This window comes from Pseudomonas sp. NEEL19 (assembly GCF_028751975.1).
Taxonomy (GTDB): domain Bacteria; phylum Pseudomonadota; class Gammaproteobacteria; order Pseudomonadales; family Pseudomonadaceae; genus Aquipseudomonas; species Aquipseudomonas juntendi.
In genome coordinates, this window is record NZ_CP081491.1 from 2,415,755 (window position 1) to 2,646,440 (window position 230,686).

The following is a 230,686-nucleotide window of genomic DNA, read 5'->3' on the forward strand; positions in this document are numbered from 1 at the left end:
TGTTGGAGCCGCCCGTGGCGCCATCGGCGGCGTCGGTGCTGCTGCCGGTGTCGCTGCTGTCATTGCTTTTGCCGCTGCCAGGGGTGTTGACGCTGCTGCCCTCACCGGCAGTCTTGCCGCCAGATTGGTCGGTTTGTGGGTGGCTGTCGGTGTTGGTGGCCGTGGCGGCGAAGCTGGTGCCAGCGAGTGGGGTCAGCGCCAGTGCCAGGCACAGGGAGAGCGGGCGAATGCGGATCATGGGATATCTCCATCGTGGGGATGATCTGTCATTCGTTTGGCCTGGTGAGCCGGGCTGGGTGCCGCTCGGGCGACGAGCGGTAGGCGCAACAAGCCATGGGGCCGCTGCGCCGGGCCGGCGATCAGCGAGGTTGCGCGTGTTCCTGCAGCAGCTCGGGGCTGTTGAAGTTGCTCAAGCGGCGATCGTCTGCGCTGCACTCAAGCGCTTGCACCTTGGCGCGCAACAGGGCCTTCTGCAAGCTCCGCTCACCCTCGGCCCAGGCTTGCTCCAGCACCGGCAACAACTGGCGCGGCAGCACGCTGAACATCGGCTGCCAGTAGCCGCCCTGGTGCGCCATCGCGGCACTGTCATTGGCCGCAGCAACCCGCAGCAGGTCTTCGATCAGTGCGCGGTCGACCAGCGGCGCATCGCAGGCCAGCACCACCACCCATGCATGCCGCGCCACCTTGAGCCCGGCAATCACCCCCGCCAGCGGCCCGGGGAAGTCGTTGTCGGCATCGCCCACCAACTGGTCGGCATACACCCGGTAGGCCTGCTGGTTGCGGTTGCAGGAAATCACCAGGTCGTCAGTCAGGGGGCGCAGCACGCGATGGATTGCGGCCACCAGTGGCTCGCCCTGCCAGCTGATCAAGCCCTTGTCCCGGCCGCCCATACGTTGCCCGCGGCCCCCCGCGAGGATCAGGGCAGAGCAGGTGAGCAATTGTTCAGTCATTGGCTAAAGTCCGAGGCAGGCACGAAGGCAACCCTCACACGCACGACAGCGGTTGTCCAGTGGACGTGAACGCGGGGCCAGGGCACTGACATTTTTGCCAGTTGTGCCCGCCGCTGCTTCTCCCTTGAATAGGGCTGCAGCCTTGCCCACGCAATGAGGGCAAGCCAGATTCCCAGGAGAAGGCAATTGAACAAAGCGCAACTTATTGAACAGGTAGCAGCGCGCGCCGAACTCAGCCAGGCGATGGCCCAAAAGGCAGTCGATGCCTTCATCGATGGGGTCAAGGCGTCGCTGAGCACACACACGCCTGTCGCTTTGGTGGGTTTCGGCAGGTTCGAGACTGCCCGAAGGCCAGCGCGGGTCGGCAGGGACCCGCGGTCTGGCAAACCGTTGAAGATTCCGGCGGCGATGACGGTCAAGTTTCGAGCTGGCAAGGATCTGAAGGATGCCGTCAGATTCCGCGGGGAGTCCGAGGCCAAGACCAAACCCCGCAAGTGAACGCAGAGGGTCCCTGGGGACCCTGATTCAGGGGCTGTCGTGCAGCGCCTCGCCGGCCGTTGCGGTTTTGCGCGTGCCAGCCAGCCGCATCACGCTGACGAAGAACACCGGCACGAATACCACCGCCAGGGTAGCGCTCAGCATGCCGCCGATAACCCCGGTGCCGATCGCCTGTTGGCTGGCCGAGCTGGCACCGCTGGCGATCGCCAAGGGCACCACGCCGAGGATGAACGCCAGCGATGTCATCACGATCGGCCGCAGGCGCAGGCGGGCGGCCTGTACGGCGGCATCGGCGGCGTCCACGCCCTGGTCTACCAGGTGCTTGGCGAACTCGATGATCAGAATGGCGTTCTTCGCCGACAGGCCGATCAAGGTGATCAGGCCGACCTTGAAGAACACGTCGTTGGGCATGCCCCGCAGGGTTACCGCCAGGACCGCACCCAGCACGCCGAGCGGCACCACCAGCAGCACTGCGGTGGGTATCGACCAGCTCTCGTACAGCGCAGCCAGGCACAGGAACACCACCAGCAGCGACAGCGCCATCAACATCGGCGCCTGGCTGCCGGACAGGCGTTCTTGCAGTGACAGGCCGGTCCATTCCAGGCCGGCACCGGCGGGCAGTTGCGCCACCAGGCGCTCGATTTCGGCCATGGCTTCGCCAGAGCTGTAGCCGGGGGCCGGTTCGCCGGAAATCGACACCGCCGGGTAGCCGTTATAACGCGTCAGTTGCACCGGGCCGCTGACCCATTTGGCCTGGACGAACGCGGCCAACGGCACCATCTTGCCGCTGCTGTTGCGCACATGCATGTTCAGCAGGTCTTGCACCTGGCTGCGCTGGTCGCCTTCGGCCTGCACCACCACGCGCTGCATGCGGCCCTGGTTCGGGAAGTCGTTGACGTAGCTGGAGCCCACTGCCACGTCGAGTACCGAGCCGATATCGGCAAACGTCACGCCCAGGGCATTGGCCTGGCGGCGGTCGATCTCCAGCTGCACCTGCGGGCTTTCCGCCAGCGAGGCTTCGCGCACGTTGCTCAGTACCTTGCTCTTGCCGGCCTGCTCGAGCAGCTGGTCACGCGCCGCCATCAGCGCGCGGTGGCCCATGCCACCCCGGTCCTGCAGGCGGAACTCGAAGCCGGTCGACTCGCCAAGCCCGTCGATGGGCGGCGGCAGCACGGCGTAGGCCACCGCATCCTTGAGTTGCGTGAAGGCCTTGTTGGCGCGCTCGGCAATCGACTGGGCAGTGTGTTCGGCACTTCGCTCGGACCAGTCCTTGAGGGTAGTGAAGGCCAGCGCAGCGTTCTGCCCGCTGCCCGAGAAGCTGAAACCCAGGATCAGTGTGGTGTTGCCGACCCCCGGTTCTTCACTGTTGTGCGCCTCGATCTGGGCGGCCACCTGTTCGGTGCGCATGCGGCTGGCGCCAGGCGGCAGCTGGATGTCCGTAATGGTGTAGCCCTGGTCTTCGGTGGGCAGGAACGCCGTGGGCAGCTGGCTCAAGCCATAGCCCAAAACCCCCAGCAGCAGCGCATACAGCAACAGGTAGCGCCCGCTGCGTTGCAGCGCTTGCATGACCCAGCGCTGGTAGCCATCGCTCATGCCCTCGAAACGGCGGTTGAACCAGCCGAAGAAACCCTTGCGTGCATGCTGTTCGCCCTTGGCCACAGGCTTGAGCAGCGTGGCGCACAGTGCCGGGGTCAGGCTGAGGGCGAGGAATGCCGAGAACAGGATCGATACCGCCATGGCGACCGAAAACTGTTGGTAGATCACACCCACTGACCCTTGCATGAAGGCCATGGGCAGGAATACCGCCACCAGTACCAGGGTGATGCCGATGATCGCGCCGCTGATCTGGCTCATGGCCTTGCGCGTGGCTTGCCGGGGCGGCAGGCCTTCTTCGGCCATGATGCGTTCGACGTTTTCCACCACCACGATGGCGTCATCGACCAGGATGCCGATGGCCAGCACCATGCCGAACAGGGTCAGCACGTTGATCGAGAAACCCAGCGCCAGCATCACGGCGAAGGTGCCCATCAGTGCCACCGGTACCACCAGGGTCGGGATCAGCGTGTAGCGCAGGTTCTGCAGGAACAGGAACATCACCGCAAACACCAGCAGCATGGCTTCGAACAGGGTACTGATGACCTGCTCGATCGACACCTTGACGAACGGCGAGGTGTCGTAGGGGATGTCGTACCTGACCCCCTCGGGGAAGTAGCGCGCCAGGTCCTGCAGTTTCGCCCGTACCAGGGTGGCGGTCTGCATGGCATTGGCGCCCGGTGCCAGCTGCACGCTGAAGGCCGTGGCCGGCTTGCCGTTCAAGCGGGTGCCGTACTGGTATTCCTGTGCGCCGACTTCCACCCTGGCGACATCGCCAAGGGTGACCACGGAGCCGTCGGGGTTGGCGCGCAGCACAATGGCGGCGAACGCATCCGGCGTGCTCAGCTGGCCTTTGACCACCACGTTGGCGGTGATTTCCTGAGTGCTGCGGCTGGGCAGGTCGCCAATGCTGCCAGGGGCTACCTGGGCGTTCTGGCCGGCGATGGCGTCGGCCACGTCGTTGGGCGTGAGGTTGAAACCGACCAGTTTGCGCGGGTCGATCCAGATGCGCATGGCCCGTTCCGAGCCATACAGCTGGGCCTTGCCGACGCCTTTGAGGCGGCGTATTTCATCCATCACGTTACGCGCCAGAATGTCCGACAGGGCGGTTTCGTCGAGTTTGCCGTCTGTGGAGGTGAGGGTGGCCAGCAGCAGAAAGCCGGTGGACACCTTCTCGACCTGCAGGCCCTGCTGGGTGACCGGCCGCGGCAGGCGGGACTCGACCACCTTCAGGCGGTTCTGCACGTCGACCTGGGCCAGGTCCGGGTGGGTGCCCGGGGCGAAGGTGGCGGTAATGGTGGCGCTGCCCAGGCTGCTCTGGGATTCGAAGTACAGCAGGTTGTCGGCGCCGTTGAGCTCCTGTTCGATCAGGCTGACCACGCTTTCGTCCATGGTGGCTGCCGAGGCGCCGGGGTATACGGCGTAGATCTCGACCTGCGGCGGTGCCACGTTGGGGTATTGGGCCACCGGCAGTTGCGGGATGGCCAGCGCGCCGGCCAGCAGGATGAACAGCGCGACCACCCAGGCGAATACCGGGCGGTCTATGAAGAATTGCGGCATGGGTCAGGCCCTCACTGGCCGTTGTGCTGTGCGATGGGCGGCGTTTGTGGGCTGGGGTCGACCTGCACCTGGTCGCCGGCCTTGACGTGCTGCAGGCCCTCGATGACCACGCGCTCACCAGCGGCCAGGCCGGCGCTGACGATCCAGCGGTCGCCCTGGGTATTGCCCAGCACCACCTCGCGCTCGCTCACCCGCGCCTGCGGGTCGACCACCAGTACCTTGGGCACCCCGGCGCTGTCACGCAGGATGGCGCGCTGCGGCACACTCAGGCCATGGGGTTGCACGGCCTGCTCGAGGCGCACGCGCACGTAGCTGCCGGGCAACAGGTCCAGGTCCGGGTTGGGGAACTCGCTGCGCAGGGTGATCTGGTTGGTGCTGGGGTCGACGCTGATGTCGGAGAACAGCAATTTGCCCGGCAGTGGGTAGGCGCTGCCGTCGTCCTGGATCAGCGTCGCCCGGGCCTGACCGTCGCCCACCTGCTGCAGCTCGCCCGCGCGCAAGGCGCGGCGCAGGGCATTGAGCTCGCGGGTGGATTGGGTGACATCGGCGTGGATCGGGTCCAGTTGCTGAATGGTCGCCAGCGGGGTGCTCTCGTTTTGCCCGACCAGCGCGCCTTCTGTGACCTGGGCACGGCCAATGCGCCCGGAGATGGGCGCGGTGACCGTGGCATAGCCGAGATTGAGGCGGGCGCGCGCCAGTGCCGCCTTGGCTTCGGCTACGGCGGCATCCGCCTGCAGCAGGCTGGCCTTGGCATTGTCGTATTCCTGGCGGCTGACCGCCTTGTCGTCAACCAGCTGGCGGTAGCGCTGCTCTTGCAGGCGGGCCTGGTAGCGAGTGGCTTCGGCCTTGGCCAAGGTTGCGCGGGCACTGTCGTGGTCGGCTTTGAACGGCGCCGGGTCGATCAGGAACAGCACATCGCCTTGCTTGACGTCACTGCCTTCGCGGTACACCCGCTTGAGCACAACGCCGGCGACCCGCGCGCGCACTTCTGCGGTACGCGGGGCCAGGATGCGGCCACTGAGTTCGCTGCTGATGGCCAAGGGCTGCAGTTGCAGGGTTTCCACCCGTACTTGCGGGGTGGGCGCCTGTTCGTCTTGCTCGGCGCTGTTGCCGCAGCCGGCCAGGGACAGGCTCAGAAACGCCAGAAGCGCCACTGGGCGCAGGCGAAGGGAGAGGGTAGTAGGCATGCGGATCTTCCGATGATGACCGGGTATATGCTACGGCAGGCATTGCTGGGCGGCTGTTAATACCTGTAGGGCGAGTGTGAAAAAATGTAAAGAACAAGCCTGTGGTGTTGCAGTGTTCTATATCCTGAGTATTCCTGTGCCGGCCTCTTCGCGGGCAAGCCCGCGAAGAGGCCGGCAAGGTCCAACACAACCTAGATTCCCAAGCACCTATGCCGAATATTCTCCTGGTCGAAGACGACAGCGCCCTGTCCGAGCTGATTGCCAGCTACCTGCAACGCAACGACTTCCATGTCCAGGTGATCGCCCGCGGCGATCATGTGCTGGACGATTACCGCCGGCAAAAGCCCGATCTGGTCATTCTCGACCTGATGCTGCCGGGCCTCGATGGCCTGCAGGTCTGCCGCCTGTTGCGCCAGGAATCGCAAGGCTTGCCGATCCTGATGCTGACCGCCCGTGACGACAGCCACGACCAGGTACTCGGCCTGGAAATGGGCGCCGACGACTATGTGAGCAAACCCTGCGAGCCCCGTGTGCTGCTGGCGCGGGTGCGTACCTTGCTGCGCCGCAGCAGTGTCAACGAGCCACGGCTGGACCACGACCTGATCGTGATCGGCGGCCTGCGCATCGACCTGGCCGAGCGCACGGTCAGCTGGCGCGGCGACGAAGTGGAGTTGTCCAGCGGCGAGTACAACCTGTTGGTGGTGCTGGCGCGCAACGCCGGCGAAGTGCTGAACCGCGACCGCATCCTGCAGCAACTGCGGGGCATCGAATTCAATGGTACCGACCGCTCGGTGGACGTGGCCATTTCCAAGCTGCGGCGCAAGTTCGACGACAACGCCGGTGAAGCGCGCAAGATCAAGACCGTATGGGGCAAGGGCTATCTGTTCAGCCGCGTCGAGTGGGAGTGCTGACCGGCCATGCTCAAGATCCTGGTGCGGCTGTACCTGGTGATCATCATTGCCTATGCCGGTGCGCTGCTGCTTATCCCCGACAGTATCGTCGGTCTGTTCCATGAACGGTTCATGGCCTACAACCTGGCCCAGGCCAAGGGTGTGCAGTCGATGGTCGTGCGCCAGTTCCGCCAGGCGCCGCGCGAGCAGTGGCCAGCGGTAGCGCAGGAGCTGGCCGGTGATTTCGCACCGCTGCAACTGCGGCTGTTGCCCATGGACCAGGCGGGCCTGAGCGACCAGGAGCAGGCGCGCCTGGCGCAGGGGCTGCACGCGGTACGCATTGGCGAGTGGGGCTATTACGAAACCGTGCTGGCCCCCCTGGACAAACAGTGGCTGGTAGAGCTGCATTCGCCGCCCGACCCGTTCGACATCAACGTATTGTCCTGGGGGGTGACCGTCTTGATCGGTGCCGCCATGCTCGGCTGCCTGCTGCTGTGGGTGTGGCCGCACTGGCGGGACCTGGAGCGCCTGAAGGAAACCGCACGGCGCCTGGGCCAGGGGCACATGGCCGAGCGTACGCACATTTCGCCGCACTCCAACATCGGTGAGCTGGCCGGGGTGTTCGACACCATGGCCAGCGACCTTGAGCGGCACGTCAACCAGCAACGCGAGCTGCTCAATGCGGTGTCGCACGAGCTGCGTACGCCGTTGACCCGGCTCGACTTCGGCCTGGTGCTGTTGTTCGACGAAGTGCCGCCAGCCAGCCGCAAGCGCTTGCTGGAACTGGTCGGCCATGTGCGCGAGCTGGATGAGCTGGTGCTGGAGTTGTTGTCGTACAGCCGGCTGTACAACGCCGATCAGGCCCGCGAGCGGGTCGAGGTGTCGTTGCTGGAACTGGTCGACAGCGTGCTGGGCGGCTTCGCCGAGGAGCTCGATGGCCGTGGCATCCAGTGGGAAGTTCGCGCCGAAGCCGAGCTACCCCGCTTTGTGCTCGACCCGCGGCTCACCGCCCGGGCCGTGCAGAATCTGGTGCGCAATGCCATGCGTTACTGTGACCAAAGCCTGTTGCTGCGCTTGTGCCTGGACCAGGACGGCGCGTGCCTGCTGACGGTGGAAGACGACGGTATCGGCATTCCGGCAGCGGAGCGGGAGCGGATCTTCCAGCCGTTCTACCGGCTGGACCGCAGCCGTGACCGGAACACCGGTGGTTTTGGCCTGGGCTTGGCGATCAGCCGGCGTGCGATCGAGGGCCAGGGCGGTACGTTGACTGTCGCACAGTCGGCGCTGGGCGGGGCGCAGTTCCGCATCCGCTTGCCTGCCCGTTAGCAGGCGGCAGGGGCGTACAGGCTTTTTCTTCTCGGCCAGTTCTTGTAGGTTTACAGTTCTTCAAGCCAGGGAGCTGAACATGCAAGGCAAGGCACGCAAGATCGTCCAGGCCATTCTTTACGAGGCCATCGCCGTCGCCTGCGTGGCCCCGGCACTGGCGTTGGCGTTCGGCGCCGGCATGGCGCAATCCACGGTGCTGTCGGTGCTGATGTCAGGCATCGCCATGAGCTGGAACATGGGTTACAACTGGGTGTTCGAGCGCTGGGAGGCGCGCCAGCAGCGGCGTGAACGTACGTTCACCCGGCGCCTGCTGCACGCCTTGGGCTTCGAGGGTGGGTTGGTGCTGATCCTGCTGCCGCTGGTGGCCTACTGGCTGAACGTCAGTCTGTGGGCGGCGCTGCTCACCAACCTGGCATTGTTCGTGTTCTTCTTCGTCTACGCCTTCGTGTTCCAGTGGGGCTTCGACAAAGTGTTCGATGTGCCGCTGTCGGCGCAGCAAGCCAAGTGTTGACGTGGGCCTGCGCGGCAGGCTAAGTTCCTGGCCTATGAACACCTACCTGCACGTGAACGCCATCATTATTACCGCCATTATCAGCTTGGCGGGCTAGCGCGTACGTGCACCGAACCCGCCCTGGAGGCGGGTTTTTTCTCTCTGACTCCTGGGCAACGTAAAAAAGCCAAGGAGTCATCGATGACCAGCTTCAGCACCCCCCGTACCCCAGCAACCCCCCAGCAACTGCTGTCGGAGCATGTGCGGCGCATTCTTGCCGCGCCGGTGTACGACCTGGCTATCGAAACGCCGCTGCAAGCTGCCCCGGCCTTGTCTGCCCGCCTGGGTAACCAGGTGTTGCTCAAGCGTGAAGACCTGCAGCCGACTTTCTCGTTCAAGATCCGCGGTGCCTACACCCGCCTGTCGCGGCTTGGCACCGCGCAACGCGAGCGCGGGGTCATCACGGCGTCGGCGGGCAACCATGCCCAGGGCGTGGCCCTGGCAGCTGCGCACCTGGGCATGAAGGCCACCATCGTCATGCCCACCACCACACCGTCGTTGAAGGTGGAGGGGGTGCGCTCACGCGGTGGCCATGTGGTGTTGCACGGCGAGAGCTTCCCGCATGCCCTGGCCCATGCCTTGAAACTGGCCGACCAGGCCGGCGCCACCTTCGTGCCGCCGTTCGATGACCCCGATGTCATCGCTGGCCAGGGTACGGTGGCCATGGAAATACTGCGCCAGCACCCGGGTGCGCTGGACGCCATCTTCGTGCCGGTGGGCGGCGGTGGCCTGATCGCGGGTATCGCCGCCTACGTGAAGTACCTGCGCCCCGAGGTAAAAGTGATCGGCGTCGAGCCGGACGACTCCAATTGCCTGCAAGCGGCCATGGCAGCGGGGGAGCGGGTGGTCCTGCCGCAGGTGGGCAGCTTTGCCGATGGGGTGGCGGTGGCGCAGGTCGGCGCGCATTGTTTCGAGCTGTGCCGGCACTTCGTCGACGAGGTGCTGACGGTGAGCAGTGACGAGCTGTGCGCGGCGATCAAGGATATCTACGATGACACCCGTTCCATCACCGAGCCTTCCGGCGCATTGGCGGTGGCCGGGATCAAGCAGTATGTGGCGCAGCACGGTGCACAAGGGCAGACCCTGGTGGCGATCGATTCTGGCGCCAACGTCAACTTCGACCGTTTGCGCCATGTGGCCGAGCGGGCCGAACTGGGCGAGCAGCGCGAGGCAATCATTGCAGTGACCATCCCGGAGCAACCCGGCAGCTTCCGTGCGTTCTGCCAGGCACTGGGCAAACGCCAGATCACCGAGTTCAACTACCGCTACTACCCCGGCCAGCAGGCGCGCCTGTTCGTCGGGGTGCAGACCCACCCGGTGCACGACCCGCGCAAGCAACTGCTGGCCAGCCTGGCTGGGCAGGGTTACGCCGTACAGGACTTGACCGACAACGAGTTGGCCAAGTTGCATGTGCGCCATACCGTGGGCGGTCATGCCGCCCCGGGGGCTACTGAGCGGGTGCTGCGCTTCGAGTTCCCGGAACGGCCAGGGGCGTTGCTGGGTTTTCTGGAGCGCTTGGGCAAGCACTGGAACATCAGCCTGTTCCATTACCGCAACCATGGCGCGGCCCAGGCCCGGGTGCTCGCCGCCCTGGAAGTGCCGGCGCAAGAGCTGGCGGGCTTGCCGACGGCGCTGGATGCCATGGGCTACCAGTACTGGGATGAGACCGACAACCCGGCCTACACACTGTTCCTGGGCTGTGCCGGGTCGGCGGGTACGCGGTCAAGCGGACCCGCCGGGCCGTTCAGCGTGCACCGCGCCCGTAGGCCTGGCTGATGCGGTCGATGACCATGGCCAGGGCGACGATCGCCAGCCCGGCTTCCACACCCTGGCCGACGTTCAAGGTCTGGATACCGGCCAGCACATCCTCACCCAAGCCGCGCGCGCCGATCATCGACGCCACCACCACCATCGACAAGGCCATCATCACCGACTGGTTCAGCCCGGCCATGATGCTGGGCAGCGCCAGCGGCAGGGCTATACGCCGCAACCGCTGCCAGCGGCTGGCGCCCAGCCCATGGGCGGCCTTCAGCAACGACGGGTCGATCTGGCTCAGGCCCAGCTGGGTCAGGCGCACCAAGGGTGGCAGGGCGTAGATCAGGGTGGCGAATACTGCCGGCACCTTGCCCAGCCCAAACAGCATCAGCACCGGGATCAGGTACACGAACGCCGGCAGTGTCTGCATCACATCCAGAACCGGCAGCAACAACCGCCTGGCCAGTGGCCGGGCGGCCAGCAGGATGCCCAGCGGTACGCCAACCAGTACGCACAAACCCGTACTCACCAGCACCAAGGCCAGGGTCTGCAGCAGTTTGTCCCACAGCCCGAGCATGCCGATCAGCGCCAGCAGGGCTACCAGCACCACGCTGCGCAACAGGCTGCGGCTGGCGTGCCAGGCCAGCAGGCCGACCATCGCCAGCAGCAGCCACCAAGGCACCAGGCGCAGCAGGTTCTCCAGCCCGACCAGCACCTGCAGCAACTGGTCCGACACGTTGCGCAAGTGGTCGCCGTAGTGCAACACCAACCAGTCGACCACGCGGTTGACGCTGTCAGCGATGGAAAACTGCAAGGCTTGAGGGAAACCGCCGCTCACAGGCTAGCCTCGACCTTGGCCGCGATATCGGCGGGCAGCCAGGCCATCCATACCTCGCGGTTATCGCGCAGGAAGGCCAGCGCGGCCTCGCGCGGTGGTGTGCGCTTTTCACTCATGTTCGCCAGCGCCTGGTTCAGGCGCTGGATTGGCAAGTCGACCTGCTCGAAGACGCGCACAAGGTCCGGGTAGCCATCGCGAAACGCCTTGGACACCCCGATCGACAATTTCGCCGGAAGTGACTGGCTGCCTTGGGGGTTGGGGTTGCTTGCATCGGTTAGGGTGGCCCAGGCGTTGGCATCGAACGGGGGTTCTTGCAGGCGTACGAGCTTGTAACGGCCCATGAGTGGGGTAGGGTTCCAGTAGTAGAACAGCACGGGCTGTCTACGGCGGATGGCCGAGGTGATTTCAGCATCCATGGCGGCACCTGAGCCACTGCGGAAGTTGGTGTACAGCTCATTCAAACCGTAGGCCTTGAGCTTCTGGCTGTTCACGGTTTCGGAGGTCCAGCCGCTGGGGCTGTTGAGGAACCGGCCTTTGCCGGGCGACTCGGGGTCGCTAAACACCTGCGGGTAGCGCTTGAGGTCCTGGACTTGGCGCAGCTCGGGGGCACTGGGCTTGATGCCACGGGCAGGATCACCCTCGATCACATAGGCCGGCACCCACCAGCCCTCTTCGGCATTTTTTACCGTGTCGCCCAGGGCGAATACCTGGCCGGCCTGCTCGGCCTTGACCCAGGCGGGGCTGCGCCCGGCCCACTCCTCGGCGATGACCTGAAGGTCGTTACGTGCCAGCGCCACCTCCATGCTGACCGTGCTGCCGGGCAGGGTTTCGGTGGGGTAGCCGTAGCCGCGCTCGACAATCAGCCGCAATATCTCGGTGGTGAGTGCGCCGCTTTCCCAGCCGATGGCGCCGAAATGAATGGGGGCGGGCTGGTCGGCCGCTGCTGCGCTATCGGTGCTGGCCAGGCCAACCGTCAGCAGCAGCCCGGCCAGGAGCGCGGGGATTGTTTTCATGTGCACCTCGTCGTCGACAGTGCGGCAAGTGTAGACGACGAGGTTGGGCTGCCCTGGGGGCCACTGGCGCCCCCAATGCTTCAGACGCGGAACTGGTCCATCAGCGCCTGCTGCTGGTTGGCCAGGCTGTTCAGCGACTGGCTGACCCGGGCCGACTCATTGGCCTGGCCGGACAGTGATTCGGTCACGTCACGAATGGTGGCCACGTTGCTGTTGATTTCCTCGGCCACCGCGCTTTGTTCCTCGGCGGCCGAGGCAATCTGCAGGTTCATGTCGGTGATCACCGTTACCGCCTGGCCGATGCGCTGCAGCGCGGTCACCGCCTGGCCGACCTGCTCGACACCGCCCTGCGCCTGGCGGTGGCTCTGGTCCATGGCGCCGACCACTTCGCGGGTGCCGTTCTGCAGCGCCTCGATCACCTGGCGGGTTTCTTCCACCGACGCCTGGGTGCGTTGGGCCAGGTTGCGCACCTCGTCCGCGACCACGGCAAAGCCCCGGCCGGCCTCGCCGGCGCGCGCTGCCTCGATGGCGGCGTTGAGCGCCAGCAGGTTGGTCTGTTCGGCAATCGAGCGGATCACTTCCAGCACCGAACCGATCTTCTCGCTGTTCTGTGCCAGGCCCTCGACCTCGGCCATGGCATCGCTCATGTTGGCGGCCAGGGCGTCGATGCTGCTGGTGGTCCGATCGATCACCGCCAGGCCTTCACGGGTGGCCTGGTCGGCATCGCGTGCCGCCTGGGCCGCCTGGGCAGCGCTGCGTGCCACATCCTGGGCGGTGGCGCTCATTTCGTGCGAAGCGGTGGCTACCTGGTCGACCTGGCGGTACTGCTGCTCCATGCCGGCGCTGGTTTCAGTCGCGATCGCCGAAGACTGGTCGGCGGTACCCCGGGCGGCCTGCACCGAGCGTTTCACCTCGGCGATGGTCGGTTGCAGCTTGTCGAGAAAACGGTTGAACCAGCCGGCCAGTTCACCGAGTTCGTCCTGCTTCTGGTAAGCCAGGCGCCTGGTGAGGTCACCTTCACCGCTGGCGATATCCTTGAGCATGGCGGCCACGCCAAGAATCGGCCGGGTGACCCCGCGCGCCATCAGCCATACCAGCAGCAGGCCGGCGATCGCGGCAGCCAGGCCCAGGCCGAGTTCCAGCAAGGTTCCGCTGGTGTTCAGTGTGTCCAGTTCCTGCTTCAGTGCTTCAGCGGGGCCGGTCAGGGCATTTTCCGGCACATCCAGCAACACGCCCCAGGGCTGGGCATGAGGGATTGGCCGGAACGCGGCCAGCACTTTCAGGCGCTGCTGGTCATGCAGAATGCTCAGCTTGCCAGCGGCCAGCCTGCGCACCAGTTCGGCGCCATGGGCGGGGTCGACCTGGTCGACGCGCTGGGCCAGCTTGCTGGCGTCGGCGCTGTAGCCGGCCAGCAGGCCGACCGGGCTGAGAATGCCGACCCGGGTGCGGCCCTCGTACAGGTTGCGGCTGGCCTCTTCGCTGAGTGCCTGCAGGCTGTTGAGGTTGATGTCGATGGACAGCGTGGCGATGATCTTGCCATTGACCGTCAGCGGGAAAACGATACTGGTCATCAGCACTTGCTGGCCGTCGATGGCATAGAAGTACGGCTCCACCACACACACCTTGCCGGTAGTGCGCGGGCATACCCACCAGGTGTTGGCCGGCTGGCCACTGGGGCCGATCTCGGTGTTGGCCATGTCATGTTCAGGCAGTGCCATGGCCGTCAGCTGGCCGGCACGCGGCTGCGACCAGTACAAGGCGAAGCGCCCGGTCTCGTTGCTGCCCAGTTCCGGTTTGTCGGCGAACAGGTTGTCCTTGTTGTCCAGTGCATTGGGCTCGAACACCAGCGACAGGCCAAGCAGGTCGGGGTTGGCCTGCAAGGCGGCGCGTACCTGGCGCGTCATGTCCTCGCGCAGGTCGAAGGCATCGAGAAAGCGCTTTTCGGCCTGTTCGCGCAGGAACAGCACCTGGCGGGCGAAACCGGCACCGTACTGGTACGCGTCCATGAACTGGCGGCGGATGTTCAACGCCTGTACTTCACCTTGCGACTCGATGCGCGACTGCGCCGCCTCGGTCAACATCTGCATGCTGCTGGCCTTGACCAGGTCCGAGCTGTGGTCCATGCGGTACAGCGACAGGCCGACGAGCAGGGTGACGATGCTGGCCAGGCAAAGGCCGGCGAGCAGAGTGATCTTCCACTGGATGGAGAGTTGTCGCAAAGGCATGGGGCGGTTCCCTTTTTTAATGCAGTAAGGGTTATGGCTTTGGGCAGGGTGGGCAGGTCGTGGGGCAGGCAAGTGGCCCCAACATCATCGTATCGGCGCTGTAGGATTTTTCTTTATTCAAACATTCAATTTAAATTTGTCGCCTGTGAAATCCGCCGCAACCTGGCAATTTTGACATCTGCCGCCCACTGCTTCAGAGTTCGCGCTTTTTTCTGTCGTAAAGAGGTAAGCCCACCATGAATGCAGTGATCGCCGCGGTCGGCATCATGCTGATACTCAGCCTGTCCCGCGTGCACGTGGTCATCGCCCTGATCATTGGCGCCCTCGTCGGCGGCCTGACCGGTGGCCTGGGAATGGAAGGCACACTCAAGGCCTTCAACGGCGGCCTCGGTGGTGGGGCCACGGTGGCCTTGTCCTATGCATTGCTGGGCGCCTTTGCCGTGGCGATCGCCAAGTCCGGCCTGGCCCATGCCCTGGCCGACCGCGCCCTGGCCATGATCGACCGCCAGGGCCATGCCAATGCTGGCAAGCTCAAGTGGCTGATGATCGGCCTGATGCTGGCGGTGGCGGTGTCGTCGCAGAACATCCTGCCCATTCACATCGCCTTCATCCCGCTGCTGGTGCCGCCGCTGCTGTATGTGCTGACCCGCCTGCGCATCGACCGGCGGCTCATCGCCTGCGTGATCACCTTCGGCCTGATTACCCCCTACATGTTCCTGCCGGTGGGCTTTGGCAACATTTTCCTCAACGAAATCCTGTTGGCCAACGTGGCCCGCGCCGGTGTCGACGTGAGCGGCGTCAATGTCACCCACGCCATGGCGATCCCGGCTGCCGGCATGCTTGTCGGCCTGTTGTTGGCCGTGTTCGTCAGCTACCGCAAGAAACGCGACTACAACCTGGCACGCATTGCCCAGGTGGAGCAGGTGAGCGTGCAGTACAACCCGGTGACGCTGCTGGTGGCCGGGCTGGCGATTGCGGCGGCGTTCATCGTGCAACTGCTGCTCGATTCGATGATCATCGGCGCCATGGTCGGCTTTCTGATCTTCTCGTTGTCGGGCATCGTCAAGTGGCGCGACACCGACGACCTGTTCACCGAGGGCATGAAGATGATGGCCATGATCGGCTTCATCATGATCGCCGCCTCGGGCTTTGCCGAGGTGATGAAGGCCACGGGCGAGGTGAACAGCCTGGTGCAGGCTTCGGCGCAGTGGATCGACCGCAGCAAGGGCGTAGGTGCCTTGCTGATGCTGCTGGTGGGGCTGCTGGTGACCATGGGCATCGGTTCGTCGTTTTCCACCGTGCCGATCCTGGCTGCGATCTTCGTACCACTGTGCGTCCAACTGGGCTTCGACCCGCTGGCCACGGTATGCATCGTCGGCACTGCCGGTGCCCTGGGTGATGCTGGCTCGCCGGCGTCGGACTCCACCCTGGGCCCGACCTCCGGGCTCAACGTGGATGGCCAGCACCACCACATCTGGGACACCGTGATCCCTACCTTCATCCATTACAACCTGCCGTTGCTGGCGTTCGGCTGGCTGGCGGCCATGACCTTGTAGGCGGGGCGGGCGTCAGCCTTTGCCAGGCGGCGGCGAAATGCGGTTGAGCACGGTGCTGCCGTCCTTGCTGCGGGTCAGGTAGACCGGCAGCACCTTGGGCAGGTTGTTGACCAGGCGCTCCACCTCGCGGGTATTGTAGACACCGCTGATGCGGATGCGCCCGGTGCTGGCATCGGCCAGCCGCAACGGCGCGTCGAGGTAGCGGTTGATCACCGGTAGTGCCTGTTCCAGGCTGAGGTTGTCGAGCACCAGCTTGCCGCTGCGCCAGGCCAGGCTATTGCCGACGTCGCCGCTCTGTTCCAGTTGCGGTTCGAAGTCGCCCTTGTGGTAGCTGGCCTGCATGCCAGGGCCAAGGCGATAGCCGCCGGCGCTGCCGTCGCTGGAGACCAGCACCGAACCTTCCAGCAACGTGACCTTGACCTGATCACGATACTTCCACACGTTGAACTGGGTGCCGGTCACGCGCGTCTGCCCGCGGCCGGCGCGCACAATGAACGGGTGGCTGCTGTCGTGCCAGACCTTGAAGAACGCTTCGCCACGCTTGAGTGTGACCTGGCGCTGGTCCTTGTAATTGAGGAAGGTCAGCTCGCTGTGCAGGTTGAGTTGCACCTGGCTGCCGTCGCTCAGGACCACGCTCTGCATGTGGTCAGTCGCTTCGAAGTGCTGGTAGCGATTGGGCAACCAACCCTGTTCCCAGCCGAACCAGCCCGCCAGTGGCAGCACGGCCAGGGCGATGGCGGCGGCAGAAGCCAGGGGCCGCCAGTTACGCCGGCGCCTGATGGCGATGGCCGCTGGGTTGACGTCCATGATCGTGGCGGTGCGCGGCAGCAGGTCGGCGGTTTGCCAGATTTCCAGCATGGCCTGGTATTCATCGGCATGCCTGGGGTCGGCCGTCTGCCAACGCAGGAATGCCTCGCGCTCGGCCGCCGTGCAATCGTCTGCATGCAAGCGCATGCACCAATGCGCGGCGGCGTCGGTGATCGCATCGTCAGGGGTGGGCTTGAGGCGGTCTTGGTTCATTGCGGCTCCGGGTTTTGCGCATTCTACCCTTGCGCATGGGCCCCGGAGAACCTGGGTAATGGCGAATGACTATCAGTTGTGCCGGTTTTCCGCTGGAATTGCAACGGTTTTGAGCGTTTGAGAACCTTTCGCGCCCGCCGTCAGAACTGCGCTGCTGCCAGCCCGTACAGGCTGGCACTGCCTGCACGAATGCTGGCCTCCAGTGCCAACTCGCGCGGCAACACGCGCTGGAAGAAAAAGTCTGCACAGGCCAGCTTGGCGCCGTAAAACCCGCTGTCTTCATGCTGTTTGGCCAACGCCACCGCCGCCATGCGTGCCCACATATAGGCATACGCGGTGAGCCCGAACAGCTGCAGGTACTCCACCGCCACCGCACTGACCAGGTTCGCGTCTTCAGTGGCGCGTGCCTGCAACCACGCGCTGGTGGCCTCCAGCCGTGTCAGGCTTGCCTGCAAGGCTGCCCGGTGCAGTGGGGCTTCCAGGCTGAACGCCCGTACCTCGGCGGCGAAGCTGGCCAGTGCCTGGCCGCCGTCAGCCAGCACCTTGCGCCCCAGCAAGTCGAGTGCCTGGATGCCGTTGGTGCCTTCGTAGATCTGCGCGATGCGCACATCCCGTACCCGTTGCTCCTGGCCCCATTCGCGAATGTAGCCGTGGCCACCGTACACCTGCTGGCCGAGCACGCAGCTTTCCAGGCCGTTGTCGGTGAAGAACGCCTTGGCCACCGGGGTCAACAGCGCCACCATGCGCTGGGCCTGCTCGCGCTCACTGCCAGCTTCGGCATAGCGCGCCAGGTCGAGCTGCTGGCCCACATAGGTGGCAAACGCCCGGCCCCCTTCGGTGAGGGTGCGCATGGTCAGCAGCATGCGCCGCACATCGCCGTGGTGGATGATCGGGTCGGCGGCCTTGTCCCGCAGCTGCGGGCCCATGGCGGCGCGGCTCTGCAGGCGCTCGTTGGCGTAGCGGGCAGCCGCCTGGTACGACGCTTCGGCACAGCCGATGCCCTGGATGCCGATCGACAGGCGTTCATAGTTCATCATGGTGAACATGGCCGCTAGGCCCTTGTTCGGGGCGCCCACCAGATAACCCGTGGCTGCGTCGAAATTCATCACGCAGGTGGCCGAGGCCTTGATGCCCATCTTGTGTTCGATCGAGCCGCAGTGGGCAGCATTGCGCTCGCCCAGCCGGCCATTGGCGTCAACCAGGTACTTGGGCACCAGGAACAACGAGATGCCCTTGGCACCGGCGGGCGCATCGGGCAGCTTGGCCAGCACCAGGTGGATGATGTTTTCGGTCAGGTCCTGCTCGCCGCCGGTGATGAAAATCTTGCTGCCGGTGATGCGGTAGCTGCCGTCGGCCTGGGCTTCGGCGCGGCTGCGGATCAACCCCAGGTCGGTGCCGGCATGCGGCTCGGTCAGGCACATGGTGCCGGCCCAGCGCCCTTGGTAGAGGGGCGGCAGGTAAGTGGCCTTGAGCGCCTCGCTGGCGTGCGCATCGATCGCCAGGCAACTGCCAGCGCTCAGCGCCGAATACAAGCTGAAGCTGCAGTCGGCAGCGTAGAGCATCTCTTCGAACAGCACCCCCAGCATCTTCGGCATGCCCATGCCGCCATAGGCCGGGTTGCCGCCCAGGCCGACCCAGCCGCCCTCGCGGTAGGTGTTCCACGCCTCGCGGAAGCCATCGGGCGTCGTGACGCTGCCGGCGTCGAAACGCACGCCTTGCTCGTCACCCGGGCGGCTGAGCGGGGCGATCAGCTGGCTGCTGACCTTGGCCGCTTCTTCCAGAACGGCGTCGGCAGTGTCGGCGTCTATGTGCTCGGCCAGGGCCGGCAGGCGCGCCCACAGGGCCGGGGCGTTGAATACATCGTGCAGTACGAAGCGCATGTCGCGCAGGGGGGCAGTGTAGGTGGTCATTGGCGGCTCTTGAAAAATGGTACATCAGGGTTGGCCCTTCGCGGCTGATCCCGCTTGCGCAACAGCGGGCGCAGGTGGGTCAAGCCGCAACAGGCCCCATGGGTCAGAGGGTTCTGGCGCGGTCGCGCAGCAAGTACTTCTGGATCTTGCCGGTGGAGGTCTTGGGCAGCTCGCCGAACACCACCGTCTTCGGCACCTTGAACCCGGCCAGGTGCTCGCGGCACCAGCTGCTGATGTCGGCTTCGCGCGTGTCTTCGCGGCCGGGCTTGAGGGCGACGAAGGCGCACGGGGTTTCGCCCCATTTTTCGTCCGGGCGGGCCACCACGGCGGCCTCCAGCACTGCCGGGTGCTTGTACAGTGCGTCCTCGACTTCGATGGTGGAGATGTTCTCGCCGCCGGAAATGATGATGTCCTTGAGCCGGTCCTTGATCTCCACATAGCCATCGGCGTGCCACACGGCCAGGTCGCCGGTATGGAACCAGCCCCCACGGAAGGCTTCAGCGGTAGCTTCCGGGTTTTTCAGGTAGCCCTTCATCACGGTATTACCGCGCATGAAGATCTCGCCCAGGGTGTTGCCATCGCGCGGCACGGGTTCGAGGCTTTGCGGGTCCGCGACCATCAGCCCGTCGAGGGTGGGGTAGCGTACCCCCTGGCGGGCCTTGATTTGCGCACGCTCTTCCAGCGTCAGCGCATCCCATTCCTCGTGCCAGGCGCACACGGTCACCGGGCCGTAGACCTCGGTCAGGCCATAGGTGTGGGTCACCTTGATGCCCATTTGCTCGACGGCACCAATGACCTTGGCCGGGGGCGCTGCGCCGGCAACCATCGCCTGCACCGGGTGCTCGATGGCAGCCTTGGCTGCCTCGGGCATGTTGACCAGGGCATTGAGTACGATCGGCGCACCGCACAGGTGGCTGACCCGGTGTTCGCGGATCAGGTTCAGGACCTTTTGCGGGTCGACCCGGCGCAGGAACACGTGGGTGCCGGCCAGGGCTGTGATGGTCCAGGGGTAGCACCAGCCGTTGCAGTGGAACATCGGCAAGGTCCACAGGTACACCGGGCGATGGCCCATGGCCCAGGTCATCTGGTTGCCAATGGCGTTCAGGTACGCGCCACGGTGGTGATAGACCACGCCCTTGGGGTTGCCGGTAGTGCCGGAGGTGTAATTCAGCGAAATGGCCTGCCACTCGTCATCCGGCCAGTCCCAGGCAAACGCCGGGTCGCCCTCGGCAAGCAGGGCTTCATAGTCCAACGTGCTGACTGCGCGGCCCTCACCGTATTCCGGGTCATCCACATCCACCACCAGTGGCGGGTGCTCGAGCAGGGCCAGGGCGGCTGCGATGACCGTGTGGAATTCGCGGTCGGTGATCAGCACCTTGGCTTCGCCATGCTGCAGCATGAAGGCAATGGCCTCGGCGTCCAGGCGCACATTCAGGGTATTGAGTACGGCACCGGTCATCGGCACGCCGAAATGCGCTTCGAGCATGGCCGGGATATTCGGCAGCATGACCGCTACCGTGTCGCCACGGCCAATGCCGCGGCCGACCAGGGCGCTGGCCAGGCGTCGGCAGCGTTGGTAGGTTTCCTGCCAGTTACGGCGGATGGCACCGTGAATGACCGCGGGATAGTCGCCGTACACGGCGGCGGTGCGCTCGATGAAACTCAGCGGGGTGAGGGCGACATGGTTGACGGCAGCGGGCTGCAGGCCCTGGGCATAGATCGACATGCGGTAGTCCTGTAAGGGAGGCAGGCGCAGCGGCTGCTGCCTGGCCCCCGGTGGCTGATTGTTAGCTCTGTTCAGGGTGCACAGGGAGGCGCACGGTGGGGCGCTCCCTCTGTCGCATTTTTACGCGAATGGCTATGGTAATAGGAATATCGACTATAGCAATATAGTAGAAATACTAGATAGGAGCCCTTCAACGTGGATCAACCTGCCGCCTGCCTGCTGGCCATGGACCCACAACCGAGCCTGCTGCTGGCCGCCGATGCCAGCGTGGTGGCGCTGAACCCGGCCTTGCAGGCCTGGGTTGCCGAGGGGCCTACGTTGCGTGCTTGGCTACCGGCCAACTGTGCGGCGCTGGTCCGCGCCTGCCTGCGCCAGCACCGCGCAATCAGCGACGTGGAGGTACAGGTCGGTGCGCGCACCGTGCTCTGGACCTTCATGCCGGACGACCAGGGCCAGCAGGTGCTGGGCCGCTGCCGTGACGCCAGCGAGGAGCGCCAGGGGGCACGCGAAGCCAGCCGTGCCAGGCGCCTGTACCGGTTGATCATCGAGAACACCACCGACCTGATTTCGCGGCACAGCCCCGATGGCCGTTTTCTCGATGCCTCACCGGCCGCCCACCGTCTGTTGGGCCTTTGGCCTGAGCAACTGCGTGGCAGGCTGGTGCATGGCCTGCTGCACCCGCGGGAGCGCCGCCAGGTGCTGCGCCAGGCCGCCGCTGCACTGGACCAGGACGGCTACCACACCATGACTTGCCGGGTGCGCCAGGCCAGCGGGGGCTACCGTTGGTTCGAGATCGCCAGCCGGGCGATCCGCGAAACCTACACGGGCGCGGTGGTGGAGGTGGTCAGCGTGTCTCGCGACATCACCTTGCGAATCGAAGCCCAGGAGAGCCTGGCGCACAGCGCGCGGCTGGCCACCCTGGGTGAACTGGCTTCGGGCATTGCCCATGAGCTCAACCAGCCGCTGGCTGCCGTGGTCAACTATGCCAACGCCAGTCAGCGCTACCTGCACAGCCTGGGGCGTGACCCACAGGCCCTGGAGCGGGTGGGGCAGGGCCTGCAGCGTATCAGCGAGCAGGCTACCCATGCCGCCGAAGTGATCCGCCGCCTGCGCGCGTTCCTGCGCAAGGGGCCGCGGCGCCTGCAGGCGCTGGACGTGGCTGAAGTGGCTGGCGAAGCCATGCGCCTGTGCGCCTGGGAGGCCGCCCGTGACCAGGTGCAGATCGAGCTACGCGTCAGCGCGCAACTGCCTTCGGTGTACGCCGACCGGGTGCTGTTGGAGCAGGTGCTGCTCAACTTGCTGCGCAATGCCATAGAGGCCAACCGTGAACACCACGGCGAGCGGCCATCGCATATCCTGCTTGGCGCAACGCGGGATGGCGACGGCGTGCTGGTCGAAGTCGCCGACCAGGGCACAGGGGTCGCGCCTGAACGCCTGGACGCGATTTTTACGCCGTTCACCACCAGCAAGGCGGATGGCCTGGGCCTGGGGTTGAGCATGAGCCGCAGCCTGATCGAAGGCTTCGGCGGCAGCCTGTGGGCGCGGGTGGGAGACAACGGTGGTCTGGTATTGTGCTGCCGGCTGGTGGTCAGCAGGCGCTAAGGGGAGCTGCGGTGCAAGCAAAAGTCTATGTGGTCGATGACGACCAGGGGATGCGTGATTCGACCGTCTGGTTGCTGCAGTCGGTAGGCCTGCAGGCGTTGCCATTTGCCACCGGGCAGGCGTTTCTGGAGGCGTGCGTCGACGACGGGCCTGCCTGCGTGCTCCTGGATGTGCGCATGCCGGGGCTCGGTGGCCTTGCCGTGCAGCAGGCCATGCACGCGCGTGGGCTGGCCCTGCCGGTGGTGTTCGTCAGCGGGCATGCCGATGTGCCCATCGTGGTACGGGCGTTCAAGGCGGGCGCCTGTGACTTCATCGAAAAGCCCTACAACGATCAGTTGCTGCTCGACAGTGTGCAGGCCGCACTGGAGCGCGCGGGGCGGGTACGCCAGGGCGATCAGGCGCTGGCGCAGGTGCAGGCGCGTATCGACAGCCTCACACCGCGAGAGCGTGACGTGTTTGTGCCGTTGGCCCAAGGGCTGAGCAACCGTGAAATCGCCGAACGCCTGGGCATCAGTGTGAAAACCGTCGACCTTTACCGCGGCCGGGTAATGAAGCGGCTCCAGGCGGCCAGCCTGGCAGAGCTGGTGGGCATGGCCATAGCCTGCGGGGCGGTCGAAGCGTTGGGGCTGCGGGCTCGGCAGTAGCAACGCGGGTGGCGCCCTGGCCAAGGGCGGAGCATGCGCAGGCCATGACCGTGGGTACCGAACGGACTGAATGATGAAATTTTGCATAGCAAGCTAATCAAGGCTTTGACATTCACTGCCTAGGCAGTAATATTTTCACACAACTCCCCGAGCGGTTATCGATGGCCCATTTTTCCCCCGAAAACTTCCAGAGCTGCGCCATTGGCATGCTGCTGGGGCGCGCGGCGATCCTCAAGGACCGCATCCTCGACTGGCACCTGGAGTCGGAGGGCGTGACCGCCGCCCAGTTCAAGGTGTTGATCATCGTCACCCAGTACCAGGTGGATACGCCGGCCGAACTGTGTCGCTACCTCGGGCTGGACAGCGGTTCGATGACCCGCATGCTCGACCGCCTCGAGCAGAAGGAGCTGATCGTGCGTAACCGCTGCGCCGACGACCGGCGCCAGGTGCGCCTGGCGCTGACGGCCGATGGCCAGCGCCTGGCCGACCGCCTGCCGGAAATCGGCGCTGCCGCCATGAACGAACTGTGCGGCGTGCTGGCCCCAGAAGAGTTGCAGACCCTTGAAGGCCTGTTGGCCAAGGTCCTGCTCAATGCCGGCGACCCCTTGACGGTGCGCCGCTTCGGCGACCGTTGAACCCTGTCACGAATTTTCAAGGTATTGTCATGGCCACTTCCACAGACACCCCGACACCCTCCGCAGCGCCCGAGCCGTCGCGCAAGCGCAAGGCCTGGCTGCTTGGCCTGCTGTTGCTGCTGGTGCTTGCCGGCATCGGCACCTGGGCCTGGTACAGCCTGGTCGGCCGCTGGTATGAAAGCACCGACGACGCCTACGTCAATGGCAACGTGGTGGAGATCACCCCCTTGATCACCGGCACTGTGACCAGCATTGGCGCCGATGACGGCGACCTGGTGCATGCCGGCCAGGTGCTGCTGCAGTTCGACCCGGCCGACAGCCAGGTGGCCCTGCAGTCGGCCGAAGCCAACCTGGCGCGCACCGTGCGCCAGGTGCGCGGGCTGTACAGCAATGTCGACTCGCTCAAGGCCCAGCTGGCGACCCGCCAGGCCGAACTGCGCAAGGCGCAGCAGGACTTCAACCGGCGCAAGGTGCTGGCCGACATCGGTGCCATCGCTGCCGAGGAGCTGTCCCACGCCCGCGATGACCTGAGCGTGGCCCAGGCCGCGGTCAACAGCGCCCGCCAGCAACTGAGCACCAGCAGTGCCCTGGTCGACGACACCGTGGTGTCTTCGCACCCTGAGGTCATGGCGGCTGCAGCCGACCTGCGCCAGGCTTACCTCGACCACGCGCGCACTACCTTGGTGGCGCCGGTCACCGGGTATGTTGCCAAGCGGACCGTGCAGTTGGGCCAGCGCCTGCAGCCGGGCACCGCGACCATGGCGGTGATCCCGCTGGACCAGGTATGGATCGACGCCAACTTCAAGGAAACCCAGTTGCGCGACATGCGGATTGGCCAGCCGGTAGAGATCAGTGCTGACCTTTACGGCAGCGCAGTGACGTACAGCGGTACGGTCGACAGCCTCGGCGCAGGCACCGGCAGCGCCTTCGCCCTGCTACCGGCGCAGAACGCCACGGGCAACTGGATCAAGATCGTGCAGCGGGTGCCCGTGCGTATTCACCTGAACCCCGAGCAACTCAAGGACCACCCGCTGCGTATCGGCCTGTCCACCGTGGTCGAGGTCAACCTGCACGACCAGAGCGGCCCGACCCTTGCCCAGCAACCGCCGCAGAAGGCCAGCTATACCACTGAGGTTTATGACCGCCAGCTGGGCGAAGCCGATACCCTGATTGCCAAGCTGATCCACGAAAACAGCGCCCCTGGCAAGACGGCGCAGCGATGAGCGATAACGCCGCAGCGCAGTTCACCCCGCCGAGCCTGCTGCTGACCACCATCGGCCTGTCGCTGGCCACGTTCATGCAGGTGCTCGACACCACCATTGCCAACGTGGCCTTGCCGACCATTTCCGGCAACCTGGGCGTCAGCTACGAGCAGGGCACCTGGGTCATCACGTCATTCGCGGTGAGCAATGCCATTGCCTTGCCGCTCACCGGCTGGCTGAGCCGGCGTTTTGGTGAGGTGAAGCTGTTCATCTGGGCCACGTTGCTGTTCGTGCTGGCCTCGTTCCTGTGTGGTATCGCCCAGTCCATGCCGGAGCTGGTCGGCTTTCGCGTGCTGCAGGGGGTGGTGGCCGGGCCGCTGTATCCCATGACCCAGACCCTGCTGATTGCCGTCTACCCGCCGGCGAAACGGGGGATGGCCCTGGCGCTGCTGGCGATGGTCACGGTGGTGGCGCCGATTGCCGGGCCGATTTTGGGTGGCTGGATCACCGACAGCTACAGCTGGCCATGGATCTTCTTCATCAACGTGCCGATCGGCCTGTTCGCTGCTGCGGTGGTGCGCCAGCAAATGCGCACCCGGCCGGTGGTGACCAGCCGCCAGCCGATGGACTACATCGGCCTGCTGACACTGATTATCGGCGTGGGTGCGTTGCAGGTGGTGCTGGACAAGGGTAACGACCTGGACTGGTTCGAGTCGTCGTTCATCATCGCCGGTAGCCTGATATCGGTGGTGTTCCTGGCGGTGTTCGTGATCTGGGAGCTGACCGACCGCCACCCGGTGGTGAACCTGCGGCTGTTCGTGCACCGCAATTTTCGCGTAGGCACCCTGGTGCTGGTCGGGGGGTATGCCGGGTTCTTCGGTATCAACCTGATCCTGCCGCAGTGGTTGCAGACGCAAATGGGCTACACCGCCACTTGGGCTGGCCTGGCGGTGGCGCCGATCGGCTTGCTGCCGGTGATCATGTCACCGTTCGTGGGCAAGTACGCGCACCGCTTCGACCTGCGCGTGCTGGCGGGGCTGGCGTTCCTGGCAATCGGGGGCAGCTGCTACATGCGCGCTGGGTTCACCAGCGAGGTGGATTTCCAGCATGTGGCACTGGTGCAGTTGTTCATGGGGATCGGGGTCGCGTTGTTCTTCATGCCGACCTTGAGCATCCTGCTGTCCGACCTGCCCCCGCAGCAGATCGCCGACGGCTCGGGGCTGGCCACCTTCCTGCGGACCTTGGGCGGCAGCTTTGCGGCGTCGTTGACCACCTGGATCTGGATTCGCCGGGCGGACCAGCATCATGCTTACCTGAGCGAGAACATCAGCCAGTTCGACCCGACCACGCGGCATACCCTCGAACAGCTGGGCGGGGCCAATCCGCAGAGTTATGCGCAGCTTGAGCAGATACTCAACGGGCAGGCCTACATGATGTCCACGGTGGACTACTTCACCCTGATGACCTGGGTGTTCGCCGGGTTGATCCTGTTGGTGTGGTTCGCCAAGCCACCGTTCACCGCCAAGGCGGGGCCGGCGTCGGCGGGGCATTGACGCCGTTCTGCAGGTTGGCACGCGGTGGCGGCTGACACTTGCGCCTCCCTCTTATGCCACCGGCAGGTTCATCGACCTGGGCGGCGGGCGCTGAGCCGTGCCGCTCAGCGTGACAACGGCGTGCCGGCCAGCATCCGCGTGACCAGGTCGCTGAGCTGTGCCAGCTCGAAGGGCTTGTGCAGGACCGCGAAACGGTGTGCTGTGGGCAGCTCCGGTTGCTCGCTGGTATAGCCGGTGATGAACACCACCGGCGTGGTTTCCGGCAGGCTGTTGCCCAGTGGCTGACCATCCAGCCCCCCAGGCAGGCCGATATCGGTGATCAACAAGTCCGGCTGCAGGCCGCCCTGCAGTGCGGCCACGGCGTGTTGACCATCGACGAATGCATGCACGTCGTGGCCTTGCTCCTGCAGAATTTCGCTGATGACCAGGCGCATGGTTTGCTGGTTCTCCACCAGCATGATCAGGTTGGCCGTTCTGGCAGGCAGGGGCGGCGGGGGGTGTTGCAACGCGCGCGGCGCTGCCACCTGGGCGTCGTCCTTGGGCAGGTAGATATCGATGCAGGTTCCTTTACCCGGCACACTGTCGATTTGCAACTGGCCCCTGGATTGCCGGATGAAGCCGTAGACAATTGACAGCCCCAGCCCAGAACCCTGGCCAAGCGGCTTGGTGGTGAAGAACGGTTCCGATGCCCGCTGCATCACGTTGGCAGGCATGCCGATGCCCGAGTCGCTGACGCTGATCCGTACATAGTCGCCACACGGCAGGTCCAGGCTGAGGGCCTGCTCGTGGGTCAATGTCTGGTTGGCACTGCCAATGCACAGCGTGCCGCCTGAGGGCATGGCATCGCGGGCATTGATGCACAGGTTGAGCAGGGAGCTCTCCAGTTGCGACAGGTCGACGCGTACCGGCCACGCACCCGGCTGGGTCTGGTCGTTGAAATGAATGCCCCCATGCAGCGAGTTGATGATCAGTTCGCGCATGCCGGCCAGCAGCTGATGCACATCCACCGTTTGGGGCGTCAGCACCTGTTGGCGGGCAAATGCCAATAGTCGCTGTACCACCGCCGCGGCCCGTTGGGCGTCCTGGCGGGCCGCGCCAAGCAACCGCGCAGCTTCGGGGTAGCGCTGTTCATCCTGGCGTTGAATGGCGCTTTCCAGGGCAGCCAGGATGCTGCCCAGGAAATTGTTGAAGTCGTGGGCAATACCGCCGGTCAACTGACCGACCGCTTCCATCTTCTGCGACTGGACCAGGGCAGTTTCAATCTTGCGCAGGCGCTGCTGTTCGTTGATGCGCTCGGTGATGTCGTAGGCGAACAAGTAGCCACCCTGAATCATCAAGCGGTTATCACGCAACGGGTTGTAGCGGATTTCGTAGTGCCGCAGTGCTTCAGACGGCCCCACGGCAATGTTATCGACGAAGGCCTCGCCCGCCAGAATGCGCGGCCAGACCGGTGCCAGCTGGCTCATGATATCGGGCTGGCGCGCCAGCAACTGCGGAATGTGGTCGCCAACCTGGGGGACAAACCCGCGCAGGCGCAGGAACGTTTCCTGCGCTGTGCGATTGATGGCCAGCAGCCTGAGGTTGCAGTCGGCAGCAAATACATTGGCCAGGCTGTGGTCGACCAATTCCCCCAGCAGCTTGTTGTTTGCGTCTGCCTGGTCGACACGTTCGGTCAGTTGCTGATTGATTGCCTGCAGCCGGTGCACGCTGACTTGCGCGGCTGGCATGCCGGTAAAGATCACGGCCACCCGTTTCTCGCTGGCAGGCTCCAGCCGGTGCACCGACAGGCTCAACCAGCGATCGGTCGCGGCCAGCCGTTCCTCGAACTGCAACGCACGGCCGCTGCGCGCCACTTCGGCGAAGCGGGGCAGCCAGGTATCGACTTCGTTCGGGATCAGTTCACGGGCGGTCTGGCCCATCTGCTTGGCATGGGCAGTGTGACGAAGGCAGGCCTCATTGCTGAGGATGTAGCGGTAGTCATGGACCTGCCCGTTATCGTCCTCCAGCAGCTCCAGTACACAAAACCCCTCTTCCATGTGCTGGAGCAAGACGTCCTGGCAGGCCGCTTTCAGGCGCAGCTCAGCAACCTGGGCCTCCAGTTCGAGCACCTTGTCGTGAAGTGCCTGTGTGCGAGAAGCGGCATCGTCCTGAACCACGCTGAGCTCCCTCGGTAATGGATCGCACTACTATAGTTACCCTGATTGCCATTTGCCTTCAAAATGACCGAATGATCCGCCCCAGGGTTTCCATGGCTTGTTCGGCGGCGGCGTTCCAGGGGCTGCCGTAGTTCAGGCGAATGCAGTTGCCGAAGCGTCGGGTGGGTGAAAAGATCGGCCCGGGGGCGATGCTGATGCCTTGAGCCAGGGCCATGTGGAACAGTTTGAGGGCGTCCATTTGCTCGGGCAGCTCCAGCCACAGAAAGTAACCCCCGGAGGGCTGGCTGACCCGCGTCTGGGCCGGGAAGTACCGGGCGATAGCGGCGAGCATGTTGGCCTGTTGGCCTTCCAGTGCGTAGCGCAGTTTGCGCAGGTGGCGATCGTAGCCGCCGTGCTGCAGGTAGTCGGCGATGGCGGCCTGGGCAGGCATCGAGGCACACAGGGACGTCATCAACTTCAGCCGCTCGATTTTCTGCGCGTAACGCCCGGCCGCGACCCAGCCAATGCGGTAGCCAGGGGCCAGGCTCTTGGCGAACGAGCCGCAGTGCATCACCAGCCCCTGGGTGTCGAACGCCTTGGCCGGCTTGGGTGCCTGCTGCGCGTAGTACAGCTCGGCGTAAACGTCGTCCTCGATCAGGGGCACCTGGTGCCGTGCCAGCAGTTGTACCAGTGCCTGCTTGTTCGCCTCTGGCATGCTGGCGCCGACCGGGTTCTGGAAGTTGGTCATGCACCACACGGCTTTGACCGGGTGCTTGTCCAGGGTTTGCGCGAGCACGTCCAGGTCCATGCCCTGGCGCGGGTGCACCGGGATTTCCACTGCCTTGAGCTTGAGCCGCTCCAGCACCTGCAGGCAGGCATAGAACGCGGGCGCTTCGATGGCGACCAGGTCGCCCGGCTGGGTGACCGCCTGCAGGCACAGGTTCAACGCCTCCAGGGCGCCGTTGGTGATCAGCAGTTCCTCCATGGGCAGCATCAGCCCGCCAACCATGTAGCGCAGCGCGATCTGGCGGCGCAGTTGCGGGTTGCCGGGTGACAGGTCGGTCACCACCATGCGCGGGTCCATGCTGCGGCTGGCGCTGGCCAGCGAGCGCGACAGGCGTTGCAGCGGGAACAGCTCGGGGCTGGGGAAGGCGGAGCCGAACGCCACGGTGTTGGGGTCCTTGATCGAGTCGAGGATGGAGAACACCAGCGCACTGACGTCGACATCGGTGGACTCGCTGGCCGGCTGTAGCGGCTGCGGCTCGCAGAACTGGCGTGGCGCGTGGGCGTTGACGAAGTACCCCGAGCGTGGCCTGGCGCGAATCAGCCCGCGCCGTTCCAGCAGGTAATAGGCCTGGAACACCGTGGACGGGCTAACCCCGTGCGTCTGGCTGGCGTAGCGCACCGAGGGCACCCGCTGGCCGGGGCCGAGCACCCCGGAGCGGATCAGTTCGGCAATATCGTCGGCGAAGCGTTCGTAGCGTTTCATTCTGGCCTTCTGTCGAAGCCTGGCAGGCAAGGTGGTTGCAGTGTAAGGGATCAGCGGTTCATGGGGGCGACGAAGCGGCTGTGGGCCACGCTGCGTATGGCGGGGTCGTCACGTTCGCTGATGACAAAACTGAGTGTCTGCGAACTGCTGGTCGGCCGCTCGGCGAGCATTGCCACCGACACCGGCAGTTCGCTCATTTCGCCTGCGGCGATGACCAGTGCGGTGTCGCCCTGCAAGGTGAAGCCATCGGCATCCTGCAGGCGCAGCAGGTAGTGTTGGGTGCGCTCGGTCTTGTTGATGACCTTGAGCAGGTAGATGTTCTCGATCTGGCCCTGGGCGTTTTCGCGGAACAGGCCGCGGTCCTTGATCACATCCAGCGACACCATCGGGCGCAGCTGCAAGGCCAGCACCAGCGCTGCCAGCATGACCACCAGCGCAGTGGCATAGCCCAGCAGGCGTGGCCGCAGCCAGTGGGTGGAGCCGCCTTGCAGGCTGTGTTCGGACTTGTAGCCAATCAGCCCGCGGGCATAGCCCATTTTGTCCATGACCCCGTCGCAGGCATCGATGCACGCCGCGCAACCGATGCAGGCCATCTGCAAACCGTCGCGGATGTCGATGCCGGTGGGGCAGACCTGCACACACAGGGTACAGTCGATGCAGTCGCCCAAACCTTGGGCGCGAGCATCGCTGCCTTTTCTGCGCGGGCCACGGGCCTCGCCACGGCGTGGGTCATAGGCAACTGCCAGGGTGTCCTTGTCGAACATCACGCTCTGGAACCGCGCATACGGGCACATGTGCAGGCACACTGCCTCGCGCAGCAGGCCTGCATTGATGTAGGTGGCCGCGGTGAAGAACAGTACCCAGAACAACGCTACGCCGCCCAATTGCAAGGTCAGCAGTTCTGCAGCCAGCGGGCGGATCGGGGTGAAATAGCCCACGAAGGTCAGCCCTGTGGCCACGCCAATGGCCAGCCACAGGCAGTGCTTGGCCGTGCGCCGGGCCAGTTTGTTAAGGCCCCAAGGGGCGGCGGCCAGCCTGATGCGCTTATTGCGGTCGCCCTCGGTCACTTTCTCGCACCACATGAACAGCCACGTCCAGGTACTTTGTGGGCAGCTGTAGCCGCACCACACCCGGCCGGCGTAAACGGTCGCGGCGAACAGGCCGAAGGCACAGATGATCAGCAGCGCCGACAGCAGAATGAAATCCTGGGGCCAGAAGGTCGAGCCGAAGATGTGGAACTTGCTGTTGGCCAGGTCCCACAGCACGGCCTGGCGGCCGTTCCAGTCGAGCCAGGCGGTGCCGAAGAACAGCAAGAAAAGCGCGCCAGCGAAACCCATGCGCAGGTTGCGGTACAGCCCGGTGAAGCTGCGGGTGTGAATGCCGCTGTCCGTGCGGCGCGGTTTGACGCTGGCAGGGGCGGTGTCGATCTCTGTGCAAAGGATTCTGTCATTCATGGGTGGGTGCTCATCAGGCCTCGATCAGGCATGAGCACTATGGCGCCGAAACTGTTAGCAGCACAGGTTCAGATTTAGCGCCAAAAACCATAGCAGATAGTGCGCAGGAGTCGCCGGCCCCTAGATTACCGAGCCTGGAGTGCTGGCCTTCAGGTGCCTGCGGCTATCCACCGCACCTGCTACGGTCAAGGCGTCGGCCTCGGCTTCGGTGATGGGCACGCGTTGACCGCCGTGCAGCGCCACCGACATGCGCAACTGTTCGTCGGTAATGATTTCGATATCCGGGCCAGCACACTCGATACGCAGGTTTTCACCCGTCAAGGTGCAACGGCGGGTGGCTTCATCGATTTCAACGGGCATGGTCAGGCCTCCTGGGCGGGTTACAGGGTGGACCGCGAGGGGGGCGGGGTCGTTGCATCGGCGGGCTGAGTGGCACTTTGCACGGCGGCTGGCGGTCAGTGTCTATACACAGCAAGCCCGGCTGCTTGCAGGCACACCCCGCGCACTGCCGGGCAGGTAGCACAATGCTCAGCATGGGAACCAGGCAATGGAGCTGATCTGGCAGGTAATACAGGCAGAATTCGCCGATGTGACCGACGCGAGTGAGGTCACGCGCATTCTTTTACGGCTGTTGATGGCAGCGGTGCTTGGTGCAGTACTGGGGTTCGAGCGCGAACACAGGGGCAAGTCGGCGGGCGTACGCACGCACATGCTGGTGTCGCTGGGGGCCGCGCTGTTCGTGCTGGCACCGAGCATGGCCGGGGCCGATGCACAAGCCCTGAGCCGGGTGATACAGGGTATCGTCGCCGGTATCGGCTTTCTGGGTGCGGGCACCATCCTCAAAGGCAACGGCAAGGACACCAGCCATGTGAAGGGGCTGACCACGGCCGCAGGTCTGTGGATGACCGCTGCCATTGGTACGGCCGCTGGCATGGGCCGCGAAGCCACAGCGCTGATCAGCACGGTGCTGGCCCTGCTGGTGCTGGCCACAATGCCGGTGCTGGTGGACAAGTTCGAGGGGGAAAACGAGGATAAACAGAAGGAGGAAGAGGGCAGGAAGCACTGAGGGGAGCCGAAGCTCCCCTCAAAGCGTTGTTGCCTGCTCTTTTTTTATTATTGGGACTGGCCTGTTGTTGTTTTTGTCGGCGTGTCCTGGTGTTGCGGGCGACCCCCATGCGGGGTCAAGAGCAAACGTATTTTTTTGAGCGCTGACCTGCTTTCATCATTGCTGATCCGAACCTGGCTGCTGCTACCTCGAGGTAGTTTTGTTGTTCTGTGCCAGACCGCGGGGCGGGCCCCTGAAAAGACTGCCTACTCCAAAAAAATCTGCTTGCTGCGCCTCTGCCGTGTTGTTCTTGTTATGTCAGAGCCGTTATCTGTTGTTTTTATTGGGTGTCGCATTTTTTTTGTTGTTGTACGAAAGATATAGCAGGCAGCGTGCCAACTTTTGAATATTCTTTAGAATCAAGCAGTTAGCGGATTTTGAAAAAAATGCAGGGCCCGAATTTTTGTCGATTTGTTTCCCTGTTACCCGATTTTTCGCTGTGGAATGGGGGGCGGTAACACTCACCCACACCTCTGTGACACCTTCATGACCTACTGCGCCATGCGCGCCCGCGCCACCCGTGAACCGTTGCTGCGGCCCAGTACCTGGCTGATGCGCTGCCCAGCGGCAATCAGCCGGTCCAGGTCGATGCCGGTTTCGATGCCCAGCCCCTGCAACAGGTAAAGCACATCCTCGCTGGCGATATTGCCGGTGGCGCCCTTGGCATACGGGCAACCGCCCAGGCCGGCGACCGAGCTGTCGAACACATTGATGCCTTCGAGCAGGCTGGCGTAGACATTGGCCAGGGCCTGGCCATACGTGTCATGGAAGTGCCCGGCCAGTTGCTCGCGTGGCACCTGCGCCGACACCACCTCGAACAGGCGCCGGGTGTCGCCGGCGGTGCCAGTGCCGATGGTGTCGCCCAGCGATACCTCGTAGCAGCCCATGTCGCGCAGCTCGCGGGCAATCGGTGCCACCTGCTCGGCGCTGACCTTGCCCTCGTAGGGGCAGCCCAGCACGCACGACACATAGCCACGCACCCGCACACCGTGGCTGCGGGCAGCTGCCATGATCGGTTCGAAGCGCTTGAGGCTGTCGCTGACCGAGCAGTTGATGTTGCGCTGCGAGAACGCTTCGGTGGCCGCGGCGAACACTGCCACTTCCTTTACCCCTGCGGCCAGTGCGTCTTCAAAACCGCGCAGGTTCGGTGCCAGCGCTGCATAGGTAACGCCTGGGCGCTGCTGGATGCCGGCAAACACTTCGGCCGAGCCGGCCATTTGCGGGACCCACTTGGGCGACACGAAACTGCCCACTTCAATGTAGGCCAGGCCCGCTTCGGTGAGGTCGTCTACCAGGCGCACCTTGGCGCTGACGCTGATGGGTTGGGCTTCGTTCTGCAGGCCGTCGCGGGGGCCGACTTCGACCAGGCGCACGTGGTTGGGCAGGGACATGGTGGTTTTCCTGTGGCGTTCAGCGGTTGTCGGTGTTGTTGAGGGTGGCGGCCAGTGCTTGCTCGCAGCGTTCTTGGGCCGTGTCCAGCTCCAGTTGCATCTGGTGAATGTCGAGCAGTTGCTGTTCCAGCTGGGCGCGGCGTTCGGCGATTTTCGCCAGCATGCTGTTGAGCTGTTTGAGGTTGCCGCTGGTGGGGTCGTACAGCTCAATCAGCTCGCGGCACTCGGCCAGGGAAAAGCCGATACGCTTGCCACGCAGGATGAGCTTCAGGCTGACCTTGTCGCGCGCCGAATAGATACGTTCCAGGCCCCGGCGCTCTGGGCTCAACAGGCCCTGTTCCTCGTAGAAGCGGATGGCGCGGGTGGTGATGTCCAGTTCGCGGGACAGGTCGGAGATGCTGTAGGTCTGCGTGCTCATGCTGGGGCTCGGGCGGAAGTATCCGGGTATCCTGAGGCCAGCTTGACGTAAACGTCAAGCAAGCGCGAGCGTGGGCATGGCCTGCGGACCTGGGGCCAGGCAGGCCGGTCATTCAGGCTGCACTGCCCGCCGATACGCATTGGGCGTTTGCCCACTCAGGCGCTTGAACCAGCGGGCAAAGTAGGTGGGGTCGCTGAACCCCAGGCTATCGGACAACTGGCCGATGCTCATGCGTGTATAAACCAGGCTGCGCCGCGCCTCGAGCAACAGGCGCTGGTGCACCACCTGCAACGCCGTCTGCCCGCTCAGCGCCCGGCACAGCTGGTTCAACTGCAGGCTCTGCACATTCAGCCGTGCGGCGAATGCCTCTATCGACAAGTGCTCGCGGTAGTGCGCTTCGACCAGGCGCAAATACTGCCCCAGCAACTGGCGGTCGCGTTCATCGCGCGTGCGCGGGGCCTGCCCAAGCTGCTGACGGCGGCTGATCCACACCATCAGGGCGGTCACCAACGCCTCCAGCATGGCGGCCCGCGATGGGGCGTTGCTCTGGTATTCCTGCTGCAAGGTCTCGATCAGGCTGCGCAGGTGCGCGCGATCCCGGCCCAGCGGGTAGCTTACCGGCTTGGACAACACCGCCAGCGGTGCGCCCAGGCGCTGCTCAAGGTTGGCCACCAGCGCGGCGCCAAAAGTGAGCACGTGGCCCTGGATGTCGGCACTGAAGCGAAAGCCATGCACGGTCAGGGGGGGCACCACCTGGATCGCGGCTTCGCTTATGGCAGTGCGGTTGCCCTCGATTTCCACCTGGGCCTGCCCGCGTTGCACGTACAGCAATTGAAACAGCTCGGCATGTTGGTGGGGCTTGATCTCCCAGTGGTGCAGGCGGCTGCGTGCGGGGATCGGCTCACAGTGCAGCAGGTCGGTACCAGGCCAGGCCTGGTTTTCCCCATACAACTTGAACAGCGGAACGCCGGGGAGGGTGGATTTCATCAGCTTTGGCCTGTCCGTTAATCGAACGTTTTTTGTAAAAGTGCAGGTTTTGCATGGAATAGCACAGCTCAGTTGCGGGTTTTGCCCGTAAAAATGCAAAGGCAAACCCTAACAGCAGATGCCGCGCCACCGCCAGTGCAGGGCCGGTATCGTTCCAACAGAGACAACAACAATGAAAACTCAGGTTGCAATCATTGGCGCGGGCCCGTCGGGCCTGCTGCTGGGTCAACTGCTGCATAACGCCGGTATCGACACGGTGATCGTCGAGCGCCAGACCGCCGAGTACGTGCTGGGCCGCATCCGCGCCGGGGTGCTGGAGCAGGGCACGGTCGACCTGCTGCGCGAGGCCGGTGTGGCCGAACGTATGGACCGCGAAGGCCTGGTGCACGAAGGTGTCGAGCTGCTGGTTGGCGGGCGCCGCCAGCGCCTGGATCTCAAGGCCCTGACCGGCGGCAAGACGGTGATGGTCTATGGCCAGACCGAAGTTACCCGTGACCTGATGCTGGCCCGTGAAGCCAGCGGGGCCCCCATCTTCTATTCGGCCAGCAATGTTCAGCCGCATGAGCTCAAGGGCGAGAAGCCCTACCTGACCTTTGATAAAGACGGTCAGGTCCAGCGCCTGGATTGCGATTACATTGCTGGGTGTGACGGCTTCCATGGGGTTTCCCGGCAGAGCATTCCCGAGGGTGTGCTCAAACAATACGAACGGGTATACCCCTTCGGCTGGCTGGGCCTGCTGGCGGATACACCGCCGGTCAACCATGAACTGATCTATGCCCACCACGCCCGCGGTTTCGCGCTGTGCAGCCAACGTTCGCAAACCCGCAGTCGCTACTACCTGCAAGTGCCGCTGCAAGACCGTGTCGAGGAGTGGCCCGACGAGCGCTTCTGGGCCGAACTGAAAGCGCGTTTGCCTGCCGAGGTGGCAGCGGACCTGGTCACAGGCCCGGCCCTGGAGAAGAGCATCGCGCCGCTGCGCAGCCTGGTGGTGGAACCGATGCAGTATGGCCACCTGTTCCTGGTCGGTGATGCCGCGCATATCGTGCCGCCAACCGGGGCCAAGGGGTTGAACCTGGCAGCCTCGGACGTCAACTACCTGTACCGGATTTTGCTCAAGGTGTACCGCGAGGGGCGTACCGAGCTGTTGCAGCAGTATTCGCCCCTGGCCCTGCGCCGGGTATGGAAGGGCGAGCGTTTCAGCTGGTTCATGACCCAACTGCTGCACGACTTCGGCAGCCACAAGGACGCCTGGGACCAGAAGATGCAAGAGGCTGATCGCGAGTACTTCCTGACCTCGCCGGCAGGTTTGCTGAACATTGCCGAAAACTATGTGGGCCTGCCGTTCGAAGAGGTGGTTTGAGGCTGCCGCCTCCCGCTGACGAGGCCGGGAGCCAGGAAAATCGCGCAAAAGCTTGAACTCGGGTTTGGCCATGACCCACAGTGGCGGGCTGAATGGGTGAAGCAGGAAGCACGCGATGACATTTTCCAAGCCACTGCTCGTGGCCCTGTGGCTGCTGGCTGCCAGCGGGGCGGCGAAGGCCGAGCAGGTGCTGCCAGTTGCACCGGAACTGGCTTCCGGGTACCGCACCGGCCTGCAGCCGGTGCACGCCAGCCGGCACATGGTGGCCGCTGCCAACCCGCTGGCCAGCGAAGCGGGGCGGGCGATACTGCGGGCCGGTGGCAGCGCCATCGACGCTGCCATCGCCATGCAAATGGTGCTGACCCTGGTCGAGCCGCAGTCCAGTGGCATTGGCGGCGGGGCTTTCATCCTGTATTGGGATGGCGAGCGCGTGCAGGCATTCGACGGCCGCGAGGCAGCCCCGGCGGGGGTCACGGAACAACTGTTCCTGCAGGCCGATGGTAAGCCGATGCCGTTCCGGCAGGCGCAGATCGGTGGCCGCTCGGTGGGGGTGCCGGGTGTGCTGCGGGCGTTGCAGGTGGCCCACCAGCGCTATGGCAAGCTGCCCTGGCGCGACCTGTTTGCGCCGGCCATCGCGTTGGCCCGCAGCGGCTTTGCGGTTTCCCCGCGCTTGCACACGTTGATAGCCGGTGACCCGTTCATTGCCCAGTCACCGGCCATGGCGCGTTATTTTCTGGATGAACAGGGCAGGCCCTTGCCAGTGGGGGCTACCCTGCGCAACCCGGCGCTTGCCCAAACCCTGGAGCTGATCGCTGCGCACGGCGCCGATGTGTTCTATAGCGGTGAGATTGCCCAGGCCATCGTGACCCAGGTGCGCAGCCATGCCAATCCCGGTTACCTGTCGCTGCAGGACTTGCAGCTGTACCAGGCCAGGGAGCGCGAGCCGGTATGCGGCCCGTACAAGGCCTGGCAAATTTGCGGCGTGCCGCCGCCGTCTTCCGGCGGGGTAACGGTGTTGCAGACCCTGGGCATCCTTGAAGCCGCTCAACGGGCCGTGCCTGCGCATGACCTGGCTGGGTTGCGGCCGCAGCCCACTTCATCCCCAGCGGGTATTGAAGCAGCGCCAATGGCCGTGCACCTGGTCGCCGAGGCCGAGCGCCTGGCCTATGCCGACCGCGCCCAGTACCTGGCAGACAGCGATTATGTGCCCGTGCCGGCCAAGGCCCTCACCCACCCGGCCTACCTGGCCAGCCGCGCCGCCTTGATCGGGGCACACAGCATGAGGCGTGCGCGCCCAGGCCAGCCGCCTGGTGTCGACCTGGCCCTGGCACCAGACCGCTCGCCCCTGCGCATTTCTACCTCGCACCTGAGCGCAGTGGATGACAGCGGTCATGCCCTGGCCATGACCACCTCGGTCGAGGCCGCGTTCGGCGCGCACGTGATGGTCAGAGGCTTCCTGCTCAACAACACCCTGACCGACTTTTCGTTCATCGCGCAGGAGCGTGGCCGGCCTGTGGCCAACCGGGTACAACCTGGCAAGCGGCCGCTGTCGGCCATGGCGCCGACCCTGGTATTTTCCCGCGCTAGCGGGGAGCTGGTGGCCAGCCTGGGTTCGCCGGGGGGCTCACAGATCATCGGTTACGTGAACAAGGCACTGCTCGGCCTGCTGGATTGGCAACTGGACCCGCAGCAGGCTGCCGGCCTGCCCAATTTCGGCAGCCGCAATGCCGGCACGGAAGTGGAGGCAGGGCTGGCCAGCCCGGCACTGGTCCGCCAGTTGGCGGCCTGGGGCCACGAGGTCACGCCAATGACCATGACCAGCGGCATGCAGATCATCCAGCGCACCGCTGACGGCTGGGCTGGAGGGGCCGATCCGCGGCGCGAAGGGGTCGCCCTCGGCGACTGAGCAGGGCGTTGCAGGGCCTGGGATAGCGTGATAGAAGTCTGTCTTGTCATTCATTAGTTGAATACCAAGATGTCCAATAGCGCGAAATCGAATAGGGCCCTGTTCGACCTTGACCTGTTGCGCGCCACGGTGGTGGTGGCCGACTGCGGCAGTTTCACCACCGCGGCCGCGCGCCTGCATTCCACCCAGTCGACCATCAGCCAGAAGGTTCGCCGCCTGGAGGACATGGTTGGCCACCGGTTACTGGTACGCGGCAACCGCGACGTGCTGCCAACCGACGCCGGGCAGACCCTGCTGGGCTATGCCCGGCATATGCTGGCGCTGAACGACCAGATGCTCGAAGCCTTGGCCGGGGCCATGGTCGGCACCACCGTGCGCCTGGGTGTGCCGGAAGACTTCGTCGGCGGGCGGACCACCAATGCGCTGGCGGCGTTCAGCCGCCTGCACCCGCAGGTAAAGCTGGAGGTGACCAGCGGCCTGTGCCGCGACCTCAGCCAGGCCTACGACAACGGTGAGCTCGACCTGGTGCTGCTCAAGCAGCGGCGCAACACCCGCGAGGGCGTGGCATGCTGGCCAGAGCGCCTGCAGTGGATCGACAGTGCCCGCGCGCCGGCGTTCGAGCTGGACCCGATTCCGCTGGTGACCTTTCCGCCACGCGGCCTGTACCGCGAAGACATGATCAATGCCATCGAGGGCATGGGCCGGCGCTGGCGTATCAGCTTCACCAGTTCCAGCCTCAGTGGCATCCAGGCGGCCGTGGCCGATGGCATGGGCGTCAGTTTGCTCCCGCCGCGCGCGGCGACAGGCGAGCACCGGGTGCTGGGCGAGGGGCAGGGGCTGCCGGAGATCGATAGCTATGAAATCGTCATTGTTCACCGGCCGACCGCTGACATCATGGTCAAGGCCTTGGCCGAGGTGATGACTCAATTGCTGGCCGGGGGCGGCATCTAGCCCAACGAGAAAAGTGTTTCAGGCTGTGGCGGGGCGGAATGACTGGCAGGGCCGTGCAGTCCCACCGTTAACGTGGGCAGTACGCCCAGCAACCCAAGCCATGGAGACGCACTATGAAAACAGCTGCATTTGTCGCTTTACTGGCCAGCGCCGGGTTGGCCCAGGCGGCCGAAACGGTCGAACTCAAGCTGGCCGGCCCCGACGGCCCTGGCAAGTCCATTGGCACTATCAGCATCGAGCAGAACAAATATGGCACGTTGCTCACCCCCGACCTGAAGGACCTGCCGCCAGGCGTGCACGGCTTCCACCTCCACCAGAACGCCTCGTGCGCACCGGCGCAAGAAGGCGGCAAGCCTGTGCCAGCGGGCGCTGCGGGCGGGCACTGGGACCCGGATTCCAGCAACGCCCACAAAGGCCCCTATGATGACAGCGGTCATCGCGGCGACTTGCCGGCGCTGTATGTGGGGGCTGATGGCAAGGCCACCTATCCGGTCCTCGCGCCGCGGCTGAAGGCCACCGATTTCAAAGGCCATGCACTGATGGTGCATGCTGGTGGTGACAACCACAGCGACCACCCCGAGAAGCTGGGTGGCGGTGGAGCCCGGGTGGCCTGCGGGGTCGTGCAGTAAACGCTTGCCCGTGCGCCTGAAACAAGGCCGCCCCTGCAGGTTCACGCAAACCTGCGGGGGCGGCCTTGTGTCGGGAGCAGGGCGCCATGCGCCCCGGTGCCTCAGCGCTTGGGGTTCAGCGTCAGGTGCACGTGACGGTTCACATCCTTGTACAGCAGGTAGCTGAACTTGCCTGGGCCACCTGCGTAGCAGGCTTGCGGGCAGAAGGCGCGCAGCCACATGAAGTCGCCGGCTTCCACTTCGACCCAGTCCTGGTTCAGGCGGTACACCGCCTTGCCTTCCAGCACGTACAGGCCATGCTCCATCACATGGGTTTCCGCGAACGGGATCACGCCGCCGGGCTGGAAGGTGACGATGTTCACATGCATGTCGTGACGCATGTCGGCCATGTCGACGAAGCGGGTAGTGACCCAGCGGCCTTCGGTGCCCGGCATTTCAATGACGGTGGCGTTGTCACGGTGGGTCACGAACGACTCAGGTGCGTCCAGGCCCTCGACTTTCTGGTAGTGCTTGCGCAGCCAGTGGAAGGTGACATTGGCTTTGCTGTTGTTGCGCAGGCTCCACTCGGCGCCTGGCGCCAGGAACGCGTAGCCGCCTGGCACCAGGGTGTGGTGCTTGCCTTCGACGGTGATGTCCAGTTCGCCTTCGACGATGAACACCACCGCCTCGGCATCAGGGTCCAGCTCAGGGCGTTCGCTGCCGCCCTCCGGGGCCACTTCGACGATGTACTGCGAGAAAGTCTCGGCAAAACCGGTCAGTGGGCGGGCGATGACCCACATGCGCATCTTGTCCCAGAATGGCAAGTGGCTGGTGACGATGTCACGCATTACGCCTTTGGGGATGACGGCGTAGGCTTCGGTGAACATGGCACGGTCAGTCAGCAGCTCGGTTTGAGCCGGGTGCCCACCGTGGGGGGCGAAGTACGAATGGTTCGACATGGACAATCTCGACTTGTTGTTCTCTCCCCGTGCCGTGAACCGCACCGGCCGGTGCGGCGCAGGGGATGTGGCGACAGAATAGGGTCGAGCGCGCGCCATGCACAAATTAAATGTTGGAATACCCAGGATTCGATCGCTGAATGCGCGTTCGCACGCAGGGGCTACCGATCAGATGATTCCGACATATTTTTCACATTCCCTTGTTAGGATCCCCCGGCATTTCCAAGGAGCCCCCCTATGCCGTCTATCCTGCGCAAGCGCAGCACCCGAATCGTCTTCACCGCCACCACTGGCCTGCTCGTGGCCACATTGGGCTTTTTCGCCTGGCAAAGCTTCTATCCGGTGCAGGCCGCGGCAGGTTGGAAAGTCGGTGTGCTGCACGGTGACGTGACCAAGGCTGCGTCACTGCTGCCGCAAGCCGATGGCAGCCTGCTGGTCAGCCGCGAGCTGGACGACGGCCGCGGCAGCATCCTCAAGATCGCCGCCGACGGCGCCCGGGTGGTAGTCATCGATAACCTGTCCAAACCCGACGGCATGGTCGCGGCCCAGGGCGGTTGGGTATTCAGCCAGGAGGGCGGTGCCGCGCCCGTCAGCCTGGCCCGCGATGGCAAGGTCACGCCGTTGTTCGATGGCGACAGCGTGCAAGGGCTGTGGAACGACGGCAAGCACCTGTATGCCATCGAAGACCGCAAAGGTAACGGCCGCCTCATGCGCTACGACTGGCAGAGCGGGCAACTGGACGTACTGCGTTCCGGCCTGACAGAAACCGAAGGCCTGACACGCTGTAGGGGCGACCTGTTGTACACCGAAAAAGCCAAGGGCACCGTGCGCGCCCTGGCCGCCGATGGCAGCGACCCGGTGGTGGTCGACGGTTTGCGCAACCCAACGTTCCTGTACTGCGACCAGCGTGGCCTGTGGATCAGCGAGGACAACACGCACCGCGCCCGGCTGCTGCGCATCGCTGCCGACGGCAGCCAGCACACGGTGCTGACGTTTCTCAAGGCGCCCCAGGCTATCATCGCCGACGGCAAGGGCGGTTACCTGCTGGCCGAGGGCGGACGCGACCGTGTCTTGCACCTGACGCCGCCAGCAGAGCCGGTCACGGCCCAGCGCTAGCCGCAACAGCGTGCTTCCCTGCACGGCCGTGCTCACGGATAATCCCCCACATTCCAATAAACAGCCTGTGAGTGGGTATGAGTGATTCCGTAGTCGGCCTTGGCCAGCCTGAAACCGAAGGGGGGCGCAGAACGCGCAAGAACAACCCCGAGAAAACCCGCGAGGATATCCTCCAGGCCGCCATCCACGAATTCGTTCAGCAAGGGCTGGCCGGGGCTCGCGTGGACGCCATCGCTGAACGCACGGCTACGTCCAAGCGCATGATCTACTACTACTTCGGCAGCAAGGAGCAGTTGTATTGCGAATGCCTGGTCAAGCTATACGGCGATATCCGCAAGACCGAGCAAAGCCTGGACCTGGAGTCGCTGCCGGCCGACCAGGCGATCCGCAGGCTGGTGGAGTTCACCTTCGACCACCACGACCGCAATGTCGACTTCGTGCGGATCATCTGCACCGAAAACATCCACTACGGCGAATACGTCAAGCAGTCCCCGGCTATTCGCGAAATGAGCAGCCTGGTGCTCGAAGCCTTGGGCAACACGCTGCGCCGCGGGGTAGAAGAAGGGGTGTTCCGTAGCGGTATCGAGGTGATCGACCTGCACATGCTGATGAGCTCGTTCTGTTTTTACCGGGTGTCCAACCGGCATACCTTTGGCGAGATCTTCCAGATAGACCTGTCGGATGACCAGGTCAAGCTGCGGCACAAGGCGATGATCTGTGATGCGGTGCTGCGCTACATCCAGGTTGGGCAGCGCCCCTGACGCTGCGCCAACCTGCTCAGTCGCCCAACCGCTGCTCACGCGAGGGCGGGTAGCCAAAATACGCCGCATAGCATTTGCTGAAATGTGACACCGAAACAAAGCCGCAAGCCACCGCCACTTCCATCACCGACAGGTCGGAATACTGCAGCAGCCTGCGGCTTTTGGTAATGCGCAGCTCCATGTAGTAACGCCGCGGCGATGTGCCCAGCTGGGCCTGGAACAACCGGTCGATCTGGCGCCGTGAACGCCCGCTGTAGGAGGCCAGCTGGTCGAGGCTGAGGGTTTCCTCGAGGTTGTTCTCCATCAGTTCGACAATGGTACGCAGGTGCAGGCTCATGGACTTCTTGGCCCCCGGCCCGACCTGGCGGTAACGGGCGCCTGAGAACGACAGAATTTCTTCCACGCCTTCGGCCAGGCCGTCACCATACAAGCGCCGCACCAGCCCCAGCATCAGTTCCATGGCGCCGTTCGGGCTGGCGGCACTGAGCCGGTCGCGGTCGAGGGTGAAGCTGGCCGGGGTAATGCGGGTTTGCGGGCTGCGCTCGGACAAACTGGCACGCTGCTCGGGGTGAACGCTGCAGCCATAGTCATCCAGCACCCCGGCGCGCCCCAGGAACCAGGCGCCGTTCCACAAGCCACCCAAGGCCATGCCATGGGCCGCGCAATCACTCAGCAAGCGGTCGAGTACCGGGTATTTCAGCGGCGTACGCAAGCCCCCGCAGATGACCAGCAGGTCCGGTGACTTCAACGCCTTGGGGGACAATTCGGTGGCCACCAGTTCCAGCCCAAGGTCGCTGAGCACGCGGTCGCCGTCCAGCGACAGCGGGGTGAAACTGAAGCTGTCGGCACGCAGCAGGTTGGCCGTGACCAGCACGTCCATGGCCACGGTGAAACTGGCCATGGAGAAGTGTTCGAGCAGCACGAAATCGACTTGATAAGGGGCCTGGGCATCGGCGCTGCTGGCCTTGAGCCGCAGCATGTTGCTGGTACTGGTCTTCTTGCTGAACTGGCGTGGCGTGGGCACTCTGAACTCCGCTTGCTGGCTGGCTCGCAGAGTGTGGCCGGTGGCTGGAGGAAAGACAATCTCCCCGGTGGCGGTGTCGTATTACAGGTCGTGTTCAGGCAACCTGTATGGCTGCAGACTTTCCCACTATGCTTTGCCATAGGCGCTTGCATGAAACGCCTGGCCCTTGAGGAACCTATCGATGAAATACGCCGCTGCCTTGTTGCTCAGCTTGTTGCCATTGCTGGCCACGGCCGTGGAGCCGGGCGAACCGCTCGCGCCCTTTACGTTGCTCGACCAGCATGACCAGGCCTACACCCTGAGCGCGGACACCCGGGTATTACTGGTGGCGCGCGACATGGACGGCGCCAAGTTGGTCAAGGCGGCACTGGCCGACGCGCCCAAAGGTTACCTGGAAGCACGCAAGGCCGTGTTCGTCGCCGACATCCAGCGCATGCCTGCGTTGGTCAGCAAGCTGTTCGCCATCCCGGCCATGCGCGGTTACAGCTATAGGGTGCTGCTCGACCGGGAAGGGCGGGTAGCCAGCCGGTACCCCGGGCAGCAAGGGCAGGTACAGTGGTTGCAGTTGCAAGAAGGCAGATTGGTGAGCCAGCAGGCGTTCACCGATGCCGCGGCATTGAAGGCGGCGCTGGAGCGTGCGCCGCAGCAGTGAGGTGCGTTACCTGCAGGAGTGGTCAAAACAATCTGAACCCTCAGCGTCAATAACAACCCAAGCCATTACACGGCAAAGAGAGAGCGCTTATGGAAGTCGGAACGATCTGGATCATTGTCGCAGCCTTGGTCATCCTCATGGAAATCTGGGCCATCTGGAACATCATCGGCAGTGAGCGGCGCGCCGAACGCAAGATGTTGTGGGTGGTGTTCGTCGTCTACGCGCCAATCCCCGGCTTGTTGTTCTGGGCCTGGCGCGGCCCGCGCGCCGTAAAAGGCCGGTCCGTACTCGAAGAAAAATGACAGGTACAGGTATCAGGCGCTCGCGCGCCTGATGCCGTCAGCGGTCACTTTCCAGCGGTCACTTTGCAGCGGTCACTTTGCAGCGGTCACTTGGGCAGCACGTTGAAGCGAATGGCGGGGCCGAGGCCGTTCACCATCAGGCAGCCATAGAACTTCACGGTGGACAGCACGCCCAGCGTCTTCAACGCATCGTGTATGAATGCGTGGAATACGCGCTCGGCATCCTTCTGGCGGTCGGCAAGCGTCGCGGCCTCGAGCGTGACCACCCCAAGCAAGGTGGTCTCGATGTGCTGGACGGTTTCCAGGCCGGTTTTCTCGCGAAGGTACGTACGTGCCTTCGCCGCATCTGCCTCATCCCCTTCGACGGTGTAAGCCAACTGAAAATCGAATTTGCTCATGGTTTTGTCCTTGGTTGCGATAAAGCGTCCGTGCCGTGCCGTGCACCTTACCGGCATGCGCAAGTTGTGAAAACGAACGAGGTGTTCAACAATCTCATCTGTTTGTAGGAAACGACCTACTTGACCTCGAGTACCACACCATGAGGACTGGCACCAGCTCGCTTGCCGGGCATAAGGCTCGTGCCTGGCTCTGGCCAGCGCTGTTCAGCCTGGTGGCATTTGCCGCCAACTCGGTGTTCTGCCGCCTGGCCCTCAAGAACGGGGCGATCGACCCGGCCTCGTTCACTGTGGTGCGCCTGGCCAGTGGTGCAGTGTTCCTGTTGTTGCTGATTCGCTTGCGCAGACCGGCGCAGCGCATGGGTGGCACCTGGCGAGCAGGCCTGGCCTTGTGCCTGTATGCCTTCCTGTTTTCAGCGGCCTACCTGCAACTGAGCGCGGGGGCGGGCGCTTTGCTGCTCTTCGGTGCCGTGCAGATCACGATGTTCGGTTTTGCCTGGTGCAAGGGCGAACGCATCAGCGCACGGGGCCTGCTGGGTATGCTGATCGCCTTCGCCGGCTTGCTGGTGCTTTTGTTGCCAGGCGCTTCGGCGCCACCGTTCAGCAGTGCCTTGCTGATGGTTATTTCTGGCATCGCCTGGGGGGCGTACACCTTGCTCGGCAGAGGGTCGCCCAGGCCGCTGGCCGACACGGCCGGCAACTTTGCCCGCAGCCTGCCCTGGCTGGTGGTGCTGGCACCGCTGCTGTTGCTGGGAGCCGGGCCACACCTTAGTGCCGGTGGCTTGCTGTTCGCCCTGGGCTCCGGTGTGCTGGCTTCCGGAGCCGGTTATGCCGTGTGGTATGGCGTGTTGCGGCAGGTCAGTGCGCAACAGGCGGCGACCCTGCAGCTGAGTGTGCCGGTGCTGGCGGGGTTGGGCGGGGTTGCGCTGATCGGCGAGCCGTTATCGCTGCGTTTGTTGCTCGCCAGTGTGGTAGTGCTGGGCGGTATTGCGCTGGCGCTGGTGCCGCGCCGCCAGGCCCTGTAGGAAAAGCCTAGAAAAAGCTGCGCTGGGCCTTGAGGGTGACCACGCTGTCGCAATAGGTGTTCATGCCTGAGTAGGCGTCACAGCTGGTGCCACTGAGGCTCGAGTTGCTGTAGATCAGGTTCAGGTCGATGCCTAGCCAAGGGCGCGACAGTTCCAGCGACCAGTCGGAAAAGGCATTCACCTGGCTGCCATCGCCGATGGTGAAGGGTGTGCCCAGGCGGTGATGGGCGAGTTTGACGGTGAGGTCGACATCGAACAAGGGCAGTTGGCCAAAATCGGCGAACAGCGTACCGGTGCGGTTGTCGGGGTTGTCGCGCAGTGCGCCGCCGAACCGGCTGCCAAGTACCGAAACTCCCCCATACAGGGCTACGCTCTCGGCGCCGGCGATGTTTGGCTGGCTGTAGTGGATCAACCCCACCTCATAGCCCAGGGTGCTGTCGAAGTGGTGCTTGTAGCCCATGTAGCTGTCCAGGCGCAGGGTCGAGTTGGCCGTCACACCCATGCTTGGGGCGTATTGGCCGACGTACAGCCCACTGGGGTGGCTGAAATCCATGCCGCCATGAAACGCGCCGACCGCTGTGGGTGAAATCAACCCTTGGGCCATGCTGCGGGAAGGGGTGGTGCCGAGTGTAAAGTCGAAATCGCCCAGTTGGCGCTTCATCTGCTGGGCCAGCAGAGGGGGGCTGAACAGCAGGGCAATGCTCAGCAACAGCAGGGGCCTGAACATGGTCACCGTCCTGGAGGGCTTACGGTAGAGCGTTCAAGGATACCTGCCCGAGCGGCCGCTGAAAACCTTGTAGCGGCGGGTTCAGCCTTTGGTCGAACGGTCGGCATCGGCGGCCTCGGTCACCACCGGCAGGTTGCCGGCACGCTGGATCACCCGGCGTTGCTGCTCATAGTCGTCCAGCGACAGACCGCGGCGCTGCAAGGCCTCCAGCTGTAACTGGCGCGTTTCGTCGGCGCTGTACGGGCGCAGTTCAGGGTGGCTGGCACAGCCGCTGCTGATGGCGAGGGTAAGCAGGGCAAACGTGGCAGTCAGCAAGCGGGCCAGGGTGTTCATCAGGTAGCTCCAGGGGCCAAGGGTGTAGGTGGCGAGGCGATGGAGCTAGGTTATGTGGTTGTCGCGCCTGGTAGAAATTGCCCCTCTCGATAGTGACTATTGATGCACGTCGCCCTGGCCGTTGACGCGCAGACGCTCAAACCTTTAAGGCGCTGCCTGATGGCTTGGCCCATAAAAAGACGGGGCATGCCAGCGATGGCATGCCCCGTCTTTACAACGCAAAAGCGCTTCAGGCGACTTTGACGATCCAGCCAGCCGGTGCTTCCACATCACCGCTCTGGATGCCGGTCAGCTGGTTGTAGAGCTTCTGCGTGACCGGGCCGACCTTCTCCAGGTCGTGGAACACGTGCAGCTTGCCGTTGTACTCGATGCCACCAATCGGGGTGATCACCGCAGCAGTACCGCAGGCGCCGGCTTCGACGAAGCGGTCCAGCTTGCTGATTTCCACGTCACCTTCGACCACGGTCAGGCCCAGGCGCGATTGTGCCAGCTCCATCAGCGACAGGCGGGTGATGCCTGGCAGCACCGAGGCCGATTTAGGCGTGACGAACTCATTGTTGGCGGTAATGCCGAAGAAGTTGGCCGAGCCGACTTCTTCAATCTTGGTGTGGGTCAACGGGTCGAGGTAGATGGCGTCGGCGAAGTTGGCTTTCTTCGCTTCGGCACCTGGCTGCAGGCTGGCAGCGTAGTTGCCGCCGACCTTGGCGGCACCGGTGCCCTGCGGTGCTGCACGGTCGAAGCTGGAGATCTGGAAGTTGTGCGGCTTCATGCCGCCCTTGAAGTACGAGCCAACCGGAATGGCGAAAACCGAGAAGATGAACTCGGGGGCGGTGCGCACGCCAATGTTGTCGCCGGTTCCGATCACGAACGGGCGTAGGTACAAGGCGCCTTTACCGTGCGGTGGCACGAACTTTTCGTTGGCCTTGACCACTTGCTTGCACGCCTCGATGAACACATCGGTCGGCACCTGCGGCATCAGCAGGCGGGCGCAGCTGCGCTGCATGCGGGCGGCGTTCTGGTCCGGGCGGAACAGGTTGATGGAGCCATCCTTGCAGCGGTAGGCCTTCAGGCCCTCGAAACATTGCTGGCCATAGTGCAGCGCGGTGGAGCCTTCACTGATGTGCAGCACGTTGTCTTCGGTCAGGGTGCCCTTGTCCCACTCGCCATTGCGCCATACGGACAGGTAGCGTTTGTCGGTCTTGATGTAGTCGAAACCCAGCTTGTCCCAATTAATGCTTTCGTTGCTCATGACACCCTCATTGTCTTGCTAGTGCCCGATCGCTCGGGCTGCTGTTATATGCGCACCATGCCACCTTAATACATCCGTGGCGGATCGGGAACGGCCGGTCGCAGGTTTCGTCGAGCAGCCCGCCAGCGTTCAGCGCCCCGACAAGCGTTTGGCCCAGTCGCCGCCGTGGCGTTGCTGGCAGGCCTGCTCACTGTCGAAGCGCACATGCCAGGCGGGGTGGTCCAGCGCTATGCCTGCTTGCTCGAGCGCCAGGCGGGTCAATGCCAGCATGCGCCCCTTCGCGTCACCCGCCAGGGCCGCCAACTTGTCCGCCTCCTGCTCGAACACCCAGGTTATCCGCAGGCTGGCGGGAAACTCATGCGGGTCAAGACGGTGGGTTAGCCAACTGAACCCGACAATTTCCGCCTTGGCGGCTTCGCAGGCTTCGGTCAGGCCCGCCACCAGTTCGCGCTCCAGGCGGGCCAGTTCACGTTTGCTCAACGTTTTCACGGGTTGGCCTCGTCATTGGCTTGCATTGGCAGGGGGTGTCCACCGGTACGCTGCACAGGGCTGGGCGGATAGGGGGCGAGAGACATGAGGCGGCCTAGATCGTGGGGCGGGCTGCCACTTTAACCCATTTGCACTGCCCACCGCTGCCCGGCCAACCCGCAACGGTTGACCACCCGCCAACCACTGCGTAGCCTTGCCACTTCGAGGTTCTTCGGCCAGGCCGAAGCTAAGACGGGAACGCGGTACAAGCCGCGGCTGCCCCCGCAACTGTAAGCACCGACAACGGATCGACACAGCCACTGCGCCAACGCGCGGGAAGGCGTCATCCCGCCAGACTGCTGCCGCGGCAGGCAACTGGAACGGTGCAAGCCAGGAGACCTGCCTCGTCACGTTTTCGACTTTCAACCGGGCGGGGTGATCCGGTGGCGAACAAGCCCGGCCGGCCTGGCCGGTGGCTGTCGTCCTGCATGCCCGCGCCATACTGCCAAGGGCACTGCGACATGAAAACACTGGCCAAGCTCCCCGTTACCATCGTTACCGGCTTTCTCGGCTCGGGCAAGACCACGTTGCTGCGCCACATGCTCGACAACGCCCAGGGCCGCCGCATCGCGGTCATCGTCAACGAGTTCGGCGAACTGGGCATCGATGGCGAAATCCTCAAGCAATGCAGCATCGGTTGCACTGAAGAAGAGGCCACCGGCCGCGTTTACGAGCTGGCCAACGGCTGCTTGTGCTGCACCGTGCAGGAAGAATTCTTCCCGGTGATGCGCGAGCTGGTGGCACGCCGTGGCGACCTGGACCACATCCTGATCGAGACCAGCGGCCTGGCCCTGCCCAAACCGTTGGTGCAGGCCTTCCAGTGGCCGGAGATCCGCAACGCCTGCACCGTCGACGCCGTGATCACCGTGGTCGACAGCCCGGCGGTGGCTGCCGGCACCTTTGCCGCCTACCCGGACCAGGTCGATGCGCAGCGCAAGCTGGACCCCAACCTGGACCACGAGTCGCCCCTGCACGAGCTGTTCGCCGACCAGCTCGCCAGCGCTGACCTGGTGGTATTGAACAAGGCTGACTTGATCGACGCCGAAGGCCTGGCCAAGGTGCGTGCCGAAGTCGCCGAAGAACTGCCGCCGGCGGTGAAAGTGGTCGAAGCCAGCAGCGGCAAGCTGCCACTGGAAGTGCTGCTGGGCGTGGGCGCCGAGTCCGAGGCGCACATCGATGGCCGCCGTACCCACCACGACTCGCACCACGACGGCGACGACCATGACGATCATGACCACGACGCCTTCGACTCCATCTCCATCGACCTGCCGGAAGCCGACGAAAGCCTGCTGCTCGACGCCCTGAGCCAGCTGGTGGTGGAGTTCGGCATCCTGCGTGCCAAAGGCTTCGCTGCCATCCCGGGCAAGCCGATGCGCCTGCTGGTGCAAGGCGTGGGTACCCGTTTCGACAAGCACTTCGACCGTGCCTGGCGTGCCGACGAGCCGCGCATCACCCGCCTGGTGCTGATCGGCCAGGACCTTGATGCGGCCCAGCTGGAAGCGCGCCTGCGCCAGGCCCTGGGCGCCTGACCCATGCACCTGCTGCGGACCCAGCCCGGCGGCTTCGTGCCGGATGACAGCATTGCCGACCTCGGCCAGACACCCGCCGAACTGGTGATTCTCTGCAGCGGCGATTCCCACCTGGCATTGCTCGCCGACACCGCCGAGCAACTGCCCGAAGACTTCCCCAGCCTGCGCCTGGCCAACCCGATGCAGGTGCAGAACCATGCCTCGGTCGACCTGTACGTTGACGAGGTGCTGCGCCACGCCAAGGTCATTCTGGTGTCGCTGCACGGTGGCGTCGGTTATTGGCGCTATGGCGTAGAACAACTGGTCGAACTGGCGGCCCGTGGCGTGCAGCTGATCCTGGTGCCGGGCGACGACCGCCCGGACCCGGAACTGACCAGCCTGGGCAACGTCACCGGCGCGCAGGCCGAACGCCTGTGGCACTACCTGCGCCAAGGCGGCAAGGCCAACGCCATCAACCTGTTCAACTGCCTGGCCAGCCAGTGGCTGGGCCGCGACTATGCCTGGGACGAGCCACAGCCGTTGCCGCGCACGGCGGTGTACCACCCACAAAAGGGCAGCGCGGCGCTGGAAGACTGGTACCCGCAGTGGCACCCCGAACACCCGGTAGCGCCGCTGCTGTTCTACCGCTCGCACCTGCAAGCCGCCAACACCGCGTTCATCGACGTGTTCTGCCAGCGCCTGCAGGCGGCCGGTCTGAATCCATTGCCGATCGCCGTGGCCAGCCTGAAGGAAAGCGCCTGCCTGGAGCAGGTCGAAGCCTGGCTGGACGAGGTCGGCGCCGAGGTGCTGGTCAACACTACCGGTTTTGCCCTGTCCAGCCCCGAACGCCCCAACCTGCGCCCGTTCCGCCGTGATATCCCGGTGTTGCAGGCCATTTGCGCGCAGGACAACCAGCCCGGCTGGGAAGCCAGCGAACAGGGCCTGGGTGCGCGCGACCTGGCCATGCACATTGCCTTGCCCGAACTGGACGGGCGCATCATCACCCGGCCGGTCAGTTTCAAGGACATGGCCTGGCGCAGCGAGCGCAGCCAGTCGGACGTGGTGTGCTACCGCGCCCACCCCGAACGCATGGACTTCGTCGCCGAGCTGGCGCGCCGTTGGGTCGAGCTGGCGCGCCTGCCCAATGGGCAGAAGCGCGTGGCCCTGGTGCTGGCCAACTACCCGACCCGGGATGGCCGTATTGGCAACGGTGTTGGCCTGGATACGCCCGCTGCGGCCCTGAACATCCTCGAGGCATTGCAGGCCGAAGGCTACCCGGTGGCCGACCTGCCGGGCAGTGGCACGCAGCTGATCCAGCAGTTGCTCGGTGGCGTGACCAACGACCTTGACCACCTCGACCAGCGCCCTTGCGCCCAGAGCTTGAGCCTGGCCGACTACCAGGCTGCGTTCGCGCGCCTGCCCGAAGCCAACCGCCAGGCGGTGCTGGAACGGTGGGGGCCACCCCAGCAGGACCCGATGTTCCGCAGTGGCCGGCTGATGGTCGCCGGCCTGCGGTTTGGCCTGACCTTTGTCGGCATCCAGCCGGCACGTGGCTACCAGGTGGACCCCAGCGCGGTCTACCACGACCCCGACCTGGTGCCGCCACATGGTTACCTGGCGTTTCACTTCTGGCTGCGCCATGCCTTCGCTGCCGACGCGGTGATACACGTTGGCAAGCACGGCAACCTCGAATGGCTACCAGGCAAGGGCGTAGGGCTGTCGGCGCAGTGCTGGCCGGACGCCTTACTTGGCCCGCTGCCGAACATCTACCCATTCATCGTCAACGACCCCGGTGAGGGCGCCCAGGCCAAGCGCCGTACCCAGGCGGTGATCATCGACCACCTCATGCCACCGCTGACCCGTGCCGAGACTTACGGGCCGTTGCGCCACCTGGAGCAACTGGCCGACGAGTTCTATGAGGCGCAACTGCTCGACCCTCGGCGGGCGCGCGAGTTGCAGCGCGACATCCTCGAACTGGTCAAGGCCAACCATATCGACCGCGAGCTGCAGCTGGAGGGGCAGTTGGACGATGCTGCCGTATGGCTGCCGCGCCTGGACACTTACCTGTGCGACCTCAAGGAGTCGCAGATCCGCGACGGCCTGCATGTGTTTGGCCAATCGCCTGCCGGGCGCCTGCGGCTGGATACGCTGCTGGCGTTGCTCAGGGTCGAGCGTGGCGATGGCCGAGGCGGCAATGCCAGCTTGCTACGCACCTTGGCCAAGGCGCTGGTGCCCGGCTTCGACCCGCTGGATTGCGAACTCGGCCAGCCGTGGCAGGGCGACCGCCCCGAGCCGTTGCAAGCGGTAAGCAGCGAGGCATGGCGCACCTGTGGCGATACGCGGGAGCGCCTGGAACTGTTGGCGCTACACCTGATCGAGCAGGCGCTGGCTGGTACTGTAGAGCTACCTGACAGCGCCGCATGGCACCCCGTGCATGCGGTGCTGCAAGCCCTGTGCATGGAGGTGGCGCCGGGCCTGGATGCCTGCGGCAGCGCAGAAATGCAGGGCTTGCTGGCGGCGCTGGCCGGGCGCTTCGTGCCGGCCGGGCCCAGTGGTGCGCCCAGCCGTGGCCGCCTCGATGTGCTGCCCACCGGCCGTAACTTCTATACCGTGGACGTGCGCAACCTGCCTACCACCACGGCCTGGCGCCTGGGCTTCGCCTCGGCCAACCTGATTCTTGAACGCCACCTGCAGGACCATGGCGACCACCTGCGCCAGTTGGGCCTTTCAGTGTGGGGTACCGCTACCATGCGTACCGGCGGCGACGACATCGCCCAGGCCATGGCGCTGATGGGCGTGCGGCCGGTGTGGGCCAGCGGTAGCCAACGGGTCGATGACTTCGAGATCTTGCCGCTGAGCTTGCTCGACCGCCCTCGGGTGGACGTGACCTTGCGCGTTTCCGGGTTCTTCCGCGATGCCTTCGGCAACCTGATCCGCCTGTTCGATGCCGCGGTGCAGGCGGTGGCGGCGCTGGACGAGCCCGACGACCTCAACCCCTTGGCTGCCCGTGTACGCTCCGAGCGCGCTGCGCTGCAGGCCCAGGGTGCAAGCGCCGAACAGGCCGCTCGGCAGGCTGGCTGGCGGGTGTTCGGGGCCAAACCCGGCGCCTACGGTGCCGGGGTGCAGAATGCCATCGACGGCCGCCTGTGGCACAGCCGCGAAGACCTGGCCGAGGTCTACCTCAACCATGGCGGCTATGCCTACGGCGGCAGCGATGACGGCACCCCGGCCCGCGCCCAGTTCGCCCAGCGCCTGGCCAAGGTCCAGGCGGTGTTGCAAAACCAGGACAACCACGAGCACGACCTGCTCGATTCCAACGACTACTACCAGTTCCAGGGCGGCATGCTGGCGGCTTCGGAAACCCTGGGCGGGGCCGGCGTGGCCAGTTACCACGGTGACCACAGCCAGGTGGACCGGCCGCGCATCCGCACCTTGAAAGAAGAGCTGAACCGGGTGATCCGCGCCCGTGCGCTGAACCCCAAGTGGATCGATGGGGTCAAGCGACATGGCTACAAAGGCGCCTTCGAGATGGCGGCGACGGTGGACAACCTGTTCGCCTTCGACGCCACCACGCACCTGATCGACGACCATCATTACCAGGGGCTGGCCGACGCCTATGTGCTTGACCCGGCCACCCGCGACTTCATGCGCGAGCACAACCCCGAGGCCTTGCGTGACCTTACCGAGCGCCTGCTGGAGGCCCAGCAACGTGGCCTGTGGCAAGCGCCTGGTGACTACCGCGAAGCGCTTGAGGAGCAACTGCTCGACGGCGAGGAACAGGCTTGACATGAGTGAACCCGTACAATTTCCGCTGGCGGCCGTGGTGGGTGCCGAGGACCTGAAGCTGGCCCTGTGCCTGACGGCCATCGACCCGAAAATCGGCGGCGTGCTGATCGAAGGCCCGCGCGGCATGGCCAAGAGCACCTTGGCCCGTGGCCTGGCCGACCTGCTGGGTGAGGGCCCGTTCGTGACCCTGCCGCTGGGTGCCAGTGAGGAACGGTTGGTCGGTACCCTGGACCTCGACGCCGCGCTTGGCCAGGGCAAGGCTCAGTTCTCCCCAGGGGTGCTGGCCCAGGCCGATGGCGGCGTGCTGTATGTGGATGAAGTCAACCTGCTGCCAGATACCTTGGTCGACCTGTTGCTTGACGTGGCCGCCAGCGGTACCAACCGCGTCGAGCGCGACGGCATCTCGCACCGCCACAGCGCCCGCTTCGTGCTGATCGGCACCATGAACCCGGAAGAAGGCGAACTGCGCCCGCAGTTGCTCGACCGGTTCGGCCTTAATGTGGCCCTGGAAGGTTTGCCCGAACCTGCGGCCCGGCAGCAGATCATCCGTCGGCGCCTGGCCTTCGACCATGACCCGCAGGCTTTTTGCGCGCAATGGGCGCAGGCGCAGGCGCAGTTGCGCGAGCGCTGCCAGGCGGCGCGCCATGTGCTGGCGGGCATTGCGCTGGACGACCAGGCACTGGCCTGGATCACCGAGCGCTGTTTTGCTGCTGGCGTGGATGGCTTGCGCGCCGACCTGGTCTGGCTGCGCGCGGCGCGCGCCCACTGTGCCTGGCGCGGTGGTGCAGCCATTGAAGAAACCGACGTGGAGGCCGTAGCCGAATTCGCCTTGCGCCATCGCCGCCGGGTGGCGCCACAGGCCAATCCGCCAGCCCCCCCGCAACAGGCGGAACAGCCGGCCGGCAGCAACCCTGGTGAACAAGGCGGGCAGGGCGATTGGGGTGCATTGCCCGCGCAGCCGGTGGCCAGTGGCGCCCGTCGCGAGGTGCCAAACTGGGCAAAAAAGCCCTGAGCCCCCCCCAGCCACACGCCATAGGGGGGGATGCCAAGGCGGGTGCAGGCAAGCAGCACGGTGCCAGCCGGGGGCGCGCACGCGACGCGGTGGCAGGTAGGGTCGCCTGGCTGCCGACCTTGCTCAAGGGGCGCCCACGCCAGCGCCAGGACCTGTGCTGGCAGCAACGCCTGGCCAGGCCTGCCGAACTGTGGCTGGTGATCGTCGATGCGTCGGCTTCAACCCGCCGCCACCAGGCCTTGGCGCAGACCAAGGGGGTGTTGGCAGCACTGTTCGATCAGGCTTATCGCCAGCGTGCTCGCCTGGCGCTGCTCACGGCCAGCGGGCGCACGCCGCAGTGGCAGCGCCATGGCCTCAAGGCGTCGGCGGCCTTGCAGCCATGGCTACAGGCGTTGGGGGCTGGCGGGGGCACGCCACTGTTCGCAGCCCTGGAGCAGGCCCGGCATTGGCTGCAGGCACGCCAGCGGGCACACCCGCAAGAAGTGCTGCGCTGCCTGGTGTTTACCGATGGGCGCGTGCAGCACAGCAACACGGTCCAACCCATGCCTTGTGCCACGCTGTTGGTGGACATGGAACTGGCGCCGGTACGGCTAGGGCGTGCCCAGCGCCTGGCCGAGCAATTGCAGGCGGATTATCAGCACTTGCACCACTTCAAGCTCGCGTATTGAACAGGGGCACTGCGGCACAATGTCGCAAGTGACAAAGTTGTCAGGCCTGCACGATGAAAGTTGCACAAGTGCGTGGCGCTGCACGCACTTGTTATAAACGCCGGTATTATTTCGGCATCGACCAAGGTTGCAGGTCGTAACCTTTTTCGCACAATTCGGCGCGCACTTCCTCGATCAGGCTGGCCCACTGCGCGGGGTCGGAGTAGATGCGCGAAGACACCTGCTTGGCGCCAATGCGGGTGTTGGTCCGGTCGATCACTGCCAGGCTGAGTTCACCAGTGCCATTGGGGGCATCCCAGGCTACGCACTGGAAGGGTTCGAAGGCGTGGTCGGCAATCAGCAGTGCTTCGTTGACACGGAGCGGGGCATTCATGGTTCGGTCTCTCTGTGGTCCCAAACAGCGAAGTAAGTCCGCGTTGCTTAAAAGTCGCCTCAGGTGCGCGAAGTGCAGCGCGGGGTTATGTGTACTGATGCTCGCTGTGCGGTAGCAAGTCACACATTGCGAATAAATTTTTTGCCAGGGCAATCTCCGTTATTCCCTGCGCCGCCATGTGATGTCGTTAAAGTGCGAAAATTCCCGTGGGCGTTTGTAAAAAAATGCGTCGGCAGACGGACGGTACTGGGCAGTGTCAACTTCGTTGCTACTGTTAAACGGGCGCCACAACTTGCTGTTTTACTTTAAAAAAATCAAACAATGGCGCCAAGGATCGGTCATGCAACAGCCTGCCGCGCAACGCCGTTTGCTGATCGTCGACCCCTGCGACGATTGCCACCGCCTATTGCCGGGCCTGCGCAACGCCGGCTGGGATGTCGACAGCTGCATGCTCGCCGCCGCACTGGACCACCCCTGCGATGTGGGCCTGCTGCGCTTGCAGGCCGCGCACCTGCGGCACCCGGACGCGGTCAAGGACATGATCAAGCGCAGCAACACCGAGTGGATCGCCGTGCTGAGCGCCGACCAACTGCGCATGCCAGCCTTCGGTGACTTTGTCTGTGAGTGGTTTTTCGACTTCCACACCTTGCCGTTCGACGTCTCGCGGGTGCAGGTCACCCTGGGCCGGGCGTTCGGCATGGCGCGCCTGCGCGGCAAGGGTGCGGTCAAGGTCGATGACGCGAACGACGAATTGCTCGGTGACAGCCGGCCGATTCGCGAACTGCGCAAGCTGCTGGGCAAACTGGCGCCTACCGAATCACCTGTGCTCATCCGCGGTGAAAGCGGCACTGGCAAGGAGCTGGTGGCGCGCACGCTGCACCGCCAGTCGCAGCGCAGTGATCAGCCGTTCATCGCCATCAACTGTGGCGCCATCCCTGAGCATTTGATCCAGTCCGAATTGTTCGGCCACGAGAAAGGCGCTTTTACCGGGGCGCACCAGCGCAAGGTCGGCCGTATCGAAGCGGCCCACGGCGGCACCTTGTTCCTGGACGAAATTGGCGACTTGCCGCTGGAACTGCAGGCCAACCTGCTGCGCTTTTTGCAGGAGAAGCACATCGAGCGCGTAGGCGGCAGCCAGCCAATACCGGTGGATGTGCGGGTGTTGGCGGCGACCCACGTGGACCTGGAACGGGCCATTGAGCAGGGGCGTTTTCGCGAAGACCTGTATTACCGCCTGAACGTATTGCAGGTGGTGACAGCACCGCTGCGCGACCGGCACGGCGATTTGTCCATGCTGGCCAACCATTTTGCCCATTTCTACAGCCTGGAAACCGGGCGCCGGCCGCGCTCCTTCAGTGAACACGCCTTGGCAGCCATGGGCCACCATGACTGGCCGGGGAACGTTCGCGAGCTGGCCAACCGCGTACGCCGCGGGCTGGTGCTGGCCGAAGGGCGGCAGATCGAGGCGCAGGACCTGGGCTTGCAGTTGCACGACCAGGAACAGCAGCCGTTAGGCACCCTGGAAGAATACAAGCACCGCGCCGAGCGCCAGGCCTTGTGCGATGTGCTCAACCGGCACAGTGACAACCTGAGCATGGCTGCCAAGGTGCTGGGTGTTTCGCGGCCGACGTTCTACCGCTTGTTGCACAAGCACCAGATACGCTGAGCGTTACACCACGGCACCTGGGCGAACATCACCCAGGGCCGAACCCCTCAATGCGGCCCGCGCGGGATGGTCTTGAGCAGGTCTTCGGGGCTGATGTGCCCAACCACTTGTGCGACCGCGCTGCCCGGTGTCGGCAGGTCGATGATATGGCTCTTCATCTTGCCGATCACATGCATCTCGCACGGCTTGCAGTCGAATTTCAGCGTCAGTACCTCGTCGCCCTGAATCAGCTGCATGGGCGCGACCTTGGTGCGTACGCCGGTGACACCCTTGGCCTGCTTGGGGCACAGGTTGAAGCTGAAACGCAGGCAGTGCTTGGTGATCATCACCGGCACCTCGCCGTGCTCTTCATGGGCCTCGTAGGCGGCGTCGATCAGTTGCACGCCATGGCGGTGGTAGAAGTCGCGAGCCTTCTGGTTGTACACGTTGGCCAGGAACGACAGGTGCGACTCGGGGTACACCGGCGGCGGCGTGGTCTCGGCCTTGCGCGCGCCGCGTGGGTGGGCCTGTACCCGCGCGGCGGTCAGTGCCTCGATGGCCTCGCGGCGCAGGGCCTTGAGCTGCGAGTTGGGGATGAAGTACGCCTGCGGGGCGTCCAGCTCGATACGGTCGGCGTGGTACATAGTGGTACCCAGCTGGCCGAGCAGGTCGTGCAGTTGCTCCAGTGCCTGCTGGGGCTTGTTGGCGACGCCGAACGGGCCCTCCAGGGCTACCTGCACACTGACCCCTTCCTCGCTGCTCAGGGTCAGCAGCAGGCGTTGCTCGCGCAGCACCGCGTGCCACTCCACGCCCACCCGGCGTTCGGAGGACGTGCGCTGCAGGGCCTGTTGCCAGTTGTGGTCCAGGTTGCGCGATAACGGGTGGTTGGGGCGCAGCTTGTGCAGCCCTTCGGGCATTTCATTGGGCTCGACGCGGTAGCGGTAGCGTGTTTGGCCGTCTTCTTCAAACTCGCCACGGGGCTCGGCGATGTTGGCGCGAAAACCCAGCACTTCGCGTTTGACCAGCACATTCAGGCCGTCGCCGTTGGTCAATGGCACGTCGGTCACCACGTGCAGGTCGCGCTTGCCGACCTTTTCCACCACGCCCACCGGCAGGCCGGTGAAGGTTGGCGAGTCGAACGCGCCGATATCGACCTTGCGGTCGGTGACGAAGTAGTCGGTGCTGCCGCGGTGGAAGGTCTTGTCCGGGTCGGGCAGGAAGAAGTGCTCGGTGCGCCCGCTGGAAGCGCGGGCATAGTGCGGGCGGCCTTCCAGGATGGCGTCCAGTTCCTTGCGGTAGTGGGCCGTGATGTTCTTCACATAGCCCATGTCCTTGTAACGCCCTTCGATCTTGAACGAGCGCACGCCGGCATCGACCAGGTCGGCCAGGTTGGCGGTCTGGTTGTTGTCTTTCATCGACAGCAGGTGTTTCTCGAACGCGACCACGCGGCCCTGGTCATCCTTCAGGGTGTAGGGCAGGCGGCAGGCCTGCGAGCAGTCGCCACGGTTGGCGCTGCGCCCGGTTTGTGCGTGGGAGATGTTGCACTGGCCGGAAAATGCCACGCACAGTGCACCATGGATGAAGAACTCGATGGCCGCGTCGGTTTCGGCGGCGATGCTGCGGATTTGCTGCAAATTCAGCTCGCGGGCCAGCACCAGTTGCGAGAAACCGGCCTGGTCGAGGAATTTCGCCCGCTCCAGGGTGCGAATGTCGGTCTGGGTGCTGGCGTGCAGCTCGATTGGCGGGATGTCCAGCTCCATCACCCCCAGGTCCTGCACGATCAGTGCATCGACACCGGCGTCATGCAACTGGTGGATCAGCTTGCGCGCCGGCTCCAGCTCGTTGTCGTGGAGGATGGTGTTGATGGTGGTGAACACGCGCGCATGGTACCGATGGGCGAACTCGACCAGTTCGGCAATGTCGCTGACTTCGTTGCAGGCATTGTGGCGCGCGCCGAAGCTTGGGCCGCCGATGTAGATGGCATCAGCGCCGTGCAGGATCGCCTCACGGGCGATGGCCACGTCACGCGCAGGGCTGAGCAGTTCCAGCTGGTTCTTTGGAAGGGACATGTCGTTGTATTTTCGGGCTGTCACGGGTTAGGCGCGCATTGTAGCGGCGAAACGGGCTGGCGGCACCCTTGGGCTGCCCGAAGGTGTGCAGCCAAGGTGCGAGGGGGACGGCAACGACGGTCGGTCAGCGCTTGGCGGCCATCGCCGTCACTTCGACGCGCATGCCGTCGAACGCCAAGGCGGCCACCCCAACGGCGGCACGCACCGGCCAGGGCTTGCTGAAGAAGCGCTGGTACACCTCGTTGAATGCCGCGCGGTCGGCCATGTCGGTCAGGTAGATGGTCAGGTGCAGCACGCGGTCCATGCCGCTGCCGGCTTTTTCCAGCGCCACTTTCAAGGCCTGCAGGGTGCACTCGCTTTGCGCGACGATGTCACCCAGCTCCAGGCTGCCGTCGGCACGGGTCGGGATCTGGGTAGTGACCAGCACGCCGTTGTACTCGGCGACGTCGGAAGAAATCGAGTCGGCGTCCGGGTCGGGGGTATAGATGATGTCTGCTTGAGCCATTGTGGTTCGCCTTGCAACGGAAGGAAAACGGCAAGCCTACGCGAGCGCAACGCACCGGTCGAGCGCACCCCGGCGTTTGTAAAGCGCGGCGTTCACCGGCAGAATCGCGGCCGATTGCCAGACCAGAGGTTTACGTTGAACGAACAGACTTTGTCCCGGCGCCTGGAGCGCGTGGCTGCCTATGTGCCGCAGGGCGCGCGCCTGGCCGACATTGGCTCGGACCATGGCTTCCTGCCGGTGGCGTTGATGTTGCGCGGGGTGATCGAGGCCGGGGTGGCCGGTGAAGTGGCGCAGGTGCCGTTCGCCTCGGCCCAACGCACGGTGAGCCGCAACGGCCTGGAGGCCTCTGTGGCCGTGCGCCTGGCCGATGGCTTGGCGGCCATCGAGCCACAGGACCGTATCACGGTGATCAGCCTGTGCGGCATGGGCGGCGACACCATGTGCGCCATCCTGCAGGCAGGCCCGCAGCGCCTGGCCGGCGTCACCCGCCTGGTAATGCAGCCCAACGGCGGTGAGCGCGAACTACGCCAGTGGCTGGCCGGCAATGGCTACCGGATCGTCCACGAGGAACTGCTGCGGGAAAACCGCTTCGACTACGAGATCATCGTCGCCGAGCCGGGCAGGGCGGTGTACACCGCTCAACAGCTGTACTTCGGGCCGTTGCTGATGCAGGAAAAAAGCGCGGCGTTCCTGGGTAAATGGCAGCGCATGCTGCGCCAGAAGCAGCACACCCTGGCCAATTTCCAGCGGGCCCGGTGCGCTGTGCCGCAGGCGAAGATAGACGACTTCAACCAGCAGGTAGGCTGGATAAAGCAGCTGCTGGCCTGAGTCACTGTTGCGGGCAGTTGCTCATCTCGCGGTAACTGATTTCGTGCTTCTGGTCATGGTGGTCGAGGTACACCATGTGAGCGGTGCCGATCTGGCAGTCGCCGACGTTGCTGGGCGGGGTGATGGAAATCACTTTGGCCACATCCAGGTGCATGCCGTATGCATAGTTGCTACTGGCTGGCTGATCGTTGCCCGTGGCGGCGAGGGCTGCGCACGAAGCCAAGGCAGCGGAAATGGCGATTATAGCGAGGGAGGGTTTCATGGCTGGCTCCTTTTACAATGTATGACTAATGATGTATTCAAAGGCCTTACACAATAAATGGGCTAAGTCGTGATAGATTCCTGCCTTTAACGTAACAATAACACTTAGTAAGGAGCTCACTTTCATGGACATGCTCCATGCCATGCGTACCTTCGCCCGTGTGGTGGAATGCGGCAGCTTCGCGGCGGCCGCCAACGCCCTGGACATCTCTGCGGCACAGGTTTCGCGCATCGTGGCGGAGCTGGAAAACCAGTTGCAGACCCGCCTGTTGCACCGCACCACCCGGCGCTTGCGCATGAGCGAGGCCGGCGAGCGGTTTCTCGAGCGGGCGCGGCAGATCATGCTGCTGACCGAAGAAGCGGTGGGCGAGGCCCGTGGTGCGCACCTGACGCCGCGTGGGCGGTTACGCCTGCACTGTCCCCATGGCCTGGGGCTGTTGCTGATGCCGCTGGTGGCCGGCTACAACGCGTTGTGCCCGGAGGTGGTGATCGAGCTGACCCTGTCACAGCGCAACCCCGACCCGCTGGCCGAAGGGCATGATGTGGTGATTACCGTGGACGGCGCGTTGCCCGATTCGCAGCTGATCGCCGTGCCGCTGGGCAATATCTTCAGTATCCCCTGCGCGGCCCCGGCCTACCTGGAAGCCAATGGCGTACCGGAAAGCCCCGAAGACTTGCACGGCCATCGTTGCCTGCGCATGTCGTACCCCATGTACGAAGGTGACTGGGTGTTCCCGCAGGGGGTCGACCAGTGTGTGATCGTACCGAAGGACGGTTTCTCCACCAATGTTGCCGATGCCATGCTGGTGGCCAGCGAGTTGGGCATGGGCATAGGCCTGTTGCCGTTCTACACCGCCAGCCAGGCGATCGGGCAGGGGCGGCTGTGCCGCCTGTTGGCGCCGTATCGGCTGCGCGAGAGTGCGCTGTATGCAATTTACCCGTCACGGCACTACCTGGATGCCAAGGTGCGTACCTGGATCGACTACCTCAAGGAGCAGTTGCCAGCGCTGTTCGAAAGGCACGCCGAGCTGGTGGACGACGCCCGCTACTGGCGCTAGGTGGGCAGAGCCTGGCGCCAGGGCTCGGTCGTCGACCTACTAAAGCGTGTAGTGCTTCAGCTCCCGCGCAATCAGCATGCGCTGGATTTCGCTCGAGCCTTCGTAGATCTGGGTGATCCGGGCATCGCGGTAGTAACGCTCTACCGGGTAGTCTTCCAGGTAGCCGTAGCCGCCATGTACCTGGATCGCCATCGAGCACACCCGTTCGGCCATTTCCGAGGCGAACAGCTTGGCCTGCGATGCTTCTGACAGGCACGGCCTGCCGGCGCTGCGCAGGCGCGCAGCATGCAAAATCAGCAGCCGCGCAGCGTTTACTTGCACCTGCATGTCGGCCAACAGGTTGGCGATGCTCTGGTGCTCGTTGATCGGCTTGCCGAATTGCACACGGTCCCGTGAATAACCCAGCGCTGCTTCGAATGCCGCACGGGCGATGCCCAGCGCTTGCGCGGCGATACCGATCCGGCCACCTTCGAGGTTGGACAAGGCGATGGCCAGGCCCTTGCCGCGCTCGCCCAGCAGGTTGGCGGCCGGTACACGGCAGTTGTCGAACGTGACCGCGCAGGTGTCAGAGGCGCGGATGCCCATCTTGTGTTCGCTGCGGTCGACTTTGAAGCCCGGGTTGTCGGTGGGCACCAGAAAGGCCGACAGGCCCTTCTTGCCCAGTTCCGGGTCGGTTACCGCAAACACGATCGCCAGGCCGGCACGCCGGGCATTGCTGACGAACTGCTTGGCGCCATTGATCACCCATTGGCCGTCTATCAACTCTGCGCGGGTTCGCAGGTTATGCGCCTCGGAGCCGGCTTGCGGCTCGGTCAGGCAGAAGCAGCCGATCACTTCACCCGTGGCCAGGCGTGGCAGCCATTGCTGCTGTTGGTCGGCCGTGCCATATGCCAGCAGCGGGCCGCAACCTACCGAGTTATGAATGCTCATCATCGCCCCGGTGGCGCCACAACCGGCGGAAATTTCCTCTACCGCCAGGGCATAGGCGACGTAGTCGGTGTAGCTGCCGCCAAAATCTTCGGGCACGACCATGCCCAGCAGGCCCAGTTCGCCCATCTTGCGTACCACGTCGTCATCGATCCAGCCGGCCTTTTCCCACGCCTGGGCGTGCGGTGCGATTTCGCCACGGGCAAAATCGCGCGCCATGTCGCGGATCATGATCTGTTCTTCGCTCAGTTCCAGGTCTTGCATCGGTGTACTCCCGGGCTCACAGGCCTTCGAAGAATTGGTCGACCCGCTGGCGTTGCAGTGCAGCCAGGGTGGGTGGGTTCCAGCGCGGTTGCTTGTCCTTGTCGATGATCAGGGCGCGTACGCCTTCGATGATATCGCCATGCTGGAACCACTGGCGGTCCAGGTGCAGCTCCATGGCAAAGCACGCCTCCAGGTCCCGTTGGCGGCCCCGGCGCAGCATCTCCAGCGTAACGGCCATGGCCAGCGGCGAGCGGCTTTCCAGCTGATCGGCAGTGGCCGTGGCCCAGGCGTGGCTGTCGCCAATGCTGACCGTGCGCAATTGCTCGACGATGGCCGGCAGGTCGGGCAGGGCGAAGAAGTGGTCGATGACCGGGCGCAGCTTTTCCAGCGGGGCATCCTCCAGCACCTGGCTACCGAGCCTGGCCAGCAGGCCCTGCAGGTCCTTGAGCGGGTGGTCGCCGAAACTCAGCTGGTCCAGGCCTTGATCCAGGGCGGCGAGTTGGTCGCTGGCCAGGTGCCAGTCGGCCAGGCCGCAATACAGCGCATCGGCGGCCTGCACCTGTGCGCCGCTTACACCCAGGTAGATGCCCAGCTCGCCAGGGAGGCGCGACAGAAAATAACTGCCGCCCACGTCGGGAAAATAGCCAATGCCGACTTCAGGCATACCCAGGCGGCTGCGCTCGGTCACCACGCGCAGGTCACAGCCCTGAGCCAGGCCCATGCCACCGCCGAGGGTGAAGCCGTCCATCAGCACCAGCACCGGTTTGCGGTAACGGTGGATGGCCAGGTCGAGGGCATACTCCTCGACGAAAAAGGTCTCATGCAGCGTATCGCCGGCCTTGAAGCTGTCGTGCAGCGAACGGATGTCGCCACCGGCGCAAAAACCCTTGGGGCCTGCACCGCGCAGCACCACCGCCCGTACGTGCGGGTCCCGGGCCCACTGTTCCAGGTGGTGGCGCAGGCTACGGACCATGTCCAGGGTAAGGGCATTGAGGCCGGCGGGGCGGTTCAGTGTCAGGTGGCCGACCTGGTTGCGGACCTCGGCCAGTACATGGTCGGTGGCCGAGGTGTAAGCGTGCGCAGTCATTGCCTTCTCCCTGCTTTGTTATTGATTTTCCAAGTGAAGTCTGGATTTCGCTGGAGGATCTGGGGATCCTTGCATGCGAATTTGCCTTGTACAATCGACAAATCTGCAGGGGGAATCTGCATTTTTGCGTGCCTGGCAGTGTTGCCACTCTAGCAAGGTTTGAGGTTTACCGGGCTGGCTCGGTGGGCGGGCGCCGATGTTCTTGGTGTTTTGGTCCACCAGAACCCCGATCATTAACCTTAGCGTAACGATCCAGCGCCGAGCTTGATTGATGCCCGGCTGGCCCCCGCCCTAAGGTGACCCCACGACAGCGAACCCGTGGAGTCACCATGACAACAACACAGAATCCACCGCCGCAATGGTCGCGACGGCGTGCCGAAAAGCAACGCCGCCTCGATCAGGTCCGCCACCTTGCCGACGGTGCGGTGCTGCCCAGCGAGCGTATCGTCGAAGCACTGGAGCTGTTGCTGGCCCCCGGCGACCGGGTGGTGCTGGAAGGCAACAACCAGAAGCAGGCCGACTTCCTCTCGCGTTCGCTGGCCAAGGTCGACCCTGAGCGCCTGCACGACCTGCACATGATCATGCCCAGCGTCAGCCGTGCAGAACACCTGGACTTGTTCGAGCGGGGCATCGCCCGCAAGCTGGATTTCTCCTTCGCCGGGCCACAAAGCCTGCGCATTGGCCAGTTGCTTGAAGACGGCTTGCTCGAAGTCGGCGCGATCCACACCTATATCGAGCTGTACTCGCGGCTGCTGGTCGACCTGATCCCCAACGTGACCTTGGTGGCAGGCTTCATTGCCGACCGTGAGGGCAACCTGTACACCGGGCCCAGCACCGAAGACACCCCAGCGCTGGTAGAGCCGGCCGCGTTCAGCGACGGTATCGTCATCGCCCAGGTCAACCAGCTGGTCGACCGTGTGGACGACCTTCCGCGCGTCGATATCCCGGCGTCATGGGTCGATTTCGTGGTGGTTGCCGACCAGCCTTTCTACATCGAACCGCTATTCACCCGCGACCCGCGTCATATCAAGCCGGTGCATGTGCTGATGGCGATGATGGCCATTCGCGGCATCTACGAAAAACACCAGGTGCAGTCGTTGAACCATGGCATCGGCTTCAATACCGCTGCCATCGAGCTGATCCTGCCCACCTACGGCGAGTCGCTGGGGCTCAAGGGCAAGATCTGCCGCAACTGGACCCTCAACCCTCACCCTACGCTGATCCCGGCTATCGAAAGCGGCTGGGTGCAAAGCGTGCATTGCTTTGGCACCGAGTTGGGCATGGAGGACTACATCGCCCAGCGGCCCGATGTGTTCTTCACCGGCCGTGACGGTTCGCTGCGCTCCAACCGCATGATGTGCCAGCTGGCCGGGCAGTACGCCGTGGACCTGTTCATTGGCGCGACCCTGCAGGTAGACGGTGATGGCCATTCGTCGACAGTCACCCGCGGCCGCCTGGCCGGCTTTGGCGGGGCGCCGAACATGGGCCACGACCCCCGGGGCCGGCGCCATGCAACGCCGGCCTGGCTCGACATGACCGTGCCGCAAACCCTGCTGGAGCGCGGCCGCAAGCTGGTGGTGCAGATGGTCGAAACCTACCAGGAAGGCGGCAAACCGACCTTCGTGGAAACCCTGGATGCGGTGGCCGTGGCGAAAAAGGCCGGCATGCCGCTGGCCCCGGTGATGATCTACGGTGACGACGTTACCCACCTGTTGACCGAAGAGGGCATTGCCTACCTGTACAAGGCCCGCAGCCTGGAAGAGCGCCAGCAGATGATTGCCGCTGTGGCCGGGGTTACCGCCATCGGCCTGCGGCATGACCCGAAAGACACTGCGCGCCTGCGCCAGCAAGGCCTGGTGGCATTGCCCGAAGACCTGGGCATCCGCCGCACTGACGCCAGCCGCGAGCTGCTGGCAGCGCGCAGCGTTGCCGACCTGGTTGAATGGTCCGGCGGCCTGTACAACCCGCCGGCACGGTTCAGGAGCTGGTGATGAAAGCACGCGACTTGCGCCTTGAACCTGTTACGGTCCCTGTGGGCGCGGGTTTACCCGCGAAGAGGCCAGCCCACACAACCCGGATTCAACTGCCAGACCACCTGGCCGACCTGGCCGTGGAAGCCCTGATCGACGAAGCCGAGCTGTCCCCCAAACCCGGCCTGGTCGACCGCCGCAGCAACGGCGCTCACACCGACATGACCCTGGCCCTGATGCACGCCTCGGCCCTGGCCCTGTGGCCCTGCCTGCGCAACATGGCCGCAGCCGCGCAAACCATTGGCACCATCGGCCAACCCCTGCGCGCCAGCTTGGGCCAGCTCGGCCGTGAAGGCGAAGCCGCGATGCTGGCCGCGACCCATGGGGTCAACACCCACCGCGGCGCTATCTGGGCCCTGGGCCTGCTGGTCGCCGCCAAGGCCCTCGACCCCGATGCCAGCGCCAACACGGTGGCCGCGCGGGCCGGGCGCATCGCCCTGTTCGACGACCCGGCCATGCCGCAGCAGCACAGCCACGGCCTGCAGGTGCGCCAGCGCTATGGCCGCAGCGGTGCCCGCGAACAGGCGCAACAAGGCTTCCCTGCGGTTATCGGCCACGGCTTGCCACACCTGCAACGCAGCCGTGCCAGCGGTGCCAGTGAGGCCAACGCCCGGCTCGATGCCTTGCTCGCCATCATGGCCGTGCTCAGCGATACCTGTGTGCTGTGGCGCAGCGGGCCTGCCGGGCTGGCCGCCGTGCAGCAGGGCGCCCGCGCGGTACTGGGTGCCGGGGGCAGTGCCACCCTGGCCGGGCGCCGTCACCTGCGTGCGCTGGACCAGCAACTGCTGCAACTGAACGCCTCACCGGGCGGCGCCGCCGATCTACTGGCCGCCTGCCTGTTCCTCGACAAAGCCGGGAGCCTGTGACATGGAAACCCTGACCTTCGATTTCCCCGCCGCCGAACCGGGGCGTGGCCGCACGCTGGTGGGCTGTGTCAGCTCCGGCGACCTTGAAGTACTGATCGAGCCCGGCACCGCCGGCCATCTGCAGATCCAGGTGGTGACTTCGGTCGATGGCAGCGCCGCGCGCTGGGCGCAACTGTTCCAGCGCCTGTTCGAGGGCCGCGCCTGGCCGGCCGTGAACATCGACATTCATGACTTCGGCGCCACCCCGGGGGTGGTCCGCCTGCGCCTGGAACAAGGCTTCGAGGAGATCGCCCATGACTGACACCGCACGCCTGCTGCGCAGCCGCAGCTTCGTAGAACTGGGTGCCCGGCAGCGCGCCCGCGCCGTGCTCGACCCGGGCAGTTTCCGCGAGCTGCTCGGCCCCTTCGACCGGCTGATGTCGCCTTGGCTGCCCTTGCAGGGCATCGTGCCGCAGGCTGACGACGGCGTGGTCATCGCCAAAGGCACGCTGAACGGGCGCAATGCGCTGGTCGCCGCTATCGAGGGCGGCTTCCAGGGCGGCAGCATGGGCGAGGTGGGCGGCGCCAAGATTGCCGGGGCGTTGGAGCTGGCCATCGAAGACAACCGCAATGGCATCCCCACGTGTGCAGTGCTGCTGCTGGAAACCGGCGGTGTGCGCTTGCAGGAAGCCAACCTTGGCCTGGCAGCGATTGCCGAAATCCAGGCGGCGATCGTCGAACTGCGGGCCTGGCAGCCGGTAATCGGGCTGATTGCAGGTCCCGTCGGGTGCTTCGGCGGCATGTCAATCGCCGCTGGCTTGTGCAGCCATCTACTGGTCACCCGCGAGGCCCGCCTGGGCCTCAACGGGCCTCAGGTCATCGAACAGGAAGCCGGCATTGCCGAGTATGACGCCAAGGACCGGCCGTTCATCTGGAGCCTGAGCGGCGGCGAACAGCGCCATGCCAGCGGGCTGGTCGATGGCTATGTGGCCGATGACATCCAGGCGCTGCGCGACTGCCTGCTGCAATTGCTCGACTCGCCTGGCGCTGACCGCGCCCGGCAACACGCCTGGTACCTCGAGCGCATGGCCCGGCTGGGCGCCGAGTGCCCGCAACTGGACGCTACCGCTGTGCGTGCCCTTTACCAAGGAGAAGCCCAATGAACCGTGCCATGAACTGGCTGCCGGGCCTGGCGGGCGGCCAGCCCTTGCCGGGCTACCCGGCGTCGTTGCAGGTCATCGATGGCGAACTGGACAACCGCCTGGCGCGCTTTATCGCCGTGGTCCCGGACCCCGCCAATCCGTTCCCCCGGGCCCGCGGCGGCGAAGTCGGCCTGCTGGAGGGTTGGGGCCTGGCCAAGGCCGTGAGCGACGCGGTCGACGCTGACAGCCAGGGGCACAAGCGCGCAATTGTCGCGGTGATCGATGTGCCCAGCCAGGCCTACGGTCGCCGTGAGGAGGCCTTGGGTATCCATCAGGCCTTGGCTGGCGCTGTGCAGGCTTACGCCCAGGCCCGGCTGGCCGGTCACCCGGTAATCGGGCTGCTGGTCGGCAAGGCCATGTCTGGCGCTTTTCTTGCCCACGGCTACCAGGCCCAGCGCCTGATCGCCCTGGACGATGCCGGGGTAATGGTGCATGCCATGGGCAAGGCGGCAGCCGCGCGGATTACCCTGCGCAGTGTCGAGCAACTGGAAGCGTTGGCCGCCGAGGTGCCGCCCATGGCCTATGACCTGGACAGCTATGCGTCACTGGGCCTGCTGTGGCGTCGGTTGACGGTGGCCAACGCCGAAGCGCCTGGCAGCGCCGACATTGCCCGGGTGCGTGCCTGCCTTGCCGACGCGGTCCGGGATATTGGCAGCTCGACCGACCTGTCGTCGCGGCTGGCGGGCGAACACCGCAGTGCCTCGCGGCAAGTGCGTGAGCAACTGCGCCGCCAATGGCAGGGTGCCTGAGGTGAACGCGCCACGCCCCCATGACCTGCTGTGGGGCATGCCCACTTCGGCCCTGCCGGCCGACGCGCCGCTGTGGGCACGGGAAGTGTTGGCCGGCGGCCAGCCGGTGGTCGTGCGCCGCGCGGTGTGTGACGCCGGATGGGTCGCCGTGGGCGTACGTGGCCAAGGGCGGGCGCAGCGCCTGGCAGCGTTGATGCGGGTTGGCGACATTCAACGCCAACAGGCCCCCGAAGCCTTGCAGCGGCCAACACAGCGCGCCTGGCCAGCATTGCAGGCCCTGGCCTGGGTAGCGCCAATGCTCGATGCCTGCGGCCTGGCCTGGGGGCCGACAGGTGGCGTGGGTTACCAGATTGCAACGGGTATCGACGTGCTGCACGCCGACAGCGACCTGGACATACTGGTACGCACGCCGCAACCGCTGGCGCGTATACAGGCCCGCACGCTGTTGGCGATGCTGGACGGCGCGCCATGCCGTATCGATGCGCAGCTGGAAACCCCGGGCGGGGCTGTGGCGTTGCGCGAGTGGGCCGGTTTCGCCCACCGTGTGTTGCTCAAGTCGTCCGTGGGGCCATGCCTGTGCGAAGACCCGTGGGCTGTACGGGAGCGTGCCGCATGAGCACTCTGTTCGCGTTCCCGGGCCAGGGTGCCCAGCAGGTCGGCATGTTGCAGCGCCTGCCCGAAGGCAGCGCGCCGGTGCTGGAAGAGGCCAGCGATGCCCTTGGCCAGAACGCACTGGCGTTGGACAGCGAGCACGCCCTGCAGTCGACCCGCGCCGTGCAGTTGTGCCTGCTGCTCAGTGGCGTGGCCTGGGCGCGCTGGTTGATGCAGCGCAGCCCAGGGCCGGATTGTGTGGCGGGCTTGTCGGTCGGCGCCTACCCGGCGGCAGTGGTGGCCGGTGCTTTGGGCTTTGCCGACGCTGTGCGCCTGGTTGCCCTGCGCGGCGAACTGATGCAACGGGCCTATCCGCGCGGTTATGGCATGACTGCGCTCAGTGGCCTGGAGCTGGCCAGTGTCGAGCGCTTGCTGGGCGAGGTGGGCGGCGAGGTGTATGTCGCCAACCTCAACAGCGAGCAGCAGATCGTCATTGCCGGCAGCGAAACGGCGATGGCGGCGGTGGCGGCCCGCGCGCGCAGCCTGGGCAGGGGCATCGCGCGCCGGCTGGCAGTCAGCGTGCCATCGCATTGCCCGTTGCTGGCTGGCCCGGCAGCAGAGCTGGCTGCGGCCTTCGCTGCGGTCGAACTGCAGCGGCCACGTATCACTTACCTCAGTGGCAGCAGCGCACGGGTGATAGTCGACCCGCAGCGCCTGCGCGACGATCTGGCCGGCAACATGGCGCGCCGGGTGGACTGGCGGGCAGCGTTGCGCAATGCCTATGAACGCGGCGTGCGCCTGCACCTGGAAATGCCGCCTGGCAGCACGCTCAGCGGCCTGGCCAGGCCGGTGTTCGAACAGGGCAGGGTGCTGGCGGTGGAAGGCACCCGATGGGACAGCCTGGATGCGCTGCTGCGCCAGGAGGTGGCGGACCGGCGATGATGGCGGGCAGCGCGCCGGCTGGCACGGGCTACGCCCGTTAATGAAGCCAGTGCGGCGCTTGCGGGTTTACCGATGGCGAAGAACAACAACAAGCAACTTCGACACTACCTGAGGACAACAACAATGATCATCTATGGTGTGGCACTGCTGGCGGTCTGTACGCTGGCTGGGGTTATCGTCGGCGACTTCCTGGGCGTACTGCTGGGCGTCAAATCCAATGTAGGCGGGGTCGGCATCGCCATGATCCTGCTGATCTGCGCACGCCTTTACATGCACCGTCACGGTGGCATGAGCAAGGAGTGCGAGTTCGGTGTGGGCTTCTGGGGGGCCATGTACATTCCGGTTGTGGTGGCCATGGCGGCGCAACAGAACGTGGTCACTGCCCTGCACGGCGGGCCGGTGGCGCTGCTGGCTGCGATAGGTGCGGTGCTGGTGTGCGGTGCGACCATTGCACTGATCAGCCGCAGCCACCGCGGCGAACCGCTCCCCGCGGTCGAGGCGCCACTCCAGGCCAATGGGCATGCTGCCCCTGCAGGAGGGCGCTGAACATGTGGCCGATCATTGATAATGCCCTGGAACATAACGGCCTGATCACTGCCTTCGCGGTGGTGGGCGGCATCATGTGGCTGTCGGTGTTGTTGTCCAGGTACCTGACCTTCGGCCGCGTGCACGGCTCGGCCATCGCCATTGTCATCGGGCTGGTGTTGGCCTGGGTGGGCGGCACCCTCACAGGCGGCCAGAAAGGCCTGGCCGACATGGCGCTGTTTTCCGGCATCGGCCTGATGGGCGGGGCCATGCTGCGCGACTTCGCCATCGTTGCCACGGCGTTCGAGGTGCAGGCCACCGAGGCTCGCCGTGCCGGGATGATCGGCGCGGTGGCGCTGCTGCTCGGCACGGTCTTGCCATTCATTGTCGGGGCGGGCGTGGCGTACGCCTTTGGTTACCGCGACGCGGTGAGCATGACCACTATTGGTGCCGGCGCCGTGACGTACATCGTCGGCCCGGTGACCGGCGCGGCGCTGGGTGCCAGTTCGGACGTGATGGCCCTGTCGATCGCCACCGGTTTGATCAAGGCGATTCTGGTGATGGTGTTCACCCCGGTATCGGCCCGTTTGCTGGCGCTGGACAACCCACGCTCGGCAATGGTGTTCGGCGGTTTGGCGGGGACTGTGTCGGGTGTGACCGCCGGGTTGGCGGCGACGGACCGGCGGCTGGTGCCTTATGGGGCACTGACCGCCACGTTCCATACCGGCTTGGGGTGCCTGATGGGGCCGTCGATCCTGTACTTCTGTGTGCGAGGGTTGGTGGGGTAGACAACCGGGCTGCATGGCAGCCCGTTGGCTCAGTGGGCCTGGCTCTGGGCAGCCGGTGCAGGGTCGGCGGGCTCCAGCGGCGGATGCTCTTGCGCGGCATGCATCAGGTCTTCGGTTACCCGCAGTTCGGCACCGGTGGGCGAGAACGTGGTCGAGGCGGCGAAGGGCGCCGGGTGTTCTGCCGCCGGGCGCTTGCCACGGCGCCACATGAAGAAGCACAGCATCGCCAGGTTGACCACGGCAAACGCCCAGAACAGTCCGGCCTCGCCAAACTCGGTCATCATCGGCGAAATGGCCACCGGTGCCATGGCCGAGCCCAGTGAGTTGATCAGCAGCAAACCCTGGATCATCGGCACCAGCGCATCGGACGGTGCGCGGTCGGCGGCATGGCTGACCGCGACCGGGTACAGGGTGAACACGCCTCCGCCCAACAGGAACAGCATGGCCGGCAGCAGGAACGAGTCCGAGGGCAGGAAGACCGTGACCAGTGACAGCACAACGCACAAGGCGGCCAGCGCCAGCAGTACGTCCAGGCGGTCTTTGCGGTCCGACCAGCGCCCGACCGGGTACTGCAACAGCATGGCGCCAAGGATGACCCAGGCCATCATGTTGCCGACTTCGCCCACCTCCAGGCCGATGCGTTGCAGGTACAGCGGCAGCAGGGCATAGATGCCGGCGATGGCGACGCCCGAGCCGAAACAACCCACCAGGCCCGAAGGGGCCACGCCCAGCAACTGCCGGGGCTTGAGGGGTTCGACCTGCTCTAGCAAGGGCGATACCCGCGGCAGGATCACGATGGGCAGCACCGACAGCGCGGCGAGCACGCCGGCCAGCATGAACGGCGCGGTATCGCCCAACTGGGTGATCTCCCCCAGGCCGGCCTGGGCGATGACCCCGGCGCCATAGAAGGCGATCATGTACAGCGCCAGCAGGCGGCCGCGGATTTTCGCGTCGCCGGCCAGCAGCAGCCAGCTTTCGATCACCAGAAACACGCCCACGGCGGCCCAGCCGTTGATCAGGCGCAGCACCGACCACCAGGTCACGTCGTAGAACAAGCCCTGCAGCAAGATGGTCACGGCAATCAGCGAGGCGAAGCTGGTATAGGCGCGAATGTGGCCGATGCGCAGGATCAGCCGGTCGTTGAAGATGGCGCCCAGTGTGAGGCCGATGAAGTAGGTCGACGAAACGATGCCAATGGTGGTGGCAGACTCACCGGCAGCGCCCAGGCGCAGGGTGGTGAGGGAAGACATGAAGCCGTTGCCCAGGGCGATGATGAACAGCCCGAGCAGGGGCGCCAGCGCCATGGCCAGCAAACGCGGAGACATAGGTACCTCTGGTTGGATGAGCGGAATGAGCGCCTTTTCGGACGCGCACACCGGCTCGACCCCGCAAGGGGCGAGTAGCTGCACGGATGCGACCTGGGCAAGACTCAACCGCTGGGCCGTAGGGGATGGGGCCGGGCGGGGAGGGTTGAGCCTATTTCACATGGTGGGCATGTGTTCAGGCACGGACTCTGTCATTGCTGCTGGTTGCCACCGTTGACGGCGACGGGCGAAAAGGAAGCGCGATTCTACGGGGTTGCGAGGGTTTGCCCAAGGGGCCTGGCCCTGCGACGAGACGCCGCAGGTAGCCAGGCAACTGCGCCCGGCAGCTAAGGCTGCACCCGGGTATCGATACTGACCACCACCGACATCCCCGGCCGCAGCTGCCGGGCGGGTGGCTGGTCGGCATCCACGGTGATCCGTACGGGTATCCGCTGGGCGATCTTGACGAAGTTGCCGGTGGCATTGTCGGCCTGCAGCAAGGCGAACTCCGAACCGGTGGCCGGCGAAATCTGCTGCACGTGCCCGTACAGCTTCAGGTGGTTCAGCGCGTCCACGGTAAAGCTCACGGGTTGGCCGATGCGCACATTGGCCATCTGGGTTTCCTTCATGTTGGCGATGACCCACAGGGTGTCGGGCACCAGCGCCATCAACTGTGCACCTGAATTGACATAAGCACCCAGGCGCGTGCCGATCTGCCCCAGTTGGCCGTCACGCGGGGCGGTAACCCGGGTGTTGTCGAGGTCGATGCGCGCCAGCTCCACGGCGGCCTTGGCGTTTTCCACGGCCGCTTCGAGCGCAGCCCGGTTGACCACCACGGTCTCCCGGTCCTGCCGGGCGATATCCAGCGCGGCCTTGGCCTGGGCCAGGCTGGCGACGGCAGCTGCCTCGTTGGCGCGGGTCACGTCCAGTTCACTGCGGGAAACCGAGCCGTCGCTGACCAGCGCCTGATTGCGGCGCAGGTCGGCCTTGGCTTTGGTCGCCTGGGCCTGGGCATCGCCAATGGCGGCCTGGCGCTGGGCAATGGTGGCTTCGGCGCTCTTGCGCTGTTGCAGGTTATTGGCCAGGGCTGCCTGTTGCTGCTGCAACTGGGCGAGGGCCTGGGCCAGGCGCTGCTTGTAGATACGGTCGTCCAGTTGCACCAGCAGGTCGCCGGCCTTGACGAACTGGAAGTCGTGCACGGGCACGTCGACGATGTAACCACTGAGCTGGGGGCCGATCAGGGTGACCTGCCCGCGCACCAGGGCGTTTTCGGTGCTTTCGATGGCACTGCTGAAGGGCGGCAGGCGCCAGGCATAGAGCACCAGCAGAACACCTGCCAGGGCCACGGCGGCAAAGCAGATCGAGGACAGCAACCGCACCCGCCGCGTGCGTACCGGGCTACCCGGCTCGCTGGGCGGCGTTGCGCCTTCCGGGGTTTCGGCGATGGCGGTGGTGGTCGTGGTACGGGTGTCGTCGGTCATCGGGTGGGCACACCAGGGGTGGAGTCGGTGGTGGTGGCCTGGCGTGTCGAGTACCAGAGCCAGGTGCTACGGATGCAGATCCAGATCATGGTCAGTATGGCGATGCTGCCGATCAGTACGAACACATCGTTGTAGGCCATGACATTGGCTTCGCGGCTGGCGGCCGTGGCCAGCAGGCGCATGCCGGCTTCAGTGCGCAGGGCCGGGTCGGCGAGGATGCCACTGTAGGCTGCTGCACCGCTTTGTACGCGGGCATTGACCAGTGGTTCCAAATAACTCAGGTGGTCCATCAGGTGGCTGGAGTGGAACTTCTCCCGCCAGGTCTGGAAGGTGCCGAGCAGTGCCGCGCCAACCAGGCCGCCAACGTTGTTGCAGATGCCGAACAGCACCGAAAAGCTGACCAGGTTACGGGGGTTGGCGCGCACATGGCTGATACCCAGGGCCATCGACGGCCCCAGGAAGAAGGTACTGCCAAAGGCCAGCAGAAACTGGCTGAAGTACATTTGTGCCGGGCGCGTGAGGTTGCTGGAACCGCTGTCGATGAATGCACCGACGGCCATGGCCAGCAAGGACACGAACAGCGGGATGATCAGGTGGTTGGGGTTTATGGTCAGGGCACTGCTGGCCAGGCCCGCCACGGCACCCAGCAGCATGATCCAGTACAGGCTGCGCATCTGCTCGCTGCTCATGTTCAAGGCCTGCAGGAAGCCTACCGCCCCTGTGGATTGCTCCGAGGTGACCATGCGGATCAGCACCACGCACAGGGCCAGACGGATGATGGCGCCACTGCCAAGCCAGCGGGTCATCAGCAACGGGTTGCGGCGGTTGTGTTCGATGGCCAGGCCGCTGAGCATCAGCGCAATCGATGCCGCCAGCGCCACGCCGAGCCACGGGGCCTCCAGCCACCAGTCGATGCGCCCCAGCGACAGCACGGCACAAAGCAGGGCGGTACCGCTGGCCATCAGGGTGAAGGTCAGGAAGTCCAGTGGCTCGAAGGTTTTGAAGCGGTCACCGGGCGGCAGCTTGAGCAGCAGGACACAGCCCAGTGCCGCCAGGGCCAGCCCGAGCTCGAACAGGTACAGCCCGCGCCATTCGGCTATCTGCAGCAAGTCTTCGGAAAAGATCCGCGCCAGGGGTAATGCCAGCTGCGAAGCGCCCAGGCCCAGTACCATGGCCTTCAACCGCCATTGGGCGGGGAAGGCCTGAATCATGTAGTACAGCCCCAGCGAGCTGAGCGCCGCCCCTACCATGCCGTGGGCCGCGCGTACGGCGATGGCCGAGTTGAGGTCGTTGACCAGCAGGTGGGCGAAGGTGACCAGGACGTATAGGACCAGGAACACCTCGGTGAAGGCGCGCAAGCCGAATTGTTGGCGGAATTTCACCAACAGCAGGTTCATGGACACGTTGGTCATCACGTAGGCCGCTGGCAGCCACGCCATTTCCGCCGTGGTTGCACCTAGCGCGCCTTGCAGGAACATCAGGTTGGCGGTGACCAGCGCGTTGCCCAAGCCACCGGTAATGGCTACCAGCAGGCCGACCACGCCATACGCCAGGCGTTTTGCTGGCGAATGCAAAGGCGTGGAGGGGGAGCCTGGCAGGGTGGGCTTTTCGTGGGGTAGCCACGCGTGTGGGGCGTATTTGTTCATGGGGCAGACTGTACTTGAGCGGCGCTTGGTGCTGCTAGGTGTAGGCTTTGGTTTTGAGCGTATTGTGCGTTGCCGGTAGCACCGTATTCGCGGGTGGCACAGAACCCGCCGCGGTGGCTGGCACCGGCTGCGCCGGTGTTCGCGGGAACGCCCGCTCCCACAAGGGAGCGGGTTTACCCGCTAAAGGGCCGGGGCTGCTGGCCGACGGGGGCGTCAGAAGTCTACGCTGGCGGACAAGCGCAGCACCCGTGGTGTGCCTTGGGTCAGGTAGTTGTTGGTGGTCGAGGCCGACGCCCAATAGGCCTTGTTGGCGACGTTCTCCAGGTTGGCCCGCAAGGTCACCCACTGCTCATCCACCTTGAAACGGTAACGTGCGCCGAGGTCGACCCGGGTCCAGGCCGGGATGTTCAGGCTGTTGCTGGCATTGACGTACTGGCCGCCGGTACGCAACACCCGCGCATTCAATGCCGCGCCGGCGATGCCTGGAACGTCCCAGTCCGCGCCCAGGTTGTACTGGAAGCGCGGCACGCCCGGCGCACGGTTGCCGTCGTTGGCGCCATTGGCAGTGTTCTTGAGCTCGGTGTGCATGAACACTGCACCGGTCAGCAGGCGCAAGCCGTGCACCGGCTCGCCGAACACATTCAATTCCACCCCTTTGTTGACCTGCTCGCCGTCCATGCTGAAGGTGTCGCGCTCGGCACCGGCGCTGCGGAACGTGGTGCTGTTGGGCTGCTCGATGCGGTACAGGCCAAGCGTTGCACCAAAGCTGTCCCAGTCCAGCTTGACCCCGGCCTCGACCTGCTTGCTGCGCATGGGCGGGAACACTTCATTGGCATTGGTCACGCTCGACGGGGCAGTGGGGCCTTGTGCCAGGCCCTCGATGCGGTTGGCGTAGAACGACACATGCTCCCACGGCTTGAGCACCAGGCCATAGACCGGCGTGGTCACCGACTCGTCATAGTTGGCGTTGCGCTCACCGCTAGCGGTAGACCAGCCGTCGACACCGATCGATTGCCGGCGCACGCCCAGGGTCAGCAGCACACGGTCATCCACAAAGCCAAGGGTGTCGGACATCGCCACGCTCTTGACCCGGTTCTTGCCCACGATACGCGGGTCGTGCAGGTCACTGCCCGTATACGTATTGGTCGGGCGCGGCACCTTGACCGGGTGGTACAGGTCGGTGGCATAGCGGTTGGCAGCGGCAACTGCGGCGTAAGCCGAACGTTGTTCGCCCCACATGCCCGAAAGCCCGACGTTGAGCCGATGGCTGACCGGCCCCGTGGCGAACTGGCCATTGATACCGGTCATGGCGCTCTTGTTGTCCTCATCGTGTGGTGAATAGAGGTAGCCACCCCGCGCAGTGCCGTTGGCGTCGCTGACGTACAACGAGGAGTATTCGCCGTTTTCGCGAGTGTGCTTGGCCCCGGCACCGGCATAAAGCACCCAGTTGTCGTTGAGGTCGTATTCGGCGTTGAGCATGCCGTAGGTGTCTTCCAGCTGTGACCAGGTCCACGGTTGGGCGTAATTGTCGCGCGCCGAGGGGGCATGGGGCACTTTGCTGCCGGTTGGGTAGATCACCGCCCGGCCCTGGTTGATGCGTTCTTTCTGGTAACCCAGGTCGGTGGAGAGGCGCAGGCGTTCGCCCCGGTAGTCCAGGGCTACAGCTACCAAGGTGGCGTGTTGCGCTTCGTCGTGCACACCCGTGCCGCCGTCATGCTGGGCCAGGTTGATACGGGCGCCGAAGCGGTTGTCTTCACCAAAACGTTGGCCCAGGTCCAGGTGGCCGCCGACATTGGCGCCGGTGGCATAATCGAGGCTGACGTGGCGGGTTGGCGTGTCTGCGGCACGCTTGGGAACCAGGTTGACCGCACCGCCAATACCGCTGCCCTGGGGGGCGACGCCGTTCAGAAAGGCGTTCGGGCCCTTGAACACCTCGACGCGCTCGAGTGCTTCGGTGGTGATGATCTGCCGCGGTAGCACGCCGTACAGGCCGTTGTAGCTGATGTCGTCAGTGCTCAGTGGCAGCCCGCGGATGGTGAACACCTGCGAGAAATTGCCAAAGCCTGCCGACTGGCGCACTGCCGCGTCATTGAGCAACACATCACCCAGGGTACGCGCCTGTTGATCGGCAATGGTCTTGGCGGTGTAGCTGGTGACGCTGAACGGTACATCACTGGTCGGCTGTTCCCCAAGCACACCCAGGCGTGCGCTACGCGCCACCTGGCCGCCTTGCCAGGTATCGCCGCTGGCGGCCAGGTTGCTGTTGATGGTGGTGGCGCCCAGCTCCAGGGCACTGCCCAGGTCCACTGCCGGCGCCAGTGTGTAGCCCCCGCTGCCGGTGCTGATCAGGCTGTAGCCACTGCCGGCCAGCAGGCGAGCAAAACCCTCCGGCACACTGAAACTGCCCTGCAGGCCCTGGCTTTGCTTGCCCTGAAGCAGCGCCGGGTCGAATGACAAGGGCACCCCGGCATTGGCGGCGAAGCGTGCCAGCACATCGGCCAGCGGGCCAGCGGCCAGGTGATAGTCGCGGGTGGTGGCGTCGGCAGCGATCGCCGCTGGTGCCAGGGCGGCCATGGCGATGGCAAGGCTCAGTGCCTTGAAAGGCAAATGGGGCATTGGGCGAGGGTCCTGTAGGTGCAGAAAAGGGAGGTTCTGCACTGATCACCGGACGACGCCGGAAAAGGTATCAAAATGCCTGTCGTTGATTCCCGTGGCGCTGAGCCCGGGTCAGCTCAGGGGCTCGACCGTCACCCAATAGCGAGTCAGGCCCTGGACAGTTACCGGCAAGGTGTCGGCCAGCAGCCGCAGGCTGGCATCGGTATCGGTCACCGGAAAGGCGCCAGACACTTTCAGGCCGCGCACTGCCGGGTGGCAGCGCAGCACGCCCGGGCGGTAGCGGCCCAGCTCCTGCAACAGGTCGGCCAGGCGCATGTCGCGCGCCAGCAGCATGCCGTGTTCCCAGGCCAGGTCGCCGTTTTCCAGCGGGGTGGCGGGCAGTACACGGTCGGCATCGAACGCGGAGCGCTCGCCCGCCTTGAGCTGCACGCTGGCGGCGGCGTGCAGCGGGCGGTTGGCGACGGTGCCCTGCAACACCGCTACCCGGGTCAGTGCGCCGTCGATACGTACGCTGAAGCGCGAGCCCAGCGCCCGCGCATGGCCCTGCGGGGTGGTCACCACCAGCGGGCGCGGCGGGGTTGCCGGGTCGTTGGCGCTGGTCACGAGCACTTCACCTGCCAGCAAGGCGATACGGCGTTGCCGGGCATCGAAGCGGATATCGATGGCGGTGTGGGTGTTCAACAGTACGTGGCTGCCGTCGGCCAGTGTCAGTGAGCGTTGTTCGCCAACCGCCGTGCGGGCATCGGCGGCCCATTGCTGCCAGGGTGCCTCGCGCCAGGCCATCCAGGCTGCTGGTGCCGCCAGCAGCCACATCCCCAGACGCTGCAGGGCCTGGCGGCGGCTGACCGCACCCTGGCGGCTGAGCCGGCGCAAGGTTTCCCCGGTAACCGGCGCTGGCAGGCGGCGAAACTCACCGAGGATGGCCTCGGCGCGCTGCCAGGCCAGGGCATGCTGGCTACTGCGCTGGCACCAGGCCTGGACGGCGCGATGGTCATCGTCGGTGGCTGCGCCCGACTGCAGTTGCACCAGCCAGTCGGCGGCCTCGCCGAGGATCAGGGGGTCGATAGGTGGCCTCATTCGTCCATGCTCAGGCAGGCGAGGAAGGCGGTGCGCATGTCGCGCTTGATGGTCACCAGCGAAACCTGCAGTTGTTCGGCGATTTGCGCGTAGGTCAGCCCGTCCAGTTGCGACAGCAGGAACACGTGGCGAACCCGCGCCGGCAACTCGCGCAGCATGGCATCGATGCGGTACAGCGTTTCGAGGATCATCCAGCGGGTTTCGGCCGACGGCACTTCTGGTTCGGGCAGATGCGCGATGGCCTGCAGATACGCCCGTTCGACATCCTGGCGACGCCAGCGGTCTATCACCAGGCCCTTGGCAATGTGCGTCAGCAATGCCCGAGGCTCACCGCCGAAATAGCTGTTGCCCTGACGGCTGAGCAGGCGCAGGAAGGTGTCATGGGCCAGATCAGCCGCATCGCAGGCATTACCCAGCCTGCGCCCCAGCCAGCCCTGCAGCCAGCCGTGGTGCTCGGTGTACAGCGTCTGAACGTGCAGGTTGAGGGTGGGGTCGGCGGGCGGCATGGGGCGCGGGTTTCCGGGAAATAGGTGCAATTAGGAATTGATCGCATTCTATGCCCCGGGTTGCAGAACTGGCAATGTACAAAAGTGCGGGTACAGGCCCTTACAATGCCTTGGCCAGAAACGCCGCCGTGCGGCTTTCCTTGCAGTTGGCCACCACTTGCGGCGTTCCGCTGACCACCACCTTGCCCCCGGCAGCCCCGGCACCTGGCCCAATATCGATCACCCAGTCACTCTGCGCCACCACCCGCATGTCATGTTCCACCACCACCACGCTGTGCCCAGCCTCGACCAAGCGGTTCAGTTGCAGCAGCAGCCGGTCGATGTCTTGCGGGTGCAGACCATTGGTCGGCTCATCCAGCACGTACAGGGTCGCGCCCCGGGCCATGCGTTGCAGTTCGGTCGCCAGCTTTATGCGTTGCGCCTCACCCCCGGACAGCTCGGTGGCCGGCTGGCCCAGGCGCAGGTAACCCAGGCCGATATCTTGCAGCACCTGCAGGCACCGCCGGGCCGGAGGCTGTTCGGCAAACACCTGCAGGGCCTGGTCGACGGTCAGTTGCAGCACTTGCGCAATGTTCATGCCTTGCCAACTGACCGCCAGGGTTTCGGGGTTGTAGCGCGCACCGTGGCAGGTCGGGCAGGGTGCGTACACGCTGGGCATGAACAGCAACTCGACGCTGACGAAACCCTCGCCTTCGCAATTGGCGCAGCGGCCCTTGGCCACGTTGAAGGAAAAGCGCCCGGCGTCAAAGCCCTGCGCCTTGGCTTGTTCGGTGGCGGCAAACAGCTTGCGTACATGGTCGAACAACCCGGTGTAGGTCGCCAGGTTGGAGCGCGGCGTGCGCCCGATCGGCTTCTGGTCTACCTGCACCAGGCGCTTGATAGCCTCGAGGCCGGCGCTGACATGGCCGCTGCTGGCCTGTTGCGGTTCGTCTTCCAGGCTCTGCTCCTCAGGCTCGTCGCCTTGTCCGGCATGGCCCAGGTGCGCGCCCACCAGCTCCAGCAGGGCCTGGCTGACCAGGCTCGACTTGCCCGAACCGGAAATACCCGTTACCGCCGTGAAGCAGCCCAGCGCAAATGCCGCGCTGAGGTTGTCGAGGTTGTTGCGGCTGATGCCTTCCAGCTTCAGCCAGCCACGGGGCTGGCGTGGCGCACGCGGGGCCTGGGCCTGGGCGCCGAACAGGTAGGCGCGGGTGCAGGACTGTTCGACCTTGGCCAGCCCCGCCGGGGGCCCGCTGTACAGGATGCTACCCCCGTGCTCGCCGGCGGCGGGGCCTACATCCACCAGCCAGTCGGCCCGGCGCATGGTGTCCAGGTCGTGCTCCACCACATACACCGAGTTGCCCGCCTGCTTCAGCCGTTGCAGTGCCTGGAACAGCGCTTCACTGTCGGCCGGGTGCAGGCCGGCCGAGGGTTCGTCGAGTACGTAGATTACGCCGAAAAGCTGCGAATTCAGCTGGGTGGCCAGGCGCAGGCGTTGCAGTTCGCCCGATGACAAGGTGGGCGTGCTGCGCTCCAGGGCCAGGTAGCCCAGGCCCAGTTCGAGCAGGGTGTCGATGCGCTCCAGCAGCTCATGGGCGATGCGCTGCGCGGCCAGGCGCTTTTCCAGGGTCAGCTGGCTTTGCTGTGGCTCCAGGTAGCCCGCTGCCGCGACCTTGCGCAGCACCTCGGCAAGCGCTTGCAGCGGCAACTGCGACAGCTCGGCGATGTCCAGCCCGGCAAAGGTCACGCCCAGCGCTTCACGCTTCAGGCGTTTGCCGTGGCACAGCGGGCAGGCGCTGGGGCGCATGTACCGGGCGACGCGCTTGCGCATCTGTGCACTTTGCGAATGCATGAAGGTATGCATGACATAGCGCCGGGCACCCGTGAAAGTGCCCTGGTAGCTGGGCTCCAGCTTGCGCTTGAGGGCCTGGCGGGTTTGCGCCGGGGTCAGGCCGGCATAGACCGGTGCGGTGGGCGTTTCTTCAGTGAACAGGATCCAGTCGCGCTGGGCCTGGGGCAGGTCGCGCCAGGGTATGTCCACGTCATACCCCAACGTGACCAGGATGTCGCGCAGGTTCTGCCCTTGCCAGGCCATTGGCCAGGCCGCGATCGCGCGTTCGCGGATGGTCAGTGACGGGTCGGGCACCATGGTCGCCTCGCTCACCTCATAGACGCGGCCCAGGCCGTGGCACTGCGGGCAGGCACCCTGCGGGGTGTTCGGCGAAAAGTCCTCGGCGTACAGCATGGCCTGGCCTGCCGGGTACTGCCCCGCGCGTGAATAGAGCATGCGGATGGAGCTGGACAATGTGGTCACGCTGCCTACCGAAGAACGGGCGCTTGGCGTGCCCCGTTGTTGCTGCAAGGCAACTGCCGGGGGCAAGCCTTCGATGGCATCCACATCCGGCACACCCACCTGGTCGATCAGGCGCCGCGCGTAGGGTGCCACCGATTCGAAATAGCGGCGCTGGGCTTCGGCGTACAGGGTGGAGAACGCCAGTGAGGATTTCCCCGAGCCGGACACCCCGGTGAACACCACCAGCGCATCGCGCGGAATATCCACGTCGATGTTTTTCAGGTTGTGCTCGCGGGCACCACGGACACGAACGAAACCGGTGGGGGGAGTGGAACGTGGCGGCATGGCGCTTTCCTTGGCGGTACGGGAAGCTCACGGTAGCAGCATAGTCGCTGACGTGGGTCAGGGTTTCGGTTCGCGGGTGCCAAGTACGTCGCGAATGTTGTCCACCACATTGCTGTCTTTGATCACATCGCTCAGCCAGCCTTCCAGCGGCATGTTGCCCCACTTGATGGCATGTTCTATCAGATACGGCACCGGGCTTTGCGGTTCAGTCTGTTTGAAAAACTGGGCGATGCCGGCCAGCATGCTGAAGGCTTCGTCCCGGGCGATCGAGTGGGCCGCCGGTTTGCACCCTCATCCAGGATCGGCTGCTGGGGTCACGACATAGGAAATCAGTTGCTATCTCATTGGGGTTTCTCGCCCATACTCGCTTTGAGCCGGGCCAACGTAGCTGACTCTCCACCTGTCAACTCAATGCGAAACTCTGCAAACGCATGCTCGAGATCAGCATACTGCTGCAAGCCTTCTTCAGTGAACAGGTAGTGACCCGGGATGTCGCGCCATTCCATGGCGCAGTGGATCAGCTGTTGCTCTGCCGCATGCAGCAGTGGCTCTAGCTCGACGCTCAATTTCATGGCGGCGGGGTCCTGTGCCTTCAGGCTGTCGATCAGCAGGCGAAGCTTGACCGACTTCTGTCTGAGTTTTTCGGTGTTCATGTTCAGCCCTAGTTGGAAAGGGTGCCTATCAATTTTGGAGTGCCCCATTCGCTACGATTAGGTGTGAGGTATTGCATTGCCGCACCGATGGGTGAAATTGTGCCATTGAGCTCTGTGGTAGGAGCAACTTCACTCACAAAAACTTCGGTTTGCTGCAAGGCCGATCTGTCCAAAGGCGAACGCCCCGGCACGCCCGCCGCTCACCACCCCGCCACGCCGCCGTCGCCAGCCAGTACCTGACCCTGGGCGCGCAGCGCCTCGACCAGGAAAAAGGTCGCGCAGGGCGTTTCCACCAGGCCGGTACGCTGCGCATCAAGGCGATAGCGGTGGCCGATGAAGCAGCCATGCCGCACCGACGTTGTCAGCAGCCCGGCTATCTGCCGGCAGGCCAGCTCGCACCAGGCATTACGCCCCGGCAGGCATTGCCATAGGCGCAGCAAGGCCACCGAGGCGATGGCGATGGCGCAGGGGTCGGCCTCGTCGGCGCGTGGGCGGCCGCTGGCGGCGGCAGCGCCCCAGCGCTGGGTCCAGTACTCGCAGGCCCGGCCTGCGGCCTCGGCGTATTCACCACCATAGCGACCTACGGCCTCGGCCAGCCCCAGCATCGCCCAGGCCTGCCCCCGTGCCCATTGGCCTGGCGCGGTACGCTGCCAGTTACCGCCTGGCAGCAACAGGGCCTGGTTGGCCCAGGCGCCCGAGGGCTCGGACAAGCTGTTCAGGCAACGCTGCAGGTGTTGCCGTGCCAAGGCCCAATGGTCGGCGTCCGGGCTGGCATGCAACAGGGCGAGGGTCGGGGCCAGTGCGTCGATGTCCAAGGTCCTGGCGCCAGCCTCGCCAGCCCCCAGCCCTGTGCCCAGCCACCAACCGCCCAACTGCGGATCGAAGTCCGCGGCCAGTGCCGCGGCCGCCTGGGTGGCCAGGCCATGGGCCTGCTCGTCGCACGACTGGCGGGCGGCAAGGCCGGCGCCGTACCAGAACACGAAGCTGCGGTTGACACTCGGTTCGCCAAGCTGTGCGGCCAGCCGGGCGCTCCAGGTCCGTGCTTCGGCCACATCCACCGCGTCGCCACTGGCCTGGGCGCGCCGCCACCAAAGCGCGGCCCAGAAGCCGCCCAGCCAGGAGCCGCGGCGCGACAGTTTCCAGGGCGAGTCCCGATCGACGCGGTACAACGGGAAATGGCCATCGCACTGCTGCGAGATGCGCGGCAGGGGCGCCAGCAGGGCTTCGATGATCGCCTCGCGTTTACGCTGTTCCGGCATCGGCGCAGCCCTCCGACACCTGCCGCGCCCGGTACAGGCTGCGGCATAGCCCGGCGCCCAGGCACAAGGCGATCATCAGCAGTGTCCAGCCCGCGGTGAAGCCGCCGGGCTGGCGCAGCAGCACGGCGAACAGCGGTGGGCCCAGTGCGATACCGCCAAAGAACCCCAGCGACAGCAGCCCGGCGCTACCGGCAACCCCGCCGAAGCGCGGTTCGCGCAGCAGCATGCTCATGGCCACCGCGTTGCTGGCTACCAGGCTCAGGCCTATTCCGACCACCGCCGCCCACAGGGGCCAGTGGCGCGCGGGCGTGGCCAGTTGCATCAACACGATCGTCGCCAGGGCGAACAGGAACAGGCCGCCCAGCAACACGGTTTCATCCCTGAAAGCCGCGCCCAACGGCGTGAGCAGCAGCCGTGAAAGCACACCGGTGACGCCGAACGCACTGATCATCAAGCCGATGCTCGCGGGCGTCACACCGAGGCTGCTGGCATGCACGCCAAAAAAGGTGATGAAGGCCGACAGGCACAGCCCGGCGCAGCCCTGGATGGCCATTAGCCGCAGCAGCCAGCCGTTGGGCCGCTGTACGCGTACGGGCGGTCGATGCGCCTGGGGCGCCGGGGCGATCTGCCGAGCGACCAGCAGCGCCAGCAGCAGCGCCAATGGCGCCCAGCAGCCCAGCGCCATGCGCCAGCCCAGGGCCTGGCTGAGCACCGGCAGGGCCAGGCCGGCGAGCAGCGCCGAGGCCTGCACCCCGGCCTGCTTGATGCCTACCAGGCTGGCGCGCGGTGCGTCCACCGCCTGGGCGATGGCCTGGTTGGTAGCCGGGTTGGCCAGCGCCTGGGCCACGCCGCAGAAGGCCAGGGCGATCACCAGCCCGACGAAGCCCGGCAGCACCAGCACCAGGCTGAAGGACAGTGCCACCAGCATGAACAGCGCCTGCAAGCCACGGCGCGAGCCAATGCGCTGTACCAGCGCCCCGGCCCATGGTGACAGCAGCGCCGCCAGGCCGAATGCGCTGGTGGTCAGCCAGCCCAGTTGCTCGCGGTCCAGCCCCAGCGCCTGAATCAGTTGCGGGCCGAGTACACCCAGCGCATAGAACACCATCATCGGCAGGCCCATGGCGCAGGTGAGCAGGGCGGCCAGCGGAACATGCCGCTTCATGGGGCCTCCTTGGCAGGCGAAGGAACGGAAGGGGTCAGCACGTCGAAGGCGCGGCCGGGGCGCGTGGCCTGGAGCAGGTCGCGCCCCAGGGTGCTGATAAGCGCGTCGTCGGTGCCGTCGAGAATGTGCGTGGTGCGGGCGCCGCGGTAGATGCCCGACAGCGGCGACAGCTCGCTCAGGCCCTCGGCGCCCATTATCTGGATCGCCGAATCCACGGCCAGCGACAGCGCATCGGAGGCCGCCAGCTTGGCCAGGTTGACTTCGATGGCGCTGGCCTGGCCGCGATCGAAGGTGGCCGCTGCCTCGCGCAGCAGGCCCCGGGCCGCCGCAATCTCGCGGTAACAGCGGTATACCCGGGCACGTACCAGTTGCTTGTCGGCGAGCCGTGCCTGCGCGCCGCGGGCCGAGTGCACCCGCGCGCACAGATCGTCGAAGCAGCGCCGGGCCAGGCCCAGCCAGTGGGCGGCGCGCAACAGGCGGCCCAGGCCCAGGCGTTGCTGCATCAGCATCAGGCCCTGGCCTGGCGCGCCCAGCACCTGGTCAGGCTCCACCCGCACTGCCTCCAGGTGCAGCTCGCCCTGGCCCTGCTGACGGCCTAGCAGCGCCAGAGGCCGCACAAAACGAAAGCCTGGGCTGTTGCAGGGCACCACCAGCATCGACAGGCCGGTCTGCAACGGGCCCTCGTCGGTGCGGGCGATGACGGTGGCGAAATCTGCCCGCTCGGCACGGCAGATGAACCACTTGCGCGCCGTCAGCCGCCAGTGGTCGCCTTGCCATTGGGCGCGGCTGTTCAGGGTGGCCGGGATCGAGCCGATGCTGTCGGGCTCGGACATGGCATAGCAGGGCACTTGCTCGCCGCGCACCAGCGGCAGGTACACGCGCTCGCGCAGGCTGGGGTTGGCGTGGCGTGCCAGCATGTGGCAGTCCAGCGTGGCGTCGCAGCCGAGAATCGCCGGCGCGAACTCGCTGCGGCCTTCTTCGGCGGCCACCTCCAGGTAATCGCTCAGGCGCGCGAGGCGACCGCCGTCGGCCACGGGGTAGAAATTACCGAATACCCCGGCGGCCTTGGCCTGCGCCTGCAGTTCGGCGCTCAGCCGCGCCGCCGCCGCGTCGCAGCGGCCCAGCTCGGCCTCACGGGGCAAAATCTGCTGCTCGACGAAGTGGCGTACCCGTTGCGCCAGTTCAATGACGTGCTCGTTGGCCATGGCTCAGCCCACCTGCCGCACGGGCTCGCCCAGCCCGGCTGCGTCGGCGGCCAAGGCACGCTTGTCGACCTTGCCGGCCGGTGTCAGTGGCAGGTGGCGATAAAAGCGCAGGTATTCCGGCAGCTTGTTCACTTCCAGCCCCTGTTCGCGCAGGAACCCGGTGATGTCCTGCAGCGCGAAGCGCGGGGCGCCGTCGCGCAGGGTCACGCACAGGCATACGCGCTGGCCCAGGTCCGGGTCGGGCACCGGCACGCAGGCCACGCTTACCACGTCCGGGTGGGCCATGGCCAGGCCTTCGATCTGCACCGGGCTGATGTTGGCGCCGCCGCGGATGATGATGTCCTTCTTGCGCCCGGCGAGCTTGAGGTAGCCGGCCGCGTCGATGAACCCCAGATCGCCGGTGCGCACCCAACCCTCGGCGTCGCGATAGCGCTCGTCCAGTTCAGGCGCATTGACGTACTGCATCGGGCTCAGCGGCCCGCGTGCCGTGATTTCACCCACGCTGCCCTGGGGCACTTCGCGGCCCAGGTCGTCGACGATACGTATTTCGCAGACCGCCGGGTTGGGCTTGCCCACGCTGCCCAGCACCGCTTCCAGCGGGTCGTCCAGGGTGTTGTGGCAGTTCACCCCGTCGGCCGAGCCATACAGGCTGATGAAACCGCAGCCGAACGCTTCGCTGCAGCGCAGCACGGTGGCCTGGTCGATCACCGAACCGCCGCAGATCAGCCCGCGCAGGCTGGAGGTGTCGATCTGCGCCAGGGCCGGGTCGGCGGCGATGCGTTGCAGCATGGTCGGCACGCCAAGGATGAAGGTTGGGCGTAGGCGCGCGATGGCCTTTATCGCCTCGCCCACCTCGAAGCGCGGCAGTACCACCAGCGAGCCGCCCAGCCAGCTGAGCACGCCGAAGGTGGCGGTAGAGCCGAACGAGGACCCCAGCGGGACCAGGTACAGGCCGCGGAATTCGGCGCCGTCATCGCTGATGCGCTGCAGGAAGCGCCCCCGTCCACCGATCAGTGCGTTGTGCGAATACGCCACCAGCTTGGGCTCGGACTCGGTACCGGAAGACACCAGTAGGCGTACTGGCGAGTCCGGGCACACGCGCGGCAGGCTGGTGCTGTCGATCGGCGCATGCTCGAACAGGGCGTCGAGGGTCGACCAGCCTGCACGCGGTGCGCCGTCTACGATCAGCACGCGCAACGAGAGCAGGGTTGGGCGTAGCGATTCGATGACCTCGCACAGGTCGATGTCGGCATACGTGGCTGGTACGATGACCGCGCGGGCATCGCAGCGGCGCACCAGCGCCTGGATGTCGAGCTTGCCGCGCCCCGGCGGGAAGGGTGCGACGATGGCGCCCAGGGCCGCCACCGCCAGGTCGATGGCGCAGCAGCGCCAGCTGTTGCTCAGTTGGTAGGCCACCACGTCGCCGGCAACGATGCCCGACTGGCGCAGGCTGCCGGCCAGGCGCAGGGCTGCGCCCAGCAGCTCGGCATAGCTGACGTCGCCCTCGGGGGACAGCACCGCCGGCTTGGCCGGCGTTTCCCGGGCGCGTTCGCGGAACAGGTCGAACACGTCGCGATTAGGGTAGCTGCCGTCTTCGCGCCAGCGGCGACGGGCAGCCTGGGGTACCAGGTCGATGATGCCGGCAGTGTTCATGTGAAACTCCAGGGTGATTGAACGGATCGGTAGGCACGCTGACCGAAGCAGTCGGCCAGGCGCGGGTCGTTGGCCAGGCGCGCCAGGTCCTGATGCACCTGGCTGGCGGCAATGCCAGCCTGCTGGCAGCGCGTCTGCCAGTGCCGGGCGTCGGCGCTGGCCAGGCGCCGGGGCAGCTCTGCGGGGGTGCAGGTGCCGCCCAGCAGTTGCCCCAGCGCTTGCCACTGCTGGCGTGTCTGGCAGTCCAGTGCGAGCAGGCCGTCGCCGGTCTCGAACACCCCTTGCAGCAGGCTGGGCGGGGTGCTGTTGCAGGGGGTGGCCAGCAACAGGTCGGCGGCGCCCAGCAGCGAGCTGTGTACCTGGTTGCCGCGCCCGTGCAGGCTGCGGTCGAGCAGCGCGGCGCAGATGCCTTGCGCGCTGATCACACCACCCAGGACGTCGAGCGCGGTGAACAGCGTGCCGCCACGTGTGCCACTGGCGCGGGCGATGCGCTCGGCGACGCCGGACCACGCCTGCACGGTGAAGTCGGTGCCGGGCGCCGATACCAAGGCATCGCCCCAGCCCCCGGCGTAGGCATGCACCAGGCTCGGCTGAGCAAGCTGCAGGTCGGCGGCATCCAGACCCAGCTCGGCAGCCTTGCCGGGGGCCCAGTTGTGCAGGAACACGTCGGCGTCGGCGCACAGGGCGTGGATCTCGGCGCGACCTGCAGCGGACTTGATATCCACTTCGCGTACCGTCTTCAGGTGATTGAGCGCGTCGAAGCGCACCGAGCAGCCATCGGCGCAGGGCGGCATGTGTCGCAGGGGGTCGCCGCCTGGCGGCTCCAGGCGGATCACCTCGGCACCGAGCAGGGCCAGCAGGTGCCCGGCCAGCGGCCCCTGGATACGGCGGCATGACTCCAGCACGCGCAGGCCTTGCAGCGGTAGCGCGGCTGGGCGCGGGGCTGGCCGCAGCGCTGCCTGCGGGCCGGGTGTCAGCCGCCAGGGAGTGTGCAGGCTGGCCGGGTAGTCGGCATCGGCCTGGCGCTGCGCCGGGCTGCGCAGTACCACCAGCGCTACCCCGCTGGCCCGCGCCTGCTGCCGGATCTGCGCCAGCGGCAGGCGCGCCAGTGCGTCCAGGCATTCGGCCGGCATCGGCGCCACGGCCTTGGCATAGCGCAGCAGAAAGTGCTGCCAGGCTTTGCCGGCCAGGCTGTCGGGCAAGCCGAGGGCGTGCCAGAAGTGGCGCCAGGGCTGGCTGTCGAGGGTTTCCAGTTCGAAGGCCGTGCCTTCCAGGGAAACGAACGGCGGGCGGGCAAGCGCGTCGTCCTGCCCCGGCAGCAGCCGTTCGGCGTCTTCCGGTGCGGTTGCGCCAGCCAGGTACTGGCCGATACTCAGCAGGCCGCCGCGCAGCGGGTCCAGGCTTACCTGGGTGAACTGCCCGCCGCGCAGTTGGCCGACGGCAGCAGCCAGGCTGGCCTGCCAGGCGAGGGCGGCGTTGAGGGCGGCCAGGTAATCCACGCCCAGTGCTTGCGGGCGCCCGCTGGCACGGCCGTGCACCGACATCAGGCCGCAGGCCGCTTGCTGTATGAACTCGCTGGTGCTCTCCAGGGGCAGACCTGGCGGTGCAACGAACCGCATGTGAACGGGGTGCAGATCAGGGTGGGCCAACTGCAGCGCGGCCCCTTCGGCCAGGCCGTCGAGGGCACGCAGGCCAAGGCACTGGCCGTGGTGTTGCAGGGCGCGGCTCAGGCCCTGCCAGCCGGGCAGGGAGGGGCCGCTGCGCCAGCCGAGGCTGGCGTCATCTAGCATACGGGACATGGCGGATCTCGCGGACAGGTTACGGGCGAGCAGGCTTCGCGGGCGGGCCCGCGAAGCGGTGAACGGTGGGTCAGCCGCCGGCCACGGCGGGCAGTACGGTCAGCTGGTCACCGGGGCGGATAGGCGTGGCCAGGCCGTCGGCGAAGCGGATGTCGTCGTCGTTGACGTAGATGTTGACGAAACGGTGCACCTGGTCGTCTTTCACCAAGCGGGCCTTGATGCCGGGGTAGCGGCTGTCCAGGTGCTCGATGATGTGGCGCACGGTATCGCCCTGGGCCTGGACCTGCTTCTGGCCGTCGGTGAGTGGGCGCAGCAGGGTGGGGACGATCACGGAAACCGACATGCTTTTCTCCTTGTGGTACACGTTGTGCCGGGGGGGCCGGCAAGGGTCAGGGCTGGACGCACAGGGGCTCTTCGAACACCCGTCCGTCGATGATGCGAAAGCTGCGCGCGGCGTGCCGCGCCTCGCCCCAGGTCGAGACGATCAGGTAATGCACGTTGGGGTCGCTGGCCAGGGCGATATCCTCGCGGCTTGGCCAGGCTTCGCTGGCGGTGTGCGAGTGGTAGATCACCCGGCAGTCTTCGTCGCGCTGATCCAGCTCACGCCAGACCTGCAACTGCTCGCGCGGATCGAAGCTGAACCAGGTGGGGCTGGCGGCCTGGTTGCGCATCGGCACCACCCTGTGTGCAAGCGGCTCGCCGCTGGCGGCGGCAATCAGCCCACAGGCCTCGATGGGATGCGCGGCCTGGGCCAGGTGCCTTACCTGTTCCAGGGCCTGAGCGGTGATGCGCAGAACCATGCGGGCGCCCTCAATAGCTCGGCAGGGCCGGTTCCACTTCGCGCACCCACGCCAGCACGCCGCCTTGCAGGTCACGCACCCTGCCGTGGCCGAGCCGTTGCAGGTCGCCGGCCACGGCTCTGGAGCGCATGCCCGACTTGCAGGTGATCACCAGGTCGGTGTCGTGGCCGTAGCGCTCGACGATCTGCGTCGCCACCTGCGCAGACTTGGGCATGAGCACCGCGCCGTCGATGCGCACGATGTCCCATTCGGTCGGCTCGCGCACGTCGATGATCACCGGCGCGCGTCCGGCATCCTGCAGCGACTTGAGCTGCACCGCGCTGATCTGCGGCACGGGCGCTGCATCACTGGCAGCGGGTCGGTCCAGCCCGCACAACGCCTGGTAGTCGCCCAGGGCGGTGACCGGCTGGCGCTGCGGCAAACGGCGCAAGGGCAGCTCGCGGTAGCTCATCTGCAATGCGTCGTAGACCATCAGGCGGCCCAGCAGTGGCTCGCCGATGCCGGTCAGCAGCTTGATCGCTTCGGTAGCCATGATCGAGGCGATGGCCGCGCACAGCACGCCGAGCACGCCACCTTCGGCGCAGGAAGGCGCCAGCTCCGGCGGCGGTGGCTCCGGGTAGAGGTCGCGGTAGTTCAGGCCGCGATCGCCCGGGGCATTCTCCCAGAACACCGACGCCTGGCCTTCGAAGCGGAAGATCGAGCCCCATACGTAGGGCTTGTCGGCCAGGATGCAGGCGTCGTTGACCAGGTAGCGGGTGGCGAAGTTGTCGGTGCCGTCGAGGATCAGGTCGTAGCCGCTGAACAGCTCCACGGCCATGTCCGCCTCCAGGCGTTCGGTATGGGTGTGCACCTTGACCAGGGGGTTGAGGCGGGCAATGGCCTGGCGAGCGCTCTCGGCCTTGAGTTCGCCGAGGGTGTCGACGCTGTGAATCACCTGGCGTTGCAGGTTGGACTCGTCGACCCGGTCGAAGTCGATCACGCCCAGGGTGCCGATGCCGGCTGCGGCAAGGTAGAGCAGGGTCGGCGAGCCCAGCCCGCCGGCGCCGATCACCAGCACCCTGGCGTTCTTCAGGCGGCGCTGGCCGAGTACGCCGATGTCGGGAATCAACAGGTGACGGCTGTAGCGGTTCACTTCTTCGCGGCTGAGCTCGGCTGCGGGCTCGACCAGAGGCGGTAAGGTCATATCGCTTTCTTCCATTCAGTAGATACGAACTGGAACCATTTTCAATTGTGCGGGCCACCGGTTCAATCCGCCGAGCGGCCCGATTCGTATGGCAAAGCGCGGTAAAACTATGGGTTTTGTCGGCGGGGCGGTGGCAGCGCGGAAAGGGGCTGCTTGGCAGCCCCCGGGGCTCAGGACTGGAACGTGGCCAAGTCCTCGCAGACGCTGGCGAAGGCGCTCAGAAAGCGTTCGGCTTCGTCGCGCGTGAGCACCAGCGGCGGCTGGATACGCATCACCCGGTTGTTGTTGGCGGTAACGAAGGTGAGCACGCCATGTTCCTCGGACAGCTTGGTCATGAAGCGCAGCACGAACATGTCTTCCAGGTTCTGCTCCAATGCCTGGGCGGCGGCCTCCAGGTGCGCGCGGGCAGCGCCCGACAGCATGCGGTAGGTGGCCATGGCCTGGCCCGGTATGCGCCCCGCCAGTTCCTTGACCAACGCCTGCACGCCGCCGCGCATGTCCTGGTGAAACTCGATCGCCAGCATCAGCCCGCGGCCGCGCACCGCCACCAGGAATGGGTAGCGGTCCACCAGGCGCTGCAAGCCGGCCTGCAGAAACGCCCCCACTTCGGCGGCATTGGCACACAGGCCGTCCTGCTCCAGCACATCCAGCGCCGCCAGGGCCGCGGCGGCAGCGAAGTTACCGCCACCGAAGGTCGAGGTGTGCAGGGCGAAGCTGTCGATATCGCCATAGGCACGTTCCCACACGGCGTCGCGGGACAACGTGGCACCGATTGGCACCAGGCCGCCGGACAGCGACTTGGAAAGCACCATGATGTCGGGCGCGGTATTGTCCCACTCACAGGCGAACAGCTTGCCCGTGCGGCCCAGGCCGGTCTGGATCTCGTCCAGTATCCACAGGCAGTCGAACTCATCGCACAGCGCACGAACCCCAGCCAGGTAGCCAGGCGGTGGCAGGATCACGCCGCCTTCGCCCTGGATCGGCTCGACGATGAAGGCAGCCACGTCGCCTTGCTCCAGGCGCCTGCGCAACGCGTGCAGGTCGCCGAAGGGCAGGCTGTCGCAGCGCGGCAGCAGGGGCTCGAAGGGGGTGCGGTGCTTGGCCCGGCCCGTCACCGACAGTGCGCCCAGGGTCTTGCCGTGGTAGCCGTTGTCGCAGTAGACCACGCTGCGCCTGTCGCTGGCGGCCAAGGCCAGTTTCAGTGCCGCCTCTACCGCCTCGGTTCCGGAGTTGCTGAAGAACACCCGGTTCAGCCCACCGGGTGCCAGTGCCGCCAGGCGCTGGGCCAGGAGGCTGGCGTGCAATGGCGCCGAGAGGTACTGGATGAAGGTGGGAAATTGCGCTTGCAGGTAGCCTTGCAAGGCCTGGCTGATGGCTGGGTGATTGTGGCCGGTGTTGAGGCAGCCGTAGCCGCCGACGAAGTCGAGAAAGCGCCGGCCGTCCAGGTCGGTGAGCCAGCAGCCCTGGCCCTGGCTGAACACCCGCTCGATGTGGTTGAACCGGTAGAACTCGCGCAGCACCGGGTTGATGTGCTCGGCAAAGCTGTTGAGCACTTCGCGGCGCAAGGCCAGGGGCTCGTCGGTGGCGTCGCTGGCGCGTAGCGCACGGCGCGGGTGGTGGTGGCGGTGCAGGCGGTCGAAGGCCTCGCTGGCGAGCACTTCGCCGTCATGGGTCATGGGCGAAGGGCTGAAGCCGTGACGCTCGGCGATGCGGCCGATCTCCAGCACCTTGTGCACCGGCAACTCACGGCCCAGGGAGAATGGCTCGGCGCGGCCCTCCAGCGCCAGGATCATGGTTTCGGCCAGGCAGCCATTGAGGCTGCGCTTGGGCTCCAGGCCCAGGCTGCGCAGCCCCAGGTGCACGGCGGGGCTGGCGGAGACCAGGCCGGCGTCCACCAGCAGGATGTCGCGGCGCTGGTGGGGCACGTCCATCACGTCCTTGGGCAAGGCGGCATCCAGCACCACCGAGCCTGGCAGCAGCCGGCGTGGGTCGATCAGGCCGCCGCTGGACGTCGCGGCTACATAGAAGCGCACCTGGGCGTAACAGTCTTCAAGGTTGTGATGCAGGGTGACCTGGGCGTGGTACTGGCTGGGCAGGTAGTCCAGGTGCGCCTGGGCCTGCTGGGCGTTGCCCCGGTGCACCAGGCGCAGCCGGCAGCCCTGTTCGGCCAGCAACCGCGCCACGGCCAGGGCGATCGACCCGGGGTAGCCGAGTACCGCCACCTCGGCGTCCGCTGCGGCGATGCCCAGCAGGCGCAGGCTGTCCATCAGGTTGGCGTAGGCGGCGAAGGCGGTCAGCGAGTTGCCGGTGGTAACGGCCACCTCAGCCTGCTGCATGGTCGCCACGCCGCGGTTGCCGACGATCGCGGTAAAGCCGCCCAGGCCCACCAGTTCGGCGCCTTCGGCCTTGAGCGCGGCCACGCCCTGCAGCACCCGTTCGGCAACCGCGCGCGGCTGGCGCAGCATCTGCTCGGCGGTCAGCGGCATGAACTGCAGCATTCCCGAGCACTCGGCGCCACAGGCGCTGACGATGCGCCCGAAATCGATGAACGGCACCAGGTTGCGCTGCTGCCAGCGCTCGGCCTGGTAACCCCAGGCCTGTTCTTCCAGGGTGCGGTCGAGCATGTCCACCAGCTTGACCTGATGCAGCAGGCCAGTGGAGGTGGGGTGGGCAATGAATCCGAATTTCATCAGCAGTTTTCCATGTTCAGGCGGCTCCAGGCGGTTTCCGAGACCAGGCTCAAGCCATCGCCCTCGGAGTTGTGGCCCAGCCATACGTCGAAGAAGTTCAGGCGCCCCGGCGCAGTCAGCGCCTGGCGCAGGGTGTCGGGGCAGAACTGCAGCAGGCGGGCGCGGCAGACACGCAGCGGGCCGAACGCGCGCTCTTCCCACAGCGGCCCCTCGGCCAGCGGCACGTTGACCTGGCTGGCGCCGTGGCAGGCATAGCGTTTGTCCAGGTAGGTCTGGATCATCGACAGCACGCCGTTGGCCAGGTACATCACCGTGACGTTGCGCTGGCCGGCATCGGCGCTGCTGGCCAGGCTCATCGCCAGGCGCTGCTCGATGTCCGGCACCAGGGCGCGGGCACCGTCGCCAATGAACGCCAGCACATGGCGTTCGTCGTTCAGGGCTATGTAGGGCAGCGACATCAGCGCATCGCCCATCAGCGCCCGGCCGTACCAACCGGAGAAGCCGGCGTCGGTACGGGGCAGGTTACGCAGGGCCGACAGGCTGCAACGGCCCACGTCGTAGACACCGGTGTAGCGGTAGCCGTGACACTCGATCAGCTCGCCAAGCAACTGGCCGAGGCGATGAAAGAAGTAGTTCGGCGTCATCGGCAGGGTTTCGATCTGGTCGCTGGGCAGCACCTCGCGGGTGCGCTGCAACCTTTGCAGCCGCTCGCGGCGGGTGCGCAGCAGCGCGGCCGGTACGGCCAGGCGCGGCTCCAGGTAGTCGAGCACCCTGTTCAGGGCCAGCGGCACTGGCAGCTCGCAAAACGGCGCGATATGGCCGGGCTGGTGGTTGACCTGGGCAATGTGGAACAGCCTGGGCAGGCGACCTTCCGAGTAGGGCGTGGCGGACTGGTCGATCTTGCTTTTGACGAACATCAGCCAGGGTTTGCCCGGCTCGTTGTCGGTGCCTTCGAGAAACGCGTGCACGCGGCGGCTGAATCCGTACATCGACAGCGGCCCGAGGTAATTGGGCACCGGCTCCTGGTCCTGATAGGCGCATACGCTACCGGGCGCGACAATGCTGTCGGCCAGCGCGATGCCAGCGCGGCGCGCCAGTTCGACCACCCGCTGGCGCTCGTCGGCAGCCAGCCGCCCGCATTGCCAGAGCAGGCGCGAAGGCGTGTGGTTGATCACCTCCAGCAACTGCTCCAGCGCCGCCAACTCCGGTGCCGTAAGCGCCTGCTGCATGGCTGTGGCGGGCATGGGCGGGGGCGGGCCTTCCAACTGCGCGCGGGATTCGAGCACCGCCTGGGTGGCGAACAGGAAAGTCGGCGCCGGGCGTTGGTCAAGGGCAGCGAAGGCCTGTTCGACACAGGCCGCGGCTTCATCCGGGCGGCGCACGAAGCGCTGCCACAGGCCGCGGGCGGCGATGACCTGATGGCCATCGTTGTCGGCGTCCAGGGTGCCCTGGAAGGCGAACCAGACCGACTCCGGGGAGTCGGCGCAGACCACCAGGCCCGGCGCACCGGCGCGCTTGAGGTTGGCCAGGGTGCCGCGCATCTCGTCAAGCATGCCCGAGGTCATCACGATCACGTAGGCCCGTTGGTACAGCTGCCAGCCGGCCAGGGCGCTGACCGCCAGGGCGTGCTCGTTGCAGGCGCTGTGGAAACCGCAGGCGGTTGGCCGCAGCAGCTCGCCCAGCGAGTCGAGCAGGCCGGCGACCATGGAGCCGGTAAAGAAATGGCAATCCCAGGCCTGGCCCCAGCGTTGGGTCATGCGCTGCTGGATGTCGCGGGCCAGGCTCACCGGCTCAGCCGATTGCAGGGTGGTGCGTGCCAGCAAGCGGTTGCAGTAGGCGTGCTCAAGGTGGTCGACGAACAGGCGCAGCAGGTCGGCGCGGCGCAGCGCGCGGTCTTCGTGGGGCACGCGCAGCAGGCGGTTGCCGCCCAGGCGGGTCAGCCAGTGCTGCAGGTGCTGCGCATGGCACAGCAGCACGGCGCTGCTGGGCGAGCGGCGGGCTTCGGGCTGGGTGTCGAGCAGGGCGCCCAAGGGGTCGTGCTCGGGTTGCGCTTGCAGGTCACGGGTGTCCAGCAGCACGTGATCGCAGGGGCAGGCGGTAGCCAGCGCCGCCTGGGCCTGGGCAAGGTCGTCGAAGGCCAGCAGTTGCAGGGCCAGCGCCCCTGGCTTGGCCTGTTGGCGCAGGTAGGCTTCGGCCTGGCCGGCGACCTGACGGTACAGGCTCTGCAACTGGGCGTCGGGCCAGTGCTGGCTGGCGTGCGGGGTCTCATGCCCCAGCCAGTGGTTGAGCCGGTCGAGCACGGCGCTGACGTCGGCCCGTAGCGCCGGATCGCGGCTGATCAGGCAGATGCCGTAGCGGTGTGGCTTCATGGTTTGCCCTCAAGGGTGATGGAAGCGGTGCCTGGGGCGGCGTCGCCGGAGGTGCGCAACAGGGCGTCGGTGCTGCGGGCGATGCTGTGGCGCACCCGCCACGCCAGTACCAGCGCCAGCGCCAGGCCAGCGCCCAGGCTGGCCAACAAGCCGCCATAGCCCAGGCGGTCGAGCAGCAGGCCGGCGAGCACCGGTGCAGCCAGACGGGTGACCACGAACAGGCTCGACTGCAGGCCATAGTCGCTGGCGCTGCGTTGCTGGCGGCTGAAGAACAGGGTCAGGCCGAACATCAGCGCCGACACCGCCCCCATGGCCAAGGCCAGCAGTAATGCACCGGCGATCAGCCAGGGCTGGCCCAGCCGCAGCCACACCGCCAGGCCCAGCACCCCCAAGGCCAGCAGCGCCGCCAGCAGGTACAGGACAATCGCCCGTGCCGTGCCCAGCAGCGGAATCAGGCGCCCGCCCACCAGGCTGGCAAATGCGCCCAGCGTGCCCCCGGCAATGCCCACCAGCCAGGCCACCTGCTCCAGGGCCATGCCCTGGTCGAGCAGCAGGGGTTTAAGGTACAGCCAGGCCGCCCCGATGAACGGGAAGGCGCTGAGCAGCAACCAGGTCCACTGGCGTGCCGCCGGCTGGCCGAAAAAGCCGGCCCAATCGGCCACCAGGCCCGGTGCCATGGCTGCCGGTGTGGGCACGCTCGGCAGGCGCCTGGCTACGAGCAGCAGCGCCAGTACCCCCAGTGCCAATGCCGCGCCCATGATCACGAACGGCGCCTGCCAGCCCAGGCGCGACTGCACCAGCAACATCGCGCCGCCGCCCACGATCGCACCCACGAACAAGGCCGCGGCGCGGATGCTGCCGGCACGCACCTGTTCGTGGCGCGGCAGCCATTGCACCGCCAGGGCATTGAGTGGGATGTCCATCCAGGTGGCGACGATGCTGATGGCGAAGGTCATGGCGAACAGTGCCAGGCGCTGTTCGATGAGGTTGTCGCGGGCGATCAGCGCGTACAGCACGATCAGCACGCCACCGAGCAACGCCAGCCAGCGCGGCAACGGCGAGCGCCCCAGGCGCACCCGTTGCACCGGCACGGCCATGAGGAACTTGAACACCGCCGGCAGCCCGGCCAGCTGGAACAGACCGATCTCGGTCCCGCTCCAGCCGTATTGGCGCATGACCAGCGGCAGGCCGAACATCAGGTAGATGCTCGGCACCGCCAAGGCCAGGTTGAGCCAGCCGAACAGCAGTTGCAGGGCGATGACAGGGGGGCGGGTCATGGTGTCACTCCTTGGCCTTGCGGGCGATGACTGCCGTTACCGGCGTTAGTGGGTAGCGCACGCCATCGACCTGCTCTACACCACGCCAGCCGCTGTCGCGCAGCAGCTGCGCCAGCTCGCCCTCGGCCAGTACGTGGCGGCCTTGCAGGCGCATGTGCAGGTAGTAGGGCAGCACCTGGGCCGCGACCTGACGGGCCTGGGGCACTTCAGCCTGGCAGCACACCAGCAGGCCACCGGGCGCGAGCGCCGCGTGCAGGCGCTGCAAGGTGGCCGGCAGGTCGTCGACGAAGTGCAGCACCGACGAGCACCAGATCAGGTCGTAGCCGCTGCCTATGTCGTCGCTGTTCAGGTCTGCGCCGCGCGCGCTCAGCCGGGCGCCCAGGCCGGCGGCGGCGATATTGTCGGCGGCCACCTGTGCCGTCTCGGGGTATTCGAGGACCACGCCGCTGAGCGCCGTCAGTTGCCGGGCCAGGGCGATGGCCACCAGGCCCGGCCCGCCGCCGAGGTCGAGCAGGCGTTGCAGGCGTGGGTACTCCGGCAGGCTGGCCAGCAAGGCACAGGCGCTGTCGCAGGTGACCGCTCGTTGTTCCTGGGCGATCTGCAAGCGCGCGGCATTGGCCCACCCCTGGTCGAGCTGGGCGGTACTCGGCGCCTGGCGCGGCATGCCCGTGCGCAGGTAGCCGTCCAGTTGTGCGCCGGTTTCCCGCAGCACGCGGTGGCGGAACATCAAGGCATCGCCGCAGTACTGGACCGCGTCGCTGCGCAGGTGGCGGTCGGCCAGCGGGCTATTGCGGTAGCGCGCCGGGCGCTGAGCATGGCGTTCGAGCAGGTCCAGGCTCCACAGCAGTTCGAGGAAGTAGTCGGCGCTCTCGGCATGCCAGTTCAGGGCCTGCGCCACCTGGGCGGGGGCGAGGTATTGCTGCAGGTGATCGAACAGGCCGTGTGCCAGCGCCAGCTGCAAGGCGTCGGCCGCCAGCCCTCCCAGTTGCAGGTCCCAACAGGCTTGCAAGGGGTGGGTGGCGGTGGGGTGCAGGTCGCGGGGGCGGGGTGCAAGTCGGGTCACGGTAACTTCCTGTAGTTGTCGCGTGTGTGGCCGTTGCGGGCCCACGGATAAGGAACGAAACGGGGCATGGCCGAATCAGCTCAAAGGGTGGTATATATTAAATAAGAATCATTCACATAAAATATGCGAGCCGGAGCCGTTTTTATGCGGTACGACGGCCGCAGATCCTCAGGGATGTCTTCATGAACACGAGCAACGCCACCTGCCGCCTGGGCCTGGACCAGCCCCGGCACCGTTCGCTGAGCGCCGACGGGCGCCTGCGCCTGCAATTGGACGAAGCCTACGGGCAGTGCCACACCGACCTGCTGCAACTGGAGCAAGGCCTGTCGCTGGGGCGCCTGCATTACCACCCCACACGCCCGCTGGTGGAGGAGACCTGCGGGCCGCATGACGGCCACGTGATGGTGGTGACGGTGGGGCTGCAGGGAAAATCCGGCTTCATCGGCCAGGACGGCAGCACCCTGGCGTTCGAGGCGGGGCACACCACCATCACCGCCTTCCGTGCCACGCCTGGCGAGCGCCGGTACCAGGCCAACGAAACCGCTTCGCAACTGCGCGTGGTGATCGACCACGCGACGCTGTGCAAGTACGTGGGCGAGGCACGGGCCACTGAAGTGCTGGGCAGTGGCCGGTTGCACCGCCTGGATTTCCGGCCCAGCTCCCAGGCCGCCCAAGCCCATGCCGCCGCGCTGGTGCGCTACCTGCAACCGGGCGGTCTGGACCCGGCCCACCGGCTGGACCTGCATATCCACACCCTCAGCCTGCTGGCCGAGCAGTTCAACCTGCTGGCGCCGCCGCCCAGCACCGCCGCGGCCTTGAGTACCTGCGACGTGCAGCGTATCGAGCGGGCGCGCAACCTGTTGTGCGAGCAACTGGACAAGCCGTTGACCGTGGATTACCTGGCCACGGCGGTGGGCATGAACGAACACAAGCTCAAGGAGGGGTTCCGTTACCTGTTCGACACCACACCGGCACGCATGCTGCTGGAATTGCGCATGCGCAAGGCCATGACCTTGCTGGAGGCCGGGCAACAGGTGGCGCAGGCGGCGTGGCAGGTGGGGTACAAATACCCGAACAACTTCACCGTGGCGTTCACCCGCTATTTCGGGCGGTCACCAAAGTCGATCTTCGGGCGCAAGCGCTGAGCCCGGTCAGGGCGCCGCTGCGGGCCATGGCGTGGGTCGCAGCGGCGCGCCCCCCCTACAGCTCGAAGCTGACCCTCATCCCCACCTCGCGTGGCGGGCTGTACACGGTCACAGCGCCATTGAGCAATCCCTGGGCGTCGTAGCGCTTGTCCAGCAGGTTGTCGACATAGGTGCTGACGGTGTACTGCCCGAAGCGGTAGCCAGCGCTCAGGTCCACCAGGCCGTAGCCGGGGCGCCGATAGGTATTGGCAGCGTCCAGATACACCTTGCCCACCGCACTCAGCGCGCCCTGTACGTACCAGCCGGCATCGGCGTCGTAACGCAGGCCCAGGTGGCCGGTGAAGTCCGGGGCGAACGGGTTGCGGTTATCCTCGTAGTCGTTGCTCCCCTCGCGGAACCGCTCGAAGCGGGTGCGGTTCAGCCCCAGCGCTGCAGTGAGGGTCCAGCGTTCGCCCAGCAGGTATTCCAGGTCCAGGTCCAGGCCGGTGGAGGTCGCCGCCGCCGCATTGGTGATGTACACCAGCCCCTGCTGCACCAGTTGCTGTACCTGCATGTCACGCACCTGCATGCGGTACAGCGCCGCCGAGTAGCGCAGGCGCTGGTCCGCGGTCAGGCCCTTCAGGCCCACCTCAAGGCTGCGCACCTGCTCCGGGTCGTACGCCGGGTTGCCGGCGCTGCTGGCGAAGGCATTGAAGCCGCCCGCACGCATGCCCTGGCTGTAGCTGACGTAGGCCTGGGCATCGTCGCTCAGCGCATACTGCAATGCCACCTTGGGGGTGAAGTGCTGCCAGCTGTCGGACTGGTTGCGGTTGCCTGCCGGGTCGATCCAGGCACGTGCGTACTCATAGCGGCCACCCAAGGTCAACGACCAGGCCCCGGACAGCGGCTGCAGCCATTGGCCGAACAGCGCGGCGGTATTGCCCCCCAGGCCGGCCTGGGTGCGGCTGAGCCCCATCGGCAGTTTCTGCTGGTAATCCAGGTCGTGGTCTTCACGGTCGGCATACGCGCCCAGCAGCCAGCGGCCTTGCCCGTGGCTGCCACTCAAGCGCAGTTCCTGGCTCAGGGTTTCGAAATGGTAGTCGCGGGCCAGGTGCATGAGGTCGCTTGGCTGGAAGTCGGTGTCCTGGCGTAGACGGTCGTCGAACACGCTGCGTGCGGTGATCGAGCGCAGTTCCAGGTCGCCGCCCAGTTGCCGGCGCAGGTCCAGCGACCAGGTGTCGCCGCTGGAGTGGTTACGCCCGGCCAGCCCGGAATTCACTGCCCGGTCGCGGCCCGTGCGGCTGCCCCATTGCGCGGCCTGGTCGCGGTATTTCAGGGTGCTGTAGCGCAGGGTCGCGTCGGTGAGCGCGTCCGGCGTCCAGCGCAGGGTCAGGCGGCCGCTCTGGCGCTCGCGGTCGTCGGCTTTGCCACCGGCAAAGTCGTCGTCCAGGTAGCCGTCCTGGCTTGTCCATTGACCAGCGGCACCTGCGTACAGGGTGCCTTCTATCAGCGCGGTGCTCAGGTCGGCGCTGACCAGGCGCTTGTCACGGCTGCCCAGCCCGGTTTCCACCCGGGCGTAGTCGGCGTCGCCCGGCTGGCGCGTGAACACGCTGAGCACGCCGGCCTCGGCGTTGCGACCGTACAGTGCAGATTGCGGACCGCGCAGGATCTCCACGCGCTCGACGCCCACCAGGTCATTGTCGAAGCCTTGGCCGCGCAACACCGGCACGCCGTCGACCAGCATCAGCAGCGAGTTGGAGAAGGCCGTGGCATTGGAGGTCAGGCCGCGCACCACCGGCAGTTGCGTGCCCGACTGGCCAAAGGGCTGGAAGGTGAACCCCGGGGTGCGCCGCACCAGTTGTTCCAGCGAGTCCACCGGTGTGCTCTGCAGGGTCCTGGCGTCGATCACCGAGAGGCTGGCAGGCAACTGGTCGCGGGCTTGTTCAAGCTTGTCGCTGGCCACCACCGTGTCTTCCAGCACCAGCCGTTCGCTCGCGCTCGTCGGCGTTATACCCCCTGCGACCACCAGCCCTGTGAAAACCCCCACCAGCGTTGTTCTGGCCATGCCCGTTCCTCGATGTTGGCAACGCGCACCCCGCACGGGCACGCAACGGCCGGCATTGTAGCGCCTGATCGAGAATCATTCGCGTCAGCAGCCTATGCGCCAGCGACGGTTTCCTATGCGTGGCCGCGGATGGAGCACCACCAGCACCAGGCTTTTGTTCCGCAGCATGAAACCAGTTTCGGTTGTGTGCCACGGCAGGCCAGGTTTAGCTGGCAGCCAGCACGACCTGCCTCACCCGTCGTGACCCCAAGGCGAACAACAAGAACGGGAAACCACCCGCACAAGGAGACTGCACATGTCCCGACATCAGCACATCCTGGCCTGGCTGAACGAGGTGGCCAGCGACCTGCACGCAATCCGCCATGATATTCACGCCCACCCGGAACTGGGTTTCGAAGAAAACCGCACCTCAGCGCTGGTCGCCGGCCACCTGGAACAATGGGGCTACGAGGTGCACACCGGCATCGGCAAGACCGGCGTGGTGGGCGTGCTGCGCCATGGCAGCAGCCAGCGCCGCCTGGGCTTGCGTGCCGACATGGACGCGCTGCCCATCCATGAGGCCACCGGTGCCGCCTACAGCAGCCAGCACCAAGGCTGCATGCACGCCTGCGGCCACGATGGGCATACCACCATGCTGCTCGGTGCCGCCCGCTACCTGGCCGCCACCCGGCAGTTCGACGGCACACTGACGCTGATATTCCAGCCGGCAGAAGAGGGGCAGGGTGGTGCCGAGGCGATGCTGGCCGATGGCTTGCTGACGCGTTTTCCCTGCGATGCATTGTTCGGCATGCACAACATGCCAGGGTTGCCCGCGGGGCAGCTGGGCTTACGGGAAGGGCCGATGATGGCTTCGCAAGATCTGCTCACCGTGACCCTGGACGGCGTGGGGGGCCACGGCTCCATGCCGCACCTGACGGTCGACCCGCTGGTCGCCGCCGCCAGTGTGGTGCTGGCATTGCAAACCGTGGTGGCGCGCAATATCGATGCCCAGGAGGCAGCGGTGGTGACGGTGGGGGCCCTGCAGGCCGGCGAAGCGGCCAACGTGATCCCGCAACAGGCACTGCTGCGCCTGAGCCTGCGGGCGCTGGATGCTGAAGTACGGGCGCAGACCCTGCAGCGGGTGCGGGCGATCATCACCCACCAGGCTGAAAGCTTCGGCTGCCGCGCCAGCATCGAGCACCGCCCGGCGTACCCCGTGCTGGTCAACCACCCGGCAGAAAACGCCTTCGCCACCCAGGTAGCCGTGGAGTTGCTGGGCGCCGACGCGGTGGATGCCAACACCCGCAAGCTGATGGGCAGCGAGGATTTTGCCTGGATGCTGCAACGCTGCCCGGGTGCCTACCTGTTCATCGGCAACGGCGTCGCGGGGCCGATGGTGCACAACCCCGGCTACGACTTCAACGACGACATCCTGCTGACCGGCGCTGCCTACTGGGGCGCGCTGGCAGAGCGCTGGCTAGCACCTGCCTGATCCTGCCGTTTTACCGACTGCCGCTGGAACCCGGGTGCGACCGTGCCCGGGCGATCACCCAATCACCGTGTGGAGTGTTCCCTATGCAGACTTCGAGTAATGGCGTGTCGCGCACCCGGCAAGTGGTGGCTGCCGTCATCGGCAACGCCCTGGAGTGGTATGACTTTATCGTGTACGGCTTTCTGGCCAGCATCATTGCCCGGCAATTCTTCCCCTCCGACGATGAATACGCCTCGCTGCTGATGGCCCTGGCCACCTTCGGTGTCGGCTTTTTCATGCGCCCGGTGGGCGGTGTGCTGCTGGGCATGTACGCCGACCGCAAGGGTCGCAAGGCGGCGATGCAACTGATCATCCGCCTGATGACCGTGTCGATCGCCATGATCGCCTTTGCCCCCGATTACCTGGCCATTGGCATGGCCGCGCCGCTGTTGATCGTGGTGGCGCGCATGCTGCAGGGCTTTGCCACGGGCGGTGAGTACGCCAGCGCCACGGCCTTCCTGGTGGAGAGTGCCCCGGCCCACCGCAAGGGCCTGTACGGTTCCTGGCAACTGGTGGGGCAATGCCTGGCGGTGTTCGGCGGTGCGGCGATGGTGGCACTGGTTACCCACCTGTGCTCGCCGGCGGCGCTGGACAGCTGGGGCTGGCGTATCCCGTTTGTGCTGGGGCTGCTGATCGGCCCGGTAGGGCTGTGGATTCGCAAGCACATGGAAGAACCCGAGGCGTTCATCGAGGCCCGCCGCCAGGCCAAGGGCCGCTCGCCCAGCCTGCCGCAGGTGCTGCGTGAACACCGGCGCAGCCTGCTGGTGGCCATGGGCCTGGCTTCTGGCGCCACAGTGTCGTTCTATGTGGTGCTGGTGAACATGCCGACGTTTGCCCACAAAAGCCTGGGCCTGCCGTTGGACCAGGTGCTGCTGGTGCAGATGCTCGCGGTGGGCCTGATGACGGTGGTCATTCCACTGGCCGGGGCGCTGTCGGACCGTTTTGGGCGGCGGCCGGTGCTGATGGCCTTCACCCTGGCATTCTTCGTGATGGTCTACCCGCTGTATGTCTGGGTCGCCGCGGCGCCATCCCTGGAGCGCCTGCTGGTCATGCAATTGCTGCTGTGCACGGCTATCGGCGGTTTCTTCGGCCCGGCGCCGACTGCCCTGGCCGAGCAGTTCCCGGTCGAGGTGCGTTCCACCGGCGTGTCGGTGGCCTATAACGTGGCCGTCATGGTATTCGGTGGCTTTGCCCCGTTGATCGTGACCTGGCTGACCCAGGCGCTGGGAACCCCGGTGGCGCCATCGTTCTATGTACTGTTTGCCTGCCTGCTGACCTTGTTGGCTACCTACTGTCTGAAAGACGCACCCCGGGCGGGCAACCGGGCTGCCTTCAACCTTGGAGTGAAACCGTGAAGCCGCTTGTCATCGACCCCATTGTCGCCCTCGGCGCCGAAGCCTTGTCCCAAGCCATACACGCCCGCCAGCTGTCGTGTCGCGAGGTGATGCAGGCCTACCTGGTGCACATCGAGCGGTGCAACCCACGGGTCAATGCGCTGGTCTCGCTGCGCCCGGCCGCGGCGCTGCTGGCCGAGGCCGACCAACGTGACCGCGAACTGGCCCGCGGCCATTCACGCGGCTGGATGCATGGCATGCCCCAGGCCATCAAGGACCTGGCGGCCACGGCCGGGCTGCGTACCACACTGGGTTCGCCGCTGTTCGCCGACCAGGTTCCCCAGCACGACGCGATCAGTGTGGCGCGGGTGCGGGCAAGTGGCGCCTTGATCGTGGGCAAAAGCAACGTGCCCGAGTTCGGCCTGGGGTCGCAGAGTTACAACACCTTGTTCGGCACCACCACCAATGCCTACGACCCGACACGGGTGGCGGGGGGCAGCAGCGGTGGCGCGGCGGCGGCACTGGCCATGCGCCTGCTGCCGGTGGCCGACGGCAGCGACATGATGGGCTCGTTGCGCAACCCGGCGGCGTTCAACAACGTGTTCGGCCTGCGCCCCTCGCAGGGGCGGGTGCCCCACGGCCCTGCGCCGGAATTGTTCGTGCAGCAGTTGGCCACCGAGGGGCCGATGGGCCGCAGCGTGACCGATGTGGCCCGGCTGTTATCGGTTCAGGCCGGGGCAGATGCGCGGGCACCGCTGGCGCTGAGCGAAGGCCGGCGCGATTTCGCCGCCGGCTTGCAACGTGATCTGCGCGGCGTACGGGTGGGCTGGCTGGGGGACTACAACGGCTACCTGCCGATGGATGACGGGGTGATGAGCCTGTGCGAATCGGCCTTGGCCGATTTCGCCGAGCTGGGCTGCCGGGTCGAGGCCTGCCAACCGGCATTCGACCTGGCTCGCTTGTGGCAGTGCTGGCTCACGCACCGCCACTTCCTGGTGCATGGCAGCCTCAGCGCAGCCTATGCCGACCCGGCCCGGCGCACACTGCTCAAGCCCGAAGCACAGTGGGAGGTGGAAGGCGGCTTGCAGTTGAGTGCTGCAGCGCTGTACCAGGCTTCGCTGGACCGCAGTGACTGGTACCGCGCCATGGCTGAGCTGTTCGAGCACTACGATTTCCTGCTGCTGCCATCGGCCCAGGTGTTCCCTTTCGATGCGTGCCTGCCATGGCCGCAGGTGGTAGGCGGGCGGCCCATGGATACCTACCACCGCTGGATGGAAGTGGTGATCGGGCCGACCCTGGCCGGCTTGCCGAGCATGAGCGTGCCGATCGGTTTCAACCCTGGCGGCTTGCCCATGGGCTTGCAGATCATTGGCCCGGCCCAGGCAGACCATGCCGTGTTGCAGTTGGCCTATGCCCATGAACAACTCACCGGCTGGGTGCAACGTTGCCCGCCGCCCAGCCTGCAGGCGCCATGAGGTGCTGGCCAGGCGCGCTTTTTGCTGGCTATGCTGACCCTCTGGCAACCAGGAGGTCATCCCCATGGGCATCACGGCAGAAGGTGGCGGCGTGCGTTCGGTGGAGCGGGCGCTGGCCATCGTCGACCTGCTGGGCGAGCACCAGGCACTGGGCCTTGAAGAACTGCATTACCTGACCACACTGCCCAAGGCCACGGTGTCGCGCATGCTTGCTACCTTGCAGGTGCAGGGCTGGGTTTATCGCGGCCTCAGCGACCGGCGCTATCGGCTGTGCTCGCGGCGCTTGTACGGTGACCGCCAGTTGCGCTTCAAGCGGCGCCTGGTGGAACGCGCCGCGCCGATGCTGCTGGAGTTGAGCGAACGTACCGGGTTGGTGGTGGACCTGTCGTGTTTCGATGGTCAGCGGCTGGAGGTCATGGAAAGCGCCATTCCGCAGATCCTGCGCAAGCGTTACCCGCATACCTGCCAGATCGTCGGCCATCATGCCAGCTTGTTCCATTCGGCGATGGGCCGCGCCTGCCTGGGTGAGCTGGGGCTGGAGGAGGTGCAACGCCTGGCGGCCGATGCGCGGCTGGGGGACGATGCGTTGCTGCGCGATATCGAGAAAGAGGCACACAAAGGTTTCGGCCAGCGCACCGAGGGCCACTGGGAGTACCCGGTACGCCTGCCGCACCTGATTCGCGCCATTGCCTTGCCCGTGCATGCCGAAGGCCGCGTGGCCGGGAGCATCGCCTTGCACTGGCCATTGGACCAGGCGCCTGTCGAGCGGGTACTGAGCCTGCACCTGAGCAGCCTGGCGAGCACGGTTGGCGAGGTGCAGCGGGCGTTGGCCTGAGGCTGGCGGTCATGCTTTCGCACCCTATGGCCGCTCTTGGTGCCTGATGCTGCTTACTTGAGGGTGATGCCACACTGATTGGGGCTGCTGCGCAGCCCATCGCAGGCAAGCCAGCTCCCACAGGTACAGCGCACACTTCAAGCATTGCACCGTCCTGTGGGAGATTCTATGGTTTCTGGCAAGGGTAGCCGCAGTATCTTCAGCGCCTGTGAGACCGAGCGCCGCCCGCGCGGCGCTTCGCGGGTAAACCCGCTCCTACATTTGTTTCGGGCCAATTATGCCTGTGGGATTTGCGCGCGAACGCCTTGGCGCCCGCCACGATATCGCGTCGTAAAAACAAGGCGGTCGCGCGCGTCCGGCACAGGCAATACTGGCCCGAAACAAATGTAGGAGCGGGTTTACCCGCGAAGCGCCGCGCGGGCGGCGCTCGATCTCACAGGCGCTGCATACCTTCTGACAAACACCTGCCAGCCCTGATGCGATCCCTGTGGGAGCTGGCTTGCCTGCGATGGGTCGCGGAGCGGCCCCAACTGCTCAAGTGGACAGCACTACGCTCCTGGTGCCGCCCTTCATCGGTGCCAGTGCAACAACCTAGCGCTCCAGGCTGTACATCCGGCATTCCGCCAGCAAGGCCAGCAGGTTCGGCTCCCGCTCCCGCGCCTTCAGAAACACCACGCCGATATGCTGCTGCAAACGGTACTGCGGTTGCAGGGCTATCAGCCTGACGCGGTTCTCGTAGACGGCCGCGATGCGCCCCGGCAGCAGGGCAAAGCCCACGCCCGAGCTGACCATGCTCAGCAGGGTGAAGATGTCGTTGACCTGCATGGCGACCTTTGGCTCGAAGCCGGCTTGCTGGAAGACCCGGGCGCCATCGCGGTGTGTGGCAAACCCTTGGGTCAGGGTGATGAAGGTGGAGTTGGCCAGGTCGGCCAGGTCCACCTCGGCCTGCTCGGCGAAGGGGGAATCAGTAGGTACGGCGAGGAAGATGTCGTCGGAAAACAGCGGCAGTTGTTCGCAGGCCGGGTCGCTGACGCTCTCGTCCAGGGAGACGAGAATGGCCTCCAGTTCATGGTTTTTCAGGCGCTGCAGCAGGTCGAGGTTGGAGCCCAGGGTGAGGTCGATGTTCAGTTCGCTGCGCCGCAGCTTAAGCCCCATCACCAGCTTGGGCACGGTTTTTACCGTTAGCGAGTACAGCGCGCCCAGGCGAAAGCGTTCAGCGTAGAAGCCGGCGGCTTCGCGGGTCTGGCGCACCATCTGCTCGGCGTCCTGGATCAGCAGGCGGGCTTTCTTTTCCAGTACGTAGGCGCTTTCCAGCGGAATCAGCTGCCGGCCTTCGTGCTTGAAAAGGGCGCAGCGCAGGGCGCTTTCCAGCGAATGGATGGCACGGTGCACGCTGACCGAACTGGTGCACAGTTCGGCGGCAGCGCGGCTGAGGTTGCCGCTGCGCATGAAGGCGAGGAAGGTTTCCAGCTTTTTCAGGGTGAGTTCTTCGTCGATCAGCATGAGGTGGCCTGGGCAGCGCGGTGGTTGGGATGGCTAGGGCTTCAGTGGCGGTGTCGAGGATCAAGGCGTTGCTCGAGCAATGCCCACAACTGGGCGTCGTTGAAATCAGCGATGACCAGCTGTGCCCCTGCTGCCCGCAACCGCTCAGGCGTTTGCGTGGTGGCTACGCCGACGGTAAAGATACCGGCCGCAGTGGCTGCAGCCACCCCCGGCAAGGAGTCCTCGAAAGCCAGCGCCTGCCCGGCCGCGGCGCCCAGCCGCTGCAGCCCCGTAAGGTAGGGCAGCGGGTCGGGCTTGGGCCGGGCCAGCTCGTCGGCCACGACCACATGCTCGAAGCGCTGGGCCAAGCCCATGGCAGCGAGCATGTGGTCGGCATTGAGCCGCGGCGCGTTGGTGACCACGCACATGCCGATGGCATGGGCCTGGGCATGCTCCAGCAGGCGCAGCAGGCCTGGCATGGGCTGCAACGCCGGCGACATCTCCCGGAACAAGGCTTCCTTGCGGTCGGCCAGCCTCGCGCACTGTTCGGTACTGGCGCCGGGGAACAGTTCGGCGAACAGCTCGCCATTGGCCCTGCCGCTGACCTGGGCCTCGAACTGGGCCTGGCTCAGCTCGCGGCCGTCATGGTCACGCAGCAGTTGGCGAAAGGCCTGCAAGTGCAGGCTGTCGGTGTCGGTAAGGGTTCCGTCGAGGTCGAACAGCAGGGCGGTGAGCATGGGGTATCCCGTACAAAAAACACAAGCCGGGGGATCATAACCAATGCGGACGACGAAGGGGTCTGTTCAGCACGCGGCGAAAGGAGTACAAATGTGCTCCATGAATAACCTTACCCCCAAACGCCGCGCCATTTTCGACTTCATCCGCGAGCGCATCAGCGACCACGGGCAGCCGCCGAGCCTGGCGGACATCGCCACGCGCTTCGGTTTTGCCTCGCGCAGCGTCGCGCGCAAACACATCACCGCCCTGTGTCAGGCGGGTTATATCGATGTCACCCCCAACCAGGCGCGGGGCATTCGCCTGGCCGACCCCCTGCGCCGGCCAGAAATGCTCGAAGTCCCGGTGCTCGGCCAAGTGGCGGCAGGCGCCCCGATCGGCCCGGACCTGGGCATCCACGAGCAGTTGCTGCTCGACCCCAGCCTGTTCCGCCGCACCCCCGACTACCTGCTCAAGGTGCGTGGCGATTCAATGATCGATGACGGCATCTTCGACGGTGACCTGGTCGGCATCCTGCAACAGGCCGATGCCCGTGATGGCCAGATCGTGGTAGTCCGGCTCGACGGCGAAGTCACCATCAAGCGCCTGCAACGCGTGGGCAAGCACTACCGGTTGTTGCCACGTAACCCAGCCTATGCGCCTATCGATGTGCTCCCCACACAGGAGTTCTTCATCGAAGGCGTGTTCTGTGGCTTGCTGAGGCGTGACTGATGGGCGCGGTGGTCGACCTCGACCGGTTGTTGGACCAGCGCCGGGTATGGCGCGGCCGGCAGGCCCAGGCGCGACCGCTGGGGCTGCAGCCAACCGGCCATGCCGCGCTGGACCAACGTTTACCGGAAGGCGGTTGGCCGGCAGCCGCATTGAGCGAACTGCTGTTGGCGAACCCGGGTTGTGGCGAATTGCAGTTGCTGTGGCCAACCCTGGCACGCCTGAGCGCAGAAGCCAGCCGCGTGGTGTTGGTGGCGCCGCCTTTCATTCCCTATGCACCGGCCTGGCAGGCCGCGGGGGTAGACCTGCGCTGGCTGGTGCAGGTAAACGCCGAACCCGCTGACGCCCTGTGGGCCGCCGAGCAGTGCCTGCGCTCGGGCAGTTGCGCGGCAGTGCTGTGCTGGCCCGAGCGTGCCGATGACCGTGCCCTGCGGCGCCTGCAAGTGGCGGCGGAAACCGGCCAGGCGCTGGCCTTTGCCTGCCGGCCGCAGCAGGCCGCCCACAACCCGTCACCGGCAGCATTGCGTATCGCCGTGGATACCCGCCCAGCCCAATGGCGGGTGCTGAAAAGCCGCGGCGGCATGCCGCCGGCCCTGCCCATTGCCAGCCCGTGGCAGGGCTGATGCAACATGCTCTGGGCCTGCATCCTGCTTCCGCAACTGGCGTTGGACACCGTCCTGCGCGAGCGCGAAGACCCAGCCAACCCCCTGGTCATTATTGGCGGGCCCAGCCAGCGGCGGGTATTGCAGGCAGTCAACCCGGCAGCGGCGGCACTCGGCCTGCGGGCCGGGCAAACCCTGACTGCTGCACGTGCGCTGGCCGATGGTTTCACCTGTATCGAAACAGACCCCAGGCGCATCGAGCGCATGCAGCAACTGCTGGCCGCCTGGGCCTACCGTTTCAGTGCCCAGGTCAGCCTGCATTACCCGCGTGCGCTGTTGCTGGAGGTGGGCTCAAGCCTGCAGCTGTTCGGCCCATGGCCGGTGATGGAAGCACGCCTGCGCCAGGAACTGGCTGAACTGGGCTTGCGCCAGCGCATCGTGGTAGCCAGCAACCCGGTGGCAGCGCGCATGCTGGCCAATGCCCACGATGGCCTGGTGGTCGCCGATGCCGAAGCCACCCGTAACGCGTTGCTGAACATGCCCATCCAGCGCATCGGCTTGCCGCCAGAGGCTGCCGAAGCCTTTGCCCGCATGGGCTTGCGGCAACTCGGCCAGGTGCTGGCGTTGCCGCGCGACACCTTGGCCAAACGCTTTCCTGCCCAGGTCCAACTGCACCTGGATCAGTTGCTCGGCCTGCGCACCCTGGGGTTGGACTTCTACCTGCCGCCCGATCGTTTCGAGAGCCGGCTGGAGCTGAACTTCGATGTTGAATCGCACCAGGCGCTGTTGTTTCCGCTGCGGCGCATGCTCAACGACCTGGCCGCATTCCTGGCCGGTCGCGATTGTGGCGTGCAGCGCTTTTGCCTGCACCTGGAGCATGTCGAAGGCCCGGACACGCTGCTGAAGGTCGGCTTGCTGGCCGCCGAGCGCGACGCCGCGATGCTGTTCGAGCTGGCCCGTGGGCGCCTGGAGCCGCTGCGTATTCCGGCCCCGGTGCGCAACCTGCGGTTGGTCGCCGAAGACCTGCCAGCCTTTGTGCCACAGCACCAGGCGTTGTTCGACCCACGGGCGCAACAGGCGCAACCTTGGGAACAATTGCGCGAGCGCTTGCGCGCGCGGCTGGGCGATGAGGCCGTCCAAGGCCTGAGCGCGGCCGCCGATCACCGGCCCGAATGTGCCTGGCAACTGGCAGAGCAGGGGGCGCTCGGGGGCATGCCGGTGGCCCCGGGCAGTCGCCCTGGTTGGTTGCTGCCCGCGCCGCTGGCGCTGGACGAGGCTGGCTACCGCTTGCAGAGCCCTGCCGAGCGCATCGAGTCGGGCTGGTGGGATGGCGGCGATGTACGCCGCGATTACTACCGCATCGAAACCCGCGACGGCCTGCGTGGCTGGGCCTACCGTGACCTGGGCCAGGCTGGCCCGCTTTGGTTGCAGGGCTGGTTCGCATGAACTCCGCCCCGTATGCCGAGCTGCATTGCCTGTCCAATTTCAGTTTCCAGCGCGGCGCTTCGAGCGCCGACGAACTGTTCAGGCGGGCCAAAGAGCAGGGTTACCAGGCCCTGGCGATCACTGACGAATGTACGCTGGCCGGTATCGTGCGCGCCTGGCAGGCGGCCAAGGTGCACCAATTGCCGCTGATCGTCGGCAGCGAAGTAGAGTTGCACGAGGGCCCCAAGCTGGTGCTGCTGGTTGCCGACCTGGCGGGCTACCAGAACCTGTGCGCACTGATTACCCGCGCCCGACGGCGGGCGGAAAAGGGCCAGTACCAGCTTTTTCGGGATGACCTTCAGCAGCACCATCACGGCTTGCTGGCCTTGTGGGTGGCGGGCGACAGGGGCGATACGGCCACCGGCCAGTGGTTGCGCGGGCTTTTTGCCCAGCGCCTGTGGTTGGCCGTGCACCTGCACCGTGGCAGTGACGATGCCCGGCATCTGCAGGGCCAGCAAGCCCTGGCGGCCGAGCTGGGTATCCGCGCAGTGGCCTGTGGCGATGTGCATATGCATGTGCGCGGCCGCCGGGCGTTGCAGGACTGCATGACTGCGATTCGTCAGCATTGCCAGGTGGCCGAAGCCGGGCGTTTTCTGTTTGCCAATGGCGAACGGCACTTGCGCAGCCCGGTACAACTGGCAGAACTCTACCCGCCCGAGATGCTGGCCGAGACCCTGGCCATTGCCCAGCGCTGCAAGTTCGACCTCGGCCAACTGCACTATCAGTATCCACGCGAACTGGTGCCTGAAGCTCATACCCCGGCCACTTGGCTGCGTGCTCTGTGCGAGCAGGGGTTGCCCGTGCGTTGGCCACACGGGCCGAGCGCCAAGGTGCGGCAGGTGCTGGACACGGAGCTGGCGCTGATCGAAGAGCTGGGGTACGAAAGCTACTTTCTGACCGTGCACGACATCGTCGCCTTCGCCCGGCGCCAGCGTATCCTGTGCCAGGGCCGCGGCTCGGCGGCCAATTCGGTGGTGTGCTTCGTGCTGGGCATCACCGAGCTCGACCCCATGCAGCACCGCCTGCTGTTCGAGCGTTTTTTGTCACGCGAGCGCAACGAGCCGCCCGATATCGACGTGGATTTCGAACACGACCGCCGTGAAGAAGTGATCCAGTACGTGTTCCGCCGTTATGGGCGGCACCGTGCTGCGCTGACGGCGGTGGTCAATACCTACCATGCTGCAGGTGCCGTGCGCGATGTCGCGCGTGTGCTGGGTTTGCCCATGGACCAGGTCGATGCCCTGGCCAAATGCTGTGGCCGCTGGAGCGACCGCATACCCGACGAACAACGCCTGGCCGAGGCCGGGTTCGAAGCTGGCAGCCCGTTGTTGCGGCGGGTACTGATACTGGCCGGCGAGTTGATCGGCTTCCCCAGGCACCTGTCGCAGCACCCGGGCGGGTTTGTCATCTCGCAGCAGCCGCTGGACCAGCTGGTGCCGGTGGAAAACGCCGCCATGGCCGAACGTACCGTCATCCAGTGGGACAAGGACGACCTCAACATGGTCGGCCTGCTCAAGGTGGACGTGCTGGCGCTGGGCATGCTCAGTGCCTTGCGCCGTTGCTTCGACCTGCTGCAGCGCCACCGTGGCCGTGAACTGACCCTGGCGACCATCCCCTGCGAAGACCCCGCCACCTACGCCATGATCAGCCGCGCCGAGACCATGGGGGTATTCCAGATCGAGTCGCGCGCGCAAATGGCCATGTTGCCGCGGCTGCGGCCCAACACCTTCTACGACCTTGTGATCGAGGTGGCCATCGTGCGCCCGGGGCCAATCCAGGGCGACATGGTGCACCCCTACCTGCGCAGGCGGCTGAAGCAAGAGCCGGTGACCTACCCGTCGCCAAAACTGAAGGAGGTGTTCGAGCGCACCTTGGGTGTGCCGCTGTTCCAGGAACAGGTGATGGAGCTGGCCATGGTCGCAGCCGACTATTCACCAGGCGAGGCCGATCAGTTACGGCGCAGCATGGCCGCCTGGAAACGCCATGGCGGTCTTGAACCGCACCGCCAGCGCTTGCTGCAGGGCATGTTGCGCAATGGCTACGAGCTGGCATTCGCCGAGCGCATTTTCGAACAGATAAAAGGCTTCGGCAGCTATGGTTTTCCAGAGTCGCATGCCGCCAGCTTTGCCTTGCTGTGCTATGCCAGCAGCTGGCTCAAGTGCCATGAACCGGCCATTTTCACCTGCGCCCTGGTCAACAGTTGGCCCATGGGCTTCTACAGCCCCGACCAACTGCTGCAGGAGGCGCGTCGCCAGGGCATCGAGGTACGGCCGGTGGATGTCTGCCACAGCGAATGGGACTGCACGCTGGAGCCGGATGCCCAGGGCACCTTGGCCTTGCGCATGGGCTTGCGCTTGGTCCGGGGCCTGGCCGAAGCCGACGCCAGGCGCCTGGAGCAGGCCCGGGCGCAGCAGCCATGGCGCGACGTGGAAGACCTGTGCCTGCGTGCCGGGCTGGCCACCCGCGCGCGGGCCTGCCTGGCGGATGCCGGCGCGCTTCGCGCCTTGGCCAGCGACCGGCATCAGGCGCGCTGGCAGGTGGCGGCCGTGCAGGCGCAACTGCCGCTGTTTGCCGATGTGCAGGCCGTGCCGGAGGTGGCGGTGCAATTGCCGGCCCCAACAGTGGCGCAGGACCTGGTGGCCGATTACCAGGCATTGGGTACCACATTGGGGCCGCACCCGTTGACATTGCTGCGTACGCGTCTGCGGGCACTGGGCTGCCGCAGTTCTGCAGAACTGCAAGGCCTGGAGCATGGCGACAACATCGCCGTGACGGGGCTGGTGGTGGGGCGGCAGCGGCCGCAGACCGCCAGCGGGGTGACGTTCGTCACCCTCGAGGACGAACACGGTATGGTCAACGTGGTGGTATGGCGGGCGCTGGCCGAGCGGCAAAGGCGGGCGCTGGTGGGGGCGCAGTTGCTCAAGGTCAGCGGGCGGCTGGAGCAGCAAAATGGCGTGCGCCATCTCATAGCGCGGCGGTTGGAAGATGTGACCGCGCTGTTGCAGGGGTTGGACGTGCGAAGCCGCGACTTTCATTAACTTCGCGGGCTTCCCCGCGGCGGCGCGGCCACGCATTCACGAAAATGCCCTGGCGGACTACACCATCGCCAAGCGCTGCTTGCGGGTGGGCGCCGGGAAGGCCAGGTCGATTGCGCGCAGGTCTTCGTGGGTCAAGGCCAATGCACCCGCTGCTGCATTCAGCCGAACATGCTCGGGCGCCACGGCTTTGGGGATGGCAATGAGGCCATCATCACGGGTAACCCAGGCCAGGCAGACCTGAGCCGGCGTGGCACCATGGCGCTCGGCTATTTCTGCCAGCACCGGGTGCTGCAACAAGCGCCCGGCCTGGGCCAACGGGCAGTAGGCCATGGTCGGTAGCGCGCGTTGTTGGCACCAGGGCAGCAAGTCGAATTCGATGCCCCGCTGGGCCGGGTTGTACAGCACCTGGTTGGTGGCGCAGGCAGGGTTGTTCAATTCGCGCAGGTCGTCGATATCGAAATTGGAAACGCCCCAGCGCTTGATCTTGCCCTGCTCGCGCAAACGCTCGAAGGCGGCGACGGTTTCTTCCAGCGGGTGCTGGCCCCGCCAGTGCAGCAGGTACAGATCGATGCACTCGGTACCCAGGCGTGCCAGGCTGCGCTCGCAGGCGGTTGCCATGCCCTGCCGGCCGGCATTGTGCGGGTAGACCTTGCTGACCAGGAACACCTGGTCGCGGCGCCCGGCAATGGCCTGGCCAACCACGGTCTCCGCACCGCCTTCGGCATACATTTCGGCGGTGTCGATCAGGCTCAGGCCCAGCTCGATACCCTGTTGCAAGGCCGCTACCTCTGCCGCCTTGCGCCCAGGGTCTTCGCCCATGTACCAGGTGCCTTGGCCAATGGCCGGCACGCTCGCGCCTGCCAGTTTCACGTAACGCATGTCACCTCCGGGGGCTGTGTATTGGACAGTAGAACTTCAAGCAACGCCTGCGCTGCGGTGGACAGTTTGTGCTCGCTCAGGGCAATTACCCCAATGCGCCGCTCGACCGTGGGTTCGACCAGAGGCACGCAGCGTGCACCCAGTTCCTGCATCTGGTTGATGCACAGGGCCGGCACCGCGCTAACGCCCAGGCCGCTGGCAACCATGCGGCCGATGGTCGCCAGTTGGTGGCTTTCGAACGCCACGGCCAGTTTGCCGTGCTGGGAGGCAACGTTCTGCTCCATCAGCAGGCGTACCGCAGACGGCCGCTGCAGGGCCACGAAATCTTCGGCCATCAGTTGCGCCCAACTGACCTGGTTCAACAACGCCAAGGGTGAGTCAGCGGGCACCACCGCGACAAAACGGTCCATGTACAGCGGGTGGAAGTGCAGGCCGTCGGTATTGTCCGGCTCGAAACCAATGCCCAGTTCGACTCGGCGGTGGCGCACCAGTTCCTGCACCTGTTCGTTGATCACATCGTGCACGGTGACGTTGACCTTGGGGTAGCGTTGGCGGAAGACCTTGAGCGAATGGGGCAGCAGGTTACCGGCGAACGACGGCATCGCCGCCACCGAGACCCGGCCCAGTTGCAGGGTGAAGCGTTGCCGCAGCATCTCTTCGGTATCGTCCCAGTCGGCCAGCAGCCGCCGCGCCAGCGGCAGCAGCACTTCGCCTTCGGCCGTCAGGCTGACGCTGCGGGTGGTGCGGCTGAGCAGGGCGCCGCCCAGGTTCTCTTCCAGGGCCTTGATGGTCAGGCTCAGGGCCGGTTGCGATACGTGCAGGTGTTCACCGGCCTGGGCGAAGCTCTGGTACTTGGCCACGGCGACAAAAGCGCGCAGTTGCTTGACGTTCATGACGGGCCTATCGTTTATTTTGCGAAATTTATCAATCGATGATGAAAACAAAATTAACAAATCAGTCGCTTGCGGTGAAGATGGCTACACACGCTCACCGACAGCCTCGTCGGTTCAACAACTACAAAAGGCGGATCAGCATGGCCGGACTGGACAAGCGCGTTGCAACCTACGAACAGGCCCTCGACGGGCTGACCGACAACATGACGGTACTGGCCGGTGGTTTTGGCCTGTGCGGCATTCCGGAAAACCTCATCAGCGAAATCAGGCGCCGTGGCGTCAAGGGCCTGACCGTGGTCTCCAACAACTGCGGGGTGGACGGCTTTGGCCTGGGGGTGCTGCTGGAAGACCGGCAGATCCGCAAGATGATCGCCTCCTACGTGGGCGAAAACGCCGAATTCGAGCGCCAGTTGCTCAGCGGTGAATTGGAAGTGGAGCTGACACCCCAAGGCACCCTGGCCGAGAAAATGCGCGCTGGCGGCGCCGGCATCCCGGCGTTCTTCACCGCCACCGGCTACGGCACGCCGGTTGCCGAAGGCAAGGAGGTTCGCGAATTCAAGGGCCGCAAGTACATCCTCGAAGAGTCCATCACCGGTGACTTCGCCATCGTCAAGGGCTGGAAGGCCGACCATTACGGCAACGTGGTGTACCGCAACACCGCGCAGAACTTCAACCCGCTGGCGGCCACTGCCGGCAAGATCACCGTGGTCGAAGTGGAAGAAATCGTCGAACCCGGTGTGCTGCTGCCGAGCGAGATCCACACCCCAGGCATCTATGTTGACCGGGTGATCGTCGGCACCTTCGAAAAGCGTATCGAAAAGCGCACCGTCAAGGCCTGAGCGGCCTCCACCAGAACAACAAAGAGATCCTGACCATGGCACTGACCCGCGAACAGATGGCGCAACGCGTCGCCCGTGAACTGAAGGACGGCTACTACGTCAACCTGGGTATCGGCATTCCTACCCTGGTGGCCAACTATGTCCCCGCCGACATGGATGTGATGCTGCAATCGGAAAACGGCCTGCTCGGCATGGGCGAGTTCCCCACCGAAAGCACCCTCGACCCCGACATGATCAACGCCGGCAAGCAGACCGTCACCGCCCGCCGGGGTGCCTCGATCTTCGACTCGGCGCAGTCGTTCGCCATGATTCGTGGCGGCCATGTCGACCTGACCGTGCTGGGTGCGTTCGAGGTAGACGTGCAGGGCAATATCGCCTCGTGGATGATCCCGGGCAAGCTGGTCAAGGGCATGGGCGGCGCCATGGACCTGGTGGCGGGCGCCGAGAACATCATCGTGACCATGACCCACGCGTCCAAGGACGGCGAGTCCAAGCTGCTGGCGCAGTGCAGCCTGCCGCTGACCGGTGCCGGTTGCATCCGCAAGGTGCTGACCGACCTGGCCTACCTGGAAATTGAAGACGGTGCGTTCATCCTGCGCGAAACCGCACCAGGGGTGAGCATCGAGGAAATCATCGAGAAGACTGCCGGCAAACTGATCGTGCCGGATGATGTGCAGGAAATGACGTTCTAAGGCGTTACGCCACCCAACCCTGTAGGCGCAGGTTGCACCGCTGAGTGTGTCGGTACATTACCGGCATGGTCGCGAGTCAACCTGTACCTACAGGGTTTTTGCGTTGTCTGTTTCACCTCATAAAACCAATAAAAGGAATGCCACTGTGGCCGCTGAAATTCAAGACAGCCGTAGCGCGCGCTTTGCCTTGCGCTGCTCCAACTGGGCCGAACGCTGGTTCCCCGACTCCTGGGTATTCGCCGCCTTGGCGGTGCTGCTGGTGTGCATCGGCGCGCTGGCCATGGGGGCCAAGCCGACCGACACCGCCAAGGCCTTCGGCGATGGTTTCTGGAGCCTGATTCCGTTCACCATGCAGATGGCTTTCGTGGTCATCGGTGGCTATGTGGTCGCCAGTTCGCCACCGGCGGCACGCCTGATCGACCGCCTGGCGCGTATCCCTGGCAATGGCCGCTCGGCCGTGTGCTGGGTGGCCCTGATCTCGATGCTGGCTTCCTTGCTCAACTGGGGCCTGTCGCTGGTGTTCGGTGGTTTGCTGGTGCGCGCCCTGGCGCGGCGCACCGACCTGAAGATGGATTACCGTGCTGCGGGGGCGGCCGCCTACCTGGGCCTGGGCGCTGTGTGGGCACTGGGCCTGTCTTCGTCGGCGGCGCAGCTGCAGGCCAACCCGGCCAGCTTGCCGCCTTCGATCCTGTCAATCACCGGCGTCATCCCGTTCACCGAAACCATCTTTCTGTGGCAATCCGGGGTAATGCTGGCGGCGCTGGTCATCGTCTCGCTGGTCATCGCCTACGCCACGGCACCCGGGCCGAACAGCGCACGCAGCGCCGAAGCGTGTGGCGTCGACCCCAGCTTCACTGCACCGGCGGCACCCCAGCGCACCCGCCCCGGTGAATGGCTGGAGCACAGCCCCATCCTGATTCTGCTGCTGGTCGCCCTGGCTGCCGGCTGGCTGTACCAGGAGTTCGCTACCAAACCGGCGATTACCGCCATCTCCGGGCTCAACACCTACAACCTGTTGTTCATTATGCTCGGTGCCCTGTTGCACTGGCGCCCGCGCAGTTTCCTCGACGCCGTGGCGCGGGCGGTACCGACCACCACCGGGGTGCTGATCCAGTTCCCGCTGTACGGTTCGATCGCGGCCATTCTCACCCAGGTGAAGGGCGTGGACGAACAGACCCTGGCCCACCACATATCGTTGTTCTTCACCCAGATCGCCACCCACGACACCTATGCCTTGCTGATGGGCGTGTATTCGGCGGTGCTGGGCTTCTTCATCCCGTCGGGCGGCGGCAAATGGATCATCGAAGCGCCCTACGTGATGCTGGTGGCCAACGACCTGCAATACCACCTGGGGTGGGCGGTGCAGATCTACAACGCGGCAGAGGCCTTGCCGAACCTGATCAACCCGTTCTACATGCTGCCACTGCTGGGCGTGCTGGGGCTCAAGGCACGCGACCTGATCGGCTTTTCCTTTGTGCAACTGCTGGTGCACGTGCCGCTGGTGCTGGTATTGCTCTGGGCGCTGGGCACCACGCTGCAGTATGTGCCACCGGTGATGCCATGAGCGGCGGCTCCACGTATCATGCCCGGGCTGCCTTGGCCTGGGAAACACGCGTCACATGTCTATCCGATTGAAACTGCTGCGCAAGAAACTGGGAATGACCCTGGAAATGCTGGCCGAAAAGACCAGCATGACCAAAAGCTACCTGTCCAAGGTCGAACGTGGCCTCAACACGCCGTCGATTGCTGCCGCCCTGAAGCTGGCGCGCGCATTGAACGTGAATGTCGAGGAACTGTTTGCCGAAGAGCAGGCCGGCCAGAGCCGCTATAGCCTGGTGCGACACGGCGAGCGCCAGGCGCTGGTGGGTGACGGCCAGGGTCCCGGCTATGCGGCATTGACCAGCCAGGTGGGGCAGCGCAGCCTGGTACCGTTCCTGATCCAGCCGCCTTCGGAATTCAGCGACCCGACCTTCAAGGAGCACCAGGGCGAAGAGTTCCTGTTCGTGCACGCGGGCCAGGTGGAGGTGGACTTCATGAACGAGCGGGTGCTGCTGGAGCAGGGCGATGCCTTGCATTTCAACGCGCAAACCCCGCATCGCCTGCGTTCGGTAGGCGCGCAGCCGGCGCAATTGCTGGTGGTCGTTCACCATGCCGAGGAATGAGCCGGGCAGGGCGCTGTTGCAGGCCTGCCTGAACCTTTCACTTTCTCATCCGTGAAACGCTGGCATCCAGCAGCTGGCTGGGTGCAGCACTTCCTGTCTGTCGTTTTTTTGACGAATCTGCCTGCCGTCCATTGAATTTTATTATGGTGTCGGATCATTGACGTAGTGTCACTGTGCCCATAAGCTCAATTCAACAGCGACACAAACCCCGCACTACCTCGCCAATAACTCATTGATTTTCCTTTTTAAAGGAAGGGCGTATGCGCACGACTCTGATAATCAAATCGATGTTCTTGCTGGTGCTCTTGAGTGGCGCTGCGCGCGCAGCCGATTCGTATATAAGCCAGAACAGTATCATTCCTGTTTCAACGGCTGGCTGGTTCTTTGCGTTCGCCGTTGTCGGTTTTGTGGCGGTGGCCAACCGCCGGAAAATCTGAACACCCTTTGCCGCAAGTCGCGGGGTGGGGCTTCGCCGCTGGCTTGTTAATTCACCAACCGTTGCTATATTCCCTGTAGCCCATGAAGGTCCATGGTTTCAGGCACCGCAGCCCAGGCTGCACAGCGTCAAGGTAAGGGCCTCCAGGAAGGTCGAGGCCGTCGCGGCAGTGGTGGGTCGCGAAGCGGAGCGAGAGTTGGTGCGTTGTTCTCATACAGTGCTCTTTGTCGGGCCATTTGGCCGGAGGGACCCTCATGATGCGTTCATTGTTTGCCGCGTTCTGCTTGTTGACGGTGTGGTCGAGTGCCAGTTGCGCCGATACCGGCAGCTCTGCGTATTTGCTCAGCCCTGGCGATGTGGTGATGGTATCGGTCTGGCAGGAAGACAGCTTGCGCCAGGAAGCGACCGTACTACCCGATGGCAGTATCACTTTCCCACTGGCCGGGCGCATCAATGTTGCCGGGCTCGATGTAACCGCAGTCGAAAAGCAAGTGGCTGCCAAACTTGAAAAATACCTTCCCGACCCGAATGTCAGCGTTGTCGTCAAGAGCATCGCCGGCAACCTGGTCTATGTCCAGGGCAAAGTGATCAAGCCGGGGCCGGTGCAAATGGCCGGGCCGACCGCCGTGTTGCAGGCGCTGAGCATGTCGGGTGGCCTGGACAAGTTTGCCGACGAAAGCGAGATCAAGGTAGTTCGTGGCGCAGGCGCTTCCCAAAAGATCTTGCCCGTGCGATATAAGGACCTGGTGTCTGGGCGCGATATGTCCACCAACATCCAACTTCAGGCTGGCGACACGCTGGTCGTTCCTTGATCTTGCCTTCAATAAGAACATTTAATGCCACTTCTCAGAACAACTAGCATTGCAACGGCAATCTTGGTCTTGCCGTTTACGGAATCGGCCCTGGCGGCAAATTGGCAGTCTACGGTGGTGGTGCCGACATCCGTCGAGTACGACAGCAACCCGTTGTTGCTGACGTCGGGCGAGAAGGGCATCACGCGCACGATCATCGCGCCCGATTACACCCTGATCGGCACCTTCGACCGTGACGAACTGAGACTGGGGCTGGGCATGAATGTGTTGCGCTCGTCCGACACCAACGTAGTCGATAACCGCGAGGACCCCGACATCAGCCTGGGCTGGCAGCGCACCACCGAGCGCGGGCGTTTTGGCCTGGTGGCACGCTACAACGAAAGCTCGACGCTGTCGGGCACTGTGCTGGATACCGGGGTGATCACCACTGATGGCACGCAGAAGCTCTACACCTTGACCGGCAACTGGAGCCAGGCGGTTACCGAGCGCAGTACCTTGAGCAACGAAACCACCTACAGCCGCGCCCGGTATGACGTCAGCACGCTGACGGGTTACAACGAACTGGCCAACGTTTTTACCTGGACCTATGCCTGGAGCGAGCGCGCCGATGTGTATACCCGCTTCGGCGCGCGGCGCTACGAGCCCGAGCAGGACCTGACCGCCACCGCTTCCAACAGTTACACCCCGGCTGTGGGCATCAAGTACCAACTGGCCGATGGCCTGAGTGCCGATGCCCACATTGGTGTCAACCAGGTGTCGGGCGATGAAGGCGGCCGACGCGGGGAGGGTGGGGTGGCGTTGCTCTATACCGGTGTGCGGGCCGATGCCAGCTTCACCGCCGAACGCAGCACGGTGGCCAGTGCCGAAGGCGGCTTCGCCGAGCTGGACCAGGTACGCGGGGTGTGGAGCTATGCCGTTACCGAGCTGACCCGGGTGGGCGCAGACGCTGCCTGGCAAGACAGCAAAGGACAGTCACCGAACACACTGCAAACGTACAGCGTATGGGCCAGCCGAGAGTTCTCGCCGTATTGGGACCTGCGCCTGTCGCTGATGTACAAGGAACGCCAGCAGGACCACGTACCGGATGCAACCGCAACCATCGTGGGTTTGACGTTGACGTACAGGTACCCCGACATCTGAACTTCAGGCAGGTGGCCCCATGAAGTCTGACTACGAGCTATCCCTCAGAGATTACATCGCCATAATCAAGGACCGAGCCCTGGTGCTAGGGGTGAGTGCCGTAGTCATTCTGGCCGCGACCGTGGCGGTGGCCTTGATGGTGCCGCCGATCTACCAGTCGACCGGCACTATCCTGGTGGAGTCACAGCAGATTTCGCCCGAGCTGGTATCAACCAACACCACCAGTTTTGCCGATGAACGCATCGAGGTGATCCGCCAGCGTGTCATGACCCGCGAGAACCTGCTGCGCATCATCGACAAGTACGACCTGTTCGCCGACAAGCGTCTTGGCGAAAGCGACAAAATCGACCAGATGCGCAACGCCATCGTGGTCGAGACCCTTACCACGTTCGTGCGCGGCAGGGGCGAGGCGACTGTGGCCTTCAATGTGTCGTTCGAGCACAAGCAGCCGCAAGTGGCCAAGCAGGTCGCCGATGAGCTGGTATCGCTGTTCCTCAACGAAAACCTCAAGCAGCGTACCGAGCGGGCCAACGAAACCACCGAGTTTCTCACCCAGGAAGCCAACAAGCTGGGCGCTGAGCTGGCCAGCCTGGAAAACCAGCTGGCCGATTTCAAGCAGGCACATGCCAATGCACTGCCCGAGCACCAGACGCTGCGCATGAACATGCTGTCGCGTTCGGAGCTGGAATTCCGTGAGGTCGACCGGGACTACAAGGCGGCGCAGGAAGAGTTGCGTTACCTGGAGCTCGAACTGTCGGCGGCAAATGCCGGCCTGGCGACCAAGGCTGCCGATGGCGCGCGCCCTGCCGCTGCCGACCAGGCCCAGGACCTGCCAAGCCTGAAAGCAGAGTACGCCCGGCTGTTGACCCGTTACAAGGAAGCCCACCCCGATGTGGTGGCGGTCAAACGCAAGATTCAGGCGCTGGAGGCCAGTGGTGGTCGCACCAGCACTGCGTCTTCGGTCAGCCTGGATGTTGCCCGGGTACGCGCCAAAATGAGCGCCGCCCAGGAACGCATCGCTTCGCTGGCCGAGCAAAAGCGCGAGCTGACCCGAAAAATGGAAGGCTATGAAGCCGAGATCCTGGAGGCGCCGCAGGTCGAGCGTGGCTTGGTCACCCTGATGCGTGACCACGACAACGCACGCAAGAAATACGAAGAAATCCGCGCCAAGGAAATGAGCGCGAAAATCACCGAAAGCCTGGAGCAGGAAAACAAAGCCGAGCGCTTTGTGCTGCTGGAGCCGCCCCTGTTGCCCGAGAAGCCGATCAAGCCTAACCGCAAGAAGATCGCCGCGCTGGGGCTGGTTCTGGCGCCGGCCGGTGGCGGCGCGCTGGTCATGTTGCTGGAAATGCTCAACCAGCGGGTACGGGGCGTTGGTGCTCTGGAGAACCTGCTGGGCAAACGGGTGTTGGTGGCACTGCCGTATATCGAGACGCGGGCCGATGTGGCCAGGCGCAAACGCTGGCGTAACCGCTTGATCGTGGCGGCCTTGGCGCTGGCGGCTATCATGATAGTGCTGGTGCACGTGTACTACATGCCACTGGATGTGCTGCTGTACAAAGTCATGTCGCGGTTCGTATAGGGAATGCAGTGATGGACAGGACCAAGCCGGCTGTTGGCAACACTATTCATCAGGTCACACCGGGTACTCCTCAGCCGCTGTCGCCGGCCCCTGGCACGGCGCTGGCGGAGGTGCCGGGGCAGTTCGATTACGTCAACACCAAGGTGGTGCCGCTGCATCCAGACCACCTGGAGCGCAACCGCATTGTGGCGTTCAACAAGAACTCGAACATGAACGGGCCGATCGACCTTTTGCGCACCCAGGTGCTGCGGCTGATGGACGAGAACGGCTGGCGCACCCTGGCCATCACCTCGCCCACGCCGGAGGCAGGCAAAACCGTGTTGGCGGTCAACCTGGCCATGAGTATTGCCCACCACACCACCAAGACCGCCTTGCTGGTGGACTTCGACCTGCGCCGGCCCAAGGTAGGGAGCACATTGGGGCTGCCGATGGAGCATGCACTGAATGAGTTCCTGAACGACAAGTCGCCACTGCAGGACTGCCTGGTCAACCCGACCTTGCCGCGCTTCGTGGTGCTGCCGACCCGGGTGCCGGTGCCGTTGTCGACCGAGGTGTTGTCGTCGCCCAAGGTGAGTAACCTGATTGGCGAGTTGCGCAACCGCTACGAGTCGCGCATCTGCATTTTCGACCTGCCGCCGTTGCTGAGCTCCGACGACGCGATCACCGCCATACCCAAGTTCGATTGTGTATTGCTGGTGGTGGCCAATGGCATGAACAACAAGAAAGAAATCGAGGACTGCCTGCACCACCTGGCAGGGGTCAACCTGATTGGTACGGTGTTGAACAAGGCTGACGAACAGCCGCGTACCTATTACTGAGGCGACGCTAAAGTACCGCGGGTGAACCCGCCCCCACAACGGGCGGTGCCGATCCGCGTTAGGTAGCCATCACCGACCAGTGTAGGAGCGGGTTTACCCGCGAATGCGGTGGCGGCTGCAATGGTGAATGGTCAGGAAATCTTGCCGGCAGGTCCGGCCTCATCGCGGGTGAACCCGCTCCTACGACGGGTGATGCCGATCCGAGATATGTCGCCACCATCGACCCGCAAATGCGGTGGCGGGTGCAACGATGAATGGCTAGGGAATTTTGTCGGCAGGCCCGGCCTCTTCGCGGGTGAACCCGCTCCTACGACGGGCGATGTTGATCCGAGATATTTCGCCACCATCGACCCGCGAATGCGGTGGCGGGTGCAACGGTGAATGGCCAGGGAATTTTGCCGGCAGGTCCGGCCTCTTCGCGGGTGAACCCGCTCCTACGACGGGCGATGTTGATCCGAGATATTTCGCCACCATCGACCCGCAAATGCGGTGGCGGGTGCAACGATGAATGGCCAGGGAATTTTGCCGGCAGGTCCGGCCTCTTCGCGGGTGAACCCGCTCCTACGACGGGCGAGGTTGATCCGAGATATTTCGCCACCACCGACCCGCGAATGCGGTGGCGGGTGCAATGGTGAATGGCCAGGGAATTTTGTCGGCAGGTCCGGCCTCTTCGCGGGTGAACCCGCTCCTACGACGGGCGATGTTGATCCGAGATATTTCGCCACCATCGACCCGCAAATGCGGTGGCGGGTGCAACGATGAATGGCCAGGGAATTTTGCCGGCAGGTCCGGCCTCTTCGCGGGTGAACCCGCTCCTACGACGGGTGATGTTGATCCGAGATATTTCGCCACCACCGACCCGCGAATGCGGTGGCGGGTGCAACGATGAATGGCCAGGGAATTTTGCCAGCAGGTCCGGCCTCTTCGCGGGTGAACCCGCGCCCACAACGGGCCGTGCCGATCCGGGTTAGGTAGCCATCACCGACCAGTGTAGGAGCGGGTTTACCCGCGAATGCGGTGGCGGCTGCGATGGTGAATGGCCAGGAAATCTTGCCGGCAGGTCCGGCCTCTTCGCGGGTGAACCCGCGCCCACAACGGGCCGTGCCGATCCGGGTTAGGTAGCCATCACCGACCAGTGTAGGAGCGGGTTTACCCGCGAATGCGGTGGCGGCTGCAATGGTGTATGGCCAGGAAATCATGCCGGCAGGTCCGGCCTCTTCGCGGGTGAACCCGCTCCTACGACGGGCGGTGTCGCTGTGGCTAACGACGAACGCGGCCCGTGCTGTTCACGGCTGCCGCCCCTGGCGTATGGCCCAGGGGTACTGCAACTCCCACTGCCACGCATGCCGGACGATCTGCTCCAACGCGGCGAACTCCGGCCGCCAGCCCAGCACTTGCAACGCTCTGCTGGCATCGGCCACCAACCGCGGCGGGTCGCCGGCGCGGCGGGGGGCCTCCAGTGTGTCGATCTGTCGCCCGGTTACCTCACGCGCCATATCGATCACCTGCTGCACCGAAAAGCCCAGGCCATTGCCCAGGTTGAACGCAGTACGCTCCCCACCCGCCAGCAGGTAGTCCACCGCCAACGCATGCGCCGTGGCCAGGTCCGACACATGCACATAATCGCGAATACAGGTGCCGTCCGGGGTGTCGTAGTCGCGGCCAAACACCGTGACCGCCTCGCGCCGCCCCGATGCCGCCTGCAGGATCAACGGGATCAGGTGGGTTTCCGGCTCATGCCGCTCACCCAACTGGCCCTCGGGGTCGGCCCCGGCAGCGTTGAAATAGCGCAGGCAAACCGACTTCAAACCATAGGCACGGTCAAAGTCCTCGAGAATCTGCTCGACCATCCATTTGCTCAAGCCATAGGGGTTGATTGGCTGCTTGCCATGCGCTTCGTCAATAGGCACATACAGCGGGTTGCCATACACCGCAGCGCTCGACGAAAACACCAGGTACTTGATGCCGGCGTTGACCATGGCCTGCAGCAGCGCAAGGGTGGCAGCCACATTGTTCTGGTAATACTTGCCGGGTGCGCTGACCGATTCACCCACTTGAATGAACGAGGCAAAGTGAAACACCGCGTCGAAACGCACAACACCGAACAACACATCCAGTGCGGCTTCGTCGGCAATGTCGAGCTTGGCCCATTGAACCCCGGGGCCAGGTGAAACCAGGTCCGCCACCACCACCTCATGACCGGCGCCCTGGAGGTGCTTGACCATGTGTGAGCCAATGTAGCCGGCGCCACCGACAACCAGGCATTTCATGCGCACCCCCTGTGACCTGCTGTTTTAGCGACGCAGTGAATCGAGCGTAGATGGCCATGTGCCCTATTTCAAGAACAGCCAGTTGGACATGTAGCTGCCGTCGAAGGTCAGGGTGTAGTGCCCGTTGTCGTAGGCCACAGGCAGCGCCTTCAACTGCGCCTGTGCATCGCGGGCGTACAGCTTCAGGCCGGCAGGCGCCTGGATGGTCAGGCGGCCTTCCAGCGGCTCGACATTGAACGGTGTCTTGTCATCGGGCTTGGGCATGGCCCGGGTGCCCAGCGACACCAGCAGGTCCCGCGACTGCCCCAGCGGTTTGTCGTCCAGGCTCTGCACCACGACACTGGCATACGGCGTAGTCGCCTGCACCTGCACAGCGCCCAGGCTGATCGAACGCCCCCCCAGCCAGCCGGTGGCAGCCTGGGTGAGCGGCGTGTCGATGGTGTAAAGGCCTTGTTGCCAGTTACGCCTGAGCTCGCCCGTGTCGGTGGTCGATTCGCTGGCATCCGCTGGCAACAGCGATTCATCGGGGTCTTGCAGCACGTGCGCGCCGCTTGGGATGGCAGAAGGTTTCAGCCAGGGCAGTTGCGGCGTTTGCGGCAGGGCGATCTGCAAGCGGCCCTTTTCCATGGCAGTACGCAGCAGTGGTGAATTGCGCGGGGTGATTTCCTGGTTGTACAGGGTGGCTGCCGTCGGGGCGAACACATAGTCGGTAGTGGCCGGCTTCACGTCGCCGCGGCGGTAGAGCAGGGCGGCAGCGGGCAGGGTGGCGAGCATGCCAGGGTCGTTGTAGGCGTGCCAGTTGTCTGCCGTGCGCCAACCCGGGTTGAACGCCTGTTGGCTGTAGGCATATTGCAGCAGGGCGTCCCAGCCTTGGTGGTTGGCGGTAGCGGCCACGTACAGTGGCAGCGAGTGACGGTCTGGCAGCGGGAACGGCTCGGCGTTCCACTCGGTGACGGTCAGTGGCTTGCCGACCACCTGGGCGGCGCCGATCCAGTCGATCATGCCGTCGCTGGTCAGCGGGTTTTTCTCCAGTTGACCCATGTCCCCATAGCTATGGGCGTCGATCACATCGCCAACACTCAGTGCCGGCAGCGCACTCAGGCCGTTGCCGCCCCAGGTGCTGGTGGTGGCGATCGGCACTTTCACGCCCACGCTGCGCAGGTGGGCGATCATGTCGGCATTGAAGCGCTGCTCCAGGTCGTTGAGGAACAGCTTCGATGGCCCATGCTCCCAGGCGCGCCAAGTCAGGTCGGCGGGCAGGTCGTACTGTTTGGCGAAGGCCTTGGCGGCAGCCATGTAGCGTTCGCTGTGGCGCGGCACATCCTTGTTCGGCATCAGGGCATTGCCGTAGTGCTGAGTCAGGTCGTTCTCGTTGGTGATCAACACGGCGGCAATGGCCGGGTCGTCTTTGTAGGCCAGCCCCGTGTATGGGTTGACGTGGGTCAGGTACTGTTCGGCGAAGCGTTTCATTGCCTGCTGGATACTGCGGTTGACGTAGGCGTAGCCCTTCAGGTCGATGCGCGCTTCGCCTTTGGCCAGTTCGTCGAAGTCTTCGATATTGTCGTTGGCAGTGAGCGCCCGCTGCACATGCATGTCCAGCCAGATGTAGATGCCCTCGTCCTTGAGTGCTTTGATCCACAGGTCCAGCTTGCGCAGCGATTCGGCGCTGAGCTGCTGGGTGTCGCGCACCAAGGTACCGTCGCCAAACACATTGGGGCTGACCCAGGGTGAATCGTGATGATGCAGGCGGACCAGGTTGAAACCCAGGGCCGACAAGCGTTTGGCCTGCTGGCGGATCTCCTCGTCGGGGCTTTTGAACAACGCATAGGCCGACAGGTTGGTGCCCCAGAACCGCACGGCGGTGTTGTCGGCAAACACCAGTTGCTCGCCGACCGCCTTGACGAAGCCACGCTTGCCAGCGGGTTTTTCTGCTGCGTTGAGGAACGACAAATCTACCGGCGCGCTGCGCCAGTCCAACTGGTCGTCTGGCCAGCTGGCCGGGTCGGCCAGGCCGAAGCGTTCGGTGGCTGTGGGTGCGAGCTCGATGTCCCCGGTCAGGTTGAGCACGGCCTTGAGCTGTTGCTTGCCGGCAGTGATCGGGTCCTGGTACAGAAACGCGCGCAGCTCAGACGGGTTGCCACGCTCGAAATACACTTTGTCCAAGGGCGGCTCGAAGCGCATTTCGATGCGCCGGCCCTGCTCGGCGTTGCCCCACCACCAGCCGCGGTTGCCTGGCAGCAATTGCGGGGCGCCCATGGCCCCGGTGACCTGCGCAGGGTCGAACTGGAACACCATGCCGCCCCCCATCACCCCGGCCTTGCGGCTGTGTGCATCGAGGTCGAAGGTCCAGCTCAGCGTTTGCGCCTGCTCCTTGCGGATATCCGCGGCCAGGTCGAAGTCCAGTTCCTTGTTCTTGCCCAGCAGGGTGTAGTGGTACGGCCCGTTGACCTTGAGGTCGGTGTAGAAGCCGGTCCAGCTCCAGTTGGCGGCCCAGAAATCGAACTTGGCTTTCATCACCGGGCCGCCACCACGGCTTACGGTGGGCAGGCCAGTGTGCTCGTCGACACTGACCTGCCAGGCAGACGCCCAACCTGGCAATGGCAGCAAGGCCAGGCTGGCGAAGGCCGAAAGGCGGATGAAACCACGCAGGGCGAGCGCATTCATGAACATTACCTGGGTTGGAGGTCGGGTTCGGCCAGTGCCACCGCGGGGCTGGCATGCAGCCGCCGCACCATCTGGGTGTAGGCCACGCCCAGACCGGCGATCGACCAGTACACCACGGGGATGAAGGTGATACTGCTGACGGTGAAGATGATCACCAGAATGCCGATCAGCGTTGCCAGCAACACGCGGCCGAGCTGTCGTCGTTCGTCGTCCTTGTCCGGGAAGCTGCGCATCGCCTTGCGGATACCGTGCAGCACCACGGCAAAGAACGCCACGAACAGGCCAAGCCCGACCAGCCCCACGCGCAGTGCCAGGTTGATGTAGGTGTTGACGATGTCGATGATGCCTTCACCCTGGATCATCGCCTGCATTTCCGGGGTGTTGCGGAAGTCGAACGAGCCGAACAGCGGATTGCGCTGGATGACGATCCACGAGTTGTCCATCAGCCGCTCGCGGTAGGTGATGTTTTCCTTTTCGATATTGCCGATGTAGGGCAGCAGGTCCAGCACCTTGTCACCGCCCGGCACCACCGTCAGCAACGGCAGCGCCAGCATGCCGGCCGCCCCCAGCAGCGCCAGGCGCCTGACCGCACCTTTGCCCAGCGCGATGAACACCACCACGATGACCACTGCGCCAATCCACGGCCCACGGGACAACGGCGCGAACAGGCCGGCCGCCAGCAGCAGGGCGCCCATGGCCCTGTGCAAGGGCCGCTGCACGTAACCCTGCACGAACAGGAACAGGCCGATCGCCACGCTCATCACATAGCCCAGTGCAATCGCCTGACCGGTGGTGACACTTGCCCGCAGGGCGCCGCCACGGCTCAGGTAGCCCGACATGCTCCAAGGCACGCCCATGGCATCGACCAAGGCGCTGTACAGCAACCAGTGGCGCACGTATTCGGCGACCGCGATCAGGGCCATGACGAAGGAGGTGAGCACGAACGCCAGCATCGCGTCCTTGAAGTCGCTGAGCTGGCGCAGGCCACGGCTCGCCACGTAGTACGGCAGGAATACGTCGACATACAGGTACAGGGCCTGGCGCAAGGTATCGGTCAGGGTGGTCTCGCGCAGGTACAGCACGCTCATCAGCACCAGCCCGGCGGCCAGCAGCCGGTCGGCCCAGGTGCGCCCAAAGCGCACGCTGTCGGGGTGCCGGCGCAGCTCCAGCGCAGCCGGCAGCAGCACGCACAGCGTCAGCAGGCGAATGTGGTTCAGGTCGACCAGGTAATTGACAACGCCGAAGCCCGGCACTTGCACCGAGGCCGGCGGGATCAGGAACAACAGCATGTAGAACAGCGCCATGGGGTTGTGCTCGCGGCGCCGTGCCAGCAACAGGATGGCCGCACCCGCGCCCAGGTACAGCCAGAAGCTGTGCGAGACGAACGCCAGCACGGTAAGCAGGAACCACAAATTGCGCCGGCGCTTGTAATCGCTGAGCGGAATCAGGTCGGTGGCTGGCCGCCGCGCCAACAGGAAGACCACGCTCGCCAGAAACAGAATGACGATCAACGCACGAAAATGTTCAGGCATCGGCTATGTGCACCTTTCCTTCGGTGGGCAAACGGCGGCTGCCCTGTCGCGCAACTAAACTGTCTTCGGGCGAGTGGCAACGCCGGCCGGGCTCCCAAGACGCCGCCAGGCAGTGAGGCGCTGAGTTGCGGGCCAGGGCACTAGCATCGTGGCTAATTGAAACTATAGTGACTTTTAGCCAATCAGTCAGAGAATGAATTCATGCCGTCGATTGATGTGTCAGCCTCCGCGAGCCTGCGCAAGCGGGCCATGCGGGCCGGGTCGTGGAACCTGGTCTCGCAGGTGGCTTCACAGGTCATGCGCCTTGGCGGCAACCTCATCATGGCGCGGCTGTTGCTGCCGGAAATGTTCGGCGTCATGGTCATCGCCACCACCGTTTCGGTCCTTCTGCATCTGCTGTCCGATGTTGGCCTGCGCCAGAACATCATCCAGAGCCACCGTGGCGACGACCCGGACTTTCTCAATACGGCGTGGACCGTGCAGATCATCCGCGGCTTCGTGCTGTTCGCCCTGACGCTGCTGCTGGCCCTGGCGGCCTGGGTGGCGCAGTACCAGCAGTTGTGGCCGGCAGACTCCACCTATGCCGCCCCAGTGCTGCCAATGGTGCTGGCGGTTACCGGCCTGTCGGCGCTGATATGGGGCTTCCAATCCACCAAGATCGATGTTGCGGTGCGTACCTTCCAGCAGAAGCGCGTGACGCTGGTCGACCTGGCCTCGCAACTGGCCGGGCTGGTGGTGATGCTGGTACTGGGCGTGCTGACCCACTCGATCTGGGCCCTGGTCATCGCGGGCCTGGTCTCGGCGGTGGCCTGGACTGTGCTGGGTCACACCGCGCTGGAGGGCCCGCGCAACCACTTGCGCTGGGACCGTACGGCACTCACCGAACTGATCGTGTTCGGCCGCTGGATCCTGTTGTCGTCGATGGTCGGCGTACTGGCCATGTACGGTGACCGTATCTGGTTTGGCGCCAGCATGTCGGCGGCGCAATTGGGGGTGTACTCCATCGCCGTGCTCATCCTTGGCGCGGTTCAGACGGCGCTGATGAAGATCGTCGGCGCCGTGGCGCTGCCAGCGTTTAGCGAGGCGGCCAGGGCCGACGACAAAGCGCGGCTGAAGACCCTGTATTACCGCTTCCGTTTGCTTGTCGACCTGCTGGTGCTGTTCATTTGCGGGGGCTTCCTCACAGCCAGCCCGCTGCTGATTGGCTGGATGTACGATGACCGCTACCAGGAAGCTGGCCAAATGCTGGCGATTCTTTCGCTGTCCTTCATCGTATTGCGCTATACCTTGGCTCATCAGGTATGGATTGCGTTGGGCCTCACCAAGTACCAGGCCATGGACAACATCATCCGCCTGGTTTCGCTGTGGGGGCTCCTGCCGCTGTTGCTGGCGCTGGGAGGTGTGCAATGGGCGATCTGGGGGGTGGCCCTGCACACGGTGCCGACGCTGGTACTGGTTGTTCATGTCAATCGCAAGCTGGGCATCTTCAGCCTCAAACGTGAGCTGGTGGTGCTACCGATGCTGCTGGTGGGGGCGCTGTGCGGGGCGTTGCTCACGGCCTTCTTCAACTGGCTGTAGGGCTGCGTGCTGGGTGTAACTTTCATGGGGACAGGTCACAGGATCATGGGGAAGCTCACTTTTTGTACTGCGCAGTTGGGTCGTAGAGGCTTTCTCCAGAGTTGCGTGCTGCTGGGCGTGGGCAGCGCGGCGTTCGGCGCCACGGCGGTGTTTGCTGGCAAACCGGTTGAGAAACCAGGGTTCGTGGTGATCAACGGCTGGGTACTGCCGTCCCGCTATTTTCGGAACCAGCCAGCATGATCCAGGACTATGAGCAGCAGAAGACGCTGCGCGACAACTATGATTTCTGCATCATCGGGGCTGGCCCTGCGGGGATCACCCTTGGCCTGCGCCTGGCGGCAGCCGGCTGGAACGTGTTGCTGGCCGAAGGTGGGGGGCGTGAGTACGCCCCGCATTCGCAAGCCCTGTACGCCTGCCCCTCGACCGGCCTTGAGCTGTATGCCGAGGAAACCCGCCTGCGTTACCTGGGCGGCACGTCCAACCATTGGGCCGGCCGGTGTCGGCCCTTCACGGCTTCCGACTTCGCTGTGGCCCCACCGGGTGAGTTGCCGGGTTGGCCGATTGCCTATGCGGAGATCGAGCCCTACCTGCCGGTGGCCATGGATATCGTCGACCTGCCCCCCGGGGCAGATTTTCGGGCACTGAACACCGCGCTCGAGGGTGGCGACTTCGAAGCTGACCGTTTCCTGCTCAGCACCCCGACCCGCTTTGCCCAGAAATACGCCACGGCGCTGGAGCAGACCAAGGGCCTGGACCTGTTCATCAATTGCAACTGCGTGGACCTGGAATTCGACCAGGCATCCGGCCACCTGGCGGCGGTGGTGCTGTCGGACTACCAGCGCAATCGCCAGCGTTTGGTGGCCCGCAACTTCATCCTGGCCACGGGGGCCATCGAGAATGCCCGACAGTTGCTGAACAGCCAGTCCCTGGTGGCTGCGGGGGTGGTCAACAAGGAAGGCCTGGTTGGCGCGTGCTTCATGGAGCACCTGAACATCGAGATGGGCACCTTCATCCTTAAGTCCGGGCAAGACCCGGAGCCACGCCAGTACTACACCACCGATGCCTTCCTCGCCGAATACCAGGCCGGCAAAGGTAACGTCACCACAGCCTTGTTGGCCGATGTGCAAACCTATGGCCGCACTGCCGAGGTCAAGCATTTTCTCGAGAACCTGGCCTGCGACATGGGGATTTCCAGCAAGATCGAGTTCGTGGCCAAGTTCAGCTGCCCCGGTGACGGCGTGATCAGTACCATGATCGAGCAGTTCCCCAACCTGCACAGCCGCATTTCGCTGCTCGACGAGCACGACGCGCTGGGGGTGCCGAAGGTCAGCGTAAACTGGGTGCTCAGTGCCGATGACCGCCACACCATCAAGTGCATCGGTACCGAGCTGGCCAAGCAGTTCGCTGACACGGGCCTGGGCTTCGTCAAACTCAACGAGTTTGTCTATGACACCTCGATACCGCTGAAAATGGCGCCCCATGCCCACCACATGGGTACCACGCGCATGGCCGCGTCTGCGCAAACGGGCGTCGTGGACGGCAACTGCCGTGTGTTCGGCACGCAAAACCTGTATGTCGCCGGCAGCAGTATTTTTGCCAAGGGCGGCGCCTCCAACCCGACCATGCCGCTGTTGCAGTTCGCCGTGCGGCTGGCCGACCACCTTGACGCGAAGATGAGGACGGAAAGCGGCGCCGCCGCGTGAACCATGTTGTACACAGGTTGAGTGCGTAGTGGTCAGCATCTAGAAGAACGAGACCGCATCGCCTCAGGGCATTCGAGCCGTATTGATCGCGAGGCCAGGAAGGATGATGGGATGGATACGCAAGGCAGTGGCACATTACGCACATGCAACCGGGCGCGGAGGCACGTTCTACCGCCGGTTCTGCAGGCCGTCGGGGCTGGAGTGGGGCGCCTACCTCAAACGCTGGGGCAACTTTCACTCGGTAGGCGACAATTTCTTCGTCAATGCCGGCTGCAAGTTCCTCGACCCGTCACTGGTGCGTATCGGCAACAGCGTGGGGTTGTCCGACTGCACGTTGATCGGCCACGACGGGGTGGTCTTGCTGATCGAACACCGGTTTGGCAAGCACCTTGATTCGGTCGGGTTCATCGACATCAAGGACAACTGCTTCATCGGCCACGGCGCGATCATCATGCCGCGGGTGACCATCGGCCCCGAGTCCATTGTCGCGGCAGGGGCGGTGGTCACCAAGGACGTGCCACCGGGCACTGTCTACGGCGGCAACCCGGCCGTGTTCATCTGCACCACCGAGGCGCTGGTCAAACGGGTCGAGGCACGCTGCGAAGCCTACCCGTGGATCGACCTGATCAAACAGCGCGACGGCGCCTACGACCCCACGGTTGAGCCGCAACTGATGGCGCAGAGGCGCCAGTACTTCTTCGGGGATGGCAATAATGGCTAGCAAACCGGTCGACGTGATGGTGGTCAATTTCAACACCGCCGGGTTGCTGCAGCCAATGTTCGATGCCTTGCGCCGTGCAGGCAGCGAACACCTGGCCAGTTACCTGGTGGTGGACAATGCCTCCGTCGACGACTCGCTGCAGCGCATGGCCGAGGTTTGCCCGGAAGCAGTGTTGCTGAGCAACAAGCACAACGTGGGTTTTGGCCGCGCCAACAACCAGTTGCTGGCCCACCTGCAAGGCAAGTATGCATTGTTGCTGAACACCGATGCGTTCGTGGCTGCCGATTCCCTGCAAAAAACCGTCGACTACATGGATGCTCACCCGGACTGCGGTGTGTTGGGGGTACGCCTCGAAGGCCGTGAGGGTGACCTGCAACCCAGCTGCCGCTATTTTCCCACGCCGCTGAACGTCTTCGTCGGGCGTACTGGCCTAGGGCGCCTGTTCCCTGGGCTGAAAATGGTCGACGACATGGACTGGGACCACGCTTCGGTCCGCGAATGCGACTGGTTGCCCGGGTGCTTCTACCTGGTACGCCGCGAAGTCCTGGACCAGGTAGGCCTGTTCGATCCGCGCTACTTTCTTTATTACGAGGAAGTCGACCACTGCAAGCGGGTCAAGCAGGCCGGCTGGAAAGTGGTGTTCTACCCACATACGACGGTGGTCCACATAGGGGGTGAAAGCTCCAAGTCAGTCACCGAGCTGGAAGCTGCCAGCCGGCAGATTTCCGCTTACCAGATCGAGAGCGAGCTGCTGTATTTCCGCAAGCATCATGGCTTGGCCGGGCTGGCGTTGCATATGCTGCTGGTGACCGTGGGCGACCTGGTGCTGGCACTCAAAGCGCTGTTGAAACGACGCGGCCGGGGCGCGATACAGGCCTGCTGGCGTCATTGCCGGGCGACCTGGTCACTGCTGTTGCAGACCCGTTACGCCAGCCAACCGACAAGGTAGCTACCGTCATGTTCGAGAATATTCGCGCCGACCTGCGGGCCCATGGTGGCGACTGGGGCGCCCAAGGCTTCTGGGTATTGCTGGTGTACCGCTTCGGCCGCTGGCGCTACGGCGTGCGCCCGGCGCTGCTGCGCAAGCTGTGCTCACTGGTGTACAAGGTGCTGTTCAAATTCGTGCAGATCATCACCGGGGTGGAATTGCCTTGCGAGGCGGTGATCGGCCGCAATTTCGTCATCGACCATTTCGGTGGCATCGTGGTCAGCGGCTACGCCCGGTTCGGCGACGACTGTCGCATCCGCAACGGCGTGGTAGTCGGCCTGAAAAATGTCGACGAGCCCATTGCCCCGGTGTTCGGCAACAACGTCGACATCGGTACGGGCGCCAAGATACTGGGCAGCATTCGCATCGGCAACAACGTGATCATTGGTGCCAATGCCGTGGTGCTGGTGGATGTGCCAGATAACTCCCTGGCTGTCGGCGTACCGGCAGTCATCAAGGCCCGGCACCTGGTCGCCCCGGTGGCGGTCGAGTGAGGCCCTTGGCGATGCAGACCGGCGTGGTGGTCATTGGCCGCAACGAGGGCCAGCGGTTGGAGCGCTGCCTGCGCTCGCTGGGCCATGGGGCCGACAAGGTCGTGTATGTAGACTCGGGCTCCAGCGACGGTTCGCAACAACTGGCCGCTGCCTTGGGCGTCGAGGTGCTGGCGTTGGACATGGGCACCCCGTTCACCGCGGCAAGGGCGCGTAACGAAGGCTTTTCCGTGTTGCAGCGGTTGCTGCCCGCCATGCACTGGGTGCAGTTCGTCGATGGCGACTGCGAAGTGGATGCCCGCTGGCTGGCCACCGCCCAGGCGTTTCTGGCCGCACACCCCGCGGTGGCGGTGGTGTGTGGCCGGCGCCGCGAACGCTTCGCGCAGCGCTCGGTGTACAACCTGTTGTGCGACCTGGAATGGGACACCCCGATCGGCGAGGCCAAGGCCTGCGGCGGTGATGCGTTGATGCGGGTAGACGCTTTCACCGCCGTGAGCGGTTTTCGGCCTGACCTGATCGCCGGGGAAGAACCGGAGCTGTGCGTGCGCTTGCGCGCCAAGGGCTGGAAAATCTGGCGCCTGGATGCCGAGATGACCTTGCACGACGCCGACATGACCCGGTTCAGCCAATGGTGGCGGCGCAGCCTGCGTGCCGGGCATGCCTACGCCGAGGGCGCCTATCTGCACGGGCAGCCGCCCGAGCGGCACTGGTTGCGCGAGTCGCGCCGGGCCTGGGTGTGGGGCCTGGGCATTCCGGTGTCGATCGTGCTGGCCTGCCTGCTGGTGGGCGGCTGGGGCTTGGGGTTGTTGTTGATCTACCCGTTGCAGGCCATGCGCCTGGCGCAGCGGGGCAACAGGTCGCCGCGCGAAAACTGGCTGCAGGCCGTGTTTCTGGTACTGGGCAAGTTCCCCGAAATGCTCGGCCAGCTGAAGTTTCTGCGCCACCGCCTGGCGGCTGGCAAAGCGGCTTTGATCGAGTACAAGTGAGAGAGGCCCATGATGCTCGGCACCCTCGTGAAAAGCGTGTTTACCCTGCAACCCGGTTACTCGTTGCGGGCATTGCACAACAAGTACAAGCTGAGCCTGCAGATGGCCAGGCATTGGCCGCAGCTGGACACCTTCATGCAGCGCCTGACCGCGGCACTGGGCCAGCCGGGGGTGCAGCAGTTGGGCGTTGACTGCATCGGTGTCGTGCAATGGCCCTATATCAGCCAGCACTGGGAGGCGCCGCAGCGCCTCGATGCAGTGGCCTCGCACTTCGAGCTGGTGGCCCGGCATTTTCCTGGGCTGTTGCTGTTGGGCCGGGACGACAGCCTTGCCCTGTGTGACCTTGGTCGCTATTCGCCGGGCTGCTGCCTGGTGCTCGACCGGCCGATCTGGTTCAAGCGCGAAGGCGAGCTGGTGGTCAACCTGTTCCAGGGTGACCTGCGTGTGGCGTCCCTGGCGTTCACCCTGTGCCAGGGGCCGGCCGGCATCGGTTTGTACATCGGCGCAGTGCAGGGCATCCATAAAGGCATCGACAGCGACACCTCGCTGGCCATCTACCGCGACCTGACCAAAGACTTCGAGGGGTTGCGACCGCGCAGCTTGCTGCTGGAGGCGTTGAAGTGCCTGGCCAGAACGTTGGGGGTCGCCCGGTTGTATGCCGTGAACGATGCCAGCCGGCATCACCGCCACGCTTATTTTGGCCGTGACAAGGGCCAGGAGCTGGCGGCCAACTACGATGCTATCTGGCAGGAGCATGGTGCCAGCGCTTCGGAGCATGCCGATTTCTACAGCCTGCCATTGGCGCCGGCGCAGCGTGCCGAGGCCGACATTCCGGCAAAGAAACGGGCGATGTATCGCCGTCGCCAGGCATTGCTCGACGATGTATTCACCCGCTTGCAAGCAGCTTTGCCAAGCAATGGTGCCAACCTTGGACTACAAGGAACACAGGGGGATGCATTTGCTGTGAGTGCATCGGCAGTAGGCAGGCCGCCGGTAGTCGACAGCCTGAAGTAAAGGTTGCCTGGGGCGGTTGGTCATCAAGCGGGTTTGGATCTGGGTTCATATGCGCATTGCTTATTTCATCAATCAGTACCCGAAGGTCAGCCACAGTTTTATCCGCCGCGAGATCCTGGCGCTGGAGCGCCAAGGGGTAGAGGTGCAGCGCCTGGCACTGCGTGGTTGGGACGCCGAGGTGCAGGATGCCGAGGACGTGGCCGAGCGGGGCAAGACCCGCTACGTGCTGCAAGGCGGGCTGAAACAGCTGTTGCGGCCCATGTGGCAGGTGTTGCGCGCGCAGCCACGGCGCTTTGGCCGGGCGCTGTGGCTGGCACTGCGGCTTGGCCGCCGGGCGGACCGCGCCTGGCCCTACCACCTGGTGTATCTGGCCGAAGCCTGCCAGGTGCTGCAGTGGCTGCAGGCAGGGCAGGCGCAGCATGTGCACGCGCACTTTGGCACCAACTCTACCGAAGTGGTCATGCTGGCCAACATGCTGGGCGGGCCCGCCTACAGTTTCACCGTGCACGGCCCCGAAGAGTTCGACAAGCCGCAGTTCCTGCACCTGGGGGAAAAGGTCCGGCGCGCCGCTTTTGTCGCGGCGGTCAGCTCGTATGGGCGCAGCCAGCTGCTGCGCTGGGTGGCCCACGAGCACTGGGCCAAGGTCAAGGTGGTGCATTGTGGGCTGGAGCGCGCGTTCCATGCGGTGCCTGCGGTAGAGGCGCCCGCGGCGCCACGCCTGGTGTGCGTTGGGCGCCTGTGTGAGCAGAAAGGCCAGTTGTTGCTGCTGGAGGCCGCGCGCCGGCTGGCGGCCCAGTCGCAGGCTTTTGAGCTGGTGCTGGCCGGTGACGGTGAAATGCGCGAGCAGATCGAGGCCTTGATTGCCCGCCACGGCCTGCAGCAGCACGTACGCATTACTGGCTGGATCAGCAGTGCACAGGTGCGCGACGAGATCCTCGCTGCCCGCGCTCTGGTATTGCCCAGCTTTGCCGAGGGCCTGCCGGTGGTGATCATGGAGGCCATGGCCTTGCGCCGCCCGGTGCTGACCACGTTTGTTGCCGGGATCCCGGAACTGGTCAGGCCCGGCGAGAACGGCTGGCTGTTCCCCGCAGGCGCGGTGGACGAGCTGGCAGCGGCCATGGCCGAGTGCCTGGCGCAACCTGCCGAGGTGTTGCAGCGCATGGGCCAGGCGGCCTACGAACGGGTACTGCAACGGCACGACATCGACACCGAGGCGGCCAGGCTGGCCGGCTACTTCAAGGCATTCGCATGATAAGTGTATTAGCGTGGTTGCTGGGCCTGCTGACGGTCATCGTCCTGGTGCCGGTGTTGGTGTTTTCGCTGCAGGTATTGCTGGCTTGCCTGCCCGCACGCAGGCCGCCACCGTGCACCACGGCGCGGCCAACGCTTGCGGTGCTGGTGCCGGCGCACAACGAGGCCTCGATCATCCAGGCCAGCCTGGCGAGCATCGTGCCGCAACTGCTCGAGGGTGACCGCTTGCTGGTAGTGGCCGACAACTGTTCCGACACCACGGCGCAGCTGGCCCGCGAAGCGGGGGCCGAAGTGGTGGAGCGGTATGACGCCCAGCTGCGCGGCAAAGGCTATGCCCTGGACTTCGGCGTGCGCCATCTGGCGCGCCAGCCCCCTGAGGTGGTGATCGTGGTGGATGCCGATTGCCAGGTCGGCGAGGGCGCCATCGATATCCTGGCTCGGCGTTGCCGTGAAACGGCGCGCCCGGTGCAGGCGCTGTACCTGATGCGGGCACCCGTAGGGGCCGGGCTGAAAGTGCAGGTCGCCGAATTTGCCTGGCGGGTGAAGAACCTGGTTCGCCCGCGTGGCTGGGCGCGGTTGGGCTTGCCTTGCCAGTTGATGGGCGCCGGCATGGCCTTCGGCTGGCACGACCTGCGCCAGGTCAACCTGGCCAACGGCCATCTGGTCGAGGATGTGAAACTCGGGCTGGATCTTTGCCAGCAAGGCAAGCCACCGCTGTTCTGCCCCGAAGCCTTGGTGACCAGCCAGTTCCCGCTCAGCCCGCAAGGCCTCAACAGCCAGCGTACGCGTTGGGAGCACGGCCACTTGGGGTTGATGCTGACCGATGGGCCCAAGCGGGCGCTGGCTGCCATCACCCAGCGCAATGGTGCCCTCGCGGCGATGACCCTGGACCTGGTGGTATCACCCTTGGCGTTGCTGGTGTTGGCGCTGCTGGGGTTCAACCTGCTGACCTGGCTGGTTTACCTGGTAACCGGGCTGGTGGCACCTGCAGGGTTCGCCCTGCTGGGGCTGGGGTTACTCGGCGTGGCGGTGGTGGTGGCCTGGGCGCGCTTCTGTCGGGAGCTGATACCATTCTCGGTGTTGCTGTACGCACCGTTCTACGCAGCCAGGAAAATCCCCCTCTACCTGGGCTTTCTGATCAAGCGCCAGGTCGAATGGGTGCGCTCGAAACGGGATGACGACTGATGAGCCAGCGGCAATGGCAGCAACGCTGGGGGCGCCTGGTCGGGCAGCTGCATGTGGTCGCCGACGAAAGCGCCGTGCAGCGCCTGCTCGAGCACCTTACAACCCCGAGCAAAGCGACTGTGCTGGGGTTCGTCAATGCCCACGCAATGAACCTGGTGGTGCGCGACGGGGGTTATTGCCAGGCACTGTCGGCAGCCGATGTGTTGCTGCGCGATGGCTCCGGCATGGCGATCCTTTACCGCCGCCTGGGCCTGGAGCCTGGCCTGAACATGAACGGTACCGATTTCATTCCCAGGCTGCTGGCGGCCTACCGGGGGCACAAGGTGGCCTTCTGGGGCACGCGGCAACCCTATCTACGCCAGGCGGTGCAGCACTGCGCCGACACCTTCGGCGTGGCGCCGGTGTCGGTTCACGACGGCTTTGCCACTGTCGATACCTACTTGCAACTGGCGCGCGAGCATCAACCCGAACTGATCGTGCTGGGCATGGGCATGCCCAAGCAGGAAGCGGTCGCCGCACAGTTGGCCGGCATCAGCGGCCCCTGCCTGATCGTGTGTGGTGGGGCGATCCTGGACTTTCTCGGCGGCAAGGTCAGCCGCGCCCCCGGCTGGCTGCGGGCGCTTGGCGGCGAGTGGTTGTATCGGCTGTGGCGTGAGCCCAGGCGCCTGTTCATGCGCTACGTGGTGGGCAACCCGCTGTTTCTGCTGCGCACGTTGCTGTATCGGCGGGCGAGCGCTGCGGCCAGGCGCACGCTGTGAATCGGCCAAAAGCTGTGGCAGCACGTATTCCGGGCCCGCCTGTGGCAGCTGGCTGCTACAGTGATATCAATGGTTTGGATGCTGCGCGCTTCGCCGCGTGCGGCGCTGCATGGCTGTGATTCAAGACTGGTTGTTGGCTGTAAGGCACTTGCCACGCTCCAATTGATGAGGTCTGAAATGGTTTTCGAACCCAGAAGCAGTCGTTCCTTACTCCAGCGCCGAAGCAGTGTCAGCAACGCCATCCAGGCCGGCCTCGACGGCATTGCCGTGACGGGTATCGCCTGGTACCTGATCTATGACCAGTTCGGCTACATCACCTCCGATTACGTGATCATGCTGCTGTTGCTGATCGGCGCACTGGCGGTCATTTATGATCATTACGCGATCTACCGTACCAACGTCGGGCTTTCGATCAAGGCCTTTCGCCTGTTCAAGGCCTGGTCGGCCACGTTCTGCTTTCTGGTGGTCATGGCGTTCCTGACCAAACAGAGCGAAACCTACTCCCGGCTGCTGGTTGGCCAACTGTTCGTCATCGGTTACTTCGCCCAGCTGTTCCTGCACTTCGCCGTGCGTGAGCTGCAGAAGCGTTTCACCGCACATGCACGCCTGGACAATGCCCTGATCATTGGCAATGGTGACCTGGCCAACTTCCTTTACCAGAAAATCAGCAGCAACCCGTGGTTTGGCGAGCGGGTGCTGGGGTGTGTACTGGTCGACAAAGTTGAGCCGCAAGCGGGCGAGGGCGCCGAGGGCAAGCAGCGCCTGCCGGTGCTCGGGCATATTGCCGAGCTTGACGAGCTGGTCGCCCGCCACGGCATCCGCACGGTCTACCTGGTGACCCCGCTGGGCGGCTCGGAAGTGATCAACGACGTATACTTCAAGCTGCTCGACAAGTGTATCGCGGTGAACTGGGTACCGGACATCTTCTCGTTGCGCCTGATCAACCACAGCGTGCGGGAAATTGCCGGCATTCCGGTGCTGACCTTGTCGGAAACCCCGCTCACAGGCATGAGCCTGTTCCTGAAAAACCTCGAGGACCGGGTACTGGCCGCGCTGATCCTGCTGTGTGCGTCGCCGGTATTGCTGGCCGTTGCCCTGGCCATCAAGCTCGACAGCCGCGGCCCGGTGTTTTTCCGCCAGGAACGTACCGGCTGGACGGGTGAGGCGTTTCGTATCTGGAAATTCAGAAGCATGCATGTACACCAGCCCGAAGGCGGTGTGGTGCAGCAGGCCCAGAAGAACGACCCGCGGTTGACCCGGGTTGGGGCCTTCATCCGCCGTACCAGCCTCGATGAACTGCCGCAGCTGTTCAATGTGCTGACCGGCGAAATGTCGCTGGTCGGGCCACGGCCGCATGCCTTGCAGCACGACACCTTGTATTCCCAGGACATCGTGGATTACTTCGCTCGCCACAACATCAAGCCTGGCATGACCGGCCTGGCCCAGGTGCGGGGGTTCCGTGGCGAGACCAAGGACATCGAACAAATGATCCAGCGGGTGGACTCCGACATCGAGTACATCAACAACTGGTCGTTGTGGCTGGATTTCGTGATTCTGGTACGCACGTTGAATGCGTTCACCGGTAAACAGGCCTACTGATTGTCATGCCACAGGTGCAGAACAGGCATCATGCTGTGTTCAACGGGTGCAATTCGCGAAACCCCCGTGCTTCTTCCACCAGCCAGTCATGTACCGCCCGCGCGCCCGGCTGGGTCAACCCGCCGGGCGGGTAATGCACCACGTAGCGTTTGTGGTTGGCGATCGGTACGCCAAACGGCACGATCAGCGCGCCGCGCTCCAGTTCATCGTTGAGTAGCGTGCGCCGGGCAATGGCCACACCGATACCGGCAATCGCTGCTTCGATGGTCAGGTGGTTGCGGTTGAAGGTGTGCCCACGGCGTACGTCCAACCCAGTGGCGCCGATCCCGTCCAGGTAGAACTCCCATTCGGCATATTCCGAACTGCCACGCCAGGCGGTGATGTCGTGCAGCAGCGGGTAGTGCACCAGGTCGGCCGGCCCGTGCAGCGGGGGACGCCCACGCAGCAGTGAGGGCGCGCATACAGGAAATATCTGCTCGTCCAGCAGCGGCGTGGAGAGCATGCCCGGGTAGCTGCCGTCGTTGAGGTCGATGGCCAGGTCGAAGTCGCCCGGGGTCAAGGCCTGGGCACTGTCTTCGGCCACCAGGCGCAGTTCGATGTCCGGGTAGCGCTGCTGGAAACGTGGCAAGCGCGGCGTCAGCCACTTGGCCAGGAACGAGGGGATGGAGCGCACCCGCAACGTGCCACGGATCTCGCCGGCATCCAGGCGTAGCAGCTCTGCCTCGATGCTGCCGTAGGCGTCGGTCACGGTCTGCGCCAGGCGCTGGCCTTCGGCGCTCAGTTCCACGCCCCGTGCCCGGCGCAGAAACAGCCGGTAACCCAGGCGCTCTTCCAGCTGGCGCATCTGTTGGCTGACCGCCCCGGGGGTGATGTGCAGTTCCTCTGCACAGCGGGTAAAGGACAGGTGCCTGGCGGCGCAGGCAAAGACGTGCAGCCAAACAAACATCTGGCCGCTGAGTTGGCGTAGCATCGTTTAGTCCTGCTAAAGCCTTGCTTAGAAAGTTTCGTTGGTCATTTCAGTAGCACAGCGTCAGTATCGCGCAAAATCGCAGCAGCGCCCATTTTCTCCAGATAACCGTGCACTGGCTACCTTTCAGCGCATGGTCAGGCATTAGTATGGCTATCAGTGTTTTCGACCTTTTCAAAATCGGCATCGGCCCGTCCAGCTCCCACACCGTCGGCCCGATGCGCGCGGCTGCGACCTTTGCCCAGGCCCTGCGCGAGCAGGGCTTGCTGGGGCGGGTGACGCGCGTTGAAGTACGCCTGTATGGCTCGCTGTCGGCGACCGGCGTTGGTCATGCCACCGACCGTGCCTGCCTGTTGGGCTTGATGGGGCAATGGCCAGACCGTATCGACCCGGCCACCATCGAATCGCGCATCGGTCAGGTGCTGCAGGAACACTGCCTGATGCTGGACGGCAGCCACCCCGTGGCGTTCGGGTATGCGCAAGACATGCTGCTGCTCGACGAAAACCTGCCGTACCACCCCAACGCCATGCGCGTAGAAGCCATGCACGGGCAGGATAGCCTGTTGTGCCAGACCTATTATTCGGTAGGCGGTGGGTTCATCGTCGAACAGGCCGAAGTCGATGCGCCGAAAACTGCAGAGAACGCCGCCGTGCTGCCCTACGAGTTCGGCAGTGGTGCCCAGTTGCTGAAGCTGTGCCAGGCCCACGGCTTGAGTGTGGCGCAACTGATGATGGCCAACGAGTGCGCCTGGCGCCCGGAAGCCGAGGTGCGCGACGGCCTGCTGCGCATTTGGGCCGCGATGCGCGAGTGCGTGGACAACGGCCTGCGCAACGAGGGCATTCTGCCCGGCGGTTTGCACGTCAAACGCCGTGCGGCGCGGCTGCACCGTAGCTTGCAGGAACTGGGCAAGCCTAATGTGATCGGGTCGACGCTCGGCGCCATGGAGTGGGTCAACCTGTACGCCCTGGCGGTCAACGAAGAGAACGCCGCTGGCGGGCGAATGGTCACTGCACCTACCAACGGTGCAGCCGGTATCATCCCGGCGGTACTGCACTACTACATGAAGTTCAACCCTGGTGCCTGCGACGCGGATGTCGTGGACTTCCTGCTTGCCGCGGCTGCGGTTGGCATCCTGTGCAAAAAGAACGCCTCCATTTCCGGCGCCGAGGTCGGCTGCCAGGGGGAGGTCGGGTCTGCCTGCTCGATGGCGGCCGCCGGCCTGGCCCAGGTGCTGGGCGCGACACCGGCGCAACTGGAAAACGCTGCCGAAATTGCCCTGGAACACAACCTTGGGCTGACCTGCGACCCGGTCGGTGGCCTGGTGCAAGTGCCGTGCATCGAACGCAATGCCATCGCTGCCGTGAAAGCGATCAATGCGGTGCAAATGGCACTGCGGGGCGATGGCGAGCATTTCATTTCGCTCGACCGGGTAATCCGCACCTTGCGTGATACCGGGGCGGACATGCATGCCAACTACAAGGAAACTTCGCGCGGGGGCCTGGCGGTTGCATTCGTCGAATGTTGAGCTACTGCGGGGGGTAGGGGGCTGCTTTGCAGTTCATCGCCGTTCAAGCCCAGATCCCGTAGGGATCGTATGAGGGCTGACGCGTGTTTGACACAAGATGTGCAGCGCCTGGGAGATCGAGCGCCGCCCGCGCGGCGCTTCGCGGGTAAACCCGCTCCTACGTTTGTTTCGGGCCAATTATGCCTGGGGGATTTGCGCGCGAACGCCTTGGCGCCCACCACGATATCGCGTCGTACGAACAAGGCGATCGCGCGCGCCTGTCACAGGCAATACTGGCCCGAAACAAACGTAGATACTCTGTTGGCGGTCAAGCTTTTCTGAGGTGTTCAGAGCTGAAAAGCTTGGCCGTATCAAATGGCTCATCTCCGCTCATGCACGCCCAGATGCCTGTCAGGTACTTGCGCATGACAGCGGCGATCGCTTGCATTTTTTTCTTGCCCCTGCTGATCAGCGACTCATAAAAAGCCTTCGCATAAGGATCGCAGCGCACCGCCGTCAGCGCAGGCATGTACATGGCTGCCCGTAAATAGGCATTCCCGCTTTTGCCGAGCCGACCAGGTTTATCAATGCTTGTTCCAGACTGTGTCTGTCGAACATCAAGGCCAGCATGACGAGCGACCTGAGAGGACTTGAGCGTTTCGGGCAGCGTGGTCAGCTCAGCCAGGGCGGCCAGCGCCGAGACCTCTCCAATCCCAGGGCCTGCGAGGAGTTGCTCGTACTGTCGAGTTAGCCTTGGACACTGGGCGATTAACTCGCGCCCTGCCTTACGAAAGCGCTCGATTCGATTACTTAGTGAAGCAATCTCTTCTTCTTGATCCTCGATCAACATCGAGGCAGTCGTGGCGGTCGCCTGCAATGCATGCAGCTCGTTCTTCGCCCTGATACGGTGTCCCACCAAACGATTGATGTGCCGGCCAAGGCCTCTGAGTTCAAGCTGTACAGTGCTTGGAGGTGTCCACAAACGCGGGGTCATACGCTCCCCGTACTCGGACAGCAGCTGAGCATCTATTGCGTCAGTCTTGCTGTTCACCAGCATCAGTTTGGCGAAGTTGTGGAAGCTCTTGGGGTTGATCACGGAAACAGGTAGGTCAGCAGCGTGCAGCTCAATGGCCAAGTCCAGGTAATAGATCCCGGTCGCCTCCATCACGATCGACGTAGGCTTGAGCGCCTGCAGCTTTTTCACCGCAGCCTTGCGACCGGCAGGGGTTTGAGCGATATCCCACTGACCGGCAGTGCGCCCATCTTTACGCACCCCAACGACCGAAGTCCGTGAGCCGATATCGAGGCCAACCCAGACACTCATTCTTCCCTCTCCCAAGCGAATTAGGTAACAATGGCCTCCGGTTCCCCGACCTCGAACTTCATGCCGCTGCAACCTTGTAATGCGAAGTCCGACTTGTCGGCTTCTCGATACTCTTCGTGGTGGGCAATGAGGCGGGGGGCCTCTCTACGTACAAGGTCAGGGGCAAACCCTGCCTTCAGGAGCGATCGGCCTCCCCGGAAGTGCTTCTTCAGCCTGACGAGAATAACTTCTCCCGCCAGGCCAGTCACAACATACAAGGAGCGGGTTTACCCGCGAAGCGCCGCGCGGGCGGCGCTCGATCTCACAGGCGATGCATATCTTTTGGCAAACAACACCCACACGTTGCTAGCCCAACACCTCACGTAACCGGTACCACAACATCCCCAGCGCCAGCAGTGGCGAGCGCAGTGCCTTGCCACCGGGGAACGTCAGATGCGGTACTGCACTGAACACATCCAGGCCGTGGCTGTGGCCCAGGGCGATGCTTTCCGCCAGGAGCTTGGCTGTCCAGTGAGTCACGTTCAGCCCGTGCCCGGAATAGCCCTGGGCGTAATACACGTTGGGGTGTTGGCTCAAGCGCCCGACCTGGGGAAAGCGGTTGGCGGTGATGCCGATCATGCCACCCCACTGGTAGTCGATGCGCACATCGGCCAGTTGCGGGAATACCTTCAGCACCTTCGGCCGCATATACCCGGCGATGTCCTTGGGGTCGCGGCCGGAATAGTGGCAGGCGCCGCCGAACAACAGGCGGCGATCAGCGGTGAGGCGGTAGTAATCCAGGCCGACTTTCTGGTCGCACAGTGCCATGTTCTGCGGGATCAAGCGGCTCGCCAGTGTTTCGGGCAGCGGTTCGGTGGCCACCACGTAACTGCCGGCTGGCAGCACCTTGCCACTCAGCCGCGGTTCCAGGTCGTCCAGGTGGGCGTTGCAGCCCAGCACCAGGCGGCCCGCGCGCACGCTGCCGTGTGCCGTATGCACGGTAACGCTGGGCCCATGCTCGATACGCAGCACCGGGCTTTGCTCGAAAATGCGCACGCCCAGGGTATGGGCGGCGCGGGCCTCGCCCTGAACCAGGTCGAGCGGGTGCAGGTGCCCTGAACCCATGTCCACCAGGCCGCCGGCGTACCGGTCGCTGGCGACGATCTCATGCAGCTGCCCGCTTGCGACCAGCCGTGTTTCGTGGCGGTAACCTAGCGCTGCCAGGTCTTGCAGTTCATCCTTGAAGGCGTCGAACTGCGCGGGCGTGTTGGCCAGTTCGCAAAAGCCCCAGCGCAGGTCACAGGCAATGTCGTAGCGGGCGATGCGCGCGGCGACCAGCGCCACCGAGTCGATGCCGGCCTGCTTGAGGTAGCGCACGCCATCCTGGCCGACATGCCGGGCAAAACCGCTGACATCATGGCCGATGCCGCGAATCAGCTGGCCGCCGTTGCGGCCACTGGCACCCCAGCCGATGCACCGCCCCTCCAGCAGCACCACCGACAAACCACGCTCGGCCAGCTCCAGCGCCGTATTGACCCCGGTCAGCCCACCCCCGACCACACACACATCAGCGCTCAGGTCAGCGTCGAGGCTGGGGTAGGGGGCCGCATCGCGCGCAGTGGCTGCATAGTACGAAGCGGTGTGTTGGGTATTGAATGACATAGAGGGTCTCGGCTCAGCGGTTGGACTTGATCTTGCTCCAGGAGCGGGTCATGACGCGCATGATCTTCGGGCTGGGGGTACTGGAAATGTACAGCTTGTCCAGTACCTCCTGCGGGGGGTAGATCTCGGGGTTGTCCACCAGCGCGGCATCCATGTAGGCCTTGGCGTCCGGGTTGGCGTTGGCATAGCCGACCGTGGCGCTGACCTTGGCGATCACCTTGGGGTCGAGCAGGTAGTTGATGAAGGCCAGCGCCTGCTCCGGGTTGTTCGCATCCTTCGGAATGGCCAGCAGGTCGAACCACAGGTTGCTGCCTTCCTTGGGAATGCTGTAGGCGACCTTCACGCCGTTCTTCGCTTCCACGGCGCGGTTGGCCGCCTGGAACACGTCACCGGAATAACCGAACGCTACGCAGATATTCCCGTTGGCAAGGTCGGAAACATACTTGGACGAGTGGAAATAGGTGATGTACGGGCGCAGCTCAAGCAAGCGCGCCTCGGCCTTGGCGTAGTCGGCAGGCTTTTCGCTACGCGGGTCCATGCCCAGGTAGTTGAGCACGGCGGGGAACAGTTCATCGGGCGAGTCCATGAAGGCCACGCCGCACTGCTTGAGCTTTTTCAGGTTCTCGGGCTCGAACAGCACCGCCCAGGAATCGATGCGGTCTACGCCCAGTGCAGCCTTGACCTTTTCCACGTTATAGCCGATGCCATTGGTGCCCCACAGGTAGGGCACCGCATACTGGTTGCCGGGGTCGTTCTGCTCAAGCTGCTTGAGCAGCTTGGGGTCCAGGTGCTTCCAGTTCGGCAGTTTGCTGCGGTCCAGCGGCAAGAATGCACCGGCCTGGGCCTGGCGGGCCAGAAAATGGTTGGAGGGCACTACCACGTCGTAGCCGGTGCGCCCCGCCAGCAGCTTGCCTTCGAGGGTTTCGTTGGAGTCGAACACGTCATAAACCACCTTGATGCCGCTGCTGGCCTGGAAGTCGGCCAGGGTGGTGTCACCGATGTAGTCGGTCCAGTTGTACACGCTCACAGTGGGCGTGGCGTGGCTGGTGGTGGCGAACAGCAGGGTGAATGCCGCGGGGATCAGGGCTTGCAGATGACGCATGGGAACACCTCGTTGGTTTTGTTCTACGAGTTCAGGTGTGGTGGGGGCTGCACAGCACCCAGGGCGGCTCAGACGCTCAGCATCAGGAACTCGCGCTCCCACGAGCTGATCACGCGCTTGTAGTTCTCGTGCTCGGCCCGTTTGACCGCCACATAACCCTGCACGAACTGCTTGCCCAGGTACTGCTGCACGGTCTCGCAGTCTTCCATGTGCTGCAGCGCATCTTCGATGGTGATGGGCAGGCGCAGGTTGCGCCGCTCGTAGGCGCGGCCCTGCACCGGGGCGCTCGGGTCGATCTGCTCGACCATGCCCAGGTAGCCGCACAGCAGGCTGGCAGCGATCGCCAGGTAAGGGTTGGCATCCGCGCCGGGCAGGCGGTTTTCCACGCGCATCGCTTCCGGGCTGGAGGTGGGGACGCGCAAACCGGCGGTGCGGTTTTCTTCACCCCACTCGACGTTGACCGGTGCCGAGGTGTCCGGCAGGAAGCGGCGGAACGAATTGACGTTGGGGGCGAACATCGGCAGCAGCTTGGGGATGTACTTCTGCAACCCACCGATGTGGTGCAGGAACAACGGGCTCATGCTGCCGTCGTCGTTGGCGAAGATCGGCTTGCCGGTGGCGATGTCGACCACGCTCTGGTGCAGGTGCATGGCACTGCCCGGCTCGTCGGTGATCGGCTTGGCCATGAACGTCGCAGCCACGTTGTGCTTGAGCGCAGCCTCACGCATGGTGCGCTTGAACACGGTGATCTGGTCGGCCAGGTCCAGCGCGTCGCCGTGGCGGAAGTTGATCTCCATCTGCGCCGGGCCGTCTTCGTGGATCAGCGTGTCCAGGTCCAGGCCCTGGATTTCACACCAGTCATACACGTCCTCGAACAGCGGGTCGAATTCGTTGGCGGCATCGATCGAGAACGACTGCCGGCCGCTTTCGGCCCGGCCGGAACGCCCCAGCGGCACTTGCAGTGGCAGGTCCGGGTCTTCGCAGCGCTTGGTCAGGTAGAACTCCATCTCTGGCGCGACAATGGGTTGCCAGCCCTTGTCAGCGTAAAGCTTGAGCACTTTCTTCAACACGTTGCGCGGCGACAGCTCGATGGGGTTGCCTTGCTTGTCGAAGGTATCGTGGATCACGATCGCGGTAGGTTCGATGGCCCACGGGATCTGGTACACAGCGCTCGGGTCGGGGCGGCAGACCATGTCGATGTCAGCCGCATCGAGCAGGTTGTAATAGATATCGTCGTCAACGTAGTCGCCGGTGACCGTTTGCAGCAGCACGCTCTCGGGCAAGCGCATGCCACGTTCGTGAAGGAACTTGGCGGTCGGTGCGATCTTGCCGCGGGCGATGCCGGTCAGGTCGCTGATCACGCATTCTACTTCGGTGATCCGGTGTTCTTTCAGCCAGGTGGAGAGCTGATCGAAGGGGGCGTTCATACAGACCTCTTGGTTGATTTTTTTATGTGGGAGGCGCTGCACCCGCCAAAGCCGTTGCACAGCTTCAAGGGCATCGCGCTTCCCAGGTGACACGCTGGAGGCTATCTTGGGCTCGGCAGCCCATCGCCATCTATCCACTTTCTTCGGCATTCAATGCACCAAAAGAGTGCAATCAGGACAAAGCGTGACAACGCCCAACGCCTTGCAGGTACAAGCTTTCCACACCTCGGATGTGTCCGAGCAGGTTCGCATCACCCCCGGTTGGCAGCAGCAGTACCGGCAGATGTCGCCGGGCCATTTCAGCGGCCAGTTGCGCTGCCTGGGGCTTGACGGCGTGCAGGTCTACGAAGAACGCCTCAACACCCGGGTAGAGCAGTTCTTCCGGGCGCCGAGCGGGTCACTGGCGTTCTGCTTCGACCAGAGCGAGAACAGCCTTTACCTGCTCAATGAACAGAGCCGCAACATCTGGATCACGCCAGAGAATTACCAGGAAGTGGCCGTCGTGTTCGACCAGACGTTTCTCGCCAGCCACGGCCTGGACCCTCGCAGGCTCGACGGTTTGTTCATGGTGCCGCTGGGCAGTGGCCAGAATGCGTTGTTCGGCAGTTGGCTCAGTGCCACCCTGACCCGCTTGGGCGAGGCTGGGTGCCCGTTGCAGGGGCAGGCGTTGGCGGAGCAGTTGCTGGAGGACTGCCTGTTCATCCTCGACAATGCCTGCCAGCGCTTGCAGGGCATGGCCATGGGCCGGCGGGACGAGGAGCGGGCGATCATGCACCGGGTCAGCGAGTGGGCGGCTGACTGCCCGGAAGAAACCTTGAACCTGGTGGAACTGGCGGCGGTGGCGGGCGTGTCGCTGCGCCAGTTGCAGCAGGCCTTCAAGGCCTACACCGGCATGCCGCCCGCGCACTGGTTGCGGTTGCGCCGGCTCAATGGGGCGCGGCGCGATCTGTTGCGGGGCGGTGGCGTGACCGTGGCGGAAGTGGCGATGCGTTGGTCGTTCTGGCATTTGGGAAGGTTTTCAGAGAGTTACCGGCAATTGTTCAAGGAGTTTCCGAGCGAGACACTCAAGCGCGTCAAGCGCTGAACCGCCGGCCCGCAAGTGCAGCAGCCGGCGCCGAAAATTGCTATCGTGCCAGCCTGTTTCGACCCGAGGTGCCGATGTTCTACCTGCCTTTGCCCAGCGACCAGGCTGACAGCCTCGCCAGTGTTCCCCCTACCGACTTCTTCAGCAGCGCCAGCCTGCTCCAGGCCGCTGCGGTGTTGTTCGTGCAAAACCTGCCTCGCCAACCGGCGACTGCCTCGGCCGATGCTCAGGAACGCCGGTTTGCCGAGATCGTGCGGATCGCCAACGACGTTGAACGTGCCGCGCCTGGGCGGTTCCAGGGGCAGGTGGCGCAGCACTTCGACCGTGAAGCCTTCGCCATGGGCCTGGGCATGCTGGGCGAAAACGGCATTGCGCTACTCAGTGGCGAAGTGGCGTACAGCGCAGATGAACTGCAGGACGACGAGGGGCAGTGGAATTTCCAGTTCGCCGACCGCTATCGCCAGCGCGCCACGCCGCTGCACCCCGTGCACCTGCCGGCGCTGGCCAGCGACCTGATGCTCAGCGACCAGCAGAACCGGCTGTTGCGTGAATTTCTGGGGGGTATCGACGAATCGGTCGCCGTGCAGGGCTTTGCCGGTACCGGCAAGACCTTTCTGATCCACCAGTTCGCCCGGTTGCTGGAGCCGCAGCGCACCTTGTTGCTGGCCTTGACCGAGGGCCAGTTGCGTGCGCTGCAGGCGCGGGTCAAGGATGCCGCAGCCTACACCGCGCTGACCTTCGGTCAGTTGGCCGACGAGCTGTTGAACCGCGACCTGACCAGCAACGGCTGGCGCCTGCGCGACCCTTACCGCACCAAGCGCTCGTGGCGCCCGCAAGAGGCGCAGGTGGTGCGCTGGCTGGCCATACCCGACATTGGCCCGCTTGCCGCGCGCGATGTGGTTGCCTTGTGCATCCGCGCGGTGCGGGCGTTTTGCCACAGTGCCGACGCGCAGGTGCAGTTGCACCATGTGCCCTGGGCCGGGCCGGGCACATCGCCACTGGACCAGGAAGTGTTGCTGGAAAAGGCACGGCTGTACTGGCAGGAGCTGACTCGCCCGTCAGCGCGGGAAATCCAGTTGCCGGTACGTGACTACCACCGGGTCAAGCTGCTGGCGCTGACCGGCCTGGTGATTGACAGCGGCTACACCCACGTCATCGTCGACGAGGCGCACGAGTTGTCGGCACCGATGCTTGCCGTACTTGACCGCAGCCCGCAAGCGGTCATCGCCCTCGGTGACGAACTGCAGAACCTGAACGGCCTCAGTGCGCACCATGGCAGCTTCATCCGCCAGCGCTGCATCGACCACTCGCTACGCGCAGGGCCGGCGATGGACAACGTGCTCAACCCGCTGATACAGGCGCACCCGGCATCGATCCAGGCGGCCTTCAGTGGGAGCGCCGAGCACTACACCCGGGTCAGCTTCTTCGATGCGGTCACGGTGCCGGAACAGCCCACCGCTTTGATCGTCGATGACGAGTGGGGGCTGTTTGGCTGGTTCCAGCGCCTGACGCACCAAGGCGTGCCGTTCGTGCTGCTGCAAAGCGCGCGCAAGGACTTCGAACTGTTCGTGGAGGATTGCATCGAGCTGTACCGCCATGGCACCCGGCCTCGTCACCCGATGCTGTTCCGCTATGCCAGCTGGCAGGCGCTGGAGCAGGACAAGGGTGAGGACAAGGCATTCGTCGCGGTGGCCAACCTGCTGCGCAAGGGCTACACCCCGCAGCACTTTGCCCAGGCCAAGAGCCGTTACCGCTGGACCAAGGCGCCAAAGCTGTTCCTCGGGCGGGTAAGGGATGTGAAGAACATGGAGTTTGCCCGGGTGATGGTGTCGCCCGAGCTGATGGTCACGCCGCAGGTGGCCGGTAACCGCAATGAACGGGCGCGCCTGCTGGCAGGCTTGTACACCGCCTGTTCGCGGGCGCGGCATGAGCTGATCGTGCCGGGGGGGATGCTGGACTGGGTCAAGGACCAGGTGCGCGATTGAGGTTGGCAGGGGCTGCAACGCAGCCCCTGCCTGACTGGGCTCAGTTCCGGTCCAGCCACACGGTCTGGGCATTGGTGAACTCCCGCACACCAAAGTGCGACAGCTCGCGCCCGAAGCCGCTTTTCTTCACGCCGCCGAACGCCACGCGGGGGTCGGATGCGCAGTAACCATTGATGAACACGCCACCGGTATCCAACGCGGCAGTCATGCGCTCGGCCAGCGCATAGTCGGCGGTGTAGATGGTCGCCGCCAGGCCGAATTCGCTGTCGTTGGCCAGCTCCACGGCATGCTCGGCGTCACGGGCCGTGATGATCGCCGCCACCGGGCCGAACAGCTCTTGCTTGAATGCTGTCATGTCCGGGGTCACATTGGCGAACACGGTCGGGGCATAGAAGTTGGCAACGCCTTCGACCTTGTGGCCGCCCAGCAGCAGGGTGGCACCCTCGGCCAGCGTCGCCTGTACCTGGCCATCCAGCTCGTCGCGCAGGTCGTAGCGGGCCATGGGGCCGATGTAGGTGTCGTCCTGCAGCGGGTTGCCCATGTTCAGCTGCCGGGTTGCCTCCACGAACTTGCGGGTGAACGCGTCGGCAATGCTTGCTTCCACGATCATGCGCTTGGCCGCTGCGCAGACCTGGCCGGTGTTCTGGTAGCGACCGATGACGGCTGCCTGGACGGCGGCGTCCAGGTCGGCGTCAGCCAGTACGATGAACGGGTCGGAACCGCCGAGTTCGAGCACGCATTTTTTCAGTGCGGCACCGGCCTGGGCACCGATCGCCATGCCGGCACGCACGCTACCGGTCAGGGTCACCGCGGCAATGCGCGGGTCGTTGATGGCGCGGGTGACGCCCTCCGGGGTCACGTTCAGCACTTCGAAAACGCCTTGCGGCAGGCCGGCATCCTTGAACAGTTCGCCCAGCAGGTAGGCGCTGCCCATTACGTTCGGCGCGTGCTTGAGCACGTAGGTATTGCCGGCCAGGATCGCCGGCACGGCGCCGCGCAGTACCTGCCAGACCGGGAAGTTCCAAGGCATCACCGCCAGGATAGGGCCCAGCGGGCGGTATTCGATGCGGGCCTTTTCGACCTGGGTAGGCTCGGCGGCCAGCATCGCGGGGCCGTGCTCGGCATACCAGCGGCACAGGCCAACGCACTTGGCGACTTCGCCGCGGGCCTGGGCGATGGGCTTGCCGATTTCACGGCTGATCATCTGCGCGAAGGCCTCGGCCTTGGCTTCAAGGGTGCTGGCCAAGGCGAGCAGGTACTCGCTGCGCTGACCCAGCGACACTTGGCGCCACTGGCGGTAGCCGGCCTTGGCACGCTGCAGCGCCGCTTCCAGTGCGGCGTCGGTGTCGAACGGGTAGGCGCCGATCTGCTCGCCGGTGTACGGGTCGAGGGAGATGGCGTGGGTCAGGCTGCTGATCGCACTCATGGCAGGGCACTCTCGTCGTTATTGAACAGTGGAGCCAGACTAGTGGGCTATGGCTTTAATGAAAACTGAATAATAATGAGCGAAACATTCACGTTTGGAGAAAGGCTGTGGACCTGGTGCAACTGGAGATCTTCAAGGCCGTGGCAGAGCAGGGCAGCATCAGCGCTGCCGCGCAGCATATCCATCGGGTGCCTTCCAACCTGACCACGCGCATCAAGCAGTTGGAAGAGGACCTGGGTGTGGAACTGTTCATCCGCGAGAAAAGCCGCTTGCGCCTGTCACCCGCGGGTTGGAACTTCCTGGAATACACCCGGCGCATTCTCGACCTGGTGCACGAGGCCCGCCTGACCGTGGCCGGTGAAGACCCGCAGGGCACCTTCGCCCTGGGCTCGCTGGAAAGCACCGCAGCCGTGCGCATCCCGGCCTTGCTGGCGGCCTACAACCAGCGCTACCCCAAGGTGGACCTGGACCTGTCCACCGGCCCTTCAGGGACCATGCTCGAGGGGGTGTTGTCTGGCCGCCTGGTGGCTGCGTTCGTCGATGGCCCGGTGTTGCACCCCACGCTGGAGGGCATCCCGGTGTTCGAGGAAGAGATGATGGTCATCGCACCGCTCAATCATGCCCCGGTGACCCGCGCCCAGGACGTCAACGGTGAAAACATCTACGCGTTCCGGGCCAACTGTTCGTACCGGCATCACTTCGAAAACTGGTTCGTCCAGGACCAGGCGGTTCCCGGCAAGATCCATGAAATGGAGTCGTACCACGGCATGCTCGCCTGCGTCAGCGCCGGGGCCGGCCTCGCCATGCTGCCGCGCAGCATGCTCGACAACATGCCGGGCTGCAGCACGGTCAGTGCCTGGCCCATGTCGGAAGACTTCCGCTACCTGAAAACCTGGCTGGTGTGGCGACGTGGCACGGTATCACGCAGCTTGAGCATGTTCGTGAAACTGCTTGAAGAAAAGAACGCAAACCAATGATTTACAACTACTAATCTACGTCTAGTCCGCACGTCTGTACGGCGCTCGCGGTGTGGTAGCGCCTCACACCGCAACGGTGTATGAGCAATAATGGCAATTTACTTCCAACTTTCGGATTATCTGGACAATAATCAGAAAAGTATTACCTCGTGTGACCGGTCGGGATGAACCGGTCACCGCTTAATCGAGGGGCTATAGCCCCCGCTTGCCGTGTAGACCATCAGGAGAGTCGTAGATGAAAACCCGTCTCGCAGCATCGCTGGCCGTTGCCGTGCTGGCACTTGCCGGCGCTGGCACGGCCCAGGCCGCGCAGGTGTCCGGCGCCGTGGGCGTTACCAGCCAGGGCGACATGACCTACCGCATTGGTATGTCGTTCGACTGGGACAAGAAGTGGCTGCAAAGCGACATCGGCTATGTCAGCGGTTACTGGGACGCCGGCTACACCTACTGGGAGGGCGGCGACGCCAGTGGCGCCCATTCGCTGTCGTTCAGCCCGGTATTCACCTATGAATTCAGCGGTTTCACCTACACCCCGTACATCGAAGCGGGCATCGGCCTGGCCGCGTTCTCCAAGACCGATGTGGGCGACCAGCGCCTAGGTTCGTCGTTCAACTTCGAGGACCGTATCGGCCTTGGCCTGAAACTGCCAGGAGAGCAGAAGGTCGGGCTGCGTGCGATCCATTATTCCAACGCCGGGATCAAGCAGCCCAACGACGGCATCGAGTCGTATTCGCTGTTCTACAGCAAAGGTTTCTGACAGGTAGGGCTGCTTATGCAGCCCCAGCCGTTCAGAAGGTGTACGCGACGCCAGCCTGTACCGTACGCGGCGCACCCGGGTAGGCATACAGGTTGAATGCGCCTTCGTCATACGCCTTGTTGAACAGGTTCTTCACATCCAGGTTCAGGCGTATATGGTCGTTGACCTGGTAGAAGGTCAGCAGATCAACCACCGTGTATTGCTCCATGGTGTACGTGGTGGCCTCGGTCTGGCCGTTGCGGTCATCCACGTATTTCACCCCAAGCCCCAAGCCAAGCCCCTTGGCGACACCGTCCTGGAACTCATAGGTGTTGAGCAGGCTGAAACTGTTGCGCGGGATATTGGCCAGTCGCGTGCCGGTTGGCAGGCGGTTGTCCTTGGTCACTTCGGCATCCACATAGGCGTAGCCGCCAATGACGCGCCACTCGGGGGTGACATTGCCAGCAACGTTGATATCCAGGCCCCGGCTGCGCACTTCGCCGGCCGCCACGCTGTAGTTCGGGTCCACCGGGTCGCGGGTCAACACGTTTTCCTTGACGATGTGGTAGACCGCTGCGTCGACACTCAGCTGGCGGTCGAGCGCTTCCCATTTCACGCCCAGTTCGTAGGACTTGCCCTTTTCCGGGTCGAAGCCCCCGCCGCTGGCCGGGGTTCCCGTGTTGGGTTTGAAAGAGCGCGCGGTGTTGGCGTAGACGGCGACCGTGTCGGTGAGGTCATAGACCAGGCCAATCCGGGGCGTAGCACCGTTTTCGCCTTTGCTGAAATCACCGGCATTGTCCAGCTTGTTGTCGTAGTCATGCTCGAAGCGCTCGAAGCGTACCCCTGCCAAAGCCTTCAATCGCTCGGTCAGGGCCACCTGGTCCTGGATGAAGAAGGCCCAGGTCTGCAGGTTTTCCTTGTCCCAGGTCGTGGTGCGGGTCAGCGCCGGCCGTGGCTGGCCAAGCACCGGGTCGTAGATGTCGATGGGGTAGGTGCCCGCCACCGCAGAGGACCGCTGGATGATCGAGTTGTAGTCGTAGTTCTCGTACTCCACCCCCGTCAGCAAGGTGTGGCTGAAGCCGCCGGTGTCGAAGTAGCCGGTCAGGTTCAGCTGCCAGTCGCGATCGGTCCACTCCAGCTTGCGGTAGTTGAAGTTACGCTCCAGCGTTCGCCCATCCAGCGGCGCGCCGTTGGCTTCGACCGCATTGCCCTTGAGCGAGCCATCGAGGAACTGGAACCCGCCCGCCAGCGTCCAGTTGTCATTGAGCAGGTGCTCGAAACGTACCTGCGCCATATTGTTGTCGTTGTGCAGCAGGTTATCGCTGCCTTTTTCCCAGATATAGGTGTCACGCGAAGCGCTGCCACGCTGGGTGGCGTAGCGGGTCAGGCCGCGGTCCAGCGGGTGGTTGTTGCGCATGAAGTCGCCTTCGAACACGACCTTGGTCGTGTCGTTGACCTGCCAGCTGAGCACTGGCGCCACGTCATAACGCTCGCTTTGCACATCATCACGGAAACTGTCGCCGCCCTCGCCAAGCAGGTTCAGGCGGTAGGCCAGCGAGCCGTCCTGGTTCAGCGGGCCGGCGGCGTCGAGGGTAGCGCGGTGCATGCCCTGGTCGTCGAACTGGCTGCCCAGGGTGACCTTGGGTTCTGATAGCGGCTGCTTGCTGACCACGTTGAAGGTGCCGCCGGGGTCGCCACGGCCGTACAGGCTGCTGGCCGGGCCGCGGATCACCTCCAGCCGCTCGACGGTATTGGCGTCTGGTGCGTTGGGGTAACCACGGTTGATCGGGAAACCGTTACGGTAGAACTCGCCGGTGGTAAAGCCGCGCACGGTGAAGGTGGTAAGGCCCTGGCCACCGAAGTTGTTGGCCCGGCCGACGCCACCGGCATAGTCCAGGCCGTCTTGCAGGCGCGTGGCACCGGTGTCTTGCAGCACCGCCTTGGGCACCACGCTGACCGACTGCGGTGTTTCGTGCAGCGCGGTGTCGGTGCGGGTGGCACTGGCGGAACGGTTGGCCTTGTAGCCGAGCACTGGGCCATCAGCCCGTTCGCTGTCGGCTGTGCCAGTGATGCTCAGGGCCTGAAGTTCGATCTGGGCCGGGTCGCTGAGCGGTTCGGGCTCGGCGAGGGCCATTGGGGAGACAGCATGAAGCACACAAAGCGAAACGAACGTGCGACGCATCGACTGGACGATCCTGAAGTAGGGCGCTGGGAGAAATTTGCGCCGCGAAATTACTACGAATCATTATCAAATGCATTAATTTTAAATCGCACGCGTGTGCCAGATGCGCTGCACGCCTGGGCCGGCGTTCAATCCTGGTCATTCCACCCGCCACCCAGTGCCGCAAACAGGTTCACCTCTGCCAGCAACTGCGCCAGGCGGTCGTTGATCAGCCCTTGCTGGGCACTGAACAACGCGCGCTGCGCGTCCAGGAAGGTGAGGCTGCTGTCCACCCCAATGCGGTAACGGTGCTCGGCCAGGTCGTAATAGCGTTGGCTGGCCGCGACCAGGTCGCGTTGTGCCTGCAGTTGGCGCTGGTAGGTCGCCCGCGCGGCCAGGCCATCGGCAACTTCCTGGAATGCGCGCTGGACGGCTCGCTGGTACTGCGCCACCTGAATATCCTTCTGCAGGCGCGCGTAATCTAGGCTGGCGCGCAGGCTGCCTGCGGTAAAGATCGGCAGGTTGATTTGCGGTTGGAACAGCCAGGTCCCCGAAACTGCATCGAACAGGCCACTGAGCTGGGGGCTGGTGCTGCCGGCATTGGCGGTGAGGCTGATGCTGGGAAAGAACGCCGCCCGCGCAGCACCGATATTGGCGTTGGCGGCGCGCAACTGGTACTCGGCCTGGCGTATGTCGGGGCGTCGCTGCAGCAAGTCAGACGGTAAACCGGCCGGCAGCCTGGCAATCTGCTCGGCCGCCAGGGGCTGTGCGACCCCCTTCGCAGCAACCGGGGCACCCACCAGCAGCGTCAGCTGGTTGAGGTCTTGCGCGACCAGCCGCCGGTAACGCGCCACTGCCGCCCGGGTGCTGTCCACGCGGGTGCGCGCCTGCACCTCATCCAGTGCCGACAGCGTGCCCGCCCGGCGCTGGTTACGGGCCAGGCGCAGGCTGCGCTGGTCAGTGGCCAGGGTTTCGTTGGCCAGGGTCAGCAGCGCCTGGTCGGCCTGCCAGGTCAGGTACACACTGGCAACGCTCGCCACCAGGCTCAGGCGGCTACTGCGCCGTGCCTGGTCACTGGCCAGGTAGTTCAGCAATGCCTGGTCGCTGAGGCTGCGCACCCGGCCGAACAGGTCGATTTCGTAGGCGCTCAGCCCCAGCGTGGCCGCGTAGCTGGAACTGATCATGCCTTTACCGGTACCGGTCATGCCCCTGGGCAGGTACTGACGCTGGCCGTGGCCATCAGCCGCCACCTGGGGTAGCCGTTCGGCGCGCTGCACGCGGTATTGTGCCTGCGCAGCCGCGACGTTGAGTGCGGCGGTGCGCAGGTCGCGGTTGTTGGCCAGGGCGGCCTCGATCAACTGGCGCAGCACCGGGTCGCGGAATACCTGCTGCCCGGCTTCGACCGGCGGTGGCGTATCGGCGGTATAGGCGGGCCCTTGCGGAAACTGCGCGGGTACCGCAGGGGCGGGGCGTTGGTAAGCAGGGGCAAGTGAACAGCCGCACAACAGCGCGGCAAACAAGGTCAACACATGTCGGGGCATTGCAGGTTCTCGCAGTCAGGCACCGGCCATCCATTTCGCCAGGCCGTGGCGGCCGCTGACCCCTAGTTTGGCCGTGGCACGCTTGAGGTAGGTTTCCACCGAGCTGTTCTTCACATTCAACCGCTGGGCCATCTCTGGCACGGTACCGCCAGTAAGCAGCCCCAGGCATACCTCCTGTTCACGGGTCGACAGGCGCACGGCCTCGTGCACCAGCCGTTCACCGAACGCCTGGCGCAGCGAACCTGCTTCAAGCTCGCCCAGGCCGGCCCCTGCAGCGCGCGTGGCGCCCTGTTCAAGCAGTTGACCGTGGTGCTCGACCAAGGGCAGCAGGGTGTCGGACAAGCACTTGAGCTGGGACAATTCACCCAGGGCGAAGGCGCGCTGGCACGGCAGGCGATGAAAGCTGATCACCCAGCGCTTGCGGCCATTGCACGACACCAGGTGGCACTGATGGGCACTCTGGCGCGGGTGCAAGGCGCCAGGCGGGGCCTTGAACTCGATCAGCAGTGGGTCCTTCATCTGCATGATGCGCTGCAGCAGCGGTTGGTGCTGGTTTTCGCCAGCGGCGGCGGGTTGCAGCCCAGCACTGCCCAGCAGCTTGATATGGCTGACATTCGCCCGCTGCGGGTCAAGCGTCCATTCGCTGAGTTCGAGCCGGTGGACAGGCACCTGTGCTGCCACCAGGCCCAACATCTGGTCTGCAAAGCCTGCGGCGCCGGTGCTGGCGATCAATTCCCCCAATTGCAGGTAAAGCTGTGGGTCGGGGCGGTAGTCGCGGCTGTCGGTCAGCATCATTTCCTTGTCGTCCTTGGTTCAGGGTATTGCAGCAGGTGGTTTGGCGGGCCAGTGCTCCAGGGTGAAAGTAGGGTGGGGTAGGGTGGGCGTATTCAAGCCCGCTGGCAGGCTGGCGTCTGTAATGGAAAACCGGGACAGAAAATGCCACCAAATGACTGCCTTGGGTGGCGGCCGCACCACGTGGCGCGTGTGCCAAAGGCTGACTTGCCGGGTATTTGACGCCATAACCACGGCGAATGCGCCCTGATCGCAGCGCATAGACGCTGCCGTAGGCCATCGTGGATGGTCGGCTATGGCCAATGTCCTACACGTTTTTCAGCAGGCCGCCCGCGCGCCCCGATTGTCCGGGTTTGGCAGGCCATACAGCTGTCGGCAGCGGTGCTTGAATGCGCGGATGATCAACCAGAAGGACCTGCCGAATCATGCCTGCCCCAGACACTTTCGCCCTGACCATCGCCCAGCGTGACATCTGGCTGGACCAGATCAGCCATGGCGACTCACCGCTGTACAACATCGGGGCGTACGTCGAGTTGCAAGGGAATGTGGATGCCGGGCTGCTGCAGCAGGCGCTGCAGCACCTGGTGGCTGAGCACGATGGCCTACGAACGGTGCTGGTCACGCAGGGCGGGCTTGCCCGCCAGTACTTCGCCACGCACATGGCGGTCACCCTGGGCCGGCATGACCTGCGCCAGGCCAGCGAGCCTTTCGCAGCTGCATCAGGCTTGCTCGAGGCGCAAATGCGCACCCCTTATCAGCTGGATGCCGCCAGCCCGCTATGGGCGGCCACCTTGATCCGCATTGGCGAACAGCGTTACCTGCTAGCGCTGCAAGCCCACCATCTGATCCTCGATGGCTGGGGTGTGGACCAGTGGTTCAAGCAGCTCGCAGACCATTACCGCCTGTTGCAGCAAGGCCTGCCCCTGCCGCACGGGGCGGCGTCCTACACAGCCTTCATCGAGGACGACGCCCAGTACCAGGCATCCGCGCGGCAAACCCGCGATCGCGACTACTGGCTGGCCAAGTACCAGCAGTTGCCCGATGCCCTGCTGGCCCCGCGCGAACGCGCGAGCGCGGCAACCGCCACGCCCAGTGGCGCGCAGCGCCAGCCGTTCGACCGCCAACTGCTGGCGCGCATGCGCCGCTGCGCTGCCGACCTGCAAGCCTCGCCGCTGCACGTGCTGCTGGCCGCCTTGCACGTCTGCGTGACGCGTACCTGGCAGCGCGACGAGTGGGTGGTCGGGCTGCCGGTGCGCAACCGCGGCAACGCGCGCTTCAAGGCGACCCTGGGGTTGTTCACCCAGGTCAGCGCGCTGCGCCTGGGTTTTGCCCGCGAGTGCTCGTTCGCCACGCTGGTGCAGGGCATCCGCGATGCGCTCAAGCAGGATTTTCGCCATCAGCGCTTCGCCCTCAGTGAGCTCAACCGCAGCCTTGGCACACTGCGCGAAGAACGGCCGCAGCTGTTCGAACTGATGGTCTCGTTCGAGGACGACAGCAACGCACTGCAAATCACCGATGCGCCTGGCCATACGGTGATGATCTGCAACGGCCACGAACCCACGCCACTGAGTGTCCACCTGCGCTGCAACAGCCACAGCGACGCAGCCATGCTGCACGTGGTGCACAACCGCGCCTGGTTTACCGACGATGAAGCCCAGGCCCTGGCGCAGCGCCTGCTACACGTGCTGGAGCAAGGGCTGCAACAGCCGCAGGCGACAGCCGGCGACTTCGACCTGCTTACCGCGCCTGAGCACGCTGCGCTCGAGCGGTGGAATGCCACGCAAATGCCAGTGGCGGCGGCGGGCCTGATTCAGCAGCGCATCGAGGCCCAGGCCAAGGCCCGGCCGGCCGCAGTGGCGGCGCGCTTCCATGACCAGGCGCTGACCTATGGCGAACTGGAGCGGCGCGCCGAACTGCTGGCGCAGCACTTGGCGGGCCTGGGCGTTGGGCCCGAACGCCGGGTTGCGCTGATCGCCCAGCGCGGGCTGGATACCCTGGTAGGGTTGCTGGCCGTGCTCAAGGCCGGCGCTGCCTATGTGCCCATAGACCCTGCGCACCCCCGTGAGCGGCTTGCCTATCTGCTTCAGGACAGCGCCCCGGAGGTGCTGCTGACCCTGTCCCGGCTGGTGGATCGGCTGCCGGCCCACACCCTGGCGCAGATCGAACTGGACCGCTTCGACTGGGCCGCAGCGCCCGCCGGGGCGTTCGAGTTCGCCGCACAAGCGCCCACAGACCTTGCCTATGTCATCTATACCTCCGGCTCTACCGGCTTGCCCAAAGGGGTAATGGTCGAGCAGCGCATGCTGGCCAACTTGGTCGACTGGCACTGCAGCAGCTTCGACCTCGGCCCTGGGCGGCAGCAATCGAGCCTGGCAGGTTTCGGCTTCGATGCCATGGCCTGGGAGATCTGGCCGGCGCTGTGCAGCGGCGCGACCTTGCACCTGGCACCGGTGCGCGACGGGGCCGAAGACATCGACGCCTTGCTCGCCTGGTGGCGCGCGCAGCCGCTGGACGTCAGCTTTCTGCCCACCCCTGTGGCCGAGCATGCCTTTGCCCAGGGCGAGCTGCACCCCACCTTGCACACCCTGCTGGTCGGCGGCGACCGCCTGCGCCGCCTGGCCCGCGAGCAGCGCTACCGCGTGGTCAACAACTACGGCCCCACCGAAACCACGGTGGTGGCCACCTCGGGCGAAGTACTGGCGGGCAGGCCGCTGCATATCGGCGGGCCGGTGGCCAATACCCGGCTCTATGTGCTCGATGCTCAGCGCCAGTTGCTGCCGCCCGGTGCCGCGGGTGAGCTGTATGTGGGCGGCCAGGGGGTAGCCCGTGGCTACCTGAACCGCCCGCAGATGACAGCCGAGCGCTTTGTTGCCGACCCGTTCAGCCGCGAGCCGGGCGCCCGCCTGTACCGCACCGGGGACCTGGTGCGTTGGCTACCCGACGGCACGCTGGAGTACCTCGGGCGCAACGACGACCAGGTCAAGGTCCGTGGGGTGCGGGTTGAATTGGCTGAGATCGAGGCCGCGCTCACCCGCCATGCGGCCGTGCGCGAAAGCGTGGTCATGTTGCGCGATGGCCAACTGCAAGCCTGGTTCATCGCCGACCTGCCGGTGACGCCGCGGGCGTTGCATGAGCACCTGCGTGAACGGCTGCCGGTCGCCTTGTTGCCGGGGGCCTTCGTGCGCCTTGAGCGCTGGCCGCTGACCGCCAATGGCAAGCTCGACCGCCGGGCGTTGCCGCACGCCGACGAAAACAGCCAGGTGCGCCGCGAACATGAAGCGCCGCAAGGCGCAGTCGAACAACAGCTGGCGCAGCTGTGGGGCGAGTTGCTGCAGGTTGAACGGGTAGGGCGCCAGGACCACTTCTTCGAACTCGGTGGCCATTCACTGTTGGCCGTGCAATTGATCGAACGCATGCGCCAGCAGGGCTGGCAGGCGGACGTGCAGGTGCTGTTCGGGCAATCGACCCTGGCCAGCCTGGCTGCCAGCGTGACTCGGGTCGAACAGCCAGTACTGCCGGGCAACCAGGTACCGCCAAGTTGCCAGCGCATTACCCCGGGCATGCTGGCACTCACCGAACTGGACCAGGCTGCCATCGATCGCATCGTGGCCACGGTGCCCGGTGGGGCCGCCAATGTGCAGGAAATCTACCCACTGGCCCCTCTGCAGCAGGGGCTGCTTTACCACCATGTTGCCGACGCCCGCGACCCCTACCAACAGCAAGCGTTGTTCGCCTTCGCCAGCCATGCACAACTGCGAGCCTTTGCCGCTGCCCTGCAGCAGGTGATCGAGCGCCACGATATTCTGCGCACCAGCCTGTGCTGGGAAGGCCTGGAGCACCCGCAGCAGGTGGTCTGGCGCCAGGCGCGCCTGCCGGTCGAGCAGTGGCACGGCCCCGCTGCGCAGTTGCGTAGCCACTTCGACCCGCAACGCCAGCCCCTGGATCTGCGCCGAGCGCCGATGATGGCGCTGGTGTGCAGCGAGGATACCGACCAGGGCCGTTGGCTGGGCTTGTTGCGCTTCCATCACCTGGTCAACGATGCGGTATCGCTGCAGGTGCTGCTGGGTGAGCTGGCAGCCTGCATGGCCGGGCAGGGCGACGGCCTGGCCACGCCCGTGGCTTACCGCGACTATGTCGCCGCCAGCACCCAGGCCGAGCGCCAGGCCGGTCACGCTGCCTTCTTCAGCGCGCAACTGGCCGGTATCGAACCGCAAGCACCGATCCCCGGTTATGGCGGGGCGCCAGTCGATGAGCAGCAGTTGGAGCGCTGCGACCATCGCCTGGCCGGCGAACAGGTTGCCGCGTTACGCCAGCAGGCACGGCACCAGGGCGCCAGCCTGGCCAGCCTGCTGCACCTGGCGTGGGCACAGGTGCTGGGCCACCTCGGCGGGCGTGACGAGGTGGTGCTGGGCACCGTACTGCTGGGGCGCAGCATGGCCGGCCCCGGTGCCGGCAGCGCGATGGGCATGTTCATCAACAGCCTGCCGTTGCGTGTCCCGCTGGCCCAACGTGCACCCGGCCAGGCGCTGCGTGAAACCCATGCCGGGCTGGCCGCCTTGCTGGCGCATGAAGATGCGCCGCTGATCCTGGCCCAGCGTTGCAGCGGCCTGCCCGCAGGCAGCGCACTGTTCGACAGCCTGGTGAATTACCGCCAGGGCAGCCTCCCGTTCGGCCAGGTGCTGCCCGGTGTAGCGCTGGTCGAGGCCAGCGAGGTCGAGAGCCACGGGCTGGTGCTGACCGTGGATGAGCAGGCAGATACGCTGCAACTGGCCGTGCGTGCGCCGCGTGCGATCGGGGCGCAACGGGTCATGGGCTTCGTGCTCAACGCCCTGCAGCAATTGGCCGATGCGCTTGCCCGCGGCAGCACTGAGGGCCTGCAGGCCCTGTGTGCAGTGCCACACAACGAGTTGCAGCGTTTGTTGCAGGGCTTGAACCGCACCGAAGACCCGCACAGCCCAACCTGGCAGACCCTGCCTGCGTTATTCGAGGCCCAGGTTCGGCGCACGCCACAGGCCATCGCCCTGCAGGCGGGCGACGACAGCCTGGACTACCAAACGCTGAATGCCCAGGCCAACCGCCTGGCGCACCAGTTGATTGCCCAAGGGGTCGGCCCGGACAGCCGGGTGGCTGTGTGCGTGGAGCGCGGCATTTCGCTAATGGTGGCCTTGCTTGGCGTGCTCAAGGCCGGCGGTGCCTATGTGCCGCTGGACCCCGGCTACCCGCAGGAACGCCTGCGCTTCATGTTGCAGGACTGCACGCCAACCCTGGTGCTGGTGCACGGCGCTACCCAGGGCCTGTTCGCCGGCCTGGCCTGTCGCTGGCTCGACCTGGACGCGCACAGCTGGCAGGCCAACCCGGCCGATAACCCGCAGGTCGAGGGGCTGGGGCCGTCAAAACTGGCCTATGTGATGTACACCTCGGGGTCCACGGGCACCCCCAAGGGGGTCATGGTGGAGCACCGTGGGCTGTGCAACCTGATGCACTGGGGGTCGCAAATCTGCCCGCCGCGCCCTGGGGATGCGCTGTTGCAACGGGCGCCGTGCACATTCGATGGCTCGGTGTGGGAGCTGTTCTGGCCCTTGACTGCCGGCCTGCGCCTGGTCCTGGCGCGGCCGGACGGCCACCGTGACCCGGCGTACATGGTGCAGCTGATTCAGGCCCGGCAGGTCAGCGTCGTCAAGTTCGTACCGGCCCTGCTGCACCAGTTCCTCGAGCAGCCGGGCGTGGAGCGCTGCACCAGCCTGACCGATATTTTCTGCGGCGGCGGCGAGCTGACCCTGGCGCTGGTGCACAGTGTGCGGCAACGCTTGCCCGGCGTGCGCCTGCACAATGTCTACGGCCCCACCGAGGCGACGGTGGACAGCACCGCGTGGACCTTGCAAGCGCAGCAACCCCTGCCCACGCAGGCGCCGCCGATTGGTCGGCCAATCAGCAACACCCGGCTGTATGTGCTGGACGCGCACGACCGCCCGGTGCCCCTGGGCGCGGTGGGCCAGTTGCACATCGGCGGTGTCGGCGTAGCGCGCGGTTACCTGGGTTTGCCGCATTTGCAGGCCGAGCGTTTCATTGCCAGCCCGTTCGTCGAAGGCGACCGCCTGTACCGTACTGGCGACCTGGTGCGCTACCGCGCCGACGGCGAACTGGACTTCGTGGGGCGCAACGACTTCCAGGTCAAGTTGCGGGGTTTGCGCGTTGAACTGGGGGAAATCGAAGCGTTGCTGGCCGCCTACCCGGCGGTGGGGCAGGCGGTGGTCCTGATGCGAGAAGAGCGCCTGGTGGCGTACTTCACCTGCAACGATGGCCAGCCGGCGCCGGCGCTGGAGGCGCTGCGCAGCCACCTGCTGGCGCGCATGCCCGAATACATGGTGCCGCAGGCCTTCGTGCGCCTGGCGGCGTTGCCACTGAGCCGCAATGGCAAAGTGGACCGCAGCGCGCTGCCGGCGCCGGATGCCGAGGCCGTGATCAGCCGTGAATACCAGGCCCCGCAGGGCGAACTGGAAACAGCGCTGGCCGCGATCTGGACCGAGGTGCTGAAGATCGAACAGGTGGGCCGCGACGACAACTTCTTCGAGTTGGGCGGGCATTCGCTGCTGGCGGTCAGCCTGGTGGCGCGCATGCGCCAGGCCGGGTTGCATGTGGACGCCAGAACCTTGTTCAGCCAGCCGACATTGGCGGGGCTGGCGGCCAGCACCCAGCGCGAGCAGCTTGCCGTGGTGGTGCCACAAACCACCATCCCTGGCCTGGGCAAGCGCCGGCGCCTCTGACCGGCGCTTGCCATGAACGCAGCCTTGCATCGCGCAGGGCTGCTTCACCCTTCCTGCCATCAGCCCAGGGCGGTGCCATGCACCGCGCAGGCTCGAATTGTCCCCACTCTCCATGTCAGACCGCCCGGTCACGATCCATTAGCGTGTCCCCCAACCTTATTTCCAGGCAAAGCAGGATGCTTACCGATGCACTTCAGCGAACTGATGGCAGCTCTTTCCACCCGTGCAATTCGACTCCAGCGTGAAGACCATGACCTGATCGTCCTCGGTGACGACGAAACCCTGGACGATCATTTGTGGGAGGCGCTGTCACGGCACAAGCCGGCCTTGCTGGAGATGCTTGCCGAACAGGATGACGACTGGCTCAGCCCGGCCTTTCGCATCACCCCCGACATGCTGCCACTGGTAACCCTGGACCAGGCCGCCATCGACCGCATTGTCGAGCAGGTGCCGGGCGGTGCTGCCAACGTGCAGGACATCTACCCGCTGGCACCGTTGCAGCAGGGCATGCTTTACCACCACCTGGCCGCCAGCGAGGGCGACCCGTACCTGTCGCAGGTGCAACTGCATTTTGCCAGCAAGGAGCACCTGGAGGCCTTTGCCCAGGCGCTGCAATGGGTCATCCAGCGGCACGACATTCTGCGTACCGCCGTGCACTGGGAGTACCTGGACAACCCGGTACAGGTGGTCTGGCGTGAAGCTGCACTGGTCCGCGAGGCCTTGCCGCTGGCCGGCAGCCACGCACTGGCCAGCCTGTGCCAGCGCTTCGACCCGCGTCACTACCGGCTCGACCTGCGCCAGGCGCCGTTGATGCAACTGGTGCATGCCCAGGGCGAGGGCGAGCAATGGGTCGCGCTGCTGATGTTCCACCACGTGATCATGGACCACACCGCGCTGGACATCGTGCGCCGCGAACTGCAGGCCCACCTTGCCGGCACCTGTGCGCAGCTACCGCCACCCATGCCGTTTCGCAATGTGCTGGCGGCAGCGCGCCAGGCTCTCGACGAACAGGCCCATGAACGTTTCTTCGGTGAAATGCTGGGTGACATCGATGAGCCCACGCTCGCCTTCGGCCAGCAGGACAAGGTCGACCAGCCCCTGCAGCAGGCACGCCTGACCCTGGCGCCGGCGCTCAGCCAGCGCCTGCGTGCCCAGGCCCGGCAGTTGGGGGTGAGCCCGGCCAGCGTACTGCACCTGGGTTTCGCCCGGTTGATCGGCCAGCTCTCGGCACGCCAGGCCGTGGTGTTCGGCAGCGTGTTGCTGGGCCGCATGACCACCGGAGTTGGCGGCGAGCAGGCGCTGGGTATGTTCATCAATACCTTGCCGCTGCGCATCGACCTGGGCCAGCACAGCGTGCGCGACGGGCTGCTGGCCACCCATCGCCGGCTCAGCGCCTTGCTCGGCCATGAGCAGGCATCGTTGGCGCTGGCCCAGCGTTGCAGCGGCGTGGCCGCACCGGCGCCGCTGTTCAACAGCATGCTCAATTACCGCCACAGTGACGCGGGCGACGCGGCCGAGATCATACCGGTTGCCCCCGGCATCGATATTGTCGGCGCCGAAGAACGTACCGATTATCCGCTGACCGTCAGTGTCGATGACCTGGGTGAGGACCTGCGCCTGACGGTGCAGAGCCTGCCCCAATGGCATGCGCCGCGCCTGTGCGCGCAGTTCGAACAGGTGCTGGCCAGCCTGGTGGAGGCTTTGGAACAGGCACCGGGCACGCCGTTGCAAGCGCTGGCCGTGTTGCCGGCCGAGGAGCGCGAGCAGGTGCTGCAACGGTTCAACGACAGCGCCCGGCACTACCCGCAGGGCAGCACCGTACATGCGCTGGTCGAGGCCCAGGCTGCCCATATACCCGACGCGCCGGCGCTGCTGCAGGCCGGCCAGGCGCTGAGCTACGGTGAACTCAATCGCCAGGCCAACCAGCTGGCCCACCAGTTGCGCGCGCGGGGTGTGCAACTGGGTGACCGGGTCGCCTTGTGCCTGCCGCGCAACGCCAGGCGGCTGGTGGGCATGCTTGGCGTGCTCAAGGCCGGTGCGGCCTACGTTCCGATTGACCCGGGTTACCCGGCCGCCCGCATTGCCTACCTGCTCGACGACAGCGCGCCGCTGCTGTTGCTGGCGGAAACCACCGTCAACGGCTTGCCCGGCGCTGTGCCGCGGCTGGACCTGGACCAGGCCGAGGCCTATGCCACCGACGACAGCAACCCCCAGGTGCCGGGGCTGGATGCGCAGCAGCTGGCCTACCTGGTGTACACCTCCGGGTCCACCGGGCAACCCAAAGGGGTGATGGTCGAGCACCATGCCCTGGCCAACCTGGTGCACTGGCATTGCCAGGCGTTTGCCGTGGACAACGCCAGCCAGGCTTCGAGCCTTGCCGGTTTCGGCTTCGATGCCATGGCTTGGGAGGTGTGGCCAAGCCTGAGCGCCGGGGCCACCTTGCACCTGCCACCGGCACACATTGGCAACGAGCATGTCGACGAACTGCTCGACTGGTGGCTGCAGCAGCCGCTGACGGTCAGCTTCCTGCCTACGCCGGTGGCCGAGCAGGCCTTGCGCCGTGAGCATCAGCACCCCACCTTGCGCACCCTGCTGGTCGGTGGTGACCGCCTGCGCCAGTTCGACCGCGACCCAGGCTTTGCCGTGGTCAACAACTACGGCCCGACCGAGACTACCGTCGTGGCCACCTCGGGGCTGCTCAGCCCAGGTAATGCACTGCACATCGGCCGGCCGACTGCCAACACCCGGCTCTATGTGCTCGACCAGGGCCTGCAACCTGTGCCCGTGGGCGTCGCCGGCGAGCTGTACATCGGCGGTGCGCAAGTGGCGCGTGGCTACTTCAACCGCCCAGCATTGACCGAAGAGCGCTTCCTGGCCGACCCGTTCAGCTCCCAGGCCAATGCCCGCATGTACCGCAGCGGCGACCTGGTGCGCTGGAACAGCGATGGCACCCTTGACTACCTCGGGCGCAACGACGACCAGGTGAAGATCCGCGGCGTGCGGGTCGAACTGGGTGAAGTCGAAGCCGCCCTCGCGGCGCAACCGGGCGTAGACGCGGCCGTGGTGCTGGTGCGGGGCGAACGGCTGCTGGCCTGGTACACCGAAACCACCCCGTTGGACCCGCACACCCTGCGCGAGGCGCTGCGCGCCTGCCTGCCTGCACACATGCTGCCGGTGGCGTTCACCCGCCTGGCCGAACTGCCGTTGACCAGCCACGGCAAGCTTGACCGCCGCGCGCTCCCGGAACCGGCCACTGGCGAACTGTTCGGCCAGCAATACGAGGCGCCGCAAGGCGCTACCGAAACGGCCATGGCGCAGGTCTGGGCCGAGGTGCTGGGTGTCGAGCGGGTGGGGCGGCACGACAACTTCTTCGAACTTGGCGGCCATTCGCTGCTGGCCGTTACGCTGGTCGAGCGGTTGCGTGGCGCAGGGATGGTCATTGATGTACGGGTGCTGTTTGCCCAACCGACCGTGCTGGCGTTGGCTGCTGTCGTGGGGGCCGGTGCGGAAATCGCCGTGCCCGCCAATCGCGTCCCGCCGGGCGCCGAGCGCATCACCCCGGGCATGCTCAGCCTGGTCGAGCTGGAGCAGACGGTCATCGACCAAGTGGTTGCCAGCGTGCCGGGCGGCGCCGCCAACGTGCAGGAAATCTACCCCCTGGCACCACTGCAGCAGGGGGTGCTGTACCACCACCTGAGCGCGGAGCAAGGCGACCCCTACCTGCTGCAGACGCGCCTGGCATTCGACAGCGTGGAGCGCTTGCTGGCCTGGGCCGGGGCGTTGCAACAGGTGATCGACCGCCACGACATCCTGCGCACGGCCGTGCTCTGGCAGGGCCTGCCGCAGCCCCTGCAGGTGGTATGGCGCGAGGCACTGCTGGGTGTTCATGAAGTCGATGACCTGCCCGAGCAGCCCGGCGTGGCCCGTATCGACCAGTTGCACGCGCGCTTTGACGCCCGCCACCACCGCATGGACCTGGGCCAGGCCCCGCTGACCCGCTTGTACTACAGCCTCGACCCGGCCAACCAGCAAGTGGTGGCGGTACTGCTGTTCCATCACCTCACCCTCGACCACACCGCCATGGACGTGGTGGCCCGTGAAATGCGGGCGCTGCTGTTCGGCCAGGGCCACAGCCTGCCGCCGCCGGTGCCGTACCGCAACTATGTGGCCCAGGCTTGCCTGGGCGACCAGGGCGGGCATGAAGCGTTCTTCCGTGACATGCTGGCCGACGTCGAGGAGCCGACCTTGCCGTTGGGCCATGCCGACGTGCAGGGCGACGGCCGTGCTGTGCAGAGTGCCACGCAAGCCCTCGACGCTGGGCTGGCCGGGCGTTTGCGCAGCCAGGCCCGGCAGCTGGGGGTCAGCGCCGCAAGCCTGATGCACCTGGCCTGGGCCCGTGTGCTCGGCGTGCTGGCCAACCGCGACGACGTGGTCTTCGGCACCGTGCTGATGGGCCGCCTGCAAGGGGGCGAGGGCGCCGACCGCGCCCTGGGCATGTTCATCAATACCTTGCCGCTACGGGTCGACACGCGGCAGCCAGTCGCCAGCGCCGTGCGCGCCGCCCACCGCAGCCTGGCAGCGCTACTGGCCCATGAGCACGCACCGCTGGCCTTGGCCCAGCGCTGCAGCGGCGTGCCCGCTTCAGCGCCGTTGTTCAGCGCCTTGCTCAATTATCGGCACAGTGCCGACGATGCGCCGCGTGAAGGCGAGGGCATATGGGAGGGAGTGCGGCTGCTGGGTGGCGAGGAGCGCAGCAACTACCCCTTGACCCTCAGCGTCAACGACCTGGGCCAGGGGTTCACGTTCAGCGTTCTGGCTGTGCCTGGCATTGGCGCCGCGCGGGTGGCGGCCTGGATGTGCAACGCCGTCGCCGAACTGGTCCAGGCCCTGGAGCTCAGCCAGGGCACCCCACTGAACGGCCTGTCCATCCTCGACGAAGACGCCCGTCAGCAGTTGCTCGGCCGCTTCAACGCCACCGCGCAAGCCTTCCCCCCGGCGACCACGGTGCATGCGTTGATCGAGGCCCAGGCCGCCCGCACGCCAGACGCCAGCGCAGTAAGCCAGGGTGAGGAAACGCTCAGTTACGGCGATCTGAACCGGCGTGCCAACCAGCTGGCGCACCAGCTGATCGCCATGGGCGTGCAGTGTGGTGACCGCGTTGCACTGTGCCTCGGGCGCCACTGCGAACGCATTGTCGGCCTGTTGGCGGTGCTCAAGGCCGGCGCGGCGTACGTGCCGGTAGACCCGGGGTACCCAGCCGAGCGCATTGCCTACCTGCTGGCCGACAGTGCCCCACGGTTGGTACTGGCCGACACGCAAACCACCGGGCTGGCGACCGCTATTCCTCGGCTCGACCTGGATTCGCCAGCGGCTTACCACAGCCTCAGCGACAACCCACAAGTACCTGGGCTGGGTGCCCAGCAACTGGCCTACCTGGTCTACACCTCGGGCTCCACCGGCCAACCCAAAGGCGTGATGGTCGAGCACCACACCCTGCTCAACCTCGTGCACTGGCACTGCCAGGCATTTGCCGTGCAGCCCGGTACCCGTACCTCGAGCGTGGCCGGCTTCGGTTTTGACGCCATGGCCTGGGAGGTCTGGCCGGCCTTGTGCGCCGGGGCCACCCTGCACCTGCCGCCGGCAGCGGTCGGCAACGAGCACGTGGAGGAACTGCTGGACTGGTGGCAGCAACAGCCCTTGGCGGTGAGCTTCCTGCCCACCCCGGTGGCCGAGCAGGCATTGCGTCGCCCGGTACAGCACCCGACCTTGCGTACCTTGCTGGTGGGTGGCGACCGCCTGCGCCAGTTCGACCGCGACCCTGGCTTTGCCGTGGTCAACAACTACGGCCCCACCGAAACCACCGTGGTCGCGACTTCGGGGGCCTTGCAGCCCGGTGCGGCGCTGCACATCGGCAAACCCGTCGCCAATACCCGGGTGTATGTGCTGGATGAGCGCCGGCAACCGGTGCCTGCCGGTGTGGTTGGCGAGCTGTACATTGGCGGCGCGCAGGTTGCACGGGGTTATTTCAACCGCCCTGAGCTGACCCAACAGCGCTTCCTGGCCGACCCGTTCAGCCGCCTGCCGGGCGCGCGGATGTACCGAAGCGGTGACCTGGTGCGGTGGAATACCGACGGGACGCTGGACTATCTGGGCCGCAATGACGACCAGGTGAAGGTCCGCGGTGTGCGCGTGGAGCTGGGCGAGATCGAGGCCGCGCTGGCTGCCCAGCCGGGCGTGCGTGATGCGGTGGTGCTGGTCCGCGACGAACGCCTGCTGGCCTGGTTCACCGCAAGCGCCGCTGTGACGGTCGACCACCTGCGCCAGGCCTTGCAAGCCTGCCTGCCGGCCTACATGGTGCCGCAGGCGCTGATGCGCCTGGAAACACTGCCGCTCACCCCCCATGGCAAGCTCGACCGCCGCGCGCTGCCCGACCCGGACACTACCGACCTGGTCGGGCACGGCTACGAAGCCCCTGTGGGCGAGACCGAAGTCGCCATGGCGGCCATATGGGCGCATGTGCTGGGTGTCGACCGGGTAGGGCGCCACGATAACTTCTTCGAGCTGGGTGGCCACTCGCTGTTGGCGGTGAGCCTCATCGAGCGCTTGCGCCAACAAGGCCTGCCAACCGATGTGCGGGTGCTGTTTGGCCAGCCCACGGTCGCCTCGCTGGCATCTGCCATAGGCCAGAACCGGCAAGTGGCCGTTCCGGAAAACCGTATTGCGCCTGGCTGCACACAGCTCACCCCGGACATGCTGCCGTTGCTGACCCTGGACCAGGCGTCGCTGGAGCGCATTGTTGCAGCGGTACCTGGCGGCGCCGCCAATGTGCAGGATATCTACCCATTGGCGCCGTTGCAGGAAGGTATTCTCTACCACCACCTGAGTGCGACCGGCGAAGACCCCTACCTGCTGCAATGGCCGATCCGCTTTGACAGCCTGGCCCGCCTGCAAGCCTTTGCCGGCGCCCTGGACAAGGTCATCGCCCGCCACGATGTGCTGCGCACCGCCGTGCTCTGGGACAGCCTGGCACAGCCGGTCCAGGTGGTGCTGCGCACGGTCGCCCCGGTTGCCACAGGCGCGGCCACCCGCACCGCCTTTGACCTGAGCCAGGCCCCGCTGATCCGCCTGCACTATCACGGCGCAGAGGGCCCCATCGAAGCCACTTTGCTGTTCCACCATATCGCGCTCGACCACACCGCCATGAAAGCGGTGCTGGCTGAAATTCGCGACCACCTGCACGGCCTGCAACCCACGCAGGCCCCGGTGCCTTACCGCAACTACGTGGCTCAGGCACGCCTGGCCGTCAGCGAGGCTGACCACGAGGCGTTCTTCCGCGCGCAACTGGCCGATATCGACGAACCTACCTTGCCCTATGGGCTGACCGACTTGCAGCTCCAGGCCAGCCAGTTCGAACAGGCCAGCGTGGCCCTGCAACCGGCTGCGTACCAGCGCCTGCGCAGCCAGGCGCGCCAGCTGGGTGTCAGTGCTGCAAGCCTGTTGCACCTGGCCTGGGCACGGCTGGTGGCGGGCACCAGTGGCAAGTCCAGCGTGGTATTCGGCACCGTCCTGCTGGGCCGCCTGCAGGGTGGGGCCGGTGCCGATCGCGGCCTTGGCATGTTCATCAACACCTTGCCCCTGCGCCTCGACCTGCAGGGCCTGGATGTGCGCGAAGGGGTGCGCCAGGCCCACCAACGGCTGGCGGCACTGCTGGTGCATGAGCACGCGGCGTTGGCGTTGGCCCAGCGTTGCAGCGGCGTGGCCGCGCCCACACCGCTGTTCAGCGCCATGCTCAACTACCGCCATGGCGCCACGGCCAGCGAGCTGCAGGCACATGAGCAAGCGCTGGAAGGCGTGGAGGTATTACCCCCGCGCGGGCATGGCAACTACCCGATCAGCATGAACATCGATGACCTGGGTGACGGCCTGCGCATCAGTGCGCAGGTCACCGCGCAGGTCGGTGCGCAACGCCTGTGCGAACAGATGCAACAGGTGCTGGTCGGCCTGCTGGACGCGCTGGAGCACGCGCCGGGCACGCCGGTGCAACAGTTGTGCGTGCTCAGCGCGGCGGAGCGCGCACAGCTGCTGCAACGCCCTGCGCCACAGCCGCATGACCTTGAGCAGCCGCTGCACCACCTGTTCGAGGCCCAGGTCCGCCGTACCCCCGATGCCGTTGCGCTGGTGGCCGAAGAAGGCGAAATCAGTTACCGCCAGCTCGACGAACAGGCCAACCGCCTGGCCCACCACCTGGTCGGGCTAGGGGCCCAACCCGATGCCAGGGTGGCGATCTGTGTCGAGCGTGGGCTGAACATGGTGGTTGGCCTGCTGGCCATTCTCAAAGCCGGCGCTGCCTATGTGCCGGTCGACCCAGGTTACCCCGCCGAGCGTATTCGCCATATGCTGGCCGACAGCGCACCGCTGGCCGTGCTGGTACACGGTGCCACGCGCGACATCGCTGGCACCCTGGACCTGCCATGGGTCGACCTGGACCAGCCGTGCTGGCAGCAGCAACCGATCAGCAACCCGCGCATCCCCGGACTGGGCGCCCGGCACCTGGCCTATGTGATCTACACCTCGGGCTCCACTGGCGTGCCCAAGGGGGTGATGGTCGAGCACCGCAACGTGGTCAACCTGGTGCACTGGAGCCGCCGCTTGTGCCCACACGTGGGCGAGGGCGGTGTGCTGCACAAGACCCCGGTCAGCTTCGATGCTTCGGTCTGGGAGCTGTTCTGGCCGCTGTGCAGCGGCTTGCGCCTGGTGCTGGCGCGCCCGGATGGCCAGCGCGACCCGGCTTACCTGGTGCAGCGGGTGCAGGCGCAGGCGGTGGCGGTGGTCCAGTTCGTGCCGGCCTTGCTGCAACAGTTCATCGAGCAGCCCGAGAGCCGCCACTGCAACAGCCTGACCGACATCGTGTGTGGCGGCGGTGAGCTGAGCGCAGCGCTGGCGGCCCAAGTGCGCCAGCGCTTGCCGCAGGTGCGCCTGCATAACGTCTACGGCCCTACCGAAACCACGGTGGACTGCAGCGCCTGGACCTTGCAGCCAGATGCCGCGCTCCCTCAAGGCAGCCTGCCCATCGGCCAGGCGATCGACAATACCTGGCTCTGCGTGCTCGACAGCGACGACCAACTGGTGCCGTATGGTGTGGCCGGGCAGCTGCACATTGGCGGCGCCGGGGTAACGCGGGGTTACCTGGGGCTGCCTGAGCAGCAGGCGCAGCGCTTCATCGCCAGCCCGTTCGTCGAAGGTGAGCGCCTGTACCGCAGTGGTGATCTGGTGCGCCTGAACCAGGACGGCAACCTGGTATTCCTTGGCCGTTGCGACGAGCAGATCAAGCTGCGTGGGTTGCGCATCGAGCCGGGCGAGATCGAAGCCTGCCTTGCACAACTCGCCGACGTGCGCGAGGCCGTTGTGCTCGCGGTGGACGACGTGCGCCTGGTCGCCTACTACACGGGTACGGAACAGCCGGTCGATGACCTGCGCCAGGCATTGCTGGCCCGGCTGCCCGAGTACATGGTGCCGGCCCAGTACATCCACCTTGAACAGCTACCCCTGACCCCCAACGGCAAGCTTGACCGCAAGGCACTGCCAGCGGCCGATACGGCCTTGCAAAGGCGACCTTACGAGGCCCCTGTGGGCCACACCGAGGCCTTGCTGGCGCGGTTGTGGCGCGAGCTGCTGGAGGTTGAGCAGGTGGGTAGGCACGACAACTTCTTCGAGCTGGGTGGGCACTCGCTGCTGGCCGTGAGCCTGACCGCGCGCTTGCGCCTGGAAGGTTTGCAGGTCGATGTGCGGACCTTGTTCGGCCAGCCGACCATTGCCGCACTGGCCTCCACGCTCGGTGCCGAGCAAGGTGTGGAAGTGCCGGAAAACCGAATTCCATCCGGTTGCACGCAGATCACCCCGCAGCTGCTCAGCCTGATCGACCTCGACCAGCCTGCCATCGACGCTATTGTCGCCAAGGTGCCAGGCGGCGCCGCCAACGTGCAGGACATCTACCCGTTGGCGCCGTTGCAGGAGGGGATTCTCTATCATCACCTGAGTGCCGAGCACGACCCCTACGTGCTGTTCTCCAAGCTACGCTTCGCCAGCCGTGAACGCTTGCACGCGTTCGCCAGCGCGCTGGACGCGGTCATCGCCCGGCACGATGTGCTGCGCACGGCCATTCTTTGGGAGGGCCTGCCGCAACCGGTGCAAGTGGTCTTGCGGGCCGTCGCACCGGTTGCGCAGTCAGGCGGCGACAACAGCCCATCCAGCACTGAATTCGACCTGAGCCAGGCGCCGCTGTTGCGCCTGCTGTACACCGACGCCGACGGCCCGATCGAGGCCACCTTGCAGTTCCACCACATCGTGCTCGACCACACGGCGCTCGACGTGGTTGGCGAAGAGCTCAGTGCCCACCTGCAGGGCGCTGCGGCCCCGGCCCATGCCCCTGTGCCGTACCGCAACTACGTAGCCCAGGCGCGCCTGGGCATCAGCCAGGCCGGGCACGAGGCGTTCTTCCGTGGGCAGCTCGCTGATATCGACGAGCCAACCCTGCCGTTCGGCCTGAGTGACGTGCAAGGCGATGGCCGCGACATCCACGAGGCCAAGTTGCCCCTTTCTGCCGACCTGGCCGGCCGCTTGCGCCACCAGGCGCGGCAGTTGGGCATCAGCGTGGCCAGCCTGTTCCACCTGGCCTGGGCGCGTTTGCTGGCCGCGGCCAGTGGCAAGCCCAGCGTAGTGTTCGGTACCGTGTTGCTGGGGCGTCTGCAGGGCGGCGAGGGTGCCGAGCGCGCGCTTGGGATGTTCATCAACACCCTGCCACTGCGCATCGACCTCGCCGGCGTCAGCCTGCGCGAGGCGGCCCATGCCACCCACCAGTCGCTCAGTGGCCTGCTGGCCCACGAGCATGCCTCGCTGGCCCTGGCGCAACGTTGCAGTGGCGTCGCCGCGCCGCTGCCGCTGTTCAGCGCCATGCTCAACTACCGCCACGGTGCCCAGCCCGACACGGCGCAGCGCCAGGGCTGGGACGGCATCGAGGTGCTGCAGGGACAGGAGCGTACCAACTACCCATTGAGCTTGAACGTGGATGACCTGGGCGAAGGCTTCCGCCTGGTGGCCATGACCACTGCCGGCGTTGGCGCTGCGCGTATCTGCGGGCAAATGGAGCAAGTGTTGCAGGCCATGGTGCAGGCCCTGGAGCATGAACCGGCACTGGCGTTGCAGCGCTTGCCGGTGCTGCAGGCCGAGGAACGCCAGCGGGTGCTGGCCGGGTTCAATGACACAGCCGTCGCCTACGACCTCGGGCAGACCTTGCACGGCCTGATCGAGGCGCAGGTTCGGCGCACCCCCGAGGCGCTGGCGGTCAGGGCCGAGGAGGGCGAGCTGACCTACGACCAGCTCAACCAGCAGGCCAACTGCCTGGCGCACCACTTGATCGGCTTGGGGGTCAAACCGGACGATCGCGTGGCCATCTGCGTCGAACGCGGCTTGTCGATGGTGGTGGGGCTGCTGGCCATTCTCAAGGCCGGTGGCGCTTATGTGCCGGTGGACCCGGATTACCCGGCCGAGCGCGTGCGGCACATGCTGACCGACAGCGCGCCGGTGGCGGTGCTGGTGCATGCGGCTACCCGGCACGTGCCGGAAGCGGGTCTGCTCATTGATCTGGACCAGCCGAGCTGGGCGGATCAGCCTGTGGTTGACCCGGTTGTAGCAGGGCTGAATGCCCGGCACCTGGCCTACGTGATCTACACCTCCGGTTCGACCGGGCTGCCGAAAGGCGTGATGAACGAGCACGCGGGTGTCGTCAACCGCCTGCTGTGGATGCAGGACGCTTACGGCCTGGATGCGGCCGACGTGGTGCTGCAGAAAACCCCGTTCAGTTTTGACGTGTCGGTGTGGGAATTCCTCTGGCCGTTGCAGACCGGTGCACGGCTGGTCATGGCCCGCCCCGGTGGGCACCGTGACCCCGAATACCTACGCGAGGTGATCACCCGCGAGCACGTCACCACCCTGCATTTCGTACCCTCGATGCTCGACGTGTTCCTGTCCTCGACAGCCCCTGTCGCCGGGGCTGCTACGCAGGCCCCTGTGGGAGCGGCCTCGTGTCGCGAAAGGGCCGCACAGCGGCCCCAGGATTTCCAAGCAGACATCATTACCGCCGGGACAGCCGCGCAGCCCGATCACAACACAATGCCGCGCCTACCCTTGATACGTGTGATCTGCTCCGGTGAGGCGTTGCCGGGGAATCTGGTACGGCGTTTCCACGCTCAGCTGCCAACCGTCGAGCTGCACAACCTCTACGGCCCGACCGAAGCCGCGGTGGATGTCAGCGCCTGGCACTGCACCACCTCCCCGGACAACACCCCGATCGGCAAACCCATCGCCAACACCACCCTGTACATCCTCGACGACCAGCAGCAACCAGTGCCCCAGGGGGTAGCCGGCGAGCTCTACATCGGCGGCGTGCAGGTGGCCCGGGGCTACCTCAACCGTGCCGAACTCACCGCCGAGCGCTTCATCGACGACCCGTTCGTACCCGGCGCACGCCTGTACCGCACCGGTGACCTGGCACGCCACCTGCCCGACGGCAACATCGAATACCTCGGCCGCAACGACGACCAGGTCAAACTGCGTGGCCTGCGCATCGAACTGGGTGAAATCCAGGCCGGCCTCACGGCCATCGAAGGCGTCAAGGAGGCGGTGGTGCTGGCCCACGACCAGCGCCTGGTTGCCTACTACACTGGCGACGCACAACCGGTGGACACCCTGCGCAGCGCATTGCTCACCCATCTGCCCGAATTCATGGTGCCGGCACAGTTCATGCACCTGCAGGCCCTGCCGCTGAGCCCCAACGGCAAGCTCGACCGCAAGGCTCTGCCAGCCCCCGGCCCCCTCCAGGACCGCCCGTTCGAGGCCCCGCAAGGCGACACCGAACACCTGCTGGCGGCCCTGTGGGCCGAGCTGCTGGGCGTAGAGCGGGTAGGGCGGCATGACAACTTCTTCGAACTGGGCGGGCACTCGCTGTTGGCCGTCAGCCTGACCGCGCGCCTGCGTGCCCAAGGCCTGCACGCCGATATCCGCGTGTTGTTCGGCCAACCCACCCTGGCTGCGCTCGCCGCGGCGCTGGGCGCTGACACACGCGTGGCGGTGCCGGCCAACCGTATTGTCCGGGGGACCACGGCGATCACCCCGGCCATGCTGCCGCTGGCCGACCTGTCGCAGGCGGCCATCGACACCCTGGTCGCGCAGGTGCCCGGCGGTATCCAGAACATTCAGGACATCTACGGCCTGGCGCCGTTGCAGCAGGGCATTCTCTACCACCACCTGGCCAGCGACGGCGCCGACCCGTATGTGTTGCAAGCGCGCTTCGCCTTCCCTGGCCAAGCCGAACTGGACGCTTTTGCCGCCGCCCTCGACCAGGTCATTGCCCGCCACGACATCTTGCGCACCAGCATTCACTGGCAAACCCTGGAAGAACCGGTGCAAGTGGTCTGGCATACGGTGCCGTCGCTTGCCGCCAGCATGCACTGCGCACCCGCCTGCACGGGTATCGGCCTTGGCCAGGCCCCGCTGGTGCGGCTGTTGCCCGAGCAGACCGACACGGGCCTGCAAGCCACGTTGCTGATCCACCACATCATCCTTGACCACGCCGCCGTCGAGCAGTTGGTGGCGGAAATCACGGCTGTGCTGCAGGGCCGCCCGCTCGCCGAGGCCAGCGTGCCTTACCGCAATTATGTGGCCCAGGCGCGCCTGGGCGCCGATCCCCAAGCCGATGAAGCATTGTTCCGCGAACTGCTGGGCGACATCGATGAGCCCACCCTGGTCTACGGCCTGCACGATGCGCACGGTGACACCCGTGACGTACACGACAGCCGCCTGACCGTGGATGCCGCACTGTGCGGGCGCTTGCGCGAGCAGGCGCGGCACTTGGGCGTGAGCGTCGCCAGCCTGATGCACCAGGCCTGGGCGCAAGTACTGGCGCAGTTGTCCGGCCGCGAAGAGGTGGTGTTCGGCACGGTGCTGCTGGGCCGCCTGCAGGGCGGCGAAGGTGCCGAACGGGCGCTGGGCATGTTCATCAACACCTTGCCCCTGCGCGTCAGCGTCGGTGCCGCAGGCACTGCCGAGGGCGTGCGCCTTACCCACCAGCGCCTGGCGCGGCTGCTGGCCCACGAACAGGCGTCGCTGGCCCTGGCCCAGCGCTGCAGCGGCGTGCCGGCGACCCAGGCGCTGTTCACCAGCCTGCTGAACTACCGTCACAGCGCCCCCGCCAAGGTCGAACTGCGCCAGGCATGGCAGGGCATCGAGCAGATCGCAGCCCACGAGCGCAGCAACTACCCACTGGTGGTGAACATCGATGACCTGGGCGAAGGCCTGGTGCTCACCGTGCAGGCGGTGTCGCAGGTAGACGGCGGGCAGGTGTGCCGCCTGCTGGCGACCGCCCTGGCGCAACTGGCCGATGCCTTGCAACAGGCCCCGGCCACGCCGTTGCATACGCTCAGCCAATTGGCGCCCGGCGAACGCGAACTGCTGCTGCAAGGCTTCAACGCCACCCGCCGAGACTACCCGCACGAGCATGCGCTGCACCAACTGGTCGGTACCCACGCCGCCCTTACGCCACAGGCGACCGCCGTGGTGCACGGGCAGCGCCAGTGGTCCTACCAGCAACTGGATGAGCATGCCAACCGGCTGGCTCACCACCTGCTCAGCCTGGGCGTAAACCCGGGTGAGCGGGTGGCACTGTTGCTGCCGCGCAGCTTCGACCTGCTCGCCGCGCAATTGGCCGTGAGCAAATGCGCTGCGGTATTCGTGCCGCTGGACAGCAATGCCCCGGTTGAACGCCAGGCGTTCATGATCCAGGACTGCCAGGCCCGCGTGCTGCTGACGCTCGCCAGCCAGGCGCAAACCGGCGGGGCCGTGCGGGTAGAACTGGACCGCTGCGACCTGTCCGCCTGCCCCCACCATGCACCGGCCCTGGCGGTGAACGCGCAAAGCGCGGCCTACGTCATGTACACCTCGGGCTCGACGGGCACGCCGAAAGGTGTGCTGGTTCCTCACCGGGCGATCGTTAGGCTGGCCATCAACAACGGCTTTGCCGAGTTCAACCGTGACGACCGGGTGGCCTTCGCCTCCAACCCGGCATTCGACGCCAGTACCCTGGAGGTATGGGCGCCGCTGCTCAACGGCGCCTGCGTGGTGGTGATCGACCAGCCGCAGGTCCTGTGCCGCGAGGCCTTGCGCGATGTATTGGTAGCCCAGCAGGTGAGCGTGCTGTGGCTGACCGCAGGCTTGTTCCACCAGTTTGCCGATGCCTTGCTGCCAGCCTTCGCCAAGCTGCGCTACCTGATGGTGGGCGGCGACGTGCTGGACCCGGCAGTGGTCGCCCGGGTGCTGCGCGACGGTGCGCCGCAGCACTTGCTCAATGGCTACGGCCCGACTGAGGCCACCACCTTCAGCACCACCCATGAAATAACGGCTGTGGGCCAAGGCAGCATTCCGATCGGCAAGCCCATCGGCAATGGCCGCTGCTACGTGCTCGATGCCCGTCGGCAACCGGTCCCGCTGGGCGCCGTAGGCGAGTTGTATATCGGTGGCGATGGCGTGGCGCTGGGCTACCTCGGCCAGCCCGCGCTGACCGCCGAACGCTTCCTCGATGACCCTTTCAGTGGACAGGCAGAGGCGCGCATGTACCGCAGCGGCGACCTGGTCAGCTGGCAGGCCGACGGCACGCTGCGCTACCTTGGGCGTGCCGACCAGCAGGTCAAGCTGCGCGGGTTCCGTATCGAACTCGGGGAAATCGAAGCGTGTCTTGGCCAGTGCGAAGGCGTGCGTGACAGCGCCGTGGTCCTGCGTGAAGACGCCCCGGGCGACAAACGCCTGGTAGCTTACTTCACCGCGCACGCGGCAGCGCCGCTGGTCGCCGACTTGCACGGCCGCCTGCAAAGCCTGCTGCCGGACTACATGGTGCCGGCTGCCTACGTGTGCCTGGCCGAGCTGCCATTGACTGCCAACGGCAAGCTTGACCGCCGTGCACTGCCGCTTCCGGGCAGCGACGCCCTGGTGAGCCGGGCTTTCGAGGCCCCGCAAGGGGCTGTGGAAGTTGCCCTGGCCGCCATCTGGGCCGAGGTGCTGAAGGTCGAGCAGGTCGGGCGCCATGACCACTTCTTCGAACTGGGTGGCCATTCGCTGCTGGCGGTAACCCTGGTCGAGCGCATGCGCAAGGCTGGCCTGCTTGCCGATGTGCGTGTCCTGTTCGCCCAGCCGACCCTGGCGGCACTGGCCGCTGCCGTGGGCAGCGGGCGCGAGGTGGACGTACCGGCCAACCGGGTACCGGTCGACGCCCAGGCGATCACCCCGGCGATGCTCAGCTTGATCGAACTGGATCAGGCCAGCATCGACCGTATCGTTGCCAGCGTCCCGGGTGGTGCAGCCAACGTGCAGGAAATCTACCCGCTGGCACCGCTGCAGGAAGGCATTCTGTACCACCACCTCAGCGCCGAGCAGGGCGACCCGTACCTGCTGCAGTCACGCCTGGCGTTCGACAGCCTGGCCGACCTGCAGCGCTGGGCTGGCGCGCTGCAGCAGGTGATCGACCGCCACGACATCCTGCGCACCGCTGTGCTCAGCGAAGGCCTTGAGCAGGCGGTACAAGTGGTTTGGCGCAAGGCCCGCATGGCGGTTACCGCTGTCGAGGGGCTGGGCAGCGAAGCGGTGCTCGATGCCTTGCAGGCACGCTACGATGCCCGCCACCAGCGCCTGGACCTGGCCTGCGCACCTTTGCTGCGCCTGGTGTATGCCGCCGACCCGCGCAACCAGCGGGTGGTGGCGATACTGCAGTTCCACCACCTGGCCCTGGACCATACCGCCATGGAGGTCATCGCGGGCGAAATGCAGGCATTGATGGACGGGCAGGGCGCACAACTGCCCGCGCCGGTGCCGTACCGTACGTACGTGGCCCAGGCGCGGTTGGCGGCAGACGATGCCGGCCATGAGGCATTCTTCCGCGAGATGCTGGGTGACCTGGATGAGCCCACCCTGCCGTTCGGCCTGGCCGATGTGCAGGGCGAAGGGCATGCCATCGAAGAGGCCCAACTGCAGCTGGATGCCACCTTGGCCCGCAACCTGCGCGAACAGGCCCGGCGCCTGGGCGTCAGTGTCGCCAGCCTGGCCCACCTGGCCTGGGCGCGGGTACTGGGGGTGCTGGCCAACCGCAGCGACGTGGTCTTCGGCACGGTGCTGATGGGCCGCCTGCAAGGCGGTGCAGGGGCTGACCGGGCACTGGGTGTGTTCATCAACACCTTGCCGCTGCGCATCGACCTGTCGACGCCGGTAGTGCAGGCGGTGCGCCTGACCCACCAGCGGCTGTCTGCGCTGCTGCAACACGAGCATGCCTCGCTGGCCCTGGCCCAGCGTTGCAGCGCCGTGGCGGCGTCTTCGCCGCTGTTCAGCGCTTTGTTCAATTACCGCCATAGCAGTGCCGCTGGCCGTGCTGCCGGCAGCCAAGGCGTGCGCCTGCTGGGGGGTGAGGAACGCAGCAACTACCCGCTGACCCTCAGCGTCGACGACCTGGGCGAAGGTTTTGCCTTGAGCGTATTGGCCCAGCAGGGCGTAGGCGCCGAGCAGGTGGCACGCTGGATGAGCCAGGCACTCGCGCAACTGGCCCAGGCACTGGCGCAGGGCGCAACCGCTGCGGTGAGCACGCTGCCGATTATCGACCAGGCGGCACGCCAGCAGTTGCTGGACACCTTCAATGCAACCCGGCGCGACTACCCGACCGGGCGCACCGTGCATGCCCTGGTCGAAGCCCAGGCCGCACGCACGCCGCAGGCTGCGGCGCTGGTCCAGGGTGGCCGGGTGCTGAGCTATGGCGAGCTGAACCGTAGCGCCAACCGCCTGGCCCATTACCTGATTGCCCAGGGCGTGCAGGTGGGTGACCGGGTTGCCCTGTGCCTGCCGCGCAGCCTGGAGCGCCAGATCGGCTTGCTGGCCGTGCTGAAGGCCGGCGCTGCCTATGTGCCGATCGACCCGACCTACCCGGCCGAGCGGATCGCCTACCTGTTGGCCGACAGCGCGCCTGCGCGGGTGGTGGTCGAGTCTGCGACCCGGGCCCTGGTGGGCGACGCCCCGTGCATCGTGCTGGACAGCGACGCCTGGCAAGGCGCAGCGCAGAGCAACCCGCACGTGGCTGGCCTGGATCACCAGCAACTGGCCTATGTGATTTATACCTCCGGCTCCACTGGCCAGCCCAAGGGGGTGATGGTCGAGCATGCGACGCTGGCCAACCTGGTGCACTGGCACTGCGAGGCCTTTGCCGTGACGGCAGGCAGCCATACCAGCAGCGTGGCTGGGTTCGGCTTCGATGCGCTGGCCTGGGAAATCTGGCCGACGCTGTGCGCAGGGGCGGTGTTGCACCTGCCGCCGCTGCAAGTGGCCAATGAACACGTGGACGAATTGCTCGACTGGTGGTTGGAACAACCGCTGGCCGTCAGCTTCCTGCCAACGCCGGTCGCCGAACAGGCCCTGCGCCGAGAGCGCCAGCACCCGACCTTGCGGACCTTGCTGGTCGGTGGCGACCGCTTGCGGGCGTTCGAACACGACCCAGGCTTCAGCGTGGTGAACAACTATGGCCCGACCGAAACAACGGTGGTGGCCAGCGCTGGCCGGGTGCTGCCTGGCAGCGTACCGCACATCGGCAAGCCCATCGCCAACACCCGTGTCTATGTGCTCGATGAACAGCGCCAGCCAGTGCCGGTGGGCGCGGCTGGTGAGCTGTACATCGGCGGGGCCGGGGTGGCACGCGGTTACTTCAGGCGTGAGGCGCTGAGCGCCGAGCGCTTCCTGGCCGACCCGTTCAGCAGCGAGGCCCATGCGCGCATGTACCGCAGCGGTGACCTGGTGCGCTGGAATGCCGATGGCACCCTGGACTACCTGGGCCGCAACGATGACCAGGTGAAGATCCGTGGTGTGCGGGTCGAGTTGGGCGAAATCGAAAGCGTGCTGGCTGCCCAGCCGGGCGTGATCGATGCCGTGGTGCTGGTGCGCGGTGAGCGCCTGCTGGCTTGGTTCACCGCCAGCGCGCCGGTTGCCCCGGACGCGTTGCGTGAGGCGATGCAGGCGAGCTTGCCGCCACACCTGGTGCCGTTGGCGTTCACCCGCCTGGACCATTTGCCGCTGACCCGGCATGGCAAGCTCGACCGCAAGGCCTTGCCAGACCCCGACCCGGCGCTGCTGGCCAGGCAGGAGTACGTGGCACCGCAAGGCGCAGTCGAAAGCGCACTGGCTGCCGTGTGGGCCGAGATGCTGCAGGTCGAGCGGGTGGGGCGGCACGACAACTTCTTCGAGCTGGGCGGCCATTCCCTGTTGGCGGTGAACCTGACGGCACGTTTGCGCCGCCAGGGCCTGCAGGTCGATGTGCGGACCTTGTTCGGCCAACCGAGCATCGCTGCGCTGGCGGCCACCCTGGGCCAGGCACGCGAGGTGCAGGTGCCGGAGAACCTGATCCCTGCCGGCTGCACCCACATCACCCCGGCCATGCTGCCGCTGCTGGCCCTGGAGCAGGGCGCGATCGAGCGTATCGTCGCCCAGGTGCCGGGCGGTGCGGCCAACGTGCAGGACATCTACCCACTGGCGCCGTTGCAGGAAGGTATCCTCTACCACCACCTGAGTGCTGCGGGCCACGACCCGTATGTGCTGCAATCACGCTTTGCCTTCGCCAGCCGGGAGCACCTGGCACGCTTTGCCCGCGCACTGGACAACGTCATCGCGCGTCACGACGTGCTGCGTACCGCCATCCTCTGGGACGGCTTGCCCCAGCCGGTGCAAGTGGTGCTGCGCGACGTTGCATCGCTTGTGCCACAAACCCTTGGCAGCGGTGCTGCAGCGGGCCGACCGGTCTCTGCGGCTCTGGACTTGCGCCAGGCCCCGCTGCTGCGCCTGCTGTACACCGATGCGGACGGCCCGATCGAAGCGACCCTGCAGTTCCACCATATCGTGCTCGACCATACCGCCATGGAAGTGGTGGCCGAGGAGCTGATCGGCTTCTTGCAGGGCAACGACGAACCTGCACACGCCCCAGTGCCTTACCGCAACTATGTGGCCCAGGCACGCCTTGGCCTCAGCCAGGATGCGCACGAAGCGTTCTTCCGTGAGCAACTGGCGACGATCGACGAGCCGACCCTGCCGTTCGGCCTCAGCGATGTCCAAGGCGATGGCCGCGACATCGAAGAAGCGCAGCTGTGGCTGGATGACAGCCTGGGGCAACGGCTACGGGTGCAGGCGCGGCAACTGGGCATCAGCGTCGCCAGCCTGTTCCACCTGGCCTGGGCGCGCCTGCTGGGCGCCGCCAGCGGGCAACCGCGCGTGGTGTTCGGCACGGTGCTGCTAGGCCGCCTGCAAGGCGGCGAAGGCGCCGAGCGTGCGCTGGGCATGTTCATCAACACCTTGCCGTTGCGCATCGACCTGGCCGGCGTCAGCCTGCGCGAGGCGGCTCATGCTACCCACCAGTCCCTCAGCGCGCTGCTGGCCCACGAGCATGCCCCGCTGGCATTGGCGCAACGCTGCAGCGGCGTGGCGGCGCCGCAGCCATTGTTCAGCGCAATGCTCAACTACCGGCACAGCAGCCAGGCCACCGCCAGCCAGAAGCAGGCGACAGCAGGGATGGAAAGCCTGGAAAGCCAGGAGCGCAGCAACTACCCATTGAGCTTGAACGTTGACGACACCGGGGGTGGTTTCCGCCTGGTGGCCATGACCACTGCCGGCGTTGGCGCTGCGCGCATCTGCGGGCAAATGGAGCAGGTGTTGCAGGCCATGGTGCAGGCCCTGGAGCATGAACCGGCGCTGGCGTTGCAGCGCTTGCCGGTGTTGCAGGCCGAGGAACGCCAGCGGGTGCTGGCCGGGTTCAATGACACGGCCGTCGCCTACGACCTCGGGCGGACCTTGCACGGCCTGATCGAGGCGCAGGTTCGGCGTACCCCCGAGGCGGTGGCGGTCAGGGCCGAGGAGGGCGAGCTGAGCTACGGCCAGCTCAACCAGCAGGCCAACCGCCTGGCGCACCACTTGATCGGCTTGGGGGTCAAACCGGACGATCGCGTGGCCATCTGCGTCGAACGCGGGCTGTCGATGGTGGTGGGGCTGCTGGCGATTCTCAAGGCCGGTGGCGCTTATGTGCCGGTGGACCCGGACTACCCGGCCGAGCGCGTACGGCACATGCTGACCGACAGCGCGCCGGTGGCGGTGCTGGTGCATGCGGCTACCCGGCACGTGCCGGAAGCGGGTCTGCTCATTGATCTGGACCAGCCGAGCTGGGCGGATCAGCCTGTGGTTGACCCGGTTGTAGCAGGGCTGAATGCCCGGCACCTGGCCTACGTGATCTACACCTCCGGTTCGACCGGGCTGCCGAAAGGCGTGATGAACGAGCACGCGGGTGTCGTCAACCGCCTGCTGTGGATGCAGGACGCTTACGGCCTGGATGCGGCCGACGTGGTGCTGCAGAAAACCCCGTTCAGTTTTGACGTGTCGGTGTGGGAATTCCTCTGGCCGTTGCAGACCGGCGCACGGCTGGTGATGGCCCGCCCCGGTGGGCACCGAGACCCCGAATACCTGCGCGAGGTGATCACCCGCGAGCACGTCACCACCCTGCATTTCGTTCCCTCGATGCTCGACGTGTTCCTGTCCTCGACAGCCCCTGTCGCCGGGGCTGCTACGCAGGCCCCTGTGGGAGCGGCCTCGTGTCGCGAAAGGGCCGCACAGCGGCCCCGGGATTTCCAAGTCGACACCATTACCGCCGGGGCTGCCGCGCAGCCCGATCACAACCCAATGCCGCGCCTACCCTTGGTACGTGTGATCTGCTCGGGTGAGGCGTTGCCGGGGAATCTGGTACGGCGCTTCCACGCTCAGCTGCCAACCGTCGAGCTGCACAACCTCTACGGCCCGACCGAAGCCGCGGTGGATGTCAGCGCCTGGCACTGCACCAGCGCTCCGGACAACACCCCGATCGGCAAACCCATCGCCAACACCACCCTGTACATCCTCGACGACCAGCAGCAACCGGTGCCCCAGGGGGTAGCCGGCGAGCTCTACATCGGCGGCGTGCAGGTGGCCCGGGGTTACCTCAACCGTGCCGAACTCACCGCCGAGCGCTTCATCGACGACCCGTTCGTACCCGGCGCACGCCTGTACCGCACCGGTGACCTGGCACGCCACCTGCCCGACGGCAACATCGAATACCTCGGCCGCAACGACGACCAGGTCAAACTGCGTGGCCTGCGCATCGAACTGGGTGAAATCCAGGCCGGCCTCACGGCCATCGAGGGCGTCAAGGAGGCTGTCGTGCTCGCCCATGAACAACGCCTGGTGGCTTACTACACCGGCGCCCCGCACAGCACGGACACACTGCGCACGGCGCTGCTCGCGCAGTTGCCGGAATTCATGGTGCCGGCGCTGTTCATGCACCTCGACGCCCTGCCGCTGAGCCCCAACGGCAAGCTCGACCGCAAGGCCTTGCCTGCACCCGGTGCCATCGAAGACCGCCCTTACGCGGCCCCTGAAGGCGACACCGAAACCCTGCTCGCGGCCCTGTGGTGCGAACTGCTCGGCCTGGAGCAGGTGGGGCGGCATGACAACTTCTTCGAACTGGGCGGCCACTCGCTGCTGGCCGTGACATTGACGTCACGGCTACGCGAGCAAGGCCTGGAGGCCGATGTACGCGCCTTGTTCGACCAACCGACCCTGGCCGGCTATGCAGCCATCACAGACAGCATGGAGATCGTCCTGTGAGCATCAACCAATTACTGGCAACACTGACCGCGCAGAATGTGCAGCTGGCACTCAAGGATGGCCAACTGGTGGTCCAGGGCAACCGCCAGGCGCTGACCGACAGCACCCTGGTGGCGCAACTGCGTGCGCACAAACCCACCCTTGTCGGCATGCTCGAGCGAGGGGAGTACGTGGCGGTCAAGCAGGGCGCGGTACAGGTGCCGGGCAACCTCATTGCGCCAGGCTGCACGCACATCACCCCGCAACTGCTCAACCTGGTCACGCTCGACCAGGCCAGCCTGGACAGCGTGGTCAACGCAATACCGGGGGGCGCGCCCAACGTGCAGGACATCTACCCACTGGCGCCGTTGCAACAAGGCATGCTCTTCCACCACGCCAGTGCCAGCGAGCATGACCCGTACGTGATGCAGGCACGCTTCGTGTTCGCCAGCGAGGCGCGCCTGCAGGCATTCGCCGACGCCTTGAACGGGGTGATCGCCCGCCACGATATCCTGCGCACCTCGGTGCACTGGCAAGGGTTGCAAGCGCCGGTGCAGGTGGTATGGCGCAAGGCCGAACTGACGGTCATGACGCTGCCCGTCGATGCCCCGAAGCGGAACTGGCTCGACCTGACCCAGGCGCCGCTGATGCGCTTGCTGCGTGACGCGCCACAGGCCGACGGGCGGCTGACTGCGACCTTGCAGTTCCACCATATCGCCATGGACCACAGTGCCCTGGAGGTGGTGCGCCACGAGCTGATTGCGTTTCTCAGCGGCGCCGAGGCGCAACTGGGCGCACCGGTGCCGTTTCGCAACTATGTTGCGCAGGCGGTGCTGGGGATCAGCGAAGCCGGGCACGAAGCATTTTTCCGCGACATGCTTGGCAGTGTCGACGAAGCCACCCTGGCGTATGGCTTGCAGGACGTGCAGGGCACTGGCGAGGTGCATGCCGAGCACCAGCTCGACCTGCCATTGGCACTGTGCCAGGGCTTGCGCGCCCAGGCCCGCAGCCTGGGGGTGAGCGTCGCCAGCCTGTTCCACCTGGCCTGGGGCCGGGTACTGGGGGGCCTTACCGGGCGTGAGCAGGTGGTGTTCGGCACAGTGCTGATGGGCCGCCTGCAGGGCGCCGAGGCTACCGACCGGGCGCTGGGGATCTTCATCAATACCTTGCCACTGCGGGTTGACCTGGACAGCGCCGACCTGGGCAGCGCGGTGCGCGCCACCCACCAGCGCCTGAGCGCGCTGATGCGCCATGAACATGCGCCCCTGGCCTTGGCCCAGCGCTGCAGCGGCGTGGCCGCATCGGCGCCGTTGTTCAATGCGTTGCTGAACTACCGCCACAGCGCGCCAGGCAGCAGCGAGCCACGCCGTGCCGCCTTGACCGGCATCGATATCATCGACTCGGCTGAAGCGACCAACTACCCGCTGACGCTGAGCGTGGACGACCTGGGCGAGGCGTTTCGCCTGACCTTGCTGGCCAGCCCGCAAGTGCCGGCCCAGCGCGTGTGTGCGTATGTCCAGCAAACGCTGGAAAGCCTGCTGCAAACCCCACACCTGGCGGTGAACCGGCTGGCCATGGTGCCCCCTGCTGAACGCGAAACGCTGCTGGAAGGCTTCAACGCTTGCGCCACCCACCACGCGCAGCACCTGACCCTGCACCAACGTATCGAGCAAGAGGTTGCCCGTTGCCCAGAGGCCATCGCTGCAACGAGTGGCGGCGCCCAACTGAGCTACGGCGAACTCAACCGCCGCGCCAATGCCTTGGCCCACCACCTGATCAGCCTGGGTGTGCGCCCGGACGACCGGGTGGCCGTGGTGGCCCGGCGCGGGCTGGACACGCTGGTGGGCCTGCTGGCCGTGCTCAAGGCCGGCGCAGGTTACGTGCCGGTAGACCCGGCGCACCCCGACGAGCGCATCGGCTACCTGCTGGCAGACAGCAGCCCCGCGGTGGTACTGACGCAACAGGCGTTGAGCCATCGCCTTGGTCAAATCGGCGTAACGCTGCTGTTACTGGACCAGCCGGACTGGCCTGCCAGCGACGCCAACCCGGTCGTGCCCGGGCTTGCTGCGCAGCATCTGGCCTATGTGATCTACACCTCCGGCTCGACCGGGCAACCCAAGGGCGTGATGGTTGAACACCGCAGCGTAAGCAACCTGGTTGACTGGCACTGCCGTGCTTTCGACCTGTGCCAGGGGCGGCACACCTCCAGCCTGGCCGGCTTTGGCTTCGATGCCATGGCCTGGGAAGTGTGGCCGGCATTGTGCGCCGGGGCCACGCTGCACCTGGCGCCGACCACCGAGGGCCACGATGACCTCGATGCCATGCTCGCCTGGTGGCAGGCGCAGCCGCTGGACGTCAGTTTCCTGCCCACACCGGTGGCTGAATATGCCTTCAACCACCACCTGGAACATCCGACCTTGCGCACCCTGCTGATTGGTGGCGACCGCTTGCGCCAGTTCAATCGCACCCAGCGCTTTGCCGTGGTCAACAACTACGGGCCGACCGAGGCCACGGTGGTGGCCAGTTCCGGGGCGCTGGAGGCGGGCGGTGTGCTGCATATCGGCAAGCCGGTGGACAATGCGCGGCTGTACGTGCTCGATGCGCATATGCAACCGGTCGCCCTGGGCGTGCCGGGCGAGCTGTACATCGGGGGTGTCGGGGTTGCCCGGGGCTACTGGAACCGCCCGCAGTTGACCGCCGAGCGGTTCTGCGACGATCCGTTCGTGGCGGGCGGGCGCGTGTACCGCACCGGCGACCTTGTGCGCTGGCTGCCGGACGGCACGCTCGACTACCTGGGGCGTAACGATGACCAGGTGAAGATCCGCGGCGTACGCATCGAGCTGGGCGAAATCGAAAGCCGCCTGGCAGCCTTGGCCGGTATCGCCGAAGCGGTGGTGATCGCGCGTGAGGATGAACCCGGGCACCCGCAGCTGGTGGCGTATTTCACCGCCAGCCCCGACGTGCAGCCCCTCAACCCGGAGGGGCTGCGCGGGCAGTTGCAGGCACACCTGCCGGCCTACATGGTGCCGGTGGCATTCGTCGAGCTGCCGGTATTGCCACTGACGGCCAATGGCAAGCTCGACCGCCGGGCGTTGCCGCGCCCTGGACGTGCTGCGTTGTTCGAGCAGGCTTACGCGCCGCCGCAGGGTGAGCTGGAGCTGGCACTGGCACAGATCTGGGCGGAACTGCTGCAGGTCGAGCGCGTGGGGCGCGACGACCATTTCTTCAGCCTGGGTGGCCATTCGCTGCTGGCCATGCGCATGGTGTCGCAGGTGCGCGTGCGCCTGGGCGTGGAACTGAGCCTGGCCGAGCTGTTCGCCAACCCGCAGTTGGCCGCGGTAGCCCAGGTGCTGGCCGGGGCCGTTGGCACTGCGCTGCCGGCGATCGTGCCGGTGCCACACGGGCAGACGCTGCCGATGTCGTTTGCCCAGCAGCGGCTGTGGTTCCTGGCGCAGATGGAGGGCGGCAACCAGGCCTACAACGTGCCGTTGGCCTTGGGCTTGCGCGGGCCATTGGATAGCGCTGCGCTGGAGGGTGCGCTGTTGCGCATCATCAAGCGCCACCAGACGTTGCGCAGCCGCTTCGTGGCGCGTGATGACAGCGCCGAGGTGGTGATTGCCGCCACTGCGGGCGACGGCTGGTTCAGCTGTGAAACGCTGGCCGCTGAAGTGTTGCCAGGCCGCTTGCAGGAATTGGCGGCAGCGCCGTTCGACCTGGCCCACGGGCCGTTGCTTCGTGCCCACGTGCTGAGCCTGGGCGCGCAGCACCATGTGCTGGCACTGACCGTGCACCACATCGTAGCCGATGGCTGGTCGCTGGGGGTGCTGACCCATGAACTGAGCGTGCAGTACGCAGCCATGTGCAACGGTCGCGATGACCCGCTGCCGCCGTTGGCCATCCAGTACCCAGACTACGCGGTATGGCAGCGCCGCTGGCTGGCTGGGGAGCAGCTGCAACGCCAGGTGGCCTTCTGGCAACAGAGCCTCGAAGGTGCCCCCGAGCTGCTCAAGCTCCCTGCTGACCGGCCACGGCCGCCGCGCCAGGACTTTGCCGGTGCAACCCTGCCAGTGCGGTTCGAGCCACGCTTGACCGCCGCCCTGCGCGGGCTGGCCCGGCGCCATGGGGTGACGCTGTACATGACCGTGCTCGGTGCCTGGGCGGCCCTGCTCGGCCGCCTGGCAGGCCAGCCCGAAGTGGTGGTGGGGTGCCCGGTGGCAGGGCGCGGCCGGGCCGAGCTGGAGCCGCTGGCCGGGTTGTTCGTCAACACGCTGGCCATGCGCATCGACAGCAGCGCAGCGGGCACCGCGCAGGCGCTGCTGCAGCAGGTGCGCGACCGCGTGTTGCAAGCCCAGGCCCACCAGGACCTGCCGTTCGAGCACGTGGTGGAAATGCTTCGCCCGGCGCGCAGCCTTGCGCACACGCCGCTGTTCCAGGTCAGCCTGAACTGGCAGGCCACCCAAGGCGCAGCCTTGCACCTGCAAGGCCTGCAACTGGAGGCCGTGCCCCAGGCCGCGGCAGTGGCCAAGTTCGACCTCACGCTCAACCTGGGCGAGCAGGGCGATACCTTGGCCGGCAGCCTCGACTACGCAACGGCACTGTTCGACGCCGCCACCGTGCAGCGCTACCTGGGCTACTTCGAGCGCCTGCTGTGGGCCATGGCCGATGATGACCAGCAAGCCCTGGCCCAAGTGGAGCTGATCGACGAGGCGCAGCGCCAGGACCTGCTGCACGCACGCAACGCCACCCATTACGCCTACCCCCGTGACGTTGCCGTGCACCACCTGTTCGAGCAGCGCGTGGCCCTTCACCCGCTGGCTGTGGCGGCGGTGCAGGGCGAGCAGACCCTTTGCTATGGCGCGCTCAACGAGCGCGCCAACCGCCTGGCCCACTACCTGATCGGCAGCGGGGTAGAACCTGGCGCTTGCGTGGCCATCCTGTTGCCGCGGTCGCTGTCACTGCTGGTGGCGCAACTGGCCGTGCTGAAGTGCGGTGCCGTCTACGTGCCGCTCGACCTGCATGCCCCTGCCGAGCGTCAGCTGTTCATGCTCGAGGACTGCCAGGCGGTGTTGCTGCTCACGGCTACCGACATCGCCTCCGACCTGTCGGTGCCACGCCTGGAACTCGACAGCCTGGCGCTCGACCGCCAACCCAGCACCAACCCTGCAGCGGTGCAGGCTGGCGGCAGCACCGCGTATGTGATGTACACCTCCGGCACTACCGGCACACCCAAAGGCGTGTGTGTGCCGCACCGGGGCATCGCGCGCCTGGTATTGAACAACGGCTATGTCGAGCTGCTGGCCAGCGACCGTTTCGCTTTTGTCTCCAACCCGGCATTCGACGCCAGCACCTTCGAGGTCTGGGGCGCGCTACTGAACGGGGGCCAGGTGCGCGTGATCGACCATGCCACGCTCATCGACCCCGCGCGCTTTGCCACGGCGCTGCTGGAGCAGCAAGTCAGCGTGCTGTTCCTGACCACTGCGCTGTTCAACCAGTATGTGCAGTGGGTTCCAGCGGCGCTGGCCCGGCTGCGCGTGTTGCTGTGCGGTGGCGAACGTGCCGAGCCGGTAGCGTTCCGGGCCTTGCTGCAACAGGCCCCCCGCTTGCGGTTGTTCAACGCCTACGGGCCGACCGAAACCACCACCTTTGCGGTGACCTGCGAGGTAAGCGAGTTGGCGGAGGACGCCGCCCAGGTACCCATTGGCCGGCCTATCGGCAATACCCAGGTGTATGTGCTGGATGCCTGGCAACGGCTGGTGCCGGAAGGTGTGGTGGGGGAACTGTACATTGGTGGCGATGGCGTGGCGCTGGGCTACCTGAACCGTGCCGAGCTGACGGCCCAACGTTTCATCGACGACCCTTTCAGCACCCAGGCGGGTGCGCGCTTGTACCGTACCGGCGACCTGGTGCGCTGGCGCGGCGACGGCCAACTGGAGTACCAGGGGCGCAACGACGACCAGGTGAAGATCCGCGGTTTTCGCATCGAGCTGGGCGAGATCGAGCAGCAGTTGGCCCTGGCCCCGGGCATCGGCGAAGTCGTGGTGATGGCCGTTGCCGATGCGTCCGGGCCGTTGCGCCTGGTGGCCTGGTACACCCGCCAGGCCGCCAGCCTGGACGCCCTGCAACTGCGTGGCTACCTGCGCGGCCGGTTGCCGGAGTACATGGTGCCATCGGCGTTCGTTGCCTTGGCACGGCTACCGTTGAACGCTAATGGCAAGGTCGACCGCCGGGCCTTGCCGGCACCGGGGCCGCAGGACTTTGCGGTGGCTGCCTTCGAGGCCCCCGAAGGCGAGCGCGAGCAGGCCTTGGCAGCGCTGTGGTCCGAGTTGCTGGAAGTACAGCCGATCGGCCGCCAGGACCGCTTTTTCGAGCTGGGCGGCCATTCGCTGCTGGCCATGCGCATGCTCGCGCAAGTGCGCCAACGGCTGGGCCGTGAGTTGGCACTGGCCGACCTGTTTGCCGACGACAGCCTGGCAGCGGTGGCCACCTGCCTCACGCGCGAGGGCCAGGCGTTGCCGGCCATCACGCCGGCGCCCCGCACAGGCCGGCTGCCGCTGTCGTTCGCGCAACAGCGCCTGTGGTTCCTGGCACAGTTGCAGGAAGCCAGTGCGGCCTATCACATCCCCATCGCCCTGCGCCTGCAGGGCCCGCTGCAGCGAGCCGCACTGGAACGCACGCTGCACCGGCTGATCGAGCGGCACGAAAGCCTGCGTTGCCATTTTGTCGCTGAGGATGGCGAGCCCCATGTGCGCCTGGCCAGTGACAGCCGCGGTTTCAGCCTGGGTTGGCAGGACTGCCCAGGCCTTGACCCGGTGGCGTTGGCCGCGTTGCTGCGCGAAGACGCCGGCCAGGCCTTTGCCTTGGCCCATGACTTGCCCATCCGCGGGCGGCTGTTGCGCCTGGGCCAGGACCACCATGTGCTGCTGCTGACGCTGCACCACCTGGTCGCCGATGGCTGGTCGCTGGGGGTACTGGTCAGGGAGCTGGGTGCACTGTATCAGGCCTTCAGCACCGGGCAGCCTGACCCACTGCCTGCCTTGCCGGTGCAATACCTGGACTATGCCGTGTGGCAGCGCCAGTGGTTGAGTGGCACAGCCTTGCAACAGCAGGCGGACTATTGGGCCGCCCAGTTGAGCGGCGCACCCGTCCTTGTCAGCCTGCCTTGGGACCGACCCCGCCCGGAGCGGCAGCAGTATGCCGGCGACAGTGTTGAACTGAGCCTGGATCCGCGTTTGAGCAGCGAGCTCAAAGCCCTGTGCCGGCGCCACGCGGTCACGCCATACATGCTGTTCTTGGCGGCTTGGGGGGTGCTGTTGGCGCGCCTGGCCGGCCAGGATGAAGTCGTGATCGGCTCGCCGGTCGCCAACCGCCAGCAAGCGGAGGTGGACGGGCTGATCGGCATGTTCGTCAATACCCTGGCGCTGCGCCTGGATGTGTCGGGCGCGCCGGATGTGGCGACGTTGCTGGCGCGGGTCAAAGCGGTCGTACTGGCCGGCCAGGCGCACCAGGACCTGCCGTTCGAGCAAGTGGTCGAACGGCTGCGGCCGCGCCGTAGCCTGTCGCATACGCCGCTGTACCAGGTGTCGCTGGATTGGGATGGCAACCCAGGCCGCGAGGCGCTGCAGTTGGCAGACCTGGCGGTGACTGCACTGGGCGGCCCGGCCAGCGTTGCCAAGGTCGACCTGAGCTTGAGCCTGGGCGAGCGCGGCGACGGTTTTGCAGGCGGCATCGTGTACGCCACGGCGCTTTTCGAGCGGGCCACCGTTGCGCGGTTCGCGGGCTATTTCGAGCAACTGCTGTGGGCTTTCGTGGCCAGCGACCGGGCCATTGCGGCGCACGCCCCGCTGCTGGATGCGCACGAGCGCAAGCGCTTGCTGTTGGACTTCAACGACACAGCCGTCGCCTACGACCTGGGGCAGACGTTGCACGGCCTGATCGAGGCGCAGGTCCGGCGCACCCCCGAGGCGGTGGCGGTCAGGGCCGAGGAGGGCGAGCTGACCTACGACCAGCTCAACCAGCAGGCCAACTGCCTGGCGCACCACTTGATCGGCTTGGGGGTCAAACCGGACGATCGCGTGGCCATCTGCGTCGAACGCGGCTTGTCGATGGTGGTGGGGCTGCTGGCCATTCTCAAGGCCGGTGGCGCTTATGTGCCGGTGGACCCGGACTACCCGGCCGAGCGCGTGCGGCACATGCTGACCGACAGCGCGCCGGTGGCGGTGCTGGTGCATGCGGCTACCCGGCACGTGCCGGAGGCGGGTCTGCTCATCGATCTGGACCAGCCGAGCTGGGCTTCTTTGCCGGCGACGAACCCTGTGGTGGCAGGGCTGAATGCCCGGCACCTGGCCTACGTGATCTACACCTCCGGTTCGACCGGGCTACCGAAAGGCGTGATGAACGAGCATGCCGGGGTGGTCAACCGCCTGCTGTGGATGCAAGACGCTTACGGCCTGGATGCGGCCGACGTGGTGCTGCAGAAAACCCCATTCAGCTTTGACGTATCGGTGTGGGAGTTCCTCTGGCCGTTGCAGACCGGTGCACGGCTGGTCATGGCCCGCCCCGGTGGGCACCGTGACCCCGAATACCTGCGCGAGGTAATCGCCCGCGAGCACGTCACCACCCTGCATTTCGTACCCTCGATGCTCGACGTGTTCCTGTCCTCGACAGCCCCTGTCGCCGGGGCTGCTGCGCAGGCCCCTGTGGGAGCGGCCTCGTGTCGCGAAAGGGCCGCACAGCGGCCCCAGGATTTCCAAGCCGACATCATTACCGCCGGGGCGGCCGCGCAGCCCGATCACAACCCAATGCCGCGCCTACCCTTGATACGTGTGATCTGCTCCGGTGAGGCGTTGCCGGGGAATCTGGTACGGCGTTTCCACGCTCAGCTGCCAACCGTCGAGCTGCACAACCTCTACGGCCCGACCGAAGCCGCGGTGGATGTCAGCGCCTGGCACTGCACCACCTCCCCGGACAACACCCCGATCGGCAAACCCATCGCCAACACCACCCTGTACATCCTCGACGACCAGCAGCAACCAGTGCCCCAGGGTGTAGCCGGCGAGCTCTACATCGGCGGCGTGCAGGTGGCCCGGGGTTACCTCAACCGCGCCGAACTGACCGCCGAGCGCTTCATCGACGATCCGTTCGTACCCGGCGCACGCCTGTACCGCACCGGCGACCTGGCGCGTCACCTGCCGGACGGCAACATCGAATACCTCGGCCGCAACGACGATCAGGTCAAACTGCATGGCCTGCGCATCGAGCTGGGCGAAATCCAGGCTTGCCTCACCGGTATCGAAGGTATCCAGGAAGCGGTGGTGATCGCACGCGAACAGCAATTACTCGCCTACTACACCGGGCAACACCATACGCTGGAGGTGCTGCGCGCCGCTTTGCTCAGCCGCTTGCCGGCGTTCATGGTCCCGGCGGTACTGATTCACCTGGACACCCTGCCGCTGAGCCCCAACGGCAAGCTCGACCGCAAGGCACTGCCAGCGCCGGGCGCGGTACTGGAGCGCCCGTTCGAAGCCCCGCAAGGCGACACCGAACACTTGCTGGCGGCCCTGTGGGCCGAGCTGCTGGGCGTGGAGCGGGTAGGGCGGCACGACAACTTCTTCGAGCTGGGCGGGCATTCCCTGGCGGCTATCCGTCTGCTCGACAGGCTCAGCAAAGCAGGCTTGAAGACAGCCCTGAACGATGTGTTCCAGCAGCCCAGCGTCGCCTTGCTGGCAGCACGGCTGGACGACAACACCAGGCAAGCGGGTGGGGCCGTCACGGTACGTACCGGTACGGCAGGCACGCCGCTGTTCCTGGTCCACGAGTTCACCGGGCTGGATTTCTACTTCCCCGTGCTGGGCCAGCAACTGGGCGGCGAGTTCGCGATCTACGGCTTGCCCGGCGTACCTGCCGAGCAGCCGCAACCGCGTACCTTGGAGTGCCTGGCCCGGTACCACATCGGGCAGATGCGCCAGGTTCAGCCGCACGGGCCGTACCGCCTGGCTGGCTGGTCGTTCGGCGGCATCGTTGCCTTCGAAATCGCCAACCAGTTGCTGGGGGCTGACGAAAGCGTCGAATTCGTCGGGCTGATCGACACCTACGCGCCGCGCCTGGCCGACCAGGGCAAGGCGCGCTGGGCAGGGCAGTACGCGCTGGAACGGCAGCTATTGCTCAACTGCTCGGCGTTCTGGGGCACGCAAGGGCCGGCGGCTGCCGGTAAGGTTGCGCACTTGCAGCAATTGGAGGCCGTACAGGCGGATTTCGCCACGTTGCTGGCTACCTGCAGAGCGCAGGGCCTGCTCTATGGCCTGTGGGCGAGCATGAGCGATGCGCAACTGCTGCATTATTTCAGCCGTGAACTGGCCCATGGCTATGCCTTGGCGCATTACCGCCCGGCGCCGTTGCACATACCGGTGCACCTGTTCCGCGCCGAGCAGGGCCCGGCCCCTCTGCCGACCCTGGGTTGGGGCGAGGCACTGCCCGGCCAGCGCTTGCAGACCCTGACGGTACCGGGCGACCACCGCAGCCTGATGCAGGCCCCGCACGTCGCTGCCCTTGGGCAGGTGATGAGCGAGGCGCTTGCCGGTTGCCCGAACGCCGTGGCACCGGCCCCGGTCGCGCACGTGGCGATTCAGAGCGGGCACGCCGGGCACGCGCCGCTGTTCTGCGTACCGGGGGCCGGGGATAGCGTCACCAGCTTCATTGGCCTTGCCGAAGCCCTGGGCCCGGACTGGCCATTGCATGGCTTGCAGGCCCGCGGCCTGGACGGTGCCGGCATACCGCACAGTACCGTCGAAGCCGCCGCCGACAGCCATGTGCAGGCGATCGAGGCGGTGTACCCGCACGGGCCGTTGAACCTGGTCGGTCATTCGTTCGGCGGGTGGGTTGCGCATGCCATCGCCGCGAGGTTGCAGGCCAAGGGCCGGCCGGTGCGCTCGTTGACCCTGATCGACAGCGAGGCGCCGGGCGCCGGAGGAACGTGCGGCCAGCCGTACACCTTCGGCGAGGCGTTGCAGCAGCTGGTTGACGCGCTGCAACGGTCTACCGGCAAAACCTTGGCCATCGACCCGGCAGCGTTTGCCCTGGCCACGGCTGATGAGCAGTTGCGACAACTGCATGCCGGCATGGTGCGCAACGGGCTGTTGCCAGCGCGGTCCACGCCAGCGGTGCTGGAGGGCACAGTGCGTACCTTCGCCACGGCCCTGCGCACCGTCTATCGGCCGTCGCTGACGTATACCGGGCCGGTGGGCCTGGTATTGGTCGATGACCCGCAACTCGACGCGCTGGGCAACGCCCGGGAGCACGCCGCCATGCAGGAAGGCTGGCAGCAACTGATGCCGCAACTGAGGCTGTGGCAGGGGCCGGGCGACCACTTCAGCATCTTGAAGGTGCCGGACGTGTTCAGCCTGGCGGCCTGGTGGCACGACGGCCAGGCCGTGCAGCACGGCAAGGTCAGCCCGTGACCACGGCAGCTTGCCCCCTGCCTTCGGCAAGGGGCAAGCGCTGCCAGGGTCGAGTGAATTTCTTGGGAAAGTGAGTGTTCATGAACAAGTCAAGATTGCGCAAGTTCGGCCTCGGCCTGGCAGTGGCCTTGGTTGCAGGCATCAGCCTGTACGCCATTCAGGCCCCGGCCAAGCCGCCGCAATACATCACCGCCACGGTCGAGCGTGGCGATATCGAGAACGCGGTGCTGGCCAGTGGCACGCTCGAAGGCATCAAGCAGGTGGATGTGGGTGCCCAGGTGTCGGGGCAGTTGAAGTCGCTGAAGGTCAAGCTCGGCGACAAGGTGACCCAGGGCCAGTGGCTGGCCGAGATCGACCCGCTGGTATTGCGCAATACCCTGCGCCAGGCTGAAGTCGACAAGGAAAAATTGCAGGCCGAACGGCGTTCGGCCCTGGCCCAGCTCAAGCAGACCCGGCGCGTGTACCAGCGCTACCGCGAACTGCAGGCTGACGAGTCGGTGTCGCGCCAGGACTTCGAGAATGCCGAGTCGGAATACGAAGTGCAGCAGGCTGCGGTGCGCTCGCTGGATGCGCAGCTCCAGAGTGCGCGGGTGGAAATCGACACGGCCAGGGTCAACCTGGGCTACACCCGCATCAATGCGCCCATCACCGGCCATGTGGTGGGCATCGTCACCCAGGAGGGGCAGACCGTGATCGCCAACCAGTTGGCACCGGTGCTGCTCAAACTGGCCAACCTCGACACCATGACGGTCAAGGCCCAGGTGTCGGAAGCCGATGTGATCCACATTGCCCCTGGCCAGGAGGTGTATTTCACCATCCTTGGCGAGGACAAACGCTACTACGCCAAGCTACGCGGCACCGAACCCGCACCGCAGAACTACGCACAAAGCAGCGACAAGCAGGAAGGCAGCAGTGGCAAGCCGACTGGCGCGGTGTTCTACAACGCCTTGTTCGAAGTACCCAACCCCGACCACCGCCTACGCATTTCCATGACTGCGCAGGTGCATATCGTGCTCGACACCGCCCGCGGCGTACTCACCGTGCCCGTGGCCGCACTGGGCGCACGCAACGCTGATGGCAGCTTCCCGGTGCGGGTGCTCGATGCCAAGGGCTTCGCCCAGTTGCGCAACGTGCAGGCGGGCATCAATAACAACGTCAAGGTGCAGATCGAGGACGGCCTGGCCGAAGGTGACCGGGTGGTGATTGGCGAGCCGGTGTCAGGCGAAACGGGGGCGTGAGCATGAACATGAATGTGCAGCCTGGCGCAGGCACGGCGGTGACCTGCAAGCCGGCACAGCCGTTGCTGCGCTTGCAGGGGGTGACGCGCAGTTTTCAGGCAGGCGATCGAACATTCCTGGCGCTGAAGGGTATCGACCTGCAGATTCACAGCGGTGAGCTGCTGGCGATCATCGGCGCCTCAGGCTCGGGCAAATCGACGCTGATGAATATCCTTGGTTGCCTCGACCACGCCAGTAGCGGTAGCTACCAGGTTGCAGGGCAGGAAACCCGGGAGCTGGACGATGATGCCCTGGCGGCGCTGCGCCGTGACCATTTTGGCTTCATCTTCCAGCGCTACCACTTGCTGCCGCACCTGGATGCGCTGCACAACGTGGAGATACCGGCGGTGTACGCCGGCTCGCCGCAGGGCCAGCGCCATGCCCGGGCGTGCGAGCTGCTGACCCGACTGGGCCTGAAGCACCACCTGGAGCACCGCCCCAGCCAATTGTCGGGGGGCCAGCAGCAGCGGGTGAGTATCTGCCGGGCACTGATGAACGGCGGCCAGGTGATTCTGGCCGACGAGCCGACCGGCGCACTGGACACTGCCAGCGGCAAGGAAGTGATGAACATCCTGCTGGAGCTGCACGCGGCCGGGCACACGGTGATCCTGGTGACCCATGACCCCAAGGTGGCGGCGCATGCCGAACGCATCATCGAGGTCAGTGATGGGCAGATTGTCAGCGACCGGCGTACCAGTTCACCCGCCATCACCATCGCTGAACATGAAGCCCAACCGGCACCTGTGGCCCAGGTGGCGGTTGGGCGTCGCCTGTGGGTCAGCCTGGGGCTGTTTCGCGAGGCGTTCAAGATGGCGTGGCTCGCGCTGATCTCGCACCGCATGCGCACCCTGCTGACGATGCTCGGGATCATCATCGGCATCACCTCGGTGGTGTCCATCTCGGCCATTGGCGAGGGTGCCAAGGGCTATGTCCTGAAAGACATCCAGGCCATTGGCAGCAACACCATCGACATCTACTCCGGCAGCAATTTCGGTGACAGCCGGGCCAAGACCATCGAAACCTTGCTACCTGCCGACGCGGCAGCGCTCAACGCGCTGTACTACGTCGACAGCGCCACCCCGGTGATCGGCCAGAGCACCCTGGTGCGCTACCGCAACCTGGACGTGGACGCGCAGCTCAATGGCGTGAGCGAGCATTATTTTCAGGTGCGCAACATACCGTTGGCCGCCGGCATCGTGTTCAGCGCCGACGATGCACGGCGCCAGGCCCAAGTGGTGGTGATCGACCACAACACCCGCAAGCGCCTGTTCGGCCCCCACGTTGACCCGCTGGGGCAGGTGATTTTGGTCGGCAACCTGCCGTGCACGGTGATCGGGGTAACGGCCGAAAACAAGAACCTGTTCGTCGCCAGCAACCAGCTGAACATCTGGGTACCCTACGAAACCGCTGCCGGGCGCATCCTGGGCCAGCGGCACCTGGACAGCATCAGTGTGCGCATCAAGGATGGCGTGCCCAGCAAGCGCGTTGAAGAGGAGGTGACCCGGGTGATGCTGCAGCGCCATGGGACCAAGGACTTCTTCACCAACAACCTCGACAGCATCATGCAGACGGTGCAGAAGACCAGCCGCTCGCTGACCTTGCTGCTGTCACTGATTGCCGTGATCTCGCTGGTGGTGGGCGGCATCGGGGTGATGAACATCATGCTGGTGTCGGTGACCGAACGTACCCGCGAGATCGGCATTCGCATGGCGGTGGGGGCACGCCAGTCGGACATTCGCCAACAGTTCCTGGTGGAGGCGGTGATGGTGTGCCTGTTTGGCGGCTTGGTCGGGATCGGCTTGTCGTATGGCGTGGGGTACCTGTTCGAGCTGTTCGTCAGACAATGGGAAATGGTGTTTTCGCCAGCCTCGATCGTCATGGCGTTTGCCTGCTCGACGCTGATCGGCGTGGTATTCGGGTTTGTACCGGCAAGGAACGCAGCGCGGCTTGATCCGATCGAGGCGTTGGCCCGGGATTGAGGCAGACCTGTGCCGGCCGCTTCGCGGGCAAGCCCGCTCCCACAGGTTTTGCACAGTATTCAGAACCTGTGATGACATGTGGGAGCGGGCTTGCCCGCGAAGAGGCCGGTACAGGAAAACACTAGTCAGCCCTCGGCATACATCCAGCGCATCAGCGAATGCCGCCCACTGATGCCCAGCTTGATCGCCGCCCGACGCAGGTAGCTTTCAACCGTATTCACCTTCAAGGCCAGCCGCTCGGCCTGCTGTGGGGCGGTATGCCCGGCCAGCAACCCCAGGCACACCTGGCGCTCGCGCTCGGAAAGCTTGAGCCCCGACTGCGCCAGGCGGTCGACGAAGCGCTGTTCGAGGTTTTCCCGGGCATGGCGCTCGGGGCCAGGCTGCAAGGCGTCGATGTGCTTCTCCAGCATGGGCAGCAGCAAGGGGGAAATCGCGTCCAGGTGGCGGCGCTCGAAGCTCGAAAAACCGTAGGCGGAGTCGGCACGCAGCACCTGGATCTCCATGCGCGCATTGCCTTCATGGCAGATACGGTGCAGGCGGGCAGGGTCGTTGAAGTCGCTGCCTGGCTGTGCCTGGGAAGAGAATACCGTTTCATCGAACAGCCTCGATTCGCAAGGCAGGCCAGGCAGGTGGCGGATCTGCATGGCGTCGATGGCAAGGTGAGCTTGGATCAGGTCGTGCAGCATGCGCGGAAACTGATGGCTGCCGGTGCTGGCGATGACTTTGCCAATTTGCGGGTAAAGCTGTTTCGAATTCATCGTATCGTCCATGAAGGCCAGTAAGGGTTGTGCCGTTGCGTGGCTGCCAGCCGCATCCTCGGCTGGCGTGGGCACCTGATCGGTATCCTAGTACAACGAATGAGTGACGGTTAAATGAAGGACCGCTAGTGGCATTATAGTGGCACTTTGTGCGTACGGCTGGTGCAATGCAGGTTGTCGGGTATTATGCCGACCTTCATAACTGTCACGAGGCCTGTTCCCAATGTCCCTGAGTGCCCCACAGATTGGTGAGTTGCGTACATTCGCCGAGCAACTGGCCGACGCCGCTGCACAGGCCATCAAGCCGTACTTCCGTGCCAGCCTGGACGTCGAGGACAAGGGGGGGCGCCTGTACGACCCGGTGACGGTGGCCGACAAGGCGGCCGAGGATGCGATGCGCGCGTTGATCCAGGCGCGTTACCCGGACCACGGCATTCTTGGCGAAGAGGCCGGGGTGGCGGTGGGCAGCAGCCCGCTGACCTGGGTACTCGACCCCATCGACGGCACCCGTGCCTTCATCACCGGCCTGCCATTGTGGGGAACGTTGATTGCGCTGAACGACGGTACCCGCCCAATACTGGGGGTGATGAACCAGCCTTTTACCGGCGAGCGTTTCATTGGCACCCCCCAGGGGGCCTGGCGCAACGCTACACCCTTGCGTACCCGCGCTTGCGCCGACCTGGCTACGGCCACGCTGATGTGCACCACCCCCGACATGTTCGACACGGCCGAGCGCAAGGCCGCGTTCGAGGCGGTAGCCGGGCAGGCGCGGCTGATGCGCTACGGCGGCGATTGCTATGCCTACTGCATGCTGGCGTCGGGGTTCGTCGATGTGATCGTGGAGGCCAGCTTGCAACCCTATGACGTACAGGCGCTGATGCCGATCATCGAAGGGGCGGGTGGGGTGATCAGCGCCTGGGATGGCAGTTCGGCGCAGCACGGCGGCTGTGTAGTGGCCTGTGGCGACCCGGCGCTGCACGCGCAGATGGTGGAGAAGTTGCGCCACGCCATGTGAGGGTATGCCGCCGGGCCTGCGGCGGCCTTTACACTGCACTTTTTGCCATTTCCGCGCTCTATGCTTGGCCAGGCCACATCGATCCCCGATGCGGCCGCCGAATATCGACCCGGTGCCGATGGTTGCAAGCTACCCTCATCTGATTCCCCGCGTGCTGCTGGCAGGCGTGCTCGCCTGCCTGTGTGCTTGCACCCAGGAACAGGGCCGCGACATGCTCGACCAGTTTGCCGACGGCAAGCCCAGCGAACTGTTCCAGACCAGTGTCGACCGCCTGGCCACGCTGTCGATGCGCGACAACCTGCAAAGCCTGTACCTGCTGATGAGCAAGCTGTACCTGCGCAACCCCAACCAGTTGAAGATGTCGGGGTACGTCGACGCCGCCACTGCCGAGCGGCAGATCCGCAAGGCCATCGAACACCGCCAGCCGCTGGCGCAGCTGGGCAACCGTCGTGACCTGGCAGCCTTGAGTTACGCGTTGAGCCCGGAGTTTCGCGGTGACCGCGTCGGCGCCTTCATCTATGCCATCGGCAGCATGCTGATCACCGCTCACGGCGGGCGCACCGAGTTCTACATGACCGACACGATCGACCCGCTGTTCATCAACAACGCCGCGCGCAATATCGAAAAGGCCACCTGGATGTTGAGCCAGCGGCAAGATGCCAATGGCGTGTTGCTGCTGTTTTCCAACGAGATTTCCGAAGAGGGCAGCAACCTGAGTTTCGCCGTGGAGTTCGGGAAGATCGTGGCGCGCCTGGATTTGCTGGCAGAGTTGCTGGATGAGCGGTATCGGCGGATCGGGCTGAACTATGCACAGAGCCTGCTGCTGATGAACTTCCTGCCTGTACAGTGACTCTGGCTGTTGCATTGGCCCTGGTAGGAGCGGCCTTGCGTCGCGAAAGGGGCGCGTAGCGCCCCCCGGATCATAGCCATGACGACACATTGCCGCGGCTGCTGCCCAGCCCTGTCGCGACGCAAGGCCGCGCCTACAAAGGGGGCCAGTAACGCTTTCAGAGCAGCGCCTGGATCGCTTGCCGATAACGCGGCCCGGCCAGGCTCATGCTGTTATTGTGGCTAGCCCCCGGTACCAGCAGCAGGGTTTTGGGCTGCCGGGCCGCCTCGTACAGCTGCTGGCTGAAACGCGCTGGCACGAAGCGGTCATCCAGCCCGTGCACCAGCAGCACGGGCAAGCCGATATCCTGGATCTTGCCCAGCGAGTCGAACTTCTGCGACAGCAACCAACGCACCGGCAGTGACGTATTGGCTACCGCAGCGGCGACATCGCCCAACGAGGTGAATGTCGATTCCAGTATCAACCCACGCGCCGGGGCCGCGGCACCGCCCTGGCGTGCTTCGGCTGCCAGCGCGCGGGCCAGTTCCACGGCCACCGCACCGCCCAGCGAATGGCCGAAGATCAGCCGTTTGCCCGCGTCGGGTTGCAACTGAGCGAAGCGCTCCCAGGCGATGCGCGCGTCCTCATAGACCGTGGCCTCGGAGGGCAGCCCGCCGCGGCTCTGGCCAAAGCCGCGGTAGTCCACGGCCAGCACCGAGTAGCCCATGGCATGCAACTGCTCGATGCGGAACAACTGCCCGGTCAGGTTCCAGCGCACCCCATGCAGGTAGAGGATGGCCGGGGCATTGGCGCGCTTGGCCGGCCACCACCAGGCGTGCAGGCTCTGATTGGCAGCGAAACTGCGCGGCCGCAGGTCAAGCTCCTGCACACCGCTGGGCAGGCCACGGAACCAGCTGGCCTGGCCAGGTTCGATGCGGAACACCAGTTCGCGCTCTTTGTGCTGAAGCACCGCGCAACTGCTGGGCAGGCCGATCACAAGCAAGGTGGCACACAACCAGGTCAGCCAGCGGCGGCGTAGGTGGGAGAGGAAAAGGGTGGGCATGTGGGCTTTTTAACAGATGCCGGGGCGTGCGTGTGAGGAAAGTGCCTCAATGGTGGGCTGGACTGGTTGCAAGCTGTTACCGCAGTGAGCGGGTGAGCAGTGCCGGCCGTTGCGCGCCTGTGAAACAGTGGCTCAGCTGCTGCCCAGTGAATCCAGCAACGGCTGGAACTCTTCGAGCAACCAGTCGCGCAAGCGCAGGCAACTGGGCTCATGTTCCTTGTCTTCGTTGAAGGCCAGGAAGTGGAAGGTGTCCTTGAGCACCAACTCCTCTTGCACCGGGCGCACCAGCAGCCCCTGGGCCACCAGTTGTGCCACCAGGTGGTGCCAGCCCAGCGCTACGCCCTGGTTGCCAAGGGCCAGTTGCACCAGCAGGTTGTAGTCGTTGGCGTTGAAGAAGTGCGGTGCGGTGTTGGCGCGGCTTTTCAGGTCAACGTCGTGGAAGGCCAGCCAGACGTTCCAGTCCACATGTTCGGCCACCTGCGAACGCCCATAAGGGCTGAGGTTCAGCAGGGTGCCATCGCGCAAGCCTTGCAGCGTCTGCACCTCGGGGTGCCGGGCCAGGTACTGTGGGGTGCACACCGGGTAGATCACGTCATGGTTGAGCGGGTGCGAGCTGTAGCCAGCCTGCACCTTGCCCAGCTTGGTGATGTAGATGTCAGGCCGCACCCCCGGCTCCATTGACAGGAAGTTCTGCGTGGTGACCAGATTGATGTCGATATCCGGGTTTTCGGCAAAGAACTTCGGCATCCGTGGCCCCATCCACAACGCCGCGAACGCCGGCGAACAGCACAAGGTGACCACGTGCTTGGTATTGGTGTTACTGCGGATACGCTCGGCGGCCTGGGATATGTTGACGAACGACAACTGCACCGCATCGAAGAAGATCGAGCCGGCCACGGTGAGCTCCACTGCACGGCCGACCCGATTGAACAGTTCGGCCCCCAGGTAGGTTTCCAGCTCACGGATCTGCCGGCTGACTGCGGCCTGGGTGACACACAGCGCCTCGGCTGCACGGGTAAAGTTCTGGTACCTGGCGGCGGCCACGAAGACCTTCACGGCGCGCAGGGAGGGCATCTTGATCAGCGTCTGATCGGGTTCGAGGTGTCTGACCATGGGGCGGGCACGTGGTCCTTGGAGGGTGGCCAATCGCTCCACTCTAGCGTGTTCCACGCTGACTGGTAAGTGCGCCCGGGCCTCAGGGCAGCGGCTTAGCGTGATTGATAACTTCAGGTAATGGTTAGCGGCGAACAAATGTCGTTGGACCGCCAGGGGGGCACGCCCTAACGTTGAGCTCACGGCGCGACATTCGAGACATCGATGTCGAATAATTTTTTGAAGCAGGATTTTCTGCGTGCCGGTTCTGACTCACGTTCGCATTTGAACGGACTGCCAAGCGTACTCGCACTGATCTCTACCGCCTTATTGAAAGTGCGATGTTGAAAGATTGGTTATAAGCATAATAAAGAGGGTCGTATGAGCCATGCCGATGAGATTCTTTCGGTAAACAATATCTTCAAGGTGTTCGGGCCCAACCCGAACATGGCCATGGAGATGCTCCGCAGGGGCGCCGACAAGAACGAGATCTTCAGCAAGACCGGCCACGTCGTCGGCGTTTTCGATGCAACCTTTTCCGTCAAGCGTGGCGAGATCTTCGTCATCATGGGCCTGTCTGGCTCGGGTAAATCGACCATGGTGCGGTTGTTCAACCGCCTGATCGAACCCACCTCCGGCAGCATCCACCTCAACGGCAAGGAAATTACCGGGCTCTCTGACAAGGCCCTGCTCGACGTGCGGCGCAAGGAAATGGGCATGGTGTTCCAGTCCTTCGCCCTGATGCCGCACATGAGCGTGCTGGAAAACACCGCCTTCGGCCTGGAGATTGCCGGCGTAGCGCCAAGCGAACGCCACAGCCGTGCCCGCGAGGCCTTGAGCCAGGTTGGCCTGGCCGGGCACGAACACAGCTACCCGCACCAGCTGTCGGGCGGCATGCAGCAGCGTGTGGGCCTGGCCCGGGCGCTGGCCAACGACCCGGCCATCCTGCTGATGGACGAAGCGTTCTCGGCCCTCGACCCGCTGATCCGCAGCGAAATGCAAGGCGAGCTGATCCGTCTGCAGGCCGAGCAGCAGCGCACCATCATTTTCATTTCCCACGACATCGAAGAAGCCATCCGGATCGGCCACCGCATCGCGATCATGGAAGGTGGCCGCGTGGTGCAGATCGGCACCCCGCAGGAGCTGATCAACCAGCCGGCGAACGCTTACGTGCGCACCTTCTTCAAGCATTTCGACAGCTCGCGCGTGCTCAAGGCCGGTGATGTGGCCCGGTTCGATCCGGCAGTGGTGTGCAAGGTCAACGGCAAGGCTCCGACTTTCCAGGCCGGTGTTCCGTTCGGCTACCTGGTCAACGACCGTGGGCAGTTGCTGGGTGTGGTCGACACCGACGCCAAGGGTGCCAGCGCCAGTGACCGCTACAGCCTGCACGAGCAACGCCCGGTCTACACCGATACGCCGCTGCATGAGGTGCTCGGCATTGCGGCCGACCTGCCTTACCCGGTACCGGTACTCGACCGCCAGGGCGCCTTCAAGGGCACCTTGTCGAAGAACGAGCTGCTGCAGACCCTGAGCCGCAACTAAGCCACCAAGAGGTAAGCCCTCATGTCCGAATTCAGCCTTCTCGACCCGTTCCAGGCGGTCACGCTACCCCTGGGTGACTGGGTCACCGCGACACTCAACTTCCTGGTGCACAACTTCCGCGAGGTATTCCGCGCCATTCGCTGGCCGATCGACCAGGTGCTCAACGGCATCGAGTTCACCCTGCAAAGCATTCCGCCCACCCTCGGCATCCTGCTCTCGACGTTGCTGGGCTGGCAACTTGCGGGCAAGCGTATGGCACTGCTGTGCTTCATCACCCTGACCTTGCTCGGCCTGATCGGCGTGTGGTCCGAGTCGATGACCACCCTGGCGCTGGTGCTGACCTCGGTATTCTTCTGCGCGGTGATCGGCGTTCCGCTGGGCATCGCCTGCGCCCGCAGCAACCGCCTGGAGAGCATCGTACGCCCTCTGCTCGATGCCATGCAGACCCTGCCGGCATTCGTGTACCTGGTGCCGGTGGTGATGCTGTTCGGCATCGGCAACGTGCCCGGGGTGCTGGTGACCATCGTGTTCGCCTTGCCGCCGCTGGTGCGCCTGACCAACCTGGGCATCCGCCAGGTACCGGAGGACAAGATCGAGGCCGCTCGCGCCTTTGGCTGCACGCCACGGCAGATGTTGACCCGCGTGCAACTGCCGTTGGCCACTTCGACCATCATGGCGGGCCTCAACCAAACCCTGATGCTGTCGCTGTCGATGGTGGTGATCGCCTCGATGATTTCCGTGGGTGGCCTGGGGCAAATGGTGCTGCGCGGTATCGGCCGGTTGGACATGGGCCTGGCCACGGTTGGTGGTGTAGGGCTGGTGCTGCTGGCGATCTTCCTCGACCGCCTGACCCAGGCCATGGGCACGCGCAGCAATGCCGAGCCTGGCGTGCGCTGGTACCACACTGGCCCCGTAGGCGTGGTGCTGCGCCTGTGTGGTGCTGCACAACCGCAAGGGCGGCGCAAGACTGCCTGAACCGCACAAGACTTTCTGAAACGTTCGACCTGCCGCACTTGAAGAAAAACAGAAAAGGTAAGCGACGATGCACCCATCCAAGTTCTCCCGCAGCATCCTCAAATGCGCGACCGCGCTGACCCTGGCCGCCGCCGCGCTGGCCGCACACGCTTCGGCGGACAAACCTGGCGACGGCGTGAAGGTAACGCCGATCTTCCCCTCCATTGCCGAAGAGCGTTTCCGTGGCGAAGTGGCCATGGAGGGCCTGCGCGAGCTGGGCTACAAGGTCCAGGAGCCGAAGGAGACCGAGTACGGCGTGATGATGGTGGCCTTGGCCAACGGCGATGCCGACTTCACCGTGCACCTGTGGGAAAAACTGCACGACAAGTTCTACCAGCAGGCCGGTGGCGATGACGTAATGGTCAAGACCGGCAATATCCTGCCCGGTGTTGCCCAGGGTTACCTGATCGACAAGAAAACGGCCGACCAATACAACATCAAGTACATCACCGACCTGAAAAAACCCGAAATCGCCAAACTGTTCGACACCGACGGCGACGGCAAGGCTGACATGACGGGTTGCAACCCGGGCTGGGGTTGCGAACTGGTGATCTCCCACCACATGAAGGCCTACGACCTGGACAAGACCGTAACCGTGAACCAGGGCTCGTACTTTGCGTTGATGGCCGACACCATAGCCCGCTTCAAGGAAGGCAAGCCAATCCTGTACTTCACCTGGGTGCCACAGTGGATTGCCAGCGTACTGGTGGAGGGCAAGGACGTCGTCTGGCTGGAAGTACCGAAGACCGACCTGCCGGATGGCAACAACGACGTCGATACCACCTATCACGGCAAGAACCTGGGCTTTGCCATCGACAAGGTGGTGGCGGTGCTGAACAAGGACTTTGCCGAGAAGAACCCGGCGGCGCTGAAGTTTCTGTCGCTGGTGCAGATCAGCACCGACGACGAGAGCAACCAGAACCTGAAGATGCAGCAGGGCGAGAAGAAGCCTGCCGACATTACCCGCCATGCCAAGGAATGGGTTGCCGCCCACCGTCAGCAGTTTGACCAGTGGCTGCAAGCCTCGCGTGATGCTGCGGCCCAGGCCGGTCAGTAACCTGATCCATCAGCGTTGGCTTTTTCGCGGGCTCGCCCGCTCCCACAGGTCCGCCACAGGTTCTGAACACTGTGCAATGCCTGTGGGAGCGGGCAAGCCCGCGAAGCAGCCAATGCGATTCTCGCTGTTGAGTTAATAGCCATGAGCCACTTCGAAAGCATCCTCAAGAACACCAACCTGGCCCATCTGGAGCCCGGCTTTCGCACTTCACTGCCAATGCCCTGCCAGCGGGTGGCCTTCGTTCTGCGTGAACACTTCTCGATGATGGCCTTCACCGCTGCAATGGACAGCCTGGTGACCGCCAACCTGATGAGCGCCACGCCGTTGTTCCAGATCGAGGTGGTGGGCGAGGGGCCGCAGGTGATGAGCGACCTGGGCATTGCCTTGCCGGTCAACACCCAGCTAAGCGATTTGCAGGTGCAAGGCCTGGGTTGCCTGCTGGTGTGCGGCGGTTTACGCGTGCGCCTGCAAGCGGCCCCCCAGTTGCGTGCCAAACTGCGCCAGGCCGACCAGCAGGGCTGCCAGTTGGGCGGCTTGTGGAACGGTGCCTACTTCCTGGCCGAGGCGGGCTTGCTCAATGACCACGACTGCGCCTTTCACCCTGATGGCCGGGCGATGATGAACGAGCTCTACCCCAAGGTGCGGATCAGCCGCCAGGCCCATGTGCTGGACCGCAGGCGCATGAGCTGCGCAGGTGCCTGCAGCGCGCTGGACATGATGCTGGCCATGCTTGAGCAGGCGGGTGGGGTGCCGTTGCGGCGGGCCGTGGAACAGATGCTGGCGTGCGACCGTTCGCGGGTGGCAAATGACACTACGGCCGGCGTGGCGGACATTGACCCTGGCATGCCTCACGGCGTGCGCCTGGCGCTGGAGCTGATGCATGCCAATATCGAAGACCCGATCGGTATCGACGAGATCGCTGAACATGCGGGGCTGTCCCGCCGGCACCTGGAACGCTTGTTCCACCGCCATGTGCAGGCCACGCCGCCACGGTATTACCTGGAGCTGCGCCTGACCCATGCGCGGCAGCTGTTGCAACACACCAACAAGTCGTTGACCGAAGTGGCGGTGGCCAGCGGGTTTGTCAGCTTCCCGCATTTCTACCGGCGCTTTCGTGAGTTGTTCGCCATTGCACCGCGGCAGTACCGGGCACGCAGCCAGGGCTGGGCAGGCCGGCAGGATGTGGCGGTCCACTGAGTCAGAACGCTGCGAAAATTCACCGGCCCTATACCCTAGAATCTCCCACAGGACCACGGGGCCTGAAGGCTAGCGGTATCTCTGTGCAAGCAACTGTCTTGTATTGCCTGGACTGGAGCAAGCCAGTTTCCATAGGTACTGCACAGCGCTTGAGGCCCATGCGGTCGAGGTGGGAGCTGGCTTGCCGGCGATAGGGCCAGACCTGCAAAGTGAGTTCGATTACCGAACACCAACCATACTTGGCGTGTCCGCTATCCGCCCACCCAATCCCAACGCTGCATTGCCCAACCCCCGCCTTTTTGCTTAAGTGTGCTCATCCACCGGCTGTCGCCTGCCCCCGCGACCTGCAACCGGCCCGATAGAATGACCGTGACGACCGCAACCACAGCCCCACAAGGCTGTAGGAAGCGGCGACCAGAACAATAACGATGCCGAGTGCCTTGCCTATGGAAAACCGCCTGCTGAGCGAGCGCAGTAGCGTGTTTCACCACGCCGACCCGTATGCTGTGTCCGATTATGTCAACCAGCATGTCGGCCAGCATTGCATCGGCCTGTCGCGCACTACCCACCCCCAGGCCAGCCTCAGCCACCGCAAGTTCGCCGAACTCGACCTGTGCCGCATCAGCTACGGCGGCAGCGTGCGGGTAACCTCCCCGGCGCTGGAAACCATCTACCACCTGCAAGTACTGCTCAACGGCAACTGCCTGTGGCGCGGACACAAGGGTGAACAGCACCTGGTACCGGGCGAATTGCTGCTGATCAACCCCGATGACCCGGTTGACCTGACCTATTCGCAAGACTGCGAAAAATTCATTCTCAAGGTGCCTGCGCGTCTGCTCGATTCAATCTGCGATGAACAGCGCTGGCACCGCCCCGACGGCGGCGTGCGCTTTTTGCGTAACCATTATCGGCTGGATGAACTGGATGGCTTCGTCAACCTGCTGGCAATGGTTTGCCATGAGGCGGAGGTGAGCGATTCGCTGCCGCGGGTGCAGGGCCATTACAGCCAGATCGTCGCCAGCAAGCTGCTGACCCTGATGAACAACAATATCCGCCGCGAGAGCCTGGGCTCGCCGGGCGCGTGTCTTGAGCGGATTATCGACCACATCGACCGTAACCTGAAAGTTGAACTGACCGCCGAAGCACTGGCAGAGCAGGCGTGCATGAGCGTGCGTTCGTTGTATGCCTTGTTTGAACGGCACTTGCAGACCACGCCGAAGCACTATGTACGCCAGCGCAAGCTGGAGCAGGTGCATGCCTGCCTCAGCGATGTCAGTTGTTCGGTACGCAGTGTGACCGAACTGGCCATGGACTATGGCTTCCTGCACCTGGGGCGGTTCTCCGAGGTGTATCGGCAGCAGTTTGGCGAGTTGCCCTCGGAAACCTTGCGTAATCGGCGCTGAACGACACCGGCCTCTTCGCGGGCGCGCCCGCTCCCACAGGAATTCCTGACCTTTGAGGGATACACAGTACCTGTGGGAGCGGGCGTGCCCGCGAAGAGGCCCTTGAACCTTTCACATCCACCTGCACAAAACGGATAGCACCCCGCACAAACCGGATATTCCCGCCCCATACCAATCCCTAACCTGACCAGGTCTAAACAATAACAAGGGAGACCCTGGCCATGTCCCTGGGATTCGACTACCTCGATGCCATGCTCGAGGACGACCGTGAAAAGGGCATCTATCGCTGCAAGCGCGAGATGTTCACTGACCCTCGCCTGTTCGACCTGGAGATGAAACACATCTTCGAGGGCAACTGGATCTACCTGGCCCACGAAAGCCAGATCCCCGAGAACAACGACTTCCTCACCCTGACCATGGGGCGCCAGCCGATCTTCATCGCGCGCAACAAGGACGGTGAGCTCAACGCCTTCCTCAACGCCTGCAGCCACCGCGGTGCCATGCTCTGCCGGCACAAGCGCGGCAACCGTTCCAGCTACACCTGCCCGTTCCACGGCTGGACCTTCAACAACAGCGGCAAGCTGCTCAAGGTAAAAGACCCGAGCAATGCCGGCTACCCCGACAGCTTCAACTGCGAGGGCTCCCACGACCTGACCAAGGTGGCGCGCTTCGAGTCGTACCGCGGCTTCCTGTTCGGCAGCCTGAATGCCGACGTCAAGCCGCTGGTCGAGCACCTGGGCGAGTCGGCGAAGATCATCGACATGATCGTCGACCAGTCGCCGGAAGGCCTGGAAGTGCTGCGCGGTGCCAGCTCGTACATTTATGAAGGCAACTGGAAGCTCACTGCTGAAAACGGTGCCGACGGCTACCACGTCAGCTCCGTGCACTGGAACTACGCTGCCACCCAGAACCAGCGCAAGCAGCGCGAGGCCGGTGACGCGATCAAGACCATGAGCGCTGGCGCCTGGGCCAAGCAGGGCGGTGGCTTCTATTCCTTCGAGCACGGCCACCTGCTGCTGTGGACCCGCTGGGCCAACCCCGAGGACCGCCCGGCCTACGAGCGCCGTGAGCAGTTGGCGGCCGACTTCGGCCAGGCCCGGGCCGACTGGATGATCGAGAACTCGCGCAACCTGTGCCTGTACCCGAACGTGTACCTGATGGACCAGTTCAGCTCGCAGATCCGCGTTGCCCGGCCGATTTCGGTGAACAAGACCGAAATCACCATCTATTGCATCGCGCCGAAAGGCGAGAGCGCCGAGGCGCGGGCCAAGCGTATCCGCCAGTACGAAGACTTCTTCAACGTCAGCGGCATGGCCACCCCGGACGACCTGGAAGAGTTCCGCTCGTGCCAGACTGGCTATGGCCGCGGTACTGGCTGGAACGACATGTCCCGCGGTGCGGCGCACTGGGTGGAAGGCGCCGATGCGGCGGCCAAAGAGATCGAACTGCAGCCGCTATTGTCTGGCGTGCGCACCGAGGACGAAGGCCTGTTCGTGCTGCAGCACAAGTATTGGCAGGCCACCATGGTCCGCGCCCTCAAGCACGAACAACACTTGATCCACGTGGAGGCCGTGCAATGAGCCTGCATGAAACCGTGCGCGATTTCCTTTACCGCGAGGCGCGCTACCTGGACGATGCCCAGTGGGACCAATGGCTGGAACTGTACGCCAGCGACGTCAGCTTCTGGATGCCGAGCTGGGACGATGACGACAGCCTGACCGAAGACCCACAAAGCGAAATCTCGCTGATCTGGTACGGCAACCGTGGTGGCCTGGAAGACCGCATATTCCGCATCAAGACCGAGCGCTCCAGTGCGACCGTCCCTGATACCCGCACCTCGCACAACATCAGCAACATCGAGATCGTGGAACAGGGCGAGGGCAGCTGCAAGGTGCGCTTCAACTGGCACACGCTGAGCTTCCGCTACAAGACCACCGACAGTTACTTTGGCACCAGTTTCTACACCCTCGACCTGCGCGGTAAGCAGCCGCTGATCAAGGCGAAAAAGGTCGTGCTGAAGAACGACTATGTGCGCCAGGTCATCGACATCTACCACATCTGATACAGGGTTTTGCGAGCACTGCCCGGTGCGTTTTGCGACGCGCCGTGGGTCGGCTCGCCCGCGAGGTGCAACATGAGCTACCAGATCGCACTGAATTTCGAAGACGGGGTCACCCGCTTCATCGAGGCCACCGGCCACGAAACCGTCGCCGATGCGGCTTACCGCCAAGGCATCAACATCCCCTTGGACTGTCGCGACGGCGCCTGCGGCACCTGCAAGTGCAAGGCCGAATCCGGGCGTTACGACCTGGGCGACAACTTTATTGAAGATGCCTTGAGCGAAGACGAAATCGCCGAAGGCTACGTGCTGACCTGCCAGATGCGCGCCGAAAGCGACTGCGTGATACGTATTCCGGCGTCGTCGCAGCTGTGCAAGACCGAACAGGGCAGTTTCGAGGCGGCCATCAGCGATGTGCGCCAATTGTCGGCCAGCACCATTGCCCTGTCGATCAAGGGCGAAGCGCTGAGCCGCCTGGCGTTCCTGCCAGGGCAGTACGTGAACCTGAAGGTGCCAGGCAGCGAGCAGACCCGCGCCTATTCGTTCAGCTCTTTGCAGAAGGACGGCGAAGTCAGCTTCCTGATCCGCAACGTACCGGGCGGCCTGATGAGCAGCTTCCTGACCAACCTGGCCAAGGCCGGCGACAGCATGAGTCTGACCGGGCCGTTGGGCAGCTTCTACCTGCGCCCGATTCTGCGCCCGCTGTTGCTGCTGGCCGGCGGTACCGGCCTGGCGCCATTCACCGCGATGCTGGAAAAGATCGCCGAGCAGGGCAGTGAACACCCGCTGCACCTGATCTATGGCGTGACCAACGACTTCGACCTGGTCGAGCTCGACCGCCTGCAAGCACTGGCTGCACGCATCCCCAACTTCACCTACAGCGCCTGCGTGGCCAACCCGGACAGCCAATACCCGCACAAGGGCTACGTGACCCAGCACATCGAGCCGGGCCACCTCAACGATGGCGATGTGGATGTGTACCTGTGCGGGCCACCGCCGATGGTCGAAGCGGTCAGCCAGTACGTGCGTGAGCAGGGCATTACCCCGGCCAACTTCTACTACGAAAAGTTCGCGGCGGCGGCCTGATTACCTTTACCTCGAGCATGACACCGCCCCCCTGTAGGAGCGGGTTTACCCGCGAAGAGGCCAGCAGGTACAGCAACGTCGCCTGGTCGGACGCATTCGCGGGTAAACCCGCTCCTACGGGGACCGCGGAGAAGCGGAGATTTGAACATGAACAACAGATTCCAAGGCAAGGTCGCCCTGGTCACCGGCGCCGCCCAAGGCATTGGTCGTGGCGTGTGTTGGCGGCTCAAGGCCGAGGGGGCGCAAGTGGTGGCGGTAGACCGCTCCGAACTGGTCCACGAACTGGCCGGCGAGGGGGTGCTGACCCTGACCGCCGACCTTGAACGGCACGCCGACTGCGTCCGGGTCATGGCCAGCACGGTAGCAACGTTCAGCCGCCTCGACATACTGGTCAACAATGTGGGCGGTACCATTTGGGCCAAGCCTTTCGAGCACTACGCGGCCGAAGAGATAGAGGCCGAAGTGCGCCGCTCGCTGTTTCCCACCCTGTGGTGCTGCCACGCCGCACTGCCGTACATGCTTGAATGCGGCAGCGGGGTCATTGTCAACGTTTCGTCGGTCGCCACCCGGGGCGTGAACCGGGTGCCGTATGGTGCGGCCAAGGGTGGGGTCAATGCGCTGACTGCTTGCCTGGCCTTTGAAACCGCTGGCCGTGGTATCCGCGTCAACGCCACCGCGCCGGGTGGCACCGAAGCGCCGCCACGGCGGGTGCCGCGCAACACCGCCGAACAAACCGAGCAGGAGAGGCGCTGGTACCAGCAAATTGTCGACCAGACCCTCGACAGCAGCCTGATGCACCGCTACGGCAGCATCGACGAGCAGGTCGGGGCAATTCTGTTCCTGGCCAGCGATGAAGCGTCATATATCACCGGCGTGACCCTGCCGGTAGGGGGCGGCGACCTCGGCTGAACCGCCCGGTCTTGCGGCGTTGCATCTGGCAACAAGGCGGGGAATTGCCTAGCGGCCCTGGTTGAGGGTAGTTTCCCGTCACCACCTGCCAGGAATGCTCCCTTGGACTCGATTACCCAAGCTGTACTCGGCGCCGCCCTGCAGGGTGCCGTGCTGGGCCGCCTGCAAGGCCGCCGCGCGCTGTTGTATGGCGCGGCGTTGGGCACGCTGCCGGACCTCGACGTGATCATCCGCTACGCCGACCCGGTGTCGCAGATGACTTACCACCGCGGCTTCTCCCACTCGCTGTTCGTGCTCACCGGGCTGGCCTTGCTGCTGGCCTGGCTGGTCAACAAGTGCTGGCCCGACAAAGGCTATACCTTGAACAGGCTGTTCCTCGCGTTCTGGCTGGTGCTGATCACCCACCCATTGCTCGATGCCTTCACGGTCTATGGCACCCAGTTGTTCTGGCCTCTGCCAGTCACACCGCAAAGCTGGGCTGCGGTGTTCATCATCGACCCGGTGTATACCTTGCCCCTGGTGGCCGCCGTTATCTACGCGGCCGTGCGCGGGGTGAGTGCCAGGGCCACGCGGCTGCTGACCCTGGCACTGGTGTTCAGCACGGCGTACCTTGGTTTCGGCCTTGCCGGGCGCATGGCCGCCGAGCAGCGCTTCCAGGCCGCACTGGACCAGCAAGGTGTCGTCACCACTGAACTGCGTGCCGTGCCCATTGCCTTCAACAGCCTGGTCTGGCGAGTGTTGGCGAAAACGCCCGGGGGTGACTATTACGAGGGCATCAGCAGCGCTTTCGACCGGCAGGCGCCAGAAATGCAGCGCTTGCCGCGCAATACGCAGTTGGCGCAGGTGTTGGCCACCGATGAGCTGTACCAACGTCTGCGCTGGTTCACCGATGACTGGTTGCGTTACGACCAGGTCGGCGAGGTGCTGGTGGTCACGGACTTGCGCATGGGTATCCCGGGCAACTACAGCTTCCGTTTCCGCATGGCCCACCGGGACCGCCAGGGGCAGTGGGTGGTCGATGTGCCAGCGGCTTTCCAAACCGGGCCCGGGTCGATGTTCAACAGGCGCGACCTAGTGCTGATCTGGCGGCGTGTCTTGGAGCAGCAACCACCGCTGCCGTTGGCCCTGTGGACCGAGCGCTACCTGGGCCTCAGCCCTGCCGAACGCGAGCGCTGAGGGTTGCGCTCGGCGGGGCTGGACCTGGTCAAATGGACCGCCATGGCGACCATGGTCGCCGATCACCTGCGCTTTCTATGGCCCACAGCCGATGGCCTGTTCGTGGTGGGCAGGCTGGCGTTCCCGTTGTTTTGCCTGGCCATTGCAGTGAATGTGCAGCGGGCCAGGGCAGGGGCTTTCAATACCATTGGCAATGTGCGCTACCTGGGGCTGATGCTGCTGTTCGCGGTGCTGTCGGAACCTGCATATCGCTGGCTGGATGGCGGCTCGCAGACATTGAACGTGATGCCGACGCTGGTATTGGGGTTGCTGGTGGCCTGGGGTGTGCATTACCCGTTGCTGTCGCTGCGTTTGCTGGGTTTGGCGGCCGGGCTGGCAGGTTTTTTGTTCAGTGGGCAGTTGATGTATGGGGTGCCCGGGGTATTGCTGCCAGGCGCCTGCCTGATGGCGCGCCGGCAGGGCGGCGCGGCCTGGGTGTTACCTTGCCTGCTGGCCATGGGCGGCAACCTGACCAATAGCTGGTTGCAGGCGCATTTGCTGGCACCGATCACCCTGCTCACACTGCTGAGCGCGGCCTCGGCGCTTGCGCTTGGCTTAGCGCTGTTGCGCCATGATGATTGGCGGGTGCCGGCAGTGGGGCGCTGGGGCTATCTGTTTTATCCAGTGCATCTGCTGGTAATTAAAGGTGCTGGCCTGAGCCTGTGATCGAAGGGCGGGCCTACCCAAGCCCCTTCAGCCGATCAGCATCAGGGCCTGTTGCAGGGTCAACGGCTGTTTCATACGCTGCGACAGCGCCGCCATGGCGTCGGAATACCCCCTGGCAATCACTGCCTCGACCTGCTCGTTCACACACTGCAGGGCAATGAAGTCACCTGTTTCCGGCCCGCCGACGAACTCGATGCGGTTCCAGTCCTGTGCGTGCCCCAGCACCTCGAAGGTGACCCCGTGCTGGTAGGTCCAGAAGAACGGCACGTCGGCGTAGCGGCGTTGCTCGCCGAGCATGTTGGCCGCTGCGATCACCCCCTGTTGCTGCGCCAGGCGCCAGTGCTCGATGCGCACCGGGCGCCCGGCAAGCGGGAATGTGGCGATGTCCCCTGCCGCCCAAAGGCCGGGGGCAGCACGCATGTCGGCGTCGACCCTCACCGATTTGTCTTCCCCAAGGGGCACCCCGTGCAGAAACGCGGTCGCGGGGCCGACGCCGGTTCCCAGCACGACCAAGGCTGTTTGCAGGCGCTCGCCGTTGGCCAGTACCACGGCCTCGACCTGCCCCTGGCCTTCGATCAGCTTGACCTCGGTGGGGCCGTGAAAAGTCACCCCTTGAGCCTCATGCAGCGTGCGCAGGCAACGGCCAATGCGCTCACCCAGCTGTCGAGCCAAGGGGATCTCGTGGCGGGCCACCACATGCACCCGCGCGCCGTACGCCTGCAGGGCCGAAGCGGCCTCCAGGCCGATGAAGCCGTCGCCCACAATGACCACCGACTGGCCGGGCTCGGCCGCATCGAGCACGCGCTCAGCATCGTCGCGGGAACGCAGGGTGAACACCCCAGGCAGATCGATACCGGCCAGTTGCGGGCGCACGGGCTTACCGCCGGTGGCAAGCAGGCACGCGTCATACGCGATCGACTGGCCGTCAGCCAAAGTGATTTGGCGGTGCTGGCTGTCAACGCTGCGCACCTTGCCGTGCTTGCGCTCCAGTTGGCCTTGGCGCAAGGCATCGGCGTCGAGCAAGGCGGGTACTTCGTCGGGGGGCATCTGCCCGGCGATCACGAATTTGCTCAGCGAGGTCCGGTCATAGGCGGGCTGACGCTCCTGGTCTATCCACACCAGCCGGCCGGCAAAACCTTGCCTGAGCAGGGCGGCCACCGCAGCGCTGCCCGCGGCCCCGGCACCCACCACCACAAAGCAGCGGGCATCGCTGTGCCTGGGCGGCTCGACGGCAGCCAGGGGCTGGTCATCTACCCACACCTGATCGCCCTTGAGCCACACCTGGTAGCGGTGCAGGTCGGCAAGTGCCGGCGGTTCGCAGACTGCGCCGTCGTCGACGGCAAACGCGGCTTTGTGCCACGGGCAGACCAGTAGCCCGGCGCACACCACACCCTCGTCGAGCGGCGCGCCGGCGTGCGGGCAATTGGCCTGATAGGCGCGTACCTGCTGGCCTTGGCGAACGAGGATGATCTCTTCGCTGCCAGCCTGAACGCGCAACGGGCGGTGCTCGTCGAGTTGTGCCAGGCGGGCCACGGCGTACTGGGTCATGAGGGTTCTCCAAAGGGGGCCTTTGGAACCATTTGACGCCTGAGGTGGGAAGGGGATGCGTTGGGCTGACGACCGGTGTTCCGGTGGTAGCGGGCCAGGCCCGCTGCCACCAGAACACCCCGTTGCATCAGTATGCTGGCGTGGTCTGGCAGCGGCCCGCCGCTGGACTCAATTGGCCCGGGCAGCACTCAGTGCACCGGCCCTGGTCACGCGCAGCGCCACCAGGCTACCGAGCACGATCAGTGCCGCCAACGAATACAGGGCGGCATCGGTGGACCCGGTCTGGTCCTTGATGAACCCCACCAGGTACGGGCTGAGGAAGCCGGCCATCTGGCCGACCGAGTTGATGATCGCCAGGCCGGCCACGGCGGCACTGGCGCTGAGCAGCGCCGTGGGCATCGGCCAGAACATCGGCAGACCGGTGAGCGCGCCCATGGTGGCGATGGACAGGCCAAGGATGGCGATGGCCGGGTTGGCGGCGAAGTTGACTGCGATCAGCAAGCCCACGGCGCCCATGAGCATCGGCACCACCAGATGCCAGCGGCGTTCGTTGCGCAAATCGGCCGAGCGCCCGCAGAGAATCATGAACACCCCGGCCAACAAGTACGGAATGGCGCTGAGCCAGCCGATCAGCAGCGGGTTGTCGAAGCCCATGCCCTTGATGATCGACGGCAACCAGAAGTTGATGGCGTAGACACCGCTCTGGATACAGAAATAGACGAAACCAAAGGTCCAGATCAGCGGGTTGGTCAGTACCGCCAGTACACTGTCGCCGGTAGTGGCAGGCTTGCTGACAGCATCGGCCGCCAAGTCTGCGGCGATCAGCTGGCGTTCGCCCGTGCTCAACCAGGCAGCCTTCTGGTAACCGTCACTGAGCAGGAACACTGCCAGAATGCCCAGGGCCACGGTCGGCAAGCCCTGGATCAGGAACATCCATTGCCAGCCGGCCAGGCCATGCTGGCCGGCGGCGAAGTGTTCGAGGATCCAGCCGGAGAACGGCCCGCCTAGCAGGCCCGAGACCGGAATAGCCGACATGAACAGGGCCATGATGCGCCCGCGTCTGGCTGCCGGGAACCAGCGCGAAAGGTACAACACCACGCCCGGGAAGAAGCCGGCTTCGGCCGCCCCGGTGAGCAGGCGCAAGGTATAGAACTCGGTCGGGGTGGTGACGAACAGCAGGCAAGTGGACAAACTGCCCCAGGCGATCATCATCAGCGCGATCCAGCGCCGAGGGCCGAAGCGGTTGAGCGCCAGGTTGCTGGGCAGGCCGCACAACACATAGCCGATGAAGAAGATGCCGGCGCCAAGGCCGTACACGGTTTCGCTGAACTTCAGCGCGTCGAGCATCTGCAGCTTGGCAAAGCCGACGTTGACGCGGTCCAGGTAGTTGAACAGGTAGCAGATGAAAATGAACGGAATCAGCCGCAGGGTGATGCGCCGGTACAGCGCGTTGCGGGTGGTGTCCGTGCCTTGGTCAGGGGCTGGGCTGTGTGCCATGATCGGATTCTCTGTTGTTATGGTTATCGCCGCGTCGCCTGTGCCGGCGCTCGCCCTGACGAGTCTCGGGGACTGCGGCGTGCCTGTCTTTGTGCTTTTGCACAGTGCCGGGCGCGGGCTGCTGTGCCCGAGCCCAAAAGCCTAACACCCTAAGGACCGTGCAATGTTCGAACTCGACCATGACCTGGCACAGGATATCGTTGACCGGGCGATGGCCATTCTGCCGTGCAACGTCAATGTCATGGACAGCCAGGGGTTGATCCTGGGCAGCGGCGAGCCGGAACGCATCAACACCCGCCATGAAGGCGCCCAGTTGGTGCTTGCCAACGGCCGGATCGTCGAATTGGACACTGACGCGGCCAAATGCCTGAAAGGCGTGCAGCCTGGGGTCAACCTGCCGTTGATGCTCGACGGCAGGTTGATGGGCGTGCTGGGCCTGACCGGCGACCCGCAGCACGTGCGAACCTACGGTGAACTGGTGCGCATGACCGCCGAAATGCTGCTGGCCCAGCGCCATTTGCAGGCCGACCAGCAGTGGCGGCGGCAGCGCTGTGACGACCTGCTGGCGTTGCTGCTTGGCGGCAGCGGTGATTCCCCGCGGTTGCTCGACGAAGCCCGGCAACTGGGCCTGAAGCCACAGCTGCCGCGCGTGCCGTGCTTGTTCGAACTGGCCTCGGGGCCGGCCGCCGAGGCACTGGCAGCGTGGTTGATCAGCCGTTACCCCGACAGCTGGTGCGTCAGCCCGGCGCGGCAGTCGTTGCTGTGGTGCCGCCCGGCGGGTGTCGCGCTGGATGAGCCGCGCCTGCTGGAACGCCTGCAACGGCATGGCTGGGAAGTGGAACGGCTAGCCCTGGGCAGCGCCGCGCAGAGCCTGGAGCAGTTGCGCCGGGGTTACCGTCGGGTGCGTGACTTGCTGGCTTATGGCCGTGAGGTATTGCCTGGCGAACGCCTACTCAGCCTGCAGCGCTACCGGCTGCCGGCGCTGCTGTGGCGCCACCGCAATGATGACGCACTGGATGAACTGCTGGAGCCGTTACAGCGCATACGCGTCAAGGACAGCAGCGGCCAGCTGCTGACCACGCTGCGGGCATGGTGTGCCCATGACGGCCAGAGCCAGGCCTGTGCCGACGCCTTGGGCATTCATCGCAACAGCCTGCGCTACCGGCTGGAGCGCATTGCCGAGTTGGGCGAGGTCGACCCGCTGCGGATGGAAGGCATGCTGAGCTTGTACCTGGGGTTGCAGCTGTTGCCTGCAGACTGAAGCATTTCTCTGTTGCGGCCCTATCGCCGGCAAAGGCCAAAGGCATCCGCCCAAACAACCCACCCAGGGTTTTGTGCATTTGACCGAGG

The 230,686-nt window shown here is 65.2% G+C and carries 161 protein-coding genes, 3 pseudogenes and 1 riboswitch (1 of these 165 only partly in view); of the genes and pseudogenes, 90 read left to right on the top strand and 74 right to left on the bottom strand.

The genetic code is table 11. The annotated features are described in order from the left end of the window. Together K4A76_RS10870 and mobA are read right to left on the bottom strand one after the other, a co-directional pair. Positions 1-238 carry the 5' portion of a hypothetical protein gene (locus K4A76_RS10870; RefSeq protein WP_029884859.1) on the bottom strand. It extends 71 nt beyond the left edge of the window, so 238 of the gene's 309 nt are visible here — the first part of the coding sequence; the start codon lies at positions 236-238; its stop codon lies off the left edge, out of view. A 121-nt stretch (positions 239-359) separates the two neighbouring features. Then, complete coding sequence (gene mobA / locus K4A76_RS10875; protein WP_274412149.1) at positions 360-950, bottom strand: molybdenum cofactor guanylyltransferase MobA; 591 nt, start codon at positions 948-950, stop codon at positions 360-362. 186 nt (positions 951-1,136) lie between these two features. On the opposite strand from mobA, the gene K4A76_RS10880 reads away from it, so the two are divergent. Beyond that, positions 1,137-1,448, top strand: coding sequence for an HU family DNA-binding protein (locus K4A76_RS10880; RefSeq protein ID WP_274412150.1), 312 nt, complete (start codon positions 1,137-1,139; stop codon positions 1,446-1,448). Between the two features lie 27 nt (positions 1,449-1,475). Here the strand turns inward: K4A76_RS10880 and K4A76_RS10885 are convergent, their stop codons facing one another. After that, entirely contained in the window at positions 1,476-4,601 is a 3,126-nt protein-coding gene (locus tag K4A76_RS10885; RefSeq protein WP_274412151.1) for an efflux RND transporter permease subunit, read from the bottom strand. Positions 4,602-4,612: 11 nt separating this feature from the next. Further along, positions 4,613-5,788, bottom strand: a complete 1,176-nt coding sequence (locus K4A76_RS10890) for an efflux RND transporter periplasmic adaptor subunit (RefSeq protein ID WP_182388905.1) — start codon at positions 5,786-5,788, stop codon at positions 4,613-4,615. A 209-nt stretch (positions 5,789-5,997) separates the two neighbouring features. Between K4A76_RS10890 and K4A76_RS10895 the strand changes: the two genes are divergently transcribed. From K4A76_RS10895 to ilvA, 4 genes and pseudogenes are all read left to right on the top strand, one after another. Continuing rightward, positions 5,998-6,699 (top strand): response regulator transcription factor, encoded by a 702-nt coding sequence (locus tag K4A76_RS10895; protein ID WP_274412152.1) that lies wholly within the window; start codon positions 5,998-6,000, stop codon positions 6,697-6,699. 6 nt (positions 6,700-6,705) lie between these two features. After that, the gene (locus K4A76_RS10900) at positions 6,706-8,004 is read left to right on the top strand and encodes an ATP-binding protein (RefSeq protein WP_274412153.1); all 1,299 of its coding nucleotides are present in this window, start codon (positions 6,706-6,708) and stop codon (positions 8,002-8,004) included. Between the two features lie 79 nt (positions 8,005-8,083). Then, positions 8,084-8,515: a PACE efflux transporter gene (locus K4A76_RS10905; RefSeq protein WP_009686655.1), complete on the top strand. Its 432-nt coding sequence runs from the start codon at positions 8,084-8,086 to the stop codon at positions 8,513-8,515. Between the two features lie 180 nt (positions 8,516-8,695). Further along, a pseudogene (gene ilvA, locus K4A76_RS10910) lies at positions 8,696-10,252 on the top strand (threonine ammonia-lyase, biosynthetic); the annotation flags it as partial. 46 nt (positions 10,253-10,298) lie between these two features. Here the strand turns inward: ilvA and K4A76_RS10915 are convergent. The 4 genes and pseudogenes from K4A76_RS10915 to K4A76_RS23880 form a co-directional block, all read right to left on the bottom strand. Then, positions 10,299-11,147, bottom strand: a complete 849-nt coding sequence (locus K4A76_RS10915) for an ABC transporter permease (RefSeq protein WP_110679824.1) — start codon at positions 11,145-11,147, stop codon at positions 10,299-10,301. Then, on the bottom strand, positions 11,144-12,160 hold the full coding sequence (locus tag K4A76_RS10920) for an ABC transporter substrate-binding protein (RefSeq protein WP_274412154.1): 1,017 nt from the start codon (positions 12,158-12,160) through the stop codon (positions 11,144-11,146). Before K4A76_RS10920 ends, K4A76_RS10915 begins: the two co-directional genes overlap by 4 nt. A gap of 80 nt (positions 12,161-12,240) precedes the next feature. Continuing rightward, the gene (locus K4A76_RS23875) at positions 12,241-12,996 is read right to left on the bottom strand and encodes a methyl-accepting chemotaxis protein (RefSeq protein ID WP_443218424.1); all 756 of its coding nucleotides are present in this window, start codon (positions 12,994-12,996) and stop codon (positions 12,241-12,243) included. A gap of 150 nt (positions 12,997-13,146) precedes the next feature. Further along, positions 13,147-14,385: pseudogene (locus tag K4A76_RS23880) on the bottom strand (cache domain-containing protein); the annotation flags it as partial. Positions 14,386-14,621: 236 nt separating this feature from the next. Here K4A76_RS23880 and K4A76_RS10930 point away from each other — a divergent pair. After that, a complete protein-coding gene (locus K4A76_RS10930) occupies positions 14,622-15,941 on the top strand; it encodes a Na+/H+ antiporter family protein (protein ID WP_274412156.1) in 1,320 nt (439 codons plus the stop codon). A gap of 12 nt (positions 15,942-15,953) precedes the next feature. Here K4A76_RS10930 and K4A76_RS10935 read toward each other — a convergent pair whose 3' ends face one another. From K4A76_RS10935 to K4A76_RS10945, 3 genes are all read right to left on the bottom strand, one after another. Further along, complete coding sequence (locus K4A76_RS10935) at positions 15,954-16,961, bottom strand: FecR family protein (RefSeq protein ID WP_274412157.1); 1,008 nt, start codon at positions 16,959-16,961, stop codon at positions 15,954-15,956. Between the two features lie 140 nt (positions 16,962-17,101). Further along, the gene (locus K4A76_RS10940) at positions 17,102-18,871 is read right to left on the bottom strand and encodes an acyl-CoA dehydrogenase C-terminal domain-containing protein (protein WP_274412158.1); all 1,770 of its coding nucleotides are present in this window, start codon (positions 18,869-18,871) and stop codon (positions 17,102-17,104) included. Positions 18,872-18,974: 103 nt separating this feature from the next. Then, entirely contained in the window at positions 18,975-20,597 is a 1,623-nt protein-coding gene (locus K4A76_RS10945; protein WP_009686666.1) for an acyl-CoA synthetase, read from the bottom strand. Between the two features lie 225 nt (positions 20,598-20,822). Between K4A76_RS10945 and K4A76_RS10950 the strand changes: the two genes are divergently transcribed. The 5 genes from K4A76_RS10950 (at position 20,823) to K4A76_RS10970 (ending at position 26,233) form a co-directional block, all read left to right on the top strand. Further along, a complete protein-coding gene (locus tag K4A76_RS10950) occupies positions 20,823-22,199 on the top strand; it encodes a sensor histidine kinase (protein ID WP_274412285.1) in 1,377 nt (458 codons plus the stop codon). An 11-nt stretch (positions 22,200-22,210) separates the two neighbouring features. Then, positions 22,211-22,843: a response regulator transcription factor gene (locus tag K4A76_RS10955; RefSeq protein ID WP_009686668.1), complete on the top strand. Its 633-nt coding sequence runs from the start codon at positions 22,211-22,213 to the stop codon at positions 22,841-22,843. A gap of 161 nt (positions 22,844-23,004) precedes the next feature. Continuing rightward, on the top strand, positions 23,005-23,478 hold the full coding sequence (locus K4A76_RS10960; protein ID WP_009686669.1) for a MarR family winged helix-turn-helix transcriptional regulator: 474 nt from the start codon (positions 23,005-23,007) through the stop codon (positions 23,476-23,478). A 29-nt stretch (positions 23,479-23,507) separates the two neighbouring features. Beyond that, entirely contained in the window at positions 23,508-24,701 is a 1,194-nt protein-coding gene (locus tag K4A76_RS10965) for an HlyD family secretion protein (RefSeq protein ID WP_274412159.1), read from the top strand. Then, complete coding sequence (locus tag K4A76_RS10970) at positions 24,698-26,233, top strand: DHA2 family efflux MFS transporter permease subunit (protein ID WP_009686671.1); 1,536 nt, start codon at positions 24,698-24,700, stop codon at positions 26,231-26,233. The genes K4A76_RS10965 and K4A76_RS10970 overlap by 4 nt, the downstream gene beginning before the upstream one ends. Positions 26,234-26,337: 104 nt before the next feature. On the opposite strand, the gene K4A76_RS10975 is transcribed toward K4A76_RS10970, so the two are convergent. The 4 genes from K4A76_RS10975 to K4A76_RS10990 form a co-directional block, all read right to left on the bottom strand. Further along, positions 26,338-27,960 (bottom strand): PAS domain-containing sensor histidine kinase, encoded by a 1,623-nt coding sequence (locus K4A76_RS10975; RefSeq protein WP_274412286.1) that lies wholly within the window; start codon positions 27,958-27,960, stop codon positions 26,338-26,340. 487 nt (positions 27,961-28,447) lie between these two features. Then, a complete protein-coding gene (gene mapR, locus K4A76_RS10980; RefSeq protein WP_110679817.1) occupies positions 28,448-29,857 on the bottom strand; it encodes a GntR family transcriptional regulator MpaR in 1,410 nt (469 codons plus the stop codon). Between the two features lie 50 nt (positions 29,858-29,907). Further along, the gene (ccoG, locus tag K4A76_RS10985; RefSeq protein WP_274412160.1) at positions 29,908-31,311 is read right to left on the bottom strand and encodes a cytochrome c oxidase accessory protein CcoG; all 1,404 of its coding nucleotides are present in this window, start codon (positions 31,309-31,311) and stop codon (positions 29,908-29,910) included. Positions 31,312-31,431: 120 nt separating this feature from the next. Then, positions 31,432-31,671 carry a DUF3203 family protein gene (locus K4A76_RS10990; RefSeq protein WP_029886493.1) on the bottom strand — a complete coding sequence of 80 codons (240 nt, stop codon included), beginning with the start codon at positions 31,669-31,671 and terminating at the stop codon, positions 31,432-31,434. A 187-nt stretch (positions 31,672-31,858) separates the two neighbouring features. Here K4A76_RS10990 and K4A76_RS10995 point away from each other — a divergent pair, with 187 nt between their 5' ends. Continuing rightward, the gene (locus tag K4A76_RS10995; protein WP_009686678.1) at positions 31,859-32,377 is read left to right on the top strand and encodes an MgtC/SapB family protein; all 519 of its coding nucleotides are present in this window, start codon (positions 31,859-31,861) and stop codon (positions 32,375-32,377) included. 530 nt (positions 32,378-32,907) lie between these two features. On the opposite strand, the gene K4A76_RS11000 is transcribed toward K4A76_RS10995, so the two are convergent. From K4A76_RS11000 to K4A76_RS11010, 3 genes are all read right to left on the bottom strand, one after another. Beyond that, positions 32,908-33,807: a hydroxymethylglutaryl-CoA lyase gene (locus K4A76_RS11000; protein ID WP_029886492.1), complete on the bottom strand. Its 900-nt coding sequence runs from the start codon at positions 33,805-33,807 to the stop codon at positions 32,908-32,910. Between the two features lie 19 nt (positions 33,808-33,826). Beyond that, entirely contained in the window at positions 33,827-34,225 is a 399-nt protein-coding gene (locus K4A76_RS11005; RefSeq protein WP_009686680.1) for a MerR family transcriptional regulator, read from the bottom strand. A gap of 108 nt (positions 34,226-34,333) precedes the next feature. Next, entirely contained in the window at positions 34,334-35,212 is an 879-nt protein-coding gene (locus K4A76_RS11010) for a helix-turn-helix domain-containing protein (protein WP_274412161.1), read from the bottom strand. Positions 35,213-35,384: 172 nt separating this feature from the next. On the opposite strand from K4A76_RS11010, the gene pobA reads away from it, so the two are divergent. The 4 genes from pobA (at position 35,385) to sodC (ending at position 40,058) form a co-directional block, all read left to right on the top strand. Beyond that, a complete protein-coding gene (gene pobA / locus K4A76_RS11015) occupies positions 35,385-36,572 on the top strand; it encodes a 4-hydroxybenzoate 3-monooxygenase (protein ID WP_274412162.1) in 1,188 nt (395 codons plus the stop codon). A gap of 115 nt (positions 36,573-36,687) precedes the next feature. Further along, positions 36,688-38,478 (top strand): gamma-glutamyltransferase, encoded by a 1,791-nt coding sequence (gene ggt, locus K4A76_RS11020; RefSeq protein ID WP_274412163.1) that lies wholly within the window; start codon positions 36,688-36,690, stop codon positions 38,476-38,478. A gap of 69 nt (positions 38,479-38,547) precedes the next feature. Beyond that, the gene (locus K4A76_RS11025) at positions 38,548-39,429 is read left to right on the top strand and encodes a LysR substrate-binding domain-containing protein (RefSeq protein ID WP_009686685.1); all 882 of its coding nucleotides are present in this window, start codon (positions 38,548-38,550) and stop codon (positions 39,427-39,429) included. A 113-nt stretch (positions 39,430-39,542) separates the two neighbouring features. Next, positions 39,543-40,058: a superoxide dismutase family protein gene (gene sodC / locus K4A76_RS11030; protein WP_009686686.1), complete on the top strand. Its 516-nt coding sequence runs from the start codon at positions 39,543-39,545 to the stop codon at positions 40,056-40,058. 101 nt (positions 40,059-40,159) lie between these two features. Here sodC and K4A76_RS11035 read toward each other — a convergent pair whose 3' ends face one another. Further along, a complete protein-coding gene (locus tag K4A76_RS11035; RefSeq protein ID WP_029886486.1) occupies positions 40,160-40,996 on the bottom strand; it encodes a bifunctional allantoicase/(S)-ureidoglycine aminohydrolase in 837 nt (278 codons plus the stop codon). A 237-nt stretch (positions 40,997-41,233) separates the two neighbouring features. Here K4A76_RS11035 and K4A76_RS11040 point away from each other — a divergent pair, with 237 nt between their 5' ends. After that, complete coding sequence (locus K4A76_RS11040; RefSeq protein ID WP_274412164.1) at positions 41,234-42,112, top strand: hypothetical protein; 879 nt, start codon at positions 41,234-41,236, stop codon at positions 42,110-42,112. A 77-nt stretch (positions 42,113-42,189) separates the two neighbouring features. Beyond that, positions 42,190-42,873: a TetR/AcrR family transcriptional regulator gene (locus K4A76_RS11045; protein WP_029886484.1), complete on the top strand. Its 684-nt coding sequence runs from the start codon at positions 42,190-42,192 to the stop codon at positions 42,871-42,873. A 16-nt stretch (positions 42,874-42,889) separates the two neighbouring features. Here K4A76_RS11045 and K4A76_RS11050 read toward each other — a convergent pair whose 3' ends face one another. Then, a complete protein-coding gene (locus K4A76_RS11050) occupies positions 42,890-43,897 on the bottom strand; it encodes a GlxA family transcriptional regulator (RefSeq protein WP_274412165.1) in 1,008 nt (335 codons plus the stop codon). 181 nt (positions 43,898-44,078) lie between these two features. Between K4A76_RS11050 and K4A76_RS11055 the strand changes: the two genes are divergently transcribed. Together K4A76_RS11055 and K4A76_RS11060 are read left to right on the top strand one after the other, a co-directional pair. Further along, a complete protein-coding gene (locus K4A76_RS11055; protein ID WP_236184425.1) occupies positions 44,079-44,549 on the top strand; it encodes an FAD/FMN-containing dehydrogenase in 471 nt (156 codons plus the stop codon). An 89-nt stretch (positions 44,550-44,638) separates the two neighbouring features. Continuing rightward, the gene (locus K4A76_RS11060) at positions 44,639-44,851 is read left to right on the top strand and encodes a PLDc N-terminal domain-containing protein (protein ID WP_009686692.1); all 213 of its coding nucleotides are present in this window, start codon (positions 44,639-44,641) and stop codon (positions 44,849-44,851) included. 86 nt (positions 44,852-44,937) lie between these two features. Here K4A76_RS11060 and K4A76_RS11065 read toward each other — a convergent pair whose 3' ends face one another. Beyond that, a complete protein-coding gene (locus tag K4A76_RS11065; protein ID WP_274412166.1) occupies positions 44,938-45,249 on the bottom strand; it encodes a hypothetical protein in 312 nt (103 codons plus the stop codon). A gap of 140 nt (positions 45,250-45,389) precedes the next feature. Between K4A76_RS11065 and K4A76_RS11070 the strand changes: the two genes are divergently transcribed. Continuing rightward, the gene (locus tag K4A76_RS11070; RefSeq protein ID WP_274412167.1) at positions 45,390-46,271 is read left to right on the top strand and encodes a DMT family transporter; all 882 of its coding nucleotides are present in this window, start codon (positions 45,390-45,392) and stop codon (positions 46,269-46,271) included. A 7-nt stretch (positions 46,272-46,278) separates the two neighbouring features. Here the strand turns inward: K4A76_RS11070 and K4A76_RS11075 are convergent, their stop codons facing one another. From K4A76_RS11075 to K4A76_RS11090, 4 genes are all read right to left on the bottom strand, one after another. Continuing rightward, complete coding sequence (locus tag K4A76_RS11075; RefSeq protein WP_009686695.1) at positions 46,279-46,998, bottom strand: TorF family putative porin; 720 nt, start codon at positions 46,996-46,998, stop codon at positions 46,279-46,281. 81 nt (positions 46,999-47,079) lie between these two features. After that, on the bottom strand, positions 47,080-47,331 hold the full coding sequence (locus tag K4A76_RS11080) for a hypothetical protein (RefSeq protein ID WP_009686696.1): 252 nt from the start codon (positions 47,329-47,331) through the stop codon (positions 47,080-47,082). Positions 47,332-47,560: 229 nt separating this feature from the next. Then, positions 47,561-48,580 (bottom strand): branched-chain amino acid aminotransferase, encoded by a 1,020-nt coding sequence (locus tag K4A76_RS11085; RefSeq protein ID WP_274412168.1) that lies wholly within the window; start codon positions 48,578-48,580, stop codon positions 47,561-47,563. Between the two features lie 129 nt (positions 48,581-48,709). Next, a complete protein-coding gene (locus K4A76_RS11090; RefSeq protein ID WP_274412169.1) occupies positions 48,710-49,069 on the bottom strand; it encodes a hypothetical protein in 360 nt (119 codons plus the stop codon). A 187-nt stretch (positions 49,070-49,256) separates the two neighbouring features. Beyond that, a riboswitch (cobalamin riboswitch) is annotated at positions 49,257-49,469 on the top strand. 100 nt (positions 49,470-49,569) lie between these two features. On the opposite strand from K4A76_RS11090, the gene cobW reads away from it, so the two are divergent. The 4 genes from cobW to K4A76_RS11110 all read left to right on the top strand — a co-directional run bounded on the left by cobW (position 49,570) and on the right by K4A76_RS11110 (position 56,082). Next, the gene (gene cobW / locus K4A76_RS11095; protein ID WP_009686698.1) at positions 49,570-50,637 is read left to right on the top strand and encodes a cobalamin biosynthesis protein CobW; all 1,068 of its coding nucleotides are present in this window, start codon (positions 49,570-49,572) and stop codon (positions 50,635-50,637) included. A gap of 3 nt (positions 50,638-50,640) precedes the next feature. Then, positions 50,641-54,402, top strand: coding sequence for a cobaltochelatase subunit CobN (gene cobN, locus K4A76_RS11100; protein WP_274412170.1), 3,762 nt, complete (start codon positions 50,641-50,643; stop codon positions 54,400-54,402). A gap of 1 nt (position 54,403) precedes the next feature. Next, complete coding sequence (locus K4A76_RS11105; protein WP_182388890.1) at positions 54,404-55,414, top strand: ATP-binding protein; 1,011 nt, start codon at positions 54,404-54,406, stop codon at positions 55,412-55,414. 89 nt (positions 55,415-55,503) lie between these two features. Further along, positions 55,504-56,082: a vWA domain-containing protein gene (locus K4A76_RS11110; protein ID WP_125854799.1), complete on the top strand. Its 579-nt coding sequence runs from the start codon at positions 55,504-55,506 to the stop codon at positions 56,080-56,082. Positions 56,083-56,188: 106 nt separating this feature from the next. Here K4A76_RS11110 and K4A76_RS11115 read toward each other — a convergent pair whose 3' ends face one another. Continuing rightward, positions 56,189-56,455 carry a hypothetical protein gene (locus K4A76_RS11115; RefSeq protein ID WP_009686703.1) on the bottom strand — a complete coding sequence of 89 codons (267 nt, stop codon included), beginning with the start codon at positions 56,453-56,455 and terminating at the stop codon, positions 56,189-56,191. 340 nt (positions 56,456-56,795) lie between these two features. Here K4A76_RS11115 and K4A76_RS11120 point away from each other — a divergent pair, with 340 nt between their 5' ends. Next, positions 56,796-58,121: a sigma-54 dependent transcriptional regulator gene (locus K4A76_RS11120; RefSeq protein WP_009686704.1), complete on the top strand. Its 1,326-nt coding sequence runs from the start codon at positions 56,796-56,798 to the stop codon at positions 58,119-58,121. A 47-nt stretch (positions 58,122-58,168) separates the two neighbouring features. Here K4A76_RS11120 and K4A76_RS11125 read toward each other — a convergent pair whose 3' ends face one another. Both K4A76_RS11125 and K4A76_RS11130 read right to left on the bottom strand, forming a co-directional pair. Continuing rightward, a complete protein-coding gene (locus K4A76_RS11125; RefSeq protein WP_029887226.1) occupies positions 58,169-60,169 on the bottom strand; it encodes a peptidase U32 family protein in 2,001 nt (666 codons plus the stop codon). Between the two features lie 124 nt (positions 60,170-60,293). After that, entirely contained in the window at positions 60,294-60,674 is a 381-nt protein-coding gene (locus K4A76_RS11130) for a RidA family protein (RefSeq protein ID WP_115294026.1), read from the bottom strand. Positions 60,675-60,809: 135 nt separating this feature from the next. On the opposite strand from K4A76_RS11130, the gene K4A76_RS11135 reads away from it, so the two are divergent. Then, on the top strand, positions 60,810-61,502 hold the full coding sequence (locus tag K4A76_RS11135; RefSeq protein ID WP_274412171.1) for a tRNA (adenine(22)-N(1))-methyltransferase: 693 nt from the start codon (positions 60,810-60,812) through the stop codon (positions 61,500-61,502). A 1-nt stretch (position 61,503) separates the two neighbouring features. Here K4A76_RS11135 and K4A76_RS11140 read toward each other — a convergent pair whose 3' ends face one another. Next, positions 61,504-61,764, bottom strand: a complete 261-nt coding sequence (locus K4A76_RS11140; protein ID WP_009686708.1) for a DUF2790 domain-containing protein — start codon at positions 61,762-61,764, stop codon at positions 61,504-61,506. A gap of 124 nt (positions 61,765-61,888) precedes the next feature. On the opposite strand from K4A76_RS11140, the gene K4A76_RS11145 reads away from it, so the two are divergent. Beyond that, complete coding sequence (locus K4A76_RS11145) at positions 61,889-62,821, top strand: LysR family transcriptional regulator (RefSeq protein WP_009686710.1); 933 nt, start codon at positions 61,889-61,891, stop codon at positions 62,819-62,821. A gap of 39 nt (positions 62,822-62,860) precedes the next feature. Here the strand turns inward: K4A76_RS11145 and K4A76_RS11150 are convergent, their stop codons facing one another. Together K4A76_RS11150 and K4A76_RS11155 are read right to left on the bottom strand one after the other, a co-directional pair. Further along, complete coding sequence (locus K4A76_RS11150) at positions 62,861-64,012, bottom strand: acyl-CoA dehydrogenase family protein (RefSeq protein WP_274412172.1); 1,152 nt, start codon at positions 64,010-64,012, stop codon at positions 62,861-62,863. A gap of 16 nt (positions 64,013-64,028) precedes the next feature. After that, the gene (locus K4A76_RS11155) at positions 64,029-65,099 is read right to left on the bottom strand and encodes an enoyl-CoA hydratase/isomerase family protein (protein WP_274412173.1); all 1,071 of its coding nucleotides are present in this window, start codon (positions 65,097-65,099) and stop codon (positions 64,029-64,031) included. A 329-nt stretch (positions 65,100-65,428) separates the two neighbouring features. Between K4A76_RS11155 and mdcA the strand changes: the two genes are divergently transcribed. From mdcA to madM, 9 genes are all read left to right on the top strand, one after another. Next, complete coding sequence (gene mdcA, locus K4A76_RS11160) at positions 65,429-67,090, top strand: malonate decarboxylase subunit alpha (RefSeq protein WP_274412174.1); 1,662 nt, start codon at positions 65,429-65,431, stop codon at positions 67,088-67,090. Then, complete coding sequence (locus K4A76_RS11165; RefSeq protein ID WP_274412175.1) at positions 67,090-67,995, top strand: triphosphoribosyl-dephospho-CoA synthase; 906 nt, start codon at positions 67,090-67,092, stop codon at positions 67,993-67,995. The genes mdcA and K4A76_RS11165 overlap by 1 nt, the downstream gene beginning before the upstream one ends. 1 nt (position 67,996) lies before the next feature. Beyond that, positions 67,997-68,296 carry a malonate decarboxylase subunit delta gene (locus tag K4A76_RS11170; RefSeq protein WP_009686716.1) on the top strand — a complete coding sequence of 100 codons (300 nt, stop codon included), beginning with the start codon at positions 67,997-67,999 and terminating at the stop codon, positions 68,294-68,296. Continuing rightward, positions 68,289-69,137, top strand: a complete 849-nt coding sequence (locus K4A76_RS11175; protein ID WP_274412176.1) for a biotin-independent malonate decarboxylase subunit beta — start codon at positions 68,289-68,291, stop codon at positions 69,135-69,137. The genes K4A76_RS11170 and K4A76_RS11175 overlap by 8 nt, the downstream gene beginning before the upstream one ends. Further along, positions 69,134-69,925 (top strand): biotin-independent malonate decarboxylase subunit gamma, encoded by a 792-nt coding sequence (mdcE, locus tag K4A76_RS11180; protein ID WP_274412177.1) that lies wholly within the window; start codon positions 69,134-69,136, stop codon positions 69,923-69,925. The genes K4A76_RS11175 and mdcE overlap by 4 nt, the downstream gene beginning before the upstream one ends. A gap of 1 nt (position 69,926) precedes the next feature. Then, complete coding sequence (locus K4A76_RS11185) at positions 69,927-70,541, top strand: malonate decarboxylase holo-ACP synthase (protein ID WP_274412178.1); 615 nt, start codon at positions 69,927-69,929, stop codon at positions 70,539-70,541. Further along, entirely contained in the window at positions 70,538-71,458 is a 921-nt protein-coding gene (gene mdcH, locus K4A76_RS11190; RefSeq protein WP_029887238.1) for a malonate decarboxylase subunit epsilon, read from the top strand. The genes K4A76_RS11185 and mdcH overlap by 4 nt, the downstream gene beginning before the upstream one ends. Positions 71,459-71,581: 123 nt before the next feature. Continuing rightward, entirely contained in the window at positions 71,582-72,004 is a 423-nt protein-coding gene (madL, locus tag K4A76_RS11195) for a malonate transporter subunit MadL (protein WP_274412179.1), read from the top strand. Between the two features lie 2 nt (positions 72,005-72,006). Then, positions 72,007-72,771, top strand: a complete 765-nt coding sequence (gene madM, locus K4A76_RS11200) for a malonate transporter subunit MadM (protein ID WP_009686722.1) — start codon at positions 72,007-72,009, stop codon at positions 72,769-72,771. A gap of 29 nt (positions 72,772-72,800) precedes the next feature. On the opposite strand, the gene K4A76_RS11205 is transcribed toward madM, so the two are convergent. The 21 genes and pseudogenes from K4A76_RS11205 to K4A76_RS11305 all read right to left on the bottom strand — a co-directional run bounded on the left by K4A76_RS11205 (position 72,801) and on the right by K4A76_RS11305 (position 101,131). Continuing rightward, complete coding sequence (locus K4A76_RS11205; protein ID WP_009686723.1) at positions 72,801-74,096, bottom strand: MFS transporter; 1,296 nt, start codon at positions 74,094-74,096, stop codon at positions 72,801-72,803. Between the two features lie 326 nt (positions 74,097-74,422). Continuing rightward, the gene (locus K4A76_RS11210) at positions 74,423-75,556 is read right to left on the bottom strand and encodes an HlyD family secretion protein (protein WP_274412180.1); all 1,134 of its coding nucleotides are present in this window, start codon (positions 75,554-75,556) and stop codon (positions 74,423-74,425) included. Continuing rightward, positions 75,553-77,202, bottom strand: a complete 1,650-nt coding sequence (locus K4A76_RS11215) for an MFS transporter (RefSeq protein WP_274412181.1) — start codon at positions 77,200-77,202, stop codon at positions 75,553-75,555. The genes K4A76_RS11210 and K4A76_RS11215 overlap by 4 nt, the downstream gene beginning before the upstream one ends. Before the next feature lie 213 nt (positions 77,203-77,415). Then, the gene (locus K4A76_RS11220) at positions 77,416-79,818 is read right to left on the bottom strand and encodes a TonB-dependent receptor (RefSeq protein WP_274412182.1); all 2,403 of its coding nucleotides are present in this window, start codon (positions 79,816-79,818) and stop codon (positions 77,416-77,418) included. A gap of 111 nt (positions 79,819-79,929) precedes the next feature. Continuing rightward, the gene (locus K4A76_RS11225; RefSeq protein ID WP_197879532.1) at positions 79,930-80,895 is read right to left on the bottom strand and encodes a FecR domain-containing protein; all 966 of its coding nucleotides are present in this window, start codon (positions 80,893-80,895) and stop codon (positions 79,930-79,932) included. Further along, the gene (locus K4A76_RS11230) at positions 80,892-81,401 is read right to left on the bottom strand and encodes a sigma-70 family RNA polymerase sigma factor (protein ID WP_029887859.1); all 510 of its coding nucleotides are present in this window, start codon (positions 81,399-81,401) and stop codon (positions 80,892-80,894) included. The genes K4A76_RS11225 and K4A76_RS11230 overlap by 4 nt, the downstream gene beginning before the upstream one ends. A 100-nt stretch (positions 81,402-81,501) precedes the next feature. Beyond that, positions 81,502-84,018: an excinuclease ABC subunit UvrA gene (locus K4A76_RS11235; protein ID WP_054912535.1), complete on the bottom strand. Its 2,517-nt coding sequence runs from the start codon at positions 84,016-84,018 to the stop codon at positions 81,502-81,504. A 57-nt stretch (positions 84,019-84,075) separates the two neighbouring features. Further along, positions 84,076-84,279: pseudogene (locus K4A76_RS11240) on the bottom strand (type VI secretion system protein TssA); the annotation flags it as partial. Between the two features lie 80 nt (positions 84,280-84,359). Continuing rightward, complete coding sequence (locus K4A76_RS11245) at positions 84,360-84,671, bottom strand: hypothetical protein (RefSeq protein ID WP_274412183.1); 312 nt, start codon at positions 84,669-84,671, stop codon at positions 84,360-84,362. A 200-nt stretch (positions 84,672-84,871) separates the two neighbouring features. Further along, entirely contained in the window at positions 84,872-85,930 is a 1,059-nt protein-coding gene (locus tag K4A76_RS11250) for a glucuronyl hydrolase (RefSeq protein WP_274412184.1), read from the bottom strand. Next, a complete protein-coding gene (locus K4A76_RS11255) occupies positions 85,914-87,092 on the bottom strand; it encodes an MFS transporter (RefSeq protein WP_274412185.1) in 1,179 nt (392 codons plus the stop codon). The genes K4A76_RS11250 and K4A76_RS11255 overlap by 17 nt, the downstream gene beginning before the upstream one ends. Then, entirely contained in the window at positions 87,089-88,297 is a 1,209-nt protein-coding gene (locus tag K4A76_RS11260) for an acyl-CoA dehydrogenase family protein (protein WP_274412186.1), read from the bottom strand. Before K4A76_RS11260 ends, K4A76_RS11255 begins: the two co-directional genes overlap by 4 nt. 3 nt (positions 88,298-88,300) lie before the next feature. Continuing rightward, a complete protein-coding gene (locus K4A76_RS11265; RefSeq protein WP_009681730.1) occupies positions 88,301-89,950 on the bottom strand; it encodes a class I adenylate-forming enzyme family protein in 1,650 nt (549 codons plus the stop codon). Further along, positions 89,947-91,749 carry a CoA transferase gene (locus K4A76_RS11270; protein ID WP_274412187.1) on the bottom strand — a complete coding sequence of 601 codons (1,803 nt, stop codon included), beginning with the start codon at positions 91,747-91,749 and terminating at the stop codon, positions 89,947-89,949. Before K4A76_RS11270 ends, K4A76_RS11265 begins: the two co-directional genes overlap by 4 nt. A gap of 70 nt (positions 91,750-91,819) precedes the next feature. After that, a complete protein-coding gene (locus K4A76_RS11275) occupies positions 91,820-92,092 on the bottom strand; it encodes a MoaD/ThiS family protein (RefSeq protein ID WP_009681732.1) in 273 nt (90 codons plus the stop codon). Positions 92,093-92,138: 46 nt separating this feature from the next. After that, positions 92,139-92,549, bottom strand: a complete 411-nt coding sequence (locus K4A76_RS11280) for a M67 family metallopeptidase (protein WP_274412188.1) — start codon at positions 92,547-92,549, stop codon at positions 92,139-92,141. A gap of 10 nt (positions 92,550-92,559) precedes the next feature. Next, positions 92,560-93,732 carry a molybdopterin-synthase adenylyltransferase MoeB gene (gene moeB, locus K4A76_RS11285; RefSeq protein WP_274412189.1) on the bottom strand — a complete coding sequence of 391 codons (1,173 nt, stop codon included), beginning with the start codon at positions 93,730-93,732 and terminating at the stop codon, positions 92,560-92,562. Positions 93,733-93,902: 170 nt separating this feature from the next. Further along, complete coding sequence (locus K4A76_RS11290; RefSeq protein ID WP_274412190.1) at positions 93,903-96,422, bottom strand: aminotransferase class III-fold pyridoxal phosphate-dependent enzyme; 2,520 nt, start codon at positions 96,420-96,422, stop codon at positions 93,903-93,905. Further along, positions 96,422-98,791 (bottom strand): thiamine pyrophosphate-binding protein, encoded by a 2,370-nt coding sequence (locus K4A76_RS11295; protein WP_274412191.1) that lies wholly within the window; start codon positions 98,789-98,791, stop codon positions 96,422-96,424. Before K4A76_RS11295 ends, K4A76_RS11290 begins: the two co-directional genes overlap by 1 nt. Next, a complete protein-coding gene (locus tag K4A76_RS11300; protein ID WP_274412192.1) occupies positions 98,788-100,068 on the bottom strand; it encodes an MFS transporter in 1,281 nt (426 codons plus the stop codon). Before K4A76_RS11300 ends, K4A76_RS11295 begins: the two co-directional genes overlap by 4 nt. Before the next feature lie 4 nt (positions 100,069-100,072). Further along, complete coding sequence (locus K4A76_RS11305; RefSeq protein WP_274412193.1) at positions 100,073-101,131, bottom strand: class I SAM-dependent methyltransferase; 1,059 nt, start codon at positions 101,129-101,131, stop codon at positions 100,073-100,075. Between the two features lie 182 nt (positions 101,132-101,313). On the opposite strand from K4A76_RS11305, the gene K4A76_RS11310 reads away from it, so the two are divergent. Continuing rightward, on the top strand, positions 101,314-102,276 hold the full coding sequence (locus K4A76_RS11310; protein WP_115294057.1) for a helix-turn-helix domain-containing protein: 963 nt from the start codon (positions 101,314-101,316) through the stop codon (positions 102,274-102,276). 55 nt (positions 102,277-102,331) lie between these two features. Here K4A76_RS11310 and K4A76_RS11315 read toward each other — a convergent pair whose 3' ends face one another. Beyond that, positions 102,332-104,320: a TonB-dependent receptor gene (locus K4A76_RS11315; RefSeq protein ID WP_274412194.1), complete on the bottom strand. Its 1,989-nt coding sequence runs from the start codon at positions 104,318-104,320 to the stop codon at positions 102,332-102,334. 295 nt (positions 104,321-104,615) lie between these two features. Here K4A76_RS11315 and K4A76_RS11320 point away from each other — a divergent pair, with 295 nt between their 5' ends. From K4A76_RS11320 to K4A76_RS11335, 4 genes are all read left to right on the top strand, one after another. After that, positions 104,616-105,791, top strand: a complete 1,176-nt coding sequence (locus tag K4A76_RS11320) for a M20 aminoacylase family protein (RefSeq protein WP_054912466.1) — start codon at positions 104,616-104,618, stop codon at positions 105,789-105,791. An 83-nt stretch (positions 105,792-105,874) separates the two neighbouring features. Then, positions 105,875-107,185, top strand: a complete 1,311-nt coding sequence (locus tag K4A76_RS11325) for a citrate-proton symporter (protein WP_009681747.1) — start codon at positions 105,875-105,877, stop codon at positions 107,183-107,185. Next, a complete protein-coding gene (locus tag K4A76_RS11330; RefSeq protein WP_274412195.1) occupies positions 107,182-108,639 on the top strand; it encodes an amidase in 1,458 nt (485 codons plus the stop codon). Before K4A76_RS11325 ends, K4A76_RS11330 begins: the two co-directional genes overlap by 4 nt. A 64-nt stretch (positions 108,640-108,703) precedes the next feature. Then, a complete protein-coding gene (locus K4A76_RS11335; protein ID WP_212624606.1) occupies positions 108,704-109,474 on the top strand; it encodes an IclR family transcriptional regulator in 771 nt (256 codons plus the stop codon). Positions 109,475-110,065: 591 nt separating this feature from the next. On the opposite strand, the gene K4A76_RS11340 is transcribed toward K4A76_RS11335, so the two are convergent. After that, positions 110,066-110,977, bottom strand: a complete 912-nt coding sequence (locus K4A76_RS11340) for a LysR family transcriptional regulator (RefSeq protein ID WP_274412196.1) — start codon at positions 110,975-110,977, stop codon at positions 110,066-110,068. Positions 110,978-111,018: 41 nt separating this feature from the next. Beyond that, positions 111,019-111,693: an HAD family hydrolase gene (locus K4A76_RS11345; RefSeq protein WP_274412197.1), complete on the bottom strand. Its 675-nt coding sequence runs from the start codon at positions 111,691-111,693 to the stop codon at positions 111,019-111,021. A 91-nt stretch (positions 111,694-111,784) separates the two neighbouring features. On the opposite strand from K4A76_RS11345, the gene lexA reads away from it, so the two are divergent. From lexA to K4A76_RS11365, 4 genes are read left to right on the top strand one after another with little or no spacing between them, the layout of a single operon-like run. Beyond that, complete coding sequence (gene lexA, locus K4A76_RS11350) at positions 111,785-112,402, top strand: transcriptional repressor LexA (protein ID WP_274412198.1); 618 nt, start codon at positions 111,785-111,787, stop codon at positions 112,400-112,402. Beyond that, the gene (imuA, locus tag K4A76_RS11355) at positions 112,402-113,022 is read left to right on the top strand and encodes a translesion DNA synthesis-associated protein ImuA (protein WP_115294065.1); all 621 of its coding nucleotides are present in this window, start codon (positions 112,402-112,404) and stop codon (positions 113,020-113,022) included. The genes lexA and imuA overlap by 1 nt, the downstream gene beginning before the upstream one ends. A 6-nt stretch (positions 113,023-113,028) precedes the next feature. Beyond that, positions 113,029-114,447: a Y-family DNA polymerase gene (locus K4A76_RS11360; protein WP_274412199.1), complete on the top strand. Its 1,419-nt coding sequence runs from the start codon at positions 113,029-113,031 to the stop codon at positions 114,445-114,447. Further along, positions 114,444-117,524 (top strand): error-prone DNA polymerase, encoded by a 3,081-nt coding sequence (locus K4A76_RS11365; protein WP_274412200.1) that lies wholly within the window; start codon positions 114,444-114,446, stop codon positions 117,522-117,524. The genes K4A76_RS11360 and K4A76_RS11365 overlap by 4 nt, the downstream gene beginning before the upstream one ends. Positions 117,525-117,581: 57 nt before the next feature. On the opposite strand, the gene K4A76_RS11370 is transcribed toward K4A76_RS11365, so the two are convergent. Continuing rightward, positions 117,582-118,403, bottom strand: a complete 822-nt coding sequence (locus K4A76_RS11370) for an aldo/keto reductase (RefSeq protein ID WP_274412201.1) — start codon at positions 118,401-118,403, stop codon at positions 117,582-117,584. Further along, positions 118,391-119,296, bottom strand: coding sequence for a LysR family transcriptional regulator (locus tag K4A76_RS11375; RefSeq protein ID WP_274412202.1), 906 nt, complete (start codon positions 119,294-119,296; stop codon positions 118,391-118,393). The genes K4A76_RS11370 and K4A76_RS11375 overlap by 13 nt, the downstream gene beginning before the upstream one ends. 140 nt (positions 119,297-119,436) lie before the next feature. Between K4A76_RS11375 and K4A76_RS11380 the strand changes: the two genes are divergently transcribed. The 9 genes from K4A76_RS11380 (at position 119,437) to K4A76_RS11420 (ending at position 127,777) form a co-directional block, all read left to right on the top strand. Continuing rightward, positions 119,437-120,135 carry a CoA transferase subunit A gene (locus K4A76_RS11380; RefSeq protein WP_009682727.1) on the top strand — a complete coding sequence of 233 codons (699 nt, stop codon included), beginning with the start codon at positions 119,437-119,439 and terminating at the stop codon, positions 120,133-120,135. A gap of 35 nt (positions 120,136-120,170) precedes the next feature. Continuing rightward, entirely contained in the window at positions 120,171-120,827 is a 657-nt protein-coding gene (locus K4A76_RS11385; RefSeq protein WP_274412203.1) for a CoA transferase subunit B, read from the top strand. Positions 120,828-120,972: 145 nt separating this feature from the next. Next, positions 120,973-122,391: a short-chain fatty acid transporter gene (locus K4A76_RS11390; RefSeq protein WP_029885422.1), complete on the top strand. Its 1,419-nt coding sequence runs from the start codon at positions 120,973-120,975 to the stop codon at positions 122,389-122,391. A 55-nt stretch (positions 122,392-122,446) separates the two neighbouring features. Then, entirely contained in the window at positions 122,447-122,989 is a 543-nt protein-coding gene (locus tag K4A76_RS11395; RefSeq protein ID WP_029885423.1) for a helix-turn-helix domain-containing protein, read from the top strand. A 260-nt stretch (positions 122,990-123,249) separates the two neighbouring features. Beyond that, entirely contained in the window at positions 123,250-123,426 is a 177-nt protein-coding gene (gene eppA / locus K4A76_RS11400) for an EPS-associated small membrane protein EppA (RefSeq protein WP_009682731.1), read from the top strand. A gap of 253 nt (positions 123,427-123,679) precedes the next feature. Beyond that, the gene (locus K4A76_RS11405) at positions 123,680-124,237 is read left to right on the top strand and encodes a polysaccharide biosynthesis/export family protein (RefSeq protein ID WP_029885424.1); all 558 of its coding nucleotides are present in this window, start codon (positions 123,680-123,682) and stop codon (positions 124,235-124,237) included. Between the two features lie 24 nt (positions 124,238-124,261). Beyond that, positions 124,262-125,377, top strand: coding sequence for a hypothetical protein (locus tag K4A76_RS11410; RefSeq protein ID WP_033690383.1), 1,116 nt, complete (start codon positions 124,262-124,264; stop codon positions 125,375-125,377). A 19-nt stretch (positions 125,378-125,396) separates the two neighbouring features. Next, complete coding sequence (locus K4A76_RS11415; RefSeq protein ID WP_274412204.1) at positions 125,397-126,959, top strand: GumC family protein; 1,563 nt, start codon at positions 125,397-125,399, stop codon at positions 126,957-126,959. Positions 126,960-126,970: 11 nt separating this feature from the next. Beyond that, on the top strand, positions 126,971-127,777 hold the full coding sequence (locus tag K4A76_RS11420; RefSeq protein WP_274412205.1) for a CpsD/CapB family tyrosine-protein kinase: 807 nt from the start codon (positions 126,971-126,973) through the stop codon (positions 127,775-127,777). Between the two features lie 1,286 nt (positions 127,778-129,063). On the opposite strand, the gene galE is transcribed toward K4A76_RS11420, so the two are convergent. The 3 genes from galE to K4A76_RS11435 form a co-directional block, all read right to left on the bottom strand. Beyond that, positions 129,064-130,047, bottom strand: coding sequence for a UDP-glucose 4-epimerase GalE (galE, locus tag K4A76_RS11425; RefSeq protein ID WP_274412206.1), 984 nt, complete (start codon positions 130,045-130,047; stop codon positions 129,064-129,066). A 63-nt stretch (positions 130,048-130,110) separates the two neighbouring features. Next, positions 130,111-132,711 carry a cellulase family glycosylhydrolase gene (locus K4A76_RS11430; RefSeq protein ID WP_274412207.1) on the bottom strand — a complete coding sequence of 867 codons (2,601 nt, stop codon included), beginning with the start codon at positions 132,709-132,711 and terminating at the stop codon, positions 130,111-130,113. Positions 132,712-132,716: 5 nt separating this feature from the next. Beyond that, entirely contained in the window at positions 132,717-134,243 is a 1,527-nt protein-coding gene (locus tag K4A76_RS11435) for an O-antigen ligase family protein (RefSeq protein WP_029885429.1), read from the bottom strand. 201 nt (positions 134,244-134,444) lie between these two features. Here K4A76_RS11435 and K4A76_RS11440 point away from each other — a divergent pair, with 201 nt between their 5' ends. From K4A76_RS11440 to K4A76_RS11490, 11 genes are all read left to right on the top strand, one after another. Then, positions 134,445-135,821: an oligosaccharide flippase family protein gene (locus K4A76_RS11440; RefSeq protein ID WP_274412208.1), complete on the top strand. Its 1,377-nt coding sequence runs from the start codon at positions 134,445-134,447 to the stop codon at positions 135,819-135,821. 236 nt (positions 135,822-136,057) lie between these two features. Then, positions 136,058-137,524 (top strand): GMC oxidoreductase, encoded by a 1,467-nt coding sequence (locus tag K4A76_RS11445; RefSeq protein WP_274412209.1) that lies wholly within the window; start codon positions 136,058-136,060, stop codon positions 137,522-137,524. 103 nt (positions 137,525-137,627) lie between these two features. Beyond that, positions 137,628-138,245, top strand: coding sequence for an acyltransferase (locus K4A76_RS11450; RefSeq protein WP_009682743.1), 618 nt, complete (start codon positions 137,628-137,630; stop codon positions 138,243-138,245). Further along, positions 138,238-139,194 carry a glycosyltransferase family 2 protein gene (locus K4A76_RS11455; protein ID WP_274412210.1) on the top strand — a complete coding sequence of 319 codons (957 nt, stop codon included), beginning with the start codon at positions 138,238-138,240 and terminating at the stop codon, positions 139,192-139,194. The genes K4A76_RS11450 and K4A76_RS11455 overlap by 8 nt, the downstream gene beginning before the upstream one ends. Before the next feature lie 8 nt (positions 139,195-139,202). Next, positions 139,203-139,727, top strand: a complete 525-nt coding sequence (locus K4A76_RS11460; protein ID WP_274412211.1) for a serine O-acetyltransferase — start codon at positions 139,203-139,205, stop codon at positions 139,725-139,727. A 5-nt stretch (positions 139,728-139,732) separates the two neighbouring features. Then, positions 139,733-140,710, top strand: coding sequence for a glycosyltransferase family 2 protein (locus K4A76_RS11465; RefSeq protein WP_274412212.1), 978 nt, complete (start codon positions 139,733-139,735; stop codon positions 140,708-140,710). 9 nt (positions 140,711-140,719) lie between these two features. Next, on the top strand, positions 140,720-141,724 hold the full coding sequence (locus K4A76_RS11470) for a VirK/YbjX family protein (protein WP_274412213.1): 1,005 nt from the start codon (positions 140,720-140,722) through the stop codon (positions 141,722-141,724). A gap of 49 nt (positions 141,725-141,773) precedes the next feature. Beyond that, positions 141,774-142,976 carry a glycosyltransferase family 4 protein gene (locus K4A76_RS11475; RefSeq protein WP_009682748.1) on the top strand — a complete coding sequence of 401 codons (1,203 nt, stop codon included), beginning with the start codon at positions 141,774-141,776 and terminating at the stop codon, positions 142,974-142,976. Next, a complete protein-coding gene (locus tag K4A76_RS11480; RefSeq protein WP_274412214.1) occupies positions 142,973-144,160 on the top strand; it encodes a glycosyltransferase family 2 protein in 1,188 nt (395 codons plus the stop codon). Before K4A76_RS11475 ends, K4A76_RS11480 begins: the two co-directional genes overlap by 4 nt. Beyond that, a complete protein-coding gene (locus tag K4A76_RS11485; protein ID WP_274412215.1) occupies positions 144,160-144,918 on the top strand; it encodes a WecB/TagA/CpsF family glycosyltransferase in 759 nt (252 codons plus the stop codon). The genes K4A76_RS11480 and K4A76_RS11485 overlap by 1 nt, the downstream gene beginning before the upstream one ends. Before the next feature lie 177 nt (positions 144,919-145,095). Next, positions 145,096-146,517 carry an undecaprenyl-phosphate glucose phosphotransferase gene (locus K4A76_RS11490; RefSeq protein ID WP_009682751.1) on the top strand — a complete coding sequence of 474 codons (1,422 nt, stop codon included), beginning with the start codon at positions 145,096-145,098 and terminating at the stop codon, positions 146,515-146,517. 28 nt (positions 146,518-146,545) lie between these two features. Here the strand turns inward: K4A76_RS11490 and K4A76_RS11495 are convergent, their stop codons facing one another. After that, positions 146,546-147,487 carry a LysR substrate-binding domain-containing protein gene (locus tag K4A76_RS11495; protein ID WP_274412216.1) on the bottom strand — a complete coding sequence of 314 codons (942 nt, stop codon included), beginning with the start codon at positions 147,485-147,487 and terminating at the stop codon, positions 146,546-146,548. 146 nt (positions 147,488-147,633) lie between these two features. On the opposite strand from K4A76_RS11495, the gene K4A76_RS11500 reads away from it, so the two are divergent. Beyond that, positions 147,634-149,010, top strand: a complete 1,377-nt coding sequence (locus K4A76_RS11500) for an L-serine ammonia-lyase (RefSeq protein WP_274412217.1) — start codon at positions 147,634-147,636, stop codon at positions 149,008-149,010. A 307-nt stretch (positions 149,011-149,317) separates the two neighbouring features. On the opposite strand, the gene K4A76_RS11505 is transcribed toward K4A76_RS11500, so the two are convergent. The 4 genes from K4A76_RS11505 to K4A76_RS11520 form a co-directional block, all read right to left on the bottom strand. Next, positions 149,318-150,313: an IS110 family transposase gene (locus tag K4A76_RS11505; protein WP_029887815.1), complete on the bottom strand. Its 996-nt coding sequence runs from the start codon at positions 150,311-150,313 to the stop codon at positions 149,318-149,320. A 345-nt stretch (positions 150,314-150,658) separates the two neighbouring features. Further along, on the bottom strand, positions 150,659-151,954 hold the full coding sequence (locus K4A76_RS11510; protein WP_274412218.1) for an NAD(P)/FAD-dependent oxidoreductase: 1,296 nt from the start codon (positions 151,952-151,954) through the stop codon (positions 150,659-150,661). A gap of 13 nt (positions 151,955-151,967) precedes the next feature. Continuing rightward, positions 151,968-153,056, bottom strand: a complete 1,089-nt coding sequence (locus K4A76_RS11515) for a polyamine ABC transporter substrate-binding protein (RefSeq protein ID WP_029885440.1) — start codon at positions 153,054-153,056, stop codon at positions 151,968-151,970. Between the two features lie 68 nt (positions 153,057-153,124). Next, positions 153,125-154,483, bottom strand: a complete 1,359-nt coding sequence (locus K4A76_RS11520) for a glutamine synthetase family protein (protein ID WP_009682756.1) — start codon at positions 154,481-154,483, stop codon at positions 153,125-153,127. 184 nt (positions 154,484-154,667) lie between these two features. On the opposite strand from K4A76_RS11520, the gene K4A76_RS11525 reads away from it, so the two are divergent. Both K4A76_RS11525 and K4A76_RS11530 read left to right on the top strand, forming a co-directional pair. Continuing rightward, entirely contained in the window at positions 154,668-155,567 is a 900-nt protein-coding gene (locus K4A76_RS11525; RefSeq protein WP_161892953.1) for a helix-turn-helix domain-containing protein, read from the top strand. Positions 155,568-155,641: 74 nt separating this feature from the next. Then, on the top strand, positions 155,642-157,552 hold the full coding sequence (locus K4A76_RS11530) for an AAA family ATPase (protein ID WP_274412219.1): 1,911 nt from the start codon (positions 155,642-155,644) through the stop codon (positions 157,550-157,552). Between the two features lie 40 nt (positions 157,553-157,592). Here the strand turns inward: K4A76_RS11530 and K4A76_RS11535 are convergent, their stop codons facing one another. Continuing rightward, positions 157,593-158,978 (bottom strand): aldehyde dehydrogenase family protein, encoded by a 1,386-nt coding sequence (locus K4A76_RS11535; RefSeq protein ID WP_054904725.1) that lies wholly within the window; start codon positions 158,976-158,978, stop codon positions 157,593-157,595. Positions 158,979-159,085: 107 nt separating this feature from the next. Between K4A76_RS11535 and ptrR the strand changes: the two genes are divergently transcribed. After that, on the top strand, positions 159,086-159,955 hold the full coding sequence (ptrR, locus tag K4A76_RS11540) for a putrescine utilization regulator PtrR (RefSeq protein ID WP_029885443.1): 870 nt from the start codon (positions 159,086-159,088) through the stop codon (positions 159,953-159,955). Positions 159,956-160,190: 235 nt separating this feature from the next. Next, a complete protein-coding gene (locus K4A76_RS11545) occupies positions 160,191-160,712 on the top strand; it encodes an acyloxyacyl hydrolase (protein WP_054912899.1) in 522 nt (173 codons plus the stop codon). 31 nt (positions 160,713-160,743) lie between these two features. Here K4A76_RS11545 and K4A76_RS11550 read toward each other — a convergent pair whose 3' ends face one another. The 3 genes from K4A76_RS11550 to K4A76_RS11560 form a co-directional block, all read right to left on the bottom strand. Beyond that, positions 160,744-162,873, bottom strand: coding sequence for a TonB-dependent siderophore receptor (locus tag K4A76_RS11550; protein ID WP_236185345.1), 2,130 nt, complete (start codon positions 162,871-162,873; stop codon positions 160,744-160,746). A gap of 128 nt (positions 162,874-163,001) precedes the next feature. Beyond that, on the bottom strand, positions 163,002-164,393 hold the full coding sequence (locus K4A76_RS11555) for an efflux transporter outer membrane subunit (protein ID WP_274412220.1): 1,392 nt from the start codon (positions 164,391-164,393) through the stop codon (positions 163,002-163,004). Positions 164,394-164,408: 15 nt separating this feature from the next. Continuing rightward, positions 164,409-165,188 carry a helix-turn-helix transcriptional regulator gene (locus tag K4A76_RS11560; protein WP_236185341.1) on the bottom strand — a complete coding sequence of 260 codons (780 nt, stop codon included), beginning with the start codon at positions 165,186-165,188 and terminating at the stop codon, positions 164,409-164,411. A gap of 422 nt (positions 165,189-165,610) precedes the next feature. Between K4A76_RS11560 and K4A76_RS11565 the strand changes: the two genes are divergently transcribed. From K4A76_RS11565 to K4A76_RS11585, 5 genes are all read left to right on the top strand, one after another. After that, positions 165,611-171,949: a non-ribosomal peptide synthetase gene (locus K4A76_RS11565; RefSeq protein WP_274412221.1), complete on the top strand. Its 6,339-nt coding sequence runs from the start codon at positions 165,611-165,613 to the stop codon at positions 171,947-171,949. A gap of 186 nt (positions 171,950-172,135) precedes the next feature. Further along, the gene (locus K4A76_RS11570; RefSeq protein ID WP_274412222.1) at positions 172,136-194,698 is read left to right on the top strand and encodes a non-ribosomal peptide synthase/polyketide synthase; all 22,563 of its coding nucleotides are present in this window, start codon (positions 172,136-172,138) and stop codon (positions 194,696-194,698) included. Then, entirely contained in the window at positions 194,695-206,130 is an 11,436-nt protein-coding gene (locus tag K4A76_RS11575; protein WP_274412223.1) for a non-ribosomal peptide synthetase, read from the top strand. Before K4A76_RS11570 ends, K4A76_RS11575 begins: the two co-directional genes overlap by 4 nt. An 80-nt stretch (positions 206,131-206,210) precedes the next feature. After that, on the top strand, positions 206,211-207,368 hold the full coding sequence (gene macA / locus K4A76_RS11580) for a macrolide transporter subunit MacA (RefSeq protein WP_274412224.1): 1,158 nt from the start codon (positions 206,211-206,213) through the stop codon (positions 207,366-207,368). A gap of 8 nt (positions 207,369-207,376) precedes the next feature. Next, positions 207,377-209,386 (top strand): MacB family efflux pump subunit, encoded by a 2,010-nt coding sequence (locus K4A76_RS11585; protein ID WP_274412287.1) that lies wholly within the window; start codon positions 207,377-207,379, stop codon positions 209,384-209,386. Positions 209,387-209,511: 125 nt separating this feature from the next. Here K4A76_RS11585 and K4A76_RS11590 read toward each other — a convergent pair whose 3' ends face one another. Continuing rightward, positions 209,512-210,144 carry a helix-turn-helix transcriptional regulator gene (locus K4A76_RS11590; RefSeq protein WP_274412225.1) on the bottom strand — a complete coding sequence of 211 codons (633 nt, stop codon included), beginning with the start codon at positions 210,142-210,144 and terminating at the stop codon, positions 209,512-209,514. Between the two features lie 223 nt (positions 210,145-210,367). Between K4A76_RS11590 and hisN the strand changes: the two genes are divergently transcribed. Together hisN and K4A76_RS11600 are read left to right on the top strand one after the other, a co-directional pair. After that, complete coding sequence (hisN, locus tag K4A76_RS11595) at positions 210,368-211,159, top strand: histidinol-phosphatase (protein WP_274412226.1); 792 nt, start codon at positions 210,368-210,370, stop codon at positions 211,157-211,159. 88 nt (positions 211,160-211,247) lie between these two features. After that, a complete protein-coding gene (locus K4A76_RS11600) occupies positions 211,248-212,009 on the top strand; it encodes a hypothetical protein (RefSeq protein ID WP_443218417.1) in 762 nt (253 codons plus the stop codon). Between the two features lie 157 nt (positions 212,010-212,166). Here K4A76_RS11600 and K4A76_RS11605 read toward each other — a convergent pair whose 3' ends face one another. Together K4A76_RS11605 and K4A76_RS11610 are read right to left on the bottom strand one after the other, a co-directional pair. Further along, positions 212,167-213,051, bottom strand: a complete 885-nt coding sequence (locus tag K4A76_RS11605; RefSeq protein WP_212624550.1) for an alpha/beta hydrolase — start codon at positions 213,049-213,051, stop codon at positions 212,167-212,169. Between the two features lie 132 nt (positions 213,052-213,183). Continuing rightward, on the bottom strand, positions 213,184-214,164 hold the full coding sequence (locus tag K4A76_RS11610) for a LysR family transcriptional regulator (RefSeq protein WP_054912987.1): 981 nt from the start codon (positions 214,162-214,164) through the stop codon (positions 213,184-213,186). A 360-nt stretch (positions 214,165-214,524) separates the two neighbouring features. Between K4A76_RS11610 and K4A76_RS11615 the strand changes: the two genes are divergently transcribed. From K4A76_RS11615 to K4A76_RS11665, 11 genes are all read left to right on the top strand, one after another. Next, the gene (locus tag K4A76_RS11615) at positions 214,525-215,685 is read left to right on the top strand and encodes a quaternary amine ABC transporter ATP-binding protein (protein WP_274412227.1); all 1,161 of its coding nucleotides are present in this window, start codon (positions 214,525-214,527) and stop codon (positions 215,683-215,685) included. Between the two features lie 21 nt (positions 215,686-215,706). Beyond that, positions 215,707-216,660 (top strand): glycine betaine/L-proline ABC transporter permease ProW, encoded by a 954-nt coding sequence (proW, locus tag K4A76_RS11620; RefSeq protein WP_054912985.1) that lies wholly within the window; start codon positions 215,707-215,709, stop codon positions 216,658-216,660. Between the two features lie 67 nt (positions 216,661-216,727). Further along, positions 216,728-217,756 carry a glycine betaine/L-proline ABC transporter substrate-binding protein ProX gene (gene proX / locus K4A76_RS11625; protein ID WP_274412228.1) on the top strand — a complete coding sequence of 343 codons (1,029 nt, stop codon included), beginning with the start codon at positions 216,728-216,730 and terminating at the stop codon, positions 217,754-217,756. A gap of 141 nt (positions 217,757-217,897) precedes the next feature. Next, a complete protein-coding gene (locus tag K4A76_RS11630; RefSeq protein ID WP_274412229.1) occupies positions 217,898-218,953 on the top strand; it encodes a GlxA family transcriptional regulator in 1,056 nt (351 codons plus the stop codon). Between the two features lie 446 nt (positions 218,954-219,399). Beyond that, positions 219,400-220,356, top strand: coding sequence for a helix-turn-helix transcriptional regulator (locus tag K4A76_RS11635; RefSeq protein WP_274412289.1), 957 nt, complete (start codon positions 219,400-219,402; stop codon positions 220,354-220,356). A gap of 221 nt (positions 220,357-220,577) precedes the next feature. Further along, a complete protein-coding gene (benA, locus tag K4A76_RS11640) occupies positions 220,578-221,936 on the top strand; it encodes a benzoate 1,2-dioxygenase large subunit (RefSeq protein WP_274412230.1) in 1,359 nt (452 codons plus the stop codon). Then, entirely contained in the window at positions 221,933-222,418 is a 486-nt protein-coding gene (gene benB, locus K4A76_RS11645) for a benzoate 1,2-dioxygenase small subunit (protein WP_274412231.1), read from the top strand. Before benA ends, benB begins: the two co-directional genes overlap by 4 nt. A gap of 72 nt (positions 222,419-222,490) precedes the next feature. After that, entirely contained in the window at positions 222,491-223,501 is a 1,011-nt protein-coding gene (benC, locus tag K4A76_RS11650) for a benzoate 1,2-dioxygenase electron transfer component BenC (RefSeq protein ID WP_274412232.1), read from the top strand. Positions 223,502-223,648: 147 nt separating this feature from the next. After that, positions 223,649-224,410 (top strand): 1,6-dihydroxycyclohexa-2,4-diene-1-carboxylate dehydrogenase, encoded by a 762-nt coding sequence (locus K4A76_RS11655; protein WP_274412233.1) that lies wholly within the window; start codon positions 223,649-223,651, stop codon positions 224,408-224,410. Between the two features lie 102 nt (positions 224,411-224,512). Continuing rightward, positions 224,513-225,586, top strand: a complete 1,074-nt coding sequence (locus K4A76_RS11660) for a metal-dependent hydrolase (protein WP_274412234.1) — start codon at positions 224,513-224,515, stop codon at positions 225,584-225,586. Positions 225,587-225,589: 3 nt separating this feature from the next. Further along, positions 225,590-226,291: a TraX family protein gene (locus tag K4A76_RS11665; RefSeq protein ID WP_274412235.1), complete on the top strand. Its 702-nt coding sequence runs from the start codon at positions 225,590-225,592 to the stop codon at positions 226,289-226,291. Between the two features lie 27 nt (positions 226,292-226,318). On the opposite strand, the gene K4A76_RS11670 is transcribed toward K4A76_RS11665, so the two are convergent. Together K4A76_RS11670 and K4A76_RS11675 are read right to left on the bottom strand one after the other, a co-directional pair. Beyond that, positions 226,319-227,839 (bottom strand): FAD-dependent oxidoreductase, encoded by a 1,521-nt coding sequence (locus K4A76_RS11670; protein WP_274412236.1) that lies wholly within the window; start codon positions 227,837-227,839, stop codon positions 226,319-226,321. A 168-nt stretch (positions 227,840-228,007) separates the two neighbouring features. Next, positions 228,008-229,336 (bottom strand): MFS transporter, encoded by a 1,329-nt coding sequence (locus K4A76_RS11675; protein ID WP_274412237.1) that lies wholly within the window; start codon positions 229,334-229,336, stop codon positions 228,008-228,010. A 163-nt stretch (positions 229,337-229,499) separates the two neighbouring features. On the opposite strand from K4A76_RS11675, the gene K4A76_RS11680 reads away from it, so the two are divergent. Further along, positions 229,500-230,597 carry a sugar diacid recognition domain-containing protein gene (locus tag K4A76_RS11680; RefSeq protein WP_212623935.1) on the top strand — a complete coding sequence of 366 codons (1,098 nt, stop codon included), beginning with the start codon at positions 229,500-229,502 and terminating at the stop codon, positions 230,595-230,597. Positions 230,598-230,686: the final 89 nt, after the last annotated feature.

What these genes read in the sequence shown, in the direction of transcription:
- K4A76_RS11675 (WP_274412237.1), bottom strand. Translation starts at nt 229,336, where the DNA reads ATGGCACACAGCCCAGCCCCTGACCAAGGCACGGACACCACCCGCAAC.
- K4A76_RS10990 (WP_029886493.1), bottom strand. Translation starts at nt 31,671, where the DNA reads ATGCCCGTTGAAATCGATGAAGCCACCCGCCGTTGCACCTTGACGGGT.
- K4A76_RS11655 (WP_274412233.1), top strand. Translation starts at nt 223,649, where the DNA reads ATGAACAACAGATTCCAAGGCAAGGTCGCCCTGGTCACCGGCGCCGCC.
- K4A76_RS11130 (WP_115294026.1), bottom strand. Translation starts at nt 60,674, where the DNA reads ATGGCTCAAGCAGACATCATCTATACCCCCGACCCGGACGCCGACTCG.
- K4A76_RS10900 (WP_274412153.1), top strand. Translation starts at nt 6,706, where the DNA reads ATGCTCAAGATCCTGGTGCGGCTGTACCTGGTGATCATCATTGCCTAT.
- K4A76_RS11280 (WP_274412188.1), bottom strand. Translation starts at nt 92,549, where the DNA reads ATGGTTCTGCGCATCACCGCTCAGGCCCTGGAACAGGTAAGGCACCTG.
- K4A76_RS11365 (WP_274412200.1), top strand. Translation starts at nt 114,444, where the DNA reads ATGAACTCCGCCCCGTATGCCGAGCTGCATTGCCTGTCCAATTTCAGT.
- K4A76_RS11275 (WP_009681732.1), bottom strand. Translation starts at nt 92,092, where the DNA reads ATGTCGGTTTCCGTGATCGTCCCCACCCTGCTGCGCCCACTCACCGAC.
- K4A76_RS11485 (WP_274412215.1), top strand. Translation starts at nt 144,160, where the DNA reads ATGAGCCAGCGGCAATGGCAGCAACGCTGGGGGCGCCTGGTCGGGCAG.
- K4A76_RS11225 (WP_197879532.1), bottom strand. Translation starts at nt 80,895, where the DNA reads ATGAGGCCACCTATCGACCCCCTGATCCTCGGCGAGGCCGCCGACTGG.
- cobW (WP_009686698.1), top strand. Translation starts at nt 49,570, where the DNA reads ATGAAAACACTGGCCAAGCTCCCCGTTACCATCGTTACCGGCTTTCTC.
- K4A76_RS11635 (WP_274412289.1), top strand. Translation starts at nt 219,400, where the DNA reads ATGGAAAACCGCCTGCTGAGCGAGCGCAGTAGCGTGTTTCACCACGCC.
- K4A76_RS11535 (WP_054904725.1), bottom strand. Translation starts at nt 158,978, where the DNA reads ATGAGTGCGATCAGCAGCCTGACCCACGCCATCTCCCTCGACCCGTAC.
- K4A76_RS11295 (WP_274412191.1), bottom strand. Translation starts at nt 98,791, where the DNA reads ATGAAGCCACACCGCTACGGCATCTGCCTGATCAGCCGCGATCCGGCG.
- lexA (WP_274412198.1), top strand. Translation starts at nt 111,785, where the DNA reads ATGTGCTCCATGAATAACCTTACCCCCAAACGCCGCGCCATTTTCGAC.
- K4A76_RS11215 (WP_274412181.1), bottom strand. Translation starts at nt 77,202, where the DNA reads ATGAACAAATACGCCCCACACGCGTGGCTACCCCACGAAAAGCCCACC.
- K4A76_RS11455 (WP_274412210.1), top strand. Translation starts at nt 138,238, where the DNA reads ATGGCTAGCAAACCGGTCGACGTGATGGTGGTCAATTTCAACACCGCC.
- K4A76_RS11005 (WP_009686680.1), bottom strand. Translation starts at nt 34,225, where the DNA reads ATGAGCACGCAGACCTACAGCATCTCCGACCTGTCCCGCGAACTGGAC.
- K4A76_RS11515 (WP_029885440.1), bottom strand. Translation starts at nt 153,056, where the DNA reads ATGCGTCATCTGCAAGCCCTGATCCCCGCGGCATTCACCCTGCTGTTC.
- K4A76_RS10995 (WP_009686678.1), top strand. Translation starts at nt 31,859, where the DNA reads ATGGAGCTGATCTGGCAGGTAATACAGGCAGAATTCGCCGATGTGACC.
- K4A76_RS11335 (WP_212624606.1), top strand. Translation starts at nt 108,704, where the DNA reads ATGGGCATCACGGCAGAAGGTGGCGGCGTGCGTTCGGTGGAGCGGGCG.
- K4A76_RS11315 (WP_274412194.1), bottom strand. Translation starts at nt 104,320, where the DNA reads ATGGCCAGAACAACGCTGGTGGGGGTTTTCACAGGGCTGGTGGTCGCA.
- K4A76_RS11085 (WP_274412168.1), bottom strand. Translation starts at nt 48,580, where the DNA reads ATGAGCAACGAAAGCATTAATTGGGACAAGCTGGGTTTCGACTACATC.
- K4A76_RS10920 (WP_274412154.1), bottom strand. Translation starts at nt 12,160, where the DNA reads ATGAAAACAATCCCCGCGCTCCTGGCCGGGCTGCTGCTGACGGTTGGC.
- K4A76_RS11545 (WP_054912899.1), top strand. Translation starts at nt 160,191, where the DNA reads ATGAAAACCCGTCTCGCAGCATCGCTGGCCGTTGCCGTGCTGGCACTT.
- K4A76_RS11430 (WP_274412207.1), bottom strand. Translation starts at nt 132,711, where the DNA reads ATGAATGCGCTCGCCCTGCGTGGTTTCATCCGCCTTTCGGCCTTCGCC.
- K4A76_RS11610 (WP_054912987.1), bottom strand. Translation starts at nt 214,164, where the DNA reads ATGGTCAGACACCTCGAACCCGATCAGACGCTGATCAAGATGCCCTCC.
- proX (WP_274412228.1), top strand. Translation starts at nt 216,728, where the DNA reads ATGCACCCATCCAAGTTCTCCCGCAGCATCCTCAAATGCGCGACCGCG.
- K4A76_RS11230 (WP_029887859.1), bottom strand. Translation starts at nt 81,401, where the DNA reads ATGCCGCCCGCCGACCCCACCCTCAACCTGCACGTTCAGACGCTGTAC.
- K4A76_RS11375 (WP_274412202.1), bottom strand. Translation starts at nt 119,296, where the DNA reads ATGAACGTCAAGCAACTGCGCGCTTTTGTCGCCGTGGCCAAGTACCAG.
- K4A76_RS10885 (WP_274412151.1), bottom strand. Translation starts at nt 4,601, where the DNA reads ATGCCGCAATTCTTCATAGACCGCCCGGTATTCGCCTGGGTGGTCGCG.
- K4A76_RS11555 (WP_274412220.1), bottom strand. Translation starts at nt 164,393, where the DNA reads ATGCCCCGACATGTGTTGACCTTGTTTGCCGCGCTGTTGTGCGGCTGT.
- K4A76_RS10945 (WP_009686666.1), bottom strand. Translation starts at nt 20,597, where the DNA reads ATGTCGATCTATGCCCAGGGCCTGCAGCCCGCTGCCGTCAACCATGTC.
- K4A76_RS11035 (WP_029886486.1), bottom strand. Translation starts at nt 40,996, where the DNA reads ATGTCGAACCATTCGTACTTCGCCCCCCACGGTGGGCACCCGGCTCAA.
- K4A76_RS11680 (WP_212623935.1), top strand. Translation starts at nt 229,500, where the DNA reads ATGTTCGAACTCGACCATGACCTGGCACAGGATATCGTTGACCGGGCG.
- K4A76_RS11360 (WP_274412199.1), top strand. Translation starts at nt 113,029, where the DNA reads ATGCTCTGGGCCTGCATCCTGCTTCCGCAACTGGCGTTGGACACCGTC.
- K4A76_RS11255 (WP_274412185.1), bottom strand. Translation starts at nt 87,092, where the DNA reads ATGAAGCGGCATGTTCCGCTGGCCGCCCTGCTCACCTGCGCCATGGGC.
- K4A76_RS11145 (WP_009686710.1), top strand. Translation starts at nt 61,889, where the DNA reads ATGGACATGCTCCATGCCATGCGTACCTTCGCCCGTGTGGTGGAATGC.
- K4A76_RS11115 (WP_009686703.1), bottom strand. Translation starts at nt 56,455, where the DNA reads ATGAATGCCCCGCTCCGTGTCAACGAAGCACTGCTGATTGCCGACCAC.
- K4A76_RS11150 (WP_274412172.1), bottom strand. Translation starts at nt 64,012, where the DNA reads ATGCAAGACCTGGAACTGAGCGAAGAACAGATCATGATCCGCGACATG.
- K4A76_RS11220 (WP_274412182.1), bottom strand. Translation starts at nt 79,818, where the DNA reads ATGCCCCATTTGCCTTTCAAGGCACTGAGCCTTGCCATCGCCATGGCC.
- K4A76_RS11550 (WP_236185345.1), bottom strand. Translation starts at nt 162,873, where the DNA reads ATGCGTCGCACGTTCGTTTCGCTTTGTGTGCTTCATGCTGTCTCCCCA.
- K4A76_RS11105 (WP_182388890.1), top strand. Translation starts at nt 54,404, where the DNA reads ATGAGTGAACCCGTACAATTTCCGCTGGCGGCCGTGGTGGGTGCCGAG.
- K4A76_RS11060 (WP_009686692.1), top strand. Translation starts at nt 44,639, where the DNA reads ATGGAAGTCGGAACGATCTGGATCATTGTCGCAGCCTTGGTCATCCTC.
- K4A76_RS11585 (WP_274412287.1), top strand. Translation starts at nt 207,377, where the DNA reads ATGAATGTGCAGCCTGGCGCAGGCACGGCGGTGACCTGCAAGCCGGCA.
- K4A76_RS11385 (WP_274412203.1), top strand. Translation starts at nt 120,171, where the DNA reads ATGGCACTGACCCGCGAACAGATGGCGCAACGCGTCGCCCGTGAACTG.
- K4A76_RS11600 (WP_443218417.1), top strand. Translation starts at nt 211,248, where the DNA reads ATGCGGCCGCCGAATATCGACCCGGTGCCGATGGTTGCAAGCTACCCT.
- K4A76_RS11560 (WP_236185341.1), bottom strand. Translation starts at nt 165,188, where the DNA reads ATGATGCTGACCGACAGCCGCGACTACCGCCCCGACCCACAGCTTTAC.
- K4A76_RS11460 (WP_274412211.1), top strand. Translation starts at nt 139,203, where the DNA reads ATGTTCGAGAATATTCGCGCCGACCTGCGGGCCCATGGTGGCGACTGG.
- K4A76_RS11480 (WP_274412214.1), top strand. Translation starts at nt 142,973, where the DNA reads ATGATAAGTGTATTAGCGTGGTTGCTGGGCCTGCTGACGGTCATCGTC.
- eppA (WP_009682731.1), top strand. Translation starts at nt 123,250, where the DNA reads ATGCGCACGACTCTGATAATCAAATCGATGTTCTTGCTGGTGCTCTTG.
- K4A76_RS11565 (WP_274412221.1), top strand. Translation starts at nt 165,611, where the DNA reads ATGCCTGCCCCAGACACTTTCGCCCTGACCATCGCCCAGCGTGACATC.
- cobN (WP_274412170.1), top strand. Translation starts at nt 50,641, where the DNA reads ATGCACCTGCTGCGGACCCAGCCCGGCGGCTTCGTGCCGGATGACAGC.
- K4A76_RS11250 (WP_274412184.1), bottom strand. Translation starts at nt 85,930, where the DNA reads ATGCCGGAACAGCGTAAACGCGAGGCGATCATCGAAGCCCTGCTGGCG.
- K4A76_RS11340 (WP_274412196.1), bottom strand. Translation starts at nt 110,977, where the DNA reads ATGCTGATCGACGAAGAACTCACCCTGAAAAAGCTGGAAACCTTCCTC.
- K4A76_RS11370 (WP_274412201.1), bottom strand. Translation starts at nt 118,403, where the DNA reads ATGCGTTACGTGAAACTGGCAGGCGCGAGCGTGCCGGCCATTGGCCAA.
- K4A76_RS11265 (WP_009681730.1), bottom strand. Translation starts at nt 89,950, where the DNA reads ATGAACACTGCCGGCATCATCGACCTGGTACCCCAGGCTGCCCGTCGC.
- ggt (WP_274412163.1), top strand. Translation starts at nt 36,688, where the DNA reads ATGACATTTTCCAAGCCACTGCTCGTGGCCCTGTGGCTGCTGGCTGCC.
- madM (WP_009686722.1), top strand. Translation starts at nt 72,007, where the DNA reads ATGTGGCCGATCATTGATAATGCCCTGGAACATAACGGCCTGATCACT.
- K4A76_RS11495 (WP_274412216.1), bottom strand. Translation starts at nt 147,487, where the DNA reads ATGCTACGCCAACTCAGCGGCCAGATGTTTGTTTGGCTGCACGTCTTT.
- galE (WP_274412206.1), bottom strand. Translation starts at nt 130,047, where the DNA reads ATGAAATGCCTGGTTGTCGGTGGCGCCGGCTACATTGGCTCACACATG.
- hisN (WP_274412226.1), top strand. Translation starts at nt 210,368, where the DNA reads ATGTCCCTGAGTGCCCCACAGATTGGTGAGTTGCGTACATTCGCCGAG.
- macA (WP_274412224.1), top strand. Translation starts at nt 206,211, where the DNA reads ATGAACAAGTCAAGATTGCGCAAGTTCGGCCTCGGCCTGGCAGTGGCC.
- K4A76_RS11420 (WP_274412205.1), top strand. Translation starts at nt 126,971, where the DNA reads ATGGACAGGACCAAGCCGGCTGTTGGCAACACTATTCATCAGGTCACA.
- K4A76_RS11070 (WP_274412167.1), top strand. Translation starts at nt 45,390, where the DNA reads ATGAGGACTGGCACCAGCTCGCTTGCCGGGCATAAGGCTCGTGCCTGG.
- K4A76_RS11380 (WP_009682727.1), top strand. Translation starts at nt 119,437, where the DNA reads ATGGCCGGACTGGACAAGCGCGTTGCAACCTACGAACAGGCCCTCGAC.
- K4A76_RS11235 (WP_054912535.1), bottom strand. Translation starts at nt 84,018, where the DNA reads ATGCCGCCACGTTCCACTCCCCCCACCGGTTTCGTTCGTGTCCGTGGT.
- K4A76_RS11120 (WP_009686704.1), top strand. Translation starts at nt 56,796, where the DNA reads ATGCAACAGCCTGCCGCGCAACGCCGTTTGCTGATCGTCGACCCCTGC.
- K4A76_RS11570 (WP_274412222.1), top strand. Translation starts at nt 172,136, where the DNA reads ATGCACTTCAGCGAACTGATGGCAGCTCTTTCCACCCGTGCAATTCGA.
- K4A76_RS11505 (WP_029887815.1), bottom strand. Translation starts at nt 150,313, where the DNA reads ATGAGTGTCTGGGTTGGCCTCGATATCGGCTCACGGACTTCGGTCGTT.
- K4A76_RS11630 (WP_274412229.1), top strand. Translation starts at nt 217,898, where the DNA reads ATGAGCCACTTCGAAAGCATCCTCAAGAACACCAACCTGGCCCATCTG.
- pobA (WP_274412162.1), top strand. Translation starts at nt 35,385, where the DNA reads ATGAAAACTCAGGTTGCAATCATTGGCGCGGGCCCGTCGGGCCTGCTG.
- mdcH (WP_029887238.1), top strand. Translation starts at nt 70,538, where the DNA reads ATGAGCACTCTGTTCGCGTTCCCGGGCCAGGGTGCCCAGCAGGTCGGC.
- K4A76_RS10970 (WP_009686671.1), top strand. Translation starts at nt 24,698, where the DNA reads ATGAGCGATAACGCCGCAGCGCAGTTCACCCCGCCGAGCCTGCTGCTG.
- K4A76_RS10975 (WP_274412286.1), bottom strand. Translation starts at nt 27,960, where the DNA reads ATGCCAGCCGCGCAAGTCAGCGTGCACCGGCTGCAGGCAATCAATCAG.
- K4A76_RS11310 (WP_115294057.1), top strand. Translation starts at nt 101,314, where the DNA reads ATGAACACGAGCAACGCCACCTGCCGCCTGGGCCTGGACCAGCCCCGG.
- K4A76_RS11155 (WP_274412173.1), bottom strand. Translation starts at nt 65,099, where the DNA reads ATGACTGCGCACGCTTACACCTCGGCCACCGACCATGTACTGGCCGAG.
- K4A76_RS11245 (WP_274412183.1), bottom strand. Translation starts at nt 84,671, where the DNA reads ATGAACACCGAAAAACTCAGACAGAAGTCGGTCAAGCTTCGCCTGCTG.
- K4A76_RS11140 (WP_009686708.1), bottom strand. Translation starts at nt 61,764, where the DNA reads ATGAAACCCTCCCTCGCTATAATCGCCATTTCCGCTGCCTTGGCTTCG.
- K4A76_RS11320 (WP_054912466.1), top strand. Translation starts at nt 104,616, where the DNA reads ATGTCCCGACATCAGCACATCCTGGCCTGGCTGAACGAGGTGGCCAGC.
- mobA (WP_274412149.1), bottom strand. Translation starts at nt 950, where the DNA reads ATGACTGAACAATTGCTCACCTGCTCTGCCCTGATCCTCGCGGGGGGC.
- K4A76_RS11055 (WP_236184425.1), top strand. Translation starts at nt 44,079, where the DNA reads ATGAAATACGCCGCTGCCTTGTTGCTCAGCTTGTTGCCATTGCTGGCC.
- K4A76_RS10930 (WP_274412156.1), top strand. Translation starts at nt 14,622, where the DNA reads ATGAATGCAGTGATCGCCGCGGTCGGCATCATGCTGATACTCAGCCTG.
- K4A76_RS11435 (WP_029885429.1), bottom strand. Translation starts at nt 134,243, where the DNA reads ATGCCTGAACATTTTCGTGCGTTGATCGTCATTCTGTTTCTGGCGAGC.
- K4A76_RS11510 (WP_274412218.1), bottom strand. Translation starts at nt 151,954, where the DNA reads ATGTCATTCAATACCCAACACACCGCTTCGTACTATGCAGCCACTGCG.
- K4A76_RS11615 (WP_274412227.1), top strand. Translation starts at nt 214,525, where the DNA reads ATGAGCCATGCCGATGAGATTCTTTCGGTAAACAATATCTTCAAGGTG.
- K4A76_RS11290 (WP_274412190.1), bottom strand. Translation starts at nt 96,422, where the DNA reads ATGAAATTCGGATTCATTGCCCACCCCACCTCCACTGGCCTGCTGCAT.
- mapR (WP_110679817.1), bottom strand. Translation starts at nt 29,857, where the DNA reads ATGAAACGCTACGAACGCTTCGCCGACGATATTGCCGAACTGATCCGC.
- K4A76_RS10895 (WP_274412152.1), top strand. Translation starts at nt 5,998, where the DNA reads ATGCCGAATATTCTCCTGGTCGAAGACGACAGCGCCCTGTCCGAGCTG.
- benB (WP_274412231.1), top strand. Translation starts at nt 221,933, where the DNA reads ATGAGCCTGCATGAAACCGTGCGCGATTTCCTTTACCGCGAGGCGCGC.
- mdcA (WP_274412174.1), top strand. Translation starts at nt 65,429, where the DNA reads ATGACAACAACACAGAATCCACCGCCGCAATGGTCGCGACGGCGTGCC.
- K4A76_RS11210 (WP_274412180.1), bottom strand. Translation starts at nt 75,556, where the DNA reads ATGACCGACGACACCCGTACCACGACCACCACCGCCATCGCCGAAACC.
- K4A76_RS11520 (WP_009682756.1), bottom strand. Translation starts at nt 154,483, where the DNA reads ATGAACGCCCCCTTCGATCAGCTCTCCACCTGGCTGAAAGAACACCGG.
- proW (WP_054912985.1), top strand. Translation starts at nt 215,707, where the DNA reads ATGTCCGAATTCAGCCTTCTCGACCCGTTCCAGGCGGTCACGCTACCC.
- mdcE (WP_274412177.1), top strand. Translation starts at nt 69,134, where the DNA reads ATGAACCGTGCCATGAACTGGCTGCCGGGCCTGGCGGGCGGCCAGCCC.
- K4A76_RS11490 (WP_009682751.1), top strand. Translation starts at nt 145,096, where the DNA reads ATGGTTTTCGAACCCAGAAGCAGTCGTTCCTTACTCCAGCGCCGAAGC.
- K4A76_RS23875 (WP_443218424.1), bottom strand. Translation starts at nt 12,996, where the DNA reads ATGGAGCAGCAGTACCGCCAGGTCGACCAGGTAGCCACCGCTTCGCAC.
- K4A76_RS11040 (WP_274412164.1), top strand. Translation starts at nt 41,234, where the DNA reads ATGCCGTCTATCCTGCGCAAGCGCAGCACCCGAATCGTCTTCACCGCC.
- K4A76_RS11470 (WP_274412213.1), top strand. Translation starts at nt 140,720, where the DNA reads ATGATGCTCGGCACCCTCGTGAAAAGCGTGTTTACCCTGCAACCCGGT.
- K4A76_RS11065 (WP_274412166.1), bottom strand. Translation starts at nt 45,249, where the DNA reads ATGAGCAAATTCGATTTTCAGTTGGCTTACACCGTCGAAGGGGATGAG.
- K4A76_RS11205 (WP_009686723.1), bottom strand. Translation starts at nt 74,096, where the DNA reads ATGTCTCCGCGTTTGCTGGCCATGGCGCTGGCGCCCCTGCTCGGGCTG.
- K4A76_RS11415 (WP_274412204.1), top strand. Translation starts at nt 125,397, where the DNA reads ATGAAGTCTGACTACGAGCTATCCCTCAGAGATTACATCGCCATAATC.
- K4A76_RS11450 (WP_009682743.1), top strand. Translation starts at nt 137,628, where the DNA reads ATGATGGGATGGATACGCAAGGCAGTGGCACATTACGCACATGCAACC.
- K4A76_RS11300 (WP_274412192.1), bottom strand. Translation starts at nt 100,068, where the DNA reads ATGACCCGCCCCCCTGTCATCGCCCTGCAACTGCTGTTCGGCTGGCTC.
- K4A76_RS11025 (WP_009686685.1), top strand. Translation starts at nt 38,548, where the DNA reads ATGTCCAATAGCGCGAAATCGAATAGGGCCCTGTTCGACCTTGACCTG.
- K4A76_RS11445 (WP_274412209.1), top strand. Translation starts at nt 136,058, where the DNA reads ATGATCCAGGACTATGAGCAGCAGAAGACGCTGCGCGACAACTATGAT.
- K4A76_RS11260 (WP_274412186.1), bottom strand. Translation starts at nt 88,297, where the DNA reads ATGGCCAACGAGCACGTCATTGAACTGGCGCAACGGGTACGCCACTTC.
- K4A76_RS11475 (WP_009682748.1), top strand. Translation starts at nt 141,774, where the DNA reads ATGCGCATTGCTTATTTCATCAATCAGTACCCGAAGGTCAGCCACAGT.
- K4A76_RS11395 (WP_029885423.1), top strand. Translation starts at nt 122,447, where the DNA reads ATGTCTATCCGATTGAAACTGCTGCGCAAGAAACTGGGAATGACCCTG.
- ccoG (WP_274412160.1), bottom strand. Translation starts at nt 31,311, where the DNA reads ATGAATGACAGAATCCTTTGCACAGAGATCGACACCGCCCCTGCCAGC.
- K4A76_RS11605 (WP_212624550.1), bottom strand. Translation starts at nt 213,051, where the DNA reads ATGCCCACCCTTTTCCTCTCCCACCTACGCCGCCGCTGGCTGACCTGG.
- moeB (WP_274412189.1), bottom strand. Translation starts at nt 93,732, where the DNA reads ATGACCTTACCGCCTCTGGTCGAGCCCGCAGCCGAGCTCAGCCGCGAA.
- K4A76_RS11080 (WP_009686696.1), bottom strand. Translation starts at nt 47,331, where the DNA reads ATGAACACCCTGGCCCGCTTGCTGACTGCCACGTTTGCCCTGCTTACC.
- K4A76_RS11175 (WP_274412176.1), top strand. Translation starts at nt 68,289, where the DNA reads ATGACTGACACCGCACGCCTGCTGCGCAGCCGCAGCTTCGTAGAACTG.
- K4A76_RS11000 (WP_029886492.1), bottom strand. Translation starts at nt 33,807, where the DNA reads ATGTCCCTGCCCAACCACGTGCGCCTGGTCGAAGTCGGCCCCCGCGAC.
- K4A76_RS11405 (WP_029885424.1), top strand. Translation starts at nt 123,680, where the DNA reads ATGATGCGTTCATTGTTTGCCGCGTTCTGCTTGTTGACGGTGTGGTCG.
- K4A76_RS11270 (WP_274412187.1), bottom strand. Translation starts at nt 91,749, where the DNA reads ATGTCCCGTATGCTAGATGACGCCAGCCTCGGCTGGCGCAGCGGCCCC.
- K4A76_RS10960 (WP_009686669.1), top strand. Translation starts at nt 23,005, where the DNA reads ATGGCCCATTTTTCCCCCGAAAACTTCCAGAGCTGCGCCATTGGCATG.
- benC (WP_274412232.1), top strand. Translation starts at nt 222,491, where the DNA reads ATGAGCTACCAGATCGCACTGAATTTCGAAGACGGGGTCACCCGCTTC.
- K4A76_RS11165 (WP_274412175.1), top strand. Translation starts at nt 67,090, where the DNA reads ATGAAAGCACGCGACTTGCGCCTTGAACCTGTTACGGTCCCTGTGGGC.
- benA (WP_274412230.1), top strand. Translation starts at nt 220,578, where the DNA reads ATGTCCCTGGGATTCGACTACCTCGATGCCATGCTCGAGGACGACCGT.
- K4A76_RS11345 (WP_274412197.1), bottom strand. Translation starts at nt 111,693, where the DNA reads ATGCTCACCGCCCTGCTGTTCGACCTCGACGGAACCCTTACCGACACC.
- K4A76_RS11045 (WP_029886484.1), top strand. Translation starts at nt 42,190, where the DNA reads ATGAGTGATTCCGTAGTCGGCCTTGGCCAGCCTGAAACCGAAGGGGGG.
- madL (WP_274412179.1), top strand. Translation starts at nt 71,582, where the DNA reads ATGATCATCTATGGTGTGGCACTGCTGGCGGTCTGTACGCTGGCTGGG.
- K4A76_RS11010 (WP_274412161.1), bottom strand. Translation starts at nt 35,212, where the DNA reads ATGAAATCCACCCTCCCCGGCGTTCCGCTGTTCAAGTTGTATGGGGAA.
- K4A76_RS11530 (WP_274412219.1), top strand. Translation starts at nt 155,642, where the DNA reads ATGTTCTACCTGCCTTTGCCCAGCGACCAGGCTGACAGCCTCGCCAGT.
- K4A76_RS10935 (WP_274412157.1), bottom strand. Translation starts at nt 16,961, where the DNA reads ATGAACCAAGACCGCCTCAAGCCCACCCCTGACGATGCGATCACCGAC.
- K4A76_RS11325 (WP_009681747.1), top strand. Translation starts at nt 105,875, where the DNA reads ATGCAGACTTCGAGTAATGGCGTGTCGCGCACCCGGCAAGTGGTGGCT.
- K4A76_RS10940 (WP_274412158.1), bottom strand. Translation starts at nt 18,871, where the DNA reads ATGACCACCTACACTGCCCCCCTGCGCGACATGCGCTTCGTACTGCAC.
- sodC (WP_009686686.1), top strand. Translation starts at nt 39,543, where the DNA reads ATGAAAACAGCTGCATTTGTCGCTTTACTGGCCAGCGCCGGGTTGGCC.
- K4A76_RS11590 (WP_274412225.1), bottom strand. Translation starts at nt 210,144, where the DNA reads ATGAATTCGAAACAGCTTTACCCGCAAATTGGCAAAGTCATCGCCAGC.
- K4A76_RS11500 (WP_274412217.1), top strand. Translation starts at nt 147,634, where the DNA reads ATGGCTATCAGTGTTTTCGACCTTTTCAAAATCGGCATCGGCCCGTCC.
- K4A76_RS11410 (WP_033690383.1), top strand. Translation starts at nt 124,262, where the DNA reads ATGCCACTTCTCAGAACAACTAGCATTGCAACGGCAATCTTGGTCTTG.
- K4A76_RS11440 (WP_274412208.1), top strand. Translation starts at nt 134,445, where the DNA reads ATGCCGTCGATTGATGTGTCAGCCTCCGCGAGCCTGCGCAAGCGGGCC.
- imuA (WP_115294065.1), top strand. Translation starts at nt 112,402, where the DNA reads ATGGGCGCGGTGGTCGACCTCGACCGGTTGTTGGACCAGCGCCGGGTA.
- K4A76_RS11125 (WP_029887226.1), bottom strand. Translation starts at nt 60,169, where the DNA reads ATGTCCCTTCCAAAGAACCAGCTGGAACTGCTCAGCCCTGCGCGTGAC.
- K4A76_RS10890 (WP_182388905.1), bottom strand. Translation starts at nt 5,788, where the DNA reads ATGCCTACTACCCTCTCCCTTCGCCTGCGCCCAGTGGCGCTTCTGGCG.
- K4A76_RS11670 (WP_274412236.1), bottom strand. Translation starts at nt 227,839, where the DNA reads ATGACCCAGTACGCCGTGGCCCGCCTGGCACAACTCGACGAGCACCGC.
- K4A76_RS11075 (WP_009686695.1), bottom strand. Translation starts at nt 46,998, where the DNA reads ATGTTCAGGCCCCTGCTGTTGCTGAGCATTGCCCTGCTGTTCAGCCCC.
- K4A76_RS10905 (WP_009686655.1), top strand. Translation starts at nt 8,084, where the DNA reads ATGCAAGGCAAGGCACGCAAGATCGTCCAGGCCATTCTTTACGAGGCC.
- K4A76_RS10950 (WP_274412285.1), top strand. Translation starts at nt 20,823, where the DNA reads ATGGACCCACAACCGAGCCTGCTGCTGGCCGCCGATGCCAGCGTGGTG.
- K4A76_RS10965 (WP_274412159.1), top strand. Translation starts at nt 23,508, where the DNA reads ATGGCCACTTCCACAGACACCCCGACACCCTCCGCAGCGCCCGAGCCG.
- K4A76_RS11170 (WP_009686716.1), top strand. Translation starts at nt 67,997, where the DNA reads ATGGAAACCCTGACCTTCGATTTCCCCGCCGCCGAACCGGGGCGTGGC.